The organism is Kribbella sp. VKM Ac-2566 (genome assembly GCF_004366005.1).
Taxonomy (GTDB): domain Bacteria; phylum Actinomycetota; class Actinomycetes; order Propionibacteriales; family Kribbellaceae; genus Kribbella; species Kribbella pratensis.
Window position 1 is genome coordinate 605,857 of the sequence record NZ_SODT01000011.1, and the last position, 224,972, is coordinate 830,828.

Below are 224,972 nucleotides of genomic sequence, written 5' to 3' on the forward strand. Positions count from 1 at the left end.
CGAGGGGAGGGTAGGACGACCACCCCGAGGGGCGGGTACGACGACCACCCCCGAGGCGAGGGTACGACGACCACCCCCGAGGGGAGGGTACGACGACCACCCCAAGGGGAGGGTACGACGACCACCCCAAGGGGAGGGTACGACGACCACCCCAAGGGGAGGGTACGACGACCACCCCAAGGGGCGGGTACGACGACCACCCCCGAGGCGAGGGTACGACGACCACCCCGAGGCGAGGGTACGACGACCACCCGGGGCGGGGGGGTAGGACGACGACCCCGGGGGCGGGGGGGGTAGGACGACCACACTCAGGTGAGGTCCGGCGACGGCTACTGGGTTGGGTTGTCGCCGCCTGCTCCGGGGGGTCGTCGTCCTTACTTGGTGGGGTTGTCGCCGTCGTCGTCCTCGGGCTTCTCGGACGTCTCTTCGTTGAGGAAGTCGCTGATGTCGATGTCCGAGAGTTCGCCGGCGTGCTGGGCGAAGCCGATCGGGTCGTCCAGGTCGCTGGTGCTCGGCATCAGATCCGGGTGGGACCACAGGCTGTCCCGGCCGTCGACACCGCGGGCGTCGCGGACGGCGGCCCACAGGTTCGCGGCGTCACGCAGGCGGCGCGGCCGCAACTGGAGACCGACCAGGGTCGCGAACGTCTGCTCGGCGGGACCACCGGCAGCACGACGACGCCGTACCGTCTCGGCGAGCTGCACCGCAGCGGGCATCCGGTCCTTCGTCGCCTCCCGTACGACGTCATCGACCCAGCCCTCGACCAGGGCCAGCGTGGTCTCGAGCCGGACGAGCGCCGCCTTCTGCTGCGCCGAGTCCTCGGGCTCGAACAAGCCGCCGGCGAGCGCTTCCTGCATGGCTTCCGGGTTCTGCGGGTCGATGTCGGCCATTGCCCGCTCGATCTTCCCGGTGTCGACCTCGATCCCGGCCGCGTAGTCAGCGACCGCAGCCAGCAGATGCTGGCGCAGCCACGGCACCCCGGCGTACAGCCGCTGGTGCGCGACCTCACGCAGCGCGAGGTACAACCGGACGTCCTCGTCGGTCAGCCCGAGGCCGTCGGCGAACTTCGCCACGTTGTCCGGCAGCAGGATCGCCTGGCCGGTCGGGCCCAGCGGAAGCCCGATGTCGGACGAGCTGACGACCTCGCCGGCGAGCTCACCGAGCCCCTGTCCGACCTGAGCCCCGAAGACCGAACCGCCCAACTGCCGGAGCATCCCCGCCATCGGACCGGCGAACTGCTGCGCCTCGGCGGGCAGCGCGTTGCCCATCGCGCCCGCGACGTGCTCCGCGACGGGATCGACGATCGTCTGCCAGACCGGGAGCGTGTTCTCGACCCACTCGGCGCGGCTCCAGGCCGCGGAGGTCGCGGACACCTCGGGGAGGGTGGTCGCGTCGTCCAGCCAGTGCTCGGCGAGGCGGACCGCGTCCGCGACCCGATCGCTGTCGGTGGACGTCATCGACCGGTCGCCGGCGGTGGAGACGGTCTTGCGGGCGATGTCCTTGGCCAGGTCCCAGTTCACCGGCTTGCCGTCGGTGGACCCGCTCAGCATCTGCTGGACCTGGGCGAAGATCGCGTTCAGGTCCGGGGCGCCGCCCGCGCCGGCCGCACCGGAGAACTGCTGGAACATGGCCTCGAACGGCGTTCCCTTGAACGGGTTGTCCGGGTTGTCCGGTTCGTCGCTCATCGGAGGGCCTTCCTGTGCGGGTGGGGCGTACAACTCCAACGTACTGGTTCCGTCCATCAGTTCCTCGCTGGGTGAACGCACAACCGTCCCTGTTCGCCCCAGGCAGAGCCGAACTCCGGTCCCGGGAGGTAGGTGAGGAAGGCAACAGTCTCTCCCGGTGTACGCCGTACCACGCACCGCAGCCCGGTAAGCCGGGACGCGGAAAGGGAGGGGATGTGCTGGAGAGGGAGGGTGGGAGGGAGAATTGCGGTGCGGGGGATGGAATGGTGGGGATGCAATGCTGTGGGATGCAACGCTGTGGTGTGAGCGTGGGGACCTGGCCGGAATGAGGAACGGATGAGCGACGCGATCAGACTGCTGGAGATTCGCGACAGTGCGTTGTCCAGCGACGAGGTACTGGCGGCTGTCGCGGACCCGACGGCGGGCGGAACTGCGCTTTTCATCGGCACTGTGCGCAACCACGACCAGGACAAGCCGGTCGACCGTTTGAGCTACGAGGCGCATCCGGACGCGCTGGAGCACCTGCGAAAGGTTGCGCAGCGTATTTGTGACGACCCCGCGGTGACCGCCCTGGCCGCTGTGCACCGGACCGGGGACCTGGTGATCGGTGACGCCGCGGTGATCGTGGCGGTGGCGGCGTCGCACCGGGATGTGGCGTTCACCGCGTGCCGGCAGTTGATCGACGACCTCAAGGCCGAGGTCCCGATTTGGAAACACCAGCTCTTCACCGACGGTGGCAGCGAGTGGGTCGGCGCTCACTGACCCGTACGCTGGGCGCATGAAGGTGGCCGGATGAAGGTTTTGGCGTGGCTGGCGTTCCCGCTGGTCGCCACGCTGCTGGCGATGTGCTGGGCGGCGTGGCGCGGGTGGCGCAGCCGTGAGCGCCGCCGGTCCGGGGGCGCCTTCGCCTCGGTCGAGGACTTCCGCCGCTTCAACGCCGCGCTCGCCGCGCCAGGCCCACGGGCCACTCCGGAACGTCGCCGTGGCCTCGGTCGTCGTAACCATCAGCCGGTCTCTTCCGAGATCCGTAGCTCCGGCTCCAAGATCGCAGGGCAGGGTTCGTGACACGTCGTACCGCCACATTGGTCACCTCGATCGTCGTGCTTGTCGTCTCGCTGGGGCTGGTCACGGCGTTCCCGGTGCCGTTCGTCTCGTTCAGCCCCGGGCCGGTCAAGGACACCCTGGGATCGGCGAAGAACAAGCCGGTCGTCGAGATCACCGGCCACGAGACGTTCCCGACCACGGGCCAGCTCGACCTCACGACCGTCTCCGTGACCTCGCCCGACCGGCAGCTGACCCTGCCGCAGGCGATGCGGAACTGGCTCGACCCGCACCACGACCTGTTCCCGCGCGACATCATCTATCCGCCGGACCAGAGTGCCGACGAGGTCGAGCAGCAGAACACCGCGGAGATGACCGGCTCGCAGGACAGCGCGGTCGCCGCCGCGCTCCAGGCGGCGAAGGTTCCGTTCCACACGAAGGTCTCGACAGTCGCCGACAACTCGCCGGCGCAGGGCAAGCTGAAGCCGGGCGATATCGTGCTGGCCGTCGACGGCAAGACGGTGACGCAGGTCCCGCAGGTCGGCGAGTTCGTCCGTAGGCACAAGGTCGGCGACAACGTCGTGTTCCTGATCCGCCGCGGCACCGCCGAACAGACCGTCCAGCTGAAGACTGCCGCGACGCCCGGTGACGAGACCCGGCCGATGGTGGGGATCACGATCGGCGTCGACTCGCAGGTCAAGGTGACGGTCAACCTCGGTCAGGACATCGGCGGCCCCAGTGCGGGCACCGCGTTCGCGCTGGCCATCTACGACAAGCTGACCCCGGGCGCGCTGCTGAACGGGAAGCACGTCGCCGGAACCGGGACGATCGACGCGCTCGGCCAGGTCGGAGCGATCGGCGGCATCCAGCAGAAGATCGCCGGCGCCAGGAACGACGGCGCGACGGTGTTCCTGGTCCCGGCGCCGAACTGCGCGGCCGCACTGCACGCGGACGTGAAGGGCATCCAGCTGGTGAAGATCAGCACGCTGACCGACGCCATCAGCGCCCTGCAGGCGGTCTCGGACGGCAAGGGAGATGTCCCGTCGTGCAGCCAATGAGCGACAAGTACGTACCGGTGAGCCGAAGGGAAGATCTGCCGGCATGGATTCCGTAGGCACGCTGCCACCGGACGCGCTCAGCCGCGCGGTGGTCGAGATCGAGAAGCACGTGAGCAGCGCGGGCTGGGACCAGCCCGCGCAGTTGTTCGCGCTGGTTCCGACGGCGGATCTGCTTCGCGCCGAACCGAACCTTGCCGCCGAACTCGGCGCCGAGGACGCATCGCAACCGCTGACCCCGGTCGCCCAGGGCGAGCTTCCGGGCGGTGTCGAGGACGACCATCTCGCCGACACGCTGGGCCGGATCGAATGGCCGGACGGCGTCGCCGGATGCGCACTGGCGATCGAGCGGATCGTGCTGCCCGCGGCGGCCGAGTCCGGCCTGTCCAGCGTCGAGTCGGACGCCGAGCTGGCCCGGCTGGCCGGCAGCGATCCGCGCCGGCACGAGGTGCGGATGGTCGCGGCGGTGCTCCGGGAAGGAACCCGGTTCGGCGCCGTCCGGTTGCGCGCCCACGACGAGGACAGTGCAGTGCTCACCGGTGTCGACTTGGTCCCCACGCTGTGCGAAGTACTGTCTTTGACATTCGAACCTTCGGCCGGCATCCGGTCGGGCGAGGGTCCTGGGGTCGACGGCATGAGCGACGACGAGGAGAAGCGACCATGAGCGACGGCGTCTATGACATGCCGGAAGAGCCGCCGGCCCGCAGGACCCGGCGAACAGGCGGACGCCCGCGCGCTCTGCTGCCGACGATCGCGACGCTGATCGTCCTGCTCATCCTCTTCAGCGTCTTCACCGATGTCTGGACCCAGCGGCTCTGGTACCGATCGGTCGACCTCGGCTCGGTGTTCAGCACCGTGCTCGGCACCCGCGTGCTGCTGTTCGTGATCGTCGGTCTGCTGATGGCGGCCGCGGTCGTCGCGAACATCGTCGTCGCCTTCCGCACCCGTCCCCGGGTAGCGCTCGCTCCGTCGCCCAGCCCCGGTTTCGAGCGGTACGGCGATCTGCTGCAGCAGCACGGGAAGATCGCGGTCGGCGTCGTCGCGACCCTGATGCTGGTCTTCGGCGGCTCCGCAGCGTCGGGGGAGTGGAAGGTCTTCCTGGCCTGGCGGAACCGGACCCCCTTCGGCGTCACCGACAAGCACTTCAACAAGGACATCGCGTTCTTCGTCTTCGACTACCCGTGGCTGCGCGTGCTGCTCGGCTTCGGCTACTCGATCGTCCTGCTGTCGCTGGTCGCCGCGATCATCACGCATTACCTGTACGGCGGCTTCCGCCCGTCCGCCAAGGGCCAGAAGGCCTCCGGTGCGGCGCAGGTGCAGTTCTCGGTGCTGCTCGGCCTGCTTGTTCTGCTCAAGGCCTTCAGCTACTGGCTGGACCGGTTCGGTCTCACGACCTCGGACGCCAAGCTGTTCACGGGTGTCTCCTACACCGGCGACCACGCCGTCCTGCCGAGCAAGGAGATCCTGGCCGTTATCGCGGTCCTGTGTGCGATCTTGTTCTTCGCCAACGTGGTCCGCCGGACCTGGCTGCTTCCCGGCGTGGGAACAGTCGTGCTGATCCTGTCGGCGATCCTCCTCGGTGCGCTCTGGCCGGCCGCTCTCCAGCAGTTGCGGGTGCGACCGAGCGAGCCGGTGAAGGAAGCGCCGTACATCAAGAAGAACATCGACGCCACCCGCCAGGCGTATGGACTCGAGGACACCGCGGTCACCGAGTACAACGCGAAAACCACCGCGAAGCCGGAGGAGCTGACGGCCGATGCCGAGGTCCTGCCGGGTATCCGGCTGATCGACCCGACCGTGATCGGCCCGACTTTCGAGCAGCTCCAGCAGGTCCGCGGCTTCTACTCGTTCCCGACCGATCTCGACGTCGACCGGTACAAGATCAAGGGCAAGGTCAACGACACGGTCCTCGCGGTCCGCGAGGTCCAGGTCGACCGGCTGCCGGCCGGGCAGCGCAACTGGAACAACGACCACACCGTCTACACCCACGGCTACGGAGTGGTGGCCGCGAACGGCAACCAGTCGCAGGGCGGTACTCCGGTGTGGACCGAGAAGGACCTGCCACCGACCGGCGATCTCGGCAAGTACGAGCCGCGGATCTACTTCGGCGAGCAGTCGCCGGACTACTCGATCGTCGGCGCCCCCGCGGGCGGCCAGAAGGTCGAGCTCGACACGCCGGAAGGACAGAAAGGCGGCGACCCGACGCTGAACACCTATGAGGGCAAGGGCGGCGTCCCGATCGGCTCGTTCGGCAACCGGTTGCTGTATGCAACAAAGTTCCGGGACGCGAACATTCTGCTCTCCAGCCGGGTGAACCCGGAGTCGAAGATCCTTTACGACCGCACTCCGCGCGAGCGTGTCGAGAAGGCGGCGCCGTGGCTGACACCGGACGGCGACCCGTACCCGGCGATCGTCGACGGCCAGGTGGTCTGGATCGTCGACGGTTACACCACCTCGGACAACTACCCGTACTCCGAGAAGGTCGACCTGGACGTGAGCACCCGCGACACCACCACCGGGCGCGGGACGATCGCACAGCAGCCGAGCGAGAAGATCAACTACATCCGCAACTCGGTCAAGGCAGTCGTCAACGCCTATGACGGATCCGTCGAGCTGTATGCCTGGGACGAGAAGGACCCGGTGCTGAAGACCTGGATGAAGGCATTCCCCGGCACGGTCAAGCCGCGCTCGGACATCTCGCCGGCTCTGATGTCGCACCTGCGCTACCCCGAGGACATGTTCAAGGTGCAGCGCGATCTGCTCGCGAAGTACCACGTCCAGGACGCCGGCACCTGGTACCAGAACAGCGACCTGTGGCGGGTGCCGGACGACCCGACCGCGGTCTCCTCCGGTGGTGACTCGGCGACGCATATCAGCCAGCCTCCCTTCTATCTCTCGTTGCGGATGCCCGATCAGACCGAGCCGAAGTTCTCGCTGACGTCGGTGTACGTACCGAACGGCGAACGGGAGAACCTGACGGCGTTCGTGGCCGTCGATGCCGAGGCCACCTCGCCGGACTACGGCAAGTTCCGGGTCCTGCGATTGCCGGGGAACCTGCAGATACCTGGTCCGGGGCAGGTGTACAACAAGTTCCAGACCGACGAAGGCATCAGACAGGCATTGCTGCCGATCAACCAGCCGAACAGCGGAGCAAGAGCGCAGTACGGCAACCTGCTGACGCTGCCGCTCGGCGGTGGTCTGCTCTACGTCCAGCCGGTCTACTCCGTCCGGACCAGCGGGCAGGGTAGTTATCCCGTCCTGCGGTACGTCCTGGTGTCCTTCGGCGACGGCGTCGCCTACGGCGGGACGCTGCAGGAAGCCCTCACGAAGGTCTTCAAGACCAGCGTCGACACCGGTGAGCTACCTCCAGGAACGCAGAAACCGCCCACTACGCAGCAGCCGAACCAGACGGTCAAGCAGGCCATCGCCGACGCACAGGCCGCATGGACCCGGGCGCAGACAGCCCTCAAGAACGGCGACCTCGCCGGCTACCAGACGAACCTCAACCAGATGAAGGCCGCGCTCGACCGCGCCGCCGCCGGTGCAGCAGAGACGCCTGCCCCGACACCATCGGCGACGCCGTCCGCGAATCCGTCGAACCCACCGGCGTCGACGACACCGACAAGTCCACCGACCTCACCGGCAGGCTGAGCCCGCAGGCTGGTTCCGGGGCGGCGACACCGACATCAGTCGGCGTCGCCGCCTCGTTCGTTTCGCCCGCCCGCTCGCCTGCCGGCTCGCGCGGCTGGTTGCCTACGGCATCAGGTCGTCGGCTCCGGGTGGAACCCGGCCGCTGTATCGAGCACGTCCTCGTCGGTGAAGCGCTCGTGATCGATCGTGACCTCGGCCGCGACGCCAGGCTCGATGAAGTAGAAGACCTCGTTGCCGGCGAACAGACCGTCGTACCCGCCGACCTTGACCGGTTCGAGCTGCCAGTCGCCCGGCTCCTTCTCCTCGTACTCGACCAGGAAGTCCTTCACTGCCTCGAGATCGGTGAGTTTCTCGCCGCGGAGGGTCTTCACGGTCAGATCGACCTTGAACGCTCCCTCCGGATCCGGTCCGGTCTCCCAGACCCGGCTGTGGAAGGACACGTCCTCCCACTCGTACTCGAAGTCGCTCGGCGTGCCGAGGCCGTCGGGAAGGTTCTCGATCACGAAGCCGTCCAAGGTGCCAGCCTTCTGCTCGGTCGATGGATGATCCGCGGAGTACGTCGACGACGGGGTGAAAACTGTTGCTGAGGCAGGGACTGTCGTCGAGAGCCCGAGTGCGGCCAGGAAGACCGCGCCTCCGATCACGATACGGCGGGCGGACGGCACGGCTCGGGAACGAAGCGATGAACGCGACATGGCTGCCTCCTGGAAACGGCGGCGTCCCGCCTGCTGCGAGACGCCCTTCGTGACCAAGAAGGTGCAGTGATCGTCCCTCGCCTGAACCGGCGAGTTCGGATCTGTGGACAACCTCGCGGTCAGTGCCCGATCAGCCGATGCAACCGGTGGAACGTCTGCCGGAACCCGAGCCGCGGCCACGCCCGCGACGACAACAGGTTCGTCACTCGCCAGTCGGTCACGACCGAGGAGTACCCGGTCTCCGCCGACCACTGTAGCACGGCCTCACCCAGCGCCCGCCCCGCGCCGAGTCCACGAGCCGACGGCAGCACGGCCGCGAACCCGAGGAAACCGGCGTTGTCCGGTTTCGCGAGCCCACTGTGCGCACTCGACTTGTTCAGCGAGCAGCCGACCGACGAGCCGATGACCTCACCGTTGTACGAGGCAACGAAGGTCGCGTAGTCGTGATCGTCGATCGATTCCTCCCAGTCCGCGACCGCTTCCTCCAGAGTCGGCAGCTCGCCGGACGAGAACACCGGCGACAACCCCTGATGCCGGGGCAGTTCCAGGTCGAGTTCCGCGAGTACAGGGATGTCCGCACGCACGGCACGGCGTACGACCAGATCCGATGGCGGCGAGAGGGGCGAGTCAGGCACAGGTCGTACGGCGTGCGCATGCTGCGAACCGAACGCGAGCCGGAACCAGGCGTCGATCAGCGCGGGGTCGTCGGGCACCAGGACGTAGTGCGCGATGCGGCCGTCGTCGACCCACTTCGCAGCAGCTGCGCCGTACAGGTCGCGAATGTGTTCTGGCTCACGTACGGCGTGACCGGCGGCCTCGACCCAGATGTTCGGACCCCAGACTGGCGACTGCTTCGGAGCAGCGAGCAGATAGCCGGTGATCTCGCCGCCTTCGACCATCACCGCGCCGGACGCGCCCTCGGTCTCCCAGGCGGCCGTCACTTCGACCAGCGCCACCTGCTCGTCCTCGTAGTCAGCGGGAAGCAGTGGGTGACGCTTGCGATGCGCCTGATGCCGCTCAGCGAGCAGACCCGCCGCGGCCGGCAGATCCGTCTCCTCGAACGGACGAACGACGTGTCGGGACATACTCGGACGGTACGCCGCCGACCCGCCGGCAGACACGGGTTTTCGGCGCACCGGGAACCGATTTGGTTGCTCGGCCCAGATCCTCTAAACTAAAGACACAACGACGCGGGGTGGAGCAGCTCGGTAGCTCGCTGGGCTCATAACCCAGAGGTCGCAGGTTCAAATCCTGCCCCCGCTACTTGGGAAAGGCCCTCTGATCAGGAAACTGGTCAGAGGGCCTTCGTCATTCGCGCCGATCTGGGCGATCGCGGTATAAACGGAGGCGTCGCCGAGCTCGGGGAGCCGTGCCGGCGACAGGTCGAGCAGGCGATCCGCCGCCATTGTCTGCCTGGCCCGGGCGGGCAGGTCGAGGTCCTGCGCGGCCGGCTGGGTTCGCTGGCTGCCGGCGTGCTCGGTGCAGCCGCCCTCCTTGCCGCGCCCCTCGATGCGATCGGAGCAGGATGACGATCAACGCCGTCAACGACGTGCTGGAGCGGATCCGGGGTGGACTGGTTGTCTCCTGCCAGGCACGGGGCTCGGATCCGTTGCGCGACTCCCGGGTCATCGCCGCCGTGTCGGCGAGTACGGTGCAGGGTGGTGCGGTCGGACTCCGGCTGGAGGGGCCGGCCGACATCCGCGCTGTCCGCCCGCTGGTCGACGTACCGATCATCGGGCTCTGGAAGGTCGACCTCGAGCCCAGCGACGTCTACATCACGCCGACTGTGCAGCACGCCGAGGAGGTCGTGGCCGCCGGGGCAACCATCGTCGCGCTGGACGGGACGGCGCGACCTCGTCCGGACGGCAACCCACTGATCCGCAGCATCGAGGCAATCCATGAAGCCGGAGCTCTGGTGATGGCCGACGTGTCGACGCTCGCGGAGGGCGAAGCGGCCGAAGCGCTCGGCGCCGACGTGGTCTCCACAACCCTGTCCGGCTACACACCGGACAGCCCACAGGTGGAAGCCCCGGACCTTACCCTGGTCGGTGAACTGGCCAGGCGCGTGCAGATCCCGGTTGTCGCCGAAGGCCGATACCGCACTCCCTTCCAAGCAACGCAAGCCCTGTCCGCCGGTGCCTGGGCAGTTGTCGTCGGCACCGCAATCACTGCGCCCGGCTGGATCACCAGCCAGTTCGTTCGCCGCCTGCAGCAGGTCGAAGACCAGAGTTAGCGGCCGCGGTGCTGCTGACGCGTAGCGCGATCGACCCCGAGGCACTGACCGAGGACTGCGGCGTCTCAGCTATACGGCTCAGCGGTAGGCGGAGGCTTGGAGGTTGAAGAGTTCGGCGTAGAGGCCGTTCCTGTGGAGCAGTTCTTCGTGGGAGCCGTGTTCTGCGATCGTCCCGCGCTGGAGAACGATGATGCTGTCGGCCATGCGCACTGTGGAGAATCTGTGGGAGACCAGGACAGTAATGGAGCCGGCGCGCTCTCGGAGATGATGTGCACCCTGGGTCCACGCTTCGAAGAGGCGGTGCTCGGTTTCGGGGTCCAGGGCTGCTGAGGGCTCGTCGAGGAGCAGTAAGGCAGGAGCTGGGCGCATCATTGCTCTGGCGATGGCGAGCTTCTGCCATTGGCCTCCGGACAAGTCGACCCCGGCCGGCCAGCCTGAGCCGAGCTGTGTGTCGAGCCCGCGGGGCAGGGCGGACAGTACGTCGGTGGCTGCGGCGCGTTCGAGCGCGTCAAGGACCAACAGGTCGGTGTCAGCGTTTTCGATGTCTCCGAGCGCAACGGTTTCGCGCACCAGAAACTCGAAGCGGGCGTGATCTTGGAACGCAGCAGAGACTCTGTGCTGCCATCGGGTGAGGTCGACCGAGCCTAGATCCTCCCCGTCGATAGTGATGGTGCCGTTGGTCGCGCTGTAGAGGCCCGCAAGGAGTTTGACCAGAGTCGACTTGCCGGCGCCGTTCTCGCCGACGATGGCAATTGTCGAGCCGGCGGGCAGGTCCACATCAATCTTCTCGAGGGCGGGCTGTGCTGCGCCGTCGTACTGGTAGGAAACGTTGCGCAGCGAGATGCCGTGCTCAAGCCGCTGCGGCACAGGACGATGGCCCCGAGCCGCGTGGCCGAAGAGGTCCTGCAGGCGGACGAAACGGTCGGCGGCGACCAGACTTCGGATTGTGAGCTGTAGAACCTCACTGGAACCGCTGACCAGCCCTAGCACCTGACCGGCCAGCACCGCGATCAGCGCGGCTTCGCCGATGGTTGCCTCGCCAATGGTGACTTGCCGCACCACAAGGGCGATGGAAGCGATGTATCCGGCGATGAAGACCAGTCGTCCGGCGAGACTCCAGCCGGCGGCCTGGAGCTGGGCTCGTCCATGAAGGCGTCGAATCTGGTGGTGGGCCCGCTGAAACCTGCGCAGCATCTCCGCTTGCAACCTGAACAGGCGGACCTCCTTCGCGCCGCCGGGCGTGGCCGTCAGCTCGACGAGATGCTCAGCAAGCCTGGCGGGTTCGGCTGCGCGCCGGCCACTGTCGCGGAAGATGCGGCTTGTCTTGAAGCTGACGAGCAGCGACGGCACCGCGAACAACGGCAGAGCGAGGAGGAGTGGATCGACAAGCACCATGAGGACCGCGGTCGTGACGATCTGCACGGTGACGGCGCAGAGTTCGACCATCCTCGGCAGGACCTGACTGAGCTGATGGCCCTCTCGTTGGAACGCATGCAGCTCGTTCAGGTGGTGGGGGTTCTCGTGGAGTTCCAGCGTTGGCGCGGCGCTGACCAGGTTGAGGATCTGCGCGTTCATCAGGTACCGGGTGTGATCGCGGAGCCGAGACTGGGCACGCTGTCCGCCGTAGGCCACAGCGACACTGGCGGCAATCGAGACGACGCCTCCGACAGCGCCGACCCCCAGGGGAAGTGGACTGCCGGTGTGGATGCCATCCACGATGAACTTCAGCCACAGACCGTAGAACGACTGCGTGATCGCCCCAAGCCCGGCCAGGACGAACGCGAGCACCGCCGCTGCGCGATCTGCTTGCCAAGCTAGGCGCAGCATCGTTGTGATGACGCGCCGTCGGCTGGTACGACGGGAGTTCTCAGTCATCGATGTCCTCCTCGGCGTTGGAACTGAACCGCATCGCTTGCTTGCGGAACATGCGTGCGTAGGTTCCGTCGGCCGCGAGGAGCTGTTCATGACTGCCGTCTTCGGTGACCTGTCCGCCGTCAAGCACGATGATCCGGCTGGAGCGGCGGATCGTGGAGAAGCGATGGCTGATCACGACGCTGGTCAAGCCGGACGTGAGATCGAGGAACCTGTCGTAGACGTCCGCCTCGGCGCGTCCGTCGAGTTGCGCGGTTGGTTCGTCGAGAACGAGAACGTGCGCGCCACATTGAACCGCCATGAGTGATCTGGCGAGGGCTATCCGCTGCCACTGTCCACCCGACAGGTCGACTCCACTCTCGAGCCGGGCAGAAAGCGTCGTGTCCAGACCATGCGGGAGCGCGTCGAGGATGGCATCCGCGCCGGCTCGTACGGCGGAGCGCTCGATTTCCCCGTCGATCGTTGGCTGTGCCAACTGCTCGACTGCGCCGAGGCCGATGTTGTCCCGCGCGGACATCTCGTAGTGGACGAAGTCCTGGAAGATCGCCGCCACGGACTTCCGCCACGATTCCTGATCGAGCTCACGAAGATCGGTTCCGTCGATGAGGATCCGGCCACTCTGCGGTACTTCGAGCCCCGTGAGCAGCTTGGTCAACGTTGTCTTGCCTGCTCCGTTCAGGCCGACGATGCCAAGCGACGTACCCGCCCGGATCTCGAGGTTCAGCCGATCGAAGATGACTCTGCCGGACTCGGGATATCCGAAGGTCACCTCCTCGAACACGATCGATTCCGTCGGACGTCCTGACGCACTGGCAGTGCCAGGGTGTGTCGTGGCGTGGTGGGAAACGAGGTGTTCCAGCTCAAGAACGACCGGGACGCGACTAGCGCCGTACTCGATGAGATCGTCACCGGACTGATCGGCGAGAAGGCTCATGCCGAGCATGCCTTGGAGCAGCAGTACGACAGAGCCGACGCCGAGGTCTGACCGTGTGGCCAGGGCGATGACGGCGGCATTGACCACAGCGACGAGGGCTAGGAGCACGGTCAGCGGGCGCTGTCCGACTTTGCGGGCCTTGGCCAGCTCCGCGAGTATGCGAGCCGTTTGGCGACCGTACCGATCCGATAACCAGCCGGTGAGACCGAAGATGCGGACCTCTTTGGCCCACTCCTGACGCAAGCCGATCCGATGCGTGTAGCTAGCGGCGTGTACGGCGTCTTCCCAGGTGAACTGATCCGAGCGACGCATGTTCGCCTGCAGCCTGTTGCCGACCAGGATCCAGACCAGGCCCAGGATTGCGGCGGCCGGGGTGGAGACGGTGGCCACCAGCACAGCGGCCGCGAAACCCTGGGCTTGCAGGGGCCACTTCATGCTCAAGCCGTCGACCAGGTCCCCGGGTTCGAGGCCCGCGATGCGCACGGCACGGTCAGTCTTGGCGGCCAGGTCGGGCCGCTCGAAGATGTCCAAGGTGCCTGCGCCGAGAGCGGCCCGGATCACGCGACCGATCAAGTGTTCCTCGTACCGCCGGTACAGCGCCCAGCGCACCACCTCGTAGGCGGCGCGCGTTATCTCCTGAGCTGCCAGCACAAGCGCGATGCCGGCGAGTGCCGAAACGAGGTCGGCTGCCGCGGGTGAGTTCGGGCCTGACCGGGCGGCAGCGGGAAGGACTGTGATCAGGTGTGCGACCAGCGCCACGAAGATCGCCGGCCAGATGGCGGTGAGGACGATGCACCCGATCAGCAAGGCGAACCAGTGTGGGAATGCGCGAGCCAGTACGACGACCGCGAGCACACGCGGCGACCGGAACAGCCGATGCCGTGAATAGTTACCCTGGGTGCACTGCAGGAATGTGACAGCTGCTACCCGCCGTGTCAAACCCTGTTCGGCGAAGCCGCGCGGCGAAGAGCGAGGCGTTAACTGGGAACAGGCGCCGGGGACTGGGGACAGGACATAGCCTGTTCGCAGGCTCCAGCGGGTGTCCCCAGTCCCTCGGATAGGTTGATCGGTGAGCTAGGCGGTCGGCCCGTACTCGGCTCGCACGGGATTGCTTAGGGTTGCGGTGCGTTCGCGGGCGACCTTGGTGAAGCCGAAGCGGGTGTACCAGGGGACGAGTTCGTCTGAGGTGCCGAGGCCTGCTTGGGTACAGCCCGTGGCGGCTGCGTGGTCCAGGGCGGCTGCTACTACCGCTGATGCTGCGCCTCGGCCGCGTTCCTCTTGGGGTGTGGCGACTGACCAGAGGTTGGCTGTGTCTCCGGCAGTGATGACGGTTGCTGACGCCACGAGGGTGTCGCCGTCGAAGGCTCCGACGATGTCGGCGGCGCCCGTGCCGTGGAAGAAGCCGGTGAGACCGTCTGGGTCGCCGTACACGCCTCCGACCATGCGGAGTAGTCGGGCTCGTTCCTCAGAAGTGCTGATGATTACGGTGGTGAACTCTGAGGGTGATGACGGCGGGCGGTTGGCGAGATCGCAGAGCATCAAGGGCGCGGTGTTGGTGGACGTCGGGTGGCGTTCGTCGAGTGCTGCCGCGAGATCCGGGCGATCGAGGACGCGGAGGGAGAGGTCGCAGCCGTCCTGAGGGGTCGGTGAGCCCAGGGCCAGGCGAATCGACCGGGTCATTGCCTCGCTCGACGGCGCACTCAGGAACAGTTGATGCGCGATCTTGCCGGGCCGACCGGTCCACCAGAAGCAGTCGGCGTCGCCGTGCTGTTCCCAGGTGAATACCCCGTCGGCCGACGGCAGCTCCGCCAACCGGCGCCAGCCGATCACCGCGGCATCCCAGACAACCTGTCCGTTCATCCTGAAGCCCCTTCGTGAGAGAGCGTCAGGATATTCCGGACGTCCCGCGCCTTTTAGATCAGCAGACGGACGGTTAGGCCGAGGTGGTCACTGGGGTGGCTGTCGTCGAGGTGGGCGGATTCGACCGTCAGCTTCGGACCGGAGAGTAGAACGAAGTCGATGCAGTGCGGGGGCCTGTCCGGAGGGAGATAGGCCTGGTGGAAGGTCGGTGGGCAGTCGTCGCCGAAGGCGTCGGTCAGGCGGGAGTTGCCGAGGAAGTCGCGGTACAGCGAGCTGTCGCGGGCGATGTTGAAGTCGCCGGTGAGGACCGCCGGCTCTTCAACGGTTCCGGCGTACTGCGCCAGCGTCGTCAACTGGGTCTGTTGGAGCCCGTGGTAGCGGCTTGTTGGAGACCAGTCCCCGTCGCGGTTGGCCGAGAGGTGGGTGTTGAGGATTGTGATGCCCGGGAGGCCTGTGCGCAGCATGCCCTGGAGCGATGCGGTCAGGCGAGTCATGCGTGGCAAGGCTCTGATTTCAGCGACCGGAGGAGTCGGGAAACGCTTGTAGGTGTTGCCTGTGACGGGGTGGCGCGAGAACGTCACCAGGCCCCCTGCCGGGCCGGCCGCAGATGGGCGGAAGCTGGCGCGGTACGACGGCATCGACGTGCGCAATAGGCGCAGGTGGTAGTAGGTGAACACCTCCTGCAGGTTGACCACGTCTGTGTCGGACGTCTCGAAGGCCTTGGCGATCGCGGTGTAACGGGAGCGTAGGTCGGAGCTGAAGAGTGGGACGCCGCGGGTGTTGAGGGAAGCGACTGTCAAACGAGTCACTTGACGGCGAGTTCGCCGAGTTCGGACCAGGTGTTTTGGGGGAGTTTGAAGTTGACGATGCGGGGGGTTTCGACCAGGTGGGGTGGGAGGTGTTGCTGGGCGGCCTTGAAGTGGTCGGAGGTGACGTGGTGGGTGGCGGCGTCGTCGTCGGCGAAGGCTTCTACGAGGACGTACTCGTTCACGTCGTCGACGGAGCGAGACCAGTCGAACCACAGGCAGCCAGGTTCGGCGCGGGTTGCGGTGGTGAAGTCGGCGGTGATGGTCGGCCAGTTGTCGGCGTGCTCGGGCTTCACGCGGAACTTCGCGGTGATGAAGATCATGAGGACAAACCTAGCCGTCACCGCAGCGACGGCGGTCGCAATCTGAGATCAGCGAAGGGTGAACCCGGTGCCGAGGGCGTCGCGTGGATCCAGGGTGAACGTCGCCGTGCCGGTCCGGTAGGCGGTGCCCGTGATTTCGGTGATGACGCCCTCCGGGGTCTCCTCGACGACACGGCCGAGGAACGTCGTACCGACGATGGAGTCGTGGCGCAGGACCTCACCCGTGCGCAGGCGTCCTTCGTTGTACAGCAGGGCCAGGCGTGCTGACGTACCTGAGCCGCAGGGGGAGCGGTCGGCCTCACCGTCGGCGAACACCGCAAGGTTGCGCTGGTGCGCCGGCCCGAGATCGTCGTACAGGATTGTTCCGTAGAGACCGCTCAAGCGAGGATCGTGAGGATGTACGGCGACCGCGTCCAAGGCCCACTTGATCTCGCGGCCGATCGCGATCAGGTCCGCGTAACACGCCGGCGTCACCGACAGACCGACTGACGAGGCGAGGACGGACGCGTAGAACGCCCCGCCGTAGCTGATGTCCGCCAACACCTCCCCGCGCGCCGTCGGCACCTGCACGCCACGGCTCAGCACGTACGACGGAACGTTGCGGAAGGCAACGCTCACCACCGAACCACCGGCGCAACTGACCCGCGCGACCACCCGCCCCGACGGTACGTCGATGACAACATCCGTCTCGCCATCAGCAGCCACCTGGACCAGACCGCTTTCGACCGCCCAGGTCGCGAGCGCGATCGTCCCGTGCCCGCACGCGGTCGAGTACCCGTCCTTGTGCCAGAACACCACGCCGAAGTCGGCGCCGTCGTCATCCCCCGGTACGACGAACCCGCCGTACATGTCCGCATGACCACGCGGCTCGTTCACCAGCAACCGCCGTACGGCGTCGATCGCCTCGGACGACTGCGCCACGACCCGGCGGTCCGCCACGGAGGTTCCCGGGATCTCGACCGAGGTCACGATCCGGAACGGCTCCCCGGCCGTGTGATAGTCCACAACACTGACGTCGTCCACGCATCCCACCCTAAACAGACAAAACCGCCGGCCGCCCCGATAGCACGGGGCAGGCGGCGGTTCGAGCGGCCTGAACGGATTCGGGTCAGGCGGCTTGCAGTACGCGGTTCCGGGCGGCCCAGACGGCTCGGCGCAGTTTGGCCTTGTCCGGGTAGCCGGCCTCGCGGCCGACCAGGTAGACGTCGTGGTTGCTCATCTTGACCATGCCTGCCACGTACCAGACCGGGCTCCCCTCGGCCAGCATGGTGACGATCATGTTCCGGACGTCGGTGGTGATGTTCATTCTGACCCTCTCCTTTGGTCGCTCTTACTGATACGTCGGACCAGAGGGGCCGGATTCGACACGACCTCGAAAGAAAAATCGGGAAAACAAAGCGCCCCGATCGATGACCGGGGCGCTCGTCCGTGTGGGTCCCGGGGGGAGTGGGACCACCACACGTTGGGGGGGACCTTGACGTTAACTCGACCAAGGGGTCACGCTCAGCAGTTTTCGCCGAACGGCATCAGAAGCGCGTTCAGCGGTTCGACCGTCTCCGATACAGCGAAGTCGCCAGTACGACTGAGAACAGGAGTAGACCACAACACCAGGCGAGTGCGACCCGGCCGTTGCTCTCCATCGGCGTTCCGATCAGCAGGCTGCGGACGGTCTCGATCACCGGTGTGATCGGCTGGTGCTCGCTGATCGGCCGCAACCACGACGGCATCGACTCCGGCTGCACGAACGCGCTGCTCAGGTACGGCAGGAACAGCATGAAGAAGCTGAGCGTGCTGGCCGACTCCACCGACTTCGCGATCACGCCGAGCCCCGCCGCGAGCCAGGACAGCGCGACGACGTACAGCAACAGCAGACCGATCGCTGCCAGCCAGTCGACGGCCCCGCCCTCGGGGCGGAACCCCATGGCGAGCGAGGCGAGGATGACGATCGCCGTCGACGTCGCGTTGCGCGCGACGCTTGCGACCACATGCCCGGTCAGTACGGCGAAGCTGTGGATGGGCAGCGAGCGCAGGCGGTCGATCATCCCGCTGTGCATGTCGTCAGCGACCACCATCGCCGTCGACGAGGCGCCGTACCCGGTGGTGAGCAGCAGGATCCCCGGTACGACGTAGTTCACGTACTCCGTCCCCGTGTTGATCGCGCCGCCGAACACGTAGACGAACAGTGCCATCATCAGCAACGGCAGCAGCAGCGACACGAACAACGTGTCGACGTTGCGCCGCGCCAGCCGCACACTGCGGTCGATCATGGTCACTGCGTCCGAGCAGGCGGCGATGACTCCCTGGTGTGACATCAGCAACCTCTCAGGCGGTCAGTGCTAGGAACACGTCATCGAGGGTGGGCCGGTGGGACGAGACCCGCTCCGGCGTCAGCCCGTTGTCACGCAGTACGTCGAGGACCTGGTGCAGGTGCGCCGCCGTACCGTCCGACGGAACGTTCAGCACCAGCTGGTCGACCACACCGCTCAGTACGCCGGCCGCTTTCAGCAGCTGCACCTCGTCGGTGAAGCGCAGCTCGATCCGTTCGCCACCTATCTGGGTCTTCAACGCGTCCGCAGTACCACTGGCCACGATGCGTCCCTGGTCGAGCAGCACGATCCGGTCGGCCAGCCGGTCGGCTTCCTCCAGGTACTGCGTGGTGAGCAGGATCGTCGTACCGTCGCGGACCAGCTCGACGATCGCGTCCCACATGGCCGAACGGCTGGCCGGATCGAGCCCCGTCGTCGGCTCGTCCAGGAAGATCACCCGCGGTCGCGCGATCAGGCTCATCGCCAGGTCGAGCTTGCGCCGCATGCCGCCGGAGTACGTCTTCACCCGCCGGTCCATCGCGTCGGTGAGCCCGAACTGCTCGAGCAGCTCACCGGTTCGCCGCTGCGCAGTACGCCGGCCGAGGTGCATCAACCGGCCGACCATCACCAGGTTCTCCCGCCCGGTCTGGTTCTCGTCGACCGCGGCGTACTGCCCGGTCAGGCTGATCACGCCGCGGACCTGGGCCGCTTCGCGGAGTACGTCGTACCCCGCGATGGTCGCCGTACCGGAATCCGGGCGGGTCAGCGTGGTCAGGATCCGCACCGTGGTGGTCTTGCCGGCGCCGTTCGGGCCCAGCAACGCGAGCACCGACCCCTCCGCGACGCTCAGGTGGACCCCGGTCAGTACGTCGGTCGCGCCGTACGACTTCCGCAAGCCGGTCGCCTCGACGATCATCGCCCCTCCTTACTGCGTATCGAATACGCTAAATAGCGTAGCAGGTACGCAGTATGGGCCGGCAAGCCCTAAACTGACCCGGTGGAGAACAACGAGCTGCCGGCCGACGTCGCGCTGATGTGGCGACTGCGGGAGACGCCGCGGCGCGGGCCGAAACCGTCGCTGACGCTCGACGACATCGTCGCGGCGGCGATCGCGATCGCCGACGAGGACGGCGATCTCGGCGCCGTCTCGATGGCGCGGGTCGCGGAGCGGCTCGGCAATTCCACGATGGCGCTCTACCGGCACGTGAAGAGCAAGGACGACCTGTTCGTCCTCATGTCCGACGCCGCTCTCGAACGTCCCGAACCGCTGCCCGATGGCGTCGACTGGCGCACCGGTCTGACGTTCTGGGCGAACGGCGTCCTGACCGCGATCCGTAAGCACAGGTGGTACGCGAAGGTCCCGATCTCAGGTCCGCCGGCGGGGCCGAACAACCTGGCCTGGTTCGACCTTGCACTCAGCGCGCTCGAGGACACGGGGTTGGCGGAGGAGGCGAAAGTCGGCGTGGTGATGGGCCTGATCACCTACGTCCAGGGAGAGGTGCGGGTCGCGTTCGATCTCGCCGCGGGCTTCGACGAGAATCCGGCGGCCTTCCAGCAGTACGGCGCGATACTCGCGCGGGTCGTGGATCCGCGGGTGTACCCGTCGGTGGCGAAGGTGATCGCCGCGGGTGTCTTCGCGATGGACACCAGCTTCGAGGAGGACAGCGACGCCGACTTCGCTTTCGGTCTGCAGCTCTACCTCGACGGGGTCGCCGCGTTCATCGACCGGGTCGGCGTCAAGGGTGGATGATCGTGTCCGCCGCCGGGGCGCTGGCGGCGATCAGCTGCGCGTTGCGTTCGTCCGACCCGTAGGTGCGTTCGTGTGCCTCCTCGGGTGATCTCCCGAAGAGGCGGTGCCGGGCTTCCAGCCGTTCGTGGCGCAGGTCCTCGGGTACTTCGACGTACCAGCACTGGTCGAGCAGATCGCGGACCGTCGACCAGGGCGGCTCGTCCAGCAGCAGGTAGTTGCCTTCCGTCAGGACGAGCGTGACCTCGGCCGCGACGCCGATGCTCGCCGCGATCGAGTCCTCGATGCTGCGGTCGAAGCGCGGCGCCCAGATCTGCTCGTCGGGTGATTCCTTCAACCGCTTGAGGAGCGCGACGAAGCCGTAGCCGTCGAAGGTGCGCGGTGCGCCCTTCACATCGGCCAGTCCTTCAGCTTCCAGAACCGATTGGGCGAGGTGGTAGCCGTCCATCGGTACGAGCGCGACCTTGTGTCCGTCGGCAGTCAGCTTCGCGGCGAGTTGCTCGGCGTACGTCGACTTGCCCGCCGCCGGCGCCCCGGTGATCCCCAGAATCTGCCGCCGCCCCCGCGTCGCCAGTTCGACGGCACGGTCATAGGCGGCGGCTGGGTCCAAGATCTGCACGTCCAGGATCCTAAGCGAGGTAGCCGTCCGGGCGGATCAGGATCTCGTCGCCCGGCTGGGCGTGGTAGATCGCGAACGCTTCGGGTGAGGTGATGTCGACTGCGTGCGGGTGGGGCGACGCCGTGGTGGGGGCGAACCGCAGCAGGGTCTCGTGCGGACCGCGGAGGAGCTCGAACAGACGCACTTTGTTGCCCTCGGCATCTGTGAGTGGAGCGTCGGGGGCGCGGTCCCCGGAGACCAGGGGCCGGGTGTCTGCCGGGTCGCGGTACGTGATGTCCAGCTGGCGGGTGTTCTCGCCGCGCTCCAGTGCCGACTCGTCGCCGTCGACGTGCTTCTGCATCAGGTCCTGACTGATACCGAGCACCCGCGCGGCGTTCGTGCGGCGTTCGGTCTCGTACGTCGCCAGTACCTCTTCACGTCCGTCGGCCAGCTTCCAGCCGAGGTTGTACGCGTCCTGGACGCCGGTGTTCAGCCCCTGACCGCCGGTCGGCGGGTGCACGTGGGCGGCATCGCCGGCGATGAAGACCCGGCCGACCCGGAACTTCGCGGCGAGCCGCACGTTCGGACGCCACACCGTCGACCAGGTGAGGTCGCGGAGCTTCGCCGTACCCGGGCCGGCGAACTTGTCGACCAGCTCCTGCAGTGCTTCGAGCGAAGTGTCCGCGTCCTCGCCGTCGAGTGGAGCGCCGAACTGGAACTGATCGCCGCCGGACAGCGGAGTCATCGCGATGCCGGACATCGGATTGTCCGCGGCGCCGAACCAGTAGCCCACCTCGTGGTCGAGTCCGTCGGCCGCGACGTCCCCGAGCAGCATGCGGATCGACTCGTCGGTCGTCCCTTCGAAGGGGACGCCCAGGTGCTTGCGGACGAAACTTCTCCCGCCGTCAGCCCCGACCAGGTAGTCGACGGCCAGCGTCTCGCCGGTCGACAGTTCGGCGGTCACCGCATCCGCGGTCTGGGTGAAGCCGACGATCGCGGTCGCCAGTTCGACGCCCACGCCGTACTCCGCGAGCTTGTCGCGCAGGATCTTCTCGGTGCGGGACTGGCTGAGCATGTGGCCGTTCGGATACGGGATGTCAGGTGTGGGCTCGACCGGGTCGGCCATCCGGCGCTCGTCGACGAGCCGGCCGCCGACATAGATCTTCATCAGCGGGACCTGGCGGCCATGCTGCAGTACCTCGTCCAGTACGCCGAGGTCCTCGAACACCTCGAGGGTCCGCGGCTGCAGGCCGTCGCCGCGCGATCCGTTGAAGAACTCGGTCGCCTTGTCGATCACCCGGACCGCGATGCCGCGCCGGGCCAGCTCGATACCGAGGGTCAAGCCGGTCGGTCCGGCACCCGCGATCAGGACGTTCATGGTGGTCTCCTTGGCTGAATCATGATTCACTGAATTCAGATTCAGTTTGTCCGGGACTAGGGTTCGCTGTCAAGGAGGTACTCGTGACGGACACGGTGAGCCGCCGGCAGCGGGCGGCCGGGACCGAGCTGGCGCTGAAGCAGGCCGCGCGCGACGTCTTCGCCGAGCGCGGGTACCTGAACACGAAGATCACCGACATCACCGCGGCCGCGGGCCGCGCGACGGGATCGTTCTACAACCACTTCGCGAGCAAGGAAGAGCTGCTCGAGGCGCTGCTTCGCGACATGCTCGCGGCAGCGGACGAGGCGGTCGTCGACGACGCCGGGCACGACGCCGACTTCAGTAAACGGTCGGCGATCCGCTGGCATGTCGCGGCGTTCTGGCGGTTCTACCAGGCGCATCTGCCGGAGATGATCGCGGTGAAGCAGGCCGCGATGGCGGACCCGGAGCTGGGGCGGCGGCTGCAGCAGATCATGGCTGACGACGACCAGCACATGGTCGAGCACTTCGCACACCTGCCGAACCCGCCGGCCGATCCGCTGGTCACGATCTCCGCCATGAACGCGCTGATGGAGGGCTTCGCCTACACCTGGCTCGTCGTCAACCCGTCCAACGGCCGAACGATCTCCGACGACGACGCAATCGACACCCTCACCAACCTCCTGCACCACGGGCTGGCGGGGTAGAGGCGGACGCCCACGCCATCACAATCGAGCGGTCGTCAGCCTCGTCCGGCGTGGAGCTGGCAGCTCGATGCGATTGTGATGGCCTGGAGATGCGGACCTGAGCCACTCACCAAGGTCGTCCGATCGGGTGTTCGCCCGCAGGCCGACGCGTGACAACGGCCCTCAGGCGAGGCTTGATGAGTGGCGCAGATCCGCACACCGAACGGGCGGTCCGCCAGCTGTGGCGATCCGCCGGCTGCTAGTCCTCGGGCGGAGGTGGTTCCTCGGCGCCTTCGCGTTCGTCGCGCTCGGCCCACTCCATCAACGTGGCGAGCGAGTAGACGTTGTCGTCGATGGTCGCGTGCAGATCGCCCAGTTCGGCGTAGCGGGCGGGGACGGTGGCGATCGTGAAGTCCTTCGGGTTCACGTCGTCGATCTCGTCCCAGCGGATCGGGGTCGAGACCGTGCCTTCCGGGTTGCCGCGGACCGAGTAGGCGGCCGCGATCGTGTGGTCGCGGGCGTTCTGGTTGAAATCCACGAAGACCAATCGAGGGTCGCGATCCTTGCGCCACCACGTCGTCGTCACATCCTCGGGCGCACGCCGCTCCACCTCACGTGCGAACGCCAGCGCGGCCCGCCGTACGTCGGAGAAGCCGTACGCCGGCTCGACCCGGACGTAGATGTGGATGCCCGATCCGCCGGAGGTCTTCGGGTAGCCGACCGCACCGAGCTCGTCGAGTATTTCGTGGACGGTGTGCGCGACCCGACGTACCCGGTCGAACGGGCAGTCGGGCATCGGGTCGAGGTCGATCCGCCACTCGTCGGGCTTCTCGGTGTCGGCGCGCCGCGAGTTCCACGGATGGAACTCGACCGTCGACATCTGCACCGCCCAGGCGACGTGGGCGACCTCGGTGACGCACAGCTCATCCGCGGTCCGGTTGTACCGCGGGAACTTCACCCGCACGGTCTCCATCCACGGCGGCGCTCCGTGCGGCAGCCGCTTCTGATGCACCTTCTCGCCCGCGACACCCTCCGGGAACCGGTGCAACATGCAGGGCCGCTCCCGCAGCGCGTTGACGATGCCGTCCCCGACGGACAGGTAGTACTTCACCAGATCCAGCTTGGTCTCCCCGCGCGCAGGAAAGTACACCCGCTCCGGATTGGAGATCCGAACGGTCCGCTCACCCACCTCCAGCTCGATCGCCGGAGACTTCGCCTTGGACTGGGCCATGACGCCAACCTAACCGGCGCCGGGGACAAACGGCATCAGGCCAGGCGGGTGAGCCAGCCGCGGGTGTCGGGGGTGCGGCCGTACTGGAGGTCGAGGAGGGTGGTGCGGATCTTGGCGGTGACCGGACCCACGCCGTGGTTGACGGTGTGGTCGCCGATGGTGAGGTCGCCGTCGGGCCAGGCGAGGCGGCCGATGGGCGTGATGACGGCGGCGGTGCCGGAGGCGAAGACCTCGGTGATCTCCCCGGAGCGGATGCCGTCCTTGCATTCGTCGGCGGAGATGCGGCGCTCTTCGACCGGGTGGCCCAGGTCGGCGGCGAGCTCGAGCACGGACGCGCGGGTGACGCCTTCGAGGATCGAGCCGTTCAGCTCGGGTGTCGCGATCCGGCCGTCGGCGTACACGAAGAACATGTTCATGCTGCCGATCTCCTCGAGCCACTTGTGCTCGACCGCGTCGACGAACGCGACCTGTTCGCAGCCGTTCGCAACCGCCTCGGCCAGGCCGGCGAGGCTGGACGCGTAGTTGCCGCCGCACTTGGCCGCTCCGGTCCCACCGGGCGTCGCACGGATGGTGGAGGTCGTGAGCCAGATGGACACCGGCTTGGGGCCGGTGTCGAAGTACGGGCCGGCGGGGGAGGCGATCACGCCGAACAGCACCTCGTGCGCGGGCCTGACGCTCAGCGCGGCCTCGGTGGCGATCATGTACGGGCGGAGATACAGGCTGGTCTCGCCGTCCTCGGCCGACGGCACCCACGCCTCGTCAACGGTCACCAGTGCACGCAGGGCCGCGACGAACTCGTCCTCCGGCACCTGCGGCAACGCAAGCCGCTCCGCACTCGCGGTGAACCGAGCGGCGTTCCGGTCGGGCCGGAAGGCCCACACCGAGCCGTCGGCGTGCCGGTACGCCTTCAGGCCCTCGAAGATCTCCTGCGAGTAGTGGAAGACAGCGGCCGCCGGGCTGAGTGACAGCGGTGCGTACGCCGTGACCTTCGAGTCGTGCCAGCCGCGGTCCACCGACCAGTTCGCAACGACCATGTGGTCCGTGAACGACTGTCCGAAGGCCGGATCGGCAAGCACGGCCGCCCGAGCCTCCGCACTGGCCGGATCGCTGCGCAGTTCGACCGCGAAGTCCCACGCATCTGCCACTACCGTTGCCCGCTGTTCACCTGTCACTCGCCGCACGCTACCCCTGCTCTCACCTCCAGCTCGACCCGCCGCCCACACTCCGGCCACTCCGGTACGCCGATCGCGCCAGCAGTCGCCTTAGCTCGGCTGCACCGGGCTCTGCTTGTACGACGTGCAGCACTCGATCGGCAGCGTCGTACACCAAGTAGTCGTGCCACTCGTCCGGCAGCTCGACCAGGACCCGGAGTGCCGTGGCCAGGCCGGCTGCGACCTCGCCCGCGACCACTAGGCACTCGGCCAGGCACAGGTCGAGTTGTGCACGCTCGCCGGTCCAGCTCTCCGGGCAGAGCTCCCTGGCGCGCTCCAGCAGGACACAGCCGGGCACGCCGTACCCCAGCAGGGTGCAGACCCGTCCTTCGGCCCAGTGCAACTGGTACGGCTGGGCCTGTGGAGTGGTGCGCAGGAGCTCGTCGCCGATACCGATCAGCTCCTGCAATGCGCGCTGCGCGTCCTGGGTGCGTCCGAGCTCGGCGAGGACGAGCGCCCGCGCTGTCCGCGGCACGCAGCCTGCCGCGCCCGGCGCCTGCAGGTCCAGCGCAACCGACTCGTCCGCGAGCTCGAGCAGCTGTGCCAACGGGCGTCGCTCGGCCAGACCGGTAATTGCTTCCTTGGCGCGTACCAGCGCCGGCAGCGGGCCCTCGCCGACGCTGTCCGCGGCCGCGCGTGCGGCCCACCACCAGCGCCTGGCAGTGCTTCGCTCACCCAGCCTGGCGAGGGTCTCGGCGATCAGCATGCTCAGCTCGGCTGCCTCTACTCCATCAGCGCCGTGCAGCTGCCTCACCAGCTCCGGTAGCAGGCAGGCCGGTGGAACACTGCGGTAGTCGTCGGGCACCGGTCCGCCGGCATCGAGCGTCGCGACCAGCCCTCGCCACGCCGTCTCCAACGGGTCGGCCTCCGGCCGGAGCTGACCTGCGCGGGCGGGCCTTCGCTCGAAGGTGGCAGCCAGGCGGCCGTCAGTGCCGAGCTCCCGGTCGCAGAGCCGGGCCAAGTCCGCAGAGCCGGGCCGCTGCCCGCGCTCCACCTGCGACAGATAGCTGTGGTCGTACCCGACCCGTGCTGCGAGTTGGCGCAGGCTCAGCCCGGCCGCCTGCCTGCACTGCCGCAGCAACGGGCCGAACGATGTCCCAATCGATGTCTCGGTCACAGGACCACCCCGTTCGCGCTTCGAGCTCATGTGGTGCGTGCCGGACAAGCTACAAGCCCTCGCCGACAAAAACCGTGGAAAACAAGGGCATGTGGGCTGTGGGCTGTTCCCACAGCCCACAGCCCACACCTGTTGTGCGCACTGCGTTCTGGGCGACCCTGAGCAGGTGAACACGCTGAAGCGACAGGCTCGCCTCTTCCGTCTGGTCCGGCCCATCGCCGCCCCTGGTTCCCGGATGCTCGCGGAAGGTGCGGAGTGGTCCGATGGTGCCGTCGCGCTCAGGTGGCTCGGCCGCTGGGCGAGCACCTCGACCTGGGACGACATCGAGGCACTGCTGGCGGTTCACGCCGCCGACGGCGACACCCGGCTGCACTGGCTCGACCCGCCGCCGGTCCGGCCGGCCGCACCACCTCCCGAGCCGCAGGAGAAGACGGTCTGGCTGCCGGCACCGGCTCCTGACGGCCTCTGCTCACGCTGCGGCCGCCCGTGGCCCTGCCTCGACTGCGGTCCCTAGGGCACGTCTCCCAATCCGACGGCGTGGGATTGGGAGACGCACCCTAGCCGAGCGTGAGACATCGGTGCCAGGAGTTACTTGACGCGGTTTAGTGTGAGGGGGTTTGGGTCGGGTTGGTGAGGGGTGGTGCTGGTGGCGGACGGTGCGGTGGTGGATCCGCTGGACGAACTGGATGCTCAGGTGGCTCGGCTGCGGGTAGTGGCGGACGAGTTGCGGGAGGCTCGGGGGAAGCCGGTTCTGGAGGGCAACCAGGTCGAGCTGATCGAGGACGGGCACACACTGCTGCGGACGTACGAGGAGATGCAGCGCAGTTGCCAGGTGCAGGTCCGGGCGCTGGATCGGCCGCCGTACTCGACGCCGCCCGCGTCGCAGCAGAAGCTCGAGCTGGACCGGCTGGCGGACGGGCTGGTGTACCGGGCGATCTACGGGTTCGAGGTGTTCGAGTCCGAGGAGGTCATGGCGGTGCTGCCGGAGCTGCGGGCAGCCGGTGAGGTGAGCCGGGTGCTGCCGCAGATGCCGATGAAGATGGTGCTCGGAGACGACACCATGGCGTTGGTCGCACTGACGAAGCGGGCGCCCGCCGAGTCCCACCTTCTGATCAGGTCGTCCGGTCTGCTCGACGGGCTGATCGCGATGTTCGAGATGTTGTGGGGACTGGCCGTACCGATGCCTGAGCTGGAGGCCAACGGCGACGTGGCGGAGTTGCGGGCGCCGGACCGCGACATCCTGATGCTGCTGGCCGGCGGAGCCACCGACGACATGATCAGCCGGCGGCTGCGGATCAGTCCCCGGACGACCCAGCGCCGGGTCCGCGCGCTGATGGATGCCCTCGGCGCGCAGACCCGGTTCCAGGCGGGCGTCCAGGCCGCCCGCCGCCGCTGGATCTAAGGCCCTGACTGGATCACCAGACAGGGCCTAGTTGATCGTCACCACCGTCCCGGCCCGGTTCGGGAACTCGACGAAGCCGGTGGAGCGCTTGTCGGTCGGGATGCCGGACCACGAGGCCGTCACCTGGAACGGCTTGAACGCGGCCGGTGCCACCGACGGCGTGACCTTGAGCGAGCTGCCGGTCGAGGAGGTCACGACGTTCGTCTGCATCGTGTACTCCGTCGTGCTCGCACCCGGCGGGTTGGACAGGGTGATCGCCAGAACACCCCACACGCCAGGAGTGGGCGCGGGCACGCTGGCGGACGCCTGGTTCGATCCGTCACCGACGAACGACAGGAACTGCATCTGACCGTTCACGACCTTGTACAGGACCAGCCAGATGCTGCCGGCCGGGTCCACGGTCTTGATGTTCCACTGCACTGCCTTGGTCTGGGACGTCGCTGTCACCGGGTAGTCGGGAAGGTCGGCATCCGCCGCGCCAGCAGGCACCGCGCCAGGAACGAGAGGTGCCGACACCACGCCGTACGACCGGATCGGCACACCAGCCTTGCCGACAGTTGCTGTGAACGACGTGGAGCCGGAAGCGCCGGTGCCGGTTACTGCAGTCGGAGCGAGCGCTGACGTCGGTACGACGACGATCGGGCTACGGACTGCCTTGTCGGCGCCCTGCCAGGTCAGCCAGCCGTTGGTGGTGGTGCCGGAGTCAGCCGTGTCGAGAGTGAGCTTCACTGTGAAGGTCTTCGTCTCACCGGCCTTGCTGAAGTGCAGGATTGACGGCGTGACCACGGCCTTCATGCCCGGCACCGAAGCAGTCGCTCGGTACAGGCCCGGAGTCACAGCGGTCACTCGCCGGGTGATCGTCTGCGTGCCCAGCAACCGGCCGACCGCGATCGACGGAGCGTTGTAGTCACTCGGGTTGATGGCCGGTACGCCGGTACCGGTCTTGACGCCAGTGCCCTCCAAGTAGCCCAGCCAGTCCGTGTCGCTCGAGTCGTAGACGAGGCCCGGGTCCAGCATCTTCGACGGCTGCACCTCACCGGCGCCGGCGTCGAACGGGTTGGTGTTGACGGCTCCAGTAGAGGTCAGCACGTTGCCGGCAGTCGTCATCAGCGCCGACTTGACCGCCATGGGCGACCAGTCCGGGTGCTTCGACAGGTACAGAGCTGCCAGACCCGCCACGTGCGGTGCAGCCATCGACGTACCCGAGAGGAACGCGTAGTTCTGTCCGCCGTTGGTAGGTGGCGCGACGGCGGCCAGCACGTTGACGCCCGGTGCTGCGAGGTCAGGCTTCAGCAGGTTGCCGTTGCTTGACAGAGACGGTCCACGCGACGAGAAGTCGGCCATCTGCGGGTACGGCGTAGTAGTGCTCGTCTGGTTGCCCGGTACCAGTTCAGCGGTCGCGTCTGCCTGCATCGCGTAGGACTTCACCGACAGCGAGCCCGGGGCGTTCAGGTGCACAGTGGGTACGACGTGGGAGTCGCCGACCACGTCCTGGTCGAAGAGGTTCAGCAGCACCATTCCGACCCCACCGGCGCGCTGGACCTCGGCGGACTTGTCCACGCGGGCACTGATACCGCGGTCGCACGCGACGATCTTTCCTGCCGTCTTGGCCGGGTCGAGGGTGTTCGCGAGACAGATGAGTGCGTCTTCGTCGCTCACGCCGTCCTTCTTGACCGCAGCTCCGTTGACGAGCGGCTTGCTGCCCGTCGGCGACGTGACCGTCGTGCTCACACCGGAGTACTTCTGGCCGTTGCCCAGCACGACTGTCCCGTTCCACGGCGCGACGGTGGTCGCTCCAACCGTGGTCACCCAAGGGGAGGTGTTGTCGAGCGTCGACGCGTCCGGGCCGGAGTTGCCACCGGCTGCGGAGACGAAGACACCAGCCGACGCAGCGGACAGGAACGCCAGCTGGATCGGGTCCGTGGCCGGGGACTCGAAGGTCGAGCCGACCGAGTAGTTGATGACGTCGACGCCGTCCGCGACGGCCTGGTCGATTGCAGCGACGATGTCGGACGTGAATCCACCTGAGTCCTGGGTCGTCTTGCCGGACCAGAGTGCCTTGTAAACAGCGATCTTGGCGGCCGGTGCGACACCAGTGACCGTACCGAGATCGCGGCCGCCCAGTACGACGTCCACGTCCGCACGACCTGCCGCGGTGGTAGCGGTGTGCGTCCCGTGGCCCTCACCGTCGCGCGGCGACTCGTAGTCGGCACGGCGCTCCGGCGGGACCAGGCTGAGCCACCCGTCACCGAAGTACTTCGCACTGATGAGCTTGGTGTTGCACAGGTCGGCGGTGAAGTCCTGGCCGGCCTCGCAGCTGCCGGTGAACGTGCTGCCGTCGGCCTTGTGCATCAGAGTCGTCGAGCCAGAGAGGTAAGGACGGTACGGGTCCGCAGCCGTCGGCGGCTCGGTACCGAGCTTGGGGCCGGACAGCGACGCGCTCTCGGGCCAGATGCCGGTGTCGACCACACCTACGACGACACCCTGACCCGCGGTCGCCGTACCGCCGAGCTTGTTCCATACGCCGGTCTGGCCGGACAGCTTCAGGAAGTCGGTCGGGTTGCGGTCGTCCAGGGCGACGTGCAGCTGGTCCGGTACGACGGCCATCACACCAGGTGCCTTGGTGAGCTCGTTGACCTGCTTCGAGGTCAGCGAAGCGGCGAAACCGTTCAGTGTGGTCGAGTAGTCCTGGTCGACGTGTGCTCCGACCTTCGCAGCAACCTCTGCGTGCTTGCCGGTCAGATAGGCGCGGTACGCCTTCCCGCTGGTGCTGTTGACGTCGACCTTGCGACCAGCTGCCGGCTTGGTGGCCTTGAGCCCGGTCACGCCACCCTGGTACGTCGCGAGCGGCTTGTCGGCCAGTGTTACGACGTACCGCCCAGGCGCGAAGGTGAAACGGCTGCTGGACGGCGCATCGGTGCCTGGTGCAGCGGAGCCCGGTGGAGCCACCAAGGCGGTGGTGATCAGCGCGGCCCCTGCAAGCAGTGCGGCGCGCCGACGCAGGTTCGGATGGTTCACGTGATGCCTCCACGGCATGTAGTCCTGGCCGTGGCTGTAGCCCCGGCCGCCCGCCCCCGAGCTCGGACGCCGAAGAGCCTGCCAATCCACCGCTCCGACCACACGGTTTTGGCTTCAACTAGCCGCTGGCGAAAACCTGCCAGTCAGCGCACCGCCGTTGCCAGAAGGTACTGCGCCTTCAGGCGTACCTGGCCGGTTGACGTGGTCCAGCCCTCGTCGATCATGCCCAGGACGCGGTTGCGGACCTCTTCGAGGCGGCCTGCCTTCTCGAGGATGGGGAGGGTTTCGATGCCGAGGGGATGGGTGGCGATACGGGTGTCCCAGTACTCGGTGGCGGAGGCAGTCACGATGTCGAGGTCGAGGGTTCTGCCGGAGACAGTGAAGCCGTGAGGGGCGAGCAGTTCGGACAGGGCGTTCGGGTCGTGCCAGTTGAACGGGGTGCCCATGTCGACGCCGCCGGTGACTTCGCGAAGCGCAGCGATGAGGACGCCGACGAGCTTGCTGAGGACGCCCGGTTGCCAGGTGGTCAGCAGGATGCGGCCGGTCGGCTTCGCGACGCGGGCGAGTTCGGTGAAGGCGGCGGTCGGGTCGGCCGCGAAGATGACGGCGAAGTTGGACAGGATCACGTCGGCGGAGGAGTCCGGCAGCGGGATCGACGCGGCCTTTCCGTCGACGACGGTGAGGTCGCGGTCGAGGGCGGTCTCCGCGATCACTTCACGGAGACGGGCGGCCGGCTCGACCGCGGTCACGCGGGCCCCGAGGTCGGCCGCGAGCAAGGCGACGTTGCCGGTGCCCGCACCGACATCGACCACATGTTCACCGGGCTGGATGTTCGCTGCCGTCACCAGCTCCCGAGCTGCGGGCAGCAGATCCGCGGCGGTCGGTTCGTAGGTGCCCTTGCCCCAGTCCATCTCCGTCACGCGACCACCCTAGGCCGGGTTCCCGACAGCGTCGGGTATCCGCCGTCGCCGACGCATTGACCGGTGATTATGGAGCATCTCTACTAAACGAACCGGGAGTTGCTGGACAGCCACGCGCCGTACCTTGACTCCTTTCCTGGCCTGCCCGGCTCGCGCCGCCCCCGCGAGCCGGGCCGGAGCCTGTGGATTACCGATCCCTGTTTGTAGGCATCCGCTGGTATGAAGGAGGCATGACAGCGTCAACGACCCGCTCGGTGATCCTCACCGTCGACGACGATCCCGGCGTTTCCCGATCGATCGCCCGTGACCTCCGCCGTCGGTACGGCGAGGAGAACCGCATCGTCCGGGCGGAGAACCCGGTGCAGGCGCTCGACGCGCTGAAGGAGCTGAAGCTCCGTGGTGAACCGGTCGCGCTGCTGCTGGCCGACTACCGGATGCCCCAGATGTCCGGCATCGAGTTCCTCGAGGCCGCGATGGACCTGTTCCCGCTGGCCCGCCGGGTGCTGCTGACGGCGTACGCCGACACCGACGCCGCGATCCAGGCGATCAACGTCGTCGACCTCGACCACTACCTGCTGAAGCCGTGGAACCCGCCGGAGGAGAAGCTGTATCCGGTGGTCGACGCGATGCTCGACCTGTGGCGGTCGACCCCCGAGCCGTCCGGCGACGAGACCCGGGTGATCGGTCACCGCTGGTCGGCGCCGTCGTTCGCGGCCCGCGACTTCCTCGCCCGCAACGCGGTGCCGTACCGCTGGCTGAATGTCGACGACGACGAGGCCAAGCGGCTCCTGGACGCCGCCGACGTGGACGGTACGACGCTGCCGGTCGTGATCACGCCCGACGCCACAGTGATGGTCGCCCCGTCCGAGGCCGAGCTGGCGCAGAAGGTCGGCCTGTCCACGGCGCCGGCGAAGGACTTCTACGACCTGGTCGTGGTCGGCGGGGGCCCGGCTGGGCTCGGTGCGGCGGTGTACGGCGCCAGCGAGGGCCTGCGGACCGTGCTGGTCGAGCAGTTGGCGACCGGCGGTCAGGCTGGGCAGTCGAGCCGGATCGAGAACTACCTGGGCTTCCCGGACGGGGTGTCGGGCGCGCAGCTGACTGACCGAGCCCGGCGGCAGGCGGTCCGGTTCGGGGCCGAGCTGCTGACGACTCGCCAGGTCGTCGGCCTCGAGACGCTCGGCAACGCGCGGCGGCTGGTGTTCGCCGACGGCAGCGAGATCTCGGCGCACTCGGTGATCCTGGCGACCGGGGTCTCGTACCGGACGCTGCAAGCTCCCGGTGTCGACGATCTGTGCGGCCGTGGCATCTACTACGGCTCGGCCACCACCGAGGGGCCGGCGTGCGCCGGCGCCGAGGTTTACATCATCGGCGGGGCGAACTCGGCCGGTCAGGCGGCGGTCTATTTCTCGAGGCATGCGAAACGCGTGCATATGCTGGTGAGAGGACCATCGCTCACCGCGACGATGTCGTCGTACCTGATCGACCAGATCGACGGGATCGACAACATCGAGGTGCACACCTGCACGCAGGTCGTTTCCTGTATCGGCTCGGAGCACCTGGAACACCTCACCTTGCTGAACAGCGAGACCGGGGAGAAGCGTGAGGTGGACACGGAATGGATGTTCGTGTTCATCGGCGCGGCTCCGCGGACGGACTGGCTGCCCGGTGACGTGCTCCGCGACGACCGAGACTTCGTGCTCACCGGACCCGACCTGCACGGCAGACCGCCGGGCTGGCCGCTGGACCGGGAGCCGTACCACCTGGAGACGAGCATGCCGGGCGTGTTCGCCGCCGGCGACGTACGGGCCGAGTCGGTGAAGCGGGTCGCCTCCGCGGTCGGCGACGGAGCGATGGCCGTGACACTGGTGCACCGATACCTGGAGATGCTCTGATGACTGACCAAGCTGTGGCACCGCGGCGGCTGACCCCCGACGAGTTGCGCACGCTGTTCCTCTTCGAGAGCCTCACCGAGGAGCAGCTCGAGTGGCTGTCGAACGCCGGGTACGTCGAGGAAGTGCACGGCGGGACCGTCTTCAACGAGGGCGACGAGGCGACCTGCTGCTACGTCCTGCTCTCCGGCGAGCTCCGGCTCTGCAAGCTGTCGCACGGTGAGCTGGTGGAGATCAACCGGACCAGCCAGCGCGGGGTGTACGCCGGTGCGTTCAACGCGTTCTTCGGTGCCGCCGAGACGAAGGCGTACACGGCGACCATGCAGGTCACGAAGCCGTCGGAGTTCTTCGTCGTCAGCGCCGAGACGATGGCGACGATGATGAACACCTGGTTCCCGATGGCGGTGCACCTGATCGAGGGTTTCGTGATGGGCATGCGGCGGACCAACGAGACGCTGGGGGAGCGCGAGCGGTTGCTTGCCCTCGGCTCCTTGTCCGCGGGTCTGACCCACGAGTTGAACAACCCGGCCGCGGCGGCGGTCCGGGCCGCGGCGACCCTGCGGCAGCGAGTGTCCGGGATGCGGTCGAAGCTGGCGATGCTCGCCGACGGCACCCTCGACGCGACCAAGCTGCACCAGATCGTCGCGTTGCAGGACGACGCGGTCGAGCGGCTGGAGAAGAACAAGGACAAGGATGTCCCGCCGATGGAGTTGTCCGACCGCGAGGACACGCTGACGGACTGGCTCGACGACCACGACGTCCAGGCGAGCTGGGACGTGGCGCCAGTGCTCGCGGCCGCGGGCCTGGACGTGCCCTGGATGGAGAACGTGCTGGCGGCGGTCGGGCCGAAGTACCTCGAGGGCGCGGTGCGGTGGTTGATGTACACCATCGACACCGAGTCGCTGATGAACGAGATCGACGACTCCGTGACCCGGATCTCGACTCTTGTCGGCGCCGCCAAGCAGTACTCGCAGATCGATCGGGCGCCGTACCAGACCGTTGATCTGCGGGAGCTGCTGAAGTCGACGCTCGTGATGATGTCGGGGAAGCTGCAGGGGTACGAGGTCGTCAAGGACTTCGATCCCGAGCTGCCCGCGATCCCGGCGTACGCCGCGGAGCTCAACCAGGTGTGGACGAACATCATCGACAACGCGGTGAGCGCGATGGGCGGATCCGGAACACTGACGCTCCGCACCCGTCGCGACGGCGGCTACGCGGTCGTCGAGATCGGCGACACCGGACCGGGCATCCCCGACGAGATCCGGCGCCGCATCTTCGAGCCGTTCTTCACCACCAAGCCGATCGGCGAAGGCACCGGCCTGGGCCTCGACATCTCGTGGCGCATCGTGGTGAAGAAGCACCACGGCGACCTGCGCGTCGAGTCCGAGCCGGGCCGCACGGTCTTCAAGATCGTCCTGCCCCTGGATCCCGAACGCGAACTGGAGTCCGACCCGGCGCTGCTTGCTTAAGGCAACCAGTTGACGACGGCGGCGACGACTGCCGGGTCCAGATGTCCGGGGACTTGGTAATACAACGCCTCCTAGTCCACGGCAGGCCCCGGGTAGAGTTGGGCGTCGAGCACCTCGGGGCGGTTCCGGGCCTCGATCGACTCCAGCGACTCACCTTGTCGCCACAGTGCTCGGGCAATCTCGGCGTACGGGCGGATCGCTGTCGGGTTCCAGGTCTCGGGTTTCCAGGTGCTGGATCGCGCGAACGCCTTCGGGCAGTGGAAGAACGCCTCCTCGACGTCGACGACGAGCGCCAGCCGCGGGCGGTGCGAGCGGACGATCATCTCGTCGAAGAACGGGCCGTCCGTGACGATCCTCGCGCGGCCGTTCACCCGGAGCGTCTCGGGGCGACCGGGGACGACGAAGACCAGTCCGGCGTACGGGTTCTCGAGGAGGTTGCGGAATCCGTCCATCCGGCGGTTTCCGGAACGTTCCGGAATCGCGAGCGTGACCTCGTCCAGCACCTTCACGAAACCGGGTGGGTCGCCCTTCGGCGAGACATCGCAGTGGCCGTTGGCGGACGACGTACCGACGAAGACGAGTGGTGAGCCTCCGATCCATTCGGCGTGTACGTCGTCCAGTCGTGCCTCGACCTTGTCGCGGTTGATCGGCTCCGGCGTACCGAAATGCTCGAGCTCTGCCACACTCCGCACGACGGGTAGTTCATCCCACCGACCCATCACAGATCCTCCTCGTCCGACCTCCCGATCTAGGACGAGCCAGCCAGGTCCGGCGTGACACAGCTTGACGCATTCCGATATCGGCATATGATTGCGGGCATGGCACGAGCAGCGACGACTTCGGACGTCTTCAACGCGATCGCCGAGCCGCAGCGCCGGGAGATCCTGGTGTTGCTGCGGGCGGGCGAACGGCCGGTGACCGAGTTGGCCCAGGAGTTGGGGATGACTCAGCCGGGGGCGTCCAAACACCTGCGGGTGCTGCGGGAGGTGGGGCTGGTGCGGGACCGCAAGGCAGGCAAGCAGCGGCTGTACGGGCTGGATGCCCGGGGGCTGCGACCGGTTCACGAGTGGGCCGGCGGGTTCGAGCGGTTCTGGAACGAGAGCTTCGACCGGTTGGACGCATACGTGCAGGACTTGAAGCAGACGCGGCTGGAGGAAAACTGATGAGCGCAACGGGACAAGGAGCGTCGACCCAGTCCGCCACAGGGCAAGGTGCGCCGACGCAGTCCGCGACGGGGCAGGGGGTGCCGGTGCGGTCCTCGACGGCCGAGCGGGAGATCGTCATCTCGCGGGTCATCGAGGCTCCACGGGAGTTGGTGTTCGAGGCGTTCACCGAGGTTCGGCACCTGTCGCGGTGGTGGGGACCCGAGGGGTTCACCACGACCACGCGGGCGTTCGAGTTCCGCGTCGGTGGGGTGTGGGACTTCGTGATGCACGGGCCGGACGGGACGGACTACGCCGAGTGGATCACCTGGACCGAGATCGTCGCTCCGGAGCGGATCGCGTTGCTGCACGGTGAATCCCGTGATGACCCGAACCCGTTCGAGTCGGTGCTGACGTTCGTGCTCGACGGTGCGGCGACGCGGATCGAGATGCGCACGGTGTTCCGTACCAAGGAACTGCGCGACGAGGCGGTGGAGAAGTACGGCGCGATCGAGGGCGGCCGGCAGACGCTGAGCAAGCTGGCGACGTACGTCAGCTCTCGCTTGGGAGTGGAGGGCTGATGGCCGGGAAGGTGTTCTTCGGGGTGTCGATGTCGCTGGACGGGTTCATCGCGCCCGACTCGCCCGAGGAATTGATGGGGAAGCAGTGGATGGAGCTGCAGCGGTGGGTCTTTCCGCTGCGGTTCTTCCGGGAGAACCTGAAGCTCGGAAAGGGCGGCGAGGAGGGGCGCGACAACGACATCGCGCGGGAGACGTACGAGCGCACCGGCGTGAGCGTGATGGGTAAGCGCATGTTCGATGCCGGCGAGCGGATGTGGCCGGAGGAGGCGCCGTTCCATACGCCGGTCTTCGTGGTGACGCACGAGAAGCGTGACCCGTGGGAGCGGCCGGGTGGGACGACGTTCTACTTCGTCAACGATGGCATCGAGGTCGCGCTCGAGCAGGCGCGCGAGGCCGCGGGCGATCGCGACGTGCGCATCGCGGGTGGCGGTGCGACGATCCTGGAGTACCTGAACGCCGGGCTGATCGACGAGTTCTCGATCGCGTTGTCGCCGGTGCTGTTCGGCTCCGGAATCCGCCTCTTCGAGGGCATCGACGCGAGCCGCGTCGCCCTCGACCAGATCAACGCGGAACACTCCCCGAAGGTGACCCACCTGACCTACTCCGTCCGGCAACGCTAGGCGAACCGAGCAGATCGGGGTGACGGGCTATGTGACCGCTGACGGGTTACAGCGAGCCAGCCATGAAACAACCCGCCACTCGACGAACCGGCGGGAAACAGCCACCAGTCGGGCGGGGCCGTGGGTGGTGGTGGCGCAGCCCGTTGGTCGGGCTTGGTGGTGGTGGCGCAGCCCGTTGGTCGGGCTTGGTGGTGGTGGCGCAGCCCGTTGGTCGGGCTTGGTGGTGGTGGCGCAGCCTGCTGGTTGGGCGGGGCGGTGGGGAACAGCCTGGGTGGGTGAGAGGTGGGGTTAGCGGAGGGCGGTGCCTTGGGTGTGGGTCAGGAGGGTTAGGTCTTGGCGGGTGGGGAGGGATTCCCAGTCGCCGTACGCCGTTACGCAGAAGGCGCCTGAGGTTGTGGCGCGCGTCAGGCGGGCGTCGGGGGTGAGGTTGTCGAGGGTGGCGGAGAGGTAGCCGGAGACGAACGCGTCGCCGGCACCGATGCTGTCGACGACCGTGACCGGGAGGGCAGGGCTGTGGATGGTGTGCACCTCAGGCGCGGGCGCGTCGATGGATTCGGCGCCCTTGGTGTGGGACCAAGCGCCCTTCCCTCCGGCCGTCACGACGACGGTGTCGACGGACCGGAGCAGATCGGCGACCGGATCTTCAGCGTCGGTGAGGAGGTCGAGTTCGTCGTCGGACGCGAAGACCGTGTGGACGTGGGGCAGGAGCTCGCGCAGTGCGGTGGCTGCCTCGGGGCGGGTCCAGAGGCGGGCGCGGTAGTTCACGTCGAGTGAGACTCGGGTGCCGGCCGCGGAGGCCGTGCGTATGGCGGCCAGCGTTGCGGCACGTGCTGTGTCGGAGAGTGCTGGAGTGATGCCGGTGACGTGGAGCAGCGTCGGGGCCGTGGTCGTCACAGCAGCTGTGGTCTCGTCCGGTGTGAGGGTGGAAGCGGCCGAACTGCGGCGGTGGTAGCTCACGCGGGTGATGTCGTGCGACGGCTGGTCGAACGCGATGAACCCGGTGAACGCGTCGTCCGAGAACCGGATCCGGGTGCGGACGTTCTCGGCGCGGAGGGTGCGTTCGATCAGCCGGCCCGGTTCGTCGTTGCCCAAGGCACTCAGCCAGGTGACGTCGTGCCCGAGCCGGGCGACACCGATCGCGACGTTGCTCTCGGAGCCGGCGATCGAGAGCTGCGCGTCCCCGCCGAGCCGCATCGGGCGAGCAGTCCGCACCGAGACCATCGTCTCGCCCAGCGTCAGCAGATCCGTCATGTCAGTACTCCTTCAGTACTCCGAGAACGAGGGCGACCCGTCGGACCGCCCCGCCGCCCGCGCCGGCCTCCCGCGCCCATTTGCCTGGTCCACCCACCAAATGGGGGGTTCCTGACCGTCATGGAGGGTGGGTAACCCCCGACTCGACTGGTTGACCAGCCAAATTGCCTGGTTGACCAGCCAAATTGCCTGGTTGACCAGCCAAATTGCCTGGTGGGCCAGGCAAATGCGGAGGGAGCGGGCGCATGGTGTCAGATGTTGAGGGCTGTGCGGAACGTGCTTGCTCGGATGGCCAGCTCGGAGAGGGAGCCGCCGGTGCCGGCGTCGCCGAGGAGGGGGGAGCCGACGCCGACCGCGAGGGCTCCGGCGGCGAGGTACTTCGGGGCGGACACCGCGTCGATGCCGCCGACCGCGATGAGCGGGGCATCGGGGAGCGGCGCGCGAAGTTCGGAGAGGTAGCCGGGGCCGTGGAGCTTGGCGGGGAAGATCTTGACGGCGGTGGCGCCGAGATCCAGGGCGGCCACGACTTCGGTGGGCGTGAGCGCGCCGCACAACAGCGGCAGACCGAGCTCGACCGAACGGTAGGCGCCACGGGTGATCGCAGGGGTGACGGTGAAGTCGGCGTTCGCGGCGGCCACCTCGTCGGCCTGAAGCGCGGTGATGACGGTGCCGGCGCCGATCAGGATGCTCGGGTCGTACTGCGCGCGTGCCTTGGCGATCGCCTCGACGCCGCCGGGCGTGGTGAGCGAGACCTCGAGGGCCGTGATGCCGGCCTCGACGAGGGTCTGGATGCAGGCGAAGGCGGTGTCCGCCCCGTCGGCACGGACGATCGCGAGCAGTTTCCGGCTCCGGAGTTCGGCAAGCAGATCCATAATCCCCAACCTATGTGATGTAGGAAGACATAGGACATCCCATGAGCTCTGGCGTGGACACCGAATTCGCACCGCGAACAGCACGTCGGTGCGTGACGCCGTACTCGATCTGCCGCTCGGGTGACATCACACTGGCCTGGCGGACAGCGTCAACCGCCAGGTCAGTTCACCGCTCTCCGGCACTACCGCGGCGTCGCCCGGACCGGCGGTGGCCAGGTCGAACACGCGGCCGAGCATCGGCTCGACCCCGAGACTCCGGTACGGCGCATCGTCCGGGAAGCCGCCCTGGTTTCGCCACAACGCGGTGGAGACTGGTTGCCCCGGGCAACTCAAGGTCATCGTGAGCTCGGCGCCGCGATCACGGACCGAAACCGTCGGGCAGTCCAGCAGAACCGCACCGGCCGCCGTCCCGTCCGTCGGGCCGAAGGTTCCGAGCTCGAGAGGGGTCGGCCAGATGGCGGTCACCCAGTGGGCGTCGCCTGGCCATGTCCACGGCAACCACGGCGCCGCCTCGGGATACAGGCGGCATTCGGTGCCGGGTTGAGCGGAGATGGTTGCGCCGGGTACGCAGTCGAGGAGCGCGTGGGCGGCCCAGATGAAGCGGTAGCCGGCCGGAGCCTGCAGGTGGTAGTCGACGCTGACAGTGTCGGTGCCGGCATTGAACGCCCGCGTCAGGATCACGTTGTTGTACGTGACCATCCCGTCCCACGGCTGATTCCACAGACCGCCGTGGTCAGGGAACCCGCGGACGGTGGGGAAGCATTCGTCGACGCCGCCCGCGTCGATGAAAGTGGCGAGGCCGGTGCGCGGACCGGTGACCAGGCCGGGCCCGGCCCAGAGCCATTCGCGGCCACCGAGCCGCAGAGAGGTCCAGCGGCCGCCGTCAGCTGGATCGATGGTCACCATTCGGCAAATGATCCATCTTCGTGGGTCCAGACCGGGTTGCGCCAGGCGTGGCCGGTTCGGTCCGCGGCGCGGACGGCCTCCTCGTCGACCGTGATTCCCAGGCCGGGCAGGGGGTTCCATTCGGCATGACCGTTGACCCAGGCGAACGGCGCGGGATCCACGACGTACGACGTGAGGTCGCTCGTCACGTTGTAGTGGATGCCCCGGCTCTGCTCCTGGATGAGGAAGTTCGGCGTCGCGAACGACACCTGCAACGAAGCCGCCAACGAGATCGGCCCGAGTGGGCAGTGCGGCGCGAGCATTGCACCGTGAGCGTCCGCGAGTACGGCGATGCGTCGTAGTTCGGAGATCCCGCCGGCGTGCGAGACGTCGGGCTGGACGACCGCCACGCCCGCGTTCAAAGGCGCCATGAAGTCGGACCGGTGGTACAGCCGCTCGCCGAGCGCAACCGGCACCGTCGACGTCGCGACCACCTCGGCCAGGTGTGCCATCTGCTCGGGCAGCACCGGCTCCTCGACGAACATCGGCTGCAGGTCCTCGACCGCGTGCAGGATGCGGCGCGCCGCGGCCACGCCGACCCGTCCGTGCAGGTCGATCGCGACGTCCCGGGAATCCCCCAGGACCGCGCGAGCGGCAGCGAGCCGGTTGACGATGTCGTTGACCTCGGCCACGGACGGCGAGGCCTGGATCTGTCCGCTGGCGTTCATCTTCACGGCCGTCATCCCGGCCGCGACCTGCTCCGCGACGGACTCACCGATCGCGGACGGCTCGTCCCCGCCGACCCAGGCGTACACGCGGACCCGGTCCCGGACCCGCCCGCCGAGGAGCGCGGCGACCGGAGCGCCGTACACCTTCCCGGCGATGTCCCACAGCGCATGATCGAGGCCGGCGACCGCGCTGCTCAGCACCGGCCCGCCCCGGTAGAAGCCGCCCTTCGTCAACACTTGCCAGTGCCGCTCGATCTGCAGCGGATCCTGGCCGATCAAGTACTCCGACAGTACGTCGATCGCTGCCCGGACGACCTCGGCGCGCCCTTCGACGACCGGCTCCCCCCATCCGACGACACCGTCGCTCGTCTCGATGCGGCAGAACAACCAGCGCGGCGGAACCAGGAACGTCTCGATCCTCTCGATCTTCACCGGTGCCGCCGCCGGGTCGATCCGCGGACCTCGGTGAGGTCCTCGGCGGCCTTCGCGAGCAGATCCCGCATCGCGAGTTCGGCTCCCTCGGGGTCGTGCGCACGGACCGCGTCCACGACGCGCCGGTGGCTCGGCACCGGATCGTCCGACGGCTTCACCTTGTGCACCAGCCGGTCGCGGCCGGCGAGCCCGGTTTCCATGATCACTTCCATCTTCGTCAGCAGTTCGTTGCCCGTTGCCGCGAGCAGCGCACGGTGGAACGCGAGGTCGGCGGCCGCGGCCGCCACGTTGTCACCCGCGGATTCCATCGCTGCGAGCGCCTCGTCGAGTGCCGCGAGGTCCGCATCGTCGGATCGAACCGCGGCCAACCGGGCGGCGGCCGGCTCTACGATCCCGCGGACCTCGTGCAGTTCCTCGAGCAGCTCGGGCCGGGCGTCCGCGTCGCTGAAGTGCCAGCGGATCATGTCCGCGTCGAGCAGGTTCCAGTCCGAGCGCGGCCGGACGAACGTGCCGCGTTTCTGCCGCGCGTCGACCAGGCCCTTCGCGGTCAGCACCTTCAAGGCCTCGCGTACGGCGGTCAGGCTGACGCCCAGGTCGGACTGCAGCTCGGTGACGTTGATGGTCGCGCCCTCCGCGATCTGCCCGGACAGGATGCGTTGCGCCATCTCCTCCACGATCTGCCCGTGCAGGCCCCGTGACACCCCGCGTTGAATCCCCGTCACCCTGCTCTCCCTCACGCCGAGTCCTTGACGGCGGACCATCCGCCGTCGACCACCAGGCTGGTCGCGGTGATGAACGACGCCTCATGTGACAGCAGGAACGCCACCGCCTGTGCCACCTCGTCCGGTTGCCCGAGCCGCTTGAGTGCCGTCGCCTGGGCGCTGCGCTCGCGTCCTTCGTCATCGACGCGGTCCCACATCGCCGTCACGACCGGCCCCGGAAGCACGGTGTTCACCCGGATCGAGCGACCGTACTCGACCGCCAGTTGCCGTCCGAGTGAGACGAGTGCGCCCTTGGTCGCGGCGTACGCCGGATGGCCGGGTAGCCCGGCGATGGCGTGGACCGACGAGACCAGTACGACGGAGCCCGCGTTCGCTACGAGGTCGTCGTGCAGCGCCTGGAAACCGAGGAAGGACGCGGTCAGGTTGACGTCGAGCTGGCGTTGCCAGGATGGTGGCGACAGCTCGTGCGCCGGCTTCACGTCGACGAAGACCGCGTTGCTGACCAGGCCGTCGATCGGGCCGAGCTCGTCACGGCCGCGGGACCGGACCTCCGCCCAGGTGTCGGCCGACGCGACGTCACCGACCACGCTGATCGCCTTGCCTGGCTGGCTCTTGCAGGGGTGGATGTCCACCTGCACGACCTGCGCAGCCTCGATCAGCGCCCGCTCGACACAGGCCGCGCCGATCCCCGACGCAGCGCCGGTCACCACGATCACCCGTCCTGCCAGCCGCACCCGCGCCTCCTTCGATCTGCTCCTACCCAAGCACGGAGGCAGGCCGCTTCCAACGATGAACGAGCCATCAGTTGACCGTGAAAGGCACTCCCGGTCAAGCGATTTGCTCGTAATTTACGAATTAATATTGACAGCTGCGACGGGCCGCCGCAAGATCGTCCGGAACACACCACCCACCCGGCTGGCATCGCCGGCGGGCAGATCTCAGGAGTTGTGCATGACGGGTCTGGCAGTGCCTCGTTCGGATCGGCGGACTTTCCTCAAGGGACTCGGACTGCTCGGGGCAGCAACCCTGGTGCCCGGGTGCGCGACGTCGTCGAAGAGTCCCGGCAGCGGCAGCGCGCCATCCGGTCAGCTGGCGCTGCAGTCGAACCTCTCCAGCGAGCAGGCGAAGGCCGCGATGGAGAAACTCGTTGCCGCGTACAACAAGACCGGCGGTTCCCAGGTCAAGCTGAACACGGTCGCGTCGGAGATCTTCCGGACCCAGCTCCCGACGTACCTGACCTCGGCGAACCCGCCGGACGTCTACACCTGGTACGCCGGATCGGTCGCGGACTCGTACGCGAAGAAGGACCTGTTGCTCGACGTCTCGAGCGTCTGGGACTCGATGGGCAACTACTCGAAGGCGATGCAGACGCTGTCCACGAGCAGCGCCGGGCAGAAGATCTTCGTGCCGACCAGCTACTACTGGTGGGGCATGTTCTACCGGAAGTCGAACTTCGCCAAGTGGGGCGTTACGCCGCCGAAGACCTGGGCCGAGTTCGTCGCCGTGTGCAAGACCATTCAGGGCAAGGGCATCCCGCCGATCGGGATCGGGCTCGGCGACACCCCGTGGGTCGCGTCGGCGTGGTTCGACTACCTCAACATCCGGATCAACGGCGCTCCGTTCCACCGGCAGTTGCTGGCCGGCCAGGGGAACTTCACGGACCCGAAGGTGAAGGCGGTCTTCACCAAGTGGCGCGAGGTGCTGCCGTACTTCGATCCGAAGGGCAAGTCGTTCCCGTTCCAGGAGGCGACGTCGGCGCTGCTCGCGGGCAAGACCGGGATGTTCCTGATCGGGACGTTCTTCGCGGACTCGGCGCCGAAGGACGCGCTGGACGACATCGACTTCTTCCAGTTCCCGATCATCGATCCCGCCGTACCGGTGGCCGAAGAGGCGCCGACGGACGGGTACTTCGCCTCGAAGAAGGTGCAGGACGTGGACGGGGTGAAGAAGTTCCTGACCTGGCTGGCGACGGCCGAGGCGCAGGAGATCTACGTGCAGAACTCGTCCGGTACGGCGATTCCGGCGAACCCGGACGGGAAGTCCGCGGACACTCCGCTCGTGCAGAAGGGTAAGGCGATGATCGAGGGGGCCGCCGAGATCACGCAGTTCTTCAACCGCGACTCGAGCGACGCCCTGCAGCCGACCGCCGACGCCGCCCTCACCAAGTTCCTCGACAAGCCCGACCAGATCGACAAGATCCTGAAGGACTGGCAGGCCGCCGCCGAAAAGGTCTTCAAGGCGTGAGCGTGTCATCGTCAACCGCGGAAACCCGCTCGTCGCGCTCGCGGCGGGACGAGCGGGGGAGTGGGGCGAGCGGAAGTCGCGCGAAGGGGAGCGGGGGTGCGTCGCGTCGTACGAAACGCTCGGGTCCGCGGCGGGTTTCTCCTTTGATTCTTGCGTTTGTGTTGGTGCCGTTTGTTGTTGAGGCTGTTTGGGTGTTCTGGCCTGCTCTGCAGGGGTTCTGGTTGGCGTTGACCAGCTGGGACGGGTTGTCGGCGCCTCGCTTCGTCGGGTTCGGGAACTTTTCCGACATGGTGTCGGATCCGATCTTCCGGACCGCGTTGAAGAACACCGCGATCTGGCTGGTTCTGTTCGGTGGGCTGAGCGTGGTCGGCGGGTTCGGGATGGCGCTCCTGTTGCAGCGGGAGCGCCGCGGGGTCGGGATCTACCGGGCGGCCCTGTTCACCCCGGTCGTGTTCTCGTTGGTCGTCACAGCACTGATCTGGCGCGTGTTCTACCAGCCGGATGGACTTGTCGACACGGTGTTCCGAACCGTCGGCCTGGGCAACTTCATCCGCCCGTGGCTCGCCGACCCCGACACCGCGCTGTACGCCGTGATCGTGCCGGCCCTGTGGCGCCAGATCGGGTACGTGATGGTGCTGTACCTGGCCGGCCTGAAGGCGGTCGACCCCGCGCTCTACGAAGCCGCGAAGGTCGACGGCGCGTCCGCCTGGCAACGCACGCGGTACGTGACCATCCCGCAGCTCAAGGGCGTCAACTCCGTCGTACTGTCGGTGATCGTCATCGACTCGCTGCGGTCCTTCGACATCGTCTGGTCGATGACGAAGGGTGGGCCGTACCACTCGTCCGAGCTGCTCAGCACGTACATGTACTCGACCGCGTTCCAGTCCACCCAGCTCGGGTACGCGTCCGCGCTGGCCGTGGTGATCTTCGTACTCGCCCTGGCCGTCATCCTCGGCTACCTGATCCGCGCCTTCCGGGAGGAATCGTGATACGGCGTACCGGCTACCACGTCGCGATGGGGCTGATCTCGTTCCTGTGGGTGGCGCCGATCCTGTGGGTGATCGTGATCTCGTTCCGCAGCTTCGACGACGTCGCCGCGAACGGGCTGGGGTCGCTGCCGCATTCGTTCACGTTCTCGACGTACAAGTCGGCGTGGGAGGACGCGGACGAGTTCCGCGCGCTGATCAACAGCCTGCTGGTGACGATCCCGGCCGTGCTCCTGAGTCTCGGGCTCGCGTCGGTCGCGGCGTACGGGCTCGCGCGGTACTCGATCCCGTTCCGGCGGACGATCCTGTTGCTGATGTTGATGGGGAACCTGTTGCCGCCGCAGATCCTGCTGATCCCGATCTCACGGTTCGTGGAGTTGATCGGGTACTACGACACGCTGATCGCGCTCATCGCGGTCCACGTCGGGTTCGGGCTGGGGTTCTACACGTTCGTGCTGCACGGGTTCATGCGGGATCTGCCGCGGGAGATCCAGGAGGCGGCGACGATCGACGGGGCCGGGCCGGGGAAGATCTACTCTGCGGTGATCCTGCCGCTGACCCGTCCGGCGCTAGCGGCGCTAGGGGCGCTGTCGTTCACGTGGATCTTCAACGACCTGCTGTGGTCGATCACGGTGATCCGCTCCGGCGAGAAGATGCCGGTCACGCCGGCGCTGCTCGGTCTGCAGGGCCTGTTCGTGTCGTCGTGGAACGTGATCGCGGCCGGCACGGTGATCGCCGCGGTGCCGACGGTTGCGGTGTTCCTCCGGTTCCAGAAGCACTTCGTCGGCGGGCTGGCGATCGGAGCGGTCAAGTGAGGACGTGGACCTTACGCGGTACGACGACCTCGTACGTCGTCGGCGTACCGGATCATGGTCAGTGGGCGCAGTTGGTTGCCTGGGGCCCGCATGACGGTCTCGCGCCAGTTGTTGTTGCCGGGACGGAGCATTTCGTTCCGCGCGCGGACGTGGAGCCGTTGGAGTACGCCGTCCGCGGCATCCGCTACACCGTACCTGTCGACCTAGTCGTAAGCGGGCCCGGCGGCTCCGACGAACTCCGCCCGACGCTGACGAACTCGACCCAACCGCCCCAGCGGCTCGAGCTCGAGTTCGTGGATGAGGTGCGGGCGGTGCGGATCGTCCTGCACTACCGCATGGTCGGGGACGTAGTGGAGCGGTGGGTCGCCGTGCGAAACGACGGTCCTGATGAACTCGTGCTGCATCGGCACGACTCGGCTGGGTTCGTCGTACCTGGTGGGAACACCGTCAAGTACTTGTGGGGCGAGTGGAACAGTGAGTTCCAGCAGGCTTCGGTCACCCTGCCGCGCGGACGGTTCACGATCGGGAGTGCGCAGGGCATCACCGGGCATTCGTACTCGCCGTACCTGGTAGTCGATGACGACGTGGCGTACGGCGTACAGCTTGCGTGGTCCGGGTCGTGGGAGATGTCGGCGGACGTGGACACGACCGGCCTGGTGAGGATCCAGGCGGGCCGGACGTCGTCGAGTCTCGGGATCACGCTGAAGCCGGGCGGGACGTGGGTGTCGCCGAAGGCCGTCGGCGCGTGCAGTGCCGAGGGCACCGACGGGTTGGCGCGAGTTATCCATGACTATGAGCGGGCCGCATCGAGAAAACGTGTTCCGAAGGTGCTGTACAACTCCTGGTTCGCGACCGAGTTCGAGATCCGCGCCGACCATCAACTCGAACTGGCGCGGCGCGCGGCGGGAATCGGCGTCGAGACGTTCGTGGTGGACGACGGATGGTTCGTCGGGCGTTCTGACGACACCGGCGGGCTGGGGGACTGGGAGGTCGATCCGGCCAAGTTCCCGGGCGGACTGGACGCGTTCATCGGTCAATTGAAGGAAATCGGGCTCGACTTCGGGCTGTGGGTCGAGCCCGAGTCGGTCAGCCCGACATCGCAACTGGCCAGAGAGCATCCGGAGTGGATTCTTCGTACGCCGGGACGCGATCCGATCCTGATCCGCAACCAGCTCCTGCTCGATCTGAGCCGGGACGACGTAGCGGAGTTCATCTGGAGCACGCTGGACCGGCTGCTGTCGACGTACGACATCTCGTACCTGAAGTGGGACGCCAATCGGCCGCGGTTGGACAGTGGCGACCAACGTCGGGACCTCGATGGTCGGGTGGTTGGCAACCTGTACAGGATCCTCGAGAAGCTCAGGGACCGGCACCCGGAGGTCTCCGTCGAAGGTTGTGCGGGTGGCGGGGCGCGCGTCGATCTGGCGATGGCCTCGCGGGTCGACACGTTGTGGCCGAGCGACAACACGGCGCCGCTGGACCGGCTGCGGATCCAGGAAGGTTTCCGGACCGGGTTCGCGCCGCACCTGATGAGTTCCTGGGTGACCGATGCCGAGGGGACGCACGACGGTCGCGAGCGGTCGTTCGACTTCCGGTTCCACGTCGCGATGGCCGGCGTGCTCGGGATCGGCGCGGATCTCTCGCGCTGGACCGACGACCAGCTGAAGACGGCAGCACGCCATATCGAGCAGTACAAGGGCTTTCGGGAGTTGATTGCCGAAAGCAAGGTCTACGGACTGTCGGCCGGCGTGCAGTACGTCGGCGCGGATCGGTCCGTGGTGTTCCTGTGGGAGACCGGCGACGGCAACATGCGCGGCACGCTGCCGACCCGGCCGCGGCAGGTGCCGCTGGCCGGGGTGGATCCGGCGAAGAACTACCGGGTGGGCAACGAGACCTACCCGGGCAGCTACCTGCTGCAGGTCGGGATCCCGTTCGACGGGCCCGCCGACTCGCACTGCCTGGTCGTCGAGCAGCTCGACTGACCGTCCGCTCAAACGGCAGCAAGGGAAGAAAAACATGAAAAGACCTTCTGGCGGGGTTCTCACGCGACTTCTAGGTGGGTTGATCGCGGCGGCTCTGATAGCCGGCGTGACCACCACGACCGGAGCTGCGGCGGCTCAGGCCACAGCTCCGGTCCTGAGCCCGACGCCGTACCAGGGCTGGAACACGTACTACGGACTCGGTGGCGACTTCACCGAGGACACGATCAAGTCGGTCGCGGACTCCCTGGTGAGCCGCGGCCTCGCGAAGGCCGGCTACGACATCGTCTGGCTGGACGGCGGCTGGCAGGCCGATCAGTCCCGCAGCGACGCCGGCGACCTGGTGCCCAACCCGGCCAAGTTCCCGAACGGGCTGAAGCCGCTGGTCGACTACATCCACGGGAAGGGCCTGAAGGCGGGCATCTACACCGACGCCGGTCCGTACATCCCGGGCAAGTGCGGCCTCGGCAGCGGTGGGTACTACCAGCGCGACGCAGATCAGTTCGCCGCGTGGGGGTTCGACGCCGTCAAGGTCGACTACCTGTGCGGGATCGCGGCGAACCTGGACCCGAAGACGGTCTACACCGAGTTCGCCCAGGCGCTGCGCAACAACGCCAGCCACCGGCCGATGATCTTCAACCTGTGCAACCCGGTGACGTCGCCGGACTGGGGGAACTACCCGGAGTCCCAGCAGTCGATCAACTCGTGGACGTACGCGCCGGGGATCGCGCAGTCGTGGCGTACGTACACCGACGTCGGGTTCCAGGGCGACATCAAGTTCAAGGACGTACTGCGGAACTACGACGCGAACGCGCGGCACCCGGAGGTCGTGAAGCCGGGTGCGTTCAGTGACCCGGACTACCTGGCACCGGAGCTCGGGATGAGCGACGAGGAGTTCCGTACACAGCTCACGCTGTGGGCGGTGGCCGCCGCGCCGCTGGTCATCGGCAGCGACGTCCGCAAGCTCAGCACGACCACGATCGGGATGCTGACCGATCCCGACGTACTCGCGATCAACCAGGACAAGGCCGCCGTACAGGCTGTTCGGGTCGGTGCGGCCGGTACGACGGAGACGTGGGTCAAGCGGCTCGCCGACGGCAGCCGCGCGGTCGTGCTGCTCAACAGGGGCGACAGCGCGAAGACCCTGACGACGACGGCGTCGGCGGTCGGATTGAGTGGTGACCGATTCACACTCAAGAACGCGTGGAGCAACAAGGTGACCGAGAGCGGCGGCGTGATCAGCGCGGCGGTCCCGGCGCACGGTACGGCGCTGTTCCGCGTGACGCCGGCTCGTGGCGTCCCGGGAGCTCCGCATGTGACAGCGGGCATCCCGCAGGTGACGAAGGTCGGCACGGACGCGCAGCCCGAAGGCGCCGCGCCGGTGGTCGCCGGTGGCGACGAACTCACGGTGCAGGTTGCCGTCCGCAACGACGGCCTGATGCCGGTCTTCACACCGGCCGTGACCATCGCGGGTGGTACCGGGTGGATCGTGAAACCGTTGTCGAACGCGCCCGCTCTCATCGAAGGTGGCAGCCAAGCGACGCTCGCGTTCACCGTCACGCTCCCGGCCGGCGCACCACCCGGCACCGCGAGCCTGACCGCGACCACGACGTACCAGACGATCGGGTACGGCGTGCAGAAGCGGACGACTGTGCTGTCGCCGGTGGTCGTCGCGCCCGCTCCGCCGAGCGGGACCGTGCCGTTGTCGCATCACCAGTGGATCACCGCGACCAGCGGATGGATGTCCCCGACGATCGACGAGAGCGTCGGCGGCGGCAATCCGATCAAGCTCACCGGTACGACGTACTCCACCGGCCTCGGTGTCGCGTCGCCGTCGCTGATCCGGTACTACCTGGGCAAGTCGTGCTCGCGGCTGACCGGAACCGTCGGCATCGATGACGTGGTCGGCAATGTCGGTCCGGACGGCGGTACGTCGACGTTCCAGGTCGTCGGGGACGGCAAGGTCCTGTTCGACAGCGGCACCGTCGACCGCTTCACCCCGAAGCAGTTCGACGTCGACCTGACCGGCGTACGGGTCCTCGACCTCCTGGTCGGCGACGCAGGCGACGGCGGCTACAACGACCGTGCCGACTGGGCGGCCCCCACCGCAACCTGCTGACCGCAATCAACTTTGAGCACCCCCCAACCATCTAGCGAGGTGAAAAATGGTTGGTGGGTGCTCAAAGTGCGGTCAGGCCCAGGACACCTCGGTGGATTTGAGCCAGGTCCAGGTGCGGTGACGCCAGGTGCGGGACTGCTGGCCCAGGCGGGCGGCGTACTCCGGCCAGTTGGTGGAGGTCTGGTGGGACCAGGCCTTCTCCGCCAGACCGGGGATGCGGGGGAGGAGCAGCAGTTCCAGATCCTCCGAGCTGGTGATGGTTTCGCACCAGATGGCGGCTTCGACGCCGGCGATCTGATCGGTGCTGTCGATGCCAGGCAAGGTGTCGACCGGATCCCACGAGACGCCGTGTTCGATGGACGCCGCGCCGTAGAACTGGAGGCCGAGGCGTTCCCTCGCCTGCTCTTGCGATGGGTCCGCGGACGTGTCGGCGTGCGGGCGGTCGAAGTACAGCCAGGTCACCGGTGAGACGATCAGCTTCGCGCCCTGCTCGAGCGCCTTCGGGGCGTCGTACTTCGCTTTCCGCAGCGCCTCGACCAGCACCGGCAGCAGTTCCTCGGGCGGTGTCGGCGCGTCGGGGTTCTCGCCCATCTTGTCGATGTCGAGGTCCAGCCAGTACTGCACGACATCCTCGGAGCCGAGCTTCGCGCGGGCGATCTCCTGCCAGCCGACGACCTTCTTCCCGCGCTCCCGGACGAGCGCAGCCGCCTTCTCGACGAACGCCGCGTGGTCCTCGTCGGCCATACCCCAGGTCTCGTCACCGCCGATGTGTACGTACGCACTTCGCGGGAACTGCGGGATGACCGCATCCAGCACGTCCTCGACGAACGCCCAGGTCTCGTCCCGTCCCGGATCCAGCGTGCCGAGGTGAAGCTTGTCGCCGTTCCCGACGTCGATCGTCTGAGGCTCGGCAGGCCCGAGCTCCGGGTACGCCTTGAACACCGCCGCGGTGTGCCCGGGCATGTCGATCTCCGGAACGACGGTCACGTACCGGTCGGCCGCATACGCGACCAGCTCCGCCAGCTCCGCCTGCGTGTAGTACCCACCGGGACGATCACCGATCGCCCCGGTCGCACCCACCTCGGTCAACGCCGGCCGCGACGGTACCTCGACCCGCCAGCCCTGATCGTCCGTGAGATGAAGGTGCAGAACGTTGAGCTTGTACAACGCGAGCATGTCGATGACCCGCCGTACCTCGTCCGGCGCGTGAAACGTCCGCACTACATCGAGTGACAACCCCCGCCACGCGAACCGCGGCCCGTCGACGAACCGACCAGCCGGCAGCACCGCCGTACCGTCCTGAATCTGCGCGGAGATGAGTTGCCGGAGCGAGGTGAGGCCTCGGTACACCGCCTCCGGCGTCGGACCCCACACCCGGACGCCCTCGGGCGTGACCTCCACGCCGTGGCGCTCGTCCAGGGCCGCACCGTCGGCTCGCAGACCAGCGGCCGGTGGTACGCCGGCGACGCTCCCGAGGTCGACGTGGATGCCCGAGTCGCCGGTCAGCGTGAGGCCGGCATCGAGCTGCACGTCCTCGAGGAAGCGAGCGACGGGACCGGCGAGCTCAGATGAGTGGACGACACCCGAGGCTGACGTCAGGACAAACGTTTCATCGAAGGCGGTCGCGGTCGCTGGTGCCGGGATCAGAGGAAGGTTCATCCGACGATTCTGCGTCACATCGCGACCGGACGGCCACGTTGTGTACGTCGGCGTCGGTGGGGCTTGAAACGGGTACCGGGCGGCAATGGATACGCAACTGCTGCTGGAGCAGGCAGAACGTCTGTCGAAGGTGCTCACGCCCGGTGACCTCGACCATACTCTCGGGCGGATTACGGCGGCCGCGGTCGAGGTGCTGCCGGAGGTGGACTTCGCCAGCATCACGATTCTGCACTTCGACGGCCGTCTGGAAACGGTCGCGCCGACCGATGAGTTGCTCTGGGGGGTCGACGCGGCCCAGTACGAGTTGCGGGAAGGACCTTGCTACGACGCCGCGGCCGATTCCGTCCACGTCATCTCGCCCAACCTGGACGGCGATCCACGCTTCCCGCGGTACGCCGCGACAGCTGTCGCCGCCGGTATCGAGGCCCAGGCCGGCATCCGGCTCTTCGACGCTCCGAAGTCGCGGGGTGCGCTGAATCTCTACGCCCGCCGGCCCGGTGCGTTCGGTGACTTCGGCGCGCTCGGCGTGCTGTTCCAGCACCAGGCCGCGATGGCGATCGAGTACGCCCGGGAGATCCACAACCTGCAAGAAGCCGTGCGCACACGCGGGCTCATCGGCAAGGCGGTGGGGGTCGTCATGGAGCGATACAAGCTCACCGACGACCGCGCTTTCGCCTTCCTCACCAGACTCTCCCAGGACGGCAACACGAAGCTCCGGGTAGTCGCCGAACAGATCGTCGAGGCCACCACCAGCGGCTGAGCCCGAGGCAATGGCCGCACGCCAAACGGATCTCCAGGCCATCACAATCGTCGGCTGTGCAGGTGGTGCCCGCCTGACGGGCGGGCAACGGGACGATTGTGATGGCCTGGGCGTCCTATCTCGCCCGGTGTTGCTCGGCTAGTTCCTTGAGGTAAAGGGCACTCGCCTTGGGGATGCGGGCCTGGGTTTCGTAGTCGACGCGGGTGATGCCGAAGCGTTTGGCGTAGCCGTAGGCCCATTCGAAGTTGTCCATGAGGGACCAGGCGAGGTAGCCGCGGATGTCGGCGCCTTGGGTGATGGCGTCGGCGACCGCGGACAGGTGGGAGGTGAAGTACGCCGTACGGTCGGTGTCGTCGACGTAACCGTTCTCGTCGGGGACGTCCTCGAAGGCGGAGCCGTTCTCGGTGATGACCATCGGGAGGCCCGGGTAGTCGCGGGCGATGCTGAGCAGGAGGTCGGTGAATCCCTCGGGGACGATCTCCCAGTCCATGGCGGTGCGCGGCTTGCCCAGCGGTACGTCGCGACTTACTGGCAGGCCCTGAGCGTCGACGGTGCTGCCGTCCTCGGCGTACCCGGTGAACTTCTGGCTGAAGTAGTAGTTCACCCCGAGTACGTCGATGGGCGCCGCGATGATCTCCAGGTCGCCGTCCTCGATCGGCAACTCGACCCCGTCCCGCGAGAGGTCCGCGACCACGTCGGCCGGGTAGTGCCCGTGCACCAGCGGGTCGAGGTAGATCCGCCGGCCCATCCCGTCCGCACGTCGCGCCGCGTCCACGTCCGGCTCCGCATCCGAAGCGGGGTACGACGTCGCGACGTTGAGCGTGATGCCGATGTCGAGCTTGCGCGGTGACGCCTCGCGCATCGCCTGCGTCGCCAGGCCGTGGCCGAGCAGCAGATGATGTACGGCGGCCAGCGCTGCCGGGTACTCGCGCCGACCCGGAGCATGCGCGCCGTACGCGTAGCCGAGCATCGCCGAGCACCACGGCTCGTTCAGCGTCGTCCAGGTGTTGACCCGGTCCTTCAACGCGTCGAACACCAGTATCGCGTACTCCGCGAACCGGTACGCCGTGTCGCGCACCGGCCAGCCGCCGGCGTCCTCGAGCTCCTGCGGCAGGTCCCAGTGGTACAGGGTCACCCACGGGTCGATGCCCTGGGCAAGCAGCTCGTCGACGAGCCGGTCGTAGAACCCGATCCCGGCCGGGTTCACCGGGCCCTTGCCGTGCGGCTGCACCCGTGGCCAGGCCACCGAGAAGCGGTACGTGTCCAGGCCGAGGTCCTTGATCAGGGCAACGTCTTGCGGCATCCGGTGGTAGTGGTCGCAGGCGAGGTCGCCGGTGTCGCCGTTGTCGATCGCCCCCGGCACCCGGCAGTACGTGTCCCAGATCGACGGCGTCCGGCCGTCCTCCGCGACCGCGCCCTCGATCTGGTACGCCGACGTCGCGACACCCCAGCGGAATCCGGACGGAAACCCCGCGACCAGTGCGGCCGCCCCCGAAACAGAAGTTGTGCTCATCCACGTCCTCGCTTCGCTCCGGGCGCGGATGAGACACGAGATGCGCTGTGCTTGATGATGAACTCGCTTCGCTCGTTCATAGTTGCCCTTCTAGGCGGTGCGGCCAGGGAGCCAGCACGCGACGGAACGGTTGGGATCGGTGCGGGCCGACGGGATCTCGAGCAGCGGGATCTCGGCAGCGCAACGGTCGAAGGCTTGTGGGCACCGGGGATGGAACGAGCAGCCGGACGGCATGCCGCGCAGGTCCGGTGGGGAGCCGGGGATTCCGGCCAGTTCGCGCCGTTCGCCGCGGAGTGCGGGGAAGGACTTGAGCAGGCCTTCGCTGTAGGGATGCAGGGAGTCCTTGTACAGATCCGCGGAGCGGGCTTCCTCGACGATGCGGCCGCCGTACATGATCGCGATCCGGTCCGAGAACTCGACCAGCAACGACAGGTCGTGGGTGATGAACAGCACCGAGAACCCGAGCCGCTCGCGCAGCTCGACCAGTTGCGCGAGGATCTGCCGCTGCATCACCACGTCCAGCGCGGTCGTCGGCTCGTCCATGATCACGACCTGCGGCTCGAGGACGAGCGCCATCCCGATCATCACCCGCTGCCGCATCCCGCCGGACAGCTGGTGGGGGTAGGCGTCCATCCGATCCGCGGAAATCCCGACGAGTTTCAGCATTTCCTGAGCCCGGGCGATCCGGGCCGGCGGCGACAGGTGCGGCTCGTGCGCCTTGATCACGTCGAGCATCTGGGTCGAGACCTTGTGCACCGGGTTCAGCGAGTTCATCGCGCCCTGGAACACGATCGACGTCTCGGCCCACCGGAATTTCCGCAGTTCCGTATCGGTCAGCGTCATCACGTCGTACGGATCGCCCGAAGCAGGGTGGTAGACGACCGACCCGCCGCTGATCACCCCGGGCGGCGGCAGCAGCCGTGTCACGCCGTACGCCAGTGTCGACTTCCCGCTGCCGCTCTCGCCCGCCAGCCCGAGCACCTCGCCGCGGTGCAACGTGAGCGTGACGTCCCGCACCGCCTGCACCGCCTGCTCCCCCAAGCCGTAGTCGACGTGAAAGTTCTTGATCTCGAGCACCGGCGCCTTCACGCGACCTCCTCCTTTTCACGACGGGGTACGACGGGAGTCACCGGCGCGGCCTTCGACGACAGGACGGGCGTGAACCCGACCCGCATCCGCACAGAGTGGCCGTCCTTCGTCTTGACCCGGGTGTGACCGCTCGACCGCAACCGCGGGCTGACGAACTCGTCGATGCCGAAGTTGATCAGCGACAGCGCCGTACCGAGGACCGCGATCGCCAGACCGGCCGGGACGAACCACCACCACGCGCCCTGCGCGAGTGCCTGCTGGCTCTGCGCCCAGAACAGGATCGTGCCCCAGTTCCACTCGGAGATCGTCGAGATCCCGATGAAGGCCAGCGTGATCTCGGACATCACCGCGAAGATCACCGTGCCGACAAAACCGGATGCGATGATCGCGGTCAGGTTCGGCATGATCTCGAACGTGATGATCCGCCAGGTGCTCTCACCGGTCGCCCGCGCGGCCTCGACGTAGTCCCGCCGGCGCAAGGACAACGTTTGCGCGCGGAGCACCCGCGCACCCCACGCCCAGGAGGTCAATCCGATGACCAAAGCAACCATCAGGTCACCGGCCGAGGGGATCGTCGAGGCAACGATGATGATCAGCGGGAGTGCCGGAATCACCAGGAAAACGTTGGACAACGCAGACAGACTGTCGTCCGCGGCACCGCCGAGGAAGCCCGCGCTGACGCCGATCAGGATCGACAACGCGGTCGCGACCAGGCCGGCCAGCAGGCCGACGAACATCACGCCGCGGGTGCCGACGAGCACCTGGCTGAAGATGTCCTGGCCGAGGTGCGTCGTACCGAACCAGTGCTTGCCGGACGGCGCCTGGATCAGGTCGCTGCTGCGGGCGGACGGGTCGTACGGCGCGACCCACGGGCCGATGATCGCGATCAGGCAGAAGAACGCCAGCACGACCAGACCGGTCGCGGCCTTCGGGTTCGCGACGAACCGCAGCCGTCGGCGCTTAACCGGGGCAACCGCGACCTCCGGCCCATCTGGCGTGACCGCGGTGATGGTGGTGGCTGGTGCGGACATCTCAGCCCTCCTTCCGGGTGCGCGGGTCGAGGAGCAGGTACGCGACGTCGGCGAGCAGGTTGGCCACCAGGACCGACAGCGTGATCACCAGGAAGACGCCCTGCATCAGCGGGTAGTCCTTCGCGCCGACGGCCTGGAACAGGTTGTAGCCGATGCCCGGGTAGGAGAAGACGATCTCCACCAGCAGCGTGCCGCCGACGATGAAGCCGAGCGACAGCGCGAATCCGGACACGTTCGGCAGCAGCGCGTTCCGGGCCGCGTAGCTCACCATCACCCGGCGCTCGGGCAGGCCCTTGGCATGCGCGACGGTGATGTAGTCCTCGGAGGCCACCGTCACCATCATGTTCCGCATGGTGAGGATCCAGCCGCTCACCGACGAGATGAGAATCGTGATGGCCGGCAGCAGACTGTGCTGTACGGCGCTGCCGATGAACTCGGCGTTCCACGACGGAACCAGCCCCGGCTCGTAACCACCGGACGACGGGAAGAAGCTGTCCGGTCCGGCGAGCAGCGTGATCGCCAGCAGACCGAGCCAGAAGTACGGGATCGACGACAGGAACGTTGTCACGGGCAACAGCCCGTCCATGATCGAGCCGCGCCGCCAGCCGGCCAGCACGCCGAGCGACGTACCGATCATGAAGCTGGCGAACGTCGTGATGCCGACGAGCGCGATCGTCCACGGCAGGCTCTGCCGTAGGATCTCGGCGACCGGTGTCGGGAAGAACGTGAACGACAGCCCCAGGTCGCCGTGGAACACCTGGCCCCAGTAGTCGACGTACTGGCTCCAGATCGACGCGTTCTTGTCCAGGCCGAACAGCACGTACAGCGAGTTGATCGCGTCGGTGCTCATCTGGCCCTGGAACTTGTTGATCAGCGACGTCACCGGGTCGCCCGGGATCAGCCGCGGGATGAAGAAGTTGATGGTCAGCGCGGCCCAGGCGGTGAAGAGGTAGAAGGCCAGCCGCTGCAGAAGGAACTTCATCGCGCCGCCCCCTCTTCGTAGAGCCAGCAGGCAGCCCAATGGCCTGCAACAGGGAGCTCGAAGCGAGGCGGAAGATCGGTCGAGCACTTCGGCATCGCGTGCACGCAGCGCGGATTGAACCGGCAGCCGCCCGGCGGCGCGATCAGGCTGGGCGGTTCGCCACCGGCCTGGTCCTCGGGCTTGCTCAGCTCACCGAGCCGATCGGGATCCGGCGCGCTCTCGATCAGCAGCCGGGTGTACGGGTGCGCGGGGTTCTGCGTGACGGTCTCGGAGTCGCCGCCCTCGACCATGCGGCCGGCGTACATCACCAGCGTCTCGTCGGCGAAGTACCGGGCCGAGGCGATGTCGTGGGTGATGTAGAGGATGGCGAGGTTGAGCCGTTCCTTCAGGTCCCGCAGCAGGTTCAGTACGCCGAGGCGGATCGACACGTCCAGCATCGAGACCGGCTCGTCGGCGAGCAGCGCCTCGGGGTCCGCGCCGAGCGCGCGGGCGATCGACACGCGCTGCCGCTGACCGCCGGACAGCTCGTGGGGGAACTTGTCCAGGTACCGCTCCGGGGGAGTGAGTTGAACCTGCACCAGGAGGTCGCGCAGGTTGTCCTCGAGGTCGCCCGCGCGACCGTGAATGCGAAGCGACCGGGTCAGGTGGTACCGCACGGTGTGCGTCGGGTTCAGCGAGGCGAACGGGTCCTGGAAGATCATCTGCACGCGGCGCGCGTACGCACGGAACTTCCGGCCGCCGCGCACGGTGATCGGCTCCCCGTGCAGCCGGATCTCACCCGCGGTACGCCCGTACAACTGCGCCAGCAGTCGCGCGACCGTGGACTTGCCCGATCCGGACTCGCCGACCAGCGCGGTCACGCGGCCCCGGCGCAGGGTGAGTTTCACGTCGTCCACCGCGTGCACGGCCTTGTGCTCGCGGGTGAGCAGGTCGCGGAGTCCGCGCCGTACCGGGAAATGCTTGGTGAGGCCCTCGGCCTCCAGAACAACCTCGGTCTCAGTGACCGTCATGAGACTCCAATCACGGCTCGCTGCGCTCGCCGCCTGGCTGCGCTCGCCGGATGTAGGTGGTGGGTCCGCGGCGCCGGAGGAGGTCCTCCGGCGCCGCGGTCCGAATCACTGGGTGCCGGCGGGCTTCAGGTTGAGGATGATCTGCAGAGCGTTCTGCTGGGTCGGCTGCGCCGGCCCGTACTGGTTCTGCTCGTCGGGCCAGCCGACCCAGTTCTTGGTGCTGTAGAGACCGCCGACGTTGGACGCCGAGGTCGGGATGATCGGCATCTGCTCGACCATGATCTTCTGCAGCGTGTTCAGCGCGGTGGTGCGGGCCGCGTCGTCCGCGGCGTTCGCGTACTGGTCGAGCGCCTTGGTCGCCTCCGGGCTGTTGAACCGCCCGTAGTTGCCGCTCACGCCGCCCTTGCCGACCGGCTTCAGGATCTTGCCGTCCATGATGTTCTGGTAGATGTCGTACGGCGTCGCGCCGCCGTTGGTCCAGTGCATCGCGGCGTCGAAGTTGCCCTCGTCGATGTTCTTGAACCAGGCGTCCTGGTTGGCCTTGTCGACGGTCGCCTTGATCCCGATCGTGGACAGGTTGTCCTTGATGATCTCGAGATCGGTGATGTAGTCGGACCAGCCGGCCGGGTCGGTCAGCGTGATCGTCACCGGCTTGCCGGTCGGGTCCGTGAGCGCGTCGCCCTCGAGCTTGAAGCCGGCGTCGGTGAGCTCCTTCTTGGCCGCCTCCACGTCCACCTTGTGCTTCAGGTCCTTGTACTCCGGAGCGATGAAGGACTCACCGGCCGGCGTCGGGATGCCGGTCATCGACTCGACCTTCGGGTAGAAGTACCCGGCCTCGCCCTGCTGGAAGATGTCGTCGCGGTTGATCACCAGGTTCATCGCGCGCCGCAACGCCGGGTTGTCGAAGGGCTTGCGGGTGGTGTTGATCCACAGACCGTGGATGCCGAGGTTCGCCGGGAACCACAGCTTGTGGTTCTTCGGGTCCTTGTCCTGGAAGACGGCCTTCACGTTCGGGACGAAGACGAAGCTCCACTCCGACGCGCCGTTGGCCAGCGCGGTGGTCTGCGCGTTGTTGTCGTTGTACGACGTGTACCGCAGCTCCTTGACCTTCGGGAGGTCCTGCCAGTACGAGTCGCGCAACGTCAGCGTGGTGGTCTGCGGGGTGAACGACTTCACCGTGTACGGACCGGTGCCGATCGGGCTCTTCAGGGTGTCCTGGCTCGGGTCCTTGATCGTCGACCACTGGTGCTTCGGGATCACGAACACGGTCAGGATCTTGTTCTGGTTGGTGAACTGCGACCGGGTGAAGGTCAGGTCGACCTTGTTGCCGGACGCGGTGATGGTGCCGTACGGGATCGCGTCCTGGTTGAGGCCCTCGTTGTCCTTGCGGATCTGGAACGAGTACGCCACGTCGTCGGCGGTCATCGGCTGGCCGTCGGAGAACTTCACGCCCTCGCGGACGGTCAGCGAGAGCTTGGTGTAGTTGGCGTCCCACTTCCACTCGGTCGCCAGCCACGGCTTGCCCGGCTCGGTCGGCTTGATCCCGTTGATCATCACCAGCGGCTCGAAGATCAGCCAGCGGTAGCCCAGCGAGGCGCCCGAGGAGGAGCCGAGGAACGGGTTGTGGTTCTCGGTCTGCGGACCGTTCGGCATGCCGATGTTCAGAACGGTCGCGGCGGTGCCCGAGCCGTTGTTCCCGGAACTGCCTGACTGACCGTCCCCGCTGCTACAAGCAGCCAGCGCGGCTGCCGCGAGCAAGCCCGTGAGGGCCAGCGCGACTGTACGTCGTGCTCGCATCGGTTCCTCCTGTGAATCTGTTGGCGGATGCTCTCCCCTGAGCCGGGAGAGCGACTGCATCGTGGCGTGAGAACGCTCTCATGGGAAGAGCGGACGCCTTAACGGATCGATATCGAGGGGTACGCCGGCGGCGGGACAGGGGCAGCTGCCCCGCCACCGGAGCCTTAGTGGGACCGGGTCTGGGGGGCGGGTCTGGTCCGGGCCTTCGGGGCGGTGGAGCTGCGGACGATGAGGGTCGTCGGCAGCACTTGGGGTTCCTCCGGCAGCGGGGTGCCGCCGAAGTGGGTCATCAGCATCCGGGCCGCGGCCTGACCCATCTGGCGCATCGGCTGATGCACCGTGGTCAGCGGCGGCTCGGTGTGCTCGGCGTACGGGATGTCGTCGAACCCGACCACCGACACGTCGTTCGGCACGTTCCGCCCGGTCTCCCGGACGGCCTGGATGGCACCGCCGGCGGAGAGGTCGTTGTGGGCGAAGACCGCGTCGAACTCGAGTCGCTCGTCGAGCGCGTGCTGGACGCCGCGGCGTCCGCTCTCGTGGGTGAAGTCGCCCTCGAACACCAGTCCCGGGTCGAGCTCGATGCCGGCCTCCGCGTAGGTGTCGCGGAAGCCGTCCAGGCGTTCGTGGGTGCAGCCGAAGCGTTCGACGCCGGTGATCACCAGTGGCCGGCGACGGCCGAGCTCCAGCAGGTGCCGGGCGGCAGACTGGCCGCCGGCGTAGTTCGTGGTGGCGACGGACGGGAACTGCGGGCGCTTGTCGCGGTCGTCGATCAGGACGACCGGCAGACCACGCGCGTGGAGTTGCTCGATGTAGGTGAGCGTGCCCTCGGGCTCGATCACCAGCAGGCCGTCGAACGACTGCGCCGAGACCTGGGACGCGAACTGCTGCATGGATTCCTCACCCCGGTTGAAGGTGAACAGCAGCAGCCCGTAGCCCTCGCTCTCGACCACGTCGACCGCGCCCTGCAGTACCTCGCCCATCCAGGGCCAGGTGAGCGAGGGGACCAGCATCCCGACGATCCGGGTCCGGCCGCGGGCCAGGCCCACCGCGCGGGCGCTCGGCACGTAGCCGAGCTCGGCGATCACCTGCCGGACCCGTTCGGCGGTGCGCAGGTCCAGTTCGCCCTTGCCGTTGAGGACGCGTGACACGGTCGTCTTGCTGACTCCGGCACGGGCCGCGACATCGGCGATCGTGATGGACACGCTGAATCTCCCCTCGGGCGGTCGGGGTGCTGCATCGTCTATTGGATCCGGAACCGGTTTCGGAAGCGGTTCCGTAGATCAAAGCCCCTACCGCAACGGGCCGTCAATCACGGAGTGGTAACGAATCGCGGCTTAATTCACGAGCTGGAAGAAGGGAGCTCTTCCGTCCCGCCGGGCGGCATGATGAACTCGGGGCGAGCGGCCTGCCCGGGGCCGACTGCGCTCTGCCACGGTGAGGTCGAGGATGGAAGTACGCCGGACCACGGTGCGTGACATGCGCCGGTCCAACCGCTCGGTGATCCTCACCGGCATCTATCGCGAGGGTCCGCTGAGTCGCCAGGAGCTGACCGTCCGGACCTCGCTCAGCGCCGCGAGCGTCAGCAATCTGGTCGCCGAACTGATCGCGGAGGGCGTGGTCGAGGAGGCCGGCTCGGTCGAGTCCGAGGGCGGCCGGCCGCGGGTCCTGTTGCGGGTGGCACCAACATTCCGGTACGTCGTCGGCGCCGAGGTCGGGGAGACCCGGGTCCGGGTGGAACTGTTCGACCTGGCCATGAACGTGCTGGCGCGGGCCGACCATCCGATCGCCACGCCGACACCCGAAGAGGTCGTGAAGCACGTACTGGAAGGGCTTTCGACCGTGATCGCTGCCTCCGGCATCCAGTCCGAGCAGGTGCTCGGACTCGGCGTCGCGGTCGCCGGTGTGGTCGAGGACAACGCGATCGTCGACGCGCAGACGCTCGGCTGGGAGGCCGTGCCGCTCGCCAGGCTGCTTGCCGAGGGCACCGATATTCCGGTGCACGTCGACAACGGTGCGAACATGCTCGGTCAGGCGGAGATGTGGTTCGGCGCGGGCCGCGGCGCGACCGACGCCGTCGTCGCACTGGTCGGTTCCGGTGTCGGATCGGCCCTTGTGGCCGGTGGATCCAGCTACCGCGGGGCCCGCAGCAGTGCGGGCGAGTGGGGCCACATGACGATCGTGTACGGCGGTCGCCAGTGCCGCTGCGGCGCCTTGGGTTGCCTCGAGGCGTACGTCGGCGCGGAGGGCGTCCTGGACCGGTACCGTCTTGCCGGCGGGACTGCCGACGGCGACGAGGAGACAGCCTTCGTCGAACTACTGGAGTCGACGACCGAGCCGGCGACGACAATCGTCAACGACACGATCGGCTACCTGGCCGCGGGATTCGCGAACCTGGTCAACCTGGTCAACCCCGAGCGCATCGTTCTCGGCGGCTGGGCGGGCCTGTTGCTGGGCGAGAAGCACCTGGAAGAGCTACGTGTTGAGGTGGGCAAGCACGCCCTCCGTCGCCCGTACGCCCAGGTGTCCATCGTCCTGTGCGAACTGGGCCGCGACGCCGTAGCCCTCGGCGCCGCGACCCTCCCCGTAGTACGCCTACTCCGCGACGGCGGCGCCGTACCCCTACCGCGATAGTCGTCCCGCGCCGAAGCTCATGTATCAAGTTCCGTCGCCGAGGGCCCCTGCCCAGGCTGGTCGGGGGTTCGGGGAGTTTCACCCACCCGAATCGAGCAGTAGCACTCCCCAGTCCGGTTGGGCGCGCCTCCCCAAACCGGTTTGGGGAGTTTCACCCACCCGAATCGAGCATTAGCACTCCCCAGTCCCGGTTGGGCGCGCCTCCCCAAACCGGTTTGGGGACCCTTACCCACCCGAATCGGGTGGTAGCGCTCCCCGGTCGCGGTTGGGCGTGTCCCAAACGGGTTTGGGGACCCTTACCCACCCGAATCGGGTGGTAGCGCTCCTCGCGGTTGGGCGTGTCCCAAACGGGTTTGGGGACCCTTACCCACCCGAATCGGGCGGTTGTGCTCCCCGGTTGTGGTTGTGTGGTTCCCCCAAACTGGTTTGGGGAGGGTCCCGGCGGTGGCGTGGGCGGGGGGTGGTCGTGTGGGGAAGGTCGGTTAGAGCGTCCACTTCTGGTTGGTGGCGCCGGTGCAGGTCCAGGTTTGAGTGGGGGTTGCGTTGGCGGAGTTGTTGCCGGTGACGTCGAGGCACTTGTTGGCCTGGGGGTTCACCAGGTCGTGGGCGGACGTGTAGGTCCATTGCTGGGCGCCGGTGCCGTTGCAGGTCCAGAGCTGGACCTTGGCGCCGTCGGCGAGTGAGCCGGCGTTCACGTCGAGACACTTGCCCAGGGCACGGATCGTGCCGTCGCCCGGACGGGTCCACTTCTGCGCGTTGGTGCCGTTGCAGTCGTACAGCTGCACCGCCGTACCGTCAGCGGCGTTCGCACCGGCCACGTCGAGGCACTTGCCGGCCAGGCCGGTGATCTGCGAGCCGGTGCCGCCGGAGCTGCCGAGGGTGGAGACGCGGACGTAGTCGACGGTCATGGTCTGCGGGAACACCGTCGTACCGTCGGGGTAGCCGGGCCAGTAGCCGCCGACCGCGAGGTTCAGGATCATGAAGAACGGGTGGTTGAAGACCCACGCGTTGCCGTTCAGGTCGGCCGGCGTACGGCGCTGGTACTGCACGCCGTCGACGTACCAGGTGATCGAGTCCGGGGCCCAGTCCACCGCGAACGTGTGGAAGTCGTCGGCGAACGACCAGCCGTTCGGATGGTTGTACGCGGCACCGATCCCGCCGGCGCCGGAGTACCCGGGGCCGTGGATCGTGCCGTGCACGGTCGCGGGCTCCTTGCCGATGTTCTCCATGATGTCGATCTCGCCGTCGTTCGGCCAGTTGCCGCCGCCGAGCATCCAGAACGCCGGCCAGATCCCTTGCCCGCGGGGGATCTTGATGCGGGCCTCGAACCGGCCGTACGTCTGGGTGAAGGTCTGCGCGGTGAGCAACCGCGCCGACGTGTACTGGCACGGGCCGTAGTGGCACTGGAAGCCGCCGTTCTCCTGGCGGGCGGTGATGACCAGGTTGCCGTTGCCGTCCAGCGCGGAGTTGCGGGTGCTGTTGGTGTAGTACTCCATCTCGTTGTTGCCCCAGCCGCTGCCGCCGATGTCGTACCGCCACTTGGCGGGATCGGGGGCCTGGCCGGCTGGGCCGTCGAAGTTGTCCTCCCAGACCGTGGCGGTCGTTGCCGCGGCGGCCTGCTGGTGCGCGGTGGCCGCGGGCTGGAGGAGGGCGGTGCCGATCAGTGCGGCACCGGTCGCGACGAGCGCGAGCAAGCGGGAACGCTTCATGAGTACCTCATTTCGGGGGCGTCTGAATGAGGACAACGAATGGGCGGCAGCGTGCCGTGAGAACGCTCCCACGTCAACCCCGGGACTAAATAAAAGATCTGAAAAAAGTCTCGGTTCCGGCGTTGACAGCGATCAGCACGGATGGTTACCTCTTGCTGACCACCTGTTGCGGCGCGGGCAGACGCCGACAACTCGAACCGCCCCGAACTCCCCGTATCTAAAGGGATACCGCAACAAGGGAGAACCGCCCCATGCCTGCCAAACATCTCCTGCCGGTGGCGGTCGCCGCGCTCTGCGTGGCCGCCGCCGGGCTCGGCTTCGGTACCGCTCCACCCGCTGCCGGCTCGACCGCCGCGGGTGAACAGGTCAACATCTGGCTGACCACCACCAACGACGCGGCCGGTCAGAACGTGACCCGCGGTCTGCAGCCGCAGACGCCGGTGAACTTCGGTCCGGCCGGCGGCACTGCGAACCAGACCATCACCGTCAACGAGAACACGACGTACCAGTCCTTCGAGGGCGGCGGTGCGTCGTTCGCCGACAGTTCGGCATGGCTGCTGAACAGCAGCAACGTGATCTCGGCCGCGACCCGCGACCAGGTGATGAAGGACCTGTTCGACCCGGTCAACGGGATCGGCCTCGCCTTCGTCCGGAACCCGATGGGCGCGTCCGACCTCGCCCGCTTCAACTACTCGTACGACGACACGTGCTGCGACCTGAACGACTTCAGCATCCAGCACGACCTCGCGGACGTCGTACCGCTCACCAAGCAGGCCCGGCAGCTCAACCCTGCTCTGAAAGTCATGGGTTCGCCGTGGAGCGCGCCGGCCTGGATGAAGGACAACAACGACTTCGTCCACCGCGGCTGGCTGAAGTGGGAGTACGCGCCGACGTACGCGCAGTACTTCGTCAAGTACCTGCAGCAGAACGAGGCCCACGGCAACCACATCGACTACATCTCGGTGCAGAACGAACCGACGTGCTGCGGCTCGGACTCGACCGGCTACGCGTCGATGAACTGGAACGGCTCCGGCCTGCTCGAGTTCACCAAGAACAACCTGCTGCCGGCGCTGCACGCGGCCGGGCTGACCACGAAGGTGCTGATCCTCGACTACAACTGGGGCAACTACAACGACCTCGGCTCGGTCCCGATCGCGGACGCCGCCCTGCGCAACGACCCGAACTTCGGCGGCATCGCCTGGCACGGGTACGGCGGCGACGTGAACCTGCAGACCCAGGTGCACAACCAGTACCCGGGCGTGAACGCGTACATGACCGAGCACTCCGGCGGTACATGGATCGCGAACCAGCAGGTCGAGGACATGAACAACCTGATCGACTACACCCGCAACTGGGACAAGTCGTGGGTCAAGTGGGGCATCGCCCTGGACGAGAACCACCTGCCGTACGTCGGCGCCGGCTGCAACGTCTGCACCGGTCTCGTCACCGTGCACCGCAACGACAGCCAGCGCGGTCAGGTCACCAAGACCGTCGAGTACTACACGATGGGCCACCTGACGAAGTTCGTGAAGCCGGGAGCGCTGCGGATCGACTCGACCGCGAACAGTTCGGTGAAGAACGTGGCCTGGAAGAACCCGGACGGCTCCAAGGCCCTGATCGCCTTCAACACCACGGGTAGCTCGCAGTCCGTGCGGGTGAACTGGGGTTCGCAGTCGTTCGTCTACACGCTGCCGACCAAGACATCGGCGACCTTCACCTGGTCCGGCTCGCAGAGTGGTGGTGGCGGGACCAGTGGTCAGATCACTGGTCTGGCCGGCAAGTGCATGGACGTCGCGGGCGCCAACTCCGCGGACGGTACGGCGGTGCAGTTGTACGACTGCAACGGTACGACGGCCCAGCAGTGGTCCCGTCCTGGTGACGGGACGATTCGCGCCCTCGGCAAGTGCCTCGACGTCAACGCCGGCTCCGTCGCGAACGGCGCGAAGGTACAGATCTATTCGTGCAACGGCAGTGCCGCCCAGCAATGGACCTACACGAGTGGGAGAGACCTGGTGAATCCACAGGCGAACAAGTGTCTCGACGTCACGAACAACACCTCGGCCAACGGCACCCCGTTGCAGCTGTGGACGTGCACCGGCGCGGCCAACCAGAAGTGGACAGTGTCATGAAGCGCGTGGCGGCGGCCGCCGCGGCTCTCGTGCTCGGCGGCGGGCTCTTGACGATGGCGAGTCCCGCACAGGCGGCGACCGGGACGATCACCGGTCTCGCGGGGAAGTGCGCGGACGTGGCCGGCGCCAACTCCGCAGACGGTACGGCGGTCCAGCTGTACGACTGCAACGGGACAGCTGCGCAGCAGTGGAGCCGATCGAGTGACGGGACCTTACGGGCTCTCGGCAAGTGCCTGGATGTGTCAGGCGGTTCGGTGGCCAACGGTGCGAAGGTGCAGCTGTGGACGTGCAACGGGTCCGCGGCGCAGCAGTGGACGTACACGTCCGGCCGTGACCTCGTGAACCCTCAGGCCAACAAGTGCCTCGATGTCACCGGCAACAACTCGGCGAACAGTACGCCGTTGCAGCTGTGGACCTGCACCGGTGCGGCGAACCAGAAGTGGAACGTGCCGCCCGCGGACGGCGGGCCTCCTCCGACGGGCGGTGCGCCGATGGCGGCGGCGCCGTACCTCTATCAGGGCTGGGGTGAGCCGCCGAACCCGGCGACCGTGATGAACGCGGCCGGCGTGAAGTGGTTCACGATGGCGTTCATCCTGTCCAACGGGTACTGCAACCCGCAGTGGGACGGGAACCGGCCGCTGACCGGTGGCGTCGACCAGCAGGCGATCAACACGATCCGGTCCAACGGCGGTGACGTCGTGGTCTCGGTCGGCGGCTGGTCCGGCAACAAGCTCGGGCAGAGTTGCGGTACGGCGACTGAGCTTGCGGCGGCGTACCAGAAGGTGATCAACGCGCTGTCGCTGAAGGCGATCGACGTCGACATCGAGGACCAGGAGTTCTCGCAGGCGGCCGTCCGGCAGAAGGTCGTCGACGCGCTCAAGATCGTCGAGCAGAACAACCCGGGAATCGCGACGTACCTGACGTTCGGCACCACGACGTCCGGGCCGGACGGGAACGGTCAGGACCTGATCCAGCGGGGTGCGAACTCGGGGCTGAACCTGGACGGCTGGGTGATCATGCCGTTCGACTTCGGCGGCGGGTCGACCAACATGGGCACATTGACCCGGCAGGCGGCCGACGGGCTGAAGAACCGGGTCAAGGCGGCGTACGGGCTGACCGACGACGCGGCGTACCGGAAGATCGGCATCTCGTCGATGAACGGCATCACCGACGTGGCCGGTGAGCGCGTCAACCTGTCGGACTTCGAGTCGATGCTGTCCTACGCGTCCGAGCACCACCTGGCCCGGTTCACGTTCTGGTCGGTGAACCGCGACCGTCCGTGCACGGGCGGCGGCGCCGACACCTGCTCCGGCGTCTCCCAGAACCCGTGGGACTTCTCGAAGGTGATCGGCCGCTACCGAGGCTGACCCCCTTCGTACGGCAACTGCCCGCCTGGATCTTCCAGGCGGGCAGTTTCGGGTTTGACCCTCCGGCTACCGGAGGGTGGAAGCTTGTCGCATGACGGCGACGGTGACGGTGGGGGAGTTCTCCCGCCTGACGCATCTGAGTGTGAAAACCCTGCACCACTACCACGACATCGGCCTGCTCGCGCCGGTCGCGATCGACGCTTCGTCCGGCTATCGGCGCTACGGGACCGATCAGGTCGATACCGCATTGCTGATCCGGCGGCTGCGGGAACTGCGGATGCCGCTGCCGGACGTCCGGGCGGTGGTCGAGGCGTCCGACGGTCCGGCCCGGGAAGAGACATTGCGCGCTCATCTCGAGCGGATGGAGCAGGAGCTCGCCCATACGCGAGACGTCGTCACGTCGCTGCGTGAACTGCTGACCCCCGGCCGGCCGGTGCTCGACGTGCAGTACCGGTTCATTCCGCCGTTCCGTGCGTACGGCGTGACCGGGCACGTCGTGCGGGACGAGATCGGGCCGTGGTGCGAGTACGCGTTCGGGAAGCTCGGCGCCGTCGCCGGTGACATCCGGGCGACCTCGGGAGCGACGTACAGCGACGAGTTCTTCACCGACGACGCGGGTGAGGTGGTGACCTTCCTCCCGGTCGCGCCGGACCAGCCGCCGGCCGACGGGGTCGAGCTCGTCGACCTGCCCGGCGGCTACTTCGCGATCGCCGTGCACGCCGGCCCGATGACCGATTTCGACCGTACGTACGGCGCGCTCGGCAGCCATGTCGCGGAGTACTGCGAGGTGGCGCCGGGACCGATCCGTGAGTTGTACCCCATCGGCCCGGGGGATGTCCCCGATCCGGCCGACTACCGAACCGAGGTCTGCTGGCCGATCCGGCGGATCCCTGTGCTGAAAGGCTGAACCATGTCCGTAACGCTCGAGAACATCGCCTTCGACTGCGCCGACGCGCAGGCGCTCGCCACCTTCTGGGCCGGCGTGCTGTCGACCGAGGTCGATGCTGATGGCAACCAGTTCTTCGCGACCGTGAACCGGGCCGCGGCCGGGCCGACGCTGATGTTCCTCCAGGTCCCGGAGCCGCGCAACGGCAAGAACCGCCTGCACGTCGACCTGACCGCCACGGACTGGTCCGCCGAGGTCGACCGCCTGGTCGGACTGGGCGCCAAGCGGCTCGACGAACACAACGAGTACGGCACCCACTGGATCACCCTCGCGGACCCCGAAGGCAACGTCTTCGACGTGGCTGAGCACCACTGAACTTGGCCTTGCCAGGCACCTGTTCCGGGAGGAGGGTGAGAAGTGTCCGGCGGCGCCGCCCGGGCGCTGCCCTGAGCGTAAGGGGGGTGGATCGTGTACGCGCGTTCCACCACGATCAATGCCGCCCCGGCGTCGATCGACGCCGGCGTCGCGCGGGTGCGCGACGAGGTGATGCCCATGCTGATGGGGATGGACGGCTGTATCGGCCTGTCCATGCTTGTCGACCGCGAGTCGGGCCGCTGCATCACCACCAGCGCCTGGCAGTCCGAGGAGGCGATGCGGGCCACGGACGAAGAACTGCAGCCGGTCCGGGAGCGGATCGCCGCGGAGCTCGGCGGCAGTCCGATGGTGCAGGAGTGGGAGATCGCCGTACTGCACCGTGATCACCGTTCGGTGGCCGGCGCGTGCGTCCGGGCCACCTGGGTGAAGGTCGACCCCGCGAACCTCGACCGGGCGATCGACGTCTACAAGCTCGCCTCACTGCCGAGGCTGGAGGACCTGGCCGGGTTCTGCAGCGCGAGCCTGCTGGTCGACCGGGCGTCCGGCCGGGCGGTCTCGTCGGTCACCTACGACAGCCACGAGACGCTGGACGGCAGCCGGGAAGCGGCGGCCTCGATGCGTGCCTCGACCGCGAAGGACGCCGGCGCCGAGATGCTGGACGTCGGTGAGTTCGAGCTCGCCATCGCCCATTTACGAGTCCCTGAGCTGACCTGATCGGTCACGGTGTGATCCGGTCATGGTGCGTGACCGAATGCGGCCGTGAACGCCTCGCGGAACAGATCGGCCAGATCGGGCTCGCCGTCGTCGGCGGCCCAACGGAGCAAGGCGGTGTGAGTCACCCCCAGTACGGCGCTCGCGGCAGCGCGGGCGCCGTACTCGAGGGAAGGGTCGATCGCGCTGACGAAGGCCTCTTGCAACCGGTACTGGCTGTCCAGGTGGCGGGCTTGCAGCGCCGGAGTCGAGATCATCAGCCGGAGTCGCGCTAGCAGTAGGTCGTGCTCGTTCGTGGCGGCCAGGTCGAGGATCGTCAGGACGGTACGGCCGATGCGGTCGGTGAGTGACCCCGTCGCGGGCAGCTCGGTGAGCGTGCTCGCGGTCAGCTGGTCGAAGTCGTCGTACAGGACCAGATCTTCCTTGGTGGGGAAGTTCCGGTAGACCGTCATCGCCGAGACACCGGCTGCGTCGGCGACATCGTTCACCGTGGTCGCGTCGTACCCACGGTCGGTGAACAGGCGGAGCGCCTGCCGCTGGATGCGCTGCCGGGTGTCGGCGCGCTGGCGGTCTCTCAAGTTCATATGGTAGATACTAACAACATGATAGTTTCTAACATGAACGGCAAGGTGGCATTGGTGACGGGTGCCTCCCGGGGCATCGGGCGGGCGATCGCGGGACGGCTGGCCGCGGCGGGTGCCGAGGTGGCCGTGCACTATCACCAGGACAAGGCCGGTGCGGAGGAGACGCTCTCGCGGATCGGCGGTCGTGGGTTCGTGATCGGGGCCGAGCTTGGGGTGCCTGGGGATGCGGAGCTCGTCGTCGACCAGTTGGTTGCGGGGCTGGCCGGGCGGCGGCTGGATGTGCTCGTGAACAACGCGGCGGCGTCGCCGGCGGGCCCGATCGGTGCGGACACGGAGGCAGCGTTCGACCGGTTGATGGCGGTCAACGTGCGGGCGCCGTACTTCCTGATCCAGCGGTTGCTGCCGATCCTGTCCGACGACGGCCGGATCGTGTCGATCTCGTCGGTCGCGACCCGGATGGCGAACCCGGCCCAGACCTCGTTCGCGATGACCAAGGGTGCGTTGGAGACGATGACTCTCGCGTTGGCGCAGGAGTTGGGTGCGCGGGGCATCACCGTGAACGCCGTGGCTCCCGGTGCGACCCGGACCGAGGCGAACGGGGCGATCTTCGAGGCTCCCGGGTTGTCCGAGCTGATCGTCGCGCACACGGCGCTGGGGCGGTTGGGCAGCGCCGATGATGTCGCGGAGGTGGTCGCGTTCCTTGCGTCACCCGCGGCGCGGTGGATCACCGGACAGGTCGTGGACGCGTCCGGTGGTCTGCACCTCGGGGTCGGCTAGGGGGTTGAGCCCGGCGTCGACCCGGTGTCCAGGAAGAGTTGTACGTCGGGGTGCGTGCGCAGCGCCGTACCGGGGTAATCGGGGCCGATCGGTCGCGTGAGAGTGTCCTGGACAGCTTGGCGTTTGACGGATCCGGGGACCGAGCCGATCAGTGCGTGTGCGTTCAGCAGGCGGGGGATGGTCACGGTGACCGCGTGGGTCGGTACGTCGGTGAGCGCCGGGAAGTTGCCCTCGTCGACCTGCTGCCGGCGGCTGGTCTCGTCGAGCGCGACGCGTTTCGTGGCTTCCGGGTCGTTGAAGTCGGCGGGGGGATCGTTGAACGCCAGGTGGCCGTTGACGCCGAGGCCGAACAGTACGAGGTCGAACGGGTCGTCGCCCATCAGTTGCGCGTAGGTGTCCGGGCCGTCCTCGGGGGCGAGTGGGTGGAACGTTGCCTGTGGCACCTTGTCGAGGAAGTTCCGGCGCAGCCAGTTGCGGAACGACTGCGGTGCGTCGGGCTTCAGGTCGACGTACTCGTCCATGTGGAAGCACTCGACCCGGCTCCAGTCGAGGTCCGGTTCGGCGGCGAGGGCGGCCAGGGTGGCTTTTTGGCTCGGCGCGGCGGCCAGCATGACGCGCGCCCGCCCAGTCGCGGCGATCGCCTTCCTCAGCCGCTCGGCGGCAGCGGCGCTCGCAGCGCGCCCGAGCTCCGCGCGGTCCGAACAGGTGACGACCCGAGGAGCATGCTCAACAGTCATGGAGAAAGGCTCGCACACTCTCCGCACTACCGCCGCGCCCTGCCGGACTGCGAACCAGCGCCGGGGACCGGGAACAGGCAATAGCTAGTTCCCCGTCCCCGGCGGGGGTGCCCACATCCGCAGACCCGGCGACCCGGGGGTTAGCCCCCGGGTGGGGCGGTGGTTTGCCGGAGGTTGGGTCGGTGGGTGGCTGGAGTGTGTCGGCTTGTCCGCGGAAATAGCGTCGTGGGTATGACGAATCAGGTGCTGACGGGTGCGGTGCAGGAGCCGACGGGTGGGGTGGCCGGGTGGGCGATCGACCTCATGGAGCGGTTGGGGCCGGCAGGGGCGGGGCTTGCGGTGGCGTTGGAAAACCTGTTTCCGCCGTTGCCGAGTGAGGTGATCCTGCCGCTGGCCGGGTTCGCGGCCGCGCGGGGTGATCTCGGGCTGGTCGCCGCGATCCTGTTCACCACGCTCGGGTCGGTCGTGGGTGCGCTCGCGCTGTACGGCGTGGGCGCGGCGCTCGGGCGGGACCGGACGCGGGCGCTTGCCGCGAAGCTGCCGCTGGTGAAGCTGCGGGACGTCGACAAGGCCGAGGACTGGTTCGCCCGGCACGGAGCGAAGGCGGTGCTGATCGGGCGGCTGGTCCCGGTGGTTCGCAGCCTGATCTCGGTCCCGGCCGGGGTCGAGCGGATGCCGGTCGCACTGTTCCTCCCGCTGACGGCCGTCGGGAGCCTGGTGTGGAACTCGCTGCTGATCCTGGCCGGCTACCAGCTCGGCGAGCGGTGGCATGTGGTGGAGTCGTCGGTCGGGGTGTTCCAGAAGGTGGTGATCGCCGCGGCGGTGGCCGCGGTCGGGTGGTTCGTCGTGGCGAAGCTGCGGGCCCGGCGTTCGGATTCTGAGAAAGTCCAGTAAGCGGCTCGACTTTGACTACGCTCGGGGGAGTTGCCGTCGAGGTTTTCAGGAGATGGGTCAGATGCCGTCAGTCGCGTTCGAGTCGCAGGTCGTGCCCCAAGGTGCGCAAGAGCCGCCGGTCTGGCCGCAGTCGGTGGTCACCCTGGTGGGCAATCCGCGGGCCGGGTCGCGGACAGCGGCCGCGGCGGCGTCCGTCGCGGAGTTGCTTGCCTCCGAGCTCGGTACGCCGTACCGGATCGACGAGCTGATCGACCTGGTGACGATCGCCCCGGCCATCTTCCAGGGCGAGCAGGCCGGTGCCGAGGCGCAGGCGGCGTTGGAGAGTGCGGTCGATCTGGTGTCGTCGGCGTCGGTGATCGTTGTCGCGACTCCGGTCTACAAGGGCAGCTATACCGGGCTGTTGAAGAGCTTCCTCGACGTCCTGCGACCTTCTGCGCTGGCAGGCTCCGTGGTCGTCCCGGTGACGGTGTCGGCGGCGCCGAGCCACAAGCTGCTGGCTGATCAGCACATCCGTCCGGTGCTGGCGGAGTTGGGTGCGAGCGTTCCGGTGCCCGGGGTGATTCTGGAGGAGCGCGATCTCGAGGACCTGCAGGTCGTGCTGTCGGGCTGGATCCGCGACAACGCCGGCATCGTCCAGGCCACCACAATCGCCCTCCAGCCAGTAGCCGAACCAACCCCCGCCCGCTAGCGCAAACCTGGCTCCTCACGTGTCGTGCGGTGGGAGGCTGATCACGTTCAACTGGCCGGGTGGATGCGGAGGGCGCTGAAGCGGGCGGCGAGGTCGTCGATCCAGGCGATCGGGGTTCGATGATCCGGGAGCGGTACGCCGGCTTCGCTCCGCCACAGGGCGTCGCCGAGTGCGGTGCGCAGATGCCACGCCATGACGCGTTCAGGAGACAGGTTGCGGCCGGAGATCTGTTGGTAGTGATTCATGGTCGCCTGTAAAAGTTCGACGCCTGGTCCGGTGCCTGGGAAGGCACGGAGGTCGTACTCCGGCTCGGCCGTGCCGACTGTTTCGAAGTCGATCACCACGCGGAGCTCATCGCCCTGCCAGACCTGGTTCCCACCATGGAGATCTCCGTGCGCCAGTACTGTCGGCGCGGGCGAGGCGAGGATGTCGTCGGTCCAATCGCACCAGCGCATCACCGAATCGACCTGGTCCGGCCGGATCCACGGCCCGATGCCGGCGCGGATCGTCTGAGTGGTCGCGGGTGGTAGCAATACGGGCTGTTGGCCGCCGACGAGGTGGTCGGCCCGCTCGAAGGCTTGGTGCAGGCCGGCCAGAAAGATCGCGAGCTGCCGGCCGGCGTGATCACGGTCGATCGAGTCGACGATGTCGAACAACGCCGTACCGGGAACGCGCCTGGTCACCAGCAGTACGGGATCGGTGCTGCTGGCAGTGACCTCCGGGAGGAACGGAACACCAGATTCGTTCGCCAGTGCTGCCAGTACGCCGATCTCGTGGGCGACCCGGAGTGCTGCGGGTTGGGACCACGCGAACTTCACGACGTACTGGTCCCCGACCATCGCGCTGGCGGCCCACCACTGTGGATCTTCCTCGCCCAGCGTCTCCCGAACGACAACCTCGTGCCCGCTCAGCTCCGGAGCAACCACTCGCAATGCGTCTGCAACCGCCTCCGAAGACCCCTCGGCCAACCACCTCATCCGTCCATCCCATCACGAGAGCGGCTTTCTGGAGGAAAGTTTGCGCTGGGTGGCAACAATCTTCCGGAAAGCCGGCGGTCAATCCGAGTAGGTGGGTTGGGTGGGGGCGTGGCGGAGGGCAGTGGTTGCTGGGATGAGGGTTGAGCCGAAGGTCAGTAGAGCGGCTGCGCCCACTACGACGAGGTAGATCCAGATCGGGCCCGTGGGCAGGGCGTCGTTGGAGACCTTCGCGGAGAAGGGGAGGAGACAGGCCAGGGCGACTGCGGTGCCGAGGGTGACGCCGGTGAGGGTGACCAGGGTGCTTTCGGTGGTCAGCATGCGGAGCACCTGGAAGCGGGTCGAGCCGGTCAGCCGTTGCAGGGCGAACTCTCGACGGCGGCGCAACGTGGTGGATACGAGGGTGTTGACGACCGAGACCGCGGTGTAGGCGATCAGCATGCCGACGAGCATGTAGTTGATCCATGCCTGTGTCTGCAGGTCCTCGACGTTCGAGGCGACCAGCGTGCTGCGATCGGCGACCTGGACACCTGGATGGGCTGCAGCGAGCTTGGCCAGACCCGGTCGTACGTCGGCGCCCGGTGCGGCCCGTACCAAGATCTGCTTGGTCAACCCGTCCGTCGTGTGTGCCGCGACCAGCGAGGCGGGCAGGATGATCGTCTCGTACCCGCGCTCGGCCGCAAACGTCGCGATCACCCGCAGCTTCACCGTGGTCCCGTCGCCCAACGTCATCGTGATGTCGGACCCGACGCCATGACCGGTCTTGCTCGCCATGTACTCCGGCACCGCCGCGGTCGCCCCGGTGAGGCCGGCCAGCGATCCGCTCGTCAACCGAACCGGCGCCGTGCCGTTCGCGCCCTGCGCATCCACGCCGATCACCGGCGCGCCGTCCTCGTCGAACGGAGCCTTACGAGGCTCATCCACCGCACCCATGCTGCGGACGAACGCCGAAGCACTCGCCACGCCAGGCACGGCCCGAACCTGCGAGAGTACTGTCGGCGAGAGACCGGCATCCGACACCAGTACGGCGTCCGCACGCAGATCCCGCGTGAACGCCTCCGAGGATGCGTGCACCTGCGTGGTCTGCATGTACAAGTTGGCGGTCGAGATGCCGACGGCAAGCATCACCGGCATCGCCGCGGCCGACAGCGCGACCGAACGCGCCGACAGGTTGCGGATCGCGAGCCGGCCGTTCACCCGGGTCAGGGCCTGGACCGGCCAGCGCCAGATCCCCAGCACCGCCTTGGTCCAGAACGGCCCGAGCACCGCGACACCGATCGCCCAGCACAGGATGGACGGACCGGCGGTCGATGCGGCGAGCGGACCGGACATCACCGTCGCGGTGACGATCAGCAACGCCATCCCGCCACCGAGGAACAGGAGACCGAACAGCAACCGGATCCAGCTGAACCATTTCCGCTGCAACGAAGCCTCGACCAGCGCTTCGACCGGCTTGATCTTCGCCGACTTCCGCGCTGCGATCAGGCCTGCGCCGATCGCCGCGAGGACCGCGGCACCGGCACCGGCCGCGAACGGGATCCACCCCTGCGAAAACTCGATGACCGGCGAGGCGACGCCGTGCGCACTGAGCTGATCGAACAGGAATTGACCGAGGAAGATCCCTGGCAGGCATCCGAGGACGACGGCCGGCAGCGCGACCATGAGCGCCTCGCCGAGGATCATCCGCCGTACCTGACCGGGCGTCGTGCCGATCCCGCGGAGCAGTGCGAACTCACGCTCCCGGTGCTGCGCGGCGAGCGCCAATGTGGACGCGACCACGAACATCATCGTCATCACCGCGATCCCGCCGAACGAGCCGGCGATCGCGATCAACGCCGTACGGTGTGATTCGGCGTCGGGGTGTTCCGCGAGGCCGCGGTCGACTCCCGCACGGACGGCCAGGTTCCCGTCGACCTCTTCCAACCGGTCCTTGACCGCGGAGATGTCGGTGCCAGGAGCAACCAGTACGCCGACATCGGCGAAGCGGACCGGGTTGCGGACGAGTTGCGCGGCGTCGTGGTCGGAGAAGAAGGCGTGACCGGAGGCCTGCGGCGCGATGCCGCTGACGGTGAAGGTCTTCGGCTCGCCGTTGATCAGGAGGGTCAGTTGCTCGCCCGGCTTCCCGGTCGGAACGACGACCTCGCCGGACCGAGGTGCGCGTCCGGCACTCAGGTGATAGGGAGCGAGGGACGCGCTTGGCCAGTTGTGGCCCTCAGCAACAGAAGGACCGATGGTCGTGAACGTATAGTCGCCGACAGCGGACGAAACGCCTTGTACAGAACGGATCTTGACGAGCAGGTCGACAGGTACGCCGACGCGTTCTGTCAGGGGAGTGGCGTCCTCGACGCCGGGGCGGAGATGGGACTGCTTGCCGGTGACAACGAGCGACGCGCCCGCGAGGCGTTGCGGCTCCACGTTGGAACGGATACCGGTCTCCATCAGGCCGCCACAGGCCATCACGATCGCCGTACCGAAGACGACCGCGATGAACGTGGCGATGAATCCGCTCTTGCGATGGCGCAAGGTGCGGAGGGCGAGGCGCATCATCCCGCCACCGCCTGCAGGGCCGAGCGTGCGCCGAGGTGGGTCATCCGGTCGGCGACCGCTTCGGCGGTCGGGGCGGTCAGGCTGCCGGCGAGCGCACCGTCGGCGAGGAAGACCACCTGGTCGGCGTACGACGCGGCGACCGGGTCGTGGGTGACCATGACGACCGTCTGGCCCTGGGTCCGCACCGGCTCGCGCAGGAGCTCGAGGACGTCGGCAGCGGTTTGGGTGTCGAGGGCGCCGGTCGGCTCGTCGGCGAAGATCACGGCCGGCCGCGCGACGAGCGCGCGGGCGATCGCGACCCGCTGCTGCTGACCGCCGGACAGCTCGCCCGGGCGGTGCTTGGACCGGTCGGCGAGACCGACGCGCTCCAGCACCTGGCGTACGGCGGCCTTGTTCACGCGGCGCCCGTCGAGCTCCTGCGGCAGGCATACGTTCTGCCAGACGGTCAGTGCGGGGAGCAGGTTGAAGGACTGGAACACGAAGCCGATCCGCTCCCGCCGGAGCTCGGTCAGCCTGCGCTCGCTGAGTCCGGCGAGCGGCTGGCCGTCGATGGAGACACTGCCGGACGTCGGCCGGTCGAGTCCCGCCGCGCAGTGCAGGAAGGTGCTCTTGCCCGATCCGGACGGACCCATCACCGCGGTGAAGGTGCCGGGGGCGAACTTCATCGAGATCCCGTCGAGGGCGGTGACGGCGTTTCCGCCACGGCCGTAGACCCGTCGTACCTCCTGCAGGACGACCGAGTACCCGGTCCCGTCGGCTGCTTCCTGCGTCCGTTTCTTCATGCCGCTGACGCTACGGATCAGCGGCGTACCGACCCATGGTGCTGGACCGCCGTACAGGGTGGACGAAAGTCCACCTAAGCCGGACGGAGCAGCGCGCGGAGTCCGTCGAGATAGCTCTCCGGTGTGACGTCGCCGATGATCAGCCGCTGGAGCACGAATCCCGGGATCAGGGCCAGCATCACCTGGGCGACGTGTTCCGGCGCGACGTCGGAGTCGACCGTTCCGTCGGCCTGGGCGCGCCGGGCGACGGCCTCGAAGTTCCGGCGGAGCTGGCTGTACTTGTCGCGGGCGGTGTCCATGATCGCCGGGTTCCGCAGCGCCTCCGCCCAGGCCTGGACCGCGACCCGGGTGACGTCGCCGCCGGGGCGCTCGGCGACCGTCACGACGTGCTTGATGGTGGCCTCGAGCGCCGCCAGCGGGGTCAGCGGCTCCTCGGAGGCGAGGATCTTCCCGAAGAGCTCGTCGATCGTGCTGAGCGCGTCCTCGGCGATCGCGCCGACGATCTCCTCCTTGCTCTTGAAGTACCCGTAGACGGCGCCCGCGGACAGCCCGGACACGCGGATCACGTCCGCCATCGTCGTCTTGTGGAAGCCCTCCTCGAGCACGCAGGTGCGGGCCGCCGCGACGATCTGCGCGCGACGGGCCAGGCGGTGTTCCTCGGTGACCTTGGGCACGTTCGCATCATAAACGAATGTCCGTTCTTGACAAGTCGCCGAGCCGTTGCCAGGCTCGAGATATAAAGAACGATCATTCGGTTTTAATGCTCGAGGGAGTACCAACCATGACCACTGAGGCGCACGCGGCCGAACGTCGCCGGCCGCCCCTGATCGCCGTCATCACGCTGCTGACCGCGGTCCTCACGGTGTTCCTGATCGCCTTCGCGTGGCCGTCCGCGCGCTCCGAACCGCGGGACGTCCCGCTCGCGGTGTCCGGTCCGGCGCCGGCGGTCACGCAGATCCAGGCCGCGCTCGAGAAGGCGATGCCCGGTGGCTTCGAGATCACCGCCGTACCGGATCGGCAGGCGGCCGTGCAGCGGATCGAGGACCGGGACGCGTACGGCGCGATCGTGCTGGACGCGGCGCAGCCCGAGGTACTGACCGCCTCCGCGGGCGGACCCGCTGTCGCGCAGGTGCTGACGCAGTTGTCGGCGCGGATGTCCCCGGAGAACCCGGCGAAGGTGACCGACATCGTGCCGTTGCCGAAGGATGATCCGCGCGGTGCGGGACTCGCTGCCGGCGCGCTGCCGCTCGTGCTCGGAGGGATCATCGCCGCCGCGGGGCTCACCCAGTTGGTGCGATCCGGTGCGCAACGAATGGTCGGCGCGGTCAGCTTCGCGATCACCGGTGGGCTCGCACTGGCCGCCGTACTGCAGTACTGGCTCGGCTCGCTCGAGGGCAGCTACTTCGGCAACGCAGGCGTCATCGCGACGTCGATCGCGGCCATCAGTCTCACGCTGCTCGGCCTCGAGTGGCTGCTCGGTGCGGCGGGACTCGCGCTCGGCGGCGCCGTGATGATGCTGCTCGGCAATCCGCTCTCCGGCATGACGAGCGCGCCGGAGATGCTGCCGAGCGGATGGGGCGCGCTGGGCCAGCTGCTGCCGCCCGGAGCCGCGGGTACGGCGTTGCGCTCGGTGAGCTTCTTCGACGGCGCCGGTGCTGCCCGGCCACTCGTCGTACTGGCGTGCTGGTTACTCGCCGGAGTCCTGCTCTGCGGGCTCGGCGCGCTGCGCTCTCGGGGACGCGCCGTACCGGCTCGGCATGAGGCGTCCGCCGTCGCGGCCTGACAAAGTAGGGGTATGGCAACGCGGTGACCGGATCGTTACGTTCCGGTCGCCGCGTTATCGCGTGACTGCGGCGACAACGTTGTCTGTCAAGCATTGACTTCGGCCATTCGAGGCTCCTACGGTCGCGGGAAAGCCCGCAGGGTTTGGGTCGTGGTACCGGCATGACAACGATTGCCCGAAGGTGGACCTGAATGATGTCTAGGAAACGTTTCAAAGTGGCCGCCGTGGCCAGCGCGCTGCTGCTGGCGGTCACGGCCTGCAGCCAGGGGTCGACGACCAAGCAGCCGGACGCCGGCAGCTCGCAGAGCTCCGGTCCGGCGCACATCAAGATCGCGTACCAGCAGTGGGGCCCGGGCGTCGTGATGAAGAACTTCCTCGCCGGCGTGAAGAGCGAGTACGAAGCCGCGCACCCTGGATCGCAGGTCGAGATCGTTCCGGTCGTTGCCAGCGAGAACGACTACTACACCAAGATCCAGCTGATGATGCGCTCGCCGAACACGGCGCCGGACATCGTCTACGAGGACACCTTCCTGATCAACTCCGACATCACCGCGGGGTACCTGAAGCCGCTCGACGACTACATCGCCAAGTGGGACCAGTGGAGCCAGTTCGAGGACACCGCCAAGGGTGCGGCGCGCGGTCAGGACGGCAAGACCTACGGCGTACCGGACGGCACCGACACCCGGGCGCTCTGGTACAACAAGCAGATCTTCGCCAAGGCCGGCCTGCCCGCCGACTGGCAGCCGAAGACCTGGGACGACGTGCTCAGCGCGGCGCGCACCATCAAGCAGAAGGTGCCGGGCGTGATCCCGTTCAACATGTACTCCGGCAAGCCGATGGGTGAAGCCTCCGCGATGCAGGGCTTCGAGATGCTGCTCTACGGCACGAAGGACACCCTGTACAACTACGACCAGAAGAAGTGGGTCGTCGGCAGCCAGGGCTTCAAGGACTCGCTGAACTTCGTCAAGACCGTCTTCTCCGAGGGCCTGGCGCCGTCGCCGAAGGACGCGCTCAGCCCGAACATGGGCAGCAAGGTCGGCACCGAGCTGCTGCCGCAGCAGAAGCTCGCCATTGACCTGGACGGCTCCTGGATCTACGGGAACTGGCTGAAGTCCGGCGCCAAGCCGTGGCCGCAGTGGAGCACGGTGCTCGGCCAGACCGCGATGCCGACCCAGGACGGCAGTGGCAAGGGCAAGGTCAGCCTCTCCGGCGGCTGGACCTGGGCGATCCCGGCCAAGTCGAAGAACCCCGACGCGGCCTGGGACTTCATCAAGACCCTGCAGACGCAGAAGAACGCGGCGAAGTACGCCACCGACGGCGCTCAGATCGCCGTACGGAAGGACGTCGCCTCGGACGCGGCGTACAAGTCCTCGTCGGCGAGCACCCAGTTCTTCACCGACCTGGTGTCGGTGACCGTGTACCGGCCGGCGCTGCCGGAGTACCCGAAGGTCTCGAACGAGATCATCACCGCGATGGAGTCGGTGATGACCGGTCAGACCTCGCCTGACAATGCCGCGAAGAACTACGACCAGGCGGTCGAAGGCATCGTCGGCGGCAAGGACAAGACGACGACGCAGAGCACCGGCCAGTAGGTCCCGGCTCGAAGGGAAATCTCCCCTGTGACGACGACCGTCGCTCCCACCTCGGCCACCGCTCCCTCCGGTAAGTCCCCCGGAGGGAGCGGGAAGCCGAAGGCCGCCAAGCTGGTCCGGATGCTGCCGCTGTCGCCGGCGATCGGACTCATGCTGGTCTTCCTGGCCGGCCCCATCCTCTACTGCGTGTACGCCGCGTTCACCAACATGGCGCTCACCGGCACCGGCGCGGCGAACGTGAAGTTCGTCGGCCTGGACAACTTCCGCAAGGCGTTCTCCAGCGGTGCGTTCACGAACGCGATCTGGCTGACCCTGGTGTTCACGCTGATCTCGGCGATCATCGGGCAGAACAGCCTCGGCCTCGGCCTCGCGCTGCTGATGCGCAAGTCCACCAAGGTCGTCCGGAACTTCGTCGGTACGGCGGTGATCGGCGCGTGGGTGCTGCCCGAGGTGGTCGCGGCGTACCTGCTGAGCGCGTTCTTCAACGACGACGGCACGCTGAACGTGATGCTGCGCGCGGTCGGCCTGCCCGGTCAGGACTGGTTGTACGCGGCACCGATCATCGCGGTCTCGCTGGCCAACATCTGGCGCGGTACGGCGTTCTCGATGCTGGTGTACTCGGCCGCCCTGAGCGAGATTCCCAAGGAGATCGAGGAATCCGCCGAGATGGACGGCGCGGGCGGCTGGCGGCGGCTCGCGTTCGTGACGCTGCCGATGATCACCCGCGCGATCATGACCAACCTGATGCTGATCACGCTGCAGACGCTGAGCGTGTTCGGCCTGATCTTCGCGATGACCCGCGGCGGCCCGGGAACCAAGAGCCAGACGCTGCCGCTGTACATGTACGAGCAGGCGTTCAGCTTCTCCCAGATCGGCTACGGCACCGCGATCGCGTTGGTGATGCTGGCGATCGGCGCGGTCTTCTCGCTGATCTACCTGCGTGGACTCAACTCGGAGGCAGCGTGATTGCCCGCGACAAGATGAGCAAGCTGGCATCGAACCTGGTGCTGCTGGCCATCGGCGTACTGTTCGTGCTTCCGCTGCTGTGGGTGCTGTTCGCGTCGATCAACCGGACCGCGGGGCTGCGGGTCGAGTTCCCGACGCATCCGACGCTCGGGAACTTCAAGGCGGTGCTGAACACCGACACGACGTACCGGCCGGTGCTGAACGGCATCGTGCTGTGCGGCGGGGCCGCGTTGCTGACGATGGTCTGCGCGGTGCTGGCGGCGTACCCGTTGTCGAGGTTCCGGACGCGGTTCAACCGGCCGTTCCTGCTCACGGTGCTGTTCTGCACCGGGCTGCCGATCACCGCGGTGATGGTGCCGGTGTACGGGTTGTTCGTACAGCTGAACCTGGTCGACACGCTCGGCGGCACGATCATGTTCATGGCGACGAGTGCGTTGCCGTTCGCGATCTGGCTGACGAAGACGTTCATGGACGGCGTACCGATCTCGCTCGAGGAAGCGGCCTGGGTCGACGGCGCCGGGAACATGCGCGCGCTGCGGGCGATCGTGCTGCCGTTGATGTGGCCGGGGATCGCGGTCGTGCTGATCTTCACCTTCATCGGCATGTGGGGGAACTTCTTCGTCCCGTTCATGCTCCTGTTGTCGCCGGAGCGGTTGCCGGCATCGGTCAGCATCTTCACGTTCTTCGGCCAGTACGGCGAACCGAACTACGGGCAGCTGGCGGCGTACTCCCTCATCTACACCACCCCCGTCCTCCTCCTCTACCTCCTCCTCAGCCGCAAACTAGGCGGCGCCTTCGCCCTCGGCGGCGCCATCAAAGGCTGACAACAGAACAGCCGCCGCGAAACCCCCACCCCTTCGCGGCGGCTGTTCTTTGCCCGGCGCCGCCGACCTGTGCGGGTCGTGGCGGGTGGTTGGTGGTGTGGGGATGATCGCCCGCTGACCGCTTGAACCACACCAGAGCCGCCGACGCCGAAGAGCTCCGACACAAAGCACATGCCGTGCACGGTGGCGGAGCCGGCCGACAAGACGCCGCCGCGCAGCGGTGTCGTTTCAGGAATTGGTGAGGGTGCGCCGCGTTTCTTGCCAGGAGGTCAGCTTTTCAGCGAATGTTGCGTTCCATTGGGAGTCGGAGACGCCCTGGGTGAAGCGGGAGAGGGCGATGGGGGCCAGCGTGGTGGCGGTTTCTGGGGCGGCCTCGACGACTAGGGCCAGGCGGATGGTGAAGGTTGCCAGGCGGGTCAGGCGGGAGTGGTCGGGGGTTGTCTCGAGGTCCTTCAATTGACCGCGGAGCTGTTTGATCGTGCGGAGCGCCGTACGGTGTTCGGCTCGGCCTGACGGCTGGTCGAGTTCGTCGGACGGGATGCCCAGGAGTTCTGCGACTTCGGCTGACGGCTCCGCGGCAGTTGACTTGCCGAACAGGCGGGGCTTGTCGGCCTGGAGGCGGTCGGCGATCTCGTCCAGGAGCGTGTCGAGGCGGTTGACGAGCTCGGGTACGGCCTTGTCAGCCGTCCTGCGGCGGTTCGAGTCGAGGGCGGAGACGCGTGCGTGCTCCGCCTCGATCGCCGCGCGCAACGACTCCGGCCAGTCGTCGAGACCGGTCAGCTGCTGCTGACGAGGCGCGGGTGCGTTGAGGGCGCTCGGGTCGAGGGGTTTGGCGCCGGAGCGAGCCGCGTCGATCTCCTCGCCGATCTTCTTCTGCGGTCCAGGCACGATTGAGCTCACACGTCCACCCTACGCAGGTTCCAAACAGATGGGACGACGAGCGTGATGAGGGTGATCAGGACGAAGAGTGCAGCGCCGTACAGTTCGACGGCTTTCGCGCTGACGGCGACGGCGACGTACCCGACGGTGAGTTGGCCGACGGGGCCGGCGATGAACGAGCCGAGCATGTCGTACGACGACACCCGCGACAGCTTGTCGATAGGGACGTGCTGGCCGAGTGCGGTCTCCCAGCTGATCCCGAAGATGTCGAAGCCGACCCCGAGGACGAACGCCGCGATCGCCATCGCCCAGAGCTGGGGGAGCAGCGCCAGGCAGAGCATCACCGGGACCGTGAGGAGCATGCCGAGCATCCCGGTGCGGAGCGGGCGGCGCGGTTTGAGGCGGAGCATGATAAGGCCGCTCGCGATGAGTCCGGCGCCGAAGCAGGCACTCACCAGACCCCAGCCGGTCCGGCCGAAGGTGCGGTCCGCGATCACCGGGCCGAGGACCTGGTAGCAGGCCGTGTAGATCAGGTTGAGCAGCGCGAACGCGAGCACGATCACCCAGACCCACTGCCGCGACGCGAACTCCTTCCACCCCTCCCGCAAGTCGGTCAGGACCGAGCTGGCCGCCCGCTCGATCCGCGGGATCCTCAGGCGGAACAGCAACAGCGCAGCGATCAGGAACGTCACGCCGTCCACCGCGAGCCCGACCCCCGGACCGATCAGCCCGACGATCACACCGGCGACCGCGCCGCCGCCGATCATCGCCGCCGAGCGCGCGAACCCGGAGATCGCGTTGGCCTGGGGGAGTTCGGCGCGGTCCACGATCGACGGCAGGATCCCGGTCATCGCGGGCATCACGAACGCGGCGGCGATCCCGTTCACCGCCTCGATCGCCGCGAGCTGCCAGATCGTCGCGTGCCCGGTGAGCACGAGCGTCGCGGCCAGCCCCTGGGTGAGTCCGCTGATCGTGTTGGCCGCGACCAGCACCAGGTGCCGGGGCAGCCGGTCGGCGATCACGCCGCCGATCAGCAGGAACACGATGTTCGGGATGCTCCGCGCCGCGAGCACCGTCCCGACGGCACCGGCCGAGTGCGATACGTCCAGTACGGCGAACACCAACGCCACCGGCGCGATCGCCGATCCGAGGATCGAGATGAAACGCGCCGACACGAAGACCCGCACGTCCCGGTGCCGCAGTACGGCCAGATCCTGCCGAAACCCCACCGCAATCCCCCCGGCCGATTCGCGAACCTGCAGATCCTACGGGTCGCCCAGGATCAGCGCGCGCGTCAGTCGGCGAGACGGATTCCCAGCTCGACCTCCCACTTGGTCTTGCGCGGTTCGGTGCGCGGATCGGTGCGGTACGCCTCGTACCGGCAGCCGAAGACGTCGCCGGCCGCGGTCTCGTGGCGATCGAGGGCGAGTTCCTCGGCAGCTGCCCACTCGAGCAGGGCGCGGTTGGCCCGGAGCGAGTGGTTGCGGTACGTCAACGTCGCGTACCGCCCGGCGGGCAGCGTGCTGGGTTTCACGCGGGCGTCGCCGGCGAGGGCGGTCGGGGTCAGCACTCCGACCTCCAGGTCCATCGGCCCGCTCATGTCGATCACGTGCAGCCGGAGGAAGAACGGGCCGACGTCGTCGATCCCCTGGTCGGCCAGCCAGGCGATCAGCTCGTCGAGCAGTTCGTTCCGCTTCCCCAACATGCCCCGGAAGGGCGTCACCACCCGGATCCCCAGGCAGTCGCGCGTCGCCCACTCCCTGACCCGGGCCGGCTCCAGAACGTCCATCAACGCACCTCCCTCAGGACACCTTCCCACCGAGTCGTGGCGTTCGGCTCGCGATGCGTCTTTCGAGTCGTGAGACATGGCTGGCGGGGCCGGCCGAAGTCCACGATTGGGTGGGTGTTTCCGGAGGGTATGGGTTCGGCGTACGGTCAGTGATTGTGAGAGACCGGGTTTGGCGGATGCGGGGGAGCGTCGCGCTTGGGTTGCTGGTGCTCGGGTTGGCGGGCGCGGCTGTCGTGGTGGGGCGGTGGGAGCAGGAGTTCGGGGCTCAGAGTCCGGCCGCGCATCTCGTGCTCGAGACGGTCAACGCGTGTGTCGCGCTGCTGCTCGCGTTCCTGGTCTACGGGCGATTCCGGCGTACGAAGACTCGCCAGGATCTTCTGCTGCTGCAAGGGCTGGTTGTTCTCGGTACGGCGAACGCGTTGCTCAGCGTCACGCTCATCAAGAACCAGCCGGCCGGTGCGTTCGGCAACTGGCTGCCGCCGGCCCTGCGGATCGTCGGAACGCTGCTGATCGCCGCATCGGCCCTCGTGCCGTACCGCCGGACGCGTCGGCGTGGCTGGCGGCACTGGGCGTTGGCGCCCGCGGTCGCGGCGATGTTCGTGGTCGGCGCCGTCCTGTATTGGCGGAAGGACTCGTTGCCGCAGGATCCCAGTTCCAAGGCGCTCCTCGTCCCGCAGCTCCTGACGCTCATCTGCTTCGCGGTGGCAGCGGTGGCGTTCACAGTGCAGGCGCGCAGCCGGGACGACGTACTGCTGCGCTGGCTCGGTCCTGCCTGCGCGTTGGGGGCGCTCGCGCGGCTGAACTACCTGTTCTTTCCTCCGGAACGTGCCGACTGGCTGTACTCCGGCAGCGTGTTGCGCACCGCGTCGTACCTGCTGCTGCTCGTCGCCGCGGGCCGCGAGATCAGCCGGCACTGGGCGCTGCAGGCGGAGGCCGCGGTGGTCGAGGACCGGCGACGGGTCGCTCGCGAGATGCACGACGGCGTACTGCAGGAGCTGGGCTACATCCGCTCCGAGATCTCGGCCTTCAGCGTCGCGGATCGCCAACGGGTCGAACGGATCCTCGGCGCCAGCGACCGCGCGCTGGACGAGGCGCGGCAGATGCTGGAGGCACTCGGGCGATCGGACGACGAGCCGCTCGGTCTGATGCTGCACCGGGCGGTCGAGCAGCTGGCCCAGCGGTACGGCGTGACGCTCGATCTCGAACTGGACGAGTCGATCGTGGTCGACCGCCCGCAACGGCACGCGTTGGTCCGCATCGCCCGGGAGGCAGTCCTGAACGCCGTCCGGCACGGCAAGGTGGATCGGGTGAAGGTCGAGCTGGGCCGGGCCGGCGACGGGCGCCGGCTGCGGATCTCGGACGAGGGGCCGGGATTCGACGCGGCGGGACCGAAGAACGGGTTCGGGCTGGTCAGCATGCGCGAGCGCGCGGAGGCGTTGCCCGGTACCTTCGAACTGACGTCGCGGCCGGACGAGGGGACAACGGTGATGGTCAGGTGGTGAACACGGAACCGCGCCGGGTGGTCATCGCGGACGATCATCCGATGCTCAGGGCACACATCCGGCAGGCCCTGGAGACGGGTGGATTCGAGGTCTGCGCAGAGGCGGCCAGCGGGCCGCAGGCTGTCCGGTTCGCGCAGGAGCACCAGCCGGACGTCGTACTGCTCGACATCCACATGCCCGGCGGCGGGATCCGAGCGGCCGCGGAGCTCTCCCGGTTGCTGCCGGAGCTCGCGATCGTGATGCTCACCGTGTCCCGCGACGACAACGACCTGTTCGACTCGCTGCGCGCGGGGGCCTCCGGCTATTTGCTGAAGGACACCGATCCCGGCCGGCTGCCGGAGGCGCTGCGGGGCGTGCTGTCCGGCGAGGCGGCGATCCCGCGGTCGCTGGTCGCCCGCATCCTGGACGAGTTCCGGGAACCGGGGCGCCGGCGGAGCGAGCGACGGTCGAAGGCGGCCGTGCTCACCTCCCGCGAGTGGGAGGTGATGGGCCTGCTCGGAGACGGCCTCACGACCGAGGAGGTCGCCAAGCGGCTGTACCTGTCGCCGACCACGATCCGTGTGCACATCTCGTCAGTACTGCGAAAACTCCGGGTCAAGGACCGCCAGTCCGCCATCGACCTGCTCCGTGACCGACCTTTCTGACAGCTGAACCGATCGTGCGGGAGATCCCCCTCCTCACCGCCCGCACGATCGGTTCCGTCCTGGCTACTTCCGCAGGTCCAACTGGGCCGAGACAGGAGCGAAGAAGCTGCTGTCCGAGACAGTGACCTTGTAGGTGCCGCCGGTCAGCGCGGCGCCGGTCTGCTGGCTGAGCTTGGTCGAGAGGTTGTAGATGTACTGCGTGTCCGACCAGCGCATCTGCAGCCCGTTGGTCGCGACCGTGTCGAGCGAGGCCTCGTTCAGCGGGTTGTCGGGCGTGGGGTCGAGCTTGGTCAGAGTGACCGTCGGGGTCAGAGTGGAGACGGCGCCGCCGTCGCAGCCGGTGACCGTGATCTTGACCGGAATCGTGCTGCCGATCTTGAACGAGCTCCGGGTGCCGGTGGCGTTGATGGGCTGCTGGAGCGCGCTCGGCGTGTTCTGGGTGGCGAACGAGGCGTCGCCCGTGCCGTTCCCGCCGTCGTCGTCGGTGACCGAGACGCCGATCGTGTAGGTCCCGTTGGCGGTGTACGCGTGCGATCCGGTGATCGCGGAGGTGGCCGGGGCGACGTTCGTCGTACCGGAGTCACCCCACGAGATCGTGGCGGTGTGGGTGTCGGCTGTGCCGGGGTCGGTGAACGGTGCGTTCAGCGAGACCGCGCAGGCGCTGGTGTGTGTCGCGGTGACCGGGCCGACGGTAGGTGCCACGTTCGAGGCGGTCCAGTTGAACGTCTCGCTGGCGGCCAGGTGCTCGCCGTCCGCAGCCTGCACGACCACAGTGCCGGTGGCGTCGTCGGCTGTGCTGTGAGACCACGACCAAGTGCCGTTGCCGTTGTCGGTGACTGTTCCCGCGCCGCTCACCTTGATGATCGTCAGGCTGTCGTTGCCATCGGCATCGGTGAACGCACCGGAGGTGCTCAGCGTCGATCCTTCGTCGCCGTTCCCGTCAGCAGGGGAAGGGCCGGCCTTCGGTGCGTAGGAGTTCGTGTCGCAGGCGTTCCCGAGGGCGTCGCCGTCCGCGTTCGCCTGGTCGGCGTTGGCTGTGGCCGGGCAGTTGTCGGATGCATCCGGTACGCCGTCCCCGTCGGCGTCAACGACGACGACCACCGGGGCAGTCACGTCGATGGGGATCTGGACGTTGTTGTTGTAGCTGCCGGCGCCAGTGGTGTTCGTGGTGATGGTGGCGGTCACGGTGCCGTCGACCGCCCCGGCCGCAGCACTGAAGCTGACGGTCTGGAAGACGTTGCAGTCGCTGAAGGACATAGAGGCCGGTGAGGCGGTCACGCCGGCCGGCGTGACGAAGGTGATGACGAAATGCTCGTTCGTGTCGATGTTGCAGCCGCTGTCGCTGTCCCCGTTGTTCGGGACCACCTTGACCTGGGCCGATCCGGTCGACGTGGAGTCGCCCGCGACCAACGTCACGGCGCCGAGGCCCTCAATCGTGTCGTTGATGTTGTCGGCGTATGCGATACCGCCGATGGTCAGTGCTGCGGCAGCGGCGAGCGCCGTCCCCAGCGCCGCCCGTCGCACAATCCTGCCGTGCTTGCTCATGAACAGCCTCCCGTTGTGGTGCGCACCCCTCCGCGCGCACCAATTGCGGTAACGCTATGTAACAAGCCGCAGGAGGACCAGGGACTGAAGTCCTTTTGAGCGTTCAAACACCTAAACGCCGCCGGCCGCTCCGGAGAACCTGGTGACGCGTGGAAAGGAACCTTCGTCCTGGGTGTCGGGGCGGTTCATCGGCACCAGACGCGAGGGCCGGAGGTTGTCTTTCGTTGTCACACGGTGTGACATGCGGGGACTGCCGCTGGGCGTGGGATTTCGCTACCTTTGGGTATTGGTCCCTCGATCTGCAGGAGGCTCCGTGAAGATCAACGACGTACTGCGCGGTAAGGGCAACCAGGTCGTCACCATCTCGCCAGACGCCACTGTCACCGAGCTGCTGGCCCTGCTGGCCGACCACAACATCGGCGCCGTGGTGGTCAGCGCGGACGGAGCGTCCGTGGACGGCATCGTCTCCGAGCGCGACATCGTCCGGCTCTGGAACGGTACGCCGGACGCGGGCGAGGTCAGGGTCAGCGCGATCATGACGTCGGAGGTCGCCACCTGCGGGCCGGACGAGCACATCGACGACCTGATGCGGCTGATGACCGATCGCCGCATCCGGCACGTGCCGGTCGTTGTCGACGGCAACCTTGCCGGGCTGGTCAGCATCGGTGACGTGGTCAAGTCCCGGATCGGTGAGCTCGAGTTCGAGAGGGAACAGCTCTCCAACTACATCAGCAGCTGATGCGCGCTACCCCCGGCCGGGGCCGGGGGTAGCGTCGGTCAGTTCACCTCGATCAGTTCGCCGAGGTCGAGGGTCTCGAGTTGGGGGCGGACGTCCTTGGCTTCCCCGACCACGACCACGAGCAGGCCGTCGGTGCCGACGTACCGGCGGTAGGCGTCGGTCGCCTCGGCGGCCGTGGTGGCGGCGATGTTCGTCAGGTACGTGTCGGCGAAGTCGATCGGTACGCCGTTCGCGATGTTGCTGCCGACCTGCTGGGCCACGGAGTCGGCCTGCTCGTAGCGCAGCGGCGCGGTGCGGATCAGGCTGTCCTTCGCCTCCTGCACCTCCTGCTCGGTGAGGCCGTCGCGGGCCTCCAGCAGGATCCGTAGCGCGTCACTGATCGCGGCGCCGGTCACCTCGGTCCGTACGGCGCCGCCGAGGCTGAAGGTCCCGCCCTTGCGGGGAGCCGCGAAGCTGGTCCGCGTCCCGTACGTGTACCCCTTCTCCTCGCGCAGCACGGTGTCGACCCGGGAGGTGATCGTCCCGCCGACAACGTGATTCGCGACCGCGGCAGCACCCCACCCCGGGTCCCGCCGGTCCGGTCCGGCGCACCCGATCAGCAGTTGGCTCTGCACCGAGCCCGGCCGGTCGACGAGCACGACCCGGTTGCCCGGAAGGTAGATCGGCTCCGGCGTCTCCAGCGCCGTACCGGCGGACGACGTCCAGTTGCTGAAGGCCGCGTCGATGATGCCGGCGACATCCACACCGGTCGCGTCGCCGGCGAACAGGATCTCTGCCCGCTCCGGGCCGATGTTGTTCCGGTAGAAGTCGGCCACCTCGACGTTCGTCAGCGGACGGATCGTGTCCGGCCGGCCCGCGGTCGGCCGGGATCGCCGCGTCGACGGGTCGAACAGGTGCGCGGCGAACGCCTCCCGCGCCCGGTACCCGGCGTTGGCCCGCTCCTGGTTGATCTCGCCGAGCCGGATCGTCACGTGCCGTCCGACATCGGCCTGGTTGAACGCGGGCCGCGTGATCGCCTCGGCCAGCAGCTCGACCGCCGGCGCGAGATGCGACACCGGCACCGAGATCTCCACGTGCAGGGCGTCCGAGCTGACATCGACGCCGTACGCCGCTCCGTGCCGTTCGAGCGCGGCAGCGAACTCGTTGGCCGAGTGCAGCTCGGTGCCCTCGTCGAGCGTCCGCGACATGATCGTCGCGACGCCTTCCAGCTCGCGCGGTTCGGCGATCAGCGGCATCGCGATCGTGACCCGGACGGTGGCGACGTACTGCCCCGGACGGTCGAAGACGTGCACCGGTGCGCCGACGCTGGTCCGCGTGGTGACCGCCTCCGGGAACTTCCACGGACGCGGCGCGCCGACAGGCGGCGGGGTGGTCAGAACCTGGCTCATTCTTCTTCTCCCGACTCGCTGCGGCGGTAGGTGACCTGCACACGGCCTTCCGCGCGGATCCATTTCTGCGCGGCCGCCTGCACCTGCTCAACGGTCACGGCCTGGATCTGGTCGATGCGCGTGTTGATCCGGTTCGGATCGCCGAACAGCAACGCATGGTGCGAGATCTCGTCGGCACGGCCCGCGCACGTCGCCAGCTGCTCGAGCCAGTCCCGCTCAGCCTGTGCCTGCACCGTGGCCAGCTCTTCTGCGGTGACTCCGTCCGCGGCCAGCTTCTCGATCTCCTCGAGCAGCGCGTCCTCGACCTTCTGCAGGTCGATACCGTCGGACGCGATCCCGGTCAGCGTCCCGAACGACACCCCGCCGATCAGCGGCAGCGCGCCACCGGACACCGACTGGGCGATCTGCTCGTCGCGGACCAGCCGCCGGTTCAGGCGGCCGCTCTGCCCCGCGGCGAGGATGTCGAGCGCGAGCCCGGCCGCGTCCAGCTCGGGCGTGCCGTCGACCGGCAGCCGGAACATCATCGTGATCAGGTCGGACGGTACGTCGGAGACCACGTCGTCACGCTGTACGCCGGTCATCGGGCCGATCGTCCCGTCCGGTGCCGGCGGCGGCGTGGGGATCGCGGGCAGGTGGCCGAAGTACCGCTTCGCGGCGTCGAACGCGTCCTCCTCGGACACGTCGCCGACGATCGTCAGGACCGCGTTGTTCGGCCCGTAGTACTTGCGGAAGAACGCGTGCACGTCCTCCAGCGAGGCGGCGTCCAGGTCCTCCATCGACCCGATGGTCATGTGTGCGTACGGGTGGCCTTCGGGGAACGCGAGCCGGACGAGCCGCTCGTACGAGTCGCCGTACGGGCGGTTGTCGTAGCTCTGCCGCTTCTCTTCCTTGACCACGTCACGCTGGTTGTCCAGGTTCTCCTGGTTGACCGCGTCGAGCAGGTAGCCCATCCGGTCCGCCTCGAGCCAGAGCGCGAGGTCGAGACCGCCGCTGGGCAGCGACTCGAAGTAGTTCGTCCGGTCGAAAAAGGTGCTCGCGTTCAGGCTGGCGCCGGCGGTCTCCAGCAGGCTGAAGTGCTGACCGGAGGCGACGTTGCGCGACCCCTGGAACATCAGGTGCTCGAAGAGGTGCGCGAACCCGGTCAGCCCCGGTGGTTCGTGGCGCGACCCGACGTCGTACCAGAGGTTGACGGCGACGATCGGGACGGCGCGGTCCGAGCTCACGACGACCCGGAGGCCGTTGTCGAGCGTCTGCTCCGCGATGGGGTACGTCAAGGGCATACCGGCCACCATACGTGGTCGGGAAACTTCCTCGCGGGGGTTGTCGATTCCGGCCAGGGTCGCGCATCGGAGAGGTGGATGCTGTAACCGAGTGTGGACGAGAGAGGTGACCACAAGTGGGCAAGTACCTGGTGATGATCTACGACGACGAGGCGAAGTGGGCCGCGGACGACGGGTCGGTGGCGGAGCAGAATCACAAGAACCATCAGGCCTTCGTCGAGGCCAACGGGTCCGCCGTGCGCGGCGGCGGGCAGCTCGACGGGAGCGAGACCGCGACCTCGATCCGTTCCGACGGCAACGGCGGGTACGTCGTCACGGACGGCGTCTTCGCCGAGACCAAGGAAGTGATGGGCGGGTACTACGTCATCGAGGCCGCCGACCTGGACGAGGCGCTCGCGATCGCCAAGCAGGTCCCGTCGCCGATGGGCGGTGTCGAGGTCCGTCCGCTGGTCAACGGTGGCTGATCCGATAGGTGAAGCGGTGGCGGCGGCCCATGCGACCGAGTGGGCCGCCGTCCTCGCCGCGACTGCCCGCGTGGCGGCGGACCTCGACCTGGCAGAGGACTGCGTTCAGGACGCGTACGCGAAGGCGCTGGTGCACTGGCGGGAACAGGGGGTGCCTGGGCGCCCGGGTGCGTGGCTGACGACTGTCGCGACGAGGCGCGCGCTGGAGCACCGGCGGCGTGCGGACGTCGTACGGCGGAAGCTCCCGTTGCTGATTCCGGTTGAGGATGCCGTCGACGAGACGTTCCCGGACGATCGTTTGCGGCTGGTCTTCACCTGCTGCCATCCGGCGCTGTCACAGGAGGCCCGGATCGCGCTGACATTGCGCCTGGTGTGCGGCCTCTCGTCGGCGGAGATCGCCAGGGTGTTCCTGGTCAAGGAAGCCACGATGCAGGCCCGCATCACCCGCGCCAAACAGAAGATCTCCCGAACCGGCATCCCCTACCGCATCCCACGCCTGGCAGATCTCCCTGAGCGCATCGACGCAGTCCTGGACGTCATCCACCTGGTCTACACAGCGGGCTACACCGCGAACGACACCGCAAGCCGGCGGGGGCTTGATCTTGCGCGGATGATTCGCCTGCTGTTGCCGGAGAGTGCCGAGGCAGCCGGGCTACTGGCGTTGCTGTTGCTGACCGAAGCGCGGCGGCCTGCACAGGTCGACGGGCAGTTGGTGCTGATGGAGGACCAGGACCGCTCGCTCTGGGACCACGCCTTGATCGCCGAGGCGCTGGAGTTGGTGCCGGGAGCGGTGGGGCCGGCTGGACGGTTCGGGCTGATGGCCGCGATTGCCGCGGTGCATGCGGAGGCGGCACGGTGGGAAGACACCGACTGGCCCGAGATCCTCGGGCTGTACGACGTACTGCTCGCAAAATGGCCGTCGCCGGTAGTAGCACTGAATCGGGTTGTGGCGCTCAGCTACGTCGCCGGCCCCGCGGCTGCACTTGAACAACTACCGGACGACCCGGCGTTGGCGACGTACCCGTATCTCGCCTCCACCCGCGCCGAACTCCTCCGCCGCCTAGGCCGCACCCAAGAAGCGCGAGCAGCCTACGAAGAAGCACTCGCCTTCACCACCAACCCCACCGAAGCAGATTTCCTGCAAAAGCGAGCACAACTTTGAGCCCCCACCAACCACCCCGCGCCCACCTTGAGCCCCCACCAACCAAAATCCGCCACGAGATCTGGTTGACCCGCGCCCAAAGAGGTTTCCGGCTCTCCGGTCCGAGGTGTGGGGGTTGGTGGCGGCTCGGCTGCTCGCGGCGGTGTGATGTGCAAGCTCGACAGGTAGTGCACCGATGGGACGGTGTACGCGCGGACGGGTTCACGCTCAGGTGCACTACCCGGCCACCTGAGACATCCTGTCGAGCTGCCGATCACACCAAGCCCGGAGCCGCCCTCGAACCCGTCGACCACCCACACATCAGTTACAAGCGCCGGTTCCACGCGGTGGAGTGGTGGGGATACGGACAAGGTGGTGGTGTGCAGCGGGCGGGGGACGTTACTCGAGGCGTTTGAGGACTTCGTCGTGCAGGCGGCCGTTGGTGGCGACGGCGTTCGGGCCGTTGGGGCCGGGGGCGCCGTCGACGGAGGTGAACCTGCCGCCGGCCTCGTCGACGATGATCGCCAGCGCGGCCATGTCGTAGAGATTGAGCTCGGGCTCGGCGGCGATGTCGACCGCGCCTTCCGCGACCAGCATGTACGACCAGAAGTCGCCGTACGCGCGGGTCCGCCAGACCGAGTCCATCAGGTCCGCCCACTGGTTCTTCTTGCCGATCTTCTCCCAGCCCTTGAGCGAGGCGTACGACAGCGACGCGTCCTCGATCTTGCTCACGTCGCTGACCCGGCACGGCTGCGAGGAGTGCAGTGCGCGGCCGGTCCAGGCGCCGTCGCCGTACGACGCCCACCAGCGCTTCCCGAGTGCGGGGGCGGAGACCACGCCGACGACGACCTGGTCCTCGATCATCAGGCTGATCAGCGTGGCCCAGACCGGGACGCCGCGGATGTAGTTCTTGGTGCCGTCGATCGGGTCGACCACCCAGCGCCGTACGCCCCAGCCGCTGGTGCCGTCCTCCTCGCCCACGAACGCGTCCCGCGGACGGGCCCGGGCGAGCGTCTTGCGCATCACGTCCTCGACCTTCTTGTCCGACTCGCTCACCGGGGTGAGGTCGGGCTTGGTGGCCACGTGCAGGTCGAGCGCCTTGTAGCGGTCCATCGTGGTCGAGTCCGCGTCGTCGGCCAGGATGTGGGCGAGCCGCAGGTCATCCGTGTGCGAAGGCATGCCGGAAGGCTAGCCTGAACCGCTGCGGAGCGGACCGGGTGTCCGGGATCAGTTGCGGATCGATTGCGGTGTGGATTGAACCAAAGGCAGTCGTTGAACGTGCCACTAGTGTCTGATCACGTCCTACGACCGCCGGGAGGCGTCAATGTTCGAGCGCTTCGGGGATCTGCCGCTGCACGTGCTGGTGATTCATCTGACCGTGGTGCTGCTCCCGGTGGCCGCGCTCACCGGCATCGTGTTCGCGCTGGTGCCGCGGTGGCGCGGGGTGCTGCGCTGGCCGGCGTTGATTCTCGGCGTCGGGACGGTGGTGTGCGCGTTCGTGGCCAAGGAGAGCGGTGAGGCGTTCGTCAACGCGGTGCCGACGCTGGAGAAGGCCGTCGAACTGCACGCGAAACGCGGCGACCTGCTGTTCTGGTACTGCCTGATCTTCGCGGTCGTTGCCGTCGCCGCCTTCTTGCTGCTGGCCGGCATCAAGGGTGACAAGGCAACGACGAGCCGGCCGCTCGAGCTGCTCACCCAGGCCGCGGTCGTTGTGATCGGCGTACTGGTCATCTGGCAGACCATCCGCACCGGCGACGCCGGCGCGAAGGCGGTATGGCAAGGACAGCTTCCCAAGTAGTCAGTTGGCTGATCCGCGGCTGGCGACCAGCCGGCGGAAGGACGCGACTCGCTCGGCGTCGGCGCGCCCCTCGGCGACGGCCTCGTCCAGCGCGCAGTCGGGCGCGTCCGCGGCGTGCGTGCAGCCACGCGGGCAGTCCGCCGCGATCTCCGCGAGGTCCGGGAACGCGCCGATCAACTTGTCGGGGTCCACGTGCGCGAGGCCGAACGAGCGGATGCCCGGGGTGTCGATCAGCCAGCCGCCGTCCGGCAGGCGCAGTACGACGGTGTTCGTCGACGTATGGCGCCCGCGGCCGGTGACCTCGTTGACGATGCCGACCGCCCGGGCGGCGCCGGGGATGATGCCGTTGACCAGCGTGGACTTGCCGACGCCCGAGTGACCGACCAGCACGCTTGTCCGGTCGTCGAGCTGCTCCTGGAGTTCGGTCAGGTCGCCGCCTTGGTGCGTGGCGACCGATTCGACGCCGAGCGGGCGGTAGATCGAGAGCAGTGGGTCCGGATCGGCCAGGTCGGTCTTCGTGAGGCAGAGCAGCGGCCGCATGCCGGCGTCGTACGCCGCGACCAGGAAGCGGTCGATCAACCCGGTCCGGGGCTCCGGGTTCGCGACTGCGACGACGATGACGAGCTGGTCTGCGTTCGCGACCAGCGGGCGCTCGACGGGGTCGTCGTCATCGGCGGAGCGGCGCAGCAGCGTCGTACGGGGGAGAACCTCGACGATCCGGGCCAGCGAGCCCTCGTCGCCGCTGGCGTTGCCGTCGAGTTTGACCCGGTCTCCGACGATCACGCCGGTGCGGCCGAGCTGACGGGCCTTCATCGCGGTCACCTCGCGCCCGCCGTCCGGATCCTCGACCCAGCAGGCGTAGCGCCCGCGGTCGCGGGTGAAGACGAACCCGATCGCGGCGTCGTCGTACGAGGGACGGTCCTTGGTCCGTGGCCGGGTCCGGCGCTTCGGACGGTCGTACTTGGCCTCCTCGTCGTACCGCGACATCAGTCGGCGAGCCCCGACCACAGCTGGGGGAATTCGGGCAGGGTTTTCGCTGTGGTGCCGATGTTCTCGATCTGCAGGTCGTCGACGAGCAGGCCGACGACAGCGGCGGCGTGCGCCATCCGGTGGTCGTCGTACGTGTGGAAAAGCCCTCCGCGCAACGGCTTCGGCCGGATCGCCAGCCCGTCCTCGAGTTGCGTGACGTCCCCGCCGAGCGCGTTGAACTCGGTCTCGAGCGCCGCCAGCCGGTCGGTCTCATGGTTGCGCAGGTGCGCGATTCCCCGCAGGTACGACGGCCCGTCGGCGAACGCGGCCACCGCGGCGATCACGGGGGACAGCTCGCCGACCTCGCTCAGGTCGAGGTCGCAGCCCTGCACCCGTCCGGTCCCGCGCACGGTCAGGCCGTCCTCGGTGCGCGTCACCTCGGCGCCGAACCGCGTGAAGAGCTCGGGCAGTTGGCCGCCCGGCTGCGTGGTCTCCGCCGGCCAGCCGGTCACGGTGACCTCGCCGCCGGTGATGACGGCCGCGGCCAGGAACGGCGCCGCGTTCGACAGGTCGGGCTCGATCGCGGTGTCCAGCGCTCGAATGGGGCCGGGAGCAACCACCCACCGGTTCGGCTCCGTGTCGTCGACCGTGACACCGCGTTCGCGCAGCATCGCGACCGACATGTCCAGGTGCGGCTGCGACGGGACCGGCTTGCCGTCGTGCCGGATGTCGACGCCCTCGTCGTACCGCGCGCCGGCCAGCAGCAGCGCGGACACGAACTGGCTCGACCCGGACGCGTCCAGGGTCACCTTCCCGCCGCGCACCGAACCCGTGCCGGACACGGTGTACGGCATCCGGCCGGTGCCGCCGTCGTCGATCTGTACGCCGAGGGTGCGCAGCGCGTCGAGGATGACGCCCATCGGCCGCTCCCGCGCGTACGGGTCACCGTCGAAGGCGACCAGGCCGTCGGCCAGCGCGGCGACCGGCGGGACGAACCGCATCACGGTGCCGGCCAGGCCGCAGTCGACATTCGCCGGGCCCTTGAGCGAGCCCGGGGTGACGGTCACCGTCGTACCGCTCTCGGAGATGCCCACGCCGAGGGAGACCAGCGCCGACCGCATCAGGGACGTGTCGCGAGCCGCGAGCAGGCCGGTCAGGTGCGACGGGCCGTCCGCGATCGCGGCGAGGATGAGGGCGCGGTTGCTGATCGACTTCGATCCGGGCACCGTGACGGTACCGGTCACTGCTCCATCGACCCGCGGCGCCGGCCAACCCTGCTCGCTCATCCCACTCCCTCAAGCTCAGCTGTCTACTGCCCTGAGCCTAGGGCATCGCGATCAGCTGAGCTCCGCCTTCGCGAGACGGGCGGCGTGCTTCGCCTCGCGGGCGAACTGCTTCGCCTCGCGCTTGGCGGCCTTCGCGCCGCGCTTGGTCTCGCGCTTCGCCGCCCGTGCACCGTGCGTGGCGCGCCAGGTGACACCCGGCTTGCCTTCGGTGTCGACCGCCGCGAGCAGCAGACCGCCGAGCACGCCCAGGTTCTTCATGAAAGCGATGCGCTGCTGGTTGCGGGCGTCCTTGTCCTTCTCCTGCCAGAACGCGTGCCCGGCGAGCGTCGTCGGCACCAGCGAAGCCGCCAGCACGGCGGCGCCGAGGCGACGGCCCTTACCCGTCGCCAGGGCGAGACCACCGAGGACCTGGACCGCGCCGTTCAGCCGGATCAGGTTGGCGGTGGTTTCGGGGATGCGGTCGCTGACCTGCGGCGGCGCGACCTTCTTCACCATCGGTACGAGCCGGTCGGTGACGGGTTGTGCCTTGGGTACCAGCGGCTCGGGGTTCCGGACGGCGTTGGCGCCTTGCACGACGAAAATGACGGACAGCAACGGCCTGGCCAGTGCGCGCACGACAGTCATGCCTCCTTCATACACCACGTTTCGTATGAGTCCCGGTACCCACCGCTGAACGTTGGACTCAGATAGGGCAGCCGTCCGGCCCGCACTCCGCGTCATCGTCAGTCGTCGCGCCCGGTGCGGTGATGAGCGTCACCGGCTTGCGGTCCGCGTTCGCCCGGCGCAGTGCTTCCTTGAAGACGTCGACGGGCTGGGCGCCGCTCACGCCGTACTTCTCGTCGATGACGAAGAACGGTACGCCGTTGGCGCCGTATGCCAGGGCCTGTGCCTGATCCGCGGCCACGTCGTCGGTGTACGTCGTACTCGCGAGAACCTCACGCACTCGCTCGGCGGGAAGGCCGACCTCGGTGGCCAGCTCGGTCAGTGTGGCGTGGTCACCGACCGGGAGGCCGTCGGTGAAGTAGGCCTTGAGCAGACGCTCCTTGAGGCGGCCCTGCGTGTCAGCGGGCACCTCTCCGGCCTCAGCGAGGTCACGGGCCAGATGCAGGATGCGGTGCGCGTCGACGGTGTTGACCGGCTTCGCCTGGTCCAGGTGGTACTCGAGCCCGACCTCGGCCGCCACCTCGGTGACGTGGGCGTTGGCCTGCAGGCCCCACTCACGGCCGCGACCGTACTTCTCGCCCAGCCGCGTTGCCAGGTCCCGCGGGTCGTCGTTCGTCGACGACGGGTCGAGCTGGAAGCTGTGCCAGACGATCTCGGCGCTCTCACCGCTGTCCGCGAGGGCCTCTTCGAGCCGCCGCTTCCCGATGTAGCACCACGGGCAGACGACGTCGGACCACACATCAATGCGCATAACTGTCGGCAACTGTCCGTTCTGTGAACCTATTCCCAACCAGCCACCGGTGTGACGCGTCTGACGGGCCGTGGATCTGAAAATGGACGACGACCTCGTGCGGACCCTGCTGAAAGCCCAGCATCCTGACCTGGCCGATCTCGAACTGAAGGAGATCATCGGCGGCTGGGGCAACCAGATGTGGCGCCTGGGCGACGACCTGGCCGTCAGACTGCCCCGTGGGAACCAGGGTCCCGAACCACTCCGCCGAGAACACCGGTGGCTGCCCAGCCTCGCTGCCCAGCTCCCGCTGCCCGTCCCGGCCCCACTCCACCTCTGTGACCCGTCCGACGCCTTCCCGCGGACGTGGATGATCACCACCTGGGTGCACGGAGAACCCGCGGACCACGCACCGATCACGGATCCGGCCGCCGCCGACGTCCTCGCGGACTTCCTCAAGGCGCTGCACACCGAGCCACCGGCCGACGCGCCGGTGAGCGAACGGAGCAGTCTCGCGCCGACCCCCGGCTTCGACGAGGTGCAGGCGTACGTCGGCCGCGCCGGCGAGATCCGTGCGGTGTGGGAGGACGCGATCGCGGCGCCCAAGTGGGACGGGGCGCCGGTGTGGCTGCACGGCGACCTGCACCCGGCGAACGTAGTCGTTGCCGACGGTACGCTCGCCGGCGTCGTGGACTTCGAGGAGATCGGCGCCGGCGACCCGGCCAACGACCTCGCGGCCGCCTGGATCCTGCTCCCGGAGGCGGAGCGCTTCCTCGACGCCTACGGGGTGGACGAGGCGACGGTACGACGAGCCCGCGGCTGGGCCCTGACGCGCGCACTGTTCCTGATCGCCATGGGCATCAACGGAGAGAAGGGCATCCCGGGCGGCAAGACCCACTGGGGCCCGATCGGGCACGAGGCCCTGGATCGAATTCTCTGATCGACCGGTGTCAGGAGCCGTGTCAGGGCCGCGGCGGTTCGGTGTCAGGACGGCCCTGGATCTTGGTGTTTGTCAGCAACACACCAAGCACTCCAGGAAGGCACCACAATGCCGACGTACAACACCCCCGAGCCGATCTCCGCAGTCCTCGACATCCCCGCCGGACGCATTCAGCTCGTCGCCACCGACCGGGCCGACACCGCCGTCGAGGTGCTCCCCGCGGACGCCTCGAAGAGCCGCGACGTGAAGGCCGCCGAGCAGACCACGGTCGAGTACGCCGACGGCGTGCTGCGGATCGCGGTCGTCGCGAAGAACCAGTACTTCGGGCCCTCCGGAGCCGTCGCGGTGACGGTGCAACTGCCGGCCGGTTCCCAGGCCGAGGTGAAGGCGGCCAGCGCCGATCTCCGGGCGACCGGACGCTTCGGCGATGTCGTCATCGAGAGCGCCCAGGGTCCCATCGACCTCGAGGACGTCGCGAGCGCTCGCATCACGACCTCCGCCAGTGACGTGTCCGTCGGCCGCCTCAACGGTCCCGCGGAGATTCGCACCAGCAAGGGCGACATCCGGATCGCCGAGGCGGTGCGCGGCACCGTCGTACTGCGCACCGATGTCGGCGAGGTGGAGATCGTCGCCGCCGCCGGAGTCTCGGCCACGCTCGACGCCGGCACCTCCACCGGCCGCATCAGCAACGCGCTCAAGAACAGCGAGGGCGCGGGCGCCGAACTCACGATCCGCGCGACCACCTCGGTCGGCGACATCGTCGCCCGCAGCCTCTGACCGCAATCCGGACCACTCCAAGGAGCACCACCATGTCAACGACTTCCTCCGGCTTCACCGAGGCCGGGTTGCGCCGACTGCACGACGTACTGGCCCGGCACGTCGACACCGGGAAGATCCCCGGCGTCGTCGCCCTGGTCAGCCGCGGCGACGGTGAGCCGTACGTCGAGACCCTCGGGACGATGCGTCACGAGGGCGGTGCGCCGATGCGACGCGACACGATCTTCCGGATGGCCTCGACGTCGAAGCCGGTCTCGGTGTCGGCGGCCATGGTGTTGCTCGACGAGTGCCGGCTGCGACTCGACGACACGGTCGAGCCGTGGCTGCCCGAGCTGGCCGGCCGTCAGGTCCTGAAGCGGATCGACAGCCAGGTCGACGACACCGTGCCGGCCAAGCGGCCCATCACCGTCCGGGACGTGCTGACGTCCACGTTCGGGCTCGGCATGGACATGACGATGATCGGTACGCCGATCATGGCCGCCCTGTTCGAGCAGGGCATCACGCCCAACGGGCCGGTGCCGATGCCGGAGCCGGACGAGTGGATGCGGCGCCTCGGCACGCTTCCGCTGATGTACCAGCCCGGTGAGCGCTGGCAGTACCAGATCAGCAGCGACCTGATCGGCGTCCTCGTCTCCCGGGTCACCGGTCAGTCGTACGACGAGTTCCTGCAGGAGCGGATCTTCGGGCCGCTGGGCATGAAGGACACCGGGTTCTCCGTTCCCGCCGACCAGCTGCACCGGCTCCCTCCGCTGTACGCCCCCGACCCCGCGACCGGCGAGTTCCAGGTGTGGGACGAGGCGGAGGGGGGCCGGCACAGCGCTCCGCCGGCGTTCCAGGGCGGTGGCGGCGGGCTGAACTCCACTGCCGACGACTATCACGCCTACTTCCGGATGCTGCTGAACCACGGCGTACATCAGGACCAGCGGATTCTCTCCAAGCCGGCCGTGCAGCTGATGACCAGCAACAGCCTCACGGCCGAGCAGTTGGCGGCGCGGGAGACGCTGGCGCGGGACAATGTGCACATCTCGTTCGGCCAGGGTCAGCAGGGTGGCTGGGGCTTCGGGATGGCGGTTCGAACCTACCGGGGCGATTACGCGCCGATCGGTCAGTTCGGCTGGGACGGCGGCGCCGGTACGTCGACGTACGCGGACCCGGTCAACCAGGTCGTCGGCATCCTGCTCACCCAGGTCGGCACGACCGTGCCGTCCTCGGTCCAGCTCATGAACGACTTCTGGACCACGCTCTACCAGGCTCTCGAGGACTGACGGCAACACGTCGGCCGGACCGCTGGCTGCGGTCCGGCCGACGTTGCTGTTTCAGCGGGCGGCTTGCTCGATCACTCGGGTCACCGTGCCCGGGTGGGAGAGGGCGACCAGGTGGGATGCTCCTTGGACCTCCACCGTGGTGGCGTGGGCGCGGTCGGCCATGAAGCGCTCCGCGGCCGGTGCGATCGCGTGGTCCTCGGTCGGGATCACGGCGTACTTCGGGAGTGCAGCCGGAGCGCCCGTCGGGATCTTCTCGTCGAAGACTGCGGCGTTGACCGGGCGCTGCGAGGCCCCGAGTACGGCGGCTTGCCGCGCCGGGAGGTCGGCCGCGAACACTCGGCGGAACGACTCCGGCTTCATCACCAGATCCACCCCACCGGGGTAGCTGATCGTGTTCGTCGTGTCCGGGCCGATCTCGCTGCCCGGGTACTTCGAGTTCAGCGCCCCGAGCGTCTCACCGGCCTGCGGGACGAACGCGGCGACGTACACCAGCGATTTCACCCCGGCGGTCCCGGCCAGCTGGCTCACCAGCGCACCGCCGTACGAGTGGCCGACGAGCACCTTCGGGCCGGAGATGTTGTCGAGCACGCCCTTCAGGTATGACGTGTCCGACGCGATGCCGCGCAGCGGGACAGCGGGGGCGACCACGGTGTACCCGTCCCGCTGGAGCCGGCTGGTCACCTCGGACCAGCTGGCTCCGTCGGCGAAGGCGCCGTGCAGCAGGACGATGGTGGGCTTCGGCTTGTGCTCGGTCTGGGCACTCGCCGTGGTGATACCGGTGAGGGTGAGGACCGCCGCCGCGGCGACCGTGACCAGGTGCCTGAGCTTGATCGGCTTCATCGGTTCGCACCTGCCTCGACGGCGCTCGCGATGAAGTCGGCGACGGCCTTCGGCTGTGAGACGGCGACCGCGTGCGAGCCGTCGACCTCGATCGTGGTGGCGTTCGCGCGGGCGGCCATCGTGCGCTGGCCGTCCGGGTGGATCGCCTCGTCGCCGCTGGCGACCAGGTCGTAGACCGGGACGCGCTTCCAGCTCGCCGCACCGGACTTCTCCTCGAACGCGACCGCGGCGATCGGCCGCTGCGTCCGGCCGAGCTGCTCGGCGTTCTCGACGTCGGCCGCGAACAGCGCCCGGAACTTGGACCGGTCGATGCTCAGCCAGGTCTCCTCGCCGCCGTCACCGGTGGGCAGCTGGTGCGGGACCAGGCCGGACGCGAAGTCGTTGGCCGGGAAGCTGCCGAGCAGGTCCTGCAGGCTCTCGCCCTCCTCCGGTACGAACGCGGCTACGTAGACCAGTGCGGAGACGTTGTCGGCCTCGTTGGCGGCCGCGGTAATGACCGCACCGCCGTACGAGTGCCCGACCAGGACGACCGGGCCGTCGATCTCGCGCACCTGGGCGGCGACCCGGCTGCCGTCGAGGGCGGGGCCGCGCAGCTCGTTGGCGACCGCGATCGCCGGGATGCCGCGGCTGGTGAGCTCGGCGATCACACCGGACCAGCTGGCGTTCTCGGCGAACGCGCCGTGGACCAGGACGACGGTGGGGGTCTTGTCTGACTGCTCAGTCATTTTCGCTGTTCCCTTCGTGGTTGCTTGGTAGAAGGAAACCGCTGAAGGCCGCTCCGGCGGATCGAGCGAACACGTGAACCTGTCAGGGGCCGCTCCGGTGCTCAGAGCAGGCGGTGCACCCGAATCTCATGCGTTCGGGGGAGGGGCGAACCGTTCCAGCACCAGCCGGGTGAGCTGGACGCGCGAATTCACCCCGAGCTTGCCGAACACGGCCCGTAGATGGGTCCCGACGGTGCTGGCCGACACCACCAGCTCGTCGGCCGCAGACCGGTTCGTGTGCCCCTCGGCGACGAGCAGGGCGACCCGTCGCTCCATCGGCGTGAGCGACTCCCACCCCTCCTGAGCCCGCGGCGGTACGGCGGCCCAGCGACGCCGTCGTACGCCGGCTGCCTGCAGCACCGCCTGGATCCGCCCGGCCGGAGCAGTCGCGCCAAGAGCCGTCAGACTGTCCAGCACTCGCTCCAGAGCCGGTACGCCGGTCTTGCGATCACCTGACTCCAGAGCGGCCCGCCCGTAGCGCTCCTCGGCCTGTGCGAGCAGCAGCGGCCGCTGCGCCGTACGGACGATCTCGACCGCTGCAGCTAGCTGCTCGACGTCGTTGCCCGCAGCCACCACGGCGAGCGCGCCACGGCTTGCTGCAGACGGACTGAGTCGCTTGAGCTCGTCCAGGGCGTCGGCCTGCAGCAGGAGGCCGATGCGCTCCGGGAAGTCCTGCGGCGTCGCGGCCAACCGCTTGACTGCCTTGGCGTCGCCGTCCGCGATGGCCAGCAGCGCACTGATCGTCGGATCGCTGCCGGCCAGTTTGCGCGCCTGGGGCAGGTGGCCACGGAGCAGGGCGACCAGTGCGAGTACCTGGTCCGCTGCAGGGGCGAGCGATCGGTCATGCAGCTGGTCCATCCAGCGCAGACCGGCGTGCGCCGCGCCCTCTGCTTGTTGCAGGTTGCCGGAGGCGTACTCGAGCCGCGCATGCAGCACGGCGAGTTGTGGAGCGGCCCAGGAGGAGCCTGCGGTCATCAGCTCCCGCGCACGCTCCAGAGCAGCGGACAGGTCGTCCGACTCGGCGCGGCAGTACAGCTCGCCCACCTCGACCAGCGTGGGCGGCAAGCTCCCAAGACCGGGTTCCGCCTGGCGCGCTGCGATGTACAGGTCGCGTGCGTCGGCGTACCTGCCCTCGGACTGTGCCGCCTCGGCGGCAGCCACCTGCTGAAGCGACTGCGCAATCGGGTCCGTTGCAGCGCTCGGAGCGTCCGCACCGGCCAGCGCGCGGTGGGCCGCGAGCCGTTCGGCCAGGTGGGGTGCGGCGCCGGGGAGGGTGAGTTCTTGTACGTCGAGACGCCGGTGCGGCGCCAGGTGCAGACGGAGGGTCGCCTGGAGGTCCGGGGTGATCGGTCCGTGGTAGAGCGCCGTACCGCTGAGCAGGTCGTCGGCGAATGCCTTGGCGCGGTCGTACTGCCAGGCGGCGAGCAGGATGCTCACCACGTCGACACCGACCTCAGCGCGGAGTGGGTCGTCCACCCGCGTCAGGTCGAACGCCTCCTGGATCACTTCCGCGGCTGTGATCGACATGGTCGAGAGCAGGTCCCGCGCTGCCTCCCGCAGGGTCGCGACAGCGCTCGTGTCACCGGACTGGGCGACTGCGAGGACATGCGGTGCCGCAGCGGCCGCACCACGCCCCGCGGACATGAGCTGGTTCGCGATCGCGCCGTGGAGCGCCCGCTGAGCAGACGGCGGTACGTCGGCCAGCGCCGCGGAGCGCAGGAGCTCGTGGCGGAAACGCAGCACCGAGCCGGCGTCCGTGAGCAGACCGGCCTGGATCGCCTCCTCCAGCGGTATGGCGAGCCTGGCGACCGGTGCGGCCATCAGTGCGGCGACGTCTTCGAGGCGGAACTCGCTGCCGAAAACGGCGGCGGTGCGGATCAGGTCCCGGCCGGTTTCGGACAGGTCGCTGGTCCGGCGCCGTACACCCTCGATCAGCCCGGCGGACAGGTCGCTGCCGCTCAGGTACAGACCCGCGATGAGCTGCTCGGCCAGGAACGGGATGCCCTGGACGCCGGCGAGCTGTAGCGCCAGCGACGGGTCGACCGTGTGGTTCAGACGGTCCGCCGCGAGGTCCTGGATCGCGTCTGCGGTCAGGGGTGCGAGCGGGATGCTGTGCACCGGAACGCTCACCGCCTCGATCAGCTGGTCGGCCGGGCCACCCGGGCTCGGGCGCGTGGCGAGCAGCCAGAGCACGCTCGCCGCGGGCAGACGGTCGACCGCGACCCGCAGTACGAACGCGGTGAGCGGATCGGACCACTGGGCGTCATCCAGCACGATCAGGGCGCGAACACCGGCGAGACGACGGCCGATGAGGTCGGCAAGCCGCTCGGCAAGCCAGAGCGGCTGGGTGTTGAGGGCCGCCAGCTCCAGGAACTGGTCCGTGTCGATCAGCGGCTCTGCCCCGGCCCGCAGAGCAGGAGCGAGGGACGCGAGCGGACTGATGTTGTCGGTCTGGTGCGCGGCCGCACTCGCGACGAGGAAGCCCTGGCGCTCAGCCTGCTCCACAGCGGCGGCCAGCAGCGCTGACTTGCCGATCCCGGGCTCACCGCTGACGACGGCCAGCGAGGCCTGTCCGTTGCCGGCCGCTCGTAGCGCGGCAAGGAGCTTGCCGAGCTCCTCAGAGCGTCCCCGCAGCGGCACCATGGTGGATTTGTATCAACCGCAGCGACGTACAGCCAGCAGGGCGTACGTGCGTGCGGCGTGCAGTACGTCGGCCAGTACGACGTGCTCGTCGGCGGCGTGGGCGTACCGCACGTCACCCGGCCCGTACTGCAGCGTGGGGATGCCCGCTGCGGCGTACTGCCGAAGGTCTGATCCGTACGGCGCGCCCTTGACCGCCGGGACCGCTCCGCCCGCGTCGGACGCTGCCTCGACCGTGTCCGCGAGCAAGGGGTCGCCCTCAGGTAGCAGACCGGAGGCGAACTCACCACCCGGCCAGCTGACCGTTACCGGGTGCTCACGCAGCCAGTCGTCCTTCGCGCACGCCACCGCTACCGCGTCCTCGAAGGCGGTCCGCGCGTCCGCGACGGCCTCCCCGAGACGTACGCCGTACCGGCCCTCGGCGATCAGGTGGTCGGGAACGGTGCTCGCCCAGTCGCCGGCCGCGATGGTGCCGACGGACAGCGGGTTGGCGAGGTCGAGGTGGGCGAGCAGTGGATGCGGGTCCCGGTTGCGCTCACGTTCGAGCTCCTGCAGCGCGGTCTGGATCACGGTGAACTTCTCGATCGCGCTCACCCCGCGACTGCGGGTCGAGCCGTGCGTGGCCAGCCCCGGCACCTCCAGCCGGAACGTCAGCGAGCCGGCATTGGCCGGGATGACCGTCCCGGCGGTCGGCTCGGCGATCAGGCACGCCTCGCCGCGATGACCGCGGCGCAACGTCGCGAACGCACCGACGCCGCCGTCCTCCTCACCGATCACGGTGTGCACCGAGAGCGGCTTGCGCAGCGTGATGCCCGAGGCAACGATCGCCGCCACCGCACCGAGGACCGCCGCGACACCGCCCTTCATGTCACAGGTCCCGCGGCCCCACATCACGCCGTCCTCGATCCGGGCGTCGAATGTGCCACCCGGCACCACGTCGACATGCCCGTTGAGGATCAGCCCCGGCGTCGCATCGCCACCGAGTACGCCGACACAGCCCCAGGCCTCGGTCCGCTCGACCTCCGTCCCGGGAAACCCCGGCTCATCGGCCGACAACTCGAGCCGCCAGTGATCAACGGTCAGCCCCAGCGCCTCCAGCCGGTCAGCACACCACGCCTGTACGTCGACCTCGGCCGCGGTCCCGTCGACGCTCGGAATCCGCACCAGCTCCCGCAGTTCCGCAACGATCCGCTCGTCGTCGACCGCTGCCAGGACGGCCTGCTCAGTCTCGAAATCCACAGCACAGGAATACCACCGATCGGACGACAAAGTCTGGCCGTTCGGCCGACAGACCGGCCATTGCGTCGATGGCAACCTTCCTGGGAAGACGGCCCGATCGAGGCCGGGGGGAAGGGAAACCGCCATGCACCGCAAGAAGAAGATCATCATCGCCGCCGCAGCCACCGTCGTCATCGGAGCCGGCTCGGCCTTCGCCTACTGGAGCACCACCGGCTCCGGCAGCGGCTCGGGCGCCACGTCCGCCGGCACGAGCAACCTCGCGATCGTGCAGACCAGCACCGTCTCGAACCTGCGTCCGGGTGACGCCGCGCAGACCATCAGCGGCACCGTGACGAACAACGCGGACAGCAGCGCCTACGTCAACAGCGTCACCGTCAGCATCGCCGGTGTCACCCAGGCCTCCGGCGCCACCGGCACCTGCGACGCCACCGACTACACGCTGGCCTCGCCGACCATGAGCGTGGCCACCGACGTCGCCGCAGGCGGCACGGCGAACTTCACCGGCGCGACCCTGAAGTTCAACAACAAGGCCACCAACCAGGACGGCTGCAAGGGCGCGACCGTCAACCTGTCGTACGCCAGCAACTAGCTCGTCACCGCGGTTTCCCAGGCCTGGGCGGGGCGTTACCTCGACCCAGCGCCCCGTCCAGGCCGGGACCGCGACAAAGTTCTTGGGGGGAGTGAGCAGTAGATGCGAGGCACGCGAACGCGCCGGTACCGGGTGATCAAGTTCCTGATCGCCGGTGTCTGCCTGCTGCTCGCCGTGGCCGGCCTGTCGTACGCGGCCCAGCCGGCGAAACCCGGCATCCAGCTGGGCATCACACCGACCAGCCAGTCGGTGACGCGGGGCCAGACGGCAACGTACACGGTCAGCGTGACGTCGACCGGCGGCTTCACCGGCGCGGTCGCCTTCAGCGCCACCGGAGTGCCGAACGGGGCGTCCGCGTCCTTCGGCCCGTCGTCGGTGACGCTCACGTCCGGCAGTACGGCGAGTACGACGCTGACCGTGACCACGACGGCGAGTACGCCGACCGGATCGGCCGGGATCACCGTCCAAGGCGCCGGCGCGAAGGTCAGTGGCACCGTCACCGCCGGCCTGGTGGTGAACGCCCCGCTCTCCAGTTCGTTGTCGATGACCGCTACGCCGGCCTCGATCACGCAAGCACCCGGAACGATCGCAGTCTTCAGCCTCCAACTGACCCGGACGAACCTGCCGGGGCCTGTCACCCTCGGCGTCGCTGGTGGACTGCCGCAAGGGGCGGTGGCCACGTTCACACCGAACCCGGTGACCGGGAGCTCCGCGAGCGTTCAGATCAGCACGCCGGACACCGCCTCCGACGACACCTACACGCTCTCCTTGACCGCGAGCGGCAACGACCCAGCAGGTGTCACGCGATCGGCGTACGCGAGCGTCAAGCTGGTCGTGCAGACCACCGGCAAGGACTTCGCGATCAGCGGCAACCTGTCCGGTTTGCTCGCTCCGGGCATCTCGAGACCACTCGACCTCACGCTGACCAACCCGAACAAGAAACCCATCTCCGTGACGAATCTGACGGTCGCGCTGAGCTCGATCACGCGGACGCCGTACGCCGTTGCGCACAGCCTCCCGTGTGGACCGGCGGACTACCGGATCACGCAGTACGGCGGAACGTATCCGCTGACTGTTCCCGGCAACGCGAGCCGTGCGCTGTCCGGTCTCGCCGTACCGCAGTCGATCTGGCCGCAGGTGACGATGCTCGACACGGCGACGAACCAGGACGGATGCAAGGGCGCCACGGTCAAGCTCGCCTACTCGGGTGCAGGGAGCGGATCATGACTCGACGCGTACTGCTCGTCCTCGGACTCGTGGTCCTCGCGATGGCCGGCGGGGGCACCGCCTGGGCCTTTTGGTCCGCAGCCGGCGCGGGCACCGGATCCGCAACGACCGGAACGCTTGCTCCGCCGACCCCGGTGACCGCCTCGGCTCCGCCCGGTGCCGGAACGGTCAACGTGACGTGGACGGCGTCGGCCCGGGCGACCGGCTACACCGTGAACCGCGTACGGACCAGCGACGGTCTGACCGCTGCGGCCTGCAGCACGACGACTGCTACCTCGTGCAGTGAGGTCAATGTTCCCGACGGGATCTACCACTACGTCGTCACCGCGATCTCCGCGAGCTGGACGGCATCCGGGGCGAGCGCCGACGTGACCGTGCACAACTCCCGGCCGTCCGTCACGGTCAATCAGGCCGCGGCGCAGGCGGACCCGACCGCTACGTCCCCCGTGAACTTCACCGCGGTCTTCAGCGAAGCGGTGACCGACTTCACCAGTGCGGACGTCACCGTCAGCCCCGGCACCGCAACAGTCGTGGTGAGCGGCAGCGGGCCGACGTACAACCTGGCGGTCAGCGGACTGGCCGGCAGTAGCTCGGTCACGGTGTCGATCGCGGCCCACACCGCCTACGACTCGGGCGGTGCCGGGAACACTGCGTCGACGAGCACCGACAACACAGTCACGTACGACGCGACGGCACCCACGGCGCCGGCACCGGTTGCCACGGCCACCGGATCCTTCGAGACTTTCGTCGGCAACACGGCTGTCACCTTCACCGATGCGGCAACCGACGACTTCTCAGGCGTCGCCTCGGTCGCGTACTACCGCTGCACCGGTGCGACCGGCAGCTGCACCGCGACGAACTGGACCGCGATCGGATCGTCCACCTCGGCGGCCACCAACTTCGCCATCACGAAGAACGCACCCTTCGCCGCCGATGGCGCCTACCGCATCGTCGCCGTCGCAACCGATGCCACCGGCAACGTCAGCGTCCCGAGCGTCGCCACCCCGCTGACGGTCGACACCACACCACCCACCGTCTCCCGCCCGACAGTGAACGGACATCCGTGATGAGCATCCTGTGGAAGAAGGTCGAGGGTCGAACGGGGACATCCCGCCTGCGCCGGGTAGCAGTTGCCGCCCTGGTCGCAGCGCTCGCGACACTCGGTTCGATGAACGCCGGTCCCGCCTTCGCCGCCAATGCCGGCAGCGGCGACGGGACGATGTCCGTCTCGCCGGCCACGGTCGTCGCCGGATCGACGGGTAATCAGTTCACGTTCGTCTTCAAGGCGACGACCGGCAAGTTCACCACCGGCTCGTTCATCACCCTGACCGTGCCCGCCGGGTGGACCCAACCGTCGGCGACGTCGGGTAACGCCGGTTTCGTCCAGGTGTCAGGCGCGTTGTCCTGCGGGAGCGTGAGCCCTTCGATCTCGGGATCCGGTCCCTGGACGATCACCGTGGCTCAGACATGTGACGTCGGCGATCAGCTGACTCTGACGTATGGCGCGGGGACAAACGCGACCCATGTGACCGCGCCGACCACCCCGCAAACGGCGACGTTCACGACAGCGTCTCGCGCCGGCAACAACGGCAGCGCGGTCAACTTGACGGCGGGTTCGCCGCAGGTGACAGTCACCGCCGGTGCGGCCAGCAAGCTGTCCTTTGTCCAAGGGCCGACGTCCGGGTCCGCCGGTACGGCGCTGACGCCCGCGATCAGCGTCCAGCTACAGGACCAGTACGGCAACCCGGTCTCGACGTCCGGCGTGAGCGTCACGCTGACCCCGTCCACTGGCGTGATCGATTCCGGCGCCACGGCAAGCACCAACGGCTCAGGCCGAGCCACCTTCAGCGGCGTGGTCATCAATACCGCAGCCGTCGGGCTCACGCTGACTGCCTCAGCGAGCGGTCTGACCTCGACCGGGCCGTCGTCGACCTTCAACGTCACGGTCGCGGTCGCCAATGGCGCAACTCTCACCGACACCACCGATGACGGGTCGGGCTCCGGTGTGAAGTCGGTTGCGTACTACTACTGCGCCGGCTTCTCGGGCTCGTGCACCAGCTCCAACTGGACCCCGATCGCCTCATCGACGTCAGCCGCAACGAACTATCGCGTCATCTGGGGTGGTCAGCCGGTCAACGGCTCCTACCGTCTGGTTGCTGTCAGCACCGACAACGTCACGAACGCCAGCCAGCCGAGCAGCAGCATCCCAGTCACGATCTCCAACTAGGACCTGGGGAGGGTTTCTTCCCGAATCGGGAAGAAACCCTCCCCAAGCCCGGCCAACAGACAGGACTGCTAGGCGTTGAGCAGTTCGAGTACGCGGCGGCCGCCGTGGTTGACCAGCTCTTGGCCGTACGTCGAACGCTTGTGGACGAACTCCGCCGTACTAGCGAAAGCGGCACCCGCGCAGATGGCGACTGCCGCGCGGCCGGTTGCTCGTAGTGCTGCCTCGAGGAAGAGTTCGTCGACGCCGTCTGCCGCGCCGTCGCGGGCGGCGGAGGCTGCCAGTGAGACCAGGTCGTACACGCGTGAACCGGCGCCGGCCGCCTCGATGTCCACGATGCCGGTGATCCGCCCGTCGGACGCGAGCAGGTTGCCCATGTTCAGGTCGCCGTGGACGAAGTCGTGGTGGGGCAAATCGTGGTCCCGGTACGGGCGGCACAAGTCGCCGTACCGTTCGAGGAGTTCGGAGGCGTCATCGTCGTACGCCTGCACCCGTTCCCACACCCCGTCCCAGCCGTCGAAGACGACGCCGCGCGACCATGCGGACCAGCTCGCGTCGCGGTCCTCCGGGAGCAGGTCCCGCTGGAGCTCACAGATCTCGATCAGCTGTCGTGCCAGGCTCTCGTCGAGCGTCGGCGGGCTGCCGGGGACGAGTTCCTGCAGTTGGTACGGCGACCCGGCGGCGGTCGTGCCGACGGTCAGCCAGGCCGGGGTGGGATAGCCGACGGCACGCGCCCGGCGGACGAGCTCGGCCGCCTGCCGGACGCGTGGTGCCCACCCGGGGTTGTCGGTCCACTTCAGGACCACGCCGCCCGTCAGCTCGTACGCGGTCGACTGCAGACCACCGGTCAGTTGCCGCACGACCCGGTAATCGGTGCCGAGGGCAACGTTCAGCTCGGCGACAACCGACGCGGTGGTCTCCATCAGGGCGTCAACCTGTGCAGGTCGCGGGGGAACAGCGTGACCTCGCGGACGTTCTCCGCACCGGTCAGCCGCGCCACGAACCGCTCCAGCCCGATCGCGAACCCGCCGTGCGGCGGCATCCCGTGCTTGAACGCCTGCAGGTACGAGCTGTACGCCGGAGCGTCCGCCGACTCGCCGCGCGCCGCAAGGGCCGCGACGTAGTCGGAGTACCGATGCAGGCGCTGGCCGCCGGTCACCAGTTCGACCCCGCGGAACAGCAGGTCGAACGAGTTCGACCACCGCGGGTCCGACGGCTGGGGATGCGTGTAGAACGGCCGCTTGACCATCGGGTAGCCCTCGACCGCGACGAAGTCGCTGCCGTACTCACGCAACGCCCACTCGCCGATCGCGCGCTCGTCCGCGGGTGCGAGGTCCGGCTCCTCCGGGTCCGCGCCGGCGATCTTCAGCGCCTCGGTGAAGTGCACCACCGGTACGTCGAGCGGGATCTCCGGCGCCGTCACCCCGAGCCGCTCCAACGCGCCGCCCGCACGCGCACCCACCGACGACAACATCTCCGCGATCACGGAACGCAGTACGGCGAGAACGTCGCGGTGGTCGGTGATGAACCCGAACTCCGCGTCCAGCGACACGTACTCGGCCAGGTGCCGGACCGTGTCGTGCGGCTCGGCCCGGAACACCGGACCGACTTCGAAGACCCGCTCGAACACGCCGACCATTGTCTGCTTGTAGAACTGCGGCGACTGCGCCAGGTACGCCGGACCGCCGAAATAGTCCAGCGCGAACACGTTCGCCCCGGACTCGGTCGCCGTACCGACGATCTTCGGCGTCTGGATCTCCGTGAAACCCTGACCGTCCAGCGCGGACCGGAACCCGTGCAGCGCGGCCGCGGCGATCTCCCACCCGGCCCGCACCGCCGGATGCCGCAGCGCGACCGGGGCGTTGTCGAGGATCACGGGCAGGCCGGCGCCGACCGCCGGACGCCACAGCTCGATCGGCGGCGTCACGGCCGGTTCGGTCAGCGGCTCGATCACCGGGTCGACGATCTCGGCGCCACCGGGAGCCTGCGGGTTGGCGGCGACCGTACCGGTCACCTGAACGACAGTCTCTTCACCCAGCTCGTCCAACTGGGCCTGAGAACCCTTGACGACGATCTGGGCCAGGCCGGACCGGTCGCGCAGGATCAGGAAACTGACGGCGGCGAGCCGTCGTCTTCGGTGCACCCAGCCGGCCACCGTGACGGTCTGGCCTACTGCTGAGGGGATCTCATGGCTGAGAATTCGCATCGCTGTTTTCACCTCCAGGTTTGTCTCGAACCCCGGAGGTGTGGGCGAAGGGGAATCTCGCGGTGCCACCACACCTTCACCGGACCACAAGCAGCCCGGCCTCTTGCACAACAGTCGCTCAGGAGTGTCTTCGCAACCGCTCCACGTATCGCCTTCCCAGCTACCGGCGACTCTCTCTGACGTGGCGTACGACGCTACTTGGTTCCTTCAACGCGAACACCACCAGGATAGGCGACCCGGCAACTCGATTTCATCGCCGGGAGCTCGTCGGGGGGATCTGGGCGGTGTCGGTGTCTTCGCGGCCGCCGACCCGCGCGTGGACGGTGATCGCGTTGCTGGAGCCGTTGCCGGGCAGCCAGGCGTTCCACTCGGAGTTCAGCGGCTTCTTGTAGTTCTTCGTCGTACAGGTCGCGCGGCGGATGTCGCTGGCTCGCTCGCACGTCCAGCCGAGGTCGAACGACGGCAGGAAGCTCAGGTTGCGTCCCCACGAGATGTCGAGGGTCACCGTCCGCCCCTGGGCACCGTTGACCTTCAGGAACCGGTTGTAGACGAACGGATTCGGATCGGTCTGCGGTGTCGGCGTGAGGATCTGCAGCAACGACTCGTCCTGCTGGACAGCAGGCAGTACCTCGGAGTCGGTGTCGCTGACCAGGTCCGCGGTCGCCGTCACGGAGAACGTCCGCGCCACGTCCGACGACTTGTCCGGTACGTCGAAGTCCGCCGCCAGCGGAGCGGGCTTGTCCGGGTTGGTCGCCGTACACGTCTTGGTCGACCGGGTGCACTTCCAGCCGGCCGGGCTCGCCGCGATCGGCCACTCGAGCGCCGCGCCGTACGTGAGCTTCAGCGTGACGCTCTTGCGGTTGGTGCGCGGGGCAACGGTCAGGATCCGGTGGTGGACGTCCGGGTCGGTCCTGCCGTCGAGGATCTTCAGCAGGTTCTCGTCGGTGCTCGGCTTCGCGTCCACGATCGCCGAGTCGTCGTCGTACAGCCGGCCGGTCTTGGCCGAGACGGTGAACGTGCGGTCCGCGGCCGAGCCGCCGGTCGGGGCGTCGAAGGTGACCGGCAGCGGCGCCGGGGCGGCCGGGTCGCTCGCCGTGCAGGTGCCGGCAGCCTGGTTGCAGACCCAGCCCGGCGGGTTGCCGTTCAGCGGCCACTCGAGCTCAGTGCCGTACTTGAGTCCGATCACCACCGGATTCGCGTTCGCGGCCGGAGTCTTGATCGTGATCACGAACCGGATCCCACTCGCTGCTGCCCTGGCTCCCTCGAAGGCCGGGCTGCCGCCGCCGCTCGGCATGCTGATCGTCACCAGAGCCTCGTCGAACACCGGCGTGGTGGGAGTCGGCGTCGGCGGTGTCGGCGTCGTCGGAGGCGGCGTCGGGACCGGAGTCGTGGCCGTCGGAGTAGGTGTCGCGCTGGGTTGCGTGGGTTCGCTGGTCGGCGCAGTCGTCGGTGCGCTCGTCGGAGCCTGTGTCGGGTTGGACGCCGGCGGCTTGGCCGACGGCGGTTTCACCGGCGGCTTGACCGGCGGCACGGTCGGCTTCTGCGCGGGCGGCTGGGTCGGTTGCTGCGTCGGCTGCGCCGACGGCTGGTTGATCGCGGCCGGGGGAGTGTCGTTGCCGGTCAGCGCCAGCGCGGCGAGTACGGCGGCGACCGCGACCACGACCACCGTGCCGGCGCCGACCGCGGACCGCGTGCTGTTCTCGGTGACCTTCTTCCAGCCGGTGACGAAGAAGCCGACCAGGCCGACCTTGGCGCCCGAAGCGGCGGCCAGGTAGCCGATACCCGCGGTGCCCAGCAGGGCCGGGGCGAGCAGCGCCGGCAGCGCGCTGTTGACCTCGACGAGCTCGAGGTAGACAGCGGTGCACTTCGCGCAGTCGTCCATGTGCTCGCGGACGTTCCGGTTCTCGCGCTTGGTCAGGCCGCCGCGGACGTACGCACCGAGGCGCTCTGTCGTCCAGCGGCAGCGGTCCCCGGCGACGTCGGCCAGGTGCTGCTGCAGGTACGCCTGACGCAGACCCTCCCGGGCCCGGTAGGCGAGCGCGGACACGCCGTTCGCCGTCAGACCGAGCAGCGGGGCGATCGCGGCCGGTTTCTCACCCTCGACCTCGGTGTGCCACAGCACCGCCTGCCAACGCTCCGGCAGGCTGGCGAACGCCTTGGCCGCCGCGCCGCTCTCGAACCCGGTGACGGTCGGGTCGTCGAAGGTCTCCGGCTCCCGCTCGTACGACGCGATGTCGTCGGTGGTCTGCACCTTCTTCCCGGAGCGGATCCGGTCGACGTGCACCCGCCGTACGGTCGTCAGCAGATAGGCGCGGAACGAGACGTCGGGACCGCCGCCGCCCCGGAGCGCGTCCAGGACCTTGGCGAACGCGTCACTGGCGAGGTCGTCGGCGTCGTTGGCCGGGACCAGCTGGCGGGCCATCCGCTCGGCGGCGTGGTGGTGCCGCGCGTACAGCTCGCCGTACGCCTCCAGGTCGCCGTTGCGAACGCGCGAGATCAACTCGGCGTCGCTCGGGCCATCCGGCTGCCCTTCCGGCGTCTCCATCGATCTCCCCGTGGTTCTGACTGTCTGTGCCGCAACGTGACGGTCCGTCACTTTGTTGCCGGAGACAAGGCTCCCACGTGAGACGGAATCGCGCACCCTTCCTGACGCGGAACTGTGCTCCTTGTCTGACGAGATGACCAGTCCGGAAGTTACGCGAAAAAACTTCTGCGAATCCGCGTCATGAATCGCGTCACGGTCTGTCTCATCGGCGTACGACGCTTCCGGCCGACCGGTCGGGAGACTGACGGGGCTCTTTCGAGGAGGACCATGTCGCTGTTCGCGGACATCCGTAGACGGTTCGACCTGCGTCCGGCCAAGTCCCTGAACCTGGCGGGGTCGCCCGCCCGGATCGCGCCGGAAGCGTCGTCATCAGATCAACCGCGCGGCCGGAGGGAGCCGCACGGCACAGCTGGCATCGACCACAGCGCCTATCTCGCGATCGCCGAGGCGCTCACCGACGGTGCCGATGTCGTGCCTGCATCGGACGAGACCGGACGCCGCCTGGCGGCCGACGGCATCTCGCTGGTGGAGGCACTTGATGGGCTGAGTGCGCTGTACCGCTCGATCGCCGGGGGCGAGCCGGCTTTCGCCGCGGTACGCGCACTCAGTTCCAGCTGGGCCGAGGCGTCCCTGGTCTACCTGCACTCGCTGTCCTGCGAGGACCCGCTGACCGGGCTGTCCAGCCTGGCGCACCTGCGGTCCCGGCTCGGCGAGCTCTACCGAGAGGCGGAACTCCGTGGAACTTCCGTACGGCAAACCCACGCACTGGTGGTTGTCGAGCCGCTCCATCCCCCGGGTACGTCGCCGTTCGACCGCGAGCTCACCCTCGTCGACGTCGCGGAGTGCCTGCGGATCGTCTTCTGCGGCGGTGACGTACTGGGCCGCGTCGGCACACGCCGCGCGGCGGCGCTCGTCGGCCGCGACCCGAACCTGCCGGAGCAGGTCGCGACGGTACGAGCCCTGATCACGCAGTGGCGGCTGGACACCGACGTACCCCAGCTGGCCCGGACCTGGATCGAGGGACTGCCCGGTAGCGACGAGATGGCCGGGAGGTTGCTCGACGAGCTGGCCAGAACCTGAGGCTTGCGTCCGGACGCCTACAGGGGGGCGGCCGGGCGCATCAGTACGGCGGCGGATCGCCTGACACGGGGTGGGCGATCCGCCGCCTCATGCCTTCTTTGCGGTCAGCAACTGTTCGACCAGTTCGCCGTACTCGATCCCGGCACCCCGCGCGGCGACCGGGACCAGGCTGCCCGGAGTGAGCCCGGGCAGGGCGTTGACCTCCAGGCAGTACGGCGTACCCGCGGCATCGCAGCGGAAATCGACCCGGGAGTACGCCGGACCGAACCCGAGGGCCCGATGCGCTCCGATCGCGAGCTCCTGCAACCGCTCGGCGAAGTGTGCGGGGATGTCGGCGGGGGAGACCTCCCGCACCGCGCCCGGCTGGTACTTCGCCTCGTAGTCGAACACGGCTGTGGTCAGCTCGATCTCCACCACCGGCAGCGCCGTCGCACCGATCACCGCGACGGTGAACTCCCGGCCGCTCAGGAACGGCTCGACGAGCAGCTCGCCCTCGGTCGGCAGCGCGTCCAGCGAGTCGACCTTGCGGACGGCCACGCTCGACCCGTCGGCAACTGGCTTCACCACCACCGGTCCGCTCGCCAGCAGCTGCTTCACCCCGATCGGCGGCTCAGGTTGCTCGGCCGGGTTGTAGAGCACCCGAGGCGGCACCGGGATCCCGGCCGCTTCGAGCACTGCCTGGCAACGGCCCTTGTGCCAGGCAACGGCGCAGACGTCATGGCCCGCACCGGTGAACGGGATGCCCGCCAGCTCGAGCAACGCCTGGACGTGCCCGTCCTCTCCCCAGCCGCCGTGCAACGCGATGAAGACCCGATCGGCACTCCGTAACTGCTCCAGTCCACCAGTGAGGGCGTCGTACATCCGACGTCGCAGGAGAGCGCGGGCCCCCGGTGCCGGAGGCTCCTTCGGCACCGGTACGACGGCATCGCCGGCCGGCACGGGATCAGCCAGGATCGGCTGCGCGGCGGCCGGATCGATCAGCACCACGTCGTGACCGCGAGCGACGAGCGCCTGCGCCACCGCCCAACCGGACGAGCGCGAGACGTCCCGCTCCGAACTCTCGCCACCGCACAGCACCGCGACTCGCACGTTGTCCTCCTCCTACTGCTGGTAGCTGTCCGCGGGAAGGTGTACGCCGCCCGCCCTGCGGTTTGACGCAGCAGACGCCGAGAAGTTCGGCCTAGGCTGTCGGTATGTGCGGTAGGTATGCGTCCAGTCGGGCTCCGTCGGACCTCGTCGCGGAGTTCGAGATCGAGGCGGGCAACGTGCGTGAGTCGGTCGAGGAGCTCGGCGAGAACTACAACGTCGCGCCGACCAACCAGGTCGTCGCGGTGGTCGAGCGGAAGAACCGCGACCAGCCCGACGAGACGATCCGCAAGCTGACCACGGTCAAGTGGGGCCTGGTGCCGTCGTGGGCCAAGGACACGTCGATCGGCTCGCGGCTCATCAACGCCCGGATGGAGACCGTCGCGGAGAAGCCGGCCTTCAAGAAGGCGTTCGCCACCCGCCGCTGCATCCTGCCCGCCGACGGGTACTACGAGTGGTACACCGCCGAGGAGAAGGTGAACGGCAAGCCGGTCAAGCAGCCGTACTTCATCCACCCGCCGGACGGCAGCATCCTGTCGATGGCGGGGCTGTACGAGATCTGGCGGGACAAGTCGGTCGAGGACCCGGACAAGGACGAGGCCTGGCTCTGGACCTGCACCGTGCTGACCACGTCGGCCACCGACGACCTCGGCCGCATCCACGACCGGATGCCGCTCCTGGTCGAGCGCGAGCGGTACGACGCCTGGCTGGACCCGCTGTCCTCGAACACCGACGACCTGCTCGAGCTCCTGGTCCCTGCCGCACCGGGCCGCCTCGAGGCGTACGCCGTGTCGAAGGCGGTCAGCTCCGTGAAGAACAACGGCCCGCACCTCCTCGATCCGCTGCCGCCCGACGGCGAGGACCCGCAGGACAGCCCGACCACTCTCTTCTGAGTTTCGTGCCCGCTCTTCACCGGTCGTGATGACAGGATGGGGCGGGTGACCGACGAACGGATTGTGGGGACGCCGCACGGAGAGGCCCGGATCGTGGCACACCGCGCCCGCCGCCCGGTGGCGACGCTGGCCCTGGGGCACGGCGCCGGGGCCGGGATCGAGTCCGGTGACCTGGCCGCACTGGCCGCTCGGCTGCCCAAGCAGGACATCAACGTGTTCCTGATCGAGCAGCCCTGGCGGCGCGCCGGCCGCAAGCTGGCACCCGCGCCGAAGGTGCTCGACGAGGCGTGGATCGCGATCATCGGGCAGCTCCGGGTCCGTACGCCGCTGGTCATCGGCGGCCGGAGTGCCGGTGCGCGGGTGGCCTGCCGCACCGCGAGCAGCTTGGGAGCTTCCGGCGTACTCGCACTGGCTTTCCCGCTGCACGCGCCCGGGAAACCGGAGAAGTCGCGGGTCGGCGAGCTCCAGTCGGCCGGCCTGCCGACGCTGGTGGTCCAGGGGGAGAGGGATCCGTTCGGTACGCCGGAGGAGTTCCCGCCGCTCACCGAGATGGCCGTGGTGCCGGACGCCGACCATTCCTTCAAGGTGCCGAAGCGGGCGGAGCTGGACCAGCAGGAGACCTACGACCTGCTGGTCGAAGCCGTGTTCGAATGGGTGAGCCGCGAGGTGTCCGGATAACGGGACGCGGGGCGGGGCCGGGCGAGGGAATGCCCCCGCGGCCGGGCGTGTTGTGACGAACATGATGGCGACGAGAGAGGCTCCGGCGCGGACTACTGGGAAGACCCCGGTATTCTCGATCACGATGCCGACTCCCACCACGACCGAGACTCCCGAGCAGCGCACCGCGCGGTTCGAGCGCGAAGCGCTGCCCTTCCTGGACCAGATGTACGCCGCGGCGATGCGGATGACCCGTAATCCGTCGGACGCCGAGGACCTGGTGCAGGACACCTTTGCCAAGGCGTACAGCTCGTTCCACCAGTTCACGCCGGGCACCAACCTGAAGGCGTGGCTGTACCGGATCCTGACCAACACGTTCATCAACGGATACCGGAAGCGGCAGCGTCAGCCGACGCAGTCGCCGACCGAGGAGATCGAGGACTGGCAGCTCACCGCCGCCGAGTCGCACACTCCCGGTGGGCTGAAGTCGGCCGAGGCGGTCGCGCTCGAGCACCTGCCCGACTCCGACATCAAGTCGGCTCTTCAGTCCATCCCGGAGGACTTCCGGCTGGCCGTGTACCTGGCCGATGTCGAGGGCTTTGCCTACAAGGAAATCGCCGAGATCATGGGCACACCGGTCGGCACCGTGATGTCACGGCTGCACCGCGGCCGGCGCCAGCTGCGTGAGCTGCTCGGCGACTACGCCCGGGACCGCGGCCTGATCCCGGCCGACGACAGCACGGACGCGGCCGCGTCGAGCACCGGCGAAGCTGCGGAGAAGGAGGAGTCGTGAGCTGCGGCGAGCACCACGACGTCGACTGCGGAGAGATCCTGCAGCGGGTTTACGTCTTCATCGACAACGAACTCGAGGACGCCAGTTCCGACGAGATCCGCCAGCACCTCGAAGAGTGCGCCCCCTGCCTCGACGAGTACGACCTGGAACGCTGCGTCAAGAAACTGGTCCACCGCTCCTGCGGCTCCGACCACGCCCCCGACGCCCTCCGCCAGAAAATCCTCCTCCGCCTCACCCAAATCCAAATCGAAACCTCCATCACCACGACGGATTGATTCAGCGCCGGTCAGAGCGAGTACCTGGCGAACTGGTAGGTGTCGATTTCGCCGCGGTGGAGTTTTTCGAGGAGATCCCGGGCAGCCGCGATGTAAACCTCGGGTGCATTCCGGAGCAGCGTCATTGCGGCGTTCAACTGCTCGGCGGCGGCCTCCCGGTCGCCCCGTGCCGCATTGATTCGCGCGAGTTCCATGCACAACCGTCCCTCTCGCAGGACGTCGCGAGCGGCTCGCGACACGACGAGACCGGACCGGACGTGGGCGGTTGCGGAGGTGAAGTCGCCCTGCGCGGCGTAGATGACCGCCAGGAGATGGTGGCTCTCGCCCAGGAAGGTCGCGTCACCGGCCCGTTGAACGGTGTCCAGAGCCCGCAGCGCCATCCGTACGGCATCCTCGTTGCGTCCTACCTGGACATGTGCAAGGGCTGCGTTCAGGCACCGCTTGAAGACGGCCCGCGTGTCCTTGGCCTGCTCCGCCAGGCCGATGCCCTCGGCAAATGCCTCGTCGGCCCGGTCGAAGTCGCCGGTGCGATCGTAGAGTGCGCCGACCGCCGTCAGTGCGACGCCTTCCAGGGTGGCGTCCTGGATCGTGCGGCTCAGGGAGAGCGCCAGCCGGCCGTACGCCAAGGCGTCGTCGAGCTGTCCCTCCAGGCCGAGCAAATAGGCCAGGGACGAGCAGCAGCGTGCCTGGCCGAAGGGATCGTGGATCCCGGAGAACATCCGCAGTGCGATCCGGATGCTGTCGATGGCAGAACCGGTGGCGCCGGTCTCCGCGTCCGGGATGGCGCTGTCGTGCTGCAGCCAGGCGGCGGTCGCGGGGCGCTCGTTCCGTAGTGCGACGGCGACCGCGCCGGAGCCCAGCTCGCGCATCTCCTGCCAGCGAACTCGTGACTCGTGATAGCTGAAGAACGCAAGTGGCAGCTCGGCGAACAGCGGGTGGTTTGCCAGGCCGGTCTGCCGAGCCTGCCGAACGCGGTCCATCAGATTTCGCTGCTCCGCATCCAGCCAGTGCACGACATCGTCTCGGCCGCTGAAGGCCGGGAGGAGTCCGCTGACCCCGACAGTTGCCAGCGGCAAACGCGGACTGGTCGGATGCGTGAAGGCATGGCAGATCCAAGCGGCCTCCGTGTACAGCTCGAGAACGCGGGCCAGTGCCTCGTCACGCTCAGCCGTGGACAGAGTGCGGTCGGCGACCTCCCGGCCGTACGCGCGGATGAGGTCGTGGAACCGGTAGCGAGCCGGGGCGACGGACTCCAGCAGGTTGAGGTCCACGAGCCGCTCGACGATCGCGTCCGCGCGTCGGAGCGGAATCTTCAGGAGGGCGGCGGAAACGGCCGTCGTGATGTCGGAGCCGTCCGGGACCGACAGCAACGGCAGCGCGTCGGCGGCCTGCCGATCGAGGCCGCGCTCGCTGGTTTCCAGGAAGTGCACCGAGCTGGCGATACTGGCACGCACTCCGGTCTCGTCGGAGCCCAGGCTGTCAAGGCGGCGCTCCTCGTCCTGCAGCAGGTCGACGAAGTGCTGGATCGGCCAGCTCGGCCGGGTGGCGAGTCGCCCGCCGACGAGCCGGATCGCCAGCGGCAGCCGGCCGGAGTAGGAAGCCAGAACCTGGGTGGCCTCCGGCTCCGCGGCGACCCGGTTCGGCCCGATGACACCGGCCAGCAGGTCGACGGACTCCGACTCCGACAGTGCGTCGAGGAGGATCTGACGAGCGCCTGGCAGGCCGGCCAGCGAGCCGCGGCTGGTGATGATCGCCCCGGATCCCGCATGACCTGGCAGCAGGGGCAGGACCTGAGCGACGTCTGCGGCGTTGTCGAGGAGCATGAGCACGCGCCGGCCGGCGAGCCGGGATCGCAACAGGGCCGCTGCCTCCTCGACGTCCTCGGGGATCGAGGCGATGTCGGAGCCGAGCGAGCGCAGGAGGTGACGCTGTGCGTCGGCGGGGGTCATCGGCTCGCCCGGGCCGTACCCGCGCAGGTTCAGGTAGAGGTGGCCGTCGGGGTAGCTCTCGGTCAGCTTGTGCGCGGCATGGACGGCCAGGGTCGTCTTGCCGATCCCGCCCATGCCGGTGACGGTGACCAGGCCGACGACCGCGGCGCCGTCCCCGGTCGAATCCCGAAGTACAGAAAGGATTGCTTCGACCTGGGCGGCGCGGCCGGTGAAGTCCGGAGCGGCCGGCGGTAGCTGCCACGGGGTCGGGAGCTGATCGGCAGCGGGCTCCTTCGGCGGCGTCCGTGGTGTGCCGAGCTTGCCGCGGGCAACGGAGAGGAACTGGTCGGCCTCGGTGGACGTGAGGGCGAGCGCTGCGGTGAGCGAGCGGACGGTGTCGATGCGTGGGCGGCTGCGAGTGCCGCGCTCGAGCACGCTGATGGCCTGCTCGCTGAGGCCGGCCTTCTCGGCGAGAGCCGCCTGGGTGAGGCCGGCGCGGATGCGGAAGGTGCGGAGAAGCTCGCTCAGCGTTGGCAACGCCGACCCGCTCATTGCCCCACTCTCCTCGGATCCAGGCCCGATATCGGTCAGTGCCGAAAACTGCCGGGCCCAACTCTAGGGGGATTCGCCGATGGCCGTCGGCCGTTGTCCACAGCCTCGCCGGTGCCGACGCCGAATGACCAACGATCGTTTGAAAGATAGCATTCAGTATGCGCTCGGGAACTCTCCGAATACGAGACCTCTGGAAAACTGGTCTGCTGTAAATCTGTGACCAAATCGCAAAGACCCCGGATTTCCCCGGGGTCCTCGCTGTCCGTAGTCGCCCTGAGTCAGGCGTTCGGGCGCTTGCCGTGGTTTGCGCCCTTCTTCTTGCGTGCGCGGCGCTTCCGGCCGGTCTTTCCCATTTCAAAGCCTCCTTGTAACAACTGCAAAGAGTCACAGTTTCTCATACGGCGGCATCTGCCGCGAAGCCGGCCGCGGGTTACGGTCTGGCTTACAGTGTTTCGGCGCAGCGGGGATGAGCAAAATTGAGATGCGTCAGCGACGCGCTGTCTGGCCCCCCTGGACTCGCGGAAAACCGCGGGCCCAAGACTTCGCCGCTGATCGGAGGTGACTTAAGATGTTTGACGACTGGGACTGGTGACCGACCGCAAAGGCACTACATGACGCCGGCCTTACACCGCACTGGGCTCCACCTGTTGGTCGCGGTCGTTGCTGCTTCGGCCTTGGTCGTGTTCGTCATGTCCGCTCTCGCCTTGTCGAACTACCTCACGATGGTGGCTCTGTGCCTGCTGGTTCTGTTCGGCAGTGCGCTGCGCTCTCCCCACGGCCCGACTCAGGGCGCCTCGCTCGGCTCGATCGTGCTGATGGCCGTGTACGTCATTGCCGGACCCGCGACCGCCGTTGTGGTTGCGGGTGTCGGGTCGCTCGTCCAAGGCAAACAGGTTCCACCGATCAAACGTGTCTTCAACAGTGGTCAACGCGTTCTCACGGCGGCCGGGGGCGCCGTCGCCTTCGTCGCCGTCCACGGACCGGTCGGCGCTTCCGCCTTGACCGAGGAACCGCGAGCCATTCTCGCGGTGACCTTGACGGGTATCGCCCACCGGTGTGTGAACGCGCTCCTGACGGCGGCCGTGCTGTGGCTCGAGCGTGGCCGCAAGGTGGTCGGCGCGTTCTTCCGCGAGGTCGTACTGGCGACCGCCCTACCGATGCTGGGATACGGCTATCTGGGCCTGGTCATGGCGTTCATGTGGCTGGGCGGCCTCGGGCTGGTCGCAGGCCTGATCACCCTCGTTCCACTGGTCGTCGCCCGTTGGGCGCTCTCGCAGGATGCCGCCGAGCGCGCGGCCCAGGCCGCGACGATGCGCGCGTTCATCCAGGTGATCGAGACGAAGGACCTCTACACCCGCGGTCACTCCGAGCGGGTGAGTGAGGGCGTCGGCATGCTCGGCCGCCACCTGCAGTTGCCGGTCGATCGCCAGCAGGCGCTGGAGCACGCCGGTCTGCTGCACGACGTCGGCAAGGTCGGCGTACCGACCAGCATCATTCGCAAGCCTGGTCGCCTGGACGACTCCGAGATGGACGCGATCCGGCTGCACCCGGCGCGCGGGGTCGAGTTGATCGGCAACATCCCGTTCCTGGAGGAAGTGAAGTCCGCGGTCCTCCATCACCACGAGAAGTACGACGGAACCGGGTACCCGGCCGGACTGAGCGGCACCAACATTCCGTACTTCGCCCGGATGATCGGGATCGTCGACGCGTTCGACTCCCTGACCTCGACCCGGTCGTACCGGCCCGCGCGCAGCGTCGAGGAAACGGTGGCGATCCTGCTCCAGGATCGCTACACGCATTTCGATCCAGAGCTTGTGGATGCGTTCGTCGCGGTCATCAGGCGCGACGGCTGGCAACCGGCGGCTGCCGAGCAGCCGGCCCCGAACGCGGAGCTCGAGTCGCCGATCGACCATGACGACCTGAGCCTCGGCAGTGGTGGCGGCGCCACCGGAACGGCGGCCGGACCGGCATGAGCGTGACCGGCGAGGCCGAGCGCCTCGAATTCCCCAGGTCCGGCAGCGGTGTCGTGATCGTGCTCGCAGGTGTCGTGCTGGGGGTGGCGGGTCTGGCCATGACTACCCACCGCGGGGTCACGGGCTGGCCTTTCGCGCTCACCTTCGGGGTCCTGATCGCGGTCGGCGAGATGGTCCAGTTCCGGGTCGACCGGACCCGCAACCGGGCGCCGATCGCCACCAGTGCTGCCTTGGGTTACTGCCTGCTGCGGGGCCCGGAGGTCACGGTGCCGCCGGAGGTCGCGCAGATCGTCGCGGTCGTCGCGGTGGCCACAGCGATCGGTCTCCTGCCACGGATCGTCGCGGGCCTGTGGTGGGACGCGGTTGTCTCGTGCCGGCGCCTGCTGTCGGTCGGTGCGGCCGCGGTGGTGTTCGCGGCGATCGCGCCGACCGACATGTCCTGGAACGGTTCGGTGGCGCACGCATTGCCGCTGGGCGGTGCGATGCTGCTCGCGGTCTTGTCCGCCGCCGGGCTCGATGCCGTCGTCGGAGCCGGTCAGATGACCGAGCGGTACAGCAAGCCGTTCCCCGCTGCGTTGCGCGACGAACTGGGAGTGACGGCCCGGATCGGGATGGCGATGGCGATCAGCGGCATCCTGCTCGCGGCCGGGACCTCGATCGCCGGGCTCTGGGCACCGCCGCTCGTCATCGTGCCGCTGTTGTTGACGCAGTTCGCGTTCCGGCGGTACTCGTCGGCGCAGCGCACCTACCGGAGTACGGTGCGGTCGATGGCTCGGAGTACGGAGATTGCCGGGTTCAGTAGTCCGGGGCAGAATGCGCGGACGGCGGCGCTGGCGGTGGCTATCGGCAACGATCTGGGGTTGAGGCCGGCGCGGATGGAGGCGTTGGAGTACGCCGCCCTGCTGTCGGGTGTCGGGCAGTTGGCGCTGGCGGATCCCAGTCCTGGCGGGGCTTCGCTGCTCCGGACGCGGGAGGAGCGGCAGCGGGCGGCGGAGATCGGGGCGGCGGTGATCGAGCGGTCCGGCGTACTGGACCACGTCGCGGAGATCGTCCGGCACTCCAACGATCCGTACCGGCACGGGCGGGCGAACAACTCGGCCATCCCGGTGGAGAGCGGGATCGTGAACGTTGCCCTGGCCTACGAACAGCTCGTCGGCGAGGGGTCGGGACAGTCGCCGGCCAAGGCGATGGAGTCGATCGGGCTGGGGATCGGCGCGGAGTACGACCCGGTCGTGGTGGAGTCACTCCGCCGGATCGTCGGCCGCGGCTTCAGGTTCTGAGAGTTCCTTACTCGCCTTCGGGGACAGGTGGAGCAGGGCCGGCGTACCGGCGCACGGTTCCAGTTCGTCCCACACCGGAGCAGTCGTGGCCGGGACGTGCCCCGAGCCGCCCATCAAGGCGTACAGCAGCAGACCGGCGCCGGCGGCAATCAGTACGTCGCCTGGGCTGATCGCCTGTCCCAGACGGGGAAGCGCCACCGGTACGACGTCGCCGAGCCAGGGCAGACGCGTCCCAGCACCGGAGATCTCGTGCCGTGGATCGGTCACCGCGGCGCCGCTCACCCCGGCCCGCGCCAACGCGTTCTGCGACACCGGCATGGCGCCGTTCAGCGCGACGACGACGGCGTTGCAGAAGAATCCCAGCGCCAGCAGGCCGACGCCCGGGTGCCGCAGGTTCATCCGCAGGAAGATCGCGATGCAGACCGCCGACCCGATCAGTCCGACGGGGTACGCCGTACCTCCGAAGAGGGAGCCGAGGAGTTGCCCGATGGCCGCCGCGGCCAGCCAGTGCACACCGGTCAACGTAGTGCCGGCCAACCGGCCGAACCCTCCGCCGGTCGCGATCGCCGCCCCGGCAGCGAGCACCATGACGAGGAGGACCAGCAGCACGTGTGCGATTCTGCCCCAAGCACCGACCCGGAACCGGGCAAGCTGACCCCGCAGCGTGTCGATTCAACCGCAAAACGTAACGGCGGCCCGGAACCTCCGGGCCGCCGTCGCAACACCTCAGGACTTGGCGGTTGCCGCTCCGCCGTCGTCGATGATCTCCGGCAGGTCCTTCACGCCCGGGTCGCCGCGATCCGCGACGAAGTCGGTCGGATGCGTGCTGTCCTTGCCGTCCGGCACCTTCAGGGCCCGGAACACGAACGTCAGCGCGATCACGACGACCAGGTTCAGCACGAACGCGGTCAGCGCGATGTAGGCCGGCGTACTGGTGCCCGGGATGTTCGCGAGCGAACCACCGAAGTGCTTCTTGGTCGCCGGGTTCACCACGTTGTACGCCGAGATGGTGCCGAACAGCATCGCCACCGCCCAGCCGGCCAGCAGCGCGTACCGGTGGAACCAGCGGGTGTACAGACCGACCACGATCGCCGGGAACGTCTGCAGGATCCAGATCCCGCCGAGCAGTTGCAGGTTCAGCGCGACCGTCTTGTCCATCGCGAGCACGAACACCAGCGCGCCGACCTTCACCAGCAGCGAGGCGAGCTTGGAGACCTTCGCCTCCTGTGCCGGTGTCGCGGACGGCTTGAGGAAGTCGCGGTAGATGTTGCGGGTGAACAGGTTGGCCGCCGCGATCGACATGATGGCCGCCGGCACCAGTGCGCCGACCGCGATCGCCGCGAACGCGATCCCCGCGAACCAGGACGGGAACTCCTGGTCGAACAGCCGCGGGATCGCCAGCTGCGGGTTCGCCAGGCCGTCCAGGCCCTTCACGTTGACGTTCGCCTTGATCGCCATGAAGCCGAGCAGGGCGAGCAGCCCCAGCAGCAGCGAGTACGCCGGGAGCAGCGTCGCGTTCCGCCGTACGACGTTGCGCGTCTTGGTCGACAGCACCGCCGTGACCGAGTGCGGGTACATGAACAGCGCCATCGCGGATCCCAGCGCAAGCGTCCAGTACGACACGTAGCCGGCCTCGCCCGGGATGAACGCCCCGGTCGGCTTGCCGGTTGCCGGGTTCGGCTTGGCCAGCTTCTCCTGCGCCGCACCGAAGATCGAGTCCCAGCCGCCGAGCACGTGCGGCAGGTAGAAGATCGCGACCAGGATCACCAGGTAGATCAGGATGTCCTTGACGAACGCGATCATCGCCGGCGCGCGCAGCCCGGAGGAGTACGTGTACGCCGCCAGCACCGCGAACGCGATCAGCAACGGCAGGTCCTTGGCGAGCGTGTTGTTGCCGCCCAGACCCATCGTCTCGAACACCGCCTGCATACCCACGAGCTGCAACGCGATGTACGGCATCGTGGCCAGGATGCCCGTCACGGCCACCGCGAGCGACAGCGCCTTGCTGCCGTAGCGACCGCCGACGAAGTCAGCCGGCGTCACGTACCCGTGCCGGTGCGATACCGACCACAGCCGGGCCATGAAGATGAACACGATCGGGTAGGCAACGATCGTGTACGGCACCGCGAAGAAGCCGCTGATCGCACCGGTCGCGTACATGGCCGCGGGGACGGCGATGAACGTGTACGCCGTGTACAGGTCGCCGCCCAGCAGGAACCAGGTGATGAACGTGCCGAACCCGCGACCGCCCAGACCCCACTCGTCGAGGTTGTCCAGGCGGCCGGTGCTCCGCCAGCGGGACGCCATGAAGCCCATCACCGTGACGCCGGCGAAGATCGCGATGACGATGATCAGCTGCACCCAGTCGACCGTGGTGTTCACTGGTCTCCCTCCTTCGCCGTACCGGCGTCCGGTGCGTCAGGGTCACCAAGTCCCTGAGCCGCCCGCCGCCTGCGCTCCTCGGCACGGAGCAGCCGGTAACTGATGCTGACCAGGATCGCCGAGAGGAAGACCCACATCAGCTGGTACCAGTAGAAGAACGGGAAACCCCACAGGTGCGGGTTCACCTTGGCGAACGTCGGCACCAGCAGCGGTACGACGATGGCCACCATCAGAAGGACACCGGAGATCCAGTACGCGGGTTTGACCGCGGACAATCGGGACACTGCAAACCTCCTCGGGACACAGGCGCAACGCAGCACGCTACCGTCCGACCGGAGCGGCCACTAGACCAACAGGTTGGTGCATGGATAACGAAAAGGCATGGTTCGTACGGCGCGTCGTGCTGTCCGTGCTGTTCCTGGTCGTCGTTGCCGTGCCGCTCTATCCGGAGCTGTTCGGTCTGGACGAGGTGACACCGTTCGCACAGCTGGTCGCGTTCCGTCCGCAGGCCCTGGTCGTCGTCCTGGCACTGGCCCTGCTGATGCTGGTACGCCGGGGTTGGCGGATCGCCGCCGCGCTGATCGCCGTACTGGCGCTGATCGGTGCCGCGGCGACCGCGCCCCGGCAGTTCTCCGACGCGCGTCCGGCGCCGGCCGGGGCCCGGGTGCTGACGATCATGGTCGCCAACGTGCTGGGCGGCGGCGCCCACGCCGCGGACGTGGCGCAGGTGATCCGGGACCGCAGACCCGACCTGGTTTCGTTGCCGGAGGCACAAGTCGACGTCCGCGAGGAGATCCGGGCGCAGCTGCAGGACCAGCAGTACAAGGGATTCACGGCGCAGCCGAGCCGGGCAGTCGAGAGCGCCACGAGCGTGCTGGTTTCCTCGTCACTCGGCAACGTCGCGTTCGCGTCCGAGGCCGGCACGAGCTTCGGCAACATCGTGGTGACGGGCGGGAACCTCGGTGCCGTCCGGCTGGTCGCGTACCACGGCTTCCCGCCGTTGCCGGACTCGGTCACCACCTGGAAGACCGACCTGCAGGCGGTACGCCGGTGGTGCGCGCAGGACCAGCCGACAGTCGTCGCGGGTGACTTCAACGCGACCCTCGACCATGCGGACTTCCGGCAGGCGCTGGGCGGTTACTGCCGCAGCGTGGGCCCGACCGTGGGCGGTGGGCTGCGCGGCACCTGGCCCGCGGATCAGCCCGCGGTGCTGCGGACGCAGATCGACCACGTGGTGGTGTCGCGGCAGTTCGAGCCCGGCCGGTTCACGACGTACCCGATCGCGGGGACCGATCATCGGGCCGTTGTCGCTACCGCCGCCGTGCTGCCCTAGGAGGAGTTCGTCGCCGGCCGGTAGATGTACGGCTGTGAGGACTGGACCGCTTCGGTCAGCATCAGCAGCAGGTCGGCACGCGCCTCGATCGGACGGCCGAAGAGGTCGTCGTCACCCGGGATCGGAAAGCCCTTCACACCGATCGCGAGCTGACTGAGCAGGACGTGCAGGACGCCGCGGGCGTTGAACACGTTCGGGGTCGGCCATTCCGGCAGGGTCTCGTGCATCAACGGCTGCTCGGCCGCGGTCGCCGCGATCGGTTTCAGCCAGCGCTCGAGCTCGTCGCTGGTCAGCATGTTCCGGTGCAGGATCGTCATCACCGCATGGGCAACGCGATCGTGCTCCTCGTGCACCCAGCGGTACGGCGTGTCCTTGACGATCCGGTCCGCGAGGACGTCGAGCAGTGCCCGCAGGACGCCGGCGTCGCAGTGCCGGGACCTGGCCAGCGCGCCGATCGCGTCGGCGCCGTGGGCAACGGCATGCGCCCAGCCGCAGTCCGCGACGTACCCGCGCAGGTCGCGCTCACGCAGCAGCCAGGTCGCGAGGCGGTCGCCCCAGCGCATCACCACCTCGTCGTGCACCAGGAACTCGGCGTTGTCGCGGTGGATCACCTCCGCGAGCGTCAGCGCCGTGAACGAGCGCCGGAAGACCGTGTCGGTGCCGTCCTCACCGAGGCCGTAGTTCAGCCCGGCGCAGAGCCCGTCCCCGAACCCCGGGAGCAGGTCGTCGTACACCCCGCGCTCCAGCCAGGTGGCGAGCGTCGGGTAGGCCAGGGCGTCACGGACCTGCGGGTTGGTGCTCGCCAGGCCGCGCACGAGCTCCTCGGTGAGTTCGGTCAGCGTACGGTCGTGCGGTACCGCGTAGTCCGCGGCCATCACGTCCTGCCAGTACGTCGACTCCACCCGAGCATCCTTTCATCTGTGCCTGATCAATCAACACCTACCCACACCCTCTTGTCGAGCGGACCACCCGAGGCGCTGGTATAAGCACCGGTAGCCTCCTCCTCCACCCCTTTCTTTCTTTCCTTCCCTTGACCGTCGGTAGCATCGGGGCGTGCCGTCTTTGAGCGATGTGGCGCGGAACCACACCACGCTGGACCAGGCCGACCTGGACCGCCTGCAACTGCTCGTCTCGGACTGGCAGATGCTGGCCGACCTGTCGTTCGCCGACCTGGTGCTCTGGTTGCCGGACACCGAAGGGCTGGGGTTCTGGGCCGGGGCGCAGATGCGGCCGACGACCGGACCTACGGCGTACCTTGACGACATCGTAGGCAGCTTCATCCCGCGCGGCCGCCGGCATCTGCTCGACCAGGCGTACGACGGCGGCCGGATCTGCCGCGAGGGCGACCCGGAGTGGCGCGACGACGTACCCGTCCGGGTCGAGACGATCCCGGTACGCCGGGGCTCCCGGGTGATCGCGGTGATCGCGCGCAACACCAACCTGCTCGGTGTCCGGACGCCGTCCCGCCTCGAGATCGCGTACCTGCAGAGCGCGACGGACCTGGCCCGGATGATCACCGACGGCATCTTCCCGTACGGCGGGGAACGGCTGCTGTCCACGACGCCAAGGGTCGGTGACGGCTGCATCCGCGTCGATCGGCACGGGATGGTGACGTTCGCGAGCCCGAACGCGTTGTCGGCGTACCGCCGGATGGGCCTCGTCACGGACCTGGTCGGTTCGCGGCTGAAGGACGTGACCGCGGACCTGCTGCAGTCCGGGCACAAGGTCGACGACGTACTGGCGTCGGTGGTCACCGGGCGCGCGGCCAAGGAGATCGAGATCGAGAACTCCGACGCCACGCTGTTCCTGCGGGCGATCCCGCTGCGGGCCGACGGACAGCACGTGGGGGCGCTGATCCTGCTCCGGGACGTGACGGAGCTGCGCAGCCGGGAACGGGAGCTGGTCACCAAAGAGGCGACCATCCGGGAGATTCATCATCGCGTCAAGAACAACTTGCAGACGGTCGCCGCGTTACTCCGGATGCAGGCCCGAAGGATCACTGTTCCCGAAGGGCAGGCCGCGCTGGCCGAGGCGGTACGGCGGGTCGGGTCGATCGCGATCGTCCACGAGACGCTGTCGGAGTCGTTCGACGAGCACGTGGACTTCGACGACGTGGCCGACCGGGTGGCCGCGATGGTCGCGGACGTGTCGACGGTGGCGACCGCGGTGGAGACGCGGCGGAGCGGATCGTTCGGCGTACTGGACTCGGAGATCGCGACCCCGCTGGCGATGGTGCTGACCGAACTCATGCAGAACTCGGTGGAGCACGCGTTCGGCGCCCGCGACGGGGGAGCGGCGAGCGGGACGATCGAACTCACCGCCGAACGCTCGGTCGGCCGGCTGCACGTCGACGTGATCGACGACGGCTCCGGCCTGCCGGCGAACTTCGACTCCGAACTGTCCGGCAATCTGGGTCTGTCCATCGTCCGCACCCTCGTCATCGGGGAACTGGACGGCACCCTGGTCTTCGGCAACCGCCACGACGGCCACCCCGGCGCCCAGGTAACCCTGGACATCCCGGTCAAGGACTGACTCAGCTGACGCGATCGGTCACTGCGGAGAGCGATCGATTGATTGTCAGCGACTTGCTACACAGTGTGTCCACGCGTCGCCACCTACCCCTACGATGACCCCAAGACTCCCCGACCAAGAAGGCTTTGCCGATGGCGACCTCAGACGCTCCGGATGCCGTTCCGAGCTTCGACACTTCCCAACCGACCATCGCTCGCGTCTATGACGCTCTGCTCGGCGGCAAGGACAACTTTGCTGCCGACCGCGAAGGGGCGGCGCTGTACCTGCAGTACGTGCCGGATGCCGGCCGATGCGCGATCGAGAACCGTGAGGCCCTGGTGAAGGGCGTTCAGTATCTTGCCCGCTCCGCGGGGATCGACCAGTTCCTCGACATCGGGAGCGGTCTGCCGACGCAGAAGAACACCCACGAGGCGGCACAGGAGATCAATCCGACCGCCAGGGTGGTGTATGTCGACGTCGACCCGATCGTGCTCGCGCACGGCCAGGCCCTGCTGGCCACCAACGACAGCACCATCGTGGTCACCGCCGACCTTCGCGAGCCGCAGACGATCCTCGACAACGAGGAGATCAGGCAGCACCTGGACTTCAGCCGTCCGATCGCGTTGATGGTCGTGGGCATCCACATGCACTTCCACGACGACGAGAAGCCGGACGAGTGGGTCCGCACCCTGATGGACGCGCTCGCCCCCGGAAGCTACCTGTTCATCACCGACTTCGTCGACACCGGTGAGCCGCTGCAGAAGAACATGGAGCGCGCCGGTCTGGAGAGCCTCGGCAACGGCTGGATCCGGACGCCGGAGCGGATCGAGCAGCACTTCCTCGGAATGCCGCTCGTACCTCCGGGCCTGGATTTCCTCGCCCGCTGGTTCCCGGAGGAACCCGACGCCGACGTTCCGGACGCGGCGGATCTGCAGCCCTGGCAGCGGATCCTGATGGCTGGGATCGCCAAGAAGGAGTGATCTGCCGCGCCGTGCGCGCGCGCCGACGCAGCGTCGCGCGCGCACGCACGGCGTTCTGAGATTCTGCAAGCGGGCCTGGGAGGTGGGCGTGACCGCGTTGGGCGCGCAGAGCGGGCCGACCGCGCTTCGGATCATCCTCGGAGCGCATCTCCGCCGGATGCGGGAGGCAGCAGGTTTCAGCCGGTCGGACGCAGGCTGGGAGATCCGCTCCTCGGAGTCCAAGGTCAGCCGGATGGAGCTCGGCCGCGTCGGCTTCAAGGAACGTGACGTCGACGACCTCCTCGCGTTCTACGGCCTCGACGACGCCGAGGAACGGGAGCGACTGCTCGCGCTGGCCCGCGAGGCGAACAACCCCGGCTGGTGGCACCGATACGGCGACGTCCTGCCGAGCTGGTTCCACTCGTACCTGGATCTCGAGGCCGCTGCCGCCTTGATCCGTACCTACGAGCTGCAGTTCGTCCCGGGGCTGCTCCAGACGGAGGAGTACATTCGCGCCACCGTCCAGCTCGGGCGTGGCGTGATTCCCGCCGAGGAGGTCGACCGGCGAGTCGCGCTACGAGTCCGGCGGCAGACCGTCCTGACCACCTCGAGCCCGGTGCGACTCTGGGCCGTGGTCGACGAGTCGGCGCTGCGGCGGCCGATCGGTGGCGAGAAGGCGCTGGCGGTGCAGATCGAGCACCTGATCGACATGACCGAGCTGCCCAATGTCACGCTTCAGGTGATGCCGTTCACGATCAGCAGTCACTCCGGGTCCGCCGGCGCGTTCACCATCCTCCGTTTCGCGGAGCAGGATCTGCCGGACGTCGTGTACGTCGAGCACCTCACCAGCGCGCTTTACCTGGACAAGGCCGAGGACCTCGATCAGTACACGGAGACAATGGAAGCCCTCTGCATCGCGGCGCCACGGCCGAACAAGACCCGTGATCTGCTCTCCGGCGTCCTCAAAACCATGGGCGCCGCCTCGCGCTCCTTCGCCGTCCCGTGACGGCTCGGGAAACACAAAGGCCCCGCGGGTTTCCGCGGGGCCTCGAAGGAGGACTTGCTCAGGCGGTGCGGATGCGCTGGCGAGCGTTGCGGCGCTTGAGAGCGCGACGTTCGTCCTCGCTCAGACCACCCCAGACACCGTGGTCCTGGCCGGCTTCGAGAGCCCACGCCAGGCACTGCTCACGCACGTCGCAGCGTCGGCACACCTGCTTGGCCTCTTCGATCTGCATGATCGCCGGCCCGGTGTTACCGATGGGGAAGAACAGTTCCGGGTCCTCGTCGAGGCATACGGCCCGGTGGCGCCAATCCATGGCGGATCCCATCTCTCTCAGTAGTTGACGTATGCTGCCGGTTAGGTCTGTACCCGAACAGCGGTGCTGTACTCGTCGGTTCGTGTAGCACGGGGGTTTGGTGCCGCGTCTGTTGTGAACGCATTCACGAACGAGACCATGTTCCCAATCTTGGGGGATCGAAACAAGGGTTATGCAGTTGTCGATCCGATCACAACGCTTCCTTAACACTTCGAACTGGAGCGCGGCGGTTCTCTCCATCCGGTTATCGGACGACGCAGCCCTTCCGCAAGCACCCGTTCACTGCAAGTAACCGTTGCAACCTTCTTTTGGTTACGCACAACCTCAAATCCCTGTAGGGCTGCGGTTGGCGAACCTCTCGAGGACCGTGTACCGAACCGGGCACTAAGCTGGCGAAGTGCCGACCGACTCCCCAGTTGCCGCCGTCCCGAGACCGCTCAAAGTAGCCGCGGCAGTGGTCGCTGTGGAAGGGCTTGTGCTCATCGTTCTCGGAATTGCCGAAGCCTTGACGATTCACAGCTCCCGCCTGGTGCTCGGGCTGACCACGACCGCCTTCTTCATCCTGTACGGCGCCGGTCTCGGTTTCGTCGCCGTACGGGGTCTGTGGAAGGCCAGACGCTGGAGCCGCGGGCCGACAGTGTTCACGCAGCTGATCCAGCTCCTGATCGCGTACAGCGTCTGGAACGGCGGCGCCCGGACCATCGCCGTCGTCCTCGCGGTGCTCGCCGTCGTGATCCTGGTCTGCGTGTTCCAGAAGGCCTCCACCGAGGCCCTGATCGGTGGTGGCTCCAACGACCACCCGGTGCTCTAGCTGCCCTACTCCTTGAGCAGGCCGGCCCGGAGCTCGGTCAGTGTCCGCGCGAGCAGCCGGGAGACGTGCATCTGCGAGATCCCGATCTCCTCGGCGATCTGGGACTGCGTCATGCCGCGGAAGAACCGCAGCGTCAGGATCCGCTTCTCCCGGGTGTCGAGCTGTGCCAGCAGCGGTTTCAGCGACTCCCGGTACTCCACACTCTCCAGCGCCTCGTCCTCGCCTCCGAGGCCGTCCAGGACCGTGGTCGCATCCGTCTCGTTCTGATCGGGAGCGTCCAGGGACAAGGTGTTGTAAGCGTTCGCGGACTCCAGACCCTCGATCACCAGGTCCGGTGAGAGGCCGAGGCGCTCGGACAGTTCGGCCACCGTCGGCGCGCGGCCGAGCTCCTGCGTCAGCTCCGCGGTCGCCGCGGTCAACGACAACCGCAGCTCCTGCAGCCGCCGCGGCACCCGGATCGCCCAGCCCTTGTCCCGGAAGTACCGCTTGATCTCGCCGAGGATCGTCGGGGTCGCGTACGTCGAGAACTCGACGCCACGATCCGAGTCGAACCGGTCGATCGCCTTGATCAACCCGATCGTGGCGACCTGCACGAGGTCGTCGTACGGCTCGCCCCGGTTGCGGAACCGGCGCGCCAGGTGCTCCACCAGCGGCATGTGCAGCGCGACCAGGCCCTCGCGTGCCCCGGCGTACCCCGGAGCTGTCGGACCGGCCGCCATCTGCCGGAAGAACGCGGCCGTCCGGGTCCGCAGATCCGGGGACTCCTGAGTTTCCAGGCCGCTTTCGTCACTCACGCCTTCTCCGTGGCGGTCGCGGTGGCCGTCACAGTGATCGTCAGCCGGCCGTCGACGGTCTCGGCGGCGGCCGACTCCACCAGCGCGGTCAGCACCGTCCAGCCGAACGAGGTGGTGTCGGGCTGCCAGCCGTTGGGTACGACGGCGCTCGTCCGCACCGTCAACTGCGGCGGAGCGATCTCGAAGACGCACTCCAGCACGCCGTCGGCCGACTGCGGCAGCAACAGCGCGCAAGCCTCGTCGACCGCGATCCGCAGGTCGTCGATCGCGTCCAGTGTGAAGTCGTTGCGAGCAGCCAGGTTGCCGACCACAGACCGCGGTACGGCGATGTACGCGCCGTCCGCCGGGATGCTCAGACGGACCTCCGCGGGTCGTCCCATGCTGCTCACGCTGCCTCCCTCGTGTCAGGCGGGCGATCGACCCACCACGCCGTACATCTTCCCCGCTGTGGCGCTCTGATGCACGGCGGGCGGGCCGGACCTGTGGACAAAGGGCCTCAGGGGTGTTCGTGCTCCGAGCGGAGGCGGGAGAGGAATGCCTGGGTACGGGAGTGTTGCGGGTTGCTGATCACGTCCTTCGGCGGGCCTGCCTCGACCACGACGCCGGCGTCCATGAACACGACCGTGTCCGCGACCTCGCGCGCGAACGACATCTCGTGGGTCACCACGATCATCGTCATGCCGTCCAGGGCGAGCTCGCGCATCACCGCGAGCACCTCACCGACCAGCTCGGGGTCGAGCGCCGAGGTCGGCTCGTCGAACAGCATCAGCTTCGGCTGCATCGCCAGCGCCCGCGCGATCGCGATGCGTTGCTGCTGACCGCCGGACAACTGCGCAGGATAGGCGTTGCAGCGATCCGCGAGTCCCACCCGGTCGAGCAGTTTCATCGCCCGCTCCCGGGCGCTCTTCCGCGACTCGCCCCGGACCTGCGTGGGCGCCTCGATGATGTTCTGCAGCGCGGTCATGTGCGGGAACAGGTTGAACCGCTGGAACACCATCCCGATCTCACGCCGCTGCGCCGCGATCTCCTTGTTCTTCAGCCGGTACAGCTTCCCGTCGCGGTCGGCGTACCCCATCAGCTCGCCGTCGACCCAGATCCGGCCGCCGTCGATCGTCTCGAGCTGGTTGACGCACCGCAGGAAGGTCGTCTTGCCGGAGCCGGACGGACCGAGCAGGCAGACCACCTGGCCGCGGTCCACGTCGAGGTCGATGCCCTTCAGCACCTCGTTGTGGTGGAAGGACTTGGTCACGTTCACCGCGTGGACCAGCGGTTGTGCCAGCGGCTGGGCAGGCTCGGCGGCTGCTGCTGCGGTCATCACGCACCTCCCGCGCCGGCCGGACGAGCGGCTCGCGGCGCCTGTGTTCCGAAGCCCCGGCCGAAGTGCCGCTCGAGGAAGTACTGCCCGACCATCAGGACACTCGTCGCGGCCAGGTAGTACAGGGTCGCCGCGACCGCGATCGGGAACGTCTTGTAGTACGTGCTGCCGATCGACTGCAACTGGTAGAACAGCTCGCCGAGGACCGGTACCGCGAGCAGCAGCGAGGTGTCCTTCAGCATCGCGATCGTCTCGTTGCCGGTCGGCGGGACGATGACCCGCATCGCCTGCGGCAGGACGACCCGGCGCATCACCTTGCCGCTGCTCATACCGAGCGCCTGCGCGGCCTCGGCCTGGCCCTTGTCGACACTGAGGATGCCGGCCCGGGCGATCTCGGCCATGTACGCCGCCTCGGACAGGCCGAGCCCGATCACACCGGCGACCAGGCCGGTGAAGATCTGGTTCGCGTCCAGGGTGAAGAACCGCCAGTCGCCGGACAGCCCCAGCCAGTCGATGATCTTCCAGTCGAACGGCACCCCGAACGAGATGCCCTGCTGGAACAGGATGCCCAGCGTGCCCATCGTGAACAGCAGGATGTAGCGCGGGATGCTCCGGAAGAACCAGGTGAACAACCAGGCGACGCCGGACAGGATCGGGTTGTCGGACAGCCGCATCACCGCGAGGATCACGCCGCCGGCCACACCGACCACCATCGACAGCACGGTGACCAGCAAGGTGCCCTTGAGGAAGCCGTTGATCACCGGCTTCTGGTTCATCGCCTGGAAGACGAAGTCCCAGTCGAACGCCTTGTTGGTCACCAGCAGGTGCACCAGCATCGCGGCCAGTACGGCGATGATCGCGATCGCGACCCACCGGCCCGGATGCCGGACCGGCACGGCCTTGATCGGGCCCGGCCGATCGGCGTCCGATGCGGCCGGGCGGGTTGCGGTATCGGTAGTCATGTCAGCTCACGGGTTGACGGCGAAATCGGTGATCGCACCCGAGTCGTTGTTCCACTTGGCCAGCGTGGACTTGTACGTGCCTTCGCTGTCCAGCGACTTCAGCGCCTCGACGATCGCCTGCGCGAACGCGGTCTGCGCCTTCGGGACCACATAGCCGTACGGCGCGGCGTCGTAGATCTCACCGAGCTGCTCGAGCTGGCCGCTGGTCTGCTTGATCGCGTACAGCACGACCGGGGAGTCGGCCAGCATCGCGTCGGCCTTGCCGCCGGCCAGGTCCGCGGTCGCCTGGTCCTGCTTCTCCCGCACCACGAGCTTGATCTCCGGCTTACCGGCCGCCTTGCACTTGGCCTGCCGCTTCGGCATGTCGTCCTCGAGTTGCGTCGTACCCTTCTGCACCGCGATGGTCTTACCGCACGCGTCGTCGGGGTTGACGCCCTTCGGGTTGCCCTTGGCGGTGGCCCACAGCGTGCCGGCGCTGAAGTAGCTGACCATGTTGACCTGCGCCTTGCGCTTGTCGTTGATCGTGAACGACGAGATGCCCATGTCGTACTTGCCGCCCTGGACGCCGGTGATGATGGTGTCGAAGCCGGCCGGCTGCCAGTCCACGGTGACGCCGAACTTCTGGGCCACCGCGTTGAACAGGTCGACGTCCATGCCGACGACGGTCTTGCCGCCCTGCAGGAACTCGTTCGGCGGGTAGCTGGCGTCCACGCCGACGACGATCTTGCCGGCGGACTTGATCTTCGGCGGCAAGGATCCGCTCAGGTCGGGTCCGCTGCTCGACGGCGCACTGGAGGGAGCGCTGGAGGGGGCGCTCGAGGGTGAGGTGGACGAGCCACCTCCGAGAGAGTTCGAACCGCAGCCGGCGGCCGCCAGAACCAGAACGCCGGACAGCGCCAGCGTCCTCCGCACGACAGACATCTGATCCTCCAAAACCGGGCACCGGTCGGCCCGGTGCCATGTGTCCGCATCTTGACACAGCGACCTGCGGACAGCGCACGGACCAACCCCGAACAGAGACCGATTCGTAGCTTGCCCGCCGCAACCCCACCCCTGGTCGCCATCCCGCCACGCACCGTGACGGTGCCGTCAGGGGGTGGGTTCTACGTGGGTCGGGTCGAGGACGCGGCGGAGGAAGGTGCGGGTGCGCTCCTCCTTGGGGTTGCCGATCACCTCGGCGGGCGGTCCCTGCTCGACGATCACGCCCGCGTCCATGAACACCACCCGGTCCGCGACCTCGCGCGCGAACGCCATCTCGTGGGTGACGACGAGCATCGTCATACCGTCGAGCGCGAGCTTGCGCATCACCGTGAGCACGTCGCCGACCAATTCCGGGTCGAGCGCGGACGTCGGCTCGTCGAACAGCATCAGCGCCGGGTCCATCGACAGTGCGCGGGCGATCGCCACCCGCTGCTGCTGGCCGCCGGACAGCTGCATGGGATAGGCGGTCACCTTCTCGTTCAGGCCGACTCGATCGAGGTTGGCCCGGGCGATCTGCTCGGCCTCGGCCTTCCCGCGTTTCAGGACGCTCGTCTGCGCCACCGTGCAGTTGGCCAGCACCGAGAGATGCGGGAACAGGTTGAACTGCTGGAACACCATCCCGATCTGCTGCCGAGCGGCGTCGAGGTGGCAGTCCCGGTCGGTGATGTCCTCGCCGCGGACGAAGACCTCGCCTACCTCCGGTACCTCGAGCAGGTTGACGCACCGCAGCAGGGTCGACTTGCCCGAGCCGGACGGCCCGATCACACAGACCACCTCGCCCTGCTCGACGGTGAAGTCGATACCGCGCAGGACGTGGTTGCTGCCGAACGACTTGTGCAGGTTCTTGATCTCGACCAGTGCCATCAGTGTGCCCTCGCAGCCTTGGCCTCCAGCCAGCGGACCAGCAGGCCGAGCGGCAGGGTGATGACCAGGTAGCAGAAGCCGGCGGTGACGAGCGGGGTCAGGTTCGACTCGGTGTTGGCCAGGTCCCGGCCGAAACCCGTCAGCTCGTACGCCGCCGCGGAGGTGCCGATGATGAAGACCAGCGACGAGTCCTTCACCAGCAGGATCAGGTCGTTGGCCAGTGGCGGCAGCACGATCCGGAACGCCTGCGGCAGCACGATCTTGCGGGTCGCGACGCCGGCGGGCATGCCCAGTGACCGGGCGGCCTCGATCTGCCCCTTCGGAACCGCCTGGATGCCGGCCCGGATCACTTCGGCCATATAGGCGGCGGCGACGATGCCGAGGGCCAGCCACACTGTGCCGTAGGGGTCGAGCGGGATCACCAGGTCGGCGAACGCCAAGGGCAGCAGGCTGAAGGCCACGAACACGACAATCGCCGGCAGTCCGCGGAAGAACTCGATGTAGGCCGTCGCGAACCACCGGTACGGCGCGACCCGGCTGAGCCGCATCAACGCGAGCAGAGTGCCGCCGAGCAGGCCGATGACGAAGGCCCCGGCCGTGTACTCGATGGTCTTCAGGAACGCTCCGGGCAGCCCGCTGGTGAACGCGGACTTCACGAACTCCGGTTTGAAGAAGACGCTGGCGATCTGGCCCCAGTTCGCCGTGAAGGCCGCCACCACGACGATGACGATCAGGACGGCGTACTGGATGCCGCGCGAGCGCTGGGCGCGTTGCCGCGGGCTGAGCCCGCGGCGCTTCTCGACTACCGCGTCGCTGACCGTCACTTCTTCGGCTCCACCCCGAACCACTTCTTGAAGATCTGGTTGTAGGTGCCGTCGGACTTGGCCTTGGCCAGCAGTTCGTTGAACCTGGTCAGCAGCTTGGTGCCGCTGGGGTCGTCCTTCTTGGCCGCGAAGCCGTACTGCTCGCCGGTGTTGAACTCGGCCGTCACCTCGGTGTCCGGGTTGCCCTGGACGAAGTTGTACAGCGCGCCGTTGTCGTTGATGGCGGCGTCGACGCGGCCCGACTTGACGTTGTTGGTCTGCAGGGCGAGATCGTTGAACACCACGACCTCGAAGCCGATCTTCTTCGCCGCCGCCTCGGCGTAGTCCTTGCCCGTGGTGTCGGCCTGGACGCCGACCTTCTTGCCCTTCAGGTCATCGAGCGACTTGTACGGCGCACCCTTCTTCACCAGCAGCACCTGGGTCGCGTCCATGTACGGGTCGCTGATCCCGATCGCGGCCTTGCGCGACGCGTTGATCGTCATGGCGCCCATGCCCATGTCGCACTTCTTGGCCTGGTAGGCGGCGCCCGACGTGACCTGGGCCCACTCGATGCTGATCACTTCCTGCTCCACGCCGAGATCCTTGGCGAGCAGGTCGATCAGATCGACGTCGAAGCCGACCACCTTGGTGCCCTCCTTGTACTCGAAGGGCTTGTACGACAGGTGCGTGCAGACCGTCAGCTTGCCGGGCTTCACCAGAGTGATGCCGGCCGCTTTCGCTTTGTCCTCGCCTCCTCCACCGCTGTCCGAGCCGTTGCCGCAGGCAGAGATCGCGAGCGCGAACACCGCCACCGAGGCAGCGGTTACGGTGAGGCGACTGTTGCGGAGGGTGGAGACGATATTCATCGCTGGTACTCCTCGACACTGGTTGTGGAACGCCGGCCCCGGACAGCACTCGGGCCGGATTCCTCGCATCCTGACACAGCAAGCAGGTACGTGGCGGCTGTCGACTCCCGACGAGACTCGATCGTCACCGTCGCAGGCTCCTGTGGTGGCCCTCACAGAGCAGACCAGTGGGCCTGTGGTTTACTCGTAGGCACGGGTGACCCCCGAGTGGCAACGGCGGTGCTCGACGCACCCGAACGGACCGCCTTGTGCCCCCACTCCTCTGTAGACGCCTGCCCATCCTCGCGGTGGGCCGCTTTGCTTTTCCCGATGAAGGGTCATTCATGGTTGCCGAACTGCTCCCGTCCGAGACCGGCTCCGACCGCGCCGCACCCGATCCGTTCGGCGGCGACCCGGTGTTCGAGCTGCACCTGGGCGGCAAGATCGAGGTGACGTCCTCGGTCAAGGTCACCAACGCCGACGAGCTCTCCCAGGCGTACACCCCCGGCGTCGCCCGGGTCTGCACCGCGATCGCCGAGGACCCGTCGCTGGTCCGGCGCTACACCTGGAAGTCGAACGTGGTCGCGGTCGTCACCGACGGCACCGCGGTCCTCGGCCTCGGCGACATCGGTCCGGCCGCGTCGCTGCCGGTGATGGAGGGCAAGGCCCTGCTGTTCAAGGAGTTCGGCGGCGTCGACTCGGTGCCGATCGCGCTGGACTGCACCGACGTGGACGAGTTCGTCGACACGGTCGCGCGAATGGCGCCGTCGTTCGGTGGGATCAACCTCGAGGACATCTCCGCGCCGCGCTGCTTCGAGATCGAGCGCCGGCTGAAGGAGCGGCTGGACATCCCGGTCTTCCACGACGACCAGCACGGTACGGCGGTCGTCGTACTCGCCGCGCTCCGCAACGCGTTGCGAGTCACCGGGAAGTCGATCTCCGACATCCGCGTGGTGATCTCCGGGGCCGGTGCTGCCGGGGTCGCGTGTGCCCGGATCCTTTTGCAGGCAGGGGTCGGCGACCTCGCGGTGGTCGACAGCAAGGGCGTGCTGCACGAGGACCGTGCCGACCTGAACCCGGTGAAGCTGTCGCTCGCCCGGGACACCAACACCGGCGGGATCTCCGGCCGGCTGGTCGACGCGCTTGCGGGTGCGGACCTGTTCCTCGGCGTCTCCGGCGGGACCGTCCCGGAGGACGCCGTCGCGCAGATGGCCGACGACGCGATGATCTTCGCGCTGGCGAACCCGAACCCCGAGGTGCATCCGGACATCGCGCACCGGCACGCCGCGGTGGTCGCCACCGGTCGCTCCGACTTCCCGAACCAGATCAACAACGTCCTGGCCTTCCCCGGCATCTTCCGCGGCGCCTTCGACGCGAATGCCTCCCGCATCACCGAAGGCATGAAACTCGCCGCCGCCGACGCCCTGGCCGGCCTGATCACCGAGTCGGACCTGCGCCCCGACTACGTCATCCCGTCGCCCTTCGACGAGCGGGTCGCGCCGGCGGTCGCGGCGGCCGTGGCCGCCGCTGCCGTGTCGGACGGGGTCGCCCGGCCCTGAGGTCTCAGGTCCTAGCTGCGGACCACCATGCGCTCCCACCAGTGCGCGGCGCGGTTCAGCATGTCGGCGTCGTGGCCCCCGGACTGCACGTACCCGGTCATCGCCAGCCGTGAGTAGACCGCCGACATCGCGCCGCGCCCGGAGCCGTCGTACCAGCCGTCGCGACGGATCGGGTCGTCGCCGGTGCCCGGGAACGTGGTCCGTTCCAGGTCGAGCCAGGGGAAGTCCGCGGCGACCGGGAGCTGCGTGGCCTCGATGAACCGGTGCGTGTACCGGACCTTCTCCTCCAGCCCGAGCCAGAACAGGCCGGGCGCGAGGACGGACCGCGGGGGAGTACCGCGCCAGTACGCCGCCTGCCAGGCCGACGACTGCGGGACCATGACCAGGCTGTCCCGGACGGCCTGCAACGTCGTACCCATCTGGGCGATCGCGTTGGGTGACCATCCGTAGGTGATCAGGTACGGGTGCTCGCCGGTCTCCTCGCCGATCTGGTACGTCGCACCGTCCAGCGGGAATCCGGCCGGCGCACCGGCGTAGACCAGTTCGGGATCGATCTGGGTGGTGCCGAGCAGGTGCCGGGTCCCGGAGGCAGCGGCATTGTTGTACGCCGTGGCGTGGAACCGGCCGTACCCGAGGGCGAGTGCGCGGACCGCGGCGTACTGGTCCAGCGACAGCATCGCGGGCGCCCAGTGTTCGACGTCCCAGGTACCCATGTTGCCGTCGTCACCGGCCACGAAGTGCGGGAAGGCGCCGACGTACCGGTCGTTGCGGAACAGTTGGACGGCCTCCTGGCGGGTGTACTGGAGGGCCGCCAGGCGGTCCAGGATCGCGCGCGCCGCGGTGTCGGCCGCCTGGATACGCGCCGGGTCGCCGGAGCGCTGCTCGAGGTACCGCGCGTACCCGACCAGCAGTTCGGCGCGCCCGCTCAGGGTCCGGATGTCGCCGCTGCGCAACACCGTGTCCGGGCGGGTTGCGTACAGGTCGAGGAGCGAGGTCAGGTAACTGTCCAGGTTGGCTTGCAGTCGCGCATCGCCTTGCAGATAAGGGCTCCGCAGCATTTGCAGGGCGATATCGGTGTTCATGTGGTTCGGACGTTGCCGCAGGATGTAGTCGAGCAGTTCGTCGGCGGTACGACGCTGATCCGGGTCGCCGGTCACGTCGTAGATCGCCGCCAGCGCGGCGAAGGCGTGCGTCGCACCCTCGAACCCGGGACTGGTGGAAGCACCGTCCGCGGTGATCTGGAGATAGGCGCCGGCGACCTCCGAGGTGGTCGCGGCAGGAGCCGGGGCGGCTGGTCCGATCAGCAGGGCGGCGGTCACGCCCGCGGTCACCAGAGCGCGGAACATCGGTCCTCCTCAGGGGAATTACGGTCAGGGCCGTTAATCGCGGATCAAACCACACCGTCGCCCCGCTGACCAGACCTCGCGGCCCGCGGGCGTGAAGTCGGTAACTGACGTGGTGCGGACCAGCGCCTAGGGTGGTTCGCATGCTTGCTGCTTATGCCGCGAAGTTCGATGCCGACAACCCGATCGCCGCGCTGGAGGTGGGGGAGCGGCCCGATCCGACGGTGCCCGAGGGGTGGGTGACGATCGACGTACGGGCGACTGCGCTCAACCATCACGATCTGTGGTCGTTGAAGGGGGTCGGGCTGGCCGAGCAGAGTCTGCCGATGATCCTCGGGTGCGACGCGGCGGGCGTGGACCCGGACGGGAACGAGGTCGTCGTGCACGCGGTGGTTTCGGACCCGGCGTGGAAGGGCGACGAGACGCTCGACCCGAAGCGGTCGCTGCTGAGCGAGCGGTACCAGGGCACGCTGGCGCAGAAGGTCGCCGTACCGGCGCGGAACGTCGTACCGAAGCCGGCCGGGATGAGTTTCGAGCAGGCTGCGTGCCTGCCGACGGCGTGGCTGACGGCGTACCGGATGTTGTTCACGCAGTCGGGGCTGAAGCCGGGGGACACGGTCCTCGTGCAGGGCGCGGGTGGTGGCGTGGCGACGGCGTTGATCACGCTGGCGCGGGCCGCCGGGATCCGGGTGTGGGCAACCAGCCGGGACGAGGGCAAGCGGGCCAAGGCGGTCGAAATCGGGGCGCACGATGCGTTCGAGTCAGGCGCGCGGCTGCCGGAGAGGGTCGACGCGGTGATGGAGACGGTCGGGCAGGCGACGTGGTCGCACTCGCTCAAGTCGCTGAAGCAAGGCGGCACGCTGGTGATCTCCGGCGCGACCAGCGGTCAGGCGCCGAAGTCCGCCGAGCTGAACCGGATCTTCTTCCTGCAGCTCCGTGTACAGGGCTCGACGATGGGCACCCGGACCGAGCTCGCCGAGCTGGTGCAGTTCATGGCGAACGCCGGCATCTCGCCCCACATCGACACGGTCCTGCCCCTCACCGAGGCCCGCACCGGCTTCGAGAAGATGAATGCGGGCGACGTCTTCGGCAAGATCGTTTTTACTGTCTGAATGCAACCTGAGATCAGGCCGGCCACGGTCGAGGACGCCGAGGCCGGCGCGTGGTGTCATCTGTTGTGCTGGCGGGAGGCGTACGCCGATCTGGTGCCGGCTGATCTCCTGCTCGAGCGGACATCCGACATCGACCGTCGTACCGAGCGCTGGGCGACCCGGCTGGGCGCGGGAGACACGCGCTGGATCGCGCTGAACCCGGATCCAGCTGCTTTGTCGCAGGACCGGGTGGTCGGCTTCGTCGGCACCGGGCCCGGGCGCGACGAGGACGGGCCGGTCCCGTTCGAGCTGGAGGCGATCTACACCCGGCAGGCGTACTGGAAGACCGGCCTCGGCGGCCGGCTGTTCGACGTTGCCGTGGGCAAGCAGCCGGCGTTCCTGTGGGTCTTCGAGGGGAACGAGCGGGCGCTGCGGTTCTACCGCCGGAACGGGTTCGAGCCGGACGGCGTCCGCAAGCACGACCCGTACTTCGACCTGTGGGAGATCCGGCTGGTCCGGAGGTAGTGCCAGCGGCACACCTGTGACACTTAACCGGTGTGACGTTTCACGGCTGAAACATTCGCGTCGCACCGGGGCAACGCGACGGGGTCACTCTGTTCCTACGATCCGCCCGATCGACGAGGAGCGATGAAGCCCATGAGGCCCACTTTGACGGTGATTGTTGACCCGGCCGACAACTGGATGACGAAGGCCGCGTGTGTCGGTCAGGCGCCGTCGTACGACGAGACGGCCAGCTTGTGGGAGCAGCGCAAGGCCCAGGCCATCTGCCTGACGTCGTGCCCGGTGATCGAGGAATGCCGGGAGTGGGCGCGCCGGACCAAGTTCACAGGCACCGCCGCGGGCGAGAAGTTCCTCGCCGGCCGCCGCCGCGGCCGCCCCGGCCCGCAGGAACGCCGTACCCGCCCCATCATCGAAGAGCAGCAGGCCAGCTAGACCTTGACGAGCTCGTCGGCGCGGTCCGCGTCGGCGGGCTCTGCAGAGGTACGCCGGAACGGGGCCAGGATCGTCGGCACCAGCTGCTTGCGGTTGTGGATCGCCGCGCCGACCGCGAGCGCCAGGTAGATCGCGCTGATCACGTAGCGCCCGGTCTGACCCGGTACGGCGAACTGGATCGCGAACAGGCCCAGCAAGGCCCACGCCGCCCACCGGGGGAAGCGCAGGTTCAAGAGGATCGCAAGTCCGAGCAGCGTCTGCGTGGCGGTGAGCAGGAACTCCTCGATCTGCCGGCCGTCCAGGTGCAGCGCGGCACCGCCGCCACCGATCCCGTAGGCGATCGGCAGGCTCCCGATCAGCAGCGTCCACTGGTTCACCTTGGCCGAGATCAGCAGACCCAGTGCCGCGGCGCCCTTGCCCCGCCACGCGAACAGCAGCGCCACGATGAACTCAGGCGCCTCGGACGCCAGCGGAGCCAACCATTGGACCAGCAGGAACTGGTCGATCCCCAGCGCCTGACCGCCCTGGACGAGCGAGTCCGCGAACGGCTCCGCGGCCGCCAGGATCACCCCTGCCGAGACCAGGAACATCGCGGTCACGGTGATCCGGCGCTGGAGCTTCGGCAGTGCGCCGATCGTCGCCGCCGGCCCGATCAGGTCCGGCTCGTCGTCATGCTCCGACGTCGCCGCCCGGTACAGGTAGAACGCGAAGAACGCGAGCAGCAGGATCCCCAGCAGCAGGTGGATCTCGCCGGTCACCGGGATCACGAACGCGACCACGCCGGCGACAGCGAGGAAGCCCAGCTCACGCCGGTACCCGGTCTCCAGCACGAGCGCCTTGACCGAGCGTCCGCTCCGCCGCGAAGCGACGTACAGGCTGATCAGGACGACGCTGGACCAGCCGAGGCCGAGCAGCAGCCGGTTCGATCCGGTCATGTTGGCGGCGGCGTACTGCACGTACTCCGGGTGCGATCCGGCGGTGTGCGCGAAGTAGAGGTCGACCGCGTACTCCGGCAGGACGGCGATGACCGCGAGCAGCGCGATCGCCAGACCGCCGGAGATGTCCATCTCCGCCGCTTCCGCCGCCCAGGCCAGCACGAACGATGCGGCGACCACGGCGAGACCGAAGATCAGGATCGACGCGAGCGCCGGCGGATGGGTGCCGGTGACCCGGAGGGCGACCGCGGGGATCGCCACCAGGAGCAGCAGCAGAACAGGGCGGAGAGCTCGGAACACGCCTTCCAGCCTGCCACCGTTTCGATACTTTCGCAATTGCGAAAGTATGAGACCGTGGTCACCACGGCACGCCGGGCTGCCCGGAGACCGCCTGAGCGGTCACAATGACTGCGCGATGACCAACCCTGAACCGACGAAGGCGCAGCTCGATTCCGCCGCGGGCACCTTCGCCATGCTCTCCGCTCCGGTCCGGCTGCACCTGGTGTCGCTGGCCGCCCAGGGGGAGTACGACGTCGGCACCCTGGCGGAGCGGGTCGGCGTCAGTATCGCCACCGCCAGCCAGCACCTCGGCAAGCTCCGCCTCGCCGGCATCATCACCGCCCGCCGCGAAGGCCGCCGCCACATCTACACCGTCGACGACCCCCACGTCCTGAACCTGGTAGACCAAATCTTCGAACACATCGCCCCCGACGGCACGCTAGCCCCCGACCCACCCCGCCGCACAAGACCACCCCACACGGACTGAACTGGGCCTGCGTGCATGCAGAACCGCGCTCAAGCGGGTGCAACGAGCCGTTAGGGCCACTTGTGTATGCGCGGGTTCACAACACGTGCCGCAGGTACCGTTCGGGTGCCTGGAGGTAGGCCTTCCAGTTTTGGACGAGTTGGAGGTCTTCCCAGGTTGTGCGGCGGATGCCCCAGTCGCCGACTTCGAGGATGGTCGCGCCGGGGAGGGCGGCGATCACGGGGGAGTGGGTGGCGCAGAGGACCTGGGAGCCGCTCTCGGCTAGCCGGTTGAGTACGCCGACCACCGCCAGGCTGCTGGAGAACGAGAGGGCGGACTCGGGCTCGTCGAGGCAGTAGAAGCCCTGGCGGGTGAAGCGGTCGTTGATCAGGGTCAGGAAGCTCTCGCCGTGGCTCAGCTCGTGAAAGACCGGGTCCTCGCGCACATGGCTCGGGTTCTGCTCCAGGTACGTGTAGAAGCCGTGCATCGTTTCCGCGCGGAGGAAGAACCCGGCGCGCTTGCCACCGACGCCGCGGGTCAGTTGGAGGTCGTCGGCGAGTGACGACTCGGTTGCACGGGTGGTCAGCCGGGCGCCCGTGGAGCCGCCCTCGGGGGACAGGCCGAAGGCGACCGCGATCGCCTCGACCAGGGTGGATTTACCGGCGCCGTTCTCGCCGACCAGGAACGTGACGCCGGGCTCGAGGTCCAGGCCGTCGGTCAGCAGTTGGCGGACGGCGGGGATCGTGTGCGGCCAGCGTCCGGACGCGCGAATGCCCTCCGCCGCGGCAACCCGTCGTACGGGCTGGGAAGCGAAGGGCATTCACTCAGGCTAGAGGGCCAGAGGGCTAGAGGATCAGTCGTCCTCGTCGTCCAAGCGGGCCAGCCAGGTGGCGAACCGCTCGATCGGCGTCTCGAACTCCGGGTTCAGGTCGACGAACTCGCGCAGCCGTTCGGCCACGAAAGCGAGCGTGACATCCTCCTCGCCACGCCGCTTCTCGAGTTCCTCGATCCCGCGGTCGGTGAAGTACACGTCAGCTGAACGCCTGCTTCAGCAGGGTCGCCTGCTCGGTGCCGTGCACACCGTGCGAGCCGACCGCCGGGGCGGACATGGCCGGCCGGGACACCCGGTAGAACGGCTTGCCGCCCAGGTGCTCGGTCAGGTTCAGCGCCATGAACGGCCACGGGCCCTGGTTCGCCGGCTCGTCCTGCACCCAGCGGATCTCGGTCGCGTTGCCGTACTTCGCCAGCTCGGCGACGATCTCGTCGGCGGGCAGCGGGTAGAGCTGCTCGACCCGGACGATCGCGGTGCTGATCTTGTCCGGCTCGACCTTCTTCCGCTCCGCGAGCAGGTCGTACACGATCCGGCCGGAGGCCAGGATCACCCGCTCGACTCCCGCCGCGTTCGCCTCGGCCTCGGCGTCGCCGAGCACCGGCCGGAAGGTGCCGTGGGTCAGCTCCTCCGGCTGCGACACCGCCTCCTTGCGCCGCAGCAGCTGCTTCGGCGTGAAGACGATCATCGGGACGTGCTCCTCGCCGAGCGTGTGCCGGCGGAGCAGGTGGAAGTACGACGCCGGGGTCGACGGCTGCGCCACTGTCATCGCGTTCTCGGCGCAGAGCTGGAGGAACCGCTCGATCCGGGCCGAGGTGTGGTCCGGGCCCTGGCCCTCGTAGCCGTGCGGCAGCAGCAGTACGACGCCGGACTTCTGGCCCCACTTCGCCTCACCGGACGAGATGTACTCGTCGATGACCGACTGGGCGCCGTTCACGAAGTCGCCGAACTGCGCCTCCCACAGCACGAGTGCCTCCGGCCGCGCCACGGAGTACCCGTACTCGAAGCCGAGTGCGGCGTACTCGCTGAGCAGCGAGTCGTAGACGTAGAAGTTCCCCTGCCCCTCGTCCAGGTGCTGCAGCGGGACGTGGTCCTGCCCGTTGACCCGGTCGATGACGGCGGCGAACCGCTGCACGAACGTGCCACGGCGGCTGTCCTGACCGGCGAGCCGGACCGGGCGCCCGTCGAGCAGCAGCGAGCCGAAGGCGGTGATCTCCGCGCTGGCCCAGTCGAGCGGGCCCTCGGTGATCGCGTGCGCCCGACGCTGCAGCTGCGGCTGCACCTTCGGGTGCACGGTGAAGCCGTCGGGCAGCGTGGTGTACGCGTCGGCGATCTTCTTCAGCATCTCGCGGCTGATCGCGGTCGCGTCCGGGCCGTCCGGCTTGTCCGGGTACTCCGGCGCGGTCACGTACGGCGGCGGCGTGTCCGGCTCGTTCTTCGCGTCACGGACCTCTGCGAACACCCGCTCCAGCCGCTGCTGGAAGTCCTGCATCGCCTGCTCGGCCTCTTCGATCGTGATGTCGCCACGACCGATCAGGGCCTCGGTGTACAGCTTGCGGACCGAGCGCTTCTGCTCGATCAGGTCGTACATCAGCGGCTGGGTGAAGCTCGGGTCGTCGCCCTCGTTGTGACCGCGGCGGCGGTAGCAGACCAGGTCGATGACGACGTCCTTGTTGAACGCCTGCCGGTACTCGAAGGCCAGGTCCGCGACCCGGATGCAGGCCTCGGGGTCGTCACCGTTCACGTGGAAGATCGGCGCCTGCACCATCCGGGCCACGTCGGTGGAGTACATCGACGAGCGGGACGAGGCCGGCGAGGTGGTGAAGCCGACCTGGTTGTTCACGATCACGTGGATCGTGCCGCCGGTCCGGTAGCCGCGCAGCTGGGACAGGTTCAGCGTCTCCGCGACCACGCCCTGGCCGGCGAAGGCCGCGTCACCGTGCACCAGCACCGGCAGCACCGGGAACGCCGCGCCGCGGTCCAGGATGTCCTGCTTGGCCCGGACGATGCCCTCGAGCACCGGGTCGACGGTCTCCAGGTGCGACGGGTTCGCCGCCACCGAGACCTTGATCTTGTCGCCGAACTCGGAGACGAACTCGCCCTCGGCGCCCAGGTGGTACTTGACGTCACCGGAGCCCTGCACGGTCCGCGGGTCGATGTTGCCCTCGAACTCGCGGAAGATCTGGCCGTACGACTTGCCGACGATGTTCGCCAGCACGTTCAGCCGGCCGCGGTGCGCCATCCCGATCGCGACCTCGTCCAGACCGGCGCCGGCGGCTTCCTCGCAGAGCTCGTCGAGCAGCGGGATCGTGGTCTCCGCGCCCTCGAGCGAGAAGCGGCGCTGACCGACGTACTTGGTCTGCAGGAAGGTCTCGAACGCCTCGGCCTCGTTCAGCTTGGCCAGGATCCGCAGCTGCTCCTCGCGCGGCGGCTTGGTGTGCGGCCGCTCGACCCGCTCCTGGATCCACTTGCGCTGCTCGGGGTCCTGGATGTGCATGTACTCGATACCGGTGGTCCGGCAGTACGAGTCGCGCAGGATGCCGAGGATCTCGCGGAGCTTCATGAACCGCCGGTCGTTGCCGCCGAACGAGCCGGTGGCGAACTCACGGTCCAGGTCCCACAGCGTCAGGCCGTGGGTGGCGACGTCGAGGTCAGGGTGGCTGCGCTGCTTGTACTCCAGCGGGTCGGTGTCGGCCATGATGTGGCCGCGCACCCGGAACGCGTGGATCAGCTCGAGGATCCGGGCCTGCTTGCTGATGTCCTCCTCGTGGCTGTGCGGGAGGTCGGCGGCCCAGCGGATCGGCTCGTAGGGGATCCGCAGCGACTGGAAGATCTCGTCGTAGAAACCCTCCTGGCCGAGCAGCAGCTGGTGGATCCGGCGCAGGAACTCACCCGACTGCGCGCCCTGGATGATCCGGTGGTCGTACGTCGAGGTCAGCGTCATCACCTTGCTGACCGCGAGCTTGGCCATCGTCTCCTCGGCCGCGCCCTGGTACTCCGACGGGTACTCCATCGCGCCGACGCCGACGATGCAGCCCTGGCCGGTCATCAGCCGCGGCACCGAGTGCTGGGTGCCGATCGTGCCCGGGTTGGTCAGGCTGATCGTGGTGCCCTGGAAGTCCGGCAGCGCGAGCTTGTTGTCGCGGGCCCGGCGGACGATGTCCTCGTAGGCCATCCAGAAGTCGGCGAACGTCATCGTCTCGGTCGCCTTGATCGACGGCACCAGCAGCTGCCGGGTGCCGTCCGGCTTCTGCATGTCGATGGCCAGGCCGAGGTTGATGTGCGCCGGGTGGACCAGGGTCGGCTTGCCGTCGGTCTCGTCGTACGACGCGTTCATGTCCGGCAGCGTCTTCAGCGCCTTGACCAGCGCCCAGCCGATCAGGTGGGTGAAGGACACCTTGCCGCCGCGGGCGCGCTTGAGGTGGTTGTTGATGACGATCCGGTTGTCGATCAGCAGCTTGACCGGCACCTGGCGAACGCTCGTCGCGGTGGGGACCGTGAGGCTGGTCTCCATGTTCTGCGCGGTCCGCGCCGGGGCGCCGCGCAGGATCAGCCGCTCGGACTCCGCGCTGGTCGCGGGGGCGGGCTTGGGCTGTGCGCTGGGCGGCTGGTTCACCGTGCCTCCGGTCGGGGCGCCGGACGTGGCCGGTGCTTGCTTCGCTGCCGGCTGAGTCTGAGGTGCGGCTTCCTGCGCAGCGGCCGGGGTGGGCTGGGTCGCCGCGGTCGTGGCCGCGGGTGCGCTCGAGGCCGGCGCGGACGTCGCCGTACCGCGGCTCGGAGCCTCTGGGGTCTTGTTGTCGGACACCGCGTCCGGTCGAGGAGCGTCGGCCGGGGTGGTCTTCACCGGCGTCGCTTCACCTGGCTTGTACGTCTTGAAGAAGTCCAACCACGCCGGATCCACCGAATTCGGGTCCTGCTGGTACTTCTCGTACAGCTCGTCGACCAGCCATTCGTTCGCACCGAAGGCTGCTAGGGGATTGGTGTCTGATGGCTCGGTGGCCACTTGGCAGTTCGCCTCTTCCGATTTCGGGTCCGGTACCGCGGTTCGTCAATGCTGATGTTATGGGTGGTGTCCCAAGCAAAGGCTAATAGCAGGGGGACCACTTCCACAGCTCGGGACCACCGGACCAGTGTGTCCAGTGGTCGGGCTCTGGCGACCGGACCGATCGGCCCCTGAAACACTGCCCACCAAGGTGTTTCAGACCACATGTCGTCCTCTCACCGCCCGCCGACGCGGAGAGCAACGGCCATCGCTGCGGGACGCCTTGCAGAGGTGGCTTTCCGGCGGTCCGTCACGGCCGGTCGGCACGGCGTCCTGAGCGTGGCTGCCCACTGTATGCAGTTGTCCACTCGCCACCCGTGACGATCACGACCGCGCAGAAGTGTGGTCAACGTCACGCTCCGAATCAGTCCACCTGGGCATGATTGGCCTTCATCGGCTGGACAACCTCCGGACCAGCTTCAGGCCCGACCAGGTCGCGTCGATCGCGCACACCTTGACGTCGACGACACCGAGCGGCAGGGCCAGCTCGCGGATCCCGTTCTCGTCGAGATCGGTCGGCACCCCGGAGGACCGCTTCGGCCAGGCGGTCCAGATCATCCCGGCGGTCGTGGTCCTGGCGAGCAGGACCGGCAGCCGTTTCGTGAGCCGGGCCCGGTCCGGGCAGAACATCAGCACGACGTCGTACGGCGTACGTCCGGCTCGGCGCGCTACCGACGTACCGGGCGGAAGTCCTTCGACGACGAAACCGGCCGGGGCGTTGTCGAGCAGGACCAGATGGTCCGCCTTGATCCCGAGCTTGGCCGCGAGCGGCTTGCCCGAGTACCCCGGAGTGCTCATACGCGGATGTTAGGGGGTGTTCGGGCGTGCGGAGCTCTGGGGCGGTCGGTGCGGGTTGATGTACCTAAGAACAGGAGGTGGTGGGTGAAAGCGGGCCGGCGGTGGGCTGCGTCAGGCGGGCGGGGTTCGTCGGGCGAGGACTACTACCTGTTCTTAGGCTCTGCTGGCGGCATACTGACGGGATGGCGTTGACGGATGAGGCGATCGTCAAGATCAAGGGGATGATCACCTCGGGGGAGCTCGGGCCGGGGGACCGGTTGCCGAAGGAGGCGGACCTCGCCGCCCGGCTGGGGTTGTCGCGGAACTCGCTGCGCGAGGCGGTCAAGGCGCTCACGCTCGTCAATGTGCTGGACGTGCGGCACGGCGACGGGACGTACGTGACCAGCCTCGACTCGGCGCATCTGCTCGACGCGCTCAACTTCATGGTCGACCTGCACCGCGACGACTCGGTGCTGCAGTTCTTCGAGGTACGGCGGTTGCTCGAGCCAGGCGTGGCGGCGCTGGCCGCGACGCGGATCAGCCCGGAACAGGTGACCGAACTTCGGCTGCTGACCAGTGACCTGGGACCGGATGCCTCGGTCGAGGAACTGGTCGCGAACGACCTGCGGTTCCATCGCGCGATCGCCGAGGCGACCGGGAACCAGGTGGTCTGCTCACTGCTCGACGGGATCTCCGGCGCGACCCAGCGGGCCCGGATCTGGCGTGGTGTCACGCAGGCGGGCGCGGTCGAGCGGACTCTCGCCGAGCACGCCGCGATCCTGGACGCCATCGAGATCCGCGACGCCGAGGCGGCCCGCGCCTGGATGACCGCCCACATAGCCGGCGTCGAAACCTGGCTCCGCAAGGCCTCCTAGCCCGCCTCCATTTCCCTGGCAGACCCAGCAATTTCCCTGGCAGACCCAGCAAATGGGGGGTTATCCACCCTGAACGCGGGTGTAGAACCCCGGACGCGGCTGGTGGACCCACCATCTGGTGGACCCACCAGATGGTGGGTCGGAGCGTTGGTTGCTGGGTACTACGGAGGTATGGCGTTCGAACCGCCTCCACCCCGTAGTGCGTTGACATTGCGCATCGTGCTGGCGTGTTTCGGGGTCGTGCTGTTCGTGGCGGCCGCGGTACTGGCCGTCGTCTACGACCTTCCGGCGGGATGGGTGATCGTCTTCGGGGCGTTCGCGGTCGTCGCGCTCGTCGACCTGGTGGTCGTTGCCTGGCGCAAGCGTTCGGAAAATGGTTGATCAACCCAACCAGGGTCCGTAAGCTTGGGGAGTCACATTCCCGACGGCAGGGGTTTCGAGTTGTCGAACTGAGGTCTTTCTCCGCAACCGATTGATCGCCACCGTTCTGGTGTGCGGTCTCGTTCTGAGACCTCGTTGGAGTCGACACTCATGAGCATTTCCCTGTCCTGTACCGACCTCTTCTTCGCCTGGCCTGACGGCGAGGTGCTGTTCGACGGCCTGACGTTCGTCGCCGGTCCGGTCCGTTCCGGCCTGGTCGGCCGCAACGGCGCGGGCAAGTCGACGCTGCTCCGGCTGATCGCCGGCCGGCTCACCCTGCAGCGCGGGGCGATCCGGGTCAGCGGCGAGCTCGGGTACCTGCCGCAGGACCTGACCCTCGACACCTCGTTGCGGGTCGACCAGGCGCTCGGGATCGAGGCCGTCCGGCGGGCGATCACCGCGATCGAGTCGGGCGATGCCTCGGAGGAGAACTTCGCGATCGTCGGCGACGACTGGGACGTCGACGAACGCGCCGAGGCGCTGCTCGGCAAGCTCGGGCTGGGCGCGATCGACCTCGATCGCAGCGTCGGCGAGCTGTCCGGCGGCGAGACGATCCTGCTCGGGCTCGCGGCCGAGCTGCTGCGGCGTCCCGACGTACTGCTCCTCGACGAGCCGACCAACAACCTCGACCTGCGGGCGCGGCGGCACCTGTACGACGCCGTGGATCAGTTCCGGGGGGCGTTGGTGATCGTCAGCCACGACCGGGAGCTGCTGGATCGCGTCGACCAGATCGGGGACCTGCGCAAGGGCGAGGTCACCTGGTACGGCGGGAACCTGACGGCCTATGAGGAGGCGGTCGCTGTCGAGCAGGAAGCCGCGGAGCGGATGCTGCGGGCGGCCGAGGCCGACGTACGCAAGCAGAAGAAGGATCTGGTCGAGGCGCGGATGAAGATGGATCAGCGCCGGGCCCGGGGGCAGCGTGCCTTCGAGCAGGGCGGGATCCCGAAGATCGTCGCGGGCGGGCTGAAACGGTCCGCGCAGGTGTCGGCGGGTAAGCATCTCGGGATGCAGTCCGAGCGCCTCGACTCGGCGCAGGAGGCGCTCGCGGACGCGGAGGAGAAGGTCCACGACGACGACACGATCCGGGTCGACCTGCCGAAGACCGCCGTACCCGCCGGCCGCATCGTGCTGCGGCTGGAGGATCACGTACTGCGGACCGGGGCACACGTCGACCTGGAGATCCGGGGTCCGGAGCGGATCGCGCTGACCGGGTCGAACGGCGCCGGGAAGACCACGCTGCTGCAGTCGATCGTGGCGGGGAAGTTGCCGGCCGTCCCGTTCCGGTACCTGCCGCAGCGGCTCGACCTGCTGCGGGACGACCTGTCGATCGTGGACAACCTGGCGTTGCTGGCTCCGAGTACGGAGAACCAGGAGCGGCGGGCGCGGCTGGCCCGGTTCCTGTTCCGTGGGCGGGCGGCGGATCAGCTGGTCAGCACGCTGTCCGGCGGCGAACGCTTCCGGGCGACGTTGGCGGCGCTGCTGCTCGCGGAACCGCCGCCGCAGTTGCTGATGCTGGACGAGCCGACGAACAACCTCGACCTCGCCAGTGTGGCGCAGCTGAAGGACGCGTTGGCGTCGTACAACGGAGCGCTCGTGATCGCCAGTCACGACGTGCCGTTCCTCCGCGACATCGGCATCACCCGGTGGGTGGAACTGACACCGGAGACGCTGACCGACGTCGATCCGCTGTAGCCGGTTCGGAGGTAAGCCCCGTCACCTTCAGGTGGCGGGGCTTTTCCGTGCCTTGATTTCTAATACCCCCTAGGGGTATCTTCTGACGCATGGACGAGCACGAGCGGCACGAGCACGGTGGTCACGAGGACCACATGAACCACGGCGGGCACGAGGCGCACAGCGGGCATGACGGGCACAGTGGGCATGGCGGGCACGGGGATCATGCGGCGCAGTTCAAGGACCGGTTCTGGATCAGCCTGGGGCTGGCGGTGCCGGTGGTGTTCTTCAGCGAGATGTTCGCGGACCTGCTGGGCTACATGCGGCCGGACTTCGCCGGAGCGGGGTTGATCGCGCCGGTGCTCGGCACGGTGATCTTCGTGTACGGCGGTCAGCCGTTCCTGACCGGCGGCTGGAGCGAGCTGAAGTCGCGGCGCCCGGGGATGATGCTGCTGATCTCGATGGCGATCACCGTCGCGTTCGTCGCGTCGTGGGTGACCACGCTGCGGATCGGCGGGTTCGACCTGGACTTCTGGTGGGAGCTCGCGCTGCTGATCGTGATCATGCTGCTCGGGCACTGGCTGGAGATGCGGGCGCTCGGCGCGGCATCCGGTGCGCTCGACGCGTTGGCCGCGCTGCTTCCGGATTCGGCCGAGAAGGTCACCGACGACGGGGTCGTCCAGGTGTCGTTGCACGAGTTGCAGGCCGGTGACGTCGTCCTGGTGCGTTCCGGCGGCCGTGTGCCGGCCGACGGCACTGTGGTCGACGGGCAGGCCGAGGTCGACGAGTCGATGATCACCGGCGAATCGCGGCCGGTGTCGCGGGCGGTCGGTGACGCCGTGGTCGCGGGAACTGTTGCCACTGACAACGCTCTGCGGGTCGAGATCACCGCGGTCGGCGACGACACGGCGCTGGCCGGCATCCAGCGGTTGGTGGCTGAGGCACAGGCCTCGTCGTCCCGTGCGCAGGCCCTCGCGGATCGCGCCGCCGCTTTCCTCTTCTACTTCGCGTCGATCGCCGGTCTGATCACGTTCGTGGTCTGGGCGCTCCTCGGCAAGCTCGACGAGGCTGTGACGCGAACCGTGACCGTGCTGGTGATCGCCTGCCCCCATGCCCTCGGGCTGGCCATCCCGCTGGTGATCGCGATCTCCACGGAGCGTGCGGCGAGGGCCGGCGTACTCGTGAAGAACCGGCTCGCGCTGGAGCGGATGCGGACGATCGACGCGGTCCTGTTCGACAAGACCGGCACATTGACGAAGGGCGAGCCGGCTGTCACCGGGGTCGCCACTGCCGACGCGGTGTCGGAGGACGAGTTGCTGGAGCTGGCCGCCGCTGTCGAGGCCGACAGCGAGCATCCGTTGGCGAAGGCAATCGTTCGTGCGCATGCCGACCGGGTTCCGGTCGGTGGCGGGCGGGTGGCGGCTACGGACTTCCGGTCGCTCACCGGTCGCGGCGTGCAGGCAGTCGTGAACGGTTCGGAGGTTGCGGTCGGCGGACCGGCGTACCTGCGGGAGAACGGCCTGGCCGAGCCGGACGCGCTCGACGCGGAGGTCGCGGACTGGAAGGCTCGCGGGGCCGCGGTGCTGCATGTGGTTCGGGACGGGCAGGTGCTGGGTGCGATCGCGCTCGAGGACGCGGTCCGCGAAGAGTCCCGGCAGGCGGTCGCCGCGCTGCACAAGCGCGGGGTGAAGGTCGCCATGATCACCGGCGACGCGCACCAGGTCGCCGAGGCGGTGGCGAAGGAACTGGGCATCGACGAGGTCTTCGCCGAGGTGCTGCCGCAGGACAAGGACGCCAAGGTCGCGGAGCTGCAGTCCCGTGGGCTGAAGGTCGCGATGGTCGGTGACGGGGTGAACGACGCGCCGGCGCTGGCTCGGGCCGAGGTCGGGATCGCGATCGGCGCCGGCACCGACGTCGCGATCGAGTCCGCCGGCGTCGTCCTCGCCGCCGACGACCCGCGCGCTGTCCTCTCGGTCATCGAGCTGTCCAAGGCGAGCTACCGCAAGATGTGGCAGAACCTCGTGTGGGCCACCGGCTACAACGTGATCACGGTCCCGCTGGCCGCCGGAGTCCTCGCCTTCGCCGGAGTGGTCGTCTCGCCCGCCGCCGGCGCCCTCCTGATGTCGGTCTCCACGATCGTCGTAGCTCTCAACGCCCAGCTGCTCCGCCGCCTCGACCTCTCACCCACCCGGTTGGCTTCGTAGCCCGTCCAGCGTGACCTGCACCAGGCGCCGTACCGCCGCTTTCGACGGTACGGCGCCTGCTGCTTGGAGAGCGTGCACGCAGTACGTCGCCAACTCCTTCGGCGGTACGTCGTCGCGCACCGCACCCAGCCGCTCCGCGATGAACTCCACCAGATGCTCGCGGGCGTGACCGACGTGCTCCGACCGGTGCAGTGACGAGGCGGCCTCGGCCGGCGGGTGCTCGTGGCAGATGAACGCGTACGCCTCCAGCACGTCGTCGATGCGATGGGTCCGCTCCCAGATCTCGGAGAGCTGTTGCAGGTGCCCGGCGACCTGACGCTGGTGCCAGGCGGTGAGGGCCGAGTCGACGTCGGCAAAGTACTTGTAGAGCGTCGCCCGCCCGACACCGGCGCGGTGTGCGACCTCGGCCATGGTGATGCCGGTCAGTCCGCGTTCGGCGACGAGCGCGGCGGTGGCGTCGAGGATCGCTTCCCGGACCGCCTGGCGGTGGGTGGCGATGCTGTCGTTCCACAACTTCGGCATGGCTGGATTCTAGCGGGACAGTCTGCCTATGATCGAGACACAGTGTCTCGAAAAAGGAGGGTGCCGTGGCGGCTCTCGAAGCACGGCTCGGTACGGCGCGTGCGGATCGGTATCTCGCTCAGCTGACGAGCCACATGTCGCACGGCCCGGGTGGGTTGACGGTGCTGTCCACGTCCGCCGACGAGTTGGTCGTCGACCTCGGTACGGCGACCTGGTCGGTGCGTGCTGCGCCTCAGGAGTTGGTGATGCGGCTCGAGGCGGACGACGCGGCCGAGCTCGAGCAGCAGAGTGCCCGGGTGGCGCACCGGGTCGAGCAGATCGCCCGACGCGACGGGTTGCAGGTCGTCTGGCAGCCTGCCTGAACGACCAACTACTGTGGGTGCGCCGAGCAACCGCAGCACGCGACCAGCCATCGCGACAAGGGCGGCGAGGTGGGCCGGTTGCACAGTCAGGACCCACCGGGTGTGCAGATTCCACGGTGAGGGGCGTCTGCAACCGACGTACGGTCAGTGAAATCCCAGGGCTGGAGGTTTCCATGGCCGGTACATCTGTTGGTGCGGACGACTACGCGCTCGCCAGGGTCCCTGACCACGCGCGGTACTCGTGGTGGTCGGTCGCGACCCAGCGCTTCGGGCAGATCTCGGCGCTCAGCCAGTTCCTGCTCGGCGCGACGCTCGGGTTCGGGATGAGTTTCTGGTCCGCGTTCTGGGCGCTCACGCTCGGCGCGGTGATCCTCGAACTGGTGGCGATCCTGATCGGCGTCATCGGCACCCGCGAGGGCTTGCAGACCTCGGTGATCGCGCGCTGGACCGGGTTCGGCCAGGCCGGCTCGTCGCTGATCGGTCTGGCGATCGGGATCAGCCTGATCGGCTGGTTCGGGATCCAGTCGGCGGTGTCCGCGGCCGGGCTGAGCCAGCTGGTCGGCATCCTGCCGACGTGGGGCTGGTCGCTCGTCTTCGGTCTCGCCGTCACGCTCGTCGTCCTGCGCGGCTTCCACTCGATGGCCTGGGTCGCCTACGTGACCGTTCCGGCCTTCTTGCTCCTCGTCGGCTGGTCGATCATCAGCGAGTTGTCCGACCACAGTTTCGGCTTGCTGGTCAACGCCGCACCGGCCGGTCCGCACCTGAGTCTGCTGGAGGGTACGACGCTGGTCGCCGGTGGATTCATCGTCGGCGCGGTGATCACCCCGGACATGACCCGCTTCAACCGGACGGTCGGCGACGTGGTGAAGCAGACCGTGCTCGGCATCACCCTCGGCGAGTACGTGATCGGTCTGGTCGGCGTACTGCTGGCGCACGCGATCGGCTCGGCGGACGTGGTCACCATCGTCACCTCGTCGGTCGGCTGGGTCGGCACGCTGGTGATCATCCTGGGCACGATCAAGATCAACGACTGGAACCTCTACAGCTCCGGCCTCGGCGTGGTGAACTTCATCGGCACCGTCTTCGGCCGGCACGTCAACCGGGCCGCCGTCACGCTCGTGGTCGGTGTCCTGGGCAGTGTGCTCGCCGCGGGCGGGATCCTGGACAAGTTCACCGACTTCCTGATCGTGCTCGGCGTCGCGTTCCCGCCGATCGCCGGGATCATGGTCGCGGAGTACTTCGTGGTGAAGCGCTGGCGCCCCGACCTCGAGGCCTCCCGCGCGACCGGCACGCTGCCCGCGACCGCGCCGACCTGGGTACCGGCCACGATCGTGATCTGGATCGGCGCCGCGCTGATCGGCAAGTACGTCGCGTGGGGCCTGCCGAGCATCAACTCGCTCGTCGTCGGCTTCCTCGCGTACGTCGTGGCAGGCAAGCTCGGACTGATCCGCGGTCTCGGAACGAGCCGCACGATGGACAGCGAGCCGGCCCCGGCCACCGCCGTACCCGCGACCAACTGAGTGTCACCAACGGGAGGATCTGGAATGCGTATCGGCATCGATGTCGGTGGCACGAACACCGACGCCGTGCTGCTGGACGGCACCGGCGGCGATGTTCGGGTGCTGGCGGCGAACAAGTCGGCGACCAGCGCGGACGTGACGGCCGGCATCATCGACACCCTGGACCGGCTGCAGGCGGAGCGATCCTTCGACCCGGCGCAGGTGCAGGCCGTGATGATCGGCACCACGCACTTCATCAACGCGCTCGTCGAGGCGCGGCGGCTGGCGCCGACCGCGGCGCTGCGGCTCGGACTGCCCGCGACCGCGTCGTTGCCGCCGCTCGTCGACTGGCCCGAGCGGCTGGTCGAGGCGATCAGCGGCCGCAGCTACCTGGCGCACGGCGGTCACGAGTTCGACGGCCGGCACATCGCCGAACTGGATCCGGACGAGCTGCGTCGGCACGCCGCGGACATGGTGGCGCACGGCGTCCGGTCGGTGGCGATCTCGTCGGTGTTCTCGCCGGTGAGCAACGAGTTCGAGCTGCGCGCGGCCGAGATCCTCCGGGCCGAGCTCGGCGACGACGTGGCGATCTCGATGTCGCACGAGATCGGCCGGATCGGCCTGCTGGAGCGGGAGAACGCGACCATCATCAACGCCGCGCTCCGTGAGCTGGCGGCGAGCATCGTCGACGGACTGTCCGGCGCGGTCGCCGGTCACGGGATCTCCGCACCGCTGTACCTGAGCCAGAACGACGGCACCCTGATGGACGTCGACTTCGCCCGCCGGTACCCGGTCGCCACGTTCGCGTCCGGCCCGACCAACTCGATGCGCGGCGCGGCGCTGCTGTCCGGCCTCGACACGTGCGCGGTCGTCGACGTCGGCGGTACGACGAGCGATGTCGGCGTACTCACCCACGGCTTCCCGCGGGAGGCGACGACCGAGGTCGACGTCGCCGGGGTGCGGACCAACTTCCGGATGCCCGACGTACTCAGCATCGGGATCGGCGGTGGCAGTCTGGTGGCCGAGGGCAACGACCAGGTGAGCGTCGGCCCGCGCTCGGTCGGCTACCGGCTGACCTCGGAGGCACTGGTCTTCGGCGGTAAAACGCTCACCGCGACGGACATCGCGGTCGCCGCGGGACGGGCCGAGGTCGGGGACCCGGCCGCAGTCGCCGGTCTCGATCCGACACTGGTGAAGGCCGCACTCGCCCGGGTCGCGGCGGACATCGCCGACGCCGTGGAGCGGATGCGCACGTCGCCGGACCCGCTGCCGGTGGTGGCGGTCGGCGGCGGGTCGATCCTGCTCCCGGACGATCTCCCCGGCAGTCTCGCCGTCCATCGCCCGGACCACTTCGCGGTCGCGAACGCGATCGGTGCCGCGATCGCGCAGGTCGGCGGCGAGGTCGACCGGGTGTACGCGATCGACCCGGGCCGCCGGGACGCGGTGGTGGACGAGGCGCGGCAGGAGGCCGTCGACCGCGCGATCGCCGCCGGCGCCGATCCGGCGGCCGTGCGGATCGTGGACTTCGACGAGGTCCCGATCCCGTACCTCCCCGGCAACGCGACTCGGATCCGCTGCAAGGCAGTCGGCGACCTCCGGCTGGGAGCTGCGTCGTGAGCGCGGACCGCCACGCCATCACAAATGCGCCGCGAGCGACCTGCCACGCGGGACGGGCGGCGGAGTCGGCAATTGTGATGGGCCTGACGTCCGGGGTGGAGTGGTTGCGATGAAGCTGCGTGCTGAAGATCTGGGTGCCCTCGCCCGCGGTGCCGCCGTACTGGGCACCGGGGGTGGCGGGGACCCGCACATCGGGCGGCTGCTGGCCGAGCAGGCGTTGCGGGAGCACGGGCCGGTCGAGATCGTTGCTGTCGGCGACCTTCCGGACGATGCGTGTGTACTCCCGGTCGCGATGATGGGCGCGCCGACTGTGATGGTGGAGAAGCTGCCGTCGGCCGACCAGATCTCGGTCGCGGTCGAGACGCTGGCGAAGTACGTCGGGAAGACGCCGACGCACCTGGCCTGTATCGAGGCCGGCGGCGTCAACTCGACCGTCCCGGTGATCGCCGCCGCGCAACTCGGACTGCCGCTGGTGGACGGCGACGGCATGGGCCGCGCGTTCCCCGAACTCCAGATGGTGCTGCCGACGCTCGCCGGCATCGAGGCGACGCCGATGTCGATCGTCGACGAGAAGGGCAACCGCGGCGTCTTCGACACGGTCACCAACGAATGGGCCGAACGGCTGGCGCGCTCGGCGACCATCGACATGGGGTGCTCGGCGATCGTCTCGCTGTACGCGATGACCGGCGCGGAGGCCCGCGGCTCGTTCGTCGCCGGCACCCTCAGCAAGTGCGTCACGATCGGCCGTGCCATCGAGCAGGCCCAGCGTTCGCACACCGATCCGGTCGCGGCCGTCGTGGACGAGTTGGGCGGTCGACTGCTGCACGTGGGCAAGGTCGTCGACGTGCAACGCCGTACGACAACCGGCTTCGCGCGCGGTGACGCGGCGGTCGACGGACTGGATGCCTCACACGGCCGGCTGCTGGTGCTGCGGTTCCAGAACGAGCACCTGGTCGCTGAGCTCGACGGGGCGGCGGTGGCGACCACGCCGGACCTGATCATCGTGCTCGACACCGAGTCGGGCGAGCCGATCACCACCGAAGCGCTGCGCTACGGCCACCGGGTCAGCGTGCTCGCCGCACCGGCCGACGAACGCTGGCACTCTCCGGAAGGCATCGAGCTGGTCGGTCCCCGGTACTTCGGCTACGACCTCGACCCGATCCGGGCACTGGCATGAGCTGGCAACTCGGGATCGAGCACCTGAAGGATCTCGCTCGCGGGGCGGCGATCCTCGGGACGGGTGGTGGCGGTGATCCGCTGATCGGGCGGTTGCTCGTCGAGCAGGCGATCCGTGAGCACGGCCCGATCACGGTGCTCGATCCGGACGAGCTGGACGACGACGCGTTCGTCATCCCGACCGCGCAGATGGGCGCGCCGACCGTGATCGTGGAGAAGATCCCGCGCGGCAGCGAACCGGTCGGCGCCCTGCGCGCCCTCGAGAAGCACCTCGGCCGGCGCGCCGACGCGACGATGCCGATCGAGTGCGGCGGCATCAACTCGATGATCCCGCTGCTCGTCGCCGCGCGGACCGGGCTGCCGGTCGTCGACGCGGACGGGATGGGACGGGCGTTCCCCGAACTGCAGATGGAGACGTTCTCGGTGTACGGCGTCCCCGGGTCGCCGATGGCGATCGCCGGGGAACACGATGAGACCGTGGTGATCGACACCGGCGCGGACAACAAGCAGATGGAGTGGCTGGCGCGGGGGATCACCATCCGGCTCGGCGGGGTTGCGCACATCGCGGAGTACTCGATGACGGGCGCGGAGGTGAAGCGGACCGCCGTACCGCGGACGCTCTCACTCGGTTTGTCGATCGGGCGCGCTGTCCGGGAGGCGCGGGCGGCGCACGAGGACCCGATCGAGGCTGTGCGGGCGGCGCTGGCTCCGACGCTCTACAACCACCTGCGGGTGCTGTTCCGCGGGAAGGTCGTCGACGTGGAACGCCGTACCCTCGAGGGCTTCGCGTGTGGACGGGCGCGCTTCACCGGGTACGACGGGACGTCACAGCTCGAGCTGCGCTTCCAGAACGAGAACCTGGTCGCGGAGGTCGACGGAGAGGTGGTGTGCACCGTGCCGGACCTGATCTGCGTACTGGAGGCGGACACCGCGGAGCCGATCACCACGGAAGGCCTGCGCTACGGCCAGCGCGTGACCGTGGTGGGCATCTCCACACCCGACCTGATGCGAACACCTGAGGCGTTGGCTGTCTTCGGCCCGTCCTGCTTCGGCCTGGACGTCGAGTTCACCCCCGTCGAGCGCCGTACCGAGGCGTTCGTCCAACAGACCCTCGGCCCGCCGCGCTGACCCCTCCACGGCGGGCTGAGGTTCCACCCGGACGCCCAGCACTCACCAACCGCCCTTCTCGCGCGACCGCCACGCTCAACACGCGGTCGACCTTGCCGATTTGGCGCGTTTACTGAGTGCTGCAGGTCCGCGGTGGCAGGATCCCCCTATGGGTACGGTCATCCGGGAGCAGGACCTGGGGGCGCTGGTTGTCGGGGTTACGCTGCTGGGCTCCGGTGGTGGCGGGGACACGGGTGCTTTCGGCCGGATGCTGCGTCGCCGGCTCGGTGCGGGGGAGTTGGTACTGCGGGACGCCGCCGACGTGGCTGGTGTGTCGGTGAGTCCGATCGGTGTGGTCGGAGCGACCAGTGTGCTGATGGAGAAGCTCCCGGGTGGTGGTGAGTTCGACGCGGCGGTACGGGCGGTCAGCCGCTGGACGGGTACCGAGGTCACCGGGCTGATGTCGCTGGAGGCCGGCGGGCTCAACGGGCTGACACCGTTGATCGCCGCGCTCGATCTGGGCCTCCCGGTAGTCGACGCGGACCTGATGGGACGGGCCCTGCCGCGGCTCGACCAGTTCTCGTGGGCAGTAGCCGGTCGCTCGCTGACGCCTTGTGCGCTGAGCGAACCGAGCGGTCAGGTGATCGTCGTGGACAACGTCGACGCAGCGGGTCTCGAACGAGCAGTGCGCAGCTTCGTCGCGCACACCGGCGGGTGGGCGGTGCTGGCACTCGCGCCTACTCCGGTGGAGGCTGCGGCGGCGGACGCAGTGCAGGGCAGCCTGACCCGGGCGCTGGCCCTCGGCCGAGCCCACGCCGCCCTCGAGCCCGGCGCCACACCGGCTGTTGTCGCCGAGGACCTGGGCGGACGATTGCTGGGTACCGGTCGCGTCGAGGAGGTCGCCCGCCACCTCATCGGAGACGGCGGCGCAGCGTTCGGTCGCGGCAGTGTCTGCGTTGTCGACGCCGGCAGCCGCGCAGTCATCCGGATCGAGACCGAGAACGAGTACCTGCTCGCGCTGGTCGACGGCACGCCCGTGGCCACCACACCGGACCTGCTCTGCGTCCTGGACCGCCGTACCCTCCAGCCCATCGCCGTGGACGCCATCCGCAGCGGCGACGAGGTCCTGGTCCTCGCCCTCCCCGGTCCCGCCTGGTGGCGTCGCGCCGACCGCATTACCCATGTCGGCCCACAAGCTTTCGGCCTGGCCTGCGCCCCGCAGCTGCTGGAAGCGTCATGAGGGACCTGGCGCCATCGTTGGCGGCCATGCTCAGCTCACCCGGCTGGAGCGACGTGGTGGTGCTCAGCGCCGCGGTCGACGATGGTCCTCGGCTCACGGGATCACGGGTGTCGTTGGAGGTGTCATCCCACCCGGACTCGCTCGACGGGCAGTTGCTCGTCGTACTCCTGGCGGATGACCACACCGACTGGCGGATCGACGCTCTGATCAGTAGGGCATCGGCTGCCGGAGCAGGCGCGTTGCTGCTCGCTGGTGTGGAGCCGTTGGGCCGTGGCGCTCAGTTGCTGGCAGAGCGGTTGCAGCTGCCGGTGCTGGGATGCTCGGACCCGCTGGCAGCACATGAGTACCTGCGACGCGTGACAGCCGAGCCAGAGGTGGTGCGGTCGGAGCTGGTACTGCGGGCCGTCGCAGCGTTGCGGCGCGCGAGTGATGACCTCACCTCGGTACTGCGGACAACGTCCGACGTCCTGGAACGCCCTGTCACGTTGGCCGGTACTGACGGCGGCACGTTGGCCGGTGAGCCGTTGGAGGCTGATGAGCGTACGGCGTTGGTGGGTGCGTTGCCGCGCGTACCAGTGGCGTGGGCGGCGCCGTACCGGGTTGATCTGCCAAGTGGTGCGGTGCTGATCGCGGTTGCTGTGGTCGGTGTCGGGCCAGTGTGCTGGCTGGTGGCGCGGCTGCCCCGAGTGGTGCCGGCTGAGGTTGCCGCCGTACCTGATGTGCTCAGCGTGGTGGCACCGGCGGTGGGGGAGCGATTGGCGTTGCGCCGGCTGGAGCTCGAGCGGGACGCCCGTCAACGTACGTCGTTGCTCGGCGAACTCCTGCACGGCGAACCGTCCGAGGCGACGCGCCGGCGCGCAGTGGATCTCGGATGGCAACTCGACGGCTGGCATACGGGCATCCGGATCGGCGCCGAGGGACAAGTGGACGTTGCTGGTCGACGTACCGATGTCGTGGAGGCGTTCGACGCCGAGGGCTTGCGGGCGGTGGTGGTGGAGCAGGGCGACGGCTGGTCCGCGTGGATCACCGCCGTCCGCGAACCGACCGCGACCGAGGTGCAGCAGCAGGCCGCCGTGATCCGCCGCGTGCACCGCCGACTGGTGCAGACAGTGGACGCGTACGTCGGAGTCGGGCGAGTGCAACCGGGGCCGAGTGGAATCGCCACGACGCTGGCCGAGGCGGGCGATGCGGCCGGTCTGGCGCGCGGACGCGCCGAAACGGGGCGATTCCTCCACGTTGACCGTCTGGGCCTGGCGCAACTTCTCCTGGCCTGGACCCGGACAGACACGTTCCAGCCCGCGGCACAGGCGCTGCTGGCTCCGATCAAGGACCAGCCAGGTGACCTGGTCACCACGCTGGCCGTCTACCTGGATACCGAGTCGTCCCTGGCCGAAACAGCCGCAGTGCTAGGCATCCACCGCAACACCGCAGCGGCCCGCATCACCAAGATCCAGCACTTGTTGGGCGTCGACCTCACCAACCCGGACGAGCGCTTGGCCCTACACCTTGCCTCCCGCACATCACCCACGGAATAGTCCCGCCCCAAGCGGGGAGGAGAGGACACGGACCGCTCGCCGTGCGGGGGGAGGAGGACGCGGACCGCCCGCCGTCCCCTCGCTTGCTCTGCGCCTACGGAGTAGGCGCGTCCTCGCGCAGGAGGCCGGCCGACTTGAGGTCCGACCAGAGGGCTGTCGGGATCTCGGTGCGAGCGAGCGTCGCGTTGGTGTGGACCTCTTCCGCCGTGCGGCAGCCAACGGCGATCCCAGCGACCGCCGGGTGTGCCAACGGAAACGCGATGGCCGCCGCCGGAAGCGTGGTGCCGTGCGACTCGCACACGTCCGCGAGCTTGTTGGCCTTGTCGATCAGCGTCTGCGCAGCCGGCTCGTAGTTGAACGTGGTCCCGGCCGCGGGCCGCGGCTGCGACATCAGCCCGGAGTTGAAGATGCCCACGGCAACGACCTGCACGTCGTTCTCCAGGCAGGCCGGCAGTACGTCGTCCAGACCGTCCGGATCGATCAACGTGTACCGGCCGGCCAGCATGATCACGTCGATGTCGACCTCCCGCACGAACCGGGTCAGCATCGCCGACTGGTTCATCCCGGACCCGATCGCGCCGATCACGCCCTGCTCGCGCAGCTCGATCAGCGTCGGGAACGCGGTCGCGACAGCCTCCTCGAAGTGGTCGTCCGGGTCGTGGACGAACACGACGTCCAGCCGATCGGTCCCGATCCGCCGCAGCGAGTCCTCGATGCTCCGCAGTACGCCGTCCCGCGAGAAGTCCCACCGCCGCCGGCGCGTCGTACTGATCTCGAAGCCCTCGTCGTCGGTCGCGGCGTCGGAGGCCTCGTAGATGATCCGGCCGACCTTGCTCGACAGAACGTAGGAGTCCCGCGGCTTGTCCCGCAGCGCTCTGCCGAGTCGTTCCTCGGCCAGCCCGAGTCCGTAGTGCGGGGCGGTGTCGAAGTACCGCCACCCCTCGTCCCACGCGGCGTTCACGGCCGCGGCGGCGTCGGCCTCGTGCACCTCACCGAGCAGGTTGCCCAGCGGCGCACTGCCGAGCCCGACGCGCTGACCTTCCGGAAAGATCCTCATCAGCGGGCCGCCGGAATCCGCAGGTTCTGCATCCCGCCGTCGACGGCCAGCGCCGTACCCGTGGTGGATCCGGACAGCGGGCTGGCCAGGTATGCGATCGCCTGGGCGACCTCGTCGGCCGACACCAGGCGGCCCATCGGCTGGCGCGCCTCGAGGGCGGCACGCTCCGCGGCCGGGTCCGCCGCGACGTCGAGCAGACGTCCGACCCACGGTGTGTCCGCCGTACCCGGGTTCACGCAGTTCACCCGGATCCCTTCGCGTACGTGGTCCGCGGCCATCGCCATCGTCAGCGCCAGGACGGCGCCCTTGCTGGCCGAGTACAGCGCCCGGTTCGGCAGGCCGGCGGTCGCGGCGATCGAGCAGGTGTTGACGATCGCGGCCGCCTCCGACTTCCGCAGGTGCGGCAGCGCGGCCCGGGTCACGCGCGCGATCCCGACCACGTTCACGTCCAGCACGCGGTGCCATTCGGCGTCGTCGTTCGCGGTCACGTTGCCCTGCGCGCCGATGCCGGCGTTGTTCACCACGACGTCGATCCCACCGAGCTGCAGCGCGGCCGCGGCGACCGCGTCCCGCACCGAGCCGTCGTCGCTGACGTCCGCGGCGATCCCGGTCAGCGGCGCGTCGACCTCAGGCTTCAGGTCGAACACGACCACCTGGGCGCCGCGCGCCGCGAGCAGCTGCGCCGCCGCGAGGCCGATCCCCGAAGCACCACCGGTCACCACGGCCCGCAGGCCGGCGAAATCCGTCACTTCTTCTCCTCTGCCAGGTCTGTCCAGATCTTGCCACCCGGGAACCGGAAGTCGGTCAGCGTCTCCGCGTCCATCTCGGCGCCGAACCCGGGCCGTACCGGTGCCGCGTAGTGCCCGTCCCGGATCACCACCGCGTCCAGGAAGTGCTCGTGCAGGTGGTCCACGAACTCGATCACCCGGTCGTCCAGCGAACCGCTCACCGCGACGTAGTCGAACATCGACAGGTGCTGGACCAGCTCACACAGTCCTACCCCACCCGCGTGCGGGCACACCGGTACGCCGAATTTCGCCGCCAGCAGCAGGATCGCGATGTTCTCGTTGACGCCCGCGACCCGCGCCGAGTCGAGCTGCAGGACCGACAGCGCCTCGGCCTGGAGCAGCTGCTTGAACACGATCCGGTTCTGCACGTGCTCACCGGTCGCGACCTTGATCGGCGCGATCGCCTTCGCGATCGCGGCGTGCCCGAGGATGTCGTCCGGGCTGGTCGGTTCCTCCACCCACCAGACGTCGTACGGCTTCAGGGCCTCGATCCAGGTGATCGCCTCGGCGACGTCCCAGCGCTGGTTCGCGTCGACCGCGATCCGGATGTCCGGGCCGACCGCCTCGCGGGCCAGCCGCATCCGGCGGATGTCGTCGTCCAGGTTCGCGCCGACCTTGAGCTTGATCTGCGTGAACCCCTCGGCGATCGCCTCGTGGCAGAGCCGGACCAGCTTCGCGTCGTCGTACCCGAGCCAGCCGGGGGTCGTCGTGTACGCCGGGTAGCCGCGCTCCCGCAGGACCGCCTCCCGCTCGGCGCGACCGGCCTCGGCCTTGCGCAGGATGTCGAGCGCCTCGTCCCGCGTCAGCGCGTCGGTCAGGTACCGGAAGTCGACCAGGTCGACGATCTGCTCGGGGGTCAGGTCGGACAGCAGCTTCCACAGCGGTACGCCGGCACGCTTGGCGGCCAGGTCCCACACCGCGTTGACGACCGCGCCGATCGCCATGTGCATGACGCCCTTCTCAGGGCCCAGCCAGCGCAGCTGCGAGTCGTGCACGAGCGACTTCCAGAACCCGCCGAGGTCGTTCAGCGTGGCGTCCAGGTCGAGCCCGAGGACGTGGTCGCGGAGCGCCTCGATCGCGGTCGTCTGGATGTCGTTGCCGCGACCGATCGTGAACGCGAACCCGTGCCCCTCGAGCCCGTCGCCGGCGTCGGTCCGCAGGATCACGTACGCCGCGGAGTAGTCCGGGTCGGTGTTCATCGCGTCGGAGCCGTCCAGGTCCAGCGACGTGGGGAAGCGGACGTCGTACGTCTCGAACTCGGTGAATCGTGGCATCGAGGACCCGATCTGCTGCGGTGGGCGGTCTGTCGGGACGAATCCTATAGGATATGGGGCTCCCGCGATAGATTGCCCCGGACCTGCGGCACTCACCAACTCGCGGAACCCGGCGGCGCGCCCGCTCGGGACGGGGCGGCAGTGCCGTCGGCGCGGGGGTTGGTGAGTGCCGCAGGTCCGCCCCGTACAGTCGGTCGCGTGACCACGAGTGACGGAGTGCTGCGCCTGGGCAGCCGGTCGTTCGGGCCCGGCGAGTTCGCGGTGATGGCGATCGTCAACCGGACGCCGGACTCGTTCTTCGACCGCGGGGCGACGTACGCGACCGACGCGGCGTTCGCGGCCATCGACAAGGCCGTCGCCGAGGGCGCCGACCTGGTCGACATCGGCGGCGTGAAGGCCGGGTACGGCGAACCGGTCAGCGAGACCGAGGAGCTCCGCCGGACCGTGGACTTCGTGGCCGCGATCCGCGCCCGGCACCCGGACCTGGTCATCAGCGTGGACACGTACCGCAGCGGTGTCGCCCGGCAGGTCGCGCAGGCCGGCGCCGATCTGATCAACGACACCTGGGCCGGTGCCGATCCCGACCTGGTGAACGCCGCCGCCGAGTCCGGCACCGGGTTGGTCTGCAGTCACGTCGGCGGCCTCTCGCCGCGCACCGATCCGCACCGGATGGCGTACGACGACGTGGTCGCGGACGTGATCCGGACGACCACCGCCCTCGCGGACCGCGCGCTCGCCGCCGGCGTCCGTCCGGACGGCATCCTGATCGACCCGACGCACGACTTCGGCAAGAACACGCTGCAGTCGCTCGAGCTGACCCGCCGCCTCGACGAACTCGCCGCCACCGGTTGGCCGGTCCTGGTCGCGGTGTCGAACAAGGATTTCATCGGCGAGACCCTCGAACTGCCGCCCGGGCAGCGCGGCAACGGCACCCTCGCGGCGCTCAGTGTCTCGGCCTGGTTGGGCGCCCGCGTCTTCCGCGTGCACGACGTACCGGCCGCGCGGCAAGCCCTTGACTTCATCGCCGTACTGCGTGGAACCGCGCAGCCCGCTGGAACCCGAAGGAGCCTGGCCTGATGCGCCGCGTGGACGAGCTGAGTGACGAGGAACTGATCACGGCCTACGAGGTCGCCGACCGAGCGGTGCCGCACCTACGCGCCAACTTCGTGAGCAGCCTGGACGGCGCGGTCGAGATCGATGGCCAGTCGAAGGCGCTGTCGAGCGACTCCGACAGCCGGGTTTTCAGCATGCTCCGGCGGTTGGCGGACGTCGTCCTGGTCGGCGCGGGGACGATTCGCGACGAGGGCTACAACCCGCTCAAGCTGTCCGCGAAGGCACGCGAATGGCGTACGGCGACCGGGATCGCCGAGAATCCGACACTCGCGATTGTGTCGTCGCGGCTCGAGCTGAGTCCGGTGAATCCGGTGTTCAAGTCCGCCGTACAGCCGATCGTCGTCACGCATGCGAGCTCACCGGAGGACCGCCGGGAAGCGCTCGCGGAGGTTGCCGAGGTGCTCGTACTGGGGGAGGCCGAAGTCGACCTCAAGGCGGTGGTGGACGAGTTCGCCGGGCGCGGTATGACGCAGATCCTGTCCGAGGGCGGCCCGCATCTCCTCGGTGCGTTGACCGCGGCCGATCTGGTCGACGAGCTCTGCCTCGCGCTGGCACCGCTGTTGGCGGGACCTGGATCCAGCCGGATCATCGCCGGCGCCCCATCGACTCTCACCCGGCGGATGAAGCTCGAGACGGCGCTGTCCGCGGAGGACGACTACTTCTTCTTCCGCTACGTCCGGGAGGCCTGAGTCGTGCCTGTCGTCGCCGCCGCGGTCTGCCCGCACCCGCCGCTCCTCGTGCCCGAGGTCGCGTCCGGCGCAGCACCCGAGCTCGACGACCTGCGCGCCGCCTGCCTGGCAGCTGTCGAATCACTCGCCACCGCAGACCACATCCTGGTGATCGGGGCCGCCACGGACCCGCGCACGTTCGACGCTTCGGCCGGAGGCTCGTTCGGTGCTTATGGCGCACCCAGCGTGCGGATCGGTTCGGGCCCGCCCGTCCTCCCGTTGTCGCTGGCGATCGGCGGATGGCTGCTCGAGCAGACGAAGGCCGCGCAGCTGCCGCGCACCTATCGTGCGGTCCCGGCCGATACGGTGCCTGAGATGTGCGTACAGCTCGGCCGTGAGATTGCTGACGGCAACGATCGTGTCGGTCTGCTGGTGATGGGCGACGGCTCGGCCCGCCGCAGCGAGCACTCCCCGGTACACCTCCATCCGCGCGCGGAGATCTTCGACGCGACCGTAGCAAACGCCTTTCACCACAGAGATCTCGACGTACTCAAGGCCCTGGATCCCGATCTCGCCGCCGAGCTGCAAGCAGCCGGACGCGCGCCTTGGCAGGTCCTCGCCGGAGCCCTCGAAGGTACGTCGCTCTCCGGCGACCTGACCTACGAAGCAGCGCCGTACGGCGTCGGCTACTTCGTCGCTTCGTTTACCTGATCTCGACCTTGCGCCTCAGCCCGTTTCCGGGGACCGTGGTCACGAGGGGGAGCGATGTGGTCGAGGGTTCCGCGATGGGGCCGGCTCCTGGCGATCGGGGTCGGCGTGGTGGCCGCCGTACTCGTGGTGGGCGGGCTGAGCGGCTACACGGTCAGCCTGCGGTCGGATTCGGGTGATCGGGCGACCGTGACGAGCCTGCAGGAGATCGAGTTGCAGCGGCTGCGTGCGGTCGTCGACGCGGATCTGGCCTACCTGGAGCGCGTTTACGCGGCGGACTACTGGGCCGTGCCGCCCACGGGAGATCGGCTCACCCGGAGCGCGTTCCTCGAAGCGCTCGCCGACGGTTCGCTGGACTTCGCGTCGTTCGAGCCGCTCTCGGCCATCGACGTACGGCTGGCCGGCGGCACTGCCGTCCTCACCTACCGCTCGCACATCGATGCCGTGTCGGCCTCCGAACGGGTTCAGCACGACTCGTGGCACACCGTGGTGTACGTCGAGCGTGACGGTCGCTGGAGACTTCTCCATGAGCAGACCACTGCGCTCGGGGGCTTCCCGCCACCGACCCCGTCCTGACGACGCGCCCGCCCGGGATACTGGCCGGGTGACGGAGGAACGTACGGGGTATCGGCGGTCGGCGAAGTCGCCGCGGGGTGAGGCGCGGCGGCGCGAGTTGCTGGACAAGGTGGCGGACGAACTCGGGGTCAACGGGCTGGTCGACTTCTCGCTCCGGCGGGCGGCGCGTGCGGCCGGTACGACGCACAAGGTGTTGCTGTACCACTTCGACGGACCCGAGGACCTGCTCACGCAGGCTGTCCTGCAACTGCGCGAACGCCGGATCAGCCGGGCTCTTGCGGCCGCGACCGAGCAGGGCGACCGGTCGTTGGCGGAGCGGGTCCACTCGATGTGGCCAACGCTGATCGGCGCGGAGTCGTGGGTGCTGGATCAGGCGATCGGGCTGGCGATGTACGACGCCGGGCGGTACGCCGACCTGGCGCGCTCGGCGTCGCGGCAGTACCTGCCGACGTTGCTGTCGTTGTGTCCGGATGAGTGGGACGAGCAGCGCAAGACCGAGGTCGCGGAGCTGATCCTGGCGACGCTGCGCGGGTTCCTGATCGAGTGGCGGACGAGCGGGGACGCGGCCGGGATCGAGGCCGGATTCGCCGCGCTACTCCGGGCCCTGGAGCGCGAAGAGCAGGCCTAGACAGTCTTGCGAACCACGTGGTTCACTTCAAGAATGCGCGAGAAGGTGAGCTTCACGAGTGGCGGCGTCGCGTGCGCGGCCTGGCACTACCCGGGGACCAACGGCGGGTGCGTGGTGATGACCGGCGGCTTCGGCGTCACGAAGGAGCCCGGGACGGACCGGTTCGCGGAGCGGTTCGCCGCGGCCGGATTCGGTGTGCTGGCCTTCGACCACCGCAACCTCGGCGAGAGCGAGGGCGAACCGCGGCAGGTTGCCCGCGTGTCCGATCAGCTGGCCGACTGGCGGGCCGCGATCGCCTACGCCAACACGCTCCCGGGCGTCGAACGGGTGGCGATCTGGGCGTTCTCGCTACCCGGCGGGTACGTCGTGCAGCTCGCCGCGGAGGATCTCGGCATCTCGGCGGCGATCGCCCAGTCGGCCAACGTCGACGGCCCGACCGTGACCCGCAACGCCTCCCGCTACCAGACGCCCGGCAGCGTGCTCCGGCTGATGGGCCGAAGCCTGCTCGATGTGGCCGGCAGTCTCTTCGGCCGTCCGCCGCGCCTGGTCGATCTCGCCGGCCCGCCCGGGACGGTGGCGCTGCTCAACACCCCGGACGCCCAGCTGAGCAACGCGACCCTCAACCCCGGCAACCGATACCCCGACTGGCAGCAGGCGATCGCTGCCCGTTCGGTCTTCCCCGCTGCGCTCTACCGCCCGTTGAAACACGCGGCGAAGGTGCGATGCCCGATCCTGTACGTCGTCTGCGAGGACGACCAGTCCGCTCTAGCAGCACCAACTCTCAAGGCTGCCGCCGGCTCCCCGAACGCCGACGTACTCCAGGTCCCCGGCAACCACTACGCGCCCTTCCTCGACGCTCACGAACAGGTGGTCGAGGCAGAGCTCACCTTCCTCAACCGGCACCTGACAGCGCCGCTTTCCGGAAAGAAACAGTCACCTGCTGCCGAAAAACTTCCGGAAACCAGCGCTTAGTCGGACTCGATCGGCACAGCCGGCCATCGGGGCGCGGTGTCGGCGAGGTCGTCATGTCCCGCGGCGCGTAGTTGCTCTACCAACTCGTGACGGGCACGGCGTACGGCGGCTACCGCCTCGTCGGGCGTGGTGTGCGGGCCGGACCAGTTGCACACCGCGTCCCCGGCGTACCAGTCACCTGTGGTGGACCGACGTACGTGAGCTGTTGCCAGACGAGCAGCGGGGAGAGGGAAACCAGCGAGTTGTACGACGGCGTCGACGGCGACCACCGGGGCGGACAGATCGAGGCACGGACGCAGTTCGACCGCGTCGGTGAGGACGAACTCGTAGCCGGTCGGTGCGCGCTCGCCCAACCAGGCAAGGGCCTCCTGTGCGGTCTCGCGCAGCAGACGAGCGTTGTCCGGATCCGCCAGCGTGTGTACGCCGCACTGGCGCGTGTGCGTCGGCCGCAACTCGTTCTGCCACAGGCGCACCTGTAGCTCGTCCCGCCCCGACAACCGCCTCCCGAGAATCCGCGCCAGCCCGACGACGTCGAAGTTCAACTCGTCATTCGTCCGCCGCCGCCCCGGCACCGCATCCTCACCGACCCGCGCCCCCCGAGCGGTCCACGGACCAACATGCCACCGCACCAGAGCCGTCATACTCCGAACCCTAAACTCTGTCACTCTCCGCAGTGGACGCCCGCACGGTTTTGGTCCATGGTTGAGCATCACACCGTGGCCGGGGGGCCACCGGAACATGTCACGTGGGGGGAACCACTGTGCACAAGAGCAAGTCAGACACGCCTGCCGGCGACCCGGACCAGAAGAAGCAGTACGCCTGGCACCGGCATCCGGCGCTGATCGCCGCCATTCCCGCGGTCTCGGCGGTGATCGGCAGCATCGCCACCATCATCCTCGGCCAGGCAGACGTCTTACCAAGCGCCATCAACCCGGCCCCACCGCAGACCACCGTCCTGTCGACCACCACCGCGACCGCCACCAGCACGGTCACCGAGACCGTGACGGAGACGCCGGTCGTCCAAATCACCGATCCCGGAAGTTCGAGCACACCGCAGACCCTGTCGCCCGGCACGCTGGCCATCACCATCCAGATGGGCACCAGCGGCAAGATCGGACCGGGCGAGTATCGCGCCGGCTCGCAGCCGGCCACCAGGGCCCAGGTGCTGGACGAGACCGGTCACTACCCGGCCACCGGCTGCTATCCGACCTGGGTGCTCAAACGCGGATCCATCGTCATCAAAACCGCACGTGGTGAGTCTTGCGGCCAGAGTTTCTACGTCTCAGGCGACTCACTGGAGGTCCGCGGCGTCTATCACCTGACGGTGTCCGTCGTGACCGAGTCCGGCGCCAAGGGCACGAAGACCGAGGACTTCAAGGTGAGCTGATCAGGCGGGCTTGACGGGGCTTGGTACGTCGAAGGTTTTGGCGAGGTCGGTGAGGATGGACCAGGCGCCCTGGAGGCCGACGGCGGTCATCCAGGTGAGGTCGGGGACGTCGTGGACCTTGGTGGCCAGCGGCTTCCAGAGCGGGTTGGCCTTGAACTGGGCCTCGGTCTTCTTGCTCAGGCCTTTGTCGTCGGCGTACGTCGCCACGAAGATCGCGTCGGCGTCCGCGTCCTTGATCCGTTCCGGGCTGATCTCGAGCGCGAAGCCGGCGACGTCCTGCGATTTCGGCCGCTTCAGGCCGGCGTCCTTGAGCACGATCCCGGAGTAGCTCGCGTTCTGGTACAGCCGGGTCGGGCCGTCGACGAACCGGACGACGGAGATGGTCGGGTCACCAGCCTTGGCGTTGATCGCGGCGCCGACCGTCTTCGCGGCCTGCTCGTACGCCGAGATCTCCTTCTCGGCCAGGTCTTCCGCGCCGACCGCCTTCGCCTCCAGCCGGATGTTGTCCTTCCAGGTCGCCCCGGTGGTCTCCGACATGATGGTCGGCGCGATCGCGGACAGCTGGTCGTACAGCTTCTCGTGCCGGACCTTCGCGCTGATGATCAGGTCCGGGTTCAGCGCGGCGATCTTCTCCAGGTTGGGCTCGGCGAGCGTGCCGACCGACTGGGCCCCGGAGCCGTACGTCGTGCGGTCGTCGCCGAGGTAGTCCGGCAACTTCCCGTTGATGGTGCGGTAGTCGGTGTACCCGACGACCGGGGTGTCCAGGAGTAGCGTCGCGTCCACGTAGCTGGTGTCGAGCGCGACCACCCGCTTCGGCTTGGTCTTGATCTCGGTCTTGCCCATCGCGTGCTCGATCGTCCGCGGGTACCCGGCGCTCGCGGCACCGCCGGAATCGCCGGAATCGCCGGAATCGTCAGGGTCCGAGGAGCCGCAGCCCGACAGGGCGAGGGCTGCGACAGCGAGCAGAGCGGTGATGCGGGGCAGGCGCACAGGTGTCTCCAAGCAACGGGATAAGGTGACTCACGACCACAGCGAAGTAAGGCAAACCTAACCATATGTGCTCCGCCACTCCCACTGCGAGTCGACCGGTACGCCGGGCCGCCGCACTCCTCGCCCTGGTAGTCGTCCTGGTGCTCGCGTTCGCGGCCAGCCTCGCGCTCGGCTCACGCTGGCTCGGACCGGGCGCGTTGTGGCACGCGCTGACCGCGAACACCGGCTCGGACCCGGACGTGATCGTGCGAAGCCTGCGATTCCCGCGGACGGTCGTCGCGATCCTGATCGGGCTCTGTCTCGGGATCGCCGGCACGTTGATGCAGGGGCACACCCGCAACGCGCTGGCCGAGCCGGGCATCTTCGGTGTGAGTTCCGGCGCGGCGTTCGCGGTCGTCCTCGGGCTCCAGGTCGGCCTGGTCGAGTCCGTCTCGTCGACGGTCTGGGCCGCCTTGCTGGGCGCGTTGATCGCGACGTTCGCCGTACAGCAGCTGGCGTCGCGGGGCACCGGCTCGACTCCGGTCGGTCTGGCGCTCACGGGCGCGGCCGTCGCGGCGCTCCTCGGGGCCCTGACATCCGCCATCGTGCTCCTCGATGCGGACACTTTGGACAGCTATCGGTTCTGGGCGGTCGGGTCCGTTGCCGGCCGCGGGATGGACGTCGCCGGCCAGGTCCTGCCGTTCGCGGTGATCGGATTGCTGCTCGCTGCGGTCAATGCCCGTGATCTCGACATGCTTGCTCTGGGCGACGACGTGGCCGCGGGTCTCGGGCTGTCGATCCGCCGGGCTCGGCTGCTCGGGCTGGGCGCGATCGGTCTGCTCACCGCTGCCGGTGTCGCGGCGTGCGGGCCGATCGGGTTCCTGGGCCTGCTGTCCGGCCACGTCGCGCGACGGATCTTCGGTGCCCGCAACACCTGGCTGATCCCGGCCGCGGGCGTCATCGGTGCGACGGCGTTGGTACTCGCGGATCTCGTCGGCCGTCTCGTCGGCGGCGCGGGCGAGGTGCAGGCAGGTGTCGTCCTCGGCATCGTCGGCGCCCCGATGTTCGTGCTCGTCGTACGTCGCCGGGCGGTGGCCCTGTGAGGTCCCGGACGGTCGTCCTCAGCATCCTGTTCGCGGCCCTTGCGATCGTCGTCGCGCTGGTCTCCTTGAGCGTCGGTACGACGAAACTCCCGCTCGCGGACGTCGTCGAGGTACTGCTCGGCGGCGGCCGTCGCGGCACCCGGCTCGTCGTACTCGAACTGCGCCTGCCTCGAGTTGCCACCGGGCTCCTTGTCGGCATCGCGTTCGCGGTGTCCGGCGCGCTCCTGCAGACGCTGTCCCGCAACCCGCTCGCCAGCCCGGACATCGTCGGTGTGAACTCCGGTGCGTCCGCGGGCGCCGTCGCGGTGATCGTGCTCGCGGGCACCGGTGGCGGCAACATCTCGGGCGTCGCGGCCAAGGTCGGGATCCCGCTGGCCGCGGTCCTCGGCGGGCTGCTCGCCACGCTGATCGTGGGTGCGTTGTCGGTCCAGCGCGGAGTGGTGGACGCGGGCAAGGTGGTGCTCATCGGCGTCGGCATCGCGGCCGCGGCGAACTCGTTGGTCGCCTGGCTGCTGGTGATCGGCGACGTCAACGACGCCGGCCGGGCGGCTGCTTGGTTGGCGGGCTCGTTGAACTCGCGGGCCTGGAGCGACGCCGTTCCCGTGCTGATCGCGGTTGTACTGCTGTTGCCGGTAGCAATGATGTTCAACCGGGACCTGTCCGCGCTGGTTCTCGGTGACGATGTGGCGTCATCGCTCGGCGTCCGGGTGGCGCGGATCCGGCTGGTGCTGCTGGTGATCGCGACGGTGCTGGCCGCGATGGCTACTGCCGGGGCCGGTCCGATCGCGTTCGTCGCGTTGGTGGCGCCACAGGTCGCGCTGCGGCTGACCCGGATGGAACGACCGCCGTTGCTGACCACTGCGATGCTCGGCGCGCTGCTCGTCGTACTGGCTGACCTGTTGGCGCGGAACGGGCTGCAGTGGGCGCAGGTCGGTCCGTACGAGTTACCTGTCGGCGTGGTCACGGCTGCGTGCGGAGCGCCGTACCTGCTTCACCTCATCGGCCGTCAGCAGAAGGGACGCTGAACCGTGCACGTCGAGAACCTGACCCTCGCGTACGGCGCTGATGCGCCGGTGGTCGACCGACTGACGCTGGAAGTGCCGTCTGGTCAGCTGACTGCAGTTGTCGGGCCGAACGGGTCCGGCAAGTCCACGCTGCTGCGTGGGATGAGCAGACTGCTCACTCCGGCGAGCGGACGGGTGCTGCTCGACGGCAAGGACATTCACCAGCTGCCTGCGCGGGAACTGGCCCGCAAGCTCGGCGTACTGCCGCAGGGGCCAGTTACACCGGAGGGGATCACGGCTGCCGAGCTGGTGTCGCGGGGACGGCATCCGCATCGCGGTCTGTTCGGGCGACTGACAAGCGAGGACGATGCCGCGATCAACGAGGCGCTCCAGGCAGTAGAGCTGACAGAGCTCCGTGACAGGCCAGTAGACCAGCTGTCGGGCGGCCAGCGGCAGCGGGTGTGGATCGCGATGGTGCTGGCACAGGGGACGCAGCACCTGCTGCTCGACGAGCCAACGACGTACCTGGACCTCGCACACGCGGTAGACGTGATGAACGTGGTCCACGCGGCCGCTACGACGGGGCGGACCGTCGTGGCGGTGCTGCATGACCTAACGCTGGCAGCGCAGTACGCCGAGCACCTGGTGGTCATGGGCGATGGGCAGATCGCTGCGCAGGGCCGTCCGGTCGATGTACTGACAGCGGCGCTGCTGGACGAGGTGTTCGGGTTGAAGGCCACCGTGGTGGAGGTCGGCGGCGCACCGGTCGTCGTACCGGATCGTAGGCTGGCTGGATGAGCTACACCGTGAGCCGTCTGGCGGAGGTCCTGGCTGACTCGGTCAGCTGGCTGTCCGTGCGTACGGCGGACGCGGTGCCCGGACCCGACTGGGTCTCGTGTGCGGACCTGATCGCGGAGCAGCAGGCCGGCGGTGACCCGACGTACTCGTGGCGCGCAGCCGCAGCAGCTGACTACGCACGGGACTACTCGATCGAGCCGCCGGTGCAGGTCGCGGCCATGTTCACGCTCATGTGGTACGTCCAGGTGCCGTCACTGGTCGCAGGTGTGACCAGTGCAGTCACCGGGCTGTCTCCGGACGTGTCACCGGCGTCGTTGGCGTTCAAGCGGCACCCGGTTGCGCACTACCCGGCCGAGGTGGCGCTGCTGTCGGACGAGGTCGTGCCGCTGGCTACGGCGGCGGTGCAGCTCAAGGACCACACCAGGGCGTTTCTGGACGGCTACGAACCCGGTGTGAAGCTGGGGTCGTTGCAGCGGTTCGGTGCGGTTGACGACGAGGTACGGGCGGCGATCCGGCTGCCGGAGGATGCGCCGTACGCCGACCGCGCCGCGACGGCCTTCGGGGTGTCGCTGGAGGAGAAGCTGCGTACGTCGTGCTGCTACTTCTACGTGCTGCCGAACGTGGCTGCGTGCACCACCTGTCCGCGATTCCGCTGACCTGATTTCGCTGAGAGCTGAACCAGGGCCGGGTTCGTCCGGATCCGGCCGGAAACTGTCGGTGGCCCCGGGAAGCATGTTCGGCATGAGTCGATACACACCCCAGACGTCACCGGCGGGTAATTTCTGGTCGGTTGTCCAGCCCCTGGCCCGGAGCTAGGTTCGCTGACGTGACCTCGTCCGGTGGTTCTCCGGCGACGACTCCGATCGGCTCCCGGGCCGAGGCGGAGGGCTACGTCGCGATGGTCTGTTTCAAGCACGGTCCACCTCGGTTGTACGGCGTCGAGCTCGAGTGGACAGTGCATCATGCGGATGATCCGCACCGGCCCCTCGACGCCGGCCGACTGAGCAAAGCCCTGGGCGTGCACGCCCCCGCGACCCTGGTCAGAGGCAGTCCGCAGCTGCCGCTGAGCCGGGGAGCGCTGGTCACCGTGGAGCCGGGTGGCCAGGTAGAGATCTCCGGCCCCGCGTCGGACTCGATCCCGCAGCTGATCGACGACACCGCCGCCGACGCGGCCGAGCTGACGGCTCTCCTGCTGGATGCGGACCTGGTCCCGGGCGACTACGGCCTCGACCCCTTCCGAACACCCCGCCGCATCCTCACCGTCCCGCGGTACGCCGCGATGGAACGCGCCTTCCAGCGCCTCGGACCGCACGGGCCGCGGATGATGTGCAGCACCGCCGGCCTGCAGATCTGCCTGGACGCCGGTGAATCGGACCAGACCGCACTCCGCTGGCGCGCACTCCACGACCTCGGTCCCGCTCTGGTCGGTCTGTTCGCCAACTCCCGCCGTCGCGCCGGTGCGGACACCGGTTGGGCCTCGGCCCGCACGGAGGCGACGTTCGGCACGTGTGCACCGTTCACCGAGCCGCCGCCGCTCGACGCCGACCCGGCCGCTGCCTGGGCCCGGACGGCGATGGAGGCGCCGGTCCTCTGTCTGCGACGGGGCGACACGTGGGACGCACCCACCGGGCTGACGTTCGGGGCCTGGGCGGACGGACAGCTGCCCGGCGACAGACCGACGTACGACGATCTCGACTACCACCTGTCCACGCTGTTCCCGCCGGTCCGGCCGCGCGGGTATCTCGAGGTGCGTTACCTCGACGCGCAGCCGGGGGACGGGTGGATCGCCCCGACCCTGCTGCTCACCGCACTGATGTCCGCCCCGATCGACCAGGTGCTGGCCGCGGCCGAGCCTGCTGCCGGCCGCTGGTTCCCGGCGGCCCGCGAAGGGCTGGACGACGCCTTGGTACTGCGTGCCGCGCGCGATGTGGTCGCGCTGGGCACCGAGGTGATGGACCGGACCGGTGCGGATCCCGAACACATCGCTGCCGTCGCAACCCGGCTGCAGCGCGCCGTCGACAACACCCACGGAAGGCGAGCTTCATGAATCACCAACTGTCCGATCTGTCGCCGGAGGGTCTGCGCACCTTCGTCGGTGAGCAGCTCGAGCGGTCCAGGGCACGGACGGTCCAGCTGACCGACGCGGTCGACACCGACGACCTGGTCAAGCAGCACTCCAAGCTGATGTCGCCGCTGGTCTGGGACTACGCGCACATCGGCAACCAGGAGGAGCTCTGGCTGGTCCGCGATGTCGGCGGCCGCGAGCCCCTGCGCCAGGACATCGACGAGCTGTACGACGCGTTCCAGCATCCGCGTGCGGACCGTCCGTCGCTGCCACTGCTCGGTCCGGTGGAAACGCGTGCCTATGTGACCGAGGTACGCGACAAGGTGCTGGATGTCCTCGACCACGTGAAGTTCGATCCTGAGAAATTGGGCGCTGACCGTGAGCTGGTACACAACGCGTTCGCGTTCGGCATGATCGCGCAGCACGAGCAGCAGCACGACGAGACGATGCTGGCGACACACCAGCTGCGGGAGGGTGCGCCGGTGCTCGACGCGCCGCCGCCTCCCGCGGGTCGGCCGCTGCCGTCGGCCGAGGTGTTCGTGCCGGGTGGCGTGTTCGAGATGGGTACGTCGATCGAGCCGTGGGCGTTGGACAACGAGCGGCCCGCGCACGGCGTACACGTGAAGCCGTTCGTGATCGACACCGTGCCGGTGACGAACGGCGACTACCTGCGATTCGTGCTCGGCGGCGGGTATCAGGATCCGCAGTGGTGGTCCGAGGCCGGGTGGGCGCATGTCCAGAAGGCCTCGCTGGTCGCGCCGCGGTTCTGGTCGCAGGTCGACGGCGAGTGGTCGCGGCTGCGGTTCGGGCACCGGGAGCAGTTGCCGCTCGACGAGCCGGTGATGCACGTCTGCTTCTACGAGGCGGAGGCGTACGCGAAGTGGGCCGGCAAGCGGCTGCCGAGCGAGGAGGAGTGGGAGTTCGCGGCGCGGTTCGATCCGTCGAGCGGCCGGACGCGACGGTTCCCGTGGGGTGACGAGTCGCCGGGTCCGCAGCACGCGAACCTGGGCCAGCGGCACCTCCGGCCGGCGCCGGTCGGTGCGTATCCGGCGGGCGCCTCGCCGCTCGGCGTCGAGCAGCTGATCGGGGACCTGTGGGAGTGGACATCGAGCGACTTCCGCCCGTACCCGGGGTTCCGTGCATGGCCGTACGACGAGTACTCGCTGGTCTTCTTCGGGCCCGACTACAAGGTGCTCCGCGGCGGCTCGTTCGGCACCGACGAGGTCGTTGCCCGTGGCACCTTCCGGAACTGGGACTACCCGATCCGCCGGCAGATCTTCGCCGGTTTCCGGTGCGCCAGGGACGCTCGCCCTGAAGAAGTGCACGCCGAGGAGCTGCACGCCTGATGTGCCGCCACCTGGCCTATCTCGGGCCACCCGTCACGCTGGCGTCGCTGCTGATCGAGCCGGAGCACTCACTGTACGAACAGAGCTGGGCCCCCGCCGACATGCGCGGCGGGGGATCGGTCAACGCCGACGGCTTCGGGATCGGCTGGTATCCCGAAGGGGATGCCGCCGTGTCCGGCGGGCCGGTGCGCTACCGGCGGGACGTACCGATCTGGACCGACGAGAACCTGCCCGGCCTGTCCGGCGCGATCCGGTCCGGTGCGGTCGTCGCGGCCGTCCGGAACGGGACCGTCGGGATGCCGTACGGTCTGTCGGCGGTCGCACCGTTCACGTCGGGCCACTGGCTGTTCAGCCACAACGGGCGCATCCCCGGCTGGCCGGACACGACGCTCAAGCTGGCCGAGCAGTTGCCGGTCGCCGACCTGCTGAGTCTCGACGCCCCTACCGATTCCGTCTTCCTGTGGACCCTGATCGCTCGTCGCCTCGACGACGGTGTGCCGCCGGCCGACGCGGTCGCGGAGGTTGTGCACGATGTCGAGGCGGCGGCGCCGGGATCGCGACTGAACATCCTGCTGACCGATGGTGAGCAACTCGTCGCCACGGCGTGGACCCACTCGCTCCATGTCCGCCGTACCGAGGACTCCGTGACGGTCGCATCCGAACCATTCGGTTCCGACGGCTGGTCCGCCGTACCGGACCACTCACTTCTCGTGGCCACCGCCACAACACTGCAGCTCACCCCGATGGAAGGACGAGAGTGACCCTCATCGACATACATCTGACGCCGGACTATGCGGCTCGGGCATTGCGGGACGATGTTCGGGCGGGGTTGGCGGCGACGCCCAAGTGGCTGCCGCCGAAGTGGTTCTACGACGCGCGCGGGAGTGAGCTGTTCGAGGAGATCACGCGGCTGCCGGAGTACTACCCGACGCGGGCCGAGCGAGAGATCCTGCACGCACGGGCCGGTGAGATCGCAGCGATCACCAACGCGCACACGCTGGTCGAGCTCGGGTCCGGGTCCTCGGAGAAGACCCGCCTGCTGCTCGACGGGCTCCGGGCCCACGGGAGGCTCACGTCGTTCGTTCCGCTCGACGTGTCAGAGTCAGCGCTGCGGGACGCGTCCGATGCCATCAACGCCGACTACCCGAGTCTCGACGTACATGGTGTGGTCGGCGACTTCACCGCGCACCTCGACAAGCTCCCGGGTGATCCGCCGCGGGTCGTCGCGTTCCTCGGCGGCACGATCGGGAACCTGATTCCGGCCGAGCGGGAGGCGTTCTACCGTTCGGTTCGCGAGGTCCTCGAGCCGGGGGAGTGGTTGCTGCTGGGCACCGATCTGGTGAAGGATCCGGCCACGCTGGTTGCGGCGTACGACGACTCCGCCGGTGTCACCGCCGAGTTCAACAAGAACGTGCTGCGGGTGATCAACCGGCAGCTCGGTGCGGACTTCGACGTGGACGCGTTCGAGCACGTCGCGCTCTGGGACGCGGACAACGAGTGGATCGAGATGCATCTGCGCGCCACCCGCGCGATGCGGGTGCTGATCCCGGAGATCCACCTGGAGATCACGTTCGAGGAGGGCGAGGAGATCAGCACCGAGATCTCCGCCAAGTTCCACCGCTCCGGCGTCGAAGCCGAACTCGACAAAGCAGACTTCACCCCCGCCGCCTGGTGGACCGACACCAAATCCCGCTTCGCCCTCTCCCTCTGGCAAGCCACCTAACCCCCACCCCGCGCCGCGCCCCCGTGCCGCGCCCACCCGCACCCGCCACCCGCACCCCGCACCCGCGGCCGCGCCCCGCACCCGCCCCGACCCGCGCCCCGCACCCGCCCCCGACCCGCGCCCCGCACCCGCCCCCGACCCGCGCCCCGCACCCGCCCCAGACCCGCACCCCGCGCCTCGCGGCGTCTCGTGTTGTCCCCGTTTGGCTGGTTGACCCAGCAAATGAGGGGTTCCCCACCCGTGTTCCGGGTGGGGAACCCCTCATTTCGTGGGTCAGCCAGGCAAATTGGTGGGTCAGCCAGGCAAATGGGTCAGCTGCCCTGCTTGATCAATCCGTTGATCTTGTCTACGTAGGCCGGGAGGTCGGTGATGGGCTTCTTGCCGCTCAGGATGGGCTGGTAGTTGGCGGTCGTGAGGTCGCCGACCTGTGAGGCCCACTGGGTGGTGAAGCGGACGCCGACCGTCTTCTCCGCGGACAGGTCAGCCTTGACCGTGTCGACGACGGTCTGCTGCTGCGCCTTGGTGAGGGCGTCGAAGTAGCTCGTCTGTGCGGGCGTGTACGCCGGCGGCGCGACCGGGGAGGCCGGCAGTACGGCGTCCCACACCTTGGTGTTGATGTACTGCAGCACCTTGTACGTCGCGTCCTGGTCCTTGGTGTACTGCGGCGTGCAGATCCCGACCGAGTCGTACAGCGTGGTCGGCGTCTGCACCTGCGGGAACGGCGCGAACCCGTACTTGATCTTCGGCTTGTCGGTCTGGAACCCGGCCGCCAGCCACTGCCCGCCGAACGTCATCGGCACCTTGCCGGCCGCGAACAGCGACTGCACGTTCGCCGCGTCGTACCCGGGCGGGGCGACCGACCCGTTCTTGATCGCGGCGGTCAGCTTCTCGACGCCTTCCTTGTACTTGTCGTCGGCCTCGGCCTTCGTCGGGTGGTTGACGTTGTCGGTGAACGGCGCGCCGCCGGCCGAGACGGAGTACATGCTCATCGTGAACGGACCGTCCGGACCGGTCAGCTGGTCGGCGACCAGGCCGTACTTCGCCCCGTTCTTGTTCGCCAGCTTCGCAGCCGCCGCGTACATGTCGTCCCACGTCCAGCCGGCCTTCGGCAGCGGGATCCCGGCCGCGGTGAACGCGTCGGCGTTGTACCAGACGCCGTACGTGTTCATCAGCGACGGCAGACCGCCCATCTGACCGTCGGCGGTCTTCCAGTTCTCGATCGCGGACGGCACGAACTTGTCGGCCTTGAAGTCGCCGTCACCGTTGTTGAGCTTGTCGGCCCAGTCGACCAGCAGGCCTTGAGACGTGTACTGCTGCTCGGTGTCGTTGCCACACCAGAACAGATCCGGCAGCTGCTTCGCCTGGGTCAGCGATGCAAGTTTGTCGCCGTACTGACCGCTCGGGGTCTCGAGCAGCTCGACCTTGACGTTGTCGTCCTTGAAGTCCGCCAAGGCCTTCTTGATCGCGGCGTTGGTCTCGGCCGACTCCCAGGTCATCACCTTGACGGTGACCGGCCCGTCGCTCGAGCCGCCGTCCGACCCGCCGCTGCAGGCCGTTGCCGTCAGCAACCCCGCGCACGCCAGCGCGGTGACACCGATTGTCCTCTTCACAACAATCCTCATTTCTGGTTCGTGCTGCCGAGAGCGCCGAGGCCCTGGATGAAATAGCGCTGCGCGGCGAAGAAGATGATCAGCGGCGGCAGCATGTAGAGCAGGTTGGTGGCCATGTAGTAGCTCCAGTCCGGCGTCTTCCCGGCGAACGGGGAGATGAACGACGCCATACCGACCGACAACGGCCACTTGCCGGACGAGTACAGGTAGACCAGTGGATTCAGGTAGTCGTTCCAGGACGCCTGGAACGCGAGGATCGCCATCGTCAGCCAGGCCGGCCGGGTCAACGGCAGCATCACGCTGACGAAGATCCGCAGGTGCCCGGCGCCGTCGATCTTCGCCGCTTCATCGATGGAATAGGGGATCGCGAGAAAGTACTGCCGGGCCAGGAAGATGAACAACGGGTTCCCGCCGAGGAACGCCGGAACGATCAGCGGCAGCCAGGTGTCGTACCAGCCGATGCTCTTGTACATCTGGAACAACGGGATCAGTCCGACCACGCCCGGCAGCAGCATGCTGCCGACGAACAGGTAGAACCACATCTTGCGGCCGGGGAACCGCAACCGGGCCAGCGCGTAGCCCGCCATCATCGCGGTCATCACGCCGCCGACGACGCTCAACCCGGTGATCACGAAGGAGTTCAGCAGGAGCTTCGGGAAGTGGATCGCCTTCGGCCCGTTGATGAAGTTGCTCCACGTCCACTCGTGCGGCAGCAACTTCGGCGGGATGTCGAACACCGCGGTGCGGCTCTTCAGCCCGATCGTGATCATCCACAGCAGCGGTACGACCATCACCGCGCAGATGAACAACGCGACGACGTACCACGACGTCGTACCGATCAGGCGGGGCTTCTTCTTCGCCGGGGCGACGCTCTGCGTTGCGCCGGCGACGGTGGTCTCAGTCGGAAGTGCTGTCACTGTACGTCCAGAGCGAGGAGAACTTCGCGGTCAGGGCGATCACGGCGATGATGATCACGAACAGCACCCACACCTGCGCGGACGCGTACCCCAGTTGCGGGATCCGGCCCAGGGTCGGGAAGCCGTTCTCGTAGATCGAGAGCATCAGCACCTTGGTGCTGAATCCCGGTCCGCCGTTGGTCAGGATCTTGGGCTGGTTGAAGGTCTGCAGCGCGGCAGTGGTCTGCAGGATCACCTGCAGCAGCATGATCGGGCTGATCATCGGCATCGTGATCCGGAAGAACACCGACCACGGGCCGGCGCCGTCTACTTTCGCGGCCTCGTACAGCTCGGTCGGTACGGACTGCAGCGCGGCCAGGAAGATGATCATCGTCCCGCCGACACCCCACAGCATCACCAGCACCACCGAGGGCATCGACATCGTGGAGCTCTGCAGCCACAGGCTCGTCGGCAGGCCGAGGCGGTCGAGGATCGTGTTCATCAACCCGACCTGCGGGTCGAGGATGAACTTCCACAGCGTGATCGTCGCGACCGCCGGCAGCACGACCGGCAGGTACGCCAGCGTCCGGACGACGCGCACGCCGGCGAAGCGCTGGTTGCAGAACATCGCCAGCGCCAGACCGAGGATCAGCGACAACGGGACATAGAGCAGCACCAGATAGCCGGTCGCCCGCAACGCCGGCCAGAACGCCGGGTCGGTGGTGAACAGCCTCCGGAAGTTGCCGAGGCCAACGAAGACCGGGTCGGTCAACCCGTTGTACTTCGTCAGCGCGAGATAGAACGATCGACTCAGCGGATACCCCACGAAGACCAGGAACCCGATCACCGCGGGTGCGATGAACAGGTACGCCGCCCTCACGTCGGAGCCGGCGTTCCGGCTCATCCCACCCCGGGTGCGGCCGCGCTTGCGGTTGGCAGGTCCGCCGGTGGTGACTGCGGTCATCCGTCCTCCGCTTCGCTCGGAAAGTGTTTCATCCGGCCTCCTGGACGGTAACGTTTCCAACGTTTTACTGTTGGGTGACGATGCCGTGTCGCGAAAAGGAAGTCAACCCCGTGTCCGAAACGTTTCCAAGCCAGCCAGAGGTCAGCCGGCCGACGATGATCGACGTCGCCCGGCGGGCCGGTGTGGGCCTCGGCACGGTGTCGCGTGTGGTGAACGGCGGCCATGGCGTCCGCGACGAGACCGCGCAGCGAGTCCGGGCCGCGATCGACGAGCTCGGGTTCCAGCGCAACGAGGTCGCCCGGGCACTGCGTCCGGGCAAGAAGTCGACCAGCCTGGCGCTGGTGCTCGGCGACCTGACCAACCCGTTCTACGCGAGCATTGCGAAGGCTTCGCTCGAAGTCGCCGGGCAGTCCGGTTTCGCCGTCGTACTCGGCAGTGTGGATGAGGACCCGGAGGGTGAGAAGCGGGCCATCCAGGAGCTGGTCAGCCGGCAGGTGGCCGGTCTGATGATCGTGCCCGACCAGGGCGATCACGCGTTCCTGCAGGGCGCCGGCGTACCGGTGGTGTTCGTCGACCGGCCGGCGACCGGGATCGACGCGGACATCGTGATGGTCGACAACGAGGGCGGCGGGCGGATCGCGGCCGAGCACCTTCTGGAGCAGGGCCACGAGCGGATCGCGATCATCCTTGCTCCGTCGTACTACACGATCGGGCGCCGCCTGCGCGGGTTCCGGCGCGCGCACCGGGCCGCGGGGATCGAGGTCGACGAGTCGCTCGTCATCCAGCTTCCCGAGGGCAACGCGGAGGCCGCGGAGAAGGCGACCCGCGAGGTGATGCTGCGGCCCGATCCGCCGACCGCGATCTTCTCCTCCACGAACTTCCTCACCGAGGGCGTGCTGCGTGCGCTTGGTGAGCTCGGCAGTGAGCTCAACAATGAGCCGGCGGTGGTCGGGTTCGACGACTTCCGGCTCGCCGACATGCTGCCCACGCCGGTCACGGTCGTTGCCTCCGACATCGCCGAGCTCGGCCGTAGCGCGGCGCGGTTGCTGCTCGACCGCGCGTCCGGTGCGGACACCCGCCCGCCGCAGCGGATCGTGCTGCCGTGCGCGCTGATCGAGCGCGGGTCGGGGGAGCGCCCGCCGGATTCTGCCGGCAAGAGAAAAGCGCGGTGACAGTTCGCCGCGCTGGCTAGGGTCGACGCGTGTACTACGAGTCGTTCGGTGCCGGTCGGCCGATCTTCTTCCTGCCCAGCTGGGGTGGCGACGCCGGTGAAGGGCGCGACGTCCACGAGCCGGTCTTCGCGCAGCGGCCGGGATGGCGCCGGATCTACGTGGACCCGCCAGGCACCGGGCGGTCGCCTGCTGTTCCGTCGATCACCGACCAGGACGGCATGCTGTCTGCGATCGTGGAGCTGATCGACGACTTGGCCGGCGACGAGCCGTTCGCCCTCGCCGGTACCTCGGCCGGCGGCCTGCACGCGCGGGGCATCGTCAAACGCGACCCGGCCCGCGTCCTGGGGTTGTTGCTGCGCGCGCCGGGCATCGTCATCGACCGCTCACGACGCACGCTCCCGACCGACGAGTACCTGATGCCGTCGGCGTCACGTGAACGCCAGCACCAGTACTACGACGCGGCCGAGTCGCAGGCGAACCTCGCCTTTCTCGGGGCGATCCAGCGGGATGTGTCGAGGTACAGCCTGCGGGAAGACCCGTCGATCCGCTTCGAGCGGCCGACGCTGATCGTGACCGGCCGGCAGGACACGACAGCCGGGTACGCCGACGCGTGGTCGATCCTCGACGACTACCCGCGCGCGACGTTCGCCGTACTGGATCAGGAGGACCACTTCCTGCCGGGACCCGGATCGGCGGTGTATCGCGCGCTGGTGGCGGACTGGCTGGCCAGAATCGAGCAGAGTGTCGAGCACCCGGACGCGTGAGGGGCGGAACGCGCGTCCGGGCGCTCGTCCAGGGGTGGGTCAGAAGTTCGGCCAGGCCCAGCCGAGGTAGTTGTTGAAGTAGGGCAGCGCGCGGGTGCCGATCGCACCGCTGACGCTGGTGGCCCAGAACGTGCCGTCGCCCTTGGCTACGCCGACATGGCCGTAAGCGCTGATGTTCCAGAAGACCAGGGCGCCCTTCGGTGGGTTCAGGTCGCCTCGGTGCGCGGCGCCACGGGCCACGGCGTCGTTCCAGTCGGCGATGGCCGAGGCCCAGATGCCGGTCTTCCCGTACGAGTTCTCGGCGGCCATCTCGCAGTACCCCTGGTAAGCGGTCGACCCGCTGCGGGCGGCGTACCAGGCGACGGCCTTGTCGGCGCGCGGGTTGCTTGCGCACAGCGGTGCGACCAGGCCGCTGCTGCCGGTGTTCACGTAGGCGTCGGTGATGAAGCCCTTGCCGGGGATGTGGTCCCAGATCAGGCTGCGGCCGAACTTGCCGGTCACCGGCTCGCCGTAGATCTGGCAGTCGATCTCGACCGCTCCGTCGGGCTGGGTGCCGACCGAGCCGAAGCTGGTCGCGTTACCGGACCGGATGGTGACACCGGCGCCGCTGTCGGTGACAACAGTTCCGGTGGCGGCGCTGGCGGGGAGAACGCCGGTGCCGACGAGGGCGGCGCCGCTGAGGAGGGCGACGGCAGTGAGACGGGACGTGATGCGCATGAGGGCGGTACGCATGGTGGTGTTCCCTTCTGGAGTTGTCCTTCGCAGGGAACCAAAAAGTGACCGTGTTGTCGCAGTGGGCAACGGAGGTGACTCACTGCGGTTTGGTATTTTGTGTAGATAAGTGACGGCGAGAGCGGAGAGTGCGCCGTGCGCCCAGCCCAGGCTCGGTTCGTGATCGGAGCTCGCATGCGCGAGCTGCGCGAGGCTGCCGGGGTCGCCTTGACCCGCGCCGCCTCCGAGTCCGGCTGGGACAAGGGGCACCTGTCCCGGGTCGAGCGCGGCCACACCAAGCCGAGCCGCGAGCTGATCGAGTGGTACGACGACTCGTTCGGAGCGAACCAGGCTCTGGTCAACCAGTTGATGGAGCTCGACGCCGCCGTACGCGCGGGCCGGGACATGTCGCAGCGGGACATGCGCCGGCATGTGCAACCGGTGCTGCTCGGCGGATCCGTACCGATCGATCATCACCCCGACGACCGGGCCGAACTGGTAGGGGAGACAGTGCCTGACGGTACGCGGGTGTGCCGGGAGCAGGTGTTCGAGAAGACGTGGGAGCTCCGCAACAGCGGCGAACGCCCGTGGCGCAACCGCTACCTCACCCGCCAAGGCGCCCCCGGCGCGCCGGGGTGGCTGAGGTCACCGGCGCGCGAGCGGGTGCCCGACGCCGGGCCGGGCGACGTCGTGACGGTGCGGATGACCTTGCGGGCGCCGTCCCAGGTCGGCGCGTCGACGGCGTACTTCAAGATCACCGACGCAGCCGGTCGGCTCTACTACCCGGGACTCGAGTCACCGCCGATCTTCTGCACGATCTTCACCGCGTACGAGCTCTGACGATAGGTTTGCCTGCATTCCTGATCCCCGCCCGGATACACGGAGTTCGCAGATGATGAGATCTCGCACGATCGCCCTGGCCCTCGCCGCGCTGCTCGTCGTACCGCAGCTGGCCGTCGGCACCGCCAACGCGGTGCACCCGTCGAGGGGACCGGTGGATCCGCCGGTGCCCGCCATTCCGCAGAAGTACCTCGACCAGCCGGTCAACTGGTCCGTCTGCTCGTTCGATGCCGCAGTCAAGCGCCTGTACCCGCAAGCGCCGACCACCAACTGCGCCACGGTCACCGTCCCGATGGACTGGGCGCACCCGGACGCGCATCCGGACGTGAAGGTGGCGATCTCCTACAGCAAGGCCACCGGTACGTCGAAGGGCTTGATGACCACGAACCCGGGCGGACCGGGTGGCGCGGGCCTGACGCTGTCCGCGTCGCTCGCGATCGAGAAGCCGCAGCTGTTCAGCGACTTCGATCTGCTCGGGTTCGACCCGCGCGGCTTCGGTCAGAGCACGCCGCTGCAGTGCATCACCACGACCGAGAAGCTGAACGCGCTGCCGGTGACGCCGGACTACAAGGAGCGCACCAAGCTGACGCACGAGGTCGAGGTGGCCGAGGCGAAGCTTCAGGCCGAGGCGTGCGCGGCGACCGAGTTCGGCCGGTTCGTCAGCAGCCAGCAGACCGTGTACGACATGGAGTTCCTGCGGGCGCTGCTGAAGGCCCGTCAGCTGAACTTCATCGGCTACAGCTACGGGACCTGGCTCGGTGGCTGGTACGCCGACGCGTACCCGGAGCGGGTCGGGCGGTTCGTGCTCGACTCGAACATGGACTGGACCCACACGCAGTGGGCGAACATGAACTTCGACCCGTTCTCCGGCCAGCGGCGGCGGGACACCCAGCTCATCCCGTGGATCGCCCGGCACGCCGACATGATCCAGGGGCTCGGGTCGACGCCGAAGCAGGTGACCGCGAAGTACGACCAGGTCCGCGCCGACCTGGTGAAGCTGGTGAAGGCCGGCACCAGTGGTGTCCGCGGCGACAACCTGGACGGCATGATCTACAGCGCGCAGTACGGCAACGTGCGTTTCATCCGGGCCACGCTCGACATCCTCGTGCACGACGAGTACGTGAAGGACCCGTCGGCGTCCGGTGAGGTCGAGCTGCGGCACGTCGACCGCGCATGGGCCCGGATCTCGCCTGAACTGCACGCGTTCGACACCCTCGCCGCGATCCGCGCCCGGTACGGCGTGACACCGGCGGCCACGTCCGCGGCAGCCGCCGCGGTGCGTGTCGACTCGGCCCGGTCGGTCATTGCGGACGCCCGGGCGACTGCGGCGAGGTCGAGCGGTGACGCGACCGTGAACCTCGGCGCGATCAGTACGACGGTCCGCTGCAACGACACCGCGTTCAGCCACGACCCGGGGTACTACCTGCGCGAGGCCGACAAGATGGCGCGCAAGTACAACTTCTTCGGTTATCTGAACGGCGTACCGATGTGCGCGTTCTGGCCGTACCCGCCGCAGGACCGGAAGGTCGACCTGGTGGGCTCGCCGCGAATCCTGATGGTCCAGGACGAGCTGGACCCGGCGACGGCGTACGAGGGTGCGCTGCGGACCCATGAGGACACCGCCAAGGCGACCCGGTTCGTTGCCATCGACGACGAAGGTCAGCACGGGCAGTACGTCGGCTCGCCGTCGGCCTGCGTGGAGGAGATCGGCGACCGGTTCGTGTTCGCCGGCGAGCTACCCGGCAAGGACCAGGTCTGCGGGACATCACCGCTACCTGCCGAGCTGTCGGTCTACCCGGTCGACGGCCCGGTCGACGGCAACGCCGTACACCTGCCGAAGTCGAAGCAGCCGCGGGTGAACCCGATCCTGCAGCAGAGCCTCGACGCCGTGGCGAACAGCACTCTCCGCTGACCGGAGACTTCCAATGGGGGCCTTGGACAAGCAATAGCCTGTTCAAGGCCCCCGTTGCCTGTCCGCAGTACGGCGGTCAGCGGTCGGGCGCGTCGTACTCCGCGGCGATTTCGGCGTCGAGTTCGGCTTTGCGTTTGACCCAGCGTTCGGTGAGGCCCTTGACCTCTTCGCTGATGAAGTCGATGAAAGCCAGGGAGATGCGGATGCGGTGGTGGGCGTCGGTGCCTTCGCCGGCTGCGTCGAGGACCTTGCGGAGGGACTCGGACCAGCGCACCAGTGAGGCGTCCTCGCTCATCATCGTCTGGTACCAGGCGTCGTCCTGGACGACGTACACGTCGCGACGGCTGCCGGGCTCGCGCTCGCGGGTCGCCAGGCGCAGTTGCAGCAGGTAGTTGACCGCGCCGGAGACCGCGGCGGGACTCGCCTGCAGTTGGTCGGACAGTTCGGCGGCTGTCATCCGGCCGTCCACGCTGGACAGGATCGCGGCGAACACCCGGGCGGCCATCCGCGGCCAGCCCGTCTCGGCCAGCAGATTGCCGAACTGCTCGGTGTATCGCCGGACGGCGTCGTCGTCTCGAAGTGCACTCACCGCCCCATCATCCCCTCTGGGTCACTCGATTACCTGTCCTGTGAGAAACGTGTTAGCAAGATTCACAAACTTCTGAATGAAGTGTACGTTATGAATCATGACATCAGCCATCGTGGTCTCTGGACTGCACAAGTCGTACGGAAGTACGCACGCCCTCGACGGTCTCGACCTTGAGGTCGCGACCGGTGAGGTGCATGGCTTCCTCGGGCCGAACGGCGCCGGGAAGTCCACCACCATCCGCGTCCTGCTCGGACTGCTGCGTGGTGACGCCGGTGATGTCTCGCTGCTCGGTGGCGACCCGTGGCACGACGCCGCGAAGCTGCACCGCCGGCTGGCGTACGTCCCGGGCGACGTGAACCTGTGGCCGAACCTGACCGGCGGCGAGGTGATCGACCTGCTCGGCCGGCTCCGTGGCGGGGTGGACGAGAAGAAGCGCGACGAGCTGCTGCGCCGGTTCGACCTCGACCCGACCAAGAAGGGCCGGACCTACTCCAAGGGCAACCGGCAGAAGGTCGCCCTGGTCGCCGCTCTCGCGAGTGACGTCGAGCTGCTGATCCTGGACGAGCCCACGTCCGGTCTGGACCCGCTGATGGAGGAGGTGTTCCGGCAGTGCATCGAGGAGGAGCGTCAGCGCGACCGCACCGTGCTGCTGTCGAGCCACATCCTGTCCGAGGTCGAGGCCCTGTGCGACCGCGTCAGCATCATCCGCCGCGGCCAGGTGGTCGAGACCGGCACGCTCGCCGACCTGCGCCACCTCACGCGTACGTCGATCCAGGCCGAGCTGGCCGGATCGCCGAACGGGCTGGGCCAGCTGCCGGGGATCCACGATCTCGATGTCGAGGGCAACCGGGTCCGCTGCGAGGTGGACACCGCCCAGCTCGACGCTGTGATGCGGCAGCTGTCCGCGAGCGGGATCAAGAGCCTGGTAGCGCAGCCGCCGACGCTCGAGGAGCTGTTCCTGCGGCACTACGAGGACGACGTACCTGCCCAGGATTCAACTGAGCCCGAGGCGGCCGTGCGATGAACGACTTCGTCGGTACCGGGACGCTGGTGCGGCTCGCGCTGCGCCGGGACCGGATCCTGATCCCGATCTGGATCCTGGTCTTCGTGATCACGGCCGCCGGATCGGCCAAGGCGTCGATCGATCTGTACTCCGACCAGAACGCTCTGGTGGAGGCCGCGCGTACGTCGAACGCGTCGCCGGCGCTGGTCTCGCTGTACGGGCGGATCTTCGACGAGTCCTCGCTCGGGGCAGTCTCGCTGTTCAAGCTCACCGCGTTCGGCGCGCTACTCGTCGGGTTGCTCGGCGGCATGCTCGTCGTACGGCACACCCGCAGCGAGGAGGAGTCCGGGCGGCTCGAGCTGCTGAGTGCCGGCGTACTCGGTCGGTACGCCGCTCTGGCCTCCGCACTGATCGTGTCCGGGGTGACTGTGATCGTGCTCGGGCTGCTGACTGCGCTGTCCCTGATGGGCAGTGGCTTGGATACGAAGGGATCGCTCGCGTTCGGGTTGATGTGGGCGGCTGCCGGATTGGCGTTCGCGGGCGTGGCTGCGGTGACCTCACAGGTCAGCGAGAGCGCCCGGGCTGCGAACGGGCTCACTGCGATAGTGCTCGGCGTGGCGTACGTACTGCGCGCCATCGGCGACTCGTCCGCGGACGGCAGCACGCAGTGGGTCTCGTGGTTGTCACCGATCGGCTGGGCGCAGCAGGTCCGTCCGTACGCCGGTGAGCGGTGGGCCGTACTGCTGCTGCCGCTGGCGTTTCTCGCGCTACTGATCACTGCCGCGACCGCACTGATCCGGCGGCGTGACCTAGGAGCCGGTCTGGTGCGCCCACGTCCCGGACCGCCCAGGGCGGCCAAGTCGTTGCGTTCGCCGCTCGCACTCGCTTGGCGGCTGCACCGAGGCTCGCTGTACGCCTGGGGTTTCGCGTTCCTGCTACTCGGTCTGCTGGTCGGCAACATCGCCAGCAACGTCGACGGGTTCGTCACGAGCGACAGTGCCAAGGAGATGGTGCAGAAGCTCGGTGGTGTGGAGGGCATCACGGATGCGTTCCTGGCGACCGAGATGGGCATGGTGGGGTTGCTCGCGTCGGCGTTCGGTATTCAGGCGGCGCTCCGGCTGCGGTCGGAGGAGACCGCGCTCCGGGCCGAGCCGCTGCTGGCGACCGGTGTGACCCGGGCGCAGTGGCTGGCGAGTCACGTGCTGATGGCACTGCTCGGCACCGGCGTACTGATCCTGGTCGCCGGGCTGGGCTCCGGCGTCTCGAGTGGAGCGTCGCTCGGCAACATGGGCCGTCAGGTGCCGCGGATGATCGGTGCGGCTGCCGTACAGCTGCCTGCGATCTGGCTGGTGACCGCTCTGGTCGTCGTCCTGTTCGGACTCGCGCCCAAGCTGGTAACCGGCGGGTGGGTGCTGTACGGCGTGTTCCTGCTGATCGGTCAGTTCGGTGAGATCTTCAACCTGCCGCAGTGGATGATCAACCTCAGCCCGTACGGCCACACGCCGCGGTTGCCGGGCGGTGACTTCTCCGTCGCACCGGTGCTTTGGCTGACCGGGATCGCCGCCGCACTCACCATCGCCGGCTTCACCACCTTCCGCCGCCGCGATATCGGTTAACCGATGATCAGCGCTGGTCTGAGGGGTCCGGCGCTCACAGGCCCGCCCGGCATGTGACCGGGCGGGCCTGTCTACGATCGCTGGGTGTTCAGTGAGCAGCTGGTGGAGTTCTGGAGCGAGCGGCACCTGTGTGTGCTGAGTACGGTCCGGTCAGACGGGACGGTGCACGCGACGCCCGTCGGAGCGACCTTGGACGTCGAGGCGGGGCTGGTGCGGGTGATTTGCTCCGGTACGTCGTACAAGGCCCGGGCGATCCGGCGGCTCGGTGAGGCGGCTGTCGCCGTCACACAGGTGGACGGCCGGCGCTGGAGCACGATCGAAGGGCGTGCTGTGGTCAGTGACGACCCTGCGCGGGTGCACGAGGCCGAACGGCGGTACGCCAAGCGCTACAAGGAGCCACGGGTCAACCCGCAGCGCGTAGTCATCGAGATCACCGTGACGAAGGTCCTCGGCAATGCCTGACCCCATCACCGTCGTAGGCCTCGGCGCCGACGGCTGGACCGGCCTCTCAACCCCAGCCCGCCAAGCCATCGAGCAAGCTGAAGTCCTACTTGGCAGCCCCCGCCAACTAGCCCTGATCCCGGCGCCAACCCCCACCACCTCTCCGGTCTCCACCGCATCCACTTCGTCCGTGGCATCCGCCTCATCCAGCTCTTTTGACGCCGTGCGCCTCGCCTGGCCTTCGCCTTTGTCGGAGGCGCTCCCGCGGTTGCTGGCGGAGCACCGGGGTCGGCGGATCTGTGTGTTGGCGAGTGGTGACCCGACGTTCCACGGCATCGGTACCACGCTGGTCCGGTTGCTCGGCGCTGACGCCGTACGGGTGATTCCGCAGTCGTCGAGCGTCTCGTTGGCCTGTGCGCGACTCGGCTGGGCGCAGGACCAGGTGCAAGTGGTGAGCCTGGTGACCAACCCGGTCGAGCGACTCCACCCGCACCTGCAGCCCGGTCGACGGGTCCTGATCCTCAGCCGAGGCGCCCAAACCCCGGCCGAGGTCGCGGACCTGTTGGTTGCCCGCGGCTACGGCTCCAGCGAGTTCACTGTCCTCGAACAGCTCGGTGGCCCAGCCGAACGCGTCCGTACGACGAACGCCACCGACTGGTCCGACGACGTCGACCCGCTCAATGTCATCGCCGTACTCTGCCCACTCGACGCTCCCGTGCTCTCAACAGCACCCGGCCTGCCCGACGATGCGTACGAGAACGACGGCCAACTGACCAAACGCGAAGTCCGCGCTGTCACCCTGTCCCGCCTCGCACCCGTCCCTGGCCAACTCCTCTGGGACATTGGCGGCGGCGCGGGGAGTATCGCGATCGAGTGGTCCCGGCACCATCCGTCCTGCCATGCGATCGCCGTCGAACGCGACCCCGACCGCGCGAAACGCCTGGAACGCAACGTGGCCGCACTGGGTGCGGCCGTGGAGACCGTAGAAGGTGCAGCCCCGGCAGCGCTCGACGGTCTCGAATCGCCGGACGCGATCTTCATCGGCGGGGGAGCGACGGCCGCCGGTATGTTCGACGCCTGCTGGAACGCGCTCCGCCCCGGCGGGCGACTGGTTGTCAATGGCGTCACGCTGGAGACCGAGTCCCTGATCGCCCAGTGGTACCAGGCCGTCGGCGGCGACCTCATCCGCCTCGACGTACAACGCGCCTCGGCCATCGGCACCATGACCGGCTGGCGCCCCGCCATGCCGGTAACCATCTGGAGCGTGACGAAGTGACGGTATTGATGCCGGGCCTCCGCTGGGGTATCGACTCATGACGGTCCACTTCATCGGTGCCGGACCGGGCGCGGCCGATCTGATCACCGTCCGCGGCCGCGAGCTGATCGCCTCGTCGCCCGTCTGTCTGTACGCCGGTGCACTCGTCCCGGTCGAACTCCTCGACCACTGCCCGCCCGGCGCCCGCAAGGTCGACACCGCGAACCTGACCCTCGACGAGATCGTCGCCGAACTCGCCACCGCGCACGCCGCCGGCCTCGACGTCGCCCGCCTGCACTCCGGCGACCCCTCCGTGTTCAGCGCGATGGCCGAACAGATGCGCCGCCTCGACGCCCTCGAGATCCCGTACGACGTGACGCCAGGCGTACCGGCGTACGCCGCGGCCGCCGCCACCCTCGGCCGGGAGCTGACCGTCCCCGAGGTCGGGCAGACCGTCGTCCTCACCCGGATCGGCGGCAGCGCCAGCGCGATGCCGGCCGGTGAGGATCTCGCGACCCTCGGCGCGAGTCAGGCGACGATCGTCCTGCACCTTGCGGTGCAGCAGATCGAACGGGTGGTCGAGGAGCTCGTTCCGAACTACGGCGCGGACTGCCCGGTCGCGGTCGTCGCGCGTGCCTCGCGCGACGACGAGGTCGTCCTGCGCGGCACGCTCGCCGATATCGCGGAGCAGGTGAAGTCTGCGGGCGTTCGCCGTACCGCCGTCATCATCGCCGGAAAGGTGCTGTCGGCAACAGCCTTCCGGGACAGTCATCTCTACTCGGCCGATCGGTCTCGATGAAGGTTCTGCTGCTCGGCGGGACGGGGGAGGCTCGCGAGCTGGCGGGTCTGCTGGCTGGGGCCGGGGTCGACGTGGTGTCGTCGCTGGCGGGACGTACTGCCGATGCGCGGGTGCCGGTTGGTGAGGTGCGGGTCGGTGGGTTCGGTGGGGCGGCCGGGCTTGCGGGCTGGTTGCGGGAGCATCCGGTTGATGCGGTGATCGACGCGACGCATCCGTTTGCGGCGATGATCACTGCGAATGCGTTTTCCGCCACGCGGGAGGTCGGGGTGCCGCTGCTTGTGCTGCGGCGGCGGGGTTGGGCCGCGGAGCCTGGCGACAATTGGCACTGGGTCGAGACCGCTTCCGCGGCTGCTGAGTTGCTGCCGGAGCTGGGGACGCGGGCGTTTCTCACGATCGGACGGCAGGGCCTTGATGCTTTCGCTGGTACGGGGCTCTGGACGCTCGCTCGGTGCGTCGACCCGCCTCAACCTCGTCCCACCTGGTGCACGCTGATTCTTGCCCGCGGCCCCTTTACCGTCGCCGACGAGGAGAGGATTCTGCGCGACCACACCATCGACGTACTGGTCACCAAGGACAGTGGCGGACCCGCGACAGCCGCCAAACTCACCGCGGCCCGCGGATTGGCGATTCCTGTCATCATGATCCGCCGTCCACCCCTACCGGCGGGGCCTGAGGTTGTCGAGACGGTCGAGGCGGCCGTTCAGTGGGTGATGCGAGCGAGCCACTCACCGAGCACGTGACGCTCGCCTGCAGTCAGCATCTCAAGCTCCGGCAACCGCGCCCGCAACGCATTCGCAGGCGCCGCCAAATCCTGGTTCACCGCCACAACCGCGCGCCCGTTTGCGGTTTCGTGGTCTGTTGCGATTGCTGTGATCAAGGCGTCGAACATGGCGTCTGGCAGCCGCGGATCGCGGCGGTCCTCGGGAACGGCCAGCAGCGCCAGTACGGCGCCTGAACCGGCCGCCTGTACCAGTTCCGCGGCCAGGTCCTCGTCGACGCGCAACCGTCCGGCGGCCGCGATGTTGCGGATCCGGGTTCGCAGGATCGCCAGCCCGGCCTCGGCTGCCGCGGGGCGACGGCCCGGCCGCGTGTCGGCGTACATCAGCAGGAAGAGTGCCGGGTTCGCCAGCCCGAACCCGATGTGCAGGTCCCAGCCCGCGCGGAGGTCCATGATCGGGTCCGCCGTCGGATCGAGCGGTGGTTTGTCCGCGAGGTACGTCGAGAACCCGTACTCGAGCACCGCCGCGAGCAGCCCGTCCTTGTCGCCGAACAGCCGGTAGATCGTCGGCGCCTGCGTGCCGGCCGCAGTCGCGACCGCCCGTGTCGACACCGCGTCCCGGCCACCCGCCGCGAGCAGCCCGGCAGCAACTTCGACGATGTGCGCCCGCATCCGATCTCGCCCGCTGATGCCGTCGCTCGTGCCGTCGCCACCGGTGGGCGCGTCGTCTGGCGTCTTGTCGGTCTGCGGCTCCTCCACGGCCCAACGGTAGCGGTTGGCTCGTCGTGTTAACAGTGGTAGCGTCAATCTGTATCCATTGATAACAAGGAGCTGTGCATGATCATCGTCACCGGAGCTACCGGCCGCCTCGGCCGGGCTGTTGTCGATCGCCTCGCCGACCGTGTTCCCACCGGTCAGCTCGGCGTCAGCGTGCGTGACCCGGAGAAGGCCGCGGACATGGCGGCCCGTGGCGTCCGGGTACGGCGCGGAGACTTCGGCGACCCGAACTCGCTCGCGCACGCGTTCGAAGGCGCCACCCAGGTGCTGATCGTCTCGGGCCCGGCTGACCCGGAGCCGCACCACGTCGCGATCGATCTCGCCAAGACCGCCGGCGCCGAGCGGATCCTCTACACCAGCCACCAGGCCGCGAACCCGGACTCCTTGTTCCTCGCGACCCGAGGCCACGCCGCGACCGAACAGGATCTGGTGAATTCCGGCGTACCGTTCACGGCGCTCCGCAACGGTTTCTACGCCAGTACGCCGGTCTTCCTGCTGCGGTCCGCGCTGGAGACAGGGGAGCTGATCCTGCCGAAGGACGGGCCGTTCTCCTGGACAGCGCACCGGGATCTGGCCGACGCGGCGGTGCTCGCGCTCACCGAGCCGGGACGCCTTGACGGCATCACGCCGGCGCTGACCGGGCCGGAAGTGCTCGACTACGCGGACATCGCCGCGATCGCTTCGGAGCTCCTCGGGCGGAAGATCGTCCGGGTCACTGTGCCGGACGAGGAGTGGAAGCGGGCGGCTCTCGGCCGTGGGATGCCGGAGTTTCTCGTCGACCTGACACTGGGCATCTTCGCAGCCGCCCGGCGCGGCGAGTTCGCCGTCGTCGATCCCACGCTGCCGGCAATCCTCGGCCGCCCGGCCACGACGCTCCGCGAAGTACTCGCCGCCGAGCTCACTGTGTAGAGCACGCCCGACGAGCCCCGCCCACAGCGCGGCATGCGCTGACGGGCGGCGGTGGGTGGGTCGATAGATTGACGCCATGGGGATTCAGATCGCGCCCAGCATCCTGGCCGCCGACTTCTCGCGGCTGTCTGACGAGGCGGCTGCCGTGTCGAATGCGGACTGGCTGCACGTCGACGTGATGGACAACCACTTCGTGCCGAATCTGACCCTCGGGCTGCCGGTGGTCGAGTCACTGGCCAAGGCGACCGACCTGCCGCTCGACTGTCACCTGATGATCGAGGACCCGGACCGCTGGGCGCCTGGGTACGTCGAGGCGGGCGCGTCGAGCGTCACGTTCCACGTCGAGGCCTGCCGGGCGCCGATCCGGACCGCGCGGGAGATCCGGGCCAAGGGCGCACGGGCGGCGATGGCGCTGAGGCCCGCAACTCCGATCGAGCCGTACGAGGACCTGCTGGCCGAGCTCGACATGATCCTGATCATGACCGTCGAGCCAGGTTTCGGTGGTCAGAAGTTCCTCGACGTCTGCCTACCCAAGATCCGCCGCACCCGCCAACTGCTCGACAAGCACGGCCTGGACCTGTGGATCGAGATCGACGGCGGTGTCTCGGCCGACACCATCGAGCGCTGCGCGGAGGCAGGCGCGGACGTGTTCGTGGCCGGCTCGGCCGTGTACGCCGCCGACGACCCGAACGCGATGGTCGAGCAGTTACGCGGTCTCGCCGAGCAGTCCGCCGGCCGGTAAGTCAGGCCCGCTCGGCTCCGGCCCGACCTCCGGCGGCACTCGCAGCAGCAAGACCGTCGAGACCACCGCGAGTACGGCGGCCAGCAGCCACACATACCGCACGCCGAAGCCTTCGATCACCGCACCCGCCACCGCGGCCCCGATCGCCGCACCGCCGGTCGCCGCGCTGCCCATCCACCCGAACACCTCGGTCCGCGCGACGTCGGGCGTCAACGAACCCAGCCGCCCGTACAGCGCACCGATCGCCGGCGCCAACGTCAGCCCCGACACCGTCAACGCGATCCCGAGCGACACCGACGACCAGGTAGCGAAGACGCACAACAGCATCCCCACCGCGACCAGAGCAGCCCGCCGCCAGAGGTACGACGTACGCCGTCCGGGCAACGCGCCCGCGACAGCGCCGCCGACCAGGCTGCCGAACGCCCAGACGGCCTCGAAGATCCCGGCGATCAGCCGCTGACCGTGGTCGTCGGCGAACGCGACGATGGCCAGCGAGATCCCGTTGAACGACATGACCCAGAGGCCGAACGCGAGGATCAGCGGCAACCGGTGCCGATGCCAGAGCAACTGCCGCGCGGTCAGCGGCACCGTGGTGTGGTGGTCGCGGGGGAGCGGCTCGGGTTGTCGGAGCGCATACCACCAGATGAAGACGGCCGACATCACCGCCGCGAGCAGTACGCCGGCCCGCGGGCTCGCCACGCTCACCGCGGTTGCCCCGAGCATCGGCCCGACCATGAACAACAGTTCCTGCGCCGTCGCATCCACCGAGTACGCCGTCCGCAATGCCGGGCCCGAGACGACCCGAGGCCACGCGGCCCGCAACGTCTGCATGACGGGCGGCACCAGGGCGCCCGCGATCACAGCCAGCAGCGGCAGCAACCGATGCAGCCCGGACGGCAGGAGAGCGATCGTGAACAGCGCGACACTCCAGGCGATCCCCGTCGCGAGCAAGACGCCACGAGGTCCCCGCCGATCGGCCGTGCGCGACCAGAGCGGTCCCGCAACCGCCGCACCGACCGAATAGGAGCCAGCGACAACGCCTGCCCACCGGAACGAGCCGCTCGCGTCCTTGGCGAGGAACGCGATCGGCACCATCGTCGCGAGCATGGGCAGCCGGGCGAGCAGTGAAGCCACCAGCAGCGTCATCACACCGTGCGCTCGCCACAACTCGCGGTACACGGCCAAATCCATGCCCGCATTCTTGCTCCCGCCGCCGACAGTTTCCGTGCCCCAGCCGGTCAGGCCTCTACGATGAGCGGGTGACCGACCCCAAACCGGTGGATACCTGGCTGACCGACATGGACGGCGTGCTGGTGCACGAGGAACGCGCCATTCCCGGAGCCGGCGAGTTCATCGCGGCGCTGCAGGCGTCCGGCAAGAAGTTCCTGGTCCTCACGAACAACTCGATCTTCACCCCACGCGACCTCCGCGCCCGCCTGCTTGCCGCGGGCATCGACATCCCGGAGCGGTCGATCTGGACCAGCGCGCTCGCCACCGCGCAGTTCCTCGACGACCAGCGGCCGCGCGGAACGGCGTACGTGATCGGCGAGGCAGGACTGACCACCGCGCTGCACGAGATCGGGTACGTGCTGACCGAGCGCGACCCGGACTATGTCGTCCTCGGCGAGACCCGGACATACTCGTTCGAGGCGATCACCAAGGCGATCCGGCTGATCGCCGAAGGCGCCCGCTTCATCGCGACCAATCCGGACCCGACCGGCCCGTCACAAGAAGGTCCGCTGCCGGCAACCGGCTCGGTGGCCGCGCTCATCACCCGGGCCACAGGCGTCGCGCCGTACTTCGTCGGCAAGCCGAACCCGCTGATGATGCGCAGCGCCCTGAACCGGATCGAGGGACACTCCGAAACCACCGTGATGATCGGTGATCGGATGGACACCGACATCATCAGCGGTCTCGAGGCGGGCCTGCGGAGCGTGCTCGTGCTGTCCGGATCGACCGCCGACCACGAGGTCGAGCGCTTCCCGTACCGCCCGACCCGCGTGGTCCAGTCCATCGCCGACGTCGTACCGCTGGTGACCGCGCTGTCTTAGGGGTGGCTGATGCCACCCCCTAGCAGGTCAGAACGCGGAAACCGTAGCCCTGGGCCTTCAGGGTCTTGAGGATCGTGGGCAGTGCCGCGACGGTCTGGGTGCGGTTGCCGCCGCCGTCGTGCATCAGGATCACGGAGCCGCTGTGCACGTTCTTCAGCACGCGTTGCACGATCGCCGCCGTACCGGGCTTGGTCCAGTCCCGCGAGTCCACGGTCCACACCACGAGGTCCTTGCCGAGCGCCTTCGCCCGTTGCCGGACGGCCGGGTTCACCCCGCCGTACGGCGGTCTCAGACACGCCGGCGTACTACCGATCTGGGCTCGGATGGCCTGGTCCGTCGACGTGATCTGTTGGCGGAACGCGGCGGCGCCGAGGAGCCGGAGGTCGGCGTGCGTCCAGGTATGGTTCTGCACGCTGTGGCCGGCCCCGTGGACCCGCTTGGTCAGCTCGGGATGTTTCCGGACGTTCTGCCCGACCTCGAAGAACGTGGCCTTGGCGTCGTACTTCGCGAGGATGTCGAGCACCATCGGGGTGTAGGTGGCATCGGGCCCGTCGTCGAACGTCAGTACGACGTACTTGGTCGGCAGTGGCGTCTTCGTCGGCGTCGCAGGTGCCGCTGCGGGTGGAGTGGACGTGGGCGTGGATGGTCCGGCCGGTGACTTCGCCGCAGCGACGACCACCGAGCCGATCACCGCGCTCACCAGCATCATCATCGCGAGCCCGATCATGCGATGACCGGACCGCGTCAAACGAACATCCATGCATCCCCCCAGGGCGGTGGGTGGCTCGCTTCCTGCGGTCCACCCTGGGTGCGTCGGCCTCGAAAGCCAGGCACCACGCCGCTTCCCCGTCAACAAGTCACGGATAGCGGACGCGCGTCAGGTGCAGGACATGGTGGTGAAGCCGTAGCCTCTGGCCTTCAGGGTCCGCAGGATCGTCGGCAGCGCGGCGACCGTCTGGCTGCGGTTTCCGCCGCCGTCGTGCATCAGGATCACCGAACCGCTGTGTACGTGCGCCAGTGCCCGGCGCACGATCACCGACGTGCCCGGGCGGGACCAGTCGCGGGTGTCGATGGTCCACAGGCGGATGCTCTTGCCGAGGGCAGCAGCCCTCCGCGAGACCAGTTTGTTCGTCCCGCCGTACGGCGGCCGGAGGCAGCGCGGGGTGTACCCCGTCTGGGCCCGGATGTACCGGTCCGTCTTCTGCACCTGGGACCTGAAGGCGCTCGAGGAGACGTGCCGGAGGTCCGGGTGGGACCAGGTGTGGTTCTGCACGCTGTTGCCCTGCTGATAGACCCGTCGGGTCAGGGACGGGTAGCGCGCCACATTCTGGCCGATCTCGAAGAAGGTCGCCCTCGCCCCGTAGGCGCGAAGGATCCTCAGGATCTGCGCGGTGTAGCGCGAACTCGGGCCGTCGTCGAAGGTGAGATACACGTACTTGCTCGTCGTACTGACCTGTGCGACCGAGCTGGTAGCTGCTCGGTTCGTGGCCTGGGACGTGGCTGTCGCCACCAGGCCGAGCGAAACGGAGAGTGCGACGGCGACTGCTGCGATCACGAACCGGCTGGACCGCCCGGACGACCGACGATATGGAGACACGACTACCCCCAGTTGCTGCTCCACCCCCGAACGGGGTTGTTCCATCGTGCGCCCAGATGTCTCTTGGGGCCAGGGCTGGACGGGTCTCAGAGCACCTGGGAGAGGAACTGGCGCAACCGAGCCGACTCGGCGGCGTCGAAGATCTGTTCGGGTACGCCGGACTCGACGACGACGCCGTGGTCCATGAAGGCCACCTGGTCGGCGACCTCGCGGGCGAACCCCATCTCGTGGGTGACCACGACCATCGTCATCCCGGCCTCGGCGAGGTCCGCCATCAGCGACAGCACGCCCTTGACCAGCTCGGGATCGAGCGCCGACGTGGCCTCGTCGAACAGCATCACCTCGGGCTCCATCGCCAGCGCCCGCGCGATCGCGACCCGCTGCTGCTGACCGCCGGACAGGTTCCCGGGTCGCGCTCCGGCCTTGTGCGCCAGGCCGACCAACTCGAGCTGCGCGCGGGCCGCCGCCTGTGCCGCCTCGGCGTCGAGCTTCTTGATCTTGCGCAGCGGAAGCGTGATGTTGTCGAGCACGCTCTTGTGCGGGAACAGGTTGAAGTGCTGGAACACCATGCCGATGCGTCGTCGCAGTACGTCGGCATCGCCCCGCAGTACCGACTCGCCGCCGAGCTTCACATCACCCGCGTCCGGTTCGAGCAGCCGGTTGATCGCACGCAGCAGCGTCGACTTCCCTGACCCCGACGGGCCGATCACGCACGCGGTCTGCCCCGCAGGTACGGCGAGATCGACGCCGCGCAGCACCTTGTTGCTGCCGAAGGCGAGCTCGACACCGCTCACCTCCAGGCTCGCTGCCTCAACGGTTCGCACGCGCGAGCTCCTCCAGTTCTACGTCCTCCGACTCGACCGGTCGTCCTTCACGCAGCCGCTTGTCGAAGTGGTTCACCAAGTGCGTCAGCGGGACCGTGATCAGCAGGTAGAAGATGCCCGCGAGCAGCAACGGGGACAGGTTTCCGTTGGTCGCGGCAGCGTCCTGACCGATCCGGAACAGTTCCCGCTGGCTCGCCAGCAGGCCGAGGAAGTACACCAGGCTCGACTCCTTCACGAGCGCGATGAACTGGTTCACCAGCGCCGGCAGAACCCGCCGTACCCCTTGCGGAATGACGACCAGCCGCATGCCGCTCGTGTAACTGAAGCCCAGCGCACGGGCGGCCTCGAGCTGCCCCTTCTCCACGCTCTGGATGCCGGAACGGAAGATCTCGCCGATGTACGCCGCGGCGATCAGGGAGAGCGCGAGGATGCCGAGCGGGTACGGGTTCGGGCCCCACCAGTGCCGAGTGATCGGGGACAGCCCCTGGCCGATCAGCAGGATGGTCAGGATCGCGGGCAGGCCGCGGAAGATGTCGGTGTAGATCTTCGCCGGCCAGCGCAGCCAGCGCTTGCTGGACAAGGCGAGGACCGCCACGATCATGCCGAGCAGGGTGCCCAGCACGACCGAGGCGGCCGCCAGAATCAGGGTGTTGACCAGTCCTACCTTCAGCATCTCGGGCAGGACCGCCTTCATCGACTCCCAGTCGAGAAAGGTGTCACTCAGGGTGGACCAGATGTCCATCAGGCTTTGGGAGCCGTGAACTTGACCGATCCGCTGCCCGGCTTGAAGTTCGCCGGTACGGCGCGGCCCGGGTAGTACTGCTCGACCAGCTTGGTCCAGGTGCCGTCGGCGATCACCTCGTCGAGCGCCTTGTTCACGGCTTCGCGGAGCTTGTCGTTGCTCTTCGCCACCGCGAACGCCATCGGCGCGTCACTCAGCTCCTTCGCGGCCAGGATCACCGTGCCGCCGCCCTGCTCCTTCGCCATCTTCTCGCCGATCTCGGCGGGCGAGACCCACGCGTCCGCCGTACCGGCCTTGAGCTGGCCGAGCGCGGCGTTGTAGTTCGGGACGCGGACCGGGTTCAGGTTCTTCTGCGTGGCGTAGTCGTCCTGGACGGTGCCCTGGACGACCACGACGCGCTTGCCGGTGAGCTGGTCGAACGACGTGATTCCGGAGCTCTTGGTGGTGTTCAGGCCGAGGTAGCCGAAGTCGTACCCGTTGCTGAACGCAACCGTCTTCTTGCGGGCCTCGGTGACCGTGATCGACGAGCTCCCGAGGTCGAACTGGCCGCCGTTCACCTGCGACAGCAGCGCGGAGAAGTCGGTCCCGACGAACTCCGGCTTCAGGTTCAGCTTCGCCGCGACCGCGGTGATCAGGTCGTTGTCGAAGCCGGTGAACTTCCCGTCCTTCACGTAGACGTTCGGCGGCGCGTCGGTCAGGGTCCCGATCCGCAGCGTCCCCGCCGACATCAGCCCCAGATCCTCGCCGCCCGCGGACTTGTCCTGATTGCTGCCACAGGCAACCATCGCGCTCGCCAAGGTGATGGCCCCGACCACTGCGACAACCCGCCGAAAAGCGCCGAACGCGCGCACAACTGTCTCCTCACAACGTCAACGAAGGCAGGACGGTTCGCCCCGCCGGAGCAAGCCAACACCAGCCGAGCGACCCGCATTCCCCGCCGACGAAGCCTGAGACAGCGCCGAATGTCTACTCAAATCGTGCTATATCGGGGCTCCCGGCCGCGGTGGATCGGGACTGGGAACCCCCCGTGGGGACTGGGGACAGGAAATACCCTGTTCCCAGTCCCCGCGGCATGTTCCTTGTCGGGCGGATGGGCTCACGATGTGACCTGGGTCGTGGTGCGGGTTGCGGGGAGGGGCATACTTGAAGCACGAGTGAACCCACTCGCGTGCTCCGGGGTCGGTGTAATTCCGAGCCGGCGGTTACAGTCCGCGACCCGGTCGCTGCGGTTCGGCGATCGGTTGACCTGGTGGAATTCCAGGACCGACGGTGAAAGTCCGGATGGGAGGCGCACGCGGTCGGCGGGTGTGCTCTGGCGCCCGACGGCGCGGAGCGTGGACTGCACAGCCCACGGGACGCGGCGGCGAGAGGTCCGGCGACGGACCGCGAGACCGGGCCGGACGAGAGGTCCGGACGGTGAGGGCGACGGAGCAGACGTGCCGGTCGAGGCCCCGGAGTGCGTCCGTGACGACGAGGGGCCCGAGAAGTGAACGACGCGTCGCCGATCGACATCGCCTGGATGCGGCGTGCTGTCGAGTTGGCTGCGAGAGGTACCGGCAGCACCCATCCGAACCCGGTGGTCGGGTGCGTGATCACCGGCCGCGACGGGCATCCGGTGGGCGAGGGCTTCCATGCCGTTGCCGGCGGCCCGCATGCCGAGGTCGAGGCGCTCCGGATGGCCGGGGCACGAGCCCGCGGCGGTACGGCGTACGTCACGCTCGAGCCGTGCAACCACACCGGCCGGACCGGTCCGTGCGCGGACGCCCTGATCGAGGCCGAGGTCGCCCGGGTCGTGTACGCCGTACCCGATCCGAACCGGACCGCTTCCGGGGGCGCCGACAAGCTGCGGAACAAGAACATCGACGTCGTACAGGGCGTCCTGCAGACCGAGGCGGAGGCGGTCAACCAGGTCTGGTTGCACAGCATCCGGACGGGTCGGCCGTTCGTCACCTGGAAGTTCGCGACCACGCTCGACGGGCGGTCCGCGGCCCCGGACCGGAGCAGTAAATGGATCACGGGGCCGATCGCACGCGCCGACGTACACCGGCAACGGGCCGAGTGCGATGCGATTGCCGTCGGTACCCAGACGGTGCTGGTCGACGACCCCGAGCTGACGGTTCGCGACGAGAACGACGTACCCGCGGCGCGGCAGCCGTTGCGGGTGGTCGTCGGCGACCGGGAGATCCCACCCACCGCGCGGGTCCGCAACGACCGTGCGGAGACGTTGCTGCTGCCGACCCACGATCCCGCCGAGGTGCTCCGGCAGCTGGACGATCTGCAGATCCGGCACCTCTGGCTCGAAGGCGGCCCGACCCTGGCCGCCGCGTTCCTGCGCGCCGGGCTCGTCGACCAGATCGTCGCGTACGTGGCCCCGGCCGTCCTCGGTTCCGGGTACGGCGCGGTCGGCGACCTCGGCGCGGAATCGATCGACCACCTGCGGCGGTTCAAGCTAGCGGACGTCACCCGCCTGGGCGACGACGTCCGGCTGACCCTGGTTCCTCTGGGAGGAAAGTAGATGTTCACCGGCATCATCGAAGAACTCGGCACCGTCGAGTCCCTGGACCTGCTCGACGGCGACGCCGCGCGGCTCACCATCCGCGGACCGAAGGTGACCGAGGACGCCGCGCACGGCGCCTCGATCGCGGTCAACGGCTGTTGCCTGACGGTGGTGGAGTACGGCGGCGGCGTGTTCACCGCGGATGTGATGCGCGAGACGCTGGAGCGGACCAGCCTCGGCGGTCTGCAGAAGGGCTCGCCGGTCAACCTCGAGCGGGCCGTCGCCGCGCACGAACGGCTCGGCGGGCACATCGTCCAGGGCCACGTCGACGGCACCGGCACGATCGCCGGCCGGACGCCGGGGGAGCACTGGGAGGACGTCCGGATCGCGACGTCCCCGGAGATCCTCAAGTACGTCGCCGAGAAGGGCTCGATCGCGATCGACGGGGTCTCGCTGACCGTGACCGATGTCGACGACGCGTCCGGGACGTTCGGGGTCAGCCTGATCCCGACCACGCTGGAGCTGACCGTGCTGGGCGGGAACTCGGTCGGCGACACCGTCAACCTCGAGGTGGACGTGATCGCGAAGTACGTCGAAAGACTTCTGACGGCAGGCAACGTGAAGGACAGCGTCGTGAACGACAGCATCGTGAAAGACAGCATCGTGAAGGACAGCATCGTCAAGGACAACATCGTGACGGACAACGGAGGCGTGCGGTGAACCCGATCGACTGGCTGTTGCACTCCACGGTGACGATCGCCGGGTCGGAGGTCCTGGTCCGGGAGATCGTCGGCAACGTGTTCGGTCTGGCCAGTGCACTCTTCGGCATGCGCCGGCTGGTGTCGGCGTGGCCGGTCGGCATCGTCGGCAACGTCCTGCTGTTCACCGTCTTCGTCGGCGGGATCTTCGACACCCCGCAGGACAAGGACCTCTGGGGGCAGGCCGGCCGCCAGGTGTTCTTCGCGATCGTCAGCCTCTACGGGTGGTACCGCTGGTATCAGACCCGGCACGGCGGCGCCGCCACGGGCGTCCAGCCGCGTTGGGCGACCGCCCGCGAGCGGCTCGAGCTCGGCGGCATCGCGGTGGTCCTGTACGCGATCTCGTACTTCGTGCTGCGTGAGCTCGGATCGTGGGGCCCGCAGTGGGACGCGTGGATCCTCACAGGGTCGATCCTGGCGACGTACGGGATGGCGCGTGGCTTCGTCGAGTTCTGGCTGATCTGGATCGCTGTCGACGTGGTCGGCGTACCGCTGCTGGTGAAGGCAGGGTTCTACCCGTCGGCGACGATGTACATCGTGTACGGGCTGTTCTGCGTCGTCGGGTTCGTGTCGTGGTGGAAGATCCAGAACCGTGAGCGGGTTCAAGCTCCTGAGCCTGTGGTGGTGGGGTAGATGGGCGACGTACTGAAGCTCGACACGATCGAGCACGCGATCGACGAGATCCGCGCCGGCCGGCCGGTGATCGTGGTCGACGACGAGGACCGCGAGAACGAGGGCGACCTGATCTTCGCCGCGTCCAAGGCGACGCCGGAGCTGCTGGCGTTCCTGATCCGGTACAGCTCGGGCGTGGTGTGCGTGCCGATGGAGGGCGCGGAGCTCGACCGGCTCGGCATCCCGTTGATGACGCCGCACAACCGGGAGCGGATGCGGACGGCGTACACGATCTCCGTCGACGCGCGGGACGGGATCTCCACCGGGATCTCGGCCGCCGACCGGGCGCGGACGATCCGGGTGCTGACCGATTCGGCCTCGGAGCCGTACGACCTGGTGCAGCCGGGGCACGTGTTCCCGTTGCGCGGTCGCGAAGGCGGCGTCCTGGTCCGACCCGGGCACACCGAGGCGTCGATCGACCTGGCGCGGATGGCCGGGCTGACGCCGGCCGCGGTGATCTCGGAGCTGGTGAACGACGACGGGACGATGAAGCGCGGGCTCGACCTGCGGACGTTCGCGGACGAGCACGGGCTGGTCCTGGTGTCGATCGACGACCTGATCCGGTACCGGCGCCGTACCGAATCCCAGATCCAGAAGGTCGCGACGACGACGCTGCCGACGCAGTACGGCGATTTTGTTGCGCACGGCTACCGCAACACGGTGGACGGGTCGGAGCAGCTCGCACTGGTGCGCGGCTCGCTGGATGATGGGCCTGTTTTGGTCCGATTGCACTCGGAGTGCCTGACCGGTGATGTGTTCGGGTCGCTGCGCTGTGACTGCGGGCCGCAGCTGGACGAGGCGATGCGGCAGGTTGCGGCCGAGGGCGGTGTCGTGGTGTACCTGCGCGGTCATGAGGGGCGCGGGATCGGGCTGCTGCACAAGCTGCAGGCGTACGAGCTGCAGGACGCGGGCCGGGACACGGTCGACGCGAACCTGGATCTCGGGTTGCCGGCGGACGCGCGCGACTACGGGACCGGTGCGCAGATCCTGGCCGATCTGGGTGTCAAGGAAGTGCGGTTGCTGACCAACAACCCCGACAAGCTCGCGGGCGTGCAGGGGTACGGCATCGACGTGGTCGAGCGCCGGGGGATCTCCATCGACCCGACCGAGCACAACCTGCGGTACCTGCGCACCAAGCGCGATCGAATGGGCCATCACCTGCCGGGCGGCCTGCTGACCGAAGAGGACGGAGCCGGCTGATGTCGGGCAGTGGAGCACCCACCATCGAGGTAACCCGCGTTGAGGACGCCCGGGTCGCGATCGTCGCCGCCCAGTGGCACCCGAAGGTCACCGACGGCCTGCTCGCCGGAGCCCTCCGCGCGCTGGAGGACTCCGGCGTCACCGACCACACCGTCATCCGCGTCCCCGGTTCGTTCGAGCTCCCCGTCGCGGCGTTGCATGCGGCAAAGTCCGGGTACGACGCGGTTGTCGCGCTCGGCGTGGTGATCCGGGGCGACACTCCCCACTTCGAATACGTCTGCCAGGCGGCCACGGACGGCCTCATGCAGGTCGGCGTCACGACGGGCGTCCCCGTCGGCTTCGGCGTACTCACCTGCGACAACGACCCCCAGGCCCTGGACCGAGCCGGCCTCCCCGACAGCCGCGAAGACAAAGGCTACGAAGCAACCCAAGCAGCCCTGTCCACCCTGGCCGCCATCCGCCAACTGAACGCGTAGTCCATCCCGCGCGGCGAGTTCGCGCTGCCGCGCGGGCGACTACTTGGCCAGCGCTCCCGATGAGATGGATGTGCTACCGGCGACTGGATATCGAGCCTGCGCGCGCCTCGGCCGCGTCGGGTCTCAGCCGACGAAGGTGATCGCGTTGCCGTCCGGGTCGCGCACGATGAAATCGGTGCCGCCCCACGCTTGTTTGGTCAGCTTCTGCACGATCTCGGCGCTAGCGGCCCGATATTCCGCGTAAAGCTCGCGGACGTTCGGCATATCGACGAACGCCATGATGAGCCCTTCTCGTTCCGCGGCACCGGCCGCGAACACCGGCTCGTGGACAAGCTTCAGGTGCAAGGTCGCGCCGTCGCGCGACACCGATCCGTAGAACGGCGGGTTGCCGTGCAAGAAGTCGATCCGGAAGCCGAGTTGGTCGCGATAGAACGCGGCCGAGGCATCGACGTCGGCGACGTACAGCACCGGTTTGGCGCTGGCGACTGCCGTGTCCTGAGTCCGCGGCTGCTCGCCGTTGGGCTGGGCCGCTTCCGTGCTCGCCTTGAGTTCGGCCCAGCTGGCGCAGCCCGCTTCGAGGGCGATGATCTCCTGGGCTTCGGTGAGGGGAAACTTCAGCGCGAGTGCTTCGCGGTCGGACAACGTGCGATAGCGCGCGAGCTGTCGGATGCGACCGCCGATCGAGAAGTTTCCCTCGCGGTGCCAGCGAACGAGCAGTTTCGCCTGCTTCTTGTAGGTTTCGAGCTTGGGCATGGCGCTCCGTCTTCGGTCGTGAAGTAGGTGGGCCTTGCCCTTTCGGCTTGCTCTGCCGCTGCGCCCTACAACCGGGTTCGAACCCGCGCCTGCGACGTCGAGATTACCACAGCGAGTTGTCCCCCCCGGCCGCGTGAGCCCCGTCCTTTCCCCAGTTCAGCGGCCCGTGACGCCCTGCCGGTGGCGGGACGCACGCCGGCCGTCGACGCCGTGTGGGTGGGAGCGTGCGTAGCGCGCGTGGGATGGGATTAGTCGGTGCGGGTGTGTTCCATCTGCCAGTTGGTGGTCCAGGTTTGGCCGTGGTCGGTGGAGAAGGCTTGTTCCCAGGCGGCCTTGTCGGTGCCGGGGATCCAGAGGAAGCGGACGTCGATGGGTTGGCCGTCCCACACGTCGGGGCCTTCGAAGGTGCCGGTGCCGTTCTCGAAAGAGCCGATGACCGGGGACTCGAGGCGGCCGCGTTGGCTGTTGATCCAGTGGATGGACCACGCCTTCGCGGAAGGGTCGTAGAGACGGAACGTCGCCCCGCGGAAGCCTTCGCTCGGGAACCAGCCCTCGTCGAAGCTGATCGCGCCGTCGAAGTACGTCGTCGCTTCCATCGTCGCGTCGTGCTCGTACCACTCGAACGGCTCGCCGAGGACCGGCCGCCGGCGGCGGTTGTGGAACGACCACCGGCCGACCAGGAAGTCGAAGTCGTCGGTGAGCTTCGGTACGTCGAGCGCGGGCGGGGGAGTGTGCCGCCGGGTGAAGTCCATGGTCCAGTTGGTCTCCCACGTCTCGCCGCCGTCATCGGAGTACGCCTGCTCCCAGTGCGCGGTCTCAGAGGTGATGTCGGACCACTCGTAGCTGCACAGGATGGGCCGTCCCTCGTGGGTGTCCTCGCCGACCATCCGGCAGCGTGAACCGTCGGCAGACCAGCTGCCGTGCACCGGCGGGTACAACTGCATCGTGGTGCTGCTGACCCACCAGATGCTCCATTGCTCGCTCACCGGGTCGAACAGCCGCAGCGACAGCCCGTACGACCCCTTCGTCGGGAACCGCATCTCGTCGATGCTGATCTGCCCGTCGAAGTACGTGCGCGCGGTCGTCGTTCCGTCGTACTCGAGCCATTCGTCGCACCCCACGAAGGCCTGTTTCAGGGTTCGGTGGTGGACGTCGAAGTACCCGTTGAGGAAGTCGAAGTCGCCGGTCACCTTGGTCCAAGTCGTCATACGACCAAGCGTGCGAGCAAAACCTGACAACCTATGGCAGCGATAAGGACTAACCTCGAAGTATGCGTTCGAGCCGGCTCCTGTCGATACTGCTGTTGCTGCAGACGCGCCGGCAGCTGACCGCGCGCGAGCTCGCCGACGAGCTCGAGGTGTCGCTGCGGACGATCTACCGCGATGTCGAGGCGCTCGCCGCGGCCGGAGTCCCGGTGTACGCCGACCAAGGCCGAGCAGGCGGGTACCGCCTGGTCGAGGGCTACCGCACCCGCCTCACCGGCCTCACCGAACAGGAGGCCGCCGCGCTGTTCCTCGTCGGCATGCCGGGCGCGGCCGCCGCGCTCGGGCTGACCGCCGAGACGAGTGCCGCCGAACTCAAACTGCTAGCAGCGCTAGCTCCCGATCAGCGGGACCGCGCCGGCCGGCTCAAGAACCGCTTCCACCTCGACCTGCCCGCCTGGTACCAGGACGCCGAAGCCTCACCACAGCTGTCCGCAGTCGCCGACGCCGTACTCCACGACCGCCGCATCAAGGTCCGGTACCGCCGCTGGGAGGAACCGCGCGAGGTCGAGCGGATCCTCGAACCGTACGGACTCGTGCTGAAGAACGGCAGCTGGTACGTCGTGGCGTCCACCCCCGGCGGACTGCGCACCTACCGCGTCTCCAACATCCTCGACCTGACGCCGACCGAGGAGACGTTCGAGCGGGACGACAGATTCGAGCTGCAACGGTTCTGGCAGGAGCACCTGGAGGGTTTCGACCAGGTCCGCTTCACCGGTGAGGCCGTCTTACGGGTGTCCGCACGGTTGGCCGCGAAGATGTACGACGTCTCGTACCCGGCCCTCGTCAAAGCCGTCGCCGCCACCGAACCCGAGGCCGACGGAAGCGTCGTGGTGACGATCCCGATCGAGTCGATCCCGAACGCGGCCGCCTCCCTCTGCCGATTCGGGAACGCGCTCGAGGTACTGGAGCCCGCGGAGTTGCGGGCCGAGTTGGCGAACCTCGGCCGAACGCTGTCCGACCTCTACTCCTGAGCTGAGCGCCCCAGCACACGCTCGCAGGCCTCGGCGCTCCGCCGGAGGAACGTGGCGATGAGGTCGAGCTCGGTGTCGGTGTAGTCGGTGAGTACGTCGTCCATCGCACCCATCATCGGCTGGTACAGGCGGAACACCTCCATCCCGCGGTCCGGCAGCACCCGGATCGTGACGCTCCGGCGGTCCGCCCCGGTGCGGTCGCGGGCGATCCAGCCGGCGCGTTCGAGCCGGTCGAGGATGCCGGTCAGCGTCGCCGGGTGCAGTCCGGCCTGACGGGCCAGGGCGCTCGGCGTCAGCGGGCCGCTGCGGGCCAGTACGTCGAGGCAGTCGAGGTCGACGTCCTTCAGCGCCAGCCTGCCGCCGACCTGGTGGTTGAGCAGGGCGAGCTGGATCCGCAGGTCGCGGAGCGCGGCCTTGATCTCGTTCCCGGTCCGCCGGCGGTGGCGCATGTCACCTCTTTCTATCTGGCTCATATCTTATGAATTCCATACTATATGAAGAACAGAGAAGATTCGAAGGAGGCGGTCGGGATGAGGATCACGGTGTTCGGGGCGACGGGCGGGATCGGCGGTCACGTCGTACGGCAGGCGCTCGACGCGGGGCACAAGGTGACGGCGGTGGTGCGTACGTCGTCGACGTACGAGCTGGAGCACCCGGCGCTGGAGGTGATTCGGGTGCCCGGGCTGACCGAGGCGGAGCCCCTGCGGGACGCCGTCGACGGAAGCGAAGCGGTGATCTCCGGTGTCGGCGCCCGCGGGCGGAAGGACGGGCCGGTCGCGTCGGAGAGCACGCGGTCCATGCTGGCGGCGATGGAAGCCGTTGGGGTACGGCGCTTTGTCGCGGTGAGCGCAGCACCGCTCGGACCGGTGCCGGCGGACGAGAGCTTCCTCAACCGGCGGGTGATTTATCCGATGATCAACGCGTTCGCCGCCGACGTGTACGCCGATCTGCGGGTGATGGAGGCGGACATCATGAGGCGTACGACGGAGTGGACGATCGTGCGGCCGCCGAAACTCACGAACAAGCCGCTGACCGGGACCTACCGGACGGAGGTCGGCGGCACGGTGACCCGCGGGTACGCGATCTCGCGGGCGGACGTCGCGCACCTGATGCTAGCGGCGCTGGACATGCCGGCGACGGTCTGTCAGCCGGTTGGGCTGGCGTACTGATGGCGCGCGTTGTTCGTGGACTGAGCCTGCTCTTCAGTGGGGTCTTTGCCGGGTTCCTGGTGTGCGTGCTGGTCCTGGAGAACTCGTTGCGGGGGTTCGGGGCGTCGGTTTATACGCAGGTCCGGCTGGTCGAGCTGGACTCGCTGGACCGGCTCGCCTCGGTGACGCTGACACCGGCGATCGTCACCTCGGTGGCGCTGGCGATCTGGGCCCGGGGCAACGATCGGCGTGTGGTGCTGGTCGCGGTCGCGCTGCTCGTCGTTGTCTTCGCTACGACGCTGGCGATCAACCTGCCGATCAACTCGGACCAGTCCGCGTGGTCGGTGCATAACCCGCCCGCCGACTGGGCCGCCGTACGCGACCGCTGGCAGCTCGCACATCTGATCCGCACCACCGCCGCACTACTAGCCTTCGGCACCCTGACCGCATCCGCCCTCACCCACCGAGCCCCCACGAAGCACCGCACCCCACCCACGGCCGTCCTCGCGTAGCTCCACCGATCATCTTTGAGCACCCACCAACCAAATCTCGGCCGCGAATTTGGTTGGTGGGTGCTCAAAGAACCCTTGGGTTCGCGATGAGGTGGTGGGGTACGGCGTGGGCGGTGTGGGTCTGGTGGCCGGTGGTGGTTCGGGCCGTGGTGAGGGAGTTGAGGAGCGCTTCCTCTACTGATTCGGTGACTGCTTGGAATGGTGTGCGGAGGTCGCGGTCGGGGAAGTTCGGCGTACGGGCGGTGGTGACGGCGATCGCGTAGTCGCCGCTGCCGGGGGCGTAGTCGGAGCCGACTCGGCCCATCGCGAAGATCGCCCGGCGCGCGAGTCGCCCGAGTTGCCGGGAGTCGAGCGGGAGGTCGGTCGCGACCACGATCATGCAGGAGTTACCGTCCGCATCGATCGGCTGGGCGGGAACCGGGCGGCCGAGCACGGTCAGCAGACCGGAGAAGTTCGCCTGGACGAGTACACCAACGGTGTGTGCGCCGGACTCTGCAGCGTGGGTGCGGTCCGCCGGGATCGTGCGGGATGCAGTGCCGATTCCCGCCTTGAAACCGAGGGCGCAGGTTCCGGTGCCGGCTCCGGCGCAGCCTTCGGCGGGGAGATCGGAGGAGGCTGTGTCCAGGGCAGCCTGCACGTGCTCGGGCGTGATCGGGCGGCGGCGGATGTCGGAGAGGTAGCCGTCGTTGGTCTCGCCGACGATCGGGTTCAGGCTGGTCGCTCGTGGGTTGCGATCAAGGAGCCAGGTGACCAGCGCGTCCGCGACGCGGAACGTGCTGAGTGTCCCGGTGAGCAGGATCGGGGTTTCGATGACGCCGAGTTCGTCCACCTGCGTCGAGCCGACCAGCTTCCCGTACCCGTTGCCGACAGCAACTGAGGCCGGCAGAGTCTCCGCCCAGCCGTCCGGGACGATCGCCGTCACCCCGGTGTTCAGCCCGTTGCCGGTGATCGTCGTCTGTCCGACCCGCACCCCCGGTACGTCGGTGATCGCGTTGAGCGGCCCGGTGGGCAGCGTGCCGACGACAACACCCAGCTCACGAACTCTCCGAGGACTCTGCATCCAGCTATCGTCGGCCACATGCTGCAGCACCTGGCCGGCCGGGTCTGGATCTACCCGCACGACCCCGATCCCGACGCGATCCGCCCGTCCGTCGCCGTGATCGCCGACGAACGCGGCAGCGTCCTCGTCGACGCCGGCAACAGCCCCGAGCACGCAAGAGCCGTCGGTACGGCGATTGCCGCCGCCGGCCTGCCCGCGCCGACGTGGCTCGTCTACACCCACCACCACTGGGACCACACCTGGGGCGCCTGCGCCTGGCCCGACGTCACCGTCATCGCCCACTCCACAGCTGTCGATCTTCTCGAAGCCGAGGCCGACCGCCACTGGAGCCACCGCTACCTCCGCGACCAGGTCGAAGCCAACCCCAAGCTCGCCCCCAGCTTCCGAGCCCGCGCCCTGGCCGTCCCCGACTGGACCGATTTCCGGATCGTCCTCCCGGACCAGACCTTCGAGGACACGCTCACCCTCCCGACCGACGTCGTACTGCGGCACGTCGGCGGCAACCACGCCCCGGACTCCGTCATCGTCGTCGCCGACGGCGTCGCCCTCCTGGGAGACGCCTTCTACCCACCGCCGTACCACCTCCGCACACCCGACGACACCGTCGACCATGCGATGGTCAAGCGCCTGCTCGCCGAGCGCCACAACTGGTACGTCGACGCCCACTCGCCCCCGCGGCAACTCTCCGAGGCGCTCGCACAGTCCGGCTAGCGGACCTGGGGACGGGGCGCGCGGACGGGACCCGTAGGCTGGGCGGGCGATGAAGAGTTTCGAGGAGCTGTTTGCCGAGCTGGGTGAAAAGGCGGCGACACGGCCGGAAGGTTCCGGGACCGTGGCGGCGCTGGACGCCGGCGTGCACTCGATCGGCAAGAAGCTGGTCGAGGAGGCCGCCGAGTCCTGGATGGCTGCCGAGTACGAGAGCAAGGACCGGGCCGCGGAGGAGCTGTCACAGCTGCTGTACCACGCCCAGGTGATGATGCACGCGCTCGGCCTGGACCTCGAGGACGTGTACCGACATCTGTAGGAGCCCCTCCCACAGATCACCGGTTCACACCTCCCAGAAAGGGCAGTCGCCATGCTGCGCGTCGCAGTACCGAACAAGGGCTCGCTGAGCGAAGCCGCCACCGAGATGCTCGTCGAAGCCGGCTACAAGCAGCGCCGGACCACCAAGGACCTCACCCTCACCGACGCCGCCAACGAGGTCGAGTTCTACTACCTCCGCCCGCGTGACATCGCCGTGTACGTCGGCGAGGGCACGCTCGACGTCGGCATCTCCGGCCGCGACCTGGTGCTGGACTCGCACGCGGACGCGGACGTCGTCATGGGCCTCGGATTCGGCTCGTCCACGTTCCGGTTCGCCGGGCGGCCCGGGGTCGCTGACTCCGTGAAGGACCTGGCCGGGAAGCGGATCGCCACGTCGTACGCCGGCGTACTGCAGGACCACCTGGCCGAGAACGGCGTCGACGCGGCGGTCGTCCGCCTCGACGGTGCCGTGGAGTCGGCCGTCCAGCTGGGCGTCGCGGACGTGATCGCCGACGTCGTCGAGACCGGTACGACGCTGCGCCAGGCTGGACTCGAGGTCTTCGGGGAGCCGATCCTGCAGTCCGAGGCCGTGCTGATCAAGCGGAACGGCGTCGAGAACCCGGCGAACGGACTGCAGCAGCTGGTTCGCCGGCTCGAGGGCGTCCTGATCGCGCGCAACTACGTGATGATGGACTACGACATCCGCGCCGAGGACGTCGACGCGGCCACCGCGGTCGCGCCCGGCCTGGAGTCGCCGACCGTCTCGCCGCTGCACCGGCAGGGCTGGGTCGCCGTCCGGGTCATGGTGAAGCGGGCCGAGGCGCAGCGCCTGATGGACCAGCTCTGGGAGGTCGGCGCCCGCGCGATCCTCACCACCGACATCCACGCCTGCCGGATCTGAAACCCGCTGTCATGCCCGGATCCGCGCCGAGAGACAGGCTGTTCGTGTTCCACCCGCGGATCGTGGCGGCGATGGCGGCCGGGATGGGGTTGTCGTTGATCGCCGTGTTCGGGGTGATCTGGTTCCGGTTGTCGCCGGACGATCGGGCGTCGTTCGACTGGTTCCAGCGGTTCACCCTGCTGGCGTTCTTCGGGGCGGTGCTGTGGATCTTGTACCGGATGTCGACGCTGCGGGTGACGGCGTACGCGGATCGGCTGCGGATCCGGAACGTGTTCAAGTCGTACACGCTGACGTGGTCGGAGGTCACCGCGCTGCGGTTCCGTCCGGGCGACGCGTGGTTGCAGCTGTTCGATGCCGATGACAACCGGATCGGCATT

Annotated in this window: 218 protein-coding genes, 1 tRNA gene and 1 riboswitch (1 of these 220 running past the window's edge); of the genes, 116 read left to right on the plus strand and 103 right to left on the minus strand. The window is 68.3% G+C overall.

Features of this window, described 5'->3' with window-relative positions:
* Window positions 1-374: 374 nt before the first annotated feature.
* Complete coding sequence (locus EV647_RS25705) at window positions 375-1,685, minus strand: zinc-dependent metalloprotease (RefSeq protein WP_134007087.1); 1,311 nt, start codon at window positions 1,683-1,685, stop codon at window positions 375-377.
* A 336-nt stretch (window positions 1,686-2,021) separates the two neighbouring features.
* Here EV647_RS25705 and EV647_RS25710 point away from each other — a divergent pair, with 336 nt between their 5' ends.
* From EV647_RS25710 to EV647_RS25730, 5 genes are read left to right on the plus strand one after another with little or no spacing between them, the layout of a single operon-like run.
* Window positions 2,022-2,447 (plus strand): molybdenum cofactor biosynthesis protein MoaE, encoded by a 426-nt coding sequence (locus tag EV647_RS25710; protein WP_134007089.1) that lies wholly within the window; start codon window positions 2,022-2,024, stop codon window positions 2,445-2,447.
* Between the two features lie 30 nt (window positions 2,448-2,477).
* Entirely contained in the window at window positions 2,478-2,750 is a 273-nt protein-coding gene (locus EV647_RS25715) for a hypothetical protein (protein ID WP_238175546.1), read from the plus strand.
* Entirely contained in the window at window positions 2,747-3,784 is a 1,038-nt protein-coding gene (locus EV647_RS25720) for a PDZ domain-containing protein (protein ID WP_134007091.1), read from the plus strand. Before EV647_RS25715 ends, EV647_RS25720 begins: the two co-directional genes overlap by 4 nt.
* A 43-nt stretch (window positions 3,785-3,827) precedes the next feature.
* The gene (locus tag EV647_RS25725; RefSeq protein ID WP_202871150.1) at window positions 3,828-4,445 is read left to right on the plus strand and encodes a PPA1309 family protein; all 618 of its coding nucleotides are present in this window, start codon (window positions 3,828-3,830) and stop codon (window positions 4,443-4,445) included.
* Window positions 4,442-7,432 (plus strand): UPF0182 family protein, encoded by a 2,991-nt coding sequence (locus EV647_RS25730; RefSeq protein ID WP_134007093.1) that lies wholly within the window; start codon window positions 4,442-4,444, stop codon window positions 7,430-7,432. Before EV647_RS25725 ends, EV647_RS25730 begins: the two co-directional genes overlap by 4 nt.
* 110 nt (window positions 7,433-7,542) lie before the next feature.
* On the opposite strand, the gene EV647_RS25735 is transcribed toward EV647_RS25730, so the two are convergent.
* Window positions 7,543-8,127: a hypothetical protein gene (locus tag EV647_RS25735; RefSeq protein ID WP_134007095.1), complete on the minus strand. Its 585-nt coding sequence runs from the start codon at window positions 8,125-8,127 to the stop codon at window positions 7,543-7,545.
* A 119-nt stretch (window positions 8,128-8,246) separates the two neighbouring features.
* Window positions 8,247-9,212 (minus strand): GNAT family N-acetyltransferase, encoded by a 966-nt coding sequence (locus EV647_RS25740; RefSeq protein ID WP_166680433.1) that lies wholly within the window; start codon window positions 9,210-9,212, stop codon window positions 8,247-8,249.
* Window positions 9,213-9,316: 104 nt separating this feature from the next.
* Between EV647_RS25740 and EV647_RS25745 the strand changes: the two genes are divergently transcribed.
* Together EV647_RS25745 and EV647_RS25750 are read left to right on the plus strand one after the other, a co-directional pair.
* A tRNA-Met gene (locus tag EV647_RS25745) sits at window positions 9,317-9,390 on the plus strand.
* Between the two features lie 262 nt (window positions 9,391-9,652).
* Complete coding sequence (locus EV647_RS25750) at window positions 9,653-10,360, plus strand: N-acetylmannosamine-6-phosphate 2-epimerase (RefSeq protein ID WP_134007097.1); 708 nt, start codon at window positions 9,653-9,655, stop codon at window positions 10,358-10,360.
* A gap of 78 nt (window positions 10,361-10,438) precedes the next feature.
* Here EV647_RS25750 and EV647_RS25755 read toward each other — a convergent pair whose 3' ends face one another.
* The 9 genes from EV647_RS25755 to EV647_RS25795 form a co-directional block, all read right to left on the minus strand.
* Window positions 10,439-12,235 (minus strand): ABC transporter ATP-binding protein, encoded by a 1,797-nt coding sequence (locus EV647_RS25755; protein WP_134007099.1) that lies wholly within the window; start codon window positions 12,233-12,235, stop codon window positions 10,439-10,441.
* On the minus strand, window positions 12,228-14,021 hold the full coding sequence (locus EV647_RS25760) for an ABC transporter ATP-binding protein (RefSeq protein WP_238177387.1): 1,794 nt from the start codon (window positions 14,019-14,021) through the stop codon (window positions 12,228-12,230). Before EV647_RS25760 ends, EV647_RS25755 begins: the two co-directional genes overlap by 8 nt.
* A gap of 219 nt (window positions 14,022-14,240) precedes the next feature.
* Window positions 14,241-15,026 (minus strand): GNAT family N-acetyltransferase, encoded by a 786-nt coding sequence (locus tag EV647_RS25765; protein ID WP_134007101.1) that lies wholly within the window; start codon window positions 15,024-15,026, stop codon window positions 14,241-14,243.
* 53 nt (window positions 15,027-15,079) lie between these two features.
* Complete coding sequence (locus EV647_RS25770; protein WP_134007103.1) at window positions 15,080-15,835, minus strand: endonuclease/exonuclease/phosphatase family protein; 756 nt, start codon at window positions 15,833-15,835, stop codon at window positions 15,080-15,082.
* A complete protein-coding gene (locus EV647_RS25775; RefSeq protein ID WP_134007105.1) occupies window positions 15,832-16,155 on the minus strand; it encodes a putative quinol monooxygenase in 324 nt (107 codons plus the stop codon). Before EV647_RS25775 ends, EV647_RS25770 begins: the two co-directional genes overlap by 4 nt.
* A gap of 48 nt (window positions 16,156-16,203) precedes the next feature.
* Window positions 16,204-17,178 carry a proline racemase family protein gene (locus EV647_RS25780; RefSeq protein WP_134007107.1) on the minus strand — a complete coding sequence of 325 codons (975 nt, stop codon included), beginning with the start codon at window positions 17,176-17,178 and terminating at the stop codon, window positions 16,204-16,206.
* An 85-nt stretch (window positions 17,179-17,263) separates the two neighbouring features.
* A complete protein-coding gene (locus EV647_RS25785) occupies window positions 17,264-17,461 on the minus strand; it encodes a hypothetical protein (RefSeq protein WP_134007109.1) in 198 nt (65 codons plus the stop codon).
* A 232-nt stretch (window positions 17,462-17,693) separates the two neighbouring features.
* Window positions 17,694-18,467, minus strand: a complete 774-nt coding sequence (locus EV647_RS25790) for an ABC transporter permease (RefSeq protein WP_134007111.1) — start codon at window positions 18,465-18,467, stop codon at window positions 17,694-17,696.
* Between the two features lie 10 nt (window positions 18,468-18,477).
* Window positions 18,478-19,377 carry an ATP-binding cassette domain-containing protein gene (locus tag EV647_RS25795; protein ID WP_134007113.1) on the minus strand — a complete coding sequence of 300 codons (900 nt, stop codon included), beginning with the start codon at window positions 19,375-19,377 and terminating at the stop codon, window positions 18,478-18,480.
* Between the two features lie 81 nt (window positions 19,378-19,458).
* Here EV647_RS25795 and EV647_RS25800 point away from each other — a divergent pair, with 81 nt between their 5' ends.
* On the plus strand, window positions 19,459-20,211 hold the full coding sequence (locus EV647_RS25800; RefSeq protein WP_238177389.1) for a TetR/AcrR family transcriptional regulator: 753 nt from the start codon (window positions 19,459-19,461) through the stop codon (window positions 20,209-20,211).
* On the opposite strand, the gene EV647_RS25805 is transcribed toward EV647_RS25800, so the two are convergent.
* The gene (locus EV647_RS25805; RefSeq protein ID WP_134007115.1) at window positions 20,198-20,827 is read right to left on the minus strand and encodes a nucleoside/nucleotide kinase family protein; all 630 of its coding nucleotides are present in this window, start codon (window positions 20,825-20,827) and stop codon (window positions 20,198-20,200) included. The two genes, EV647_RS25800 and EV647_RS25805, sit on opposite strands and share 14 nt — an antisense overlap.
* A 10-nt stretch (window positions 20,828-20,837) precedes the next feature.
* A complete protein-coding gene (locus EV647_RS25810) occupies window positions 20,838-22,184 on the minus strand; it encodes an FAD-dependent monooxygenase (protein WP_134007117.1) in 1,347 nt (448 codons plus the stop codon).
* An 83-nt stretch (window positions 22,185-22,267) separates the two neighbouring features.
* Here EV647_RS25810 and EV647_RS25815 point away from each other — a divergent pair, with 83 nt between their 5' ends.
* Window positions 22,268-22,870: a TetR/AcrR family transcriptional regulator gene (locus EV647_RS25815; RefSeq protein WP_202876311.1), complete on the plus strand. Its 603-nt coding sequence runs from the start codon at window positions 22,268-22,270 to the stop codon at window positions 22,868-22,870.
* A gap of 238 nt (window positions 22,871-23,108) precedes the next feature.
* On the opposite strand, the gene ligD is transcribed toward EV647_RS25815, so the two are convergent.
* Genes ligD through EV647_RS25830 form a run of 3 tightly spaced genes read right to left on the minus strand, consistent with a single transcriptional unit; the run spans window position 23,109 to window position 26,408 of the window.
* Window positions 23,109-24,080 (minus strand): non-homologous end-joining DNA ligase, encoded by a 972-nt coding sequence (gene ligD, locus EV647_RS25820; protein ID WP_134007119.1) that lies wholly within the window; start codon window positions 24,078-24,080, stop codon window positions 23,109-23,111.
* Between the two features lie 35 nt (window positions 24,081-24,115).
* Window positions 24,116-25,261 carry a branched-chain amino acid aminotransferase gene (locus tag EV647_RS25825; RefSeq protein ID WP_134007121.1) on the minus strand — a complete coding sequence of 382 codons (1,146 nt, stop codon included), beginning with the start codon at window positions 25,259-25,261 and terminating at the stop codon, window positions 24,116-24,118.
* 13 nt (window positions 25,262-25,274) lie between these two features.
* Window positions 25,275-26,408 (minus strand): helix-turn-helix domain-containing protein, encoded by a 1,134-nt coding sequence (locus tag EV647_RS25830; protein WP_238177390.1) that lies wholly within the window; start codon window positions 26,406-26,408, stop codon window positions 25,275-25,277.
* Between the two features lie 166 nt (window positions 26,409-26,574).
* On the opposite strand from EV647_RS25830, the gene EV647_RS25835 reads away from it, so the two are divergent.
* Window positions 26,575-26,922, plus strand: a complete 348-nt coding sequence (locus EV647_RS25835; RefSeq protein ID WP_134007125.1) for a hypothetical protein — start codon at window positions 26,575-26,577, stop codon at window positions 26,920-26,922.
* 132 nt (window positions 26,923-27,054) lie between these two features.
* The gene (locus EV647_RS25840; protein WP_134007127.1) at window positions 27,055-27,810 is read left to right on the plus strand and encodes a transcriptional regulator; all 756 of its coding nucleotides are present in this window, start codon (window positions 27,055-27,057) and stop codon (window positions 27,808-27,810) included.
* Window positions 27,811-27,837: 27 nt separating this feature from the next.
* Here EV647_RS25840 and EV647_RS25845 read toward each other — a convergent pair whose 3' ends face one another.
* Together EV647_RS25845 and EV647_RS25850 are read right to left on the minus strand one after the other, a co-directional pair.
* Entirely contained in the window at window positions 27,838-30,828 is a 2,991-nt protein-coding gene (locus EV647_RS25845; protein ID WP_202876312.1) for a S8 family peptidase, read from the minus strand.
* A 143-nt stretch (window positions 30,829-30,971) separates the two neighbouring features.
* The gene (locus tag EV647_RS25850; RefSeq protein ID WP_238177409.1) at window positions 30,972-31,739 is read right to left on the minus strand and encodes a class I SAM-dependent methyltransferase; all 768 of its coding nucleotides are present in this window, start codon (window positions 31,737-31,739) and stop codon (window positions 30,972-30,974) included.
* A 239-nt stretch (window positions 31,740-31,978) separates the two neighbouring features.
* Between EV647_RS25850 and EV647_RS25855 the strand changes: the two genes are divergently transcribed.
* Both EV647_RS25855 and EV647_RS25860 read left to right on the plus strand, forming a co-directional pair.
* Window positions 31,979-33,640 carry an FAD-dependent oxidoreductase gene (locus EV647_RS25855; RefSeq protein ID WP_134007131.1) on the plus strand — a complete coding sequence of 554 codons (1,662 nt, stop codon included), beginning with the start codon at window positions 31,979-31,981 and terminating at the stop codon, window positions 33,638-33,640.
* Window positions 33,640-35,106, plus strand: coding sequence for an ATP-binding protein (locus EV647_RS25860; RefSeq protein ID WP_134007133.1), 1,467 nt, complete (start codon window positions 33,640-33,642; stop codon window positions 35,104-35,106). Before EV647_RS25855 ends, EV647_RS25860 begins: the two co-directional genes overlap by 1 nt.
* A gap of 71 nt (window positions 35,107-35,177) precedes the next feature.
* Here the strand turns inward: EV647_RS25860 and EV647_RS25865 are convergent, their stop codons facing one another.
* Entirely contained in the window at window positions 35,178-35,825 is a 648-nt protein-coding gene (locus EV647_RS25865) for an MSMEG_1061 family FMN-dependent PPOX-type flavoprotein (RefSeq protein WP_134007135.1), read from the minus strand.
* Between the two features lie 99 nt (window positions 35,826-35,924).
* Here EV647_RS25865 and EV647_RS25870 point away from each other — a divergent pair, with 99 nt between their 5' ends.
* From EV647_RS25870 to EV647_RS25880, 3 genes are read left to right on the plus strand one after another with little or no spacing between them, the layout of a single operon-like run.
* Window positions 35,925-36,269, plus strand: a complete 345-nt coding sequence (locus tag EV647_RS25870; protein ID WP_134007137.1) for a metalloregulator ArsR/SmtB family transcription factor — start codon at window positions 35,925-35,927, stop codon at window positions 36,267-36,269.
* Window positions 36,269-36,829 (plus strand): SRPBCC family protein, encoded by a 561-nt coding sequence (locus EV647_RS25875; RefSeq protein ID WP_134007139.1) that lies wholly within the window; start codon window positions 36,269-36,271, stop codon window positions 36,827-36,829. Before EV647_RS25870 ends, EV647_RS25875 begins: the two co-directional genes overlap by 1 nt.
* On the plus strand, window positions 36,829-37,449 hold the full coding sequence (locus EV647_RS25880; RefSeq protein ID WP_134007141.1) for a dihydrofolate reductase family protein: 621 nt from the start codon (window positions 36,829-36,831) through the stop codon (window positions 37,447-37,449). The genes EV647_RS25875 and EV647_RS25880 overlap by 1 nt, the downstream gene beginning before the upstream one ends.
* A 288-nt stretch (window positions 37,450-37,737) precedes the next feature.
* Here the strand turns inward: EV647_RS25880 and EV647_RS25885 are convergent, their stop codons facing one another.
* From EV647_RS25885 to EV647_RS25910, 6 genes are all read right to left on the minus strand, one after another.
* Complete coding sequence (locus EV647_RS25885) at window positions 37,738-38,700, minus strand: sugar kinase (RefSeq protein ID WP_134007143.1); 963 nt, start codon at window positions 38,698-38,700, stop codon at window positions 37,738-37,740.
* Window positions 38,701-38,951: 251 nt separating this feature from the next.
* Window positions 38,952-39,572, minus strand: a complete 621-nt coding sequence (locus tag EV647_RS25890) for a bifunctional 4-hydroxy-2-oxoglutarate aldolase/2-dehydro-3-deoxy-phosphogluconate aldolase (protein WP_134007145.1) — start codon at window positions 39,570-39,572, stop codon at window positions 38,952-38,954.
* 126 nt (window positions 39,573-39,698) lie between these two features.
* Window positions 39,699-40,478 (minus strand): hypothetical protein, encoded by a 780-nt coding sequence (locus EV647_RS25895; protein WP_134007146.1) that lies wholly within the window; start codon window positions 40,476-40,478, stop codon window positions 39,699-39,701.
* Entirely contained in the window at window positions 40,472-41,617 is a 1,146-nt protein-coding gene (dgoD, locus tag EV647_RS25900; protein ID WP_134007148.1) for a galactonate dehydratase, read from the minus strand. Before dgoD ends, EV647_RS25895 begins: the two co-directional genes overlap by 7 nt.
* Window positions 41,614-42,339 (minus strand): FadR/GntR family transcriptional regulator, encoded by a 726-nt coding sequence (locus EV647_RS25905; RefSeq protein WP_238175542.1) that lies wholly within the window; start codon window positions 42,337-42,339, stop codon window positions 41,614-41,616. Before EV647_RS25905 ends, dgoD begins: the two co-directional genes overlap by 4 nt.
* 11 nt (window positions 42,340-42,350) lie before the next feature.
* Window positions 42,351-43,073, minus strand: coding sequence for an SDR family NAD(P)-dependent oxidoreductase (locus tag EV647_RS25910; protein WP_134007152.1), 723 nt, complete (start codon window positions 43,071-43,073; stop codon window positions 42,351-42,353).
* A 217-nt stretch (window positions 43,074-43,290) separates the two neighbouring features.
* Here EV647_RS25910 and EV647_RS25915 point away from each other — a divergent pair, with 217 nt between their 5' ends.
* The 5 genes from EV647_RS25915 to EV647_RS25935 all read left to right on the plus strand — a co-directional run bounded on the left by EV647_RS25915 (window position 43,291) and on the right by EV647_RS25935 (window position 50,482).
* Window positions 43,291-44,583: an ABC transporter substrate-binding protein gene (locus tag EV647_RS25915; protein WP_202876313.1), complete on the plus strand. Its 1,293-nt coding sequence runs from the start codon at window positions 43,291-43,293 to the stop codon at window positions 44,581-44,583.
* 191 nt (window positions 44,584-44,774) lie between these two features.
* On the plus strand, window positions 44,775-45,572 hold the full coding sequence (locus EV647_RS25920) for a carbohydrate ABC transporter permease (RefSeq protein ID WP_238177391.1): 798 nt from the start codon (window positions 44,775-44,777) through the stop codon (window positions 45,570-45,572).
* A complete protein-coding gene (locus EV647_RS25925; RefSeq protein WP_131285348.1) occupies window positions 45,569-46,384 on the plus strand; it encodes a carbohydrate ABC transporter permease in 816 nt (271 codons plus the stop codon). The genes EV647_RS25920 and EV647_RS25925 overlap by 4 nt, the downstream gene beginning before the upstream one ends.
* Window positions 46,381-48,366 carry an alpha-galactosidase gene (locus tag EV647_RS25930; RefSeq protein ID WP_134007154.1) on the plus strand — a complete coding sequence of 662 codons (1,986 nt, stop codon included), beginning with the start codon at window positions 46,381-46,383 and terminating at the stop codon, window positions 48,364-48,366. The genes EV647_RS25925 and EV647_RS25930 overlap by 4 nt, the downstream gene beginning before the upstream one ends.
* A gap of 106 nt (window positions 48,367-48,472) precedes the next feature.
* The gene (locus EV647_RS25935) at window positions 48,473-50,482 is read left to right on the plus strand and encodes an NPCBM/NEW2 domain-containing protein (protein ID WP_202876315.1); all 2,010 of its coding nucleotides are present in this window, start codon (window positions 48,473-48,475) and stop codon (window positions 50,480-50,482) included.
* 72 nt (window positions 50,483-50,554) lie between these two features.
* On the opposite strand, the gene EV647_RS25940 is transcribed toward EV647_RS25935, so the two are convergent.
* Window positions 50,555-52,141: a beta-N-acetylhexosaminidase gene (locus EV647_RS25940; RefSeq protein ID WP_166680434.1), complete on the minus strand. Its 1,587-nt coding sequence runs from the start codon at window positions 52,139-52,141 to the stop codon at window positions 50,555-50,557.
* An 85-nt stretch (window positions 52,142-52,226) separates the two neighbouring features.
* Here EV647_RS25940 and EV647_RS25945 point away from each other — a divergent pair, with 85 nt between their 5' ends.
* The gene (locus tag EV647_RS25945; RefSeq protein ID WP_134007160.1) at window positions 52,227-52,901 is read left to right on the plus strand and encodes a GAF and ANTAR domain-containing protein; all 675 of its coding nucleotides are present in this window, start codon (window positions 52,227-52,229) and stop codon (window positions 52,899-52,901) included.
* Between the two features lie 115 nt (window positions 52,902-53,016).
* On the opposite strand, the gene EV647_RS25950 is transcribed toward EV647_RS25945, so the two are convergent.
* The 7 genes from EV647_RS25950 to EV647_RS25980 form a co-directional block, all read right to left on the minus strand.
* A complete protein-coding gene (locus EV647_RS25950) occupies window positions 53,017-54,414 on the minus strand; it encodes a GH1 family beta-glucosidase (RefSeq protein ID WP_134007162.1) in 1,398 nt (465 codons plus the stop codon).
* A 90-nt stretch (window positions 54,415-54,504) separates the two neighbouring features.
* Window positions 54,505-55,503, minus strand: a complete 999-nt coding sequence (locus EV647_RS25955; protein ID WP_134007164.1) for an ABC transporter ATP-binding protein — start codon at window positions 55,501-55,503, stop codon at window positions 54,505-54,507.
* The gene (locus EV647_RS25960; protein ID WP_134007166.1) at window positions 55,500-56,534 is read right to left on the minus strand and encodes an ABC transporter permease; all 1,035 of its coding nucleotides are present in this window, start codon (window positions 56,532-56,534) and stop codon (window positions 55,500-55,502) included. Before EV647_RS25960 ends, EV647_RS25955 begins: the two co-directional genes overlap by 4 nt.
* 1 nt (window position 56,535) lies before the next feature.
* The gene (locus tag EV647_RS25965) at window positions 56,536-57,516 is read right to left on the minus strand and encodes an ABC transporter permease (protein WP_134007168.1); all 981 of its coding nucleotides are present in this window, start codon (window positions 57,514-57,516) and stop codon (window positions 56,536-56,538) included.
* Window positions 57,513-58,526 (minus strand): ABC transporter ATP-binding protein, encoded by a 1,014-nt coding sequence (locus tag EV647_RS25970; protein WP_134007170.1) that lies wholly within the window; start codon window positions 58,524-58,526, stop codon window positions 57,513-57,515. The genes EV647_RS25965 and EV647_RS25970 overlap by 4 nt, the downstream gene beginning before the upstream one ends.
* A gap of 105 nt (window positions 58,527-58,631) precedes the next feature.
* Window positions 58,632-60,323 carry an ABC transporter substrate-binding protein gene (locus EV647_RS25975; protein WP_134007172.1) on the minus strand — a complete coding sequence of 564 codons (1,692 nt, stop codon included), beginning with the start codon at window positions 60,321-60,323 and terminating at the stop codon, window positions 58,632-58,634.
* A gap of 164 nt (window positions 60,324-60,487) precedes the next feature.
* The gene (locus EV647_RS25980; protein WP_134007174.1) at window positions 60,488-61,525 is read right to left on the minus strand and encodes a LacI family DNA-binding transcriptional regulator; all 1,038 of its coding nucleotides are present in this window, start codon (window positions 61,523-61,525) and stop codon (window positions 60,488-60,490) included.
* Window positions 61,526-61,769: 244 nt separating this feature from the next.
* On the opposite strand from EV647_RS25980, the gene EV647_RS25985 reads away from it, so the two are divergent.
* Window positions 61,770-62,954 (plus strand): ROK family transcriptional regulator, encoded by a 1,185-nt coding sequence (locus EV647_RS25985; RefSeq protein ID WP_134007176.1) that lies wholly within the window; start codon window positions 61,770-61,772, stop codon window positions 62,952-62,954.
* 482 nt (window positions 62,955-63,436) lie between these two features.
* On the opposite strand, the gene EV647_RS25990 is transcribed toward EV647_RS25985, so the two are convergent.
* Window positions 63,437-64,663: a glycoside hydrolase family 16 protein gene (locus EV647_RS25990; protein ID WP_134007178.1), complete on the minus strand. Its 1,227-nt coding sequence runs from the start codon at window positions 64,661-64,663 to the stop codon at window positions 63,437-63,439.
* Between the two features lie 251 nt (window positions 64,664-64,914).
* Here EV647_RS25990 and EV647_RS25995 point away from each other — a divergent pair, with 251 nt between their 5' ends.
* From EV647_RS25995 to EV647_RS26015, 5 genes are all read left to right on the plus strand, one after another.
* Window positions 64,915-66,792 (plus strand): ricin-type beta-trefoil lectin domain protein, encoded by a 1,878-nt coding sequence (locus tag EV647_RS25995; protein WP_134007180.1) that lies wholly within the window; start codon window positions 64,915-64,917, stop codon window positions 66,790-66,792.
* Window positions 66,789-68,159: a chitinase gene (locus EV647_RS43125; protein ID WP_134007182.1), complete on the plus strand. Its 1,371-nt coding sequence runs from the start codon at window positions 66,789-66,791 to the stop codon at window positions 68,157-68,159. Before EV647_RS25995 ends, EV647_RS43125 begins: the two co-directional genes overlap by 4 nt.
* A 91-nt stretch (window positions 68,160-68,250) precedes the next feature.
* The gene (locus EV647_RS26005) at window positions 68,251-69,066 is read left to right on the plus strand and encodes a MerR family transcriptional regulator (protein ID WP_134007184.1); all 816 of its coding nucleotides are present in this window, start codon (window positions 68,251-68,253) and stop codon (window positions 69,064-69,066) included.
* Between the two features lie 3 nt (window positions 69,067-69,069).
* On the plus strand, window positions 69,070-69,420 hold the full coding sequence (locus tag EV647_RS26010) for a VOC family protein (RefSeq protein ID WP_134007186.1): 351 nt from the start codon (window positions 69,070-69,072) through the stop codon (window positions 69,418-69,420).
* A 93-nt stretch (window positions 69,421-69,513) separates the two neighbouring features.
* Window positions 69,514-70,134, plus strand: coding sequence for an antibiotic biosynthesis monooxygenase (locus EV647_RS26015; protein ID WP_134007188.1), 621 nt, complete (start codon window positions 69,514-69,516; stop codon window positions 70,132-70,134).
* Between the two features lie 20 nt (window positions 70,135-70,154).
* On the opposite strand, the gene EV647_RS26020 is transcribed toward EV647_RS26015, so the two are convergent.
* The gene (locus EV647_RS26020) at window positions 70,155-70,715 is read right to left on the minus strand and encodes a TetR/AcrR family transcriptional regulator (protein ID WP_134007190.1); all 561 of its coding nucleotides are present in this window, start codon (window positions 70,713-70,715) and stop codon (window positions 70,155-70,157) included.
* A gap of 33 nt (window positions 70,716-70,748) precedes the next feature.
* Here EV647_RS26020 and EV647_RS26025 point away from each other — a divergent pair, with 33 nt between their 5' ends.
* Window positions 70,749-71,492: an SDR family NAD(P)-dependent oxidoreductase gene (locus EV647_RS26025; protein ID WP_134007192.1), complete on the plus strand. Its 744-nt coding sequence runs from the start codon at window positions 70,749-70,751 to the stop codon at window positions 71,490-71,492.
* On the opposite strand, the gene EV647_RS26030 is transcribed toward EV647_RS26025, so the two are convergent.
* Window positions 71,489-72,229 carry a 6-phosphogluconolactonase gene (locus EV647_RS26030; RefSeq protein ID WP_134007194.1) on the minus strand — a complete coding sequence of 247 codons (741 nt, stop codon included), beginning with the start codon at window positions 72,227-72,229 and terminating at the stop codon, window positions 71,489-71,491. The genes EV647_RS26025 and EV647_RS26030 overlap by 4 nt on opposite strands.
* 231 nt (window positions 72,230-72,460) lie before the next feature.
* Between EV647_RS26030 and EV647_RS26035 the strand changes: the two genes are divergently transcribed.
* Both EV647_RS26035 and EV647_RS26040 read left to right on the plus strand, forming a co-directional pair.
* The gene (locus EV647_RS26035; protein ID WP_134007196.1) at window positions 72,461-73,123 is read left to right on the plus strand and encodes a DedA family protein; all 663 of its coding nucleotides are present in this window, start codon (window positions 72,461-72,463) and stop codon (window positions 73,121-73,123) included.
* A 61-nt stretch (window positions 73,124-73,184) separates the two neighbouring features.
* The gene (locus tag EV647_RS26040; protein ID WP_130383864.1) at window positions 73,185-73,811 is read left to right on the plus strand and encodes an NADPH-dependent FMN reductase; all 627 of its coding nucleotides are present in this window, start codon (window positions 73,185-73,187) and stop codon (window positions 73,809-73,811) included.
* Window positions 73,812-73,858: 47 nt separating this feature from the next.
* On the opposite strand, the gene EV647_RS26045 is transcribed toward EV647_RS26040, so the two are convergent.
* From EV647_RS26045 to EV647_RS26060, 4 genes are all read right to left on the minus strand, one after another.
* Window positions 73,859-74,788 (minus strand): phosphotransferase family protein, encoded by a 930-nt coding sequence (locus tag EV647_RS26045; RefSeq protein ID WP_134007198.1) that lies wholly within the window; start codon window positions 74,786-74,788, stop codon window positions 73,859-73,861.
* Window positions 74,789-74,866: 78 nt separating this feature from the next.
* Complete coding sequence (locus EV647_RS26050) at window positions 74,867-77,332, minus strand: FtsX-like permease family protein (protein WP_134007200.1); 2,466 nt, start codon at window positions 77,330-77,332, stop codon at window positions 74,867-74,869.
* Window positions 77,329-78,114 carry an ABC transporter ATP-binding protein gene (locus EV647_RS26055; protein ID WP_134007202.1) on the minus strand — a complete coding sequence of 262 codons (786 nt, stop codon included), beginning with the start codon at window positions 78,112-78,114 and terminating at the stop codon, window positions 77,329-77,331. Before EV647_RS26055 ends, EV647_RS26050 begins: the two co-directional genes overlap by 4 nt.
* 74 nt (window positions 78,115-78,188) lie before the next feature.
* The gene (locus EV647_RS26060; protein ID WP_134007204.1) at window positions 78,189-78,788 is read right to left on the minus strand and encodes a TetR/AcrR family transcriptional regulator; all 600 of its coding nucleotides are present in this window, start codon (window positions 78,786-78,788) and stop codon (window positions 78,189-78,191) included.
* A gap of 107 nt (window positions 78,789-78,895) precedes the next feature.
* Here EV647_RS26060 and EV647_RS26065 point away from each other — a divergent pair, with 107 nt between their 5' ends.
* From EV647_RS26065 to EV647_RS26080, 4 genes are all read left to right on the plus strand, one after another.
* Window positions 78,896-79,897: a hypothetical protein gene (locus EV647_RS26065; protein WP_134007206.1), complete on the plus strand. Its 1,002-nt coding sequence runs from the start codon at window positions 78,896-78,898 to the stop codon at window positions 79,895-79,897.
* A 194-nt stretch (window positions 79,898-80,091) separates the two neighbouring features.
* Complete coding sequence (locus EV647_RS26070) at window positions 80,092-81,489, plus strand: extracellular solute-binding protein (RefSeq protein ID WP_134007208.1); 1,398 nt, start codon at window positions 80,092-80,094, stop codon at window positions 81,487-81,489.
* A gap of 27 nt (window positions 81,490-81,516) precedes the next feature.
* Complete coding sequence (locus EV647_RS26075; RefSeq protein WP_202871140.1) at window positions 81,517-82,455, plus strand: carbohydrate ABC transporter permease; 939 nt, start codon at window positions 81,517-81,519, stop codon at window positions 82,453-82,455.
* Window positions 82,452-83,279: a carbohydrate ABC transporter permease gene (locus tag EV647_RS26080; RefSeq protein WP_134007210.1), complete on the plus strand. Its 828-nt coding sequence runs from the start codon at window positions 82,452-82,454 to the stop codon at window positions 83,277-83,279. The genes EV647_RS26075 and EV647_RS26080 overlap by 4 nt, the downstream gene beginning before the upstream one ends.
* A 228-nt stretch (window positions 83,280-83,507) precedes the next feature.
* Here the strand turns inward: EV647_RS26080 and EV647_RS26085 are convergent, their stop codons facing one another.
* The 3 genes from EV647_RS26085 to EV647_RS26095 form a co-directional block, all read right to left on the minus strand.
* Entirely contained in the window at window positions 83,508-84,179 is a 672-nt protein-coding gene (locus EV647_RS26085; RefSeq protein ID WP_134007212.1) for a hypothetical protein, read from the minus strand.
* Window positions 84,176-85,387 (minus strand): MFS transporter, encoded by a 1,212-nt coding sequence (locus tag EV647_RS26090; RefSeq protein ID WP_134007213.1) that lies wholly within the window; start codon window positions 85,385-85,387, stop codon window positions 84,176-84,178. The genes EV647_RS26085 and EV647_RS26090 overlap by 4 nt, the downstream gene beginning before the upstream one ends.
* A 65-nt stretch (window positions 85,388-85,452) precedes the next feature.
* On the minus strand, window positions 85,453-85,947 hold the full coding sequence (locus tag EV647_RS26095; protein WP_134007215.1) for a GyrI-like domain-containing protein: 495 nt from the start codon (window positions 85,945-85,947) through the stop codon (window positions 85,453-85,455).
* A 155-nt stretch (window positions 85,948-86,102) separates the two neighbouring features.
* On the opposite strand from EV647_RS26095, the gene EV647_RS26100 reads away from it, so the two are divergent.
* Together EV647_RS26100 and EV647_RS26105 are read left to right on the plus strand one after the other, a co-directional pair.
* Window positions 86,103-87,449: a sensor histidine kinase gene (locus tag EV647_RS26100; protein ID WP_134007217.1), complete on the plus strand. Its 1,347-nt coding sequence runs from the start codon at window positions 86,103-86,105 to the stop codon at window positions 87,447-87,449.
* Complete coding sequence (locus EV647_RS26105; protein WP_202876316.1) at window positions 87,446-88,093, plus strand: response regulator transcription factor; 648 nt, start codon at window positions 87,446-87,448, stop codon at window positions 88,091-88,093. The genes EV647_RS26100 and EV647_RS26105 overlap by 4 nt, the downstream gene beginning before the upstream one ends.
* A 63-nt stretch (window positions 88,094-88,156) precedes the next feature.
* On the opposite strand, the gene EV647_RS26110 is transcribed toward EV647_RS26105, so the two are convergent.
* On the minus strand, window positions 88,157-89,638 hold the full coding sequence (locus tag EV647_RS26110) for a PxKF domain-containing protein (protein WP_134007219.1): 1,482 nt from the start codon (window positions 89,636-89,638) through the stop codon (window positions 88,157-88,159).
* Window positions 89,639-89,951: 313 nt separating this feature from the next.
* On the opposite strand from EV647_RS26110, the gene EV647_RS26115 reads away from it, so the two are divergent.
* A complete protein-coding gene (locus EV647_RS26115; RefSeq protein WP_134007221.1) occupies window positions 89,952-90,377 on the plus strand; it encodes a CBS domain-containing protein in 426 nt (141 codons plus the stop codon).
* Between the two features lie 38 nt (window positions 90,378-90,415).
* Here the strand turns inward: EV647_RS26115 and EV647_RS26120 are convergent, their stop codons facing one another.
* On the minus strand, window positions 90,416-91,765 hold the full coding sequence (locus EV647_RS26120; RefSeq protein WP_134007223.1) for a pitrilysin family protein: 1,350 nt from the start codon (window positions 91,763-91,765) through the stop codon (window positions 90,416-90,418).
* Window positions 91,762-93,045 carry a pitrilysin family protein gene (locus tag EV647_RS26125; protein WP_134007225.1) on the minus strand — a complete coding sequence of 428 codons (1,284 nt, stop codon included), beginning with the start codon at window positions 93,043-93,045 and terminating at the stop codon, window positions 91,762-91,764. Before EV647_RS26125 ends, EV647_RS26120 begins: the two co-directional genes overlap by 4 nt.
* Window positions 93,046-93,161: 116 nt before the next feature.
* Between EV647_RS26125 and EV647_RS26130 the strand changes: the two genes are divergently transcribed.
* Together EV647_RS26130 and EV647_RS26135 are read left to right on the plus strand one after the other, a co-directional pair.
* On the plus strand, window positions 93,162-93,509 hold the full coding sequence (locus tag EV647_RS26130; protein ID WP_134007226.1) for a YciI family protein: 348 nt from the start codon (window positions 93,162-93,164) through the stop codon (window positions 93,507-93,509).
* A 16-nt stretch (window positions 93,510-93,525) separates the two neighbouring features.
* Complete coding sequence (locus EV647_RS26135) at window positions 93,526-94,671, plus strand: RNA polymerase sigma factor (RefSeq protein ID WP_238177392.1); 1,146 nt, start codon at window positions 93,526-93,528, stop codon at window positions 94,669-94,671.
* Window positions 94,672-95,049: 378 nt separating this feature from the next.
* On the opposite strand, the gene hisN is transcribed toward EV647_RS26135, so the two are convergent.
* Window positions 95,050-95,829: a histidinol-phosphatase gene (hisN, locus tag EV647_RS26140; protein ID WP_133785480.1), complete on the minus strand. Its 780-nt coding sequence runs from the start codon at window positions 95,827-95,829 to the stop codon at window positions 95,050-95,052.
* 145 nt (window positions 95,830-95,974) lie between these two features.
* Between hisN and EV647_RS26145 the strand changes: the two genes are divergently transcribed.
* Window positions 95,975-96,448 (plus strand): DUF2231 domain-containing protein, encoded by a 474-nt coding sequence (locus tag EV647_RS26145; protein WP_134007228.1) that lies wholly within the window; start codon window positions 95,975-95,977, stop codon window positions 96,446-96,448.
* On the opposite strand, the gene rsgA is transcribed toward EV647_RS26145, so the two are convergent.
* Genes rsgA through EV647_RS26165 form a run of 4 tightly spaced genes read right to left on the minus strand, consistent with a single transcriptional unit; the run spans window position 96,449 to window position 100,117 of the window.
* Window positions 96,449-97,435 (minus strand): ribosome small subunit-dependent GTPase A, encoded by a 987-nt coding sequence (gene rsgA, locus EV647_RS26150; protein ID WP_134007230.1) that lies wholly within the window; start codon window positions 97,433-97,435, stop codon window positions 96,449-96,451.
* Complete coding sequence (gene aroA, locus EV647_RS26155) at window positions 97,435-98,703, minus strand: 3-phosphoshikimate 1-carboxyvinyltransferase (RefSeq protein ID WP_134007233.1); 1,269 nt, start codon at window positions 98,701-98,703, stop codon at window positions 97,435-97,437. Before aroA ends, rsgA begins: the two co-directional genes overlap by 1 nt.
* A 51-nt stretch (window positions 98,704-98,754) precedes the next feature.
* Window positions 98,755-99,327, minus strand: a complete 573-nt coding sequence (locus EV647_RS26160; RefSeq protein WP_134007235.1) for a DoxX family protein — start codon at window positions 99,325-99,327, stop codon at window positions 98,755-98,757.
* A 58-nt stretch (window positions 99,328-99,385) separates the two neighbouring features.
* A complete protein-coding gene (locus tag EV647_RS26165; protein ID WP_134007237.1) occupies window positions 99,386-100,117 on the minus strand; it encodes a DsbA family protein in 732 nt (243 codons plus the stop codon).
* A gap of 82 nt (window positions 100,118-100,199) precedes the next feature.
* On the opposite strand from EV647_RS26165, the gene EV647_RS26170 reads away from it, so the two are divergent.
* The 3 genes from EV647_RS26170 (at window position 100,200) to EV647_RS26180 (ending at window position 103,078) form a co-directional block, all read left to right on the plus strand.
* Entirely contained in the window at window positions 100,200-101,036 is an 837-nt protein-coding gene (locus EV647_RS26170) for an aminoglycoside phosphotransferase family protein (RefSeq protein WP_134007239.1), read from the plus strand.
* Window positions 101,037-101,144: 108 nt separating this feature from the next.
* A complete protein-coding gene (locus EV647_RS26175; protein WP_134007241.1) occupies window positions 101,145-101,813 on the plus strand; it encodes a DUF4097 family beta strand repeat-containing protein in 669 nt (222 codons plus the stop codon).
* 32 nt (window positions 101,814-101,845) lie between these two features.
* Entirely contained in the window at window positions 101,846-103,078 is a 1,233-nt protein-coding gene (locus EV647_RS26180; RefSeq protein ID WP_134007243.1) for a serine hydrolase, read from the plus strand.
* A gap of 51 nt (window positions 103,079-103,129) precedes the next feature.
* Here the strand turns inward: EV647_RS26180 and EV647_RS26185 are convergent, their stop codons facing one another.
* The 4 genes from EV647_RS26185 to EV647_RS26200 all read right to left on the minus strand — a co-directional run bounded on the left by EV647_RS26185 (window position 103,130) and on the right by EV647_RS26200 (window position 108,561).
* Window positions 103,130-103,918, minus strand: coding sequence for an alpha/beta fold hydrolase (locus tag EV647_RS26185; protein ID WP_166680435.1), 789 nt, complete (start codon window positions 103,916-103,918; stop codon window positions 103,130-103,132).
* Complete coding sequence (locus tag EV647_RS26190; protein WP_134007245.1) at window positions 103,915-104,643, minus strand: alpha/beta fold hydrolase; 729 nt, start codon at window positions 104,641-104,643, stop codon at window positions 103,915-103,917. The genes EV647_RS26185 and EV647_RS26190 overlap by 4 nt, the downstream gene beginning before the upstream one ends.
* 126 nt (window positions 104,644-104,769) lie before the next feature.
* A complete protein-coding gene (locus EV647_RS26195; RefSeq protein ID WP_134007247.1) occupies window positions 104,770-107,325 on the minus strand; it encodes an AAA family ATPase in 2,556 nt (851 codons plus the stop codon).
* Between the two features lie 12 nt (window positions 107,326-107,337).
* On the minus strand, window positions 107,338-108,561 hold the full coding sequence (locus tag EV647_RS26200; RefSeq protein WP_134007249.1) for a M20/M25/M40 family metallo-hydrolase: 1,224 nt from the start codon (window positions 108,559-108,561) through the stop codon (window positions 107,338-107,340).
* Between the two features lie 124 nt (window positions 108,562-108,685).
* On the opposite strand from EV647_RS26200, the gene EV647_RS26205 reads away from it, so the two are divergent.
* The 4 genes from EV647_RS26205 to EV647_RS26220 all read left to right on the plus strand — a co-directional run bounded on the left by EV647_RS26205 (window position 108,686) and on the right by EV647_RS26220 (window position 112,604).
* Entirely contained in the window at window positions 108,686-109,150 is a 465-nt protein-coding gene (locus tag EV647_RS26205; protein WP_134007251.1) for a hypothetical protein, read from the plus strand.
* Between the two features lie 102 nt (window positions 109,151-109,252).
* Window positions 109,253-110,377, plus strand: coding sequence for a hypothetical protein (locus tag EV647_RS26210; protein WP_134007253.1), 1,125 nt, complete (start codon window positions 109,253-109,255; stop codon window positions 110,375-110,377).
* A complete protein-coding gene (locus tag EV647_RS26215) occupies window positions 110,374-111,444 on the plus strand; it encodes an Ig-like domain-containing protein (RefSeq protein ID WP_134007255.1) in 1,071 nt (356 codons plus the stop codon). The genes EV647_RS26210 and EV647_RS26215 overlap by 4 nt, the downstream gene beginning before the upstream one ends.
* Window positions 111,444-112,604, plus strand: a complete 1,161-nt coding sequence (locus EV647_RS26220) for a hypothetical protein (RefSeq protein ID WP_134007257.1) — start codon at window positions 111,444-111,446, stop codon at window positions 112,602-112,604. Before EV647_RS26215 ends, EV647_RS26220 begins: the two co-directional genes overlap by 1 nt.
* A gap of 68 nt (window positions 112,605-112,672) precedes the next feature.
* On the opposite strand, the gene EV647_RS26225 is transcribed toward EV647_RS26220, so the two are convergent.
* From EV647_RS26225 to EV647_RS26235, 3 genes are all read right to left on the minus strand, one after another.
* The gene (locus EV647_RS26225; protein WP_134007259.1) at window positions 112,673-113,524 is read right to left on the minus strand and encodes a phosphotransferase family protein; all 852 of its coding nucleotides are present in this window, start codon (window positions 113,522-113,524) and stop codon (window positions 112,673-112,675) included.
* Window positions 113,524-114,807, minus strand: coding sequence for an aspartate--tRNA(Asn) ligase (aspS, locus tag EV647_RS26230; protein WP_134007261.1), 1,284 nt, complete (start codon window positions 114,805-114,807; stop codon window positions 113,524-113,526). The genes EV647_RS26225 and aspS overlap by 1 nt, the downstream gene beginning before the upstream one ends.
* A gap of 250 nt (window positions 114,808-115,057) precedes the next feature.
* The gene (locus EV647_RS26235; RefSeq protein ID WP_134007263.1) at window positions 115,058-117,352 is read right to left on the minus strand and encodes a sigma-70 family RNA polymerase sigma factor; all 2,295 of its coding nucleotides are present in this window, start codon (window positions 117,350-117,352) and stop codon (window positions 115,058-115,060) included.
* 267 nt (window positions 117,353-117,619) lie between these two features.
* On the opposite strand from EV647_RS26235, the gene EV647_RS26240 reads away from it, so the two are divergent.
* A complete protein-coding gene (locus EV647_RS26240; RefSeq protein WP_134007265.1) occupies window positions 117,620-118,432 on the plus strand; it encodes a hypothetical protein in 813 nt (270 codons plus the stop codon).
* 87 nt (window positions 118,433-118,519) lie between these two features.
* Here the strand turns inward: EV647_RS26240 and EV647_RS26245 are convergent, their stop codons facing one another.
* A complete protein-coding gene (locus tag EV647_RS26245) occupies window positions 118,520-119,521 on the minus strand; it encodes an ATP-grasp domain-containing protein (RefSeq protein WP_134007267.1) in 1,002 nt (333 codons plus the stop codon).
* Between the two features lie 104 nt (window positions 119,522-119,625).
* On the opposite strand from EV647_RS26245, the gene EV647_RS26250 reads away from it, so the two are divergent.
* The 4 genes from EV647_RS26250 to rsrA all read left to right on the plus strand — a co-directional run bounded on the left by EV647_RS26250 (window position 119,626) and on the right by rsrA (window position 122,136).
* Window positions 119,626-120,411 (plus strand): SOS response-associated peptidase, encoded by a 786-nt coding sequence (locus EV647_RS26250; RefSeq protein WP_134007269.1) that lies wholly within the window; start codon window positions 119,626-119,628, stop codon window positions 120,409-120,411.
* Window positions 120,412-120,447: 36 nt separating this feature from the next.
* Window positions 120,448-121,089, plus strand: coding sequence for an alpha/beta family hydrolase (locus EV647_RS26255; protein WP_133785457.1), 642 nt, complete (start codon window positions 120,448-120,450; stop codon window positions 121,087-121,089).
* Window positions 121,090-121,213: 124 nt separating this feature from the next.
* Entirely contained in the window at window positions 121,214-121,861 is a 648-nt protein-coding gene (locus EV647_RS26260) for a sigma-70 family RNA polymerase sigma factor (RefSeq protein ID WP_133785456.1), read from the plus strand.
* A complete protein-coding gene (gene rsrA / locus EV647_RS26265) occupies window positions 121,858-122,136 on the plus strand; it encodes a mycothiol system anti-sigma-R factor (RefSeq protein ID WP_134007271.1) in 279 nt (92 codons plus the stop codon). The genes EV647_RS26260 and rsrA overlap by 4 nt, the downstream gene beginning before the upstream one ends.
* An 11-nt stretch (window positions 122,137-122,147) precedes the next feature.
* Here rsrA and EV647_RS26270 read toward each other — a convergent pair whose 3' ends face one another.
* Entirely contained in the window at window positions 122,148-124,616 is a 2,469-nt protein-coding gene (locus tag EV647_RS26270; RefSeq protein ID WP_134007273.1) for a helix-turn-helix domain-containing protein, read from the minus strand.
* Between the two features lie 278 nt (window positions 124,617-124,894).
* Window positions 124,895-124,969 carry a 50S ribosomal protein bL37 gene (locus EV647_RS43745; protein ID WP_369759046.1) on the minus strand — a complete coding sequence of 25 codons (75 nt, stop codon included), beginning with the start codon at window positions 124,967-124,969 and terminating at the stop codon, window positions 124,895-124,897.
* A 336-nt stretch (window positions 124,970-125,305) separates the two neighbouring features.
* On the opposite strand from EV647_RS43745, the gene EV647_RS26275 reads away from it, so the two are divergent.
* Both EV647_RS26275 and EV647_RS26280 read left to right on the plus strand, forming a co-directional pair.
* Window positions 125,306-126,589 (plus strand): HD-GYP domain-containing protein, encoded by a 1,284-nt coding sequence (locus EV647_RS26275; protein WP_238175539.1) that lies wholly within the window; start codon window positions 125,306-125,308, stop codon window positions 126,587-126,589.
* Window positions 126,586-127,869: an HD-GYP domain-containing protein gene (locus tag EV647_RS26280; RefSeq protein ID WP_134007278.1), complete on the plus strand. Its 1,284-nt coding sequence runs from the start codon at window positions 126,586-126,588 to the stop codon at window positions 127,867-127,869. The genes EV647_RS26275 and EV647_RS26280 overlap by 4 nt, the downstream gene beginning before the upstream one ends.
* Here the strand turns inward: EV647_RS26280 and EV647_RS26285 are convergent.
* From EV647_RS26285 to EV647_RS26295, 3 genes are all read right to left on the minus strand, one after another.
* Window positions 127,831-128,478, minus strand: a complete 648-nt coding sequence (locus EV647_RS26285) for a DUF5317 domain-containing protein (RefSeq protein ID WP_238177393.1) — start codon at window positions 128,476-128,478, stop codon at window positions 127,831-127,833. The two genes, EV647_RS26280 and EV647_RS26285, sit on opposite strands and share 39 nt — an antisense overlap.
* 117 nt (window positions 128,479-128,595) lie before the next feature.
* Window positions 128,596-130,251, minus strand: a complete 1,656-nt coding sequence (gene mctP, locus EV647_RS26290) for a monocarboxylate uptake permease MctP (RefSeq protein WP_238177394.1) — start codon at window positions 130,249-130,251, stop codon at window positions 128,596-128,598.
* Window positions 130,248-130,535, minus strand: a complete 288-nt coding sequence (locus EV647_RS26295) for a DUF3311 domain-containing protein (protein WP_133785452.1) — start codon at window positions 130,533-130,535, stop codon at window positions 130,248-130,250. Before EV647_RS26295 ends, mctP begins: the two co-directional genes overlap by 4 nt.
* 80 nt (window positions 130,536-130,615) lie before the next feature.
* Between EV647_RS26295 and EV647_RS26300 the strand changes: the two genes are divergently transcribed.
* Window positions 130,616-131,584: an endonuclease/exonuclease/phosphatase family protein gene (locus EV647_RS26300; RefSeq protein ID WP_134007280.1), complete on the plus strand. Its 969-nt coding sequence runs from the start codon at window positions 130,616-130,618 to the stop codon at window positions 131,582-131,584.
* On the opposite strand, the gene EV647_RS26305 is transcribed toward EV647_RS26300, so the two are convergent.
* Window positions 131,581-132,486, minus strand: coding sequence for a DUF2785 domain-containing protein (locus EV647_RS26305; RefSeq protein WP_134007281.1), 906 nt, complete (start codon window positions 132,484-132,486; stop codon window positions 131,581-131,583). The two genes, EV647_RS26300 and EV647_RS26305, sit on opposite strands and share 4 nt — an antisense overlap.
* A gap of 151 nt (window positions 132,487-132,637) precedes the next feature.
* Here EV647_RS26305 and EV647_RS26310 point away from each other — a divergent pair, with 151 nt between their 5' ends.
* The 3 genes from EV647_RS26310 (at window position 132,638) to EV647_RS26320 (ending at window position 136,060) form a co-directional block, all read left to right on the plus strand.
* Window positions 132,638-134,116, plus strand: a complete 1,479-nt coding sequence (locus EV647_RS26310; RefSeq protein WP_202871138.1) for a sensor histidine kinase — start codon at window positions 132,638-132,640, stop codon at window positions 134,114-134,116.
* A 131-nt stretch (window positions 134,117-134,247) separates the two neighbouring features.
* Window positions 134,248-135,075: an SAM-dependent methyltransferase gene (locus EV647_RS26315; protein WP_134007283.1), complete on the plus strand. Its 828-nt coding sequence runs from the start codon at window positions 134,248-134,250 to the stop codon at window positions 135,073-135,075.
* Window positions 135,076-135,163: 88 nt separating this feature from the next.
* The gene (locus EV647_RS26320; protein WP_134007285.1) at window positions 135,164-136,060 is read left to right on the plus strand and encodes a helix-turn-helix transcriptional regulator; all 897 of its coding nucleotides are present in this window, start codon (window positions 135,164-135,166) and stop codon (window positions 136,058-136,060) included.
* Between the two features lie 58 nt (window positions 136,061-136,118).
* Here EV647_RS26320 and EV647_RS26325 read toward each other — a convergent pair whose 3' ends face one another.
* Window positions 136,119-136,370 (minus strand): WhiB family transcriptional regulator, encoded by a 252-nt coding sequence (locus EV647_RS26325; protein ID WP_130383822.1) that lies wholly within the window; start codon window positions 136,368-136,370, stop codon window positions 136,119-136,121.
* A gap of 475 nt (window positions 136,371-136,845) precedes the next feature.
* On the opposite strand from EV647_RS26325, the gene EV647_RS26330 reads away from it, so the two are divergent.
* Entirely contained in the window at window positions 136,846-137,181 is a 336-nt protein-coding gene (locus tag EV647_RS26330; protein WP_134007287.1) for a hypothetical protein, read from the plus strand.
* A gap of 5 nt (window positions 137,182-137,186) precedes the next feature.
* Here the strand turns inward: EV647_RS26330 and EV647_RS26335 are convergent, their stop codons facing one another.
* The 8 genes from EV647_RS26335 to EV647_RS26370 form a co-directional block, all read right to left on the minus strand.
* Entirely contained in the window at window positions 137,187-137,975 is a 789-nt protein-coding gene (locus EV647_RS26335) for an RNA polymerase sigma factor SigF (protein ID WP_134007289.1), read from the minus strand.
* A complete protein-coding gene (locus tag EV647_RS26340) occupies window positions 137,972-138,355 on the minus strand; it encodes an anti-sigma regulatory factor (RefSeq protein ID WP_238156859.1) in 384 nt (127 codons plus the stop codon). The genes EV647_RS26335 and EV647_RS26340 overlap by 4 nt, the downstream gene beginning before the upstream one ends.
* 116 nt (window positions 138,356-138,471) lie before the next feature.
* Entirely contained in the window at window positions 138,472-139,290 is an 819-nt protein-coding gene (locus EV647_RS26345; protein ID WP_134007291.1) for an amino acid ABC transporter ATP-binding protein, read from the minus strand.
* Entirely contained in the window at window positions 139,290-140,252 is a 963-nt protein-coding gene (locus EV647_RS26350) for an amino acid ABC transporter permease (RefSeq protein WP_134007293.1), read from the minus strand. Before EV647_RS26350 ends, EV647_RS26345 begins: the two co-directional genes overlap by 1 nt.
* A gap of 6 nt (window positions 140,253-140,258) precedes the next feature.
* Entirely contained in the window at window positions 140,259-141,173 is a 915-nt protein-coding gene (locus EV647_RS26355) for an ABC transporter substrate-binding protein (RefSeq protein WP_134007295.1), read from the minus strand.
* Window positions 141,174-141,341: 168 nt separating this feature from the next.
* Entirely contained in the window at window positions 141,342-142,097 is a 756-nt protein-coding gene (locus tag EV647_RS26360; protein WP_134007296.1) for an amino acid ABC transporter ATP-binding protein, read from the minus strand.
* Entirely contained in the window at window positions 142,097-142,921 is an 825-nt protein-coding gene (locus tag EV647_RS26365; protein WP_134007298.1) for an amino acid ABC transporter permease, read from the minus strand. Before EV647_RS26365 ends, EV647_RS26360 begins: the two co-directional genes overlap by 1 nt.
* Window positions 142,918-143,766 carry an ABC transporter substrate-binding protein gene (locus tag EV647_RS26370; RefSeq protein WP_134007300.1) on the minus strand — a complete coding sequence of 283 codons (849 nt, stop codon included), beginning with the start codon at window positions 143,764-143,766 and terminating at the stop codon, window positions 142,918-142,920. Before EV647_RS26370 ends, EV647_RS26365 begins: the two co-directional genes overlap by 4 nt.
* Before the next feature lie 323 nt (window positions 143,767-144,089).
* Here EV647_RS26370 and EV647_RS26375 point away from each other — a divergent pair, with 323 nt between their 5' ends.
* Window positions 144,090-145,304, plus strand: coding sequence for an NADP-dependent malic enzyme (locus EV647_RS26375; RefSeq protein WP_134007302.1), 1,215 nt, complete (start codon window positions 144,090-144,092; stop codon window positions 145,302-145,304).
* Between the two features lie 11 nt (window positions 145,305-145,315).
* Here EV647_RS26375 and EV647_RS26380 read toward each other — a convergent pair whose 3' ends face one another.
* Complete coding sequence (locus tag EV647_RS26380) at window positions 145,316-146,650, minus strand: hypothetical protein (protein ID WP_134007304.1); 1,335 nt, start codon at window positions 146,648-146,650, stop codon at window positions 145,316-145,318.
* 140 nt (window positions 146,651-146,790) lie between these two features.
* Between EV647_RS26380 and EV647_RS26385 the strand changes: the two genes are divergently transcribed.
* From EV647_RS26385 to EV647_RS26395, 3 genes are all read left to right on the plus strand, one after another.
* Window positions 146,791-147,759, plus strand: a complete 969-nt coding sequence (locus EV647_RS26385; protein WP_134007306.1) for a zinc-binding dehydrogenase — start codon at window positions 146,791-146,793, stop codon at window positions 147,757-147,759.
* The gene (locus EV647_RS26390; protein ID WP_134007308.1) at window positions 147,760-148,263 is read left to right on the plus strand and encodes a GNAT family N-acetyltransferase; all 504 of its coding nucleotides are present in this window, start codon (window positions 147,760-147,762) and stop codon (window positions 148,261-148,263) included.
* A gap of 132 nt (window positions 148,264-148,395) precedes the next feature.
* Window positions 148,396-148,692 (plus strand): WhiB family transcriptional regulator, encoded by a 297-nt coding sequence (locus EV647_RS26395; protein ID WP_134007310.1) that lies wholly within the window; start codon window positions 148,396-148,398, stop codon window positions 148,690-148,692.
* On the opposite strand, the gene EV647_RS26400 is transcribed toward EV647_RS26395, so the two are convergent.
* Window positions 148,689-149,927: a sodium:proton exchanger gene (locus tag EV647_RS26400; RefSeq protein WP_134007312.1), complete on the minus strand. Its 1,239-nt coding sequence runs from the start codon at window positions 149,925-149,927 to the stop codon at window positions 148,689-148,691. The genes EV647_RS26395 and EV647_RS26400 overlap by 4 nt on opposite strands.
* Window positions 149,928-150,042: 115 nt before the next feature.
* Between EV647_RS26400 and EV647_RS26405 the strand changes: the two genes are divergently transcribed.
* Window positions 150,043-150,393 (plus strand): helix-turn-helix transcriptional regulator, encoded by a 351-nt coding sequence (locus tag EV647_RS26405; RefSeq protein WP_134007314.1) that lies wholly within the window; start codon window positions 150,043-150,045, stop codon window positions 150,391-150,393.
* 76 nt (window positions 150,394-150,469) lie between these two features.
* Here EV647_RS26405 and EV647_RS26410 read toward each other — a convergent pair whose 3' ends face one another.
* From EV647_RS26410 to EV647_RS26420, 4 genes are all read right to left on the minus strand, one after another.
* Window positions 150,470-151,192 carry an AAA family ATPase gene (locus EV647_RS26410; RefSeq protein ID WP_134007316.1) on the minus strand — a complete coding sequence of 241 codons (723 nt, stop codon included), beginning with the start codon at window positions 151,190-151,192 and terminating at the stop codon, window positions 150,470-150,472.
* Window positions 151,193-151,225: 33 nt separating this feature from the next.
* On the minus strand, window positions 151,226-151,402 hold the full coding sequence (locus EV647_RS42180) for a DUF6104 family protein (RefSeq protein WP_165546322.1): 177 nt from the start codon (window positions 151,400-151,402) through the stop codon (window positions 151,226-151,228).
* A gap of 1 nt (window position 151,403) precedes the next feature.
* Entirely contained in the window at window positions 151,404-155,204 is a 3,801-nt protein-coding gene (locus tag EV647_RS26415) for a multifunctional oxoglutarate decarboxylase/oxoglutarate dehydrogenase thiamine pyrophosphate-binding subunit/dihydrolipoyllysine-residue succinyltransferase subunit (RefSeq protein ID WP_134007318.1), read from the minus strand.
* 429 nt (window positions 155,205-155,633) lie between these two features.
* Complete coding sequence (locus EV647_RS26420) at window positions 155,634-156,041, minus strand: DUF3052 domain-containing protein (RefSeq protein ID WP_134007320.1); 408 nt, start codon at window positions 156,039-156,041, stop codon at window positions 155,634-155,636.
* A 182-nt stretch (window positions 156,042-156,223) separates the two neighbouring features.
* Here EV647_RS26420 and EV647_RS26425 point away from each other — a divergent pair, with 182 nt between their 5' ends.
* From EV647_RS26425 to EV647_RS26440, 4 genes are all read left to right on the plus strand, one after another.
* Entirely contained in the window at window positions 156,224-156,895 is a 672-nt protein-coding gene (locus EV647_RS26425; RefSeq protein ID WP_134007322.1) for a FadR/GntR family transcriptional regulator, read from the plus strand.
* 171 nt (window positions 156,896-157,066) lie between these two features.
* On the plus strand, window positions 157,067-157,276 hold the full coding sequence (locus tag EV647_RS26430; RefSeq protein WP_134007324.1) for a DUF6343 family protein: 210 nt from the start codon (window positions 157,067-157,069) through the stop codon (window positions 157,274-157,276).
* Window positions 157,277-157,426: 150 nt separating this feature from the next.
* A complete protein-coding gene (locus EV647_RS26435; RefSeq protein ID WP_134007326.1) occupies window positions 157,427-159,007 on the plus strand; it encodes an ABC-F family ATP-binding cassette domain-containing protein in 1,581 nt (526 codons plus the stop codon).
* A gap of 89 nt (window positions 159,008-159,096) precedes the next feature.
* Window positions 159,097-161,190, plus strand: coding sequence for a heavy metal translocating P-type ATPase (locus EV647_RS26440; RefSeq protein ID WP_202876318.1), 2,094 nt, complete (start codon window positions 159,097-159,099; stop codon window positions 161,188-161,190).
* On the opposite strand, the gene EV647_RS26445 is transcribed toward EV647_RS26440, so the two are convergent.
* Window positions 161,167-161,712, minus strand: a complete 546-nt coding sequence (locus EV647_RS26445) for a TetR/AcrR family transcriptional regulator (protein WP_134007328.1) — start codon at window positions 161,710-161,712, stop codon at window positions 161,167-161,169. The two genes, EV647_RS26440 and EV647_RS26445, sit on opposite strands and share 24 nt — an antisense overlap.
* A 65-nt stretch (window positions 161,713-161,777) precedes the next feature.
* Here EV647_RS26445 and EV647_RS26450 point away from each other — a divergent pair, with 65 nt between their 5' ends.
* The 7 genes from EV647_RS26450 to EV647_RS26480 all read left to right on the plus strand — a co-directional run bounded on the left by EV647_RS26450 (window position 161,778) and on the right by EV647_RS26480 (window position 170,248).
* A complete protein-coding gene (locus EV647_RS26450) occupies window positions 161,778-162,074 on the plus strand; it encodes a DUF2218 domain-containing protein (protein WP_134007330.1) in 297 nt (98 codons plus the stop codon).
* 173 nt (window positions 162,075-162,247) lie between these two features.
* Window positions 162,248-163,594, plus strand: a complete 1,347-nt coding sequence (locus tag EV647_RS26455; RefSeq protein ID WP_134007332.1) for a cytosine permease — start codon at window positions 162,248-162,250, stop codon at window positions 163,592-163,594.
* Between the two features lie 24 nt (window positions 163,595-163,618).
* Window positions 163,619-165,190: a hydantoinase/oxoprolinase N-terminal domain-containing protein gene (locus EV647_RS26460; RefSeq protein ID WP_134007334.1), complete on the plus strand. Its 1,572-nt coding sequence runs from the start codon at window positions 163,619-163,621 to the stop codon at window positions 165,188-165,190.
* 109 nt (window positions 165,191-165,299) lie between these two features.
* Window positions 165,300-166,367, plus strand: coding sequence for a DUF917 domain-containing protein (locus EV647_RS26465; RefSeq protein ID WP_134007336.1), 1,068 nt, complete (start codon window positions 165,300-165,302; stop codon window positions 166,365-166,367).
* Window positions 166,364-167,494, plus strand: a complete 1,131-nt coding sequence (locus EV647_RS26470) for a DUF917 domain-containing protein (protein ID WP_134007338.1) — start codon at window positions 166,364-166,366, stop codon at window positions 167,492-167,494. Before EV647_RS26465 ends, EV647_RS26470 begins: the two co-directional genes overlap by 4 nt.
* Before the next feature lie 148 nt (window positions 167,495-167,642).
* A complete protein-coding gene (locus EV647_RS26475) occupies window positions 167,643-168,713 on the plus strand; it encodes a DUF917 domain-containing protein (RefSeq protein WP_202876319.1) in 1,071 nt (356 codons plus the stop codon).
* Window positions 168,710-170,248, plus strand: coding sequence for a CdaR family transcriptional regulator (locus EV647_RS26480; protein ID WP_202876320.1), 1,539 nt, complete (start codon window positions 168,710-168,712; stop codon window positions 170,246-170,248). The genes EV647_RS26475 and EV647_RS26480 overlap by 4 nt, the downstream gene beginning before the upstream one ends.
* Window positions 170,249-170,342: 94 nt before the next feature.
* Here EV647_RS26480 and EV647_RS26485 read toward each other — a convergent pair whose 3' ends face one another.
* Genes EV647_RS26485 through EV647_RS26495 form a run of 3 tightly spaced genes read right to left on the minus strand, consistent with a single transcriptional unit; the run spans window position 170,343 to window position 173,367 of the window.
* A complete protein-coding gene (locus EV647_RS26485) occupies window positions 170,343-171,305 on the minus strand; it encodes an aldo/keto reductase (RefSeq protein ID WP_134007340.1) in 963 nt (320 codons plus the stop codon).
* Window positions 171,305-172,054 carry an SDR family NAD(P)-dependent oxidoreductase gene (locus tag EV647_RS26490; protein WP_134007341.1) on the minus strand — a complete coding sequence of 250 codons (750 nt, stop codon included), beginning with the start codon at window positions 172,052-172,054 and terminating at the stop codon, window positions 171,305-171,307. The genes EV647_RS26485 and EV647_RS26490 overlap by 1 nt, the downstream gene beginning before the upstream one ends.
* Complete coding sequence (locus tag EV647_RS26495; protein WP_134007343.1) at window positions 172,051-173,367, minus strand: L-fuconate dehydratase; 1,317 nt, start codon at window positions 173,365-173,367, stop codon at window positions 172,051-172,053. Before EV647_RS26495 ends, EV647_RS26490 begins: the two co-directional genes overlap by 4 nt.
* Before the next feature lie 264 nt (window positions 173,368-173,631).
* On the opposite strand from EV647_RS26495, the gene folP reads away from it, so the two are divergent.
* The 6 genes from folP to EV647_RS26525 are packed head-to-tail and all read left to right on the plus strand — an operon-like array spanning window position 173,632 to window position 178,032.
* Entirely contained in the window at window positions 173,632-174,444 is an 813-nt protein-coding gene (folP, locus tag EV647_RS26500) for a dihydropteroate synthase (RefSeq protein ID WP_134007663.1), read from the plus strand.
* Window positions 174,444-175,169 carry a pyrimidine reductase family protein gene (locus EV647_RS26505; RefSeq protein ID WP_134007345.1) on the plus strand — a complete coding sequence of 242 codons (726 nt, stop codon included), beginning with the start codon at window positions 174,444-174,446 and terminating at the stop codon, window positions 175,167-175,169. Before folP ends, EV647_RS26505 begins: the two co-directional genes overlap by 1 nt.
* Before the next feature lie 3 nt (window positions 175,170-175,172).
* Complete coding sequence (locus EV647_RS26510) at window positions 175,173-175,859, plus strand: class III extradiol dioxygenase subunit B-like domain-containing protein (RefSeq protein WP_134007347.1); 687 nt, start codon at window positions 175,173-175,175, stop codon at window positions 175,857-175,859.
* 54 nt (window positions 175,860-175,913) lie between these two features.
* Window positions 175,914-176,432, plus strand: coding sequence for a nuclear transport factor 2 family protein (locus tag EV647_RS26515; protein ID WP_134007350.1), 519 nt, complete (start codon window positions 175,914-175,916; stop codon window positions 176,430-176,432).
* A 28-nt stretch (window positions 176,433-176,460) separates the two neighbouring features.
* On the plus strand, window positions 176,461-177,060 hold the full coding sequence (locus EV647_RS26520; RefSeq protein WP_134007352.1) for a TetR/AcrR family transcriptional regulator: 600 nt from the start codon (window positions 176,461-176,463) through the stop codon (window positions 177,058-177,060).
* Window positions 177,061-177,093: 33 nt separating this feature from the next.
* The gene (locus EV647_RS26525; protein WP_134007354.1) at window positions 177,094-178,032 is read left to right on the plus strand and encodes an alpha/beta hydrolase; all 939 of its coding nucleotides are present in this window, start codon (window positions 177,094-177,096) and stop codon (window positions 178,030-178,032) included.
* Here the strand turns inward: EV647_RS26525 and EV647_RS26530 are convergent.
* A complete protein-coding gene (locus tag EV647_RS26530) occupies window positions 178,029-178,673 on the minus strand; it encodes a hypothetical protein (protein WP_134007356.1) in 645 nt (214 codons plus the stop codon). The two genes, EV647_RS26525 and EV647_RS26530, sit on opposite strands and share 4 nt — an antisense overlap.
* A gap of 119 nt (window positions 178,674-178,792) precedes the next feature.
* Between EV647_RS26530 and EV647_RS26535 the strand changes: the two genes are divergently transcribed.
* Window positions 178,793-179,419 carry a hypothetical protein gene (locus EV647_RS26535; protein ID WP_134007358.1) on the plus strand — a complete coding sequence of 209 codons (627 nt, stop codon included), beginning with the start codon at window positions 178,793-178,795 and terminating at the stop codon, window positions 179,417-179,419.
* On the opposite strand, the gene EV647_RS26540 is transcribed toward EV647_RS26535, so the two are convergent.
* Complete coding sequence (locus EV647_RS26540; protein ID WP_134007360.1) at window positions 179,420-180,409, minus strand: ABC transporter substrate-binding protein; 990 nt, start codon at window positions 180,407-180,409, stop codon at window positions 179,420-179,422.
* A gap of 65 nt (window positions 180,410-180,474) precedes the next feature.
* On the opposite strand from EV647_RS26540, the gene EV647_RS26545 reads away from it, so the two are divergent.
* The 8 genes from EV647_RS26545 to egtD all read left to right on the plus strand — a co-directional run bounded on the left by EV647_RS26545 (window position 180,475) and on the right by egtD (window position 188,427).
* Entirely contained in the window at window positions 180,475-181,491 is a 1,017-nt protein-coding gene (locus EV647_RS26545; RefSeq protein ID WP_134007362.1) for an iron ABC transporter permease, read from the plus strand.
* Window positions 181,488-182,516, plus strand: coding sequence for an iron chelate uptake ABC transporter family permease subunit (locus tag EV647_RS26550; RefSeq protein WP_134007364.1), 1,029 nt, complete (start codon window positions 181,488-181,490; stop codon window positions 182,514-182,516). Before EV647_RS26545 ends, EV647_RS26550 begins: the two co-directional genes overlap by 4 nt.
* A gap of 3 nt (window positions 182,517-182,519) precedes the next feature.
* Window positions 182,520-183,293, plus strand: coding sequence for an ABC transporter ATP-binding protein (locus EV647_RS26555; RefSeq protein WP_134007366.1), 774 nt, complete (start codon window positions 182,520-182,522; stop codon window positions 183,291-183,293).
* On the plus strand, window positions 183,290-183,949 hold the full coding sequence (locus EV647_RS26560) for a (2Fe-2S)-binding protein (RefSeq protein ID WP_134007368.1): 660 nt from the start codon (window positions 183,290-183,292) through the stop codon (window positions 183,947-183,949). Before EV647_RS26555 ends, EV647_RS26560 begins: the two co-directional genes overlap by 4 nt.
* 170 nt (window positions 183,950-184,119) lie before the next feature.
* Entirely contained in the window at window positions 184,120-185,340 is a 1,221-nt protein-coding gene (locus EV647_RS26565) for a glutamate-cysteine ligase family protein (protein WP_134007370.1), read from the plus strand.
* Window positions 185,337-186,704: an ergothioneine biosynthesis protein EgtB gene (egtB, locus tag EV647_RS26570; protein WP_134007372.1), complete on the plus strand. Its 1,368-nt coding sequence runs from the start codon at window positions 185,337-185,339 to the stop codon at window positions 186,702-186,704. Before EV647_RS26565 ends, egtB begins: the two co-directional genes overlap by 4 nt.
* Window positions 186,704-187,465, plus strand: coding sequence for an ergothioneine biosynthesis protein EgtC (gene egtC, locus EV647_RS26575; protein ID WP_134007374.1), 762 nt, complete (start codon window positions 186,704-186,706; stop codon window positions 187,463-187,465). Before egtB ends, egtC begins: the two co-directional genes overlap by 1 nt.
* Window positions 187,462-188,427: an L-histidine N(alpha)-methyltransferase gene (gene egtD / locus EV647_RS26580; RefSeq protein ID WP_134007376.1), complete on the plus strand. Its 966-nt coding sequence runs from the start codon at window positions 187,462-187,464 to the stop codon at window positions 188,425-188,427. The genes egtC and egtD overlap by 4 nt, the downstream gene beginning before the upstream one ends.
* 311 nt (window positions 188,428-188,738) lie before the next feature.
* Here the strand turns inward: egtD and EV647_RS26585 are convergent, their stop codons facing one another.
* From EV647_RS26585 to EV647_RS26595, 3 genes are read right to left on the minus strand one after another with little or no spacing between them, the layout of a single operon-like run.
* Window positions 188,739-190,037 carry an ABC transporter substrate-binding protein gene (locus EV647_RS26585; RefSeq protein WP_134007378.1) on the minus strand — a complete coding sequence of 433 codons (1,299 nt, stop codon included), beginning with the start codon at window positions 190,035-190,037 and terminating at the stop codon, window positions 188,739-188,741.
* 8 nt (window positions 190,038-190,045) lie between these two features.
* Window positions 190,046-190,954, minus strand: coding sequence for a carbohydrate ABC transporter permease (locus tag EV647_RS26590; protein WP_238177395.1), 909 nt, complete (start codon window positions 190,952-190,954; stop codon window positions 190,046-190,048).
* Entirely contained in the window at window positions 190,935-191,897 is a 963-nt protein-coding gene (locus EV647_RS26595) for a carbohydrate ABC transporter permease (protein ID WP_202876321.1), read from the minus strand. Before EV647_RS26595 ends, EV647_RS26590 begins: the two co-directional genes overlap by 20 nt.
* Before the next feature lie 110 nt (window positions 191,898-192,007).
* On the opposite strand from EV647_RS26595, the gene EV647_RS26600 reads away from it, so the two are divergent.
* Window positions 192,008-193,069 carry a LacI family DNA-binding transcriptional regulator gene (locus tag EV647_RS26600; protein WP_238177396.1) on the plus strand — a complete coding sequence of 354 codons (1,062 nt, stop codon included), beginning with the start codon at window positions 192,008-192,010 and terminating at the stop codon, window positions 193,067-193,069.
* 29 nt (window positions 193,070-193,098) lie between these two features.
* Complete coding sequence (locus EV647_RS26605; protein ID WP_134007380.1) at window positions 193,099-193,833, plus strand: alpha/beta fold hydrolase; 735 nt, start codon at window positions 193,099-193,101, stop codon at window positions 193,831-193,833.
* 39 nt (window positions 193,834-193,872) lie between these two features.
* Here the strand turns inward: EV647_RS26605 and EV647_RS26610 are convergent, their stop codons facing one another.
* Entirely contained in the window at window positions 193,873-194,565 is a 693-nt protein-coding gene (locus EV647_RS26610) for a CHAP domain-containing protein (RefSeq protein ID WP_134007382.1), read from the minus strand.
* A 159-nt stretch (window positions 194,566-194,724) separates the two neighbouring features.
* On the opposite strand from EV647_RS26610, the gene EV647_RS26615 reads away from it, so the two are divergent.
* Both EV647_RS26615 and EV647_RS26620 read left to right on the plus strand, forming a co-directional pair.
* On the plus strand, window positions 194,725-195,384 hold the full coding sequence (locus EV647_RS26615; RefSeq protein WP_238177397.1) for an NBR1-Ig-like domain-containing protein: 660 nt from the start codon (window positions 194,725-194,727) through the stop codon (window positions 195,382-195,384).
* Between the two features lie 52 nt (window positions 195,385-195,436).
* Window positions 195,437-197,296 carry an alpha/beta hydrolase gene (locus EV647_RS26620; RefSeq protein WP_134007386.1) on the plus strand — a complete coding sequence of 620 codons (1,860 nt, stop codon included), beginning with the start codon at window positions 195,437-195,439 and terminating at the stop codon, window positions 197,294-197,296.
* A gap of 76 nt (window positions 197,297-197,372) precedes the next feature.
* Here the strand turns inward: EV647_RS26620 and EV647_RS26625 are convergent, their stop codons facing one another.
* On the minus strand, window positions 197,373-197,885 hold the full coding sequence (locus tag EV647_RS26625) for a GbsR/MarR family transcriptional regulator (protein WP_134007388.1): 513 nt from the start codon (window positions 197,883-197,885) through the stop codon (window positions 197,373-197,375).
* A 97-nt stretch (window positions 197,886-197,982) separates the two neighbouring features.
* Between EV647_RS26625 and EV647_RS26630 the strand changes: the two genes are divergently transcribed.
* From EV647_RS26630 to EV647_RS26655, 6 genes are all read left to right on the plus strand, one after another.
* Window positions 197,983-198,909: an ABC transporter ATP-binding protein gene (locus tag EV647_RS26630; protein ID WP_134007390.1), complete on the plus strand. Its 927-nt coding sequence runs from the start codon at window positions 197,983-197,985 to the stop codon at window positions 198,907-198,909.
* The gene (locus tag EV647_RS26635) at window positions 198,906-200,504 is read left to right on the plus strand and encodes an ABC transporter permease (RefSeq protein ID WP_134007392.1); all 1,599 of its coding nucleotides are present in this window, start codon (window positions 198,906-198,908) and stop codon (window positions 200,502-200,504) included. Before EV647_RS26630 ends, EV647_RS26635 begins: the two co-directional genes overlap by 4 nt.
* An 84-nt stretch (window positions 200,505-200,588) precedes the next feature.
* Window positions 200,589-200,966, plus strand: coding sequence for a PPOX class F420-dependent oxidoreductase (locus EV647_RS26640; RefSeq protein WP_134007394.1), 378 nt, complete (start codon window positions 200,589-200,591; stop codon window positions 200,964-200,966).
* Entirely contained in the window at window positions 200,959-202,221 is a 1,263-nt protein-coding gene (gene cbiE, locus EV647_RS26645; protein ID WP_134007396.1) for a precorrin-6y C5,15-methyltransferase (decarboxylating) subunit CbiE, read from the plus strand. Before EV647_RS26640 ends, cbiE begins: the two co-directional genes overlap by 8 nt.
* A gap of 37 nt (window positions 202,222-202,258) precedes the next feature.
* Window positions 202,259-202,999, plus strand: coding sequence for a precorrin-4 C(11)-methyltransferase (gene cobM / locus EV647_RS26650; protein WP_134007398.1), 741 nt, complete (start codon window positions 202,259-202,261; stop codon window positions 202,997-202,999).
* Window positions 202,996-203,739, plus strand: a complete 744-nt coding sequence (locus EV647_RS26655; protein ID WP_134007400.1) for a cobalt-precorrin-6A reductase — start codon at window positions 202,996-202,998, stop codon at window positions 203,737-203,739. The genes cobM and EV647_RS26655 overlap by 4 nt, the downstream gene beginning before the upstream one ends.
* Here EV647_RS26655 and EV647_RS26660 read toward each other — a convergent pair.
* Window positions 203,700-204,476, minus strand: coding sequence for a TetR/AcrR family transcriptional regulator (locus EV647_RS26660; RefSeq protein WP_238177398.1), 777 nt, complete (start codon window positions 204,474-204,476; stop codon window positions 203,700-203,702). The genes EV647_RS26655 and EV647_RS26660 overlap by 40 nt on opposite strands.
* A 78-nt stretch (window positions 204,477-204,554) precedes the next feature.
* Between EV647_RS26660 and EV647_RS26665 the strand changes: the two genes are divergently transcribed.
* A complete protein-coding gene (locus tag EV647_RS26665) occupies window positions 204,555-205,403 on the plus strand; it encodes an SDR family oxidoreductase (RefSeq protein WP_134007402.1) in 849 nt (282 codons plus the stop codon).
* A gap of 76 nt (window positions 205,404-205,479) precedes the next feature.
* Window positions 205,480-206,145 (plus strand): ribulose-phosphate 3-epimerase, encoded by a 666-nt coding sequence (gene rpe / locus EV647_RS26670; RefSeq protein WP_134007404.1) that lies wholly within the window; start codon window positions 205,480-205,482, stop codon window positions 206,143-206,145.
* Here the strand turns inward: rpe and EV647_RS26675 are convergent.
* Entirely contained in the window at window positions 206,110-207,336 is a 1,227-nt protein-coding gene (locus tag EV647_RS26675; protein ID WP_134007406.1) for an MFS transporter, read from the minus strand. The two genes, rpe and EV647_RS26675, sit on opposite strands and share 36 nt — an antisense overlap.
* 107 nt (window positions 207,337-207,443) lie before the next feature.
* Here EV647_RS26675 and EV647_RS26680 point away from each other — a divergent pair, with 107 nt between their 5' ends.
* Window positions 207,444-208,196, plus strand: a complete 753-nt coding sequence (locus tag EV647_RS26680; protein ID WP_238177410.1) for an HAD-IIA family hydrolase — start codon at window positions 207,444-207,446, stop codon at window positions 208,194-208,196.
* 19 nt (window positions 208,197-208,215) lie between these two features.
* On the opposite strand, the gene EV647_RS26685 is transcribed toward EV647_RS26680, so the two are convergent.
* From EV647_RS26685 to EV647_RS26705, 5 genes are all read right to left on the minus strand, one after another.
* Window positions 208,216-208,956, minus strand: a complete 741-nt coding sequence (locus tag EV647_RS26685; RefSeq protein ID WP_238177399.1) for a polysaccharide deacetylase family protein — start codon at window positions 208,954-208,956, stop codon at window positions 208,216-208,218.
* Window positions 208,957-209,073: 117 nt separating this feature from the next.
* Window positions 209,074-209,793, minus strand: coding sequence for a polysaccharide deacetylase family protein (locus EV647_RS26690; protein ID WP_238177400.1), 720 nt, complete (start codon window positions 209,791-209,793; stop codon window positions 209,074-209,076).
* Between the two features lie 86 nt (window positions 209,794-209,879).
* Window positions 209,880-210,617: an amino acid ABC transporter ATP-binding protein gene (locus EV647_RS26695; protein WP_134007412.1), complete on the minus strand. Its 738-nt coding sequence runs from the start codon at window positions 210,615-210,617 to the stop codon at window positions 209,880-209,882.
* On the minus strand, window positions 210,604-211,359 hold the full coding sequence (locus EV647_RS26700; RefSeq protein ID WP_134007415.1) for an amino acid ABC transporter permease: 756 nt from the start codon (window positions 211,357-211,359) through the stop codon (window positions 210,604-210,606). Before EV647_RS26700 ends, EV647_RS26695 begins: the two co-directional genes overlap by 14 nt.
* Window positions 211,359-212,210, minus strand: a complete 852-nt coding sequence (locus EV647_RS26705) for an ABC transporter substrate-binding protein (RefSeq protein WP_134007417.1) — start codon at window positions 212,208-212,210, stop codon at window positions 211,359-211,361. Before EV647_RS26705 ends, EV647_RS26700 begins: the two co-directional genes overlap by 1 nt.
* Before the next feature lie 313 nt (window positions 212,211-212,523).
* Window positions 212,524-212,657, plus strand: a riboswitch (FMN riboswitch).
* 188 nt (window positions 212,658-212,845) lie between these two features.
* Here EV647_RS26705 and ribD point away from each other — a divergent pair.
* The 5 genes from ribD to ribH are packed head-to-tail and all read left to right on the plus strand — an operon-like array spanning window position 212,846 to window position 216,962.
* Complete coding sequence (ribD, locus tag EV647_RS26710; RefSeq protein WP_202871132.1) at window positions 212,846-213,874, plus strand: bifunctional diaminohydroxyphosphoribosylaminopyrimidine deaminase/5-amino-6-(5-phosphoribosylamino)uracil reductase RibD; 1,029 nt, start codon at window positions 212,846-212,848, stop codon at window positions 213,872-213,874.
* The gene (locus tag EV647_RS26715) at window positions 213,875-214,576 is read left to right on the plus strand and encodes a riboflavin synthase (protein WP_134007419.1); all 702 of its coding nucleotides are present in this window, start codon (window positions 213,875-213,877) and stop codon (window positions 214,574-214,576) included. It begins immediately after the preceding gene.
* Window positions 214,573-215,247, plus strand: coding sequence for a nicotinamide riboside transporter PnuC (gene pnuC, locus EV647_RS26720; protein ID WP_134007421.1), 675 nt, complete (start codon window positions 214,573-214,575; stop codon window positions 215,245-215,247). Before EV647_RS26715 ends, pnuC begins: the two co-directional genes overlap by 4 nt.
* Window positions 215,248-216,486, plus strand: a complete 1,239-nt coding sequence (locus EV647_RS26725; RefSeq protein WP_134007423.1) for a bifunctional 3,4-dihydroxy-2-butanone-4-phosphate synthase/GTP cyclohydrolase II — start codon at window positions 215,248-215,250, stop codon at window positions 216,484-216,486.
* Entirely contained in the window at window positions 216,486-216,962 is a 477-nt protein-coding gene (gene ribH, locus EV647_RS26730; RefSeq protein ID WP_134007425.1) for a 6,7-dimethyl-8-ribityllumazine synthase, read from the plus strand. Before EV647_RS26725 ends, ribH begins: the two co-directional genes overlap by 1 nt.
* Window positions 216,963-217,085: 123 nt before the next feature.
* On the opposite strand, the gene EV647_RS26735 is transcribed toward ribH, so the two are convergent.
* On the minus strand, window positions 217,086-217,715 hold the full coding sequence (locus tag EV647_RS26735) for a glyoxalase superfamily protein (RefSeq protein WP_134007427.1): 630 nt from the start codon (window positions 217,713-217,715) through the stop codon (window positions 217,086-217,088).
* Between the two features lie 248 nt (window positions 217,716-217,963).
* On the minus strand, window positions 217,964-218,923 hold the full coding sequence (locus EV647_RS42650; RefSeq protein WP_202871131.1) for a hypothetical protein: 960 nt from the start codon (window positions 218,921-218,923) through the stop codon (window positions 217,964-217,966).
* A gap of 62 nt (window positions 218,924-218,985) precedes the next feature.
* On the opposite strand from EV647_RS42650, the gene EV647_RS26745 reads away from it, so the two are divergent.
* Window positions 218,986-219,951: a YafY family protein gene (locus EV647_RS26745; RefSeq protein ID WP_134007429.1), complete on the plus strand. Its 966-nt coding sequence runs from the start codon at window positions 218,986-218,988 to the stop codon at window positions 219,949-219,951.
* On the opposite strand, the gene EV647_RS26750 is transcribed toward EV647_RS26745, so the two are convergent.
* Window positions 219,942-220,400: a MarR family transcriptional regulator gene (locus tag EV647_RS26750; protein WP_238175530.1), complete on the minus strand. Its 459-nt coding sequence runs from the start codon at window positions 220,398-220,400 to the stop codon at window positions 219,942-219,944. The genes EV647_RS26745 and EV647_RS26750 overlap by 10 nt on opposite strands.
* 81 nt (window positions 220,401-220,481) lie before the next feature.
* Between EV647_RS26750 and EV647_RS26755 the strand changes: the two genes are divergently transcribed.
* Window positions 220,482-221,120 (plus strand): NAD(P)-dependent oxidoreductase, encoded by a 639-nt coding sequence (locus EV647_RS26755; protein WP_134007433.1) that lies wholly within the window; start codon window positions 220,482-220,484, stop codon window positions 221,118-221,120.
* On the plus strand, window positions 221,120-221,611 hold the full coding sequence (locus tag EV647_RS26760; protein WP_134007435.1) for an anthrone oxygenase family protein: 492 nt from the start codon (window positions 221,120-221,122) through the stop codon (window positions 221,609-221,611). The genes EV647_RS26755 and EV647_RS26760 overlap by 1 nt, the downstream gene beginning before the upstream one ends.
* A 64-nt stretch (window positions 221,612-221,675) precedes the next feature.
* Here the strand turns inward: EV647_RS26760 and EV647_RS26765 are convergent, their stop codons facing one another.
* Window positions 221,676-222,671 (minus strand): P1 family peptidase, encoded by a 996-nt coding sequence (locus EV647_RS26765; RefSeq protein ID WP_134007437.1) that lies wholly within the window; start codon window positions 222,669-222,671, stop codon window positions 221,676-221,678.
* A gap of 18 nt (window positions 222,672-222,689) precedes the next feature.
* Here EV647_RS26765 and EV647_RS26770 point away from each other — a divergent pair, with 18 nt between their 5' ends.
* The 4 genes in view from EV647_RS26770 to EV647_RS26785 are tightly spaced (at most 51 nt apart) and all read left to right on the plus strand, a layout consistent with a single transcriptional unit that may run on beyond the window.
* Window positions 222,690-223,382: an MBL fold metallo-hydrolase gene (locus EV647_RS26770; protein WP_134007439.1), complete on the plus strand. Its 693-nt coding sequence runs from the start codon at window positions 222,690-222,692 to the stop codon at window positions 223,380-223,382.
* Window positions 223,383-223,431: 49 nt separating this feature from the next.
* Window positions 223,432-223,695, plus strand: coding sequence for a phosphoribosyl-ATP diphosphatase (locus EV647_RS26775; RefSeq protein ID WP_130383737.1), 264 nt, complete (start codon window positions 223,432-223,434; stop codon window positions 223,693-223,695).
* 51 nt (window positions 223,696-223,746) lie between these two features.
* The gene (gene hisG / locus EV647_RS26780) at window positions 223,747-224,595 is read left to right on the plus strand and encodes an ATP phosphoribosyltransferase (RefSeq protein ID WP_134007441.1); all 849 of its coding nucleotides are present in this window, start codon (window positions 223,747-223,749) and stop codon (window positions 224,593-224,595) included.
* A gap of 11 nt (window positions 224,596-224,606) precedes the next feature.
* Window positions 224,607-224,972 carry the 5' portion of a PH domain-containing protein gene (locus EV647_RS26785; RefSeq protein WP_134007443.1) on the plus strand. The gene runs 111 nt beyond the window's last position, so the window shows 366 of its 477 coding nt (coding positions 1-366); the start codon lies at window positions 224,607-224,609; the stop codon falls past the right edge of the window.

Bases quoted from the DNA above. Each gene is read 5' to 3' on its own strand.
- EV647_RS25995 (WP_134007180.1), top strand. From the start codon at position 64,915: ATGCCTGCCAAACATCTCCTGCCGGTGGCGGTCGCCGCGCTCTGCGTG.
- EV647_RS26775 (WP_130383737.1), top strand. From the start codon at position 223,432: ATGAAGAGTTTCGAGGAGCTGTTTGCCGAGCTGGGTGAAAAGGCGGCG.
- EV647_RS26215 (WP_134007255.1), top strand. From the start codon at position 110,374: ATGACTCGACGCGTACTGCTCGTCCTCGGACTCGTGGTCCTCGCGATG.
- rpe (WP_134007404.1), top strand. From the start codon at position 205,480: ATGGGGATTCAGATCGCGCCCAGCATCCTGGCCGCCGACTTCTCGCGG.
- EV647_RS25785 (WP_134007109.1), bottom strand. From the start codon at position 17,461: ATGAACATCACCACCGACGTCCGGAACATGATCGTCACCATGCTGGCC.
- EV647_RS25730 (WP_134007093.1), top strand. From the start codon at position 4,442: ATGAGCGACGGCGTCTATGACATGCCGGAAGAGCCGCCGGCCCGCAGG.
- EV647_RS25735 (WP_134007095.1), bottom strand. From the start codon at position 8,127: ATGTCGCGTTCATCGCTTCGTTCCCGAGCCGTGCCGTCCGCCCGCCGT.
- EV647_RS26440 (WP_202876318.1), top strand. From the start codon at position 159,097: ATGGACGAGCACGAGCGGCACGAGCACGGTGGTCACGAGGACCACATG.
- EV647_RS25765 (WP_134007101.1), bottom strand. From the start codon at position 15,026: ATGAACGGACAGGTTGTCTGGGATGCCGCGGTGATCGGCTGGCGCCGG.
- EV647_RS26595 (WP_202876321.1), bottom strand. From the start codon at position 191,897: ATGACCGCAGTCACCACCGGCGGACCTGCCAACCGCAAGCGCGGCCGC.
- EV647_RS25915 (WP_202876313.1), top strand. From the start codon at position 43,291: ATGACGGGTCTGGCAGTGCCTCGTTCGGATCGGCGGACTTTCCTCAAG.
- EV647_RS26315 (WP_134007283.1), top strand. From the start codon at position 134,248: ATGGCGACCTCAGACGCTCCGGATGCCGTTCCGAGCTTCGACACTTCC.
- EV647_RS26005 (WP_134007184.1), top strand. From the start codon at position 68,251: ATGACGGCGACGGTGACGGTGGGGGAGTTCTCCCGCCTGACGCATCTG.
- EV647_RS26675 (WP_134007406.1), bottom strand. From the start codon at position 207,336: ATGGATTTGGCCGTGTACCGCGAGTTGTGGCGAGCGCACGGTGTGATG.
- EV647_RS26745 (WP_134007429.1), top strand. From the start codon at position 218,986: ATGCGTTCGAGCCGGCTCCTGTCGATACTGCTGTTGCTGCAGACGCGC.
- EV647_RS26275 (WP_238175539.1), top strand. From the start codon at position 125,306: ATGTCCGCTCTCGCCTTGTCGAACTACCTCACGATGGTGGCTCTGTGC.
- EV647_RS26480 (WP_202876320.1), top strand. From the start codon at position 168,710: ATGAGGGACCTGGCGCCATCGTTGGCGGCCATGCTCAGCTCACCCGGC.
- EV647_RS26630 (WP_134007390.1), top strand. From the start codon at position 197,983: ATGACATCAGCCATCGTGGTCTCTGGACTGCACAAGTCGTACGGAAGT.
- EV647_RS26455 (WP_134007332.1), top strand. From the start codon at position 162,248: ATGGCCGGTACATCTGTTGGTGCGGACGACTACGCGCTCGCCAGGGTC.
- EV647_RS26495 (WP_134007343.1), bottom strand. From the start codon at position 173,367: ATGCCACGATTCACCGAGTTCGAGACGTACGACGTCCGCTTCCCCACG.
- EV647_RS25865 (WP_134007135.1), bottom strand. From the start codon at position 35,825: ATGGGTCGGTGGGATGAACTACCCGTCGTGCGGAGTGTGGCAGAGCTC.
- EV647_RS25775 (WP_134007105.1), bottom strand. From the start codon at position 16,155: ATGATCTTCATCACCGCGAAGTTCCGCGTGAAGCCCGAGCACGCCGAC.
- EV647_RS26405 (WP_134007314.1), top strand. From the start codon at position 150,043: ATGACCAACCCTGAACCGACGAAGGCGCAGCTCGATTCCGCCGCGGGC.
- EV647_RS26325 (WP_130383822.1), bottom strand. From the start codon at position 136,370: ATGGATTGGCGCCACCGGGCCGTATGCCTCGACGAGGACCCGGAACTG.
- EV647_RS26210 (WP_134007253.1), top strand. From the start codon at position 109,253: ATGCGAGGCACGCGAACGCGCCGGTACCGGGTGATCAAGTTCCTGATC.
- EV647_RS26445 (WP_134007328.1), bottom strand. From the start codon at position 161,712: ATGCCGAAGTTGTGGAACGACAGCATCGCCACCCACCGCCAGGCGGTC.
- EV647_RS25715 (WP_238175546.1), top strand. From the start codon at position 2,478: ATGAAGGTTTTGGCGTGGCTGGCGTTCCCGCTGGTCGCCACGCTGCTG.
- EV647_RS26070 (WP_134007208.1), top strand. From the start codon at position 80,092: ATGTCTAGGAAACGTTTCAAAGTGGCCGCCGTGGCCAGCGCGCTGCTG.
- EV647_RS26525 (WP_134007354.1), top strand. From the start codon at position 177,094: ATGCGCGAGAAGGTGAGCTTCACGAGTGGCGGCGTCGCGTGCGCGGCC.
- EV647_RS25740 (WP_166680433.1), bottom strand. From the start codon at position 9,212: ATGTCCCGACACGTCGTTCGTCCGTTCGAGGAGACGGATCTGCCGGCC.
- EV647_RS25850 (WP_238177409.1), bottom strand. From the start codon at position 31,739: ATGGACTGGGGCAAGGGCACCTACGAACCGACCGCCGCGGATCTGCTG.
- EV647_RS26160 (WP_134007235.1), bottom strand. From the start codon at position 99,327: ATGACTGTCGTGCGCGCACTGGCCAGGCCGTTGCTGTCCGTCATTTTC.
- EV647_RS26725 (WP_134007423.1), top strand. From the start codon at position 215,248: ATGGGCGACGTACTGAAGCTCGACACGATCGAGCACGCGATCGACGAG.
- EV647_RS26010 (WP_134007186.1), top strand. From the start codon at position 69,070: ATGTCCGTAACGCTCGAGAACATCGCCTTCGACTGCGCCGACGCGCAG.
- EV647_RS26165 (WP_134007237.1), bottom strand. From the start codon at position 100,117: ATGCGCATTGATGTGTGGTCCGACGTCGTCTGCCCGTGGTGCTACATC.
- EV647_RS26350 (WP_134007293.1), bottom strand. From the start codon at position 140,252: ATGACTACCGATACCGCAACCCGCCCGGCCGCATCGGACGCCGATCGG.
- EV647_RS25875 (WP_134007139.1), top strand. From the start codon at position 36,269: ATGAGCGCAACGGGACAAGGAGCGTCGACCCAGTCCGCCACAGGGCAA.
- ligD (WP_134007119.1), bottom strand. From the start codon at position 24,080: ATGGCCCAGTCCAAGGCGAAGTCTCCGGCGATCGAGCTGGAGGTGGGT.
- EV647_RS25890 (WP_134007145.1), bottom strand. From the start codon at position 39,572: ATGGATCTGCTTGCCGAACTCCGGAGCCGGAAACTGCTCGCGATCGTC.
- hisG (WP_134007441.1), top strand. From the start codon at position 223,747: ATGCTGCGCGTCGCAGTACCGAACAAGGGCTCGCTGAGCGAAGCCGCC.
- EV647_RS25860 (WP_134007133.1), top strand. From the start codon at position 33,640: ATGACTGACCAAGCTGTGGCACCGCGGCGGCTGACCCCCGACGAGTTG.
- EV647_RS26030 (WP_134007194.1), bottom strand. From the start codon at position 72,229: ATGACTGTTGAGCATGCTCCTCGGGTCGTCACCTGTTCGGACCGCGCG.
- EV647_RS43125 (WP_134007182.1), top strand. From the start codon at position 66,789: ATGAAGCGCGTGGCGGCGGCCGCCGCGGCTCTCGTGCTCGGCGGCGGG.
- folP (WP_134007663.1), top strand. From the start codon at position 173,632: ATGGCGATCGTCAACCGGACGCCGGACTCGTTCTTCGACCGCGGGGCG.
- EV647_RS26680 (WP_238177410.1), top strand. From the start codon at position 207,444: ATGGACGGCGTGCTGGTGCACGAGGAACGCGCCATTCCCGGAGCCGGC.
- cbiE (WP_134007396.1), top strand. From the start codon at position 200,959: ATGCCTGACCCCATCACCGTCGTAGGCCTCGGCGCCGACGGCTGGACC.
- EV647_RS25880 (WP_134007141.1), top strand. From the start codon at position 36,829: ATGGCCGGGAAGGTGTTCTTCGGGGTGTCGATGTCGCTGGACGGGTTC.
- EV647_RS25870 (WP_134007137.1), top strand. From the start codon at position 35,925: ATGGCACGAGCAGCGACGACTTCGGACGTCTTCAACGCGATCGCCGAG.
- EV647_RS26715 (WP_134007419.1), top strand. From the start codon at position 213,875: ATGTTCACCGGCATCATCGAAGAACTCGGCACCGTCGAGTCCCTGGAC.
- EV647_RS26610 (WP_134007382.1), bottom strand. From the start codon at position 194,565: ATGCGTACCGCCCTCATGCGCATCACGTCCCGTCTCACTGCCGTCGCC.
- ribH (WP_134007425.1), top strand. From the start codon at position 216,486: ATGTCGGGCAGTGGAGCACCCACCATCGAGGTAACCCGCGTTGAGGAC.
- EV647_RS25725 (WP_202871150.1), top strand. From the start codon at position 3,828: ATGGATTCCGTAGGCACGCTGCCACCGGACGCGCTCAGCCGCGCGGTG.
- EV647_RS26095 (WP_134007215.1), bottom strand. From the start codon at position 85,947: ATGGACGTTCTGGAGCCGGCCCGGGTCAGGGAGTGGGCGACGCGCGAC.
- EV647_RS26515 (WP_134007350.1), top strand. From the start codon at position 175,914: ATGTGGTCGAGGGTTCCGCGATGGGGCCGGCTCCTGGCGATCGGGGTC.
- EV647_RS25855 (WP_134007131.1), top strand. From the start codon at position 31,979: ATGACAGCGTCAACGACCCGCTCGGTGATCCTCACCGTCGACGACGAT.
- egtC (WP_134007374.1), top strand. From the start codon at position 186,704: ATGTGCCGCCACCTGGCCTATCTCGGGCCACCCGTCACGCTGGCGTCG.
- egtB (WP_134007372.1), top strand. From the start codon at position 185,337: ATGAATCACCAACTGTCCGATCTGTCGCCGGAGGGTCTGCGCACCTTC.
- EV647_RS26270 (WP_134007273.1), bottom strand. From the start codon at position 124,616: ATGAGCGGGTCGGCGTTGCCAACGCTGAGCGAGCTTCTCCGCACCTTC.
- EV647_RS26110 (WP_134007219.1), bottom strand. From the start codon at position 89,638: ATGAGCAAGCACGGCAGGATTGTGCGACGGGCGGCGCTGGGGACGGCG.
- EV647_RS26020 (WP_134007190.1), bottom strand. From the start codon at position 70,715: ATGAACTTGAGAGACCGCCAGCGCGCCGACACCCGGCAGCGCATCCAG.
- EV647_RS26220 (WP_134007257.1), top strand. From the start codon at position 111,444: ATGAGCATCCTGTGGAAGAAGGTCGAGGGTCGAACGGGGACATCCCGC.
- EV647_RS26385 (WP_134007306.1), top strand. From the start codon at position 146,791: ATGCTTGCTGCTTATGCCGCGAAGTTCGATGCCGACAACCCGATCGCC.
- EV647_RS26360 (WP_134007296.1), bottom strand. From the start codon at position 142,097: ATGGCACTGGTCGAGATCAAGAACCTGCACAAGTCGTTCGGCAGCAAC.
- aroA (WP_134007233.1), bottom strand. From the start codon at position 98,703: ATGAGCGAGCAGGGTTGGCCGGCGCCGCGGGTCGATGGAGCAGTGACC.
- EV647_RS26040 (WP_130383864.1), top strand. From the start codon at position 73,185: ATGCCGTCAGTCGCGTTCGAGTCGCAGGTCGTGCCCCAAGGTGCGCAA.
- EV647_RS26700 (WP_134007415.1), bottom strand. From the start codon at position 211,359: ATGGACATCTGGTCCACCCTGAGTGACACCTTTCTCGACTGGGAGTCG.
- EV647_RS26380 (WP_134007304.1), bottom strand. From the start codon at position 146,650: ATGTTCCGCGCTCTGGTGACCGCGGGCGTGACCGCCGCCCTGCTGATC.
- EV647_RS25990 (WP_134007178.1), bottom strand. From the start codon at position 64,663: ATGAAGCGTTCCCGCTTGCTCGCGCTCGTCGCGACCGGTGCCGCACTG.
- EV647_RS26035 (WP_134007196.1), top strand. From the start codon at position 72,461: ATGACGAATCAGGTGCTGACGGGTGCGGTGCAGGAGCCGACGGGTGGG.
- EV647_RS25795 (WP_134007113.1), bottom strand. From the start codon at position 19,377: ATGATCGTCGAGGCGACCGGCTTGCGGAAGTCGTACGGCGCGACCGAC.
- EV647_RS26755 (WP_134007433.1), top strand. From the start codon at position 220,482: ATGAGGATCACGGTGTTCGGGGCGACGGGCGGGATCGGCGGTCACGTC.
- EV647_RS25750 (WP_134007097.1), top strand. From the start codon at position 9,653: ATGACGATCAACGCCGTCAACGACGTGCTGGAGCGGATCCGGGGTGGA.
- EV647_RS26065 (WP_134007206.1), top strand. From the start codon at position 78,896: ATGACCACTGAGGCGCACGCGGCCGAACGTCGCCGGCCGCCCCTGATC.
- EV647_RS26655 (WP_134007400.1), top strand. From the start codon at position 202,996: ATGAAGGTTCTGCTGCTCGGCGGGACGGGGGAGGCTCGCGAGCTGGCG.
- EV647_RS42650 (WP_202871131.1), bottom strand. From the start codon at position 218,923: ATGACGACTTGGACCAAGGTGACCGGCGACTTCGACTTCCTCAACGGG.
- EV647_RS26370 (WP_134007300.1), bottom strand. From the start codon at position 143,766: ATGAATATCGTCTCCACCCTCCGCAACAGTCGCCTCACCGTAACCGCT.
- EV647_RS26145 (WP_134007228.1), top strand. From the start codon at position 95,975: ATGTTCGAGCGCTTCGGGGATCTGCCGCTGCACGTGCTGGTGATTCAT.
- EV647_RS26280 (WP_134007278.1), top strand. From the start codon at position 126,586: ATGAGCGTGACCGGCGAGGCCGAGCGCCTCGAATTCCCCAGGTCCGGC.
- EV647_RS26620 (WP_134007386.1), top strand. From the start codon at position 195,437: ATGATGAGATCTCGCACGATCGCCCTGGCCCTCGCCGCGCTGCTCGTC.
- EV647_RS25975 (WP_134007172.1), bottom strand. From the start codon at position 60,323: ATGCGAGCACGACGTACAGTCGCGCTGGCCCTCACGGGCTTGCTCGCG.
- EV647_RS26770 (WP_134007439.1), top strand. From the start codon at position 222,690: ATGCTGCAGCACCTGGCCGGCCGGGTCTGGATCTACCCGCACGACCCC.
- EV647_RS26760 (WP_134007435.1), top strand. From the start codon at position 221,120: ATGGCGCGCGTTGTTCGTGGACTGAGCCTGCTCTTCAGTGGGGTCTTT.
- EV647_RS26685 (WP_238177399.1), bottom strand. From the start codon at position 208,956: ATGGATGTTCGTTTGACGCGGTCCGGTCATCGCATGATCGGGCTCGCG.
- EV647_RS26665 (WP_134007402.1), top strand. From the start codon at position 204,555: ATGATCATCGTCACCGGAGCTACCGGCCGCCTCGGCCGGGCTGTTGTC.
- EV647_RS26750 (WP_238175530.1), bottom strand. From the start codon at position 220,400: ATGCGCCACCGCCGGCGGACCGGGAACGAGATCAAGGCCGCGCTCCGC.
- EV647_RS26345 (WP_134007291.1), bottom strand. From the start codon at position 139,290: ATGACCGCAGCAGCAGCCGCCGAGCCTGCCCAGCCGCTGGCACAACCG.
- EV647_RS25950 (WP_134007162.1), bottom strand. From the start codon at position 54,414: ATGAGCACAACTTCTGTTTCGGGGGCGGCCGCACTGGTCGCGGGGTTT.
- EV647_RS26300 (WP_134007280.1), top strand. From the start codon at position 130,616: ATGGATAACGAAAAGGCATGGTTCGTACGGCGCGTCGTGCTGTCCGTG.
- EV647_RS26355 (WP_134007295.1), bottom strand. From the start codon at position 141,173: ATGTCTGTCGTGCGGAGGACGCTGGCGCTGTCCGGCGTTCTGGTTCTG.
- EV647_RS26255 (WP_133785457.1), top strand. From the start codon at position 120,448: ATGGGGCGGGTGACCGACGAACGGATTGTGGGGACGCCGCACGGAGAG.
- EV647_RS25965 (WP_134007168.1), bottom strand. From the start codon at position 57,516: ATGAAGTTCCTTCTGCAGCGGCTGGCCTTCTACCTCTTCACCGCCTGG.
- EV647_RS26765 (WP_134007437.1), bottom strand. From the start codon at position 222,671: ATGCAGAGTCCTCGGAGAGTTCGTGAGCTGGGTGTTGTCGTCGGCACG.
- EV647_RS26180 (WP_134007243.1), top strand. From the start codon at position 101,846: ATGTCAACGACTTCCTCCGGCTTCACCGAGGCCGGGTTGCGCCGACTG.
- EV647_RS26260 (WP_133785456.1), top strand. From the start codon at position 121,214: ATGCCGACTCCCACCACGACCGAGACTCCCGAGCAGCGCACCGCGCGG.
- EV647_RS26635 (WP_134007392.1), top strand. From the start codon at position 198,906: ATGAACGACTTCGTCGGTACCGGGACGCTGGTGCGGCTCGCGCTGCGC.
- EV647_RS26465 (WP_134007336.1), top strand. From the start codon at position 165,300: ATGAAGCTGCGTGCTGAAGATCTGGGTGCCCTCGCCCGCGGTGCCGCC.
- EV647_RS25755 (WP_134007099.1), bottom strand. From the start codon at position 12,235: ATGACTGAGAACTCCCGTCGTACCAGCCGACGGCGCGTCATCACAACG.
- EV647_RS26055 (WP_134007202.1), bottom strand. From the start codon at position 78,114: ATGAAGAAACGGACGCAGGAAGCAGCCGACGGGACCGGGTACTCGGTC.
- EV647_RS26420 (WP_134007320.1), bottom strand. From the start codon at position 156,041: ATGAGCACTCCGGGGTACTCGGGCAAGCCGCTCGCGGCCAAGCTCGGG.
- EV647_RS26170 (WP_134007239.1), top strand. From the start codon at position 100,200: ATGGACGACGACCTCGTGCGGACCCTGCTGAAAGCCCAGCATCCTGAC.
- rsgA (WP_134007230.1), bottom strand. From the start codon at position 97,435: ATGTCGCGGTACGACGAGGAGGCCAAGTACGACCGTCCGAAGCGCCGG.
- EV647_RS25960 (WP_134007166.1), bottom strand. From the start codon at position 56,534: ATGTCCGCACCAGCCACCACCATCACCGCGGTCACGCCAGATGGGCCG.
- EV647_RS25970 (WP_134007170.1), bottom strand. From the start codon at position 58,526: ATGACGGTCACTGAGACCGAGGTTGTTCTGGAGGCCGAGGGCCTCACC.
- aspS (WP_134007261.1), bottom strand. From the start codon at position 114,807: ATGCGAATTCTCAGCCATGAGATCCCCTCAGCAGTAGGCCAGACCGTC.
- EV647_RS26430 (WP_134007324.1), top strand. From the start codon at position 157,067: ATGGCGTTCGAACCGCCTCCACCCCGTAGTGCGTTGACATTGCGCATC.
- EV647_RS26185 (WP_166680435.1), bottom strand. From the start codon at position 103,918: ATGAAGCCGATCAAGCTCAGGCACCTGGTCACGGTCGCCGCGGCGGCG.
- EV647_RS26460 (WP_134007334.1), top strand. From the start codon at position 163,619: ATGCGTATCGGCATCGATGTCGGTGGCACGAACACCGACGCCGTGCTG.
- EV647_RS26395 (WP_134007310.1), top strand. From the start codon at position 148,396: ATGAGGCCCACTTTGACGGTGATTGTTGACCCGGCCGACAACTGGATG.
- EV647_RS25790 (WP_134007111.1), bottom strand. From the start codon at position 18,467: ATGTCACACCAGGGAGTCATCGCCGCCTGCTCGGACGCAGTGACCATG.
- EV647_RS25885 (WP_134007143.1), bottom strand. From the start codon at position 38,700: ATGACGGATCTGCTGACGCTGGGCGAGACGATGGTCTCGGTGCGGACT.
- EV647_RS26205 (WP_134007251.1), top strand. From the start codon at position 108,686: ATGCACCGCAAGAAGAAGATCATCATCGCCGCCGCAGCCACCGTCGTC.
- EV647_RS26375 (WP_134007302.1), top strand. From the start codon at position 144,090: ATGGTTGCCGAACTGCTCCCGTCCGAGACCGGCTCCGACCGCGCCGCA.
- EV647_RS26475 (WP_202876319.1), top strand. From the start codon at position 167,643: ATGGGTACGGTCATCCGGGAGCAGGACCTGGGGGCGCTGGTTGTCGGG.
- EV647_RS26485 (WP_134007340.1), bottom strand. From the start codon at position 171,305: ATGAGGATCTTTCCGGAAGGTCAGCGCGTCGGGCTCGGCAGTGCGCCG.
- EV647_RS25710 (WP_134007089.1), top strand. From the start codon at position 2,022: ATGAGCGACGCGATCAGACTGCTGGAGATTCGCGACAGTGCGTTGTCC.
- cobM (WP_134007398.1), top strand. From the start codon at position 202,259: ATGACGGTCCACTTCATCGGTGCCGGACCGGGCGCGGCCGATCTGATC.
- EV647_RS26435 (WP_134007326.1), top strand. From the start codon at position 157,427: ATGAGCATTTCCCTGTCCTGTACCGACCTCTTCTTCGCCTGGCCTGAC.
- EV647_RS26225 (WP_134007259.1), bottom strand. From the start codon at position 113,524: ATGGAGACCACCGCGTCGGTTGTCGCCGAGCTGAACGTTGCCCTCGGC.
- EV647_RS25940 (WP_166680434.1), bottom strand. From the start codon at position 52,141: ATGAACCTTCCTCTGATCCCGGCACCAGCGACCGCGACCGCCTTCGAT.
- EV647_RS26425 (WP_134007322.1), top strand. From the start codon at position 156,224: ATGGCGTTGACGGATGAGGCGATCGTCAAGATCAAGGGGATGATCACC.
- EV647_RS26045 (WP_134007198.1), bottom strand. From the start codon at position 74,788: ATGAGGTGGTTGGCCGAGGGGTCTTCGGAGGCGGTTGCAGACGCATTG.
- EV647_RS26470 (WP_134007338.1), top strand. From the start codon at position 166,364: ATGAGCTGGCAACTCGGGATCGAGCACCTGAAGGATCTCGCTCGCGGG.
- EV647_RS26735 (WP_134007427.1), bottom strand. From the start codon at position 217,715: ATGCCCAAGCTCGAAACCTACAAGAAGCAGGCGAAACTGCTCGTTCGC.
- EV647_RS26235 (WP_134007263.1), bottom strand. From the start codon at position 117,352: ATGGAGACGCCGGAAGGGCAGCCGGATGGCCCGAGCGACGCCGAGTTG.
- EV647_RS25985 (WP_134007176.1), top strand. From the start codon at position 61,770: ATGGAAGTACGCCGGACCACGGTGCGTGACATGCGCCGGTCCAACCGC.
- EV647_RS26175 (WP_134007241.1), top strand. From the start codon at position 101,145: ATGCCGACGTACAACACCCCCGAGCCGATCTCCGCAGTCCTCGACATC.
- EV647_RS26545 (WP_134007362.1), top strand. From the start codon at position 180,475: ATGTGCTCCGCCACTCCCACTGCGAGTCGACCGGTACGCCGGGCCGCC.
- EV647_RS26340 (WP_238156859.1), bottom strand. From the start codon at position 138,355: ATGGGACGACCCGCGGAGGTCCGTCTGAGCATCCCGGCGGACGGCGCG.
- EV647_RS26120 (WP_134007223.1), bottom strand. From the start codon at position 91,765: ATGAGCCAGGTTCTGACCACCCCGCCGCCTGTCGGCGCGCCGCGTCCG.
- EV647_RS26195 (WP_134007247.1), bottom strand. From the start codon at position 107,325: ATGGTGCCGCTGCGGGGACGCTCTGAGGAGCTCGGCAAGCTCCTTGCC.
- EV647_RS26240 (WP_134007265.1), top strand. From the start codon at position 117,620: ATGTCGCTGTTCGCGGACATCCGTAGACGGTTCGACCTGCGTCCGGCC.
- EV647_RS25945 (WP_134007160.1), top strand. From the start codon at position 52,227: ATGGATACGCAACTGCTGCTGGAGCAGGCAGAACGTCTGTCGAAGGTG.
- EV647_RS26390 (WP_134007308.1), top strand. From the start codon at position 147,760: ATGCAACCTGAGATCAGGCCGGCCACGGTCGAGGACGCCGAGGCCGGC.
- EV647_RS26530 (WP_134007356.1), bottom strand. From the start codon at position 178,673: ATGACGGCTCTGGTGCGGTGGCATGTTGGTCCGTGGACCGCTCGGGGG.
- EV647_RS26050 (WP_134007200.1), bottom strand. From the start codon at position 77,332: ATGATGCGCCTCGCCCTCCGCACCTTGCGCCATCGCAAGAGCGGATTC.
- hisN (WP_133785480.1), bottom strand. From the start codon at position 95,829: ATGCCTTCGCACACGGATGACCTGCGGCTCGCCCACATCCTGGCCGAC.
- EV647_RS26250 (WP_134007269.1), top strand. From the start codon at position 119,626: ATGTGCGGTAGGTATGCGTCCAGTCGGGCTCCGTCGGACCTCGTCGCG.
- EV647_RS26125 (WP_134007225.1), bottom strand. From the start codon at position 93,045: ATGCCCTTGACGTACCCCATCGCGGAGCAGACGCTCGACAACGGCCTC.
- EV647_RS26190 (WP_134007245.1), bottom strand. From the start codon at position 104,643: ATGACTGAGCAGTCAGACAAGACCCCCACCGTCGTCCTGGTCCACGGC.
- EV647_RS26025 (WP_134007192.1), top strand. From the start codon at position 70,749: ATGAACGGCAAGGTGGCATTGGTGACGGGTGCCTCCCGGGGCATCGGG.
- EV647_RS25895 (WP_134007146.1), bottom strand. From the start codon at position 40,478: ATGGTGACCATCGATCCAGCTGACGGCGGCCGCTGGACCTCTCTGCGG.
- EV647_RS25810 (WP_134007117.1), bottom strand. From the start codon at position 22,184: ATGAACGTCCTGATCGCGGGTGCCGGACCGACCGGCTTGACCCTCGGT.
- EV647_RS26410 (WP_134007316.1), bottom strand. From the start codon at position 151,192: ATGCCCTTCGCTTCCCAGCCCGTACGACGGGTTGCCGCGGCGGAGGGC.
- EV647_RS25705 (WP_134007087.1), bottom strand. From the start codon at position 1,685: ATGAGCGACGAACCGGACAACCCGGACAACCCGTTCAAGGGAACGCCG.
- EV647_RS26505 (WP_134007345.1), top strand. From the start codon at position 174,444: ATGCGCCGCGTGGACGAGCTGAGTGACGAGGAACTGATCACGGCCTAC.
- EV647_RS26560 (WP_134007368.1), top strand. From the start codon at position 183,290: ATGAGCTACACCGTGAGCCGTCTGGCGGAGGTCCTGGCTGACTCGGTC.